Annotated in this window: 209 protein-coding genes (2 of these 209 only partly in view); 93 read left to right on the plus strand and 116 right to left on the minus strand. The window is 35.8% G+C overall.

What is annotated here, in order from left to right:
• Positions 1 to 951: the 5' end (the start) of a tetratricopeptide repeat protein gene (locus AC1RNE_RS08345; protein ID WP_492800556.1), read on the minus strand. 1,497 nt of this gene lie to the left of the window's left edge; 951 of the gene's 2,448 nt are visible here — the first part of the coding sequence; its start codon is at positions 949 to 951; its stop codon lies off the left edge, out of view.
• Positions 952 to 1,498: 547 nt separating this feature from the next.
• Here AC1RNE_RS08345 and atpD point away from each other — a divergent pair.
• The 4 genes from atpD (at position 1,499) to mnmC2 (ending at position 5,649) form a co-directional block, all read left to right on the plus strand.
• Positions 1,499 to 3,016, plus strand: coding sequence for a F0F1 ATP synthase subunit beta (gene atpD, locus AC1RNE_RS08350; protein WP_492800557.1), 1,518 nt, complete (start codon positions 1,499 to 1,501; stop codon positions 3,014 to 3,016).
• Between the two features lie 102 nt (positions 3,017 to 3,118).
• Entirely contained in the window at positions 3,119 to 3,349 is a 231-nt protein-coding gene (gene atpC / locus AC1RNE_RS08355) for an ATP synthase F1 subunit epsilon (protein WP_492800558.1), read from the plus strand.
• A 357-nt stretch (positions 3,350 to 3,706) separates the two neighbouring features.
• Positions 3,707 to 4,804, plus strand: a complete 1,098-nt coding sequence (gene carA / locus AC1RNE_RS08360; protein ID WP_492800559.1) for a glutamine-hydrolyzing carbamoyl-phosphate synthase small subunit — start codon at positions 3,707 to 3,709, stop codon at positions 4,802 to 4,804.
• A 191-nt stretch (positions 4,805 to 4,995) separates the two neighbouring features.
• Positions 4,996 to 5,649 (plus strand): tRNA (5-methylaminomethyl-2-thiouridine)(34)-methyltransferase MnmC2, encoded by a 654-nt coding sequence (gene mnmC2 / locus AC1RNE_RS08365; RefSeq protein ID WP_492800560.1) that lies wholly within the window; start codon positions 4,996 to 4,998, stop codon positions 5,647 to 5,649.
• A gap of 104 nt (positions 5,650 to 5,753) precedes the next feature.
• On the opposite strand, the gene AC1RNE_RS08370 is transcribed toward mnmC2, so the two are convergent.
• The 3 genes from AC1RNE_RS08370 to AC1RNE_RS08380 all read right to left on the minus strand — a co-directional run bounded on the left by AC1RNE_RS08370 (position 5,754) and on the right by AC1RNE_RS08380 (position 8,588).
• Positions 5,754 to 7,178: a TonB-dependent receptor gene (locus tag AC1RNE_RS08370; protein WP_492800561.1), complete on the minus strand. Its 1,425-nt coding sequence runs from the start codon at positions 7,176 to 7,178 to the stop codon at positions 5,754 to 5,756.
• Between the two features lie 249 nt (positions 7,179 to 7,427).
• Positions 7,428 to 8,282: an N-acetylglucosamine kinase gene (locus tag AC1RNE_RS08375; protein WP_492800562.1), complete on the minus strand. Its 855-nt coding sequence runs from the start codon at positions 8,280 to 8,282 to the stop codon at positions 7,428 to 7,430.
• Between the two features lie 75 nt (positions 8,283 to 8,357).
• On the minus strand, positions 8,358 to 8,588 hold the full coding sequence (locus tag AC1RNE_RS08380; protein WP_492800563.1) for a cytochrome b5 domain-containing protein: 231 nt from the start codon (positions 8,586 to 8,588) through the stop codon (positions 8,358 to 8,360).
• Positions 8,589 to 8,676: 88 nt separating this feature from the next.
• On the opposite strand from AC1RNE_RS08380, the gene AC1RNE_RS08385 reads away from it, so the two are divergent.
• Together AC1RNE_RS08385 and thiL are read left to right on the plus strand one after the other, a co-directional pair.
• A complete protein-coding gene (locus tag AC1RNE_RS08385; RefSeq protein WP_492800564.1) occupies positions 8,677 to 9,150 on the plus strand; it encodes a hypothetical protein in 474 nt (157 codons plus the stop codon).
• Positions 9,151 to 9,264: 114 nt separating this feature from the next.
• Positions 9,265 to 10,293, plus strand: a complete 1,029-nt coding sequence (gene thiL / locus AC1RNE_RS08390) for a thiamine-phosphate kinase (protein ID WP_492800565.1) — start codon at positions 9,265 to 9,267, stop codon at positions 10,291 to 10,293.
• Between the two features lie 85 nt (positions 10,294 to 10,378).
• Here thiL and AC1RNE_RS08395 read toward each other — a convergent pair whose 3' ends face one another.
• Positions 10,379 to 11,269, minus strand: coding sequence for a geranylgeranylglycerol-phosphate geranylgeranyltransferase (locus tag AC1RNE_RS08395; RefSeq protein ID WP_492800566.1), 891 nt, complete (start codon positions 11,267 to 11,269; stop codon positions 10,379 to 10,381).
• A gap of 218 nt (positions 11,270 to 11,487) precedes the next feature.
• On the opposite strand from AC1RNE_RS08395, the gene bshA reads away from it, so the two are divergent.
• From bshA to AC1RNE_RS08420, 5 genes are all read left to right on the plus strand, one after another.
• Positions 11,488 to 12,657: an N-acetyl-alpha-D-glucosaminyl L-malate synthase BshA gene (gene bshA / locus AC1RNE_RS08400; protein WP_492800567.1), complete on the plus strand. Its 1,170-nt coding sequence runs from the start codon at positions 11,488 to 11,490 to the stop codon at positions 12,655 to 12,657.
• Between the two features lie 7 nt (positions 12,658 to 12,664).
• Positions 12,665 to 13,957 carry an NAD(P)/FAD-dependent oxidoreductase gene (locus AC1RNE_RS08405; RefSeq protein WP_492800568.1) on the plus strand — a complete coding sequence of 431 codons (1,293 nt, stop codon included), beginning with the start codon at positions 12,665 to 12,667 and terminating at the stop codon, positions 13,955 to 13,957.
• Positions 13,958 to 14,138: 181 nt separating this feature from the next.
• Entirely contained in the window at positions 14,139 to 14,789 is a 651-nt protein-coding gene (locus AC1RNE_RS08410; protein ID WP_492800569.1) for a sterol desaturase family protein, read from the plus strand.
• Positions 14,790 to 14,880: 91 nt separating this feature from the next.
• Positions 14,881 to 15,567 carry a response regulator transcription factor gene (locus AC1RNE_RS08415; protein ID WP_492800570.1) on the plus strand — a complete coding sequence of 229 codons (687 nt, stop codon included), beginning with the start codon at positions 14,881 to 14,883 and terminating at the stop codon, positions 15,565 to 15,567.
• A gap of 22 nt (positions 15,568 to 15,589) precedes the next feature.
• Positions 15,590 to 16,963, plus strand: coding sequence for a HAMP domain-containing sensor histidine kinase (locus tag AC1RNE_RS08420; RefSeq protein WP_492800571.1), 1,374 nt, complete (start codon positions 15,590 to 15,592; stop codon positions 16,961 to 16,963).
• Here AC1RNE_RS08420 and folK read toward each other — a convergent pair.
• The gene (gene folK, locus AC1RNE_RS08425) at positions 16,954 to 17,451 is read right to left on the minus strand and encodes a 2-amino-4-hydroxy-6-hydroxymethyldihydropteridine diphosphokinase (RefSeq protein ID WP_492800572.1); all 498 of its coding nucleotides are present in this window, start codon (positions 17,449 to 17,451) and stop codon (positions 16,954 to 16,956) included. The two genes, AC1RNE_RS08420 and folK, sit on opposite strands and share 10 nt — an antisense overlap.
• 130 nt (positions 17,452 to 17,581) lie before the next feature.
• Here folK and AC1RNE_RS08430 point away from each other — a divergent pair, with 130 nt between their 5' ends.
• The 3 genes from AC1RNE_RS08430 (at position 17,582) to AC1RNE_RS08440 (ending at position 20,142) form a co-directional block, all read left to right on the plus strand.
• Positions 17,582 to 18,136: a YqgE/AlgH family protein gene (locus AC1RNE_RS08430; RefSeq protein ID WP_309913475.1), complete on the plus strand. Its 555-nt coding sequence runs from the start codon at positions 17,582 to 17,584 to the stop codon at positions 18,134 to 18,136.
• Position 18,137: 1 nt separating this feature from the next.
• Positions 18,138 to 18,599 carry a hypothetical protein gene (locus AC1RNE_RS08435; protein WP_492800573.1) on the plus strand — a complete coding sequence of 154 codons (462 nt, stop codon included), beginning with the start codon at positions 18,138 to 18,140 and terminating at the stop codon, positions 18,597 to 18,599.
• A gap of 307 nt (positions 18,600 to 18,906) precedes the next feature.
• Positions 18,907 to 20,142 (plus strand): 3-phosphoshikimate 1-carboxyvinyltransferase, encoded by a 1,236-nt coding sequence (locus tag AC1RNE_RS08440; protein WP_492800574.1) that lies wholly within the window; start codon positions 18,907 to 18,909, stop codon positions 20,140 to 20,142.
• 359 nt (positions 20,143 to 20,501) lie between these two features.
• Here AC1RNE_RS08440 and AC1RNE_RS08445 read toward each other — a convergent pair whose 3' ends face one another.
• Positions 20,502 to 21,068: a DUF6580 family putative transport protein gene (locus AC1RNE_RS08445; protein WP_492800575.1), complete on the minus strand. Its 567-nt coding sequence runs from the start codon at positions 21,066 to 21,068 to the stop codon at positions 20,502 to 20,504.
• A gap of 181 nt (positions 21,069 to 21,249) precedes the next feature.
• Here AC1RNE_RS08445 and AC1RNE_RS08450 point away from each other — a divergent pair, with 181 nt between their 5' ends.
• The 6 genes from AC1RNE_RS08450 to AC1RNE_RS08475 all read left to right on the plus strand — a co-directional run bounded on the left by AC1RNE_RS08450 (position 21,250) and on the right by AC1RNE_RS08475 (position 28,103).
• Positions 21,250 to 22,383 (plus strand): 5-(carboxyamino)imidazole ribonucleotide synthase, encoded by a 1,134-nt coding sequence (locus AC1RNE_RS08450; protein WP_492800576.1) that lies wholly within the window; start codon positions 21,250 to 21,252, stop codon positions 22,381 to 22,383.
• Between the two features lie 399 nt (positions 22,384 to 22,782).
• On the plus strand, positions 22,783 to 25,125 hold the full coding sequence (locus tag AC1RNE_RS08455; RefSeq protein ID WP_492800577.1) for a PAS domain-containing sensor histidine kinase: 2,343 nt from the start codon (positions 22,783 to 22,785) through the stop codon (positions 25,123 to 25,125).
• A 2-nt stretch (positions 25,126 to 25,127) separates the two neighbouring features.
• Positions 25,128 to 25,583, plus strand: a complete 456-nt coding sequence (locus AC1RNE_RS08460) for a response regulator (RefSeq protein WP_492800578.1) — start codon at positions 25,128 to 25,130, stop codon at positions 25,581 to 25,583.
• A 163-nt stretch (positions 25,584 to 25,746) separates the two neighbouring features.
• Positions 25,747 to 26,736, plus strand: a complete 990-nt coding sequence (locus AC1RNE_RS08465; RefSeq protein ID WP_492800579.1) for a DUF2167 domain-containing protein — start codon at positions 25,747 to 25,749, stop codon at positions 26,734 to 26,736.
• 115 nt (positions 26,737 to 26,851) lie between these two features.
• Positions 26,852 to 27,337, plus strand: a complete 486-nt coding sequence (gene purE, locus AC1RNE_RS08470; protein WP_492800580.1) for a 5-(carboxyamino)imidazole ribonucleotide mutase — start codon at positions 26,852 to 26,854, stop codon at positions 27,335 to 27,337.
• A gap of 79 nt (positions 27,338 to 27,416) precedes the next feature.
• A complete protein-coding gene (locus AC1RNE_RS08475) occupies positions 27,417 to 28,103 on the plus strand; it encodes a LysM peptidoglycan-binding domain-containing protein (RefSeq protein WP_492800581.1) in 687 nt (228 codons plus the stop codon).
• A 58-nt stretch (positions 28,104 to 28,161) separates the two neighbouring features.
• Here AC1RNE_RS08475 and gpmI read toward each other — a convergent pair whose 3' ends face one another.
• The 7 genes from gpmI to eno all read right to left on the minus strand — a co-directional run bounded on the left by gpmI (position 28,162) and on the right by eno (position 33,533).
• Entirely contained in the window at positions 28,162 to 29,682 is a 1,521-nt protein-coding gene (gene gpmI, locus AC1RNE_RS08480) for a 2,3-bisphosphoglycerate-independent phosphoglycerate mutase (protein WP_492800582.1), read from the minus strand.
• A gap of 179 nt (positions 29,683 to 29,861) precedes the next feature.
• A complete protein-coding gene (locus AC1RNE_RS08485) occupies positions 29,862 to 30,461 on the minus strand; it encodes a DUF1684 domain-containing protein (protein WP_492800583.1) in 600 nt (199 codons plus the stop codon).
• Positions 30,462 to 30,965, minus strand: coding sequence for a low molecular weight protein-tyrosine-phosphatase (locus tag AC1RNE_RS08490; protein ID WP_492800584.1), 504 nt, complete (start codon positions 30,963 to 30,965; stop codon positions 30,462 to 30,464).
• A gap of 131 nt (positions 30,966 to 31,096) precedes the next feature.
• Positions 31,097 to 31,405 carry an FtsB family cell division protein gene (locus AC1RNE_RS08495; RefSeq protein WP_309913427.1) on the minus strand — a complete coding sequence of 103 codons (309 nt, stop codon included), beginning with the start codon at positions 31,403 to 31,405 and terminating at the stop codon, positions 31,097 to 31,099.
• A 112-nt stretch (positions 31,406 to 31,517) separates the two neighbouring features.
• Positions 31,518 to 31,922, minus strand: a complete 405-nt coding sequence (locus tag AC1RNE_RS08500; RefSeq protein ID WP_492800585.1) for a PIN domain-containing protein — start codon at positions 31,920 to 31,922, stop codon at positions 31,518 to 31,520.
• Positions 31,912 to 32,142, minus strand: coding sequence for a hypothetical protein (locus AC1RNE_RS08505; protein WP_309913421.1), 231 nt, complete (start codon positions 32,140 to 32,142; stop codon positions 31,912 to 31,914). The genes AC1RNE_RS08500 and AC1RNE_RS08505 overlap by 11 nt, the downstream gene beginning before the upstream one ends.
• Before the next feature lie 113 nt (positions 32,143 to 32,255).
• A complete protein-coding gene (gene eno / locus AC1RNE_RS08510; protein WP_309913418.1) occupies positions 32,256 to 33,533 on the minus strand; it encodes a phosphopyruvate hydratase in 1,278 nt (425 codons plus the stop codon).
• A 225-nt stretch (positions 33,534 to 33,758) separates the two neighbouring features.
• Here eno and trxA point away from each other — a divergent pair, with 225 nt between their 5' ends.
• Entirely contained in the window at positions 33,759 to 34,472 is a 714-nt protein-coding gene (gene trxA / locus AC1RNE_RS08515) for a thioredoxin (protein WP_492800586.1), read from the plus strand.
• Between the two features lie 63 nt (positions 34,473 to 34,535).
• On the opposite strand, the gene AC1RNE_RS08520 is transcribed toward trxA, so the two are convergent.
• The 3 genes from AC1RNE_RS08520 to AC1RNE_RS08530 form a co-directional block, all read right to left on the minus strand.
• Positions 34,536 to 34,979, minus strand: a complete 444-nt coding sequence (locus AC1RNE_RS08520) for a hypothetical protein (protein ID WP_492800587.1) — start codon at positions 34,977 to 34,979, stop codon at positions 34,536 to 34,538.
• An 85-nt stretch (positions 34,980 to 35,064) separates the two neighbouring features.
• Positions 35,065 to 36,411, minus strand: a complete 1,347-nt coding sequence (locus AC1RNE_RS08525) for a hypothetical protein (RefSeq protein ID WP_492800588.1) — start codon at positions 36,409 to 36,411, stop codon at positions 35,065 to 35,067.
• A 165-nt stretch (positions 36,412 to 36,576) separates the two neighbouring features.
• The gene (locus AC1RNE_RS08530; RefSeq protein WP_492800589.1) at positions 36,577 to 37,113 is read right to left on the minus strand and encodes an META domain-containing protein; all 537 of its coding nucleotides are present in this window, start codon (positions 37,111 to 37,113) and stop codon (positions 36,577 to 36,579) included.
• Positions 37,114 to 37,210: 97 nt separating this feature from the next.
• Between AC1RNE_RS08530 and purN the strand changes: the two genes are divergently transcribed.
• A complete protein-coding gene (gene purN / locus AC1RNE_RS08535; protein ID WP_492800590.1) occupies positions 37,211 to 37,780 on the plus strand; it encodes a phosphoribosylglycinamide formyltransferase in 570 nt (189 codons plus the stop codon).
• Here the strand turns inward: purN and AC1RNE_RS08540 are convergent, their stop codons facing one another.
• The 10 genes from AC1RNE_RS08540 to AC1RNE_RS08585 all read right to left on the minus strand — a co-directional run bounded on the left by AC1RNE_RS08540 (position 37,781) and on the right by AC1RNE_RS08585 (position 52,957).
• Positions 37,781 to 38,806 carry a M28 family peptidase gene (locus AC1RNE_RS08540; RefSeq protein WP_492800591.1) on the minus strand — a complete coding sequence of 342 codons (1,026 nt, stop codon included), beginning with the start codon at positions 38,804 to 38,806 and terminating at the stop codon, positions 37,781 to 37,783.
• Positions 38,807 to 38,902: 96 nt separating this feature from the next.
• A complete protein-coding gene (locus AC1RNE_RS08545; protein ID WP_492800592.1) occupies positions 38,903 to 40,495 on the minus strand; it encodes a M28 family peptidase in 1,593 nt (530 codons plus the stop codon).
• A 169-nt stretch (positions 40,496 to 40,664) separates the two neighbouring features.
• A complete protein-coding gene (locus AC1RNE_RS08550) occupies positions 40,665 to 42,065 on the minus strand; it encodes a TolC family protein (RefSeq protein WP_492800593.1) in 1,401 nt (466 codons plus the stop codon).
• A gap of 48 nt (positions 42,066 to 42,113) precedes the next feature.
• Entirely contained in the window at positions 42,114 to 45,260 is a 3,147-nt protein-coding gene (locus tag AC1RNE_RS08555; RefSeq protein WP_492800594.1) for an efflux RND transporter permease subunit, read from the minus strand.
• Positions 45,261 to 45,300: 40 nt separating this feature from the next.
• Positions 45,301 to 46,422, minus strand: a complete 1,122-nt coding sequence (locus AC1RNE_RS08560) for an efflux RND transporter periplasmic adaptor subunit (RefSeq protein WP_492800595.1) — start codon at positions 46,420 to 46,422, stop codon at positions 45,301 to 45,303.
• A 300-nt stretch (positions 46,423 to 46,722) separates the two neighbouring features.
• Positions 46,723 to 47,064 (minus strand): hypothetical protein, encoded by a 342-nt coding sequence (locus AC1RNE_RS08565; RefSeq protein WP_492800596.1) that lies wholly within the window; start codon positions 47,062 to 47,064, stop codon positions 46,723 to 46,725.
• Positions 47,065 to 47,402: 338 nt separating this feature from the next.
• Complete coding sequence (locus tag AC1RNE_RS08570; protein WP_323246265.1) at positions 47,403 to 47,660, minus strand: DUF4834 family protein; 258 nt, start codon at positions 47,658 to 47,660, stop codon at positions 47,403 to 47,405.
• Between the two features lie 322 nt (positions 47,661 to 47,982).
• The gene (mraY, locus tag AC1RNE_RS08575) at positions 47,983 to 49,197 is read right to left on the minus strand and encodes a phospho-N-acetylmuramoyl-pentapeptide-transferase (protein WP_492800597.1); all 1,215 of its coding nucleotides are present in this window, start codon (positions 49,195 to 49,197) and stop codon (positions 47,983 to 47,985) included.
• Positions 49,198 to 49,346: 149 nt separating this feature from the next.
• The gene (locus tag AC1RNE_RS08580; RefSeq protein ID WP_492800598.1) at positions 49,347 to 50,807 is read right to left on the minus strand and encodes a UDP-N-acetylmuramoyl-L-alanyl-D-glutamate--2,6-diaminopimelate ligase; all 1,461 of its coding nucleotides are present in this window, start codon (positions 50,805 to 50,807) and stop codon (positions 49,347 to 49,349) included.
• 44 nt (positions 50,808 to 50,851) lie between these two features.
• Positions 50,852 to 52,957, minus strand: coding sequence for a penicillin-binding protein (locus AC1RNE_RS08585; RefSeq protein WP_492800599.1), 2,106 nt, complete (start codon positions 52,955 to 52,957; stop codon positions 50,852 to 50,854).
• Between the two features lie 435 nt (positions 52,958 to 53,392).
• On the opposite strand from AC1RNE_RS08585, the gene AC1RNE_RS08590 reads away from it, so the two are divergent.
• A complete protein-coding gene (locus tag AC1RNE_RS08590) occupies positions 53,393 to 54,634 on the plus strand; it encodes a glycoside hydrolase family 26 protein (protein WP_492800600.1) in 1,242 nt (413 codons plus the stop codon).
• Positions 54,635 to 54,838: 204 nt separating this feature from the next.
• On the opposite strand, the gene AC1RNE_RS08595 is transcribed toward AC1RNE_RS08590, so the two are convergent.
• The 3 genes from AC1RNE_RS08595 to AC1RNE_RS08605 form a co-directional block, all read right to left on the minus strand.
• On the minus strand, positions 54,839 to 55,819 hold the full coding sequence (locus tag AC1RNE_RS08595; protein ID WP_492800601.1) for a Kelch repeat-containing protein: 981 nt from the start codon (positions 55,817 to 55,819) through the stop codon (positions 54,839 to 54,841).
• Positions 55,820 to 55,917: 98 nt separating this feature from the next.
• Positions 55,918 to 56,118, minus strand: a complete 201-nt coding sequence (locus tag AC1RNE_RS08600; RefSeq protein WP_492800602.1) for a helix-turn-helix transcriptional regulator — start codon at positions 56,116 to 56,118, stop codon at positions 55,918 to 55,920.
• Between the two features lie 11 nt (positions 56,119 to 56,129).
• Positions 56,130 to 56,594, minus strand: a complete 465-nt coding sequence (locus AC1RNE_RS08605; RefSeq protein WP_492800603.1) for a hypothetical protein — start codon at positions 56,592 to 56,594, stop codon at positions 56,130 to 56,132.
• A gap of 291 nt (positions 56,595 to 56,885) precedes the next feature.
• On the opposite strand from AC1RNE_RS08605, the gene AC1RNE_RS08610 reads away from it, so the two are divergent.
• Positions 56,886 to 57,470 carry a Crp/Fnr family transcriptional regulator gene (locus tag AC1RNE_RS08610; RefSeq protein ID WP_492800604.1) on the plus strand — a complete coding sequence of 195 codons (585 nt, stop codon included), beginning with the start codon at positions 56,886 to 56,888 and terminating at the stop codon, positions 57,468 to 57,470.
• 13 nt (positions 57,471 to 57,483) lie between these two features.
• Here AC1RNE_RS08610 and AC1RNE_RS08615 read toward each other — a convergent pair whose 3' ends face one another.
• The 33 genes from AC1RNE_RS08615 to rplC all read right to left on the minus strand — a co-directional run bounded on the left by AC1RNE_RS08615 (position 57,484) and on the right by rplC (position 77,307).
• Complete coding sequence (locus tag AC1RNE_RS08615; RefSeq protein WP_323246272.1) at positions 57,484 to 57,861, minus strand: FtsL-like putative cell division protein; 378 nt, start codon at positions 57,859 to 57,861, stop codon at positions 57,484 to 57,486.
• 11 nt (positions 57,862 to 57,872) lie between these two features.
• Positions 57,873 to 58,802: a 16S rRNA (cytosine(1402)-N(4))-methyltransferase RsmH gene (rsmH, locus tag AC1RNE_RS08620; RefSeq protein ID WP_492800605.1), complete on the minus strand. Its 930-nt coding sequence runs from the start codon at positions 58,800 to 58,802 to the stop codon at positions 57,873 to 57,875.
• 63 nt (positions 58,803 to 58,865) lie between these two features.
• The gene (locus tag AC1RNE_RS08625; protein ID WP_492800606.1) at positions 58,866 to 59,825 is read right to left on the minus strand and encodes a hypothetical protein; all 960 of its coding nucleotides are present in this window, start codon (positions 59,823 to 59,825) and stop codon (positions 58,866 to 58,868) included.
• Positions 59,822 to 60,361, minus strand: coding sequence for a hypothetical protein (locus tag AC1RNE_RS08630; protein WP_492800607.1), 540 nt, complete (start codon positions 60,359 to 60,361; stop codon positions 59,822 to 59,824). Before AC1RNE_RS08630 ends, AC1RNE_RS08625 begins: the two co-directional genes overlap by 4 nt.
• 119 nt (positions 60,362 to 60,480) lie before the next feature.
• Complete coding sequence (gene rplQ, locus AC1RNE_RS08635) at positions 60,481 to 61,017, minus strand: 50S ribosomal protein L17 (RefSeq protein ID WP_309913356.1); 537 nt, start codon at positions 61,015 to 61,017, stop codon at positions 60,481 to 60,483.
• A gap of 178 nt (positions 61,018 to 61,195) precedes the next feature.
• Positions 61,196 to 62,185, minus strand: a complete 990-nt coding sequence (locus AC1RNE_RS08640; RefSeq protein ID WP_309913354.1) for a DNA-directed RNA polymerase subunit alpha — start codon at positions 62,183 to 62,185, stop codon at positions 61,196 to 61,198.
• 322 nt (positions 62,186 to 62,507) lie between these two features.
• Positions 62,508 to 63,113 (minus strand): 30S ribosomal protein S4, encoded by a 606-nt coding sequence (rpsD, locus tag AC1RNE_RS08645; protein ID WP_492803619.1) that lies wholly within the window; start codon positions 63,111 to 63,113, stop codon positions 62,508 to 62,510.
• Between the two features lie 113 nt (positions 63,114 to 63,226).
• Complete coding sequence (rpsK, locus tag AC1RNE_RS08650; protein WP_184128614.1) at positions 63,227 to 63,622, minus strand: 30S ribosomal protein S11; 396 nt, start codon at positions 63,620 to 63,622, stop codon at positions 63,227 to 63,229.
• 116 nt (positions 63,623 to 63,738) lie between these two features.
• The gene (gene rpsM / locus AC1RNE_RS08655) at positions 63,739 to 64,116 is read right to left on the minus strand and encodes a 30S ribosomal protein S13 (RefSeq protein WP_492800608.1); all 378 of its coding nucleotides are present in this window, start codon (positions 64,114 to 64,116) and stop codon (positions 63,739 to 63,741) included.
• Between the two features lie 60 nt (positions 64,117 to 64,176).
• Complete coding sequence (gene rpmJ / locus AC1RNE_RS08660) at positions 64,177 to 64,293, minus strand: 50S ribosomal protein L36 (RefSeq protein ID WP_109324399.1); 117 nt, start codon at positions 64,291 to 64,293, stop codon at positions 64,177 to 64,179.
• Positions 64,294 to 64,381: 88 nt separating this feature from the next.
• Positions 64,382 to 64,600, minus strand: a complete 219-nt coding sequence (gene infA, locus AC1RNE_RS08665) for a translation initiation factor IF-1 (RefSeq protein ID WP_095160735.1) — start codon at positions 64,598 to 64,600, stop codon at positions 64,382 to 64,384.
• Positions 64,601 to 64,618: 18 nt separating this feature from the next.
• A complete protein-coding gene (gene map, locus AC1RNE_RS08670; protein WP_492800609.1) occupies positions 64,619 to 65,413 on the minus strand; it encodes a type I methionyl aminopeptidase in 795 nt (264 codons plus the stop codon).
• A 36-nt stretch (positions 65,414 to 65,449) separates the two neighbouring features.
• Positions 65,450 to 66,772, minus strand: a complete 1,323-nt coding sequence (gene secY / locus AC1RNE_RS08675) for a preprotein translocase subunit SecY (protein WP_309913348.1) — start codon at positions 66,770 to 66,772, stop codon at positions 65,450 to 65,452.
• Positions 66,773 to 66,981: 209 nt separating this feature from the next.
• Positions 66,982 to 67,428, minus strand: a complete 447-nt coding sequence (rplO, locus tag AC1RNE_RS08680) for a 50S ribosomal protein L15 (protein ID WP_492800610.1) — start codon at positions 67,426 to 67,428, stop codon at positions 66,982 to 66,984.
• Between the two features lie 80 nt (positions 67,429 to 67,508).
• On the minus strand, positions 67,509 to 67,688 hold the full coding sequence (rpmD, locus tag AC1RNE_RS08685) for a 50S ribosomal protein L30 (RefSeq protein WP_309913340.1): 180 nt from the start codon (positions 67,686 to 67,688) through the stop codon (positions 67,509 to 67,511).
• Between the two features lie 77 nt (positions 67,689 to 67,765).
• Positions 67,766 to 68,284, minus strand: coding sequence for a 30S ribosomal protein S5 (gene rpsE / locus AC1RNE_RS08690; protein ID WP_309913337.1), 519 nt, complete (start codon positions 68,282 to 68,284; stop codon positions 67,766 to 67,768).
• A 55-nt stretch (positions 68,285 to 68,339) separates the two neighbouring features.
• A complete protein-coding gene (rplR, locus tag AC1RNE_RS08695) occupies positions 68,340 to 68,687 on the minus strand; it encodes a 50S ribosomal protein L18 (protein WP_492800611.1) in 348 nt (115 codons plus the stop codon).
• Positions 68,688 to 68,819: 132 nt separating this feature from the next.
• Positions 68,820 to 69,374: a 50S ribosomal protein L6 gene (gene rplF / locus AC1RNE_RS08700; RefSeq protein WP_492800612.1), complete on the minus strand. Its 555-nt coding sequence runs from the start codon at positions 69,372 to 69,374 to the stop codon at positions 68,820 to 68,822.
• A gap of 89 nt (positions 69,375 to 69,463) precedes the next feature.
• Positions 69,464 to 69,859, minus strand: coding sequence for a 30S ribosomal protein S8 (rpsH, locus tag AC1RNE_RS08705; RefSeq protein ID WP_184128579.1), 396 nt, complete (start codon positions 69,857 to 69,859; stop codon positions 69,464 to 69,466).
• 133 nt (positions 69,860 to 69,992) lie between these two features.
• Positions 69,993 to 70,262 carry a 30S ribosomal protein S14 gene (gene rpsN, locus AC1RNE_RS08710; RefSeq protein ID WP_109741979.1) on the minus strand — a complete coding sequence of 90 codons (270 nt, stop codon included), beginning with the start codon at positions 70,260 to 70,262 and terminating at the stop codon, positions 69,993 to 69,995.
• A 105-nt stretch (positions 70,263 to 70,367) separates the two neighbouring features.
• Positions 70,368 to 70,922 (minus strand): 50S ribosomal protein L5, encoded by a 555-nt coding sequence (gene rplE, locus AC1RNE_RS08715; protein WP_184128576.1) that lies wholly within the window; start codon positions 70,920 to 70,922, stop codon positions 70,368 to 70,370.
• 85 nt (positions 70,923 to 71,007) lie between these two features.
• The gene (gene rplX, locus AC1RNE_RS08720; RefSeq protein ID WP_309913327.1) at positions 71,008 to 71,340 is read right to left on the minus strand and encodes a 50S ribosomal protein L24; all 333 of its coding nucleotides are present in this window, start codon (positions 71,338 to 71,340) and stop codon (positions 71,008 to 71,010) included.
• Positions 71,341 to 71,354: 14 nt separating this feature from the next.
• Positions 71,355 to 71,723: a 50S ribosomal protein L14 gene (gene rplN / locus AC1RNE_RS08725; protein WP_184128569.1), complete on the minus strand. Its 369-nt coding sequence runs from the start codon at positions 71,721 to 71,723 to the stop codon at positions 71,355 to 71,357.
• Positions 71,724 to 71,792: 69 nt separating this feature from the next.
• Positions 71,793 to 72,056 (minus strand): 30S ribosomal protein S17, encoded by a 264-nt coding sequence (rpsQ, locus tag AC1RNE_RS08730; RefSeq protein ID WP_184128565.1) that lies wholly within the window; start codon positions 72,054 to 72,056, stop codon positions 71,793 to 71,795.
• Between the two features lie 86 nt (positions 72,057 to 72,142).
• Positions 72,143 to 72,328, minus strand: coding sequence for a 50S ribosomal protein L29 (gene rpmC / locus AC1RNE_RS08735; protein WP_323257062.1), 186 nt, complete (start codon positions 72,326 to 72,328; stop codon positions 72,143 to 72,145).
• A 93-nt stretch (positions 72,329 to 72,421) separates the two neighbouring features.
• A complete protein-coding gene (gene rplP / locus AC1RNE_RS08740; RefSeq protein ID WP_184128559.1) occupies positions 72,422 to 72,847 on the minus strand; it encodes a 50S ribosomal protein L16 in 426 nt (141 codons plus the stop codon).
• 106 nt (positions 72,848 to 72,953) lie between these two features.
• Entirely contained in the window at positions 72,954 to 73,841 is an 888-nt protein-coding gene (gene rpsC, locus AC1RNE_RS08745; protein WP_309913318.1) for a 30S ribosomal protein S3, read from the minus strand.
• A gap of 27 nt (positions 73,842 to 73,868) precedes the next feature.
• Complete coding sequence (rplV, locus tag AC1RNE_RS08750) at positions 73,869 to 74,234, minus strand: 50S ribosomal protein L22 (protein ID WP_184128552.1); 366 nt, start codon at positions 74,232 to 74,234, stop codon at positions 73,869 to 73,871.
• Between the two features lie 96 nt (positions 74,235 to 74,330).
• On the minus strand, positions 74,331 to 74,609 hold the full coding sequence (gene rpsS, locus AC1RNE_RS08755; protein WP_184128536.1) for a 30S ribosomal protein S19: 279 nt from the start codon (positions 74,607 to 74,609) through the stop codon (positions 74,331 to 74,333).
• 4 nt (positions 74,610 to 74,613) lie between these two features.
• Complete coding sequence (gene rplB / locus AC1RNE_RS08760; protein ID WP_492800613.1) at positions 74,614 to 75,441, minus strand: 50S ribosomal protein L2; 828 nt, start codon at positions 75,439 to 75,441, stop codon at positions 74,614 to 74,616.
• A 119-nt stretch (positions 75,442 to 75,560) separates the two neighbouring features.
• Positions 75,561 to 75,848, minus strand: coding sequence for a 50S ribosomal protein L23 (rplW, locus tag AC1RNE_RS08765; RefSeq protein ID WP_492800614.1), 288 nt, complete (start codon positions 75,846 to 75,848; stop codon positions 75,561 to 75,563).
• Positions 75,849 to 75,933: 85 nt separating this feature from the next.
• A complete protein-coding gene (rplD, locus tag AC1RNE_RS08770) occupies positions 75,934 to 76,563 on the minus strand; it encodes a 50S ribosomal protein L4 (RefSeq protein WP_323246287.1) in 630 nt (209 codons plus the stop codon).
• A 126-nt stretch (positions 76,564 to 76,689) separates the two neighbouring features.
• On the minus strand, positions 76,690 to 77,307 hold the full coding sequence (rplC, locus tag AC1RNE_RS08775) for a 50S ribosomal protein L3 (protein WP_492800615.1): 618 nt from the start codon (positions 77,305 to 77,307) through the stop codon (positions 76,690 to 76,692).
• A gap of 669 nt (positions 77,308 to 77,976) precedes the next feature.
• Between rplC and AC1RNE_RS08780 the strand changes: the two genes are divergently transcribed.
• Positions 77,977 to 78,729, plus strand: a complete 753-nt coding sequence (locus tag AC1RNE_RS08780; protein WP_492800616.1) for a glycosyltransferase family 2 protein — start codon at positions 77,977 to 77,979, stop codon at positions 78,727 to 78,729.
• A 9-nt stretch (positions 78,730 to 78,738) separates the two neighbouring features.
• On the opposite strand, the gene AC1RNE_RS08785 is transcribed toward AC1RNE_RS08780, so the two are convergent.
• Complete coding sequence (locus tag AC1RNE_RS08785) at positions 78,739 to 79,029, minus strand: YciI family protein (RefSeq protein WP_309913301.1); 291 nt, start codon at positions 79,027 to 79,029, stop codon at positions 78,739 to 78,741.
• A 207-nt stretch (positions 79,030 to 79,236) separates the two neighbouring features.
• Between AC1RNE_RS08785 and AC1RNE_RS08790 the strand changes: the two genes are divergently transcribed.
• On the plus strand, positions 79,237 to 79,809 hold the full coding sequence (locus AC1RNE_RS08790) for a Crp/Fnr family transcriptional regulator (RefSeq protein ID WP_492800617.1): 573 nt from the start codon (positions 79,237 to 79,239) through the stop codon (positions 79,807 to 79,809).
• A 40-nt stretch (positions 79,810 to 79,849) separates the two neighbouring features.
• On the opposite strand, the gene rocD is transcribed toward AC1RNE_RS08790, so the two are convergent.
• Entirely contained in the window at positions 79,850 to 81,100 is a 1,251-nt protein-coding gene (rocD, locus tag AC1RNE_RS08795; RefSeq protein ID WP_492800618.1) for an ornithine--oxo-acid transaminase, read from the minus strand.
• A gap of 363 nt (positions 81,101 to 81,463) precedes the next feature.
• On the opposite strand from rocD, the gene AC1RNE_RS08800 reads away from it, so the two are divergent.
• Together AC1RNE_RS08800 and AC1RNE_RS08805 are read left to right on the plus strand one after the other, a co-directional pair.
• On the plus strand, positions 81,464 to 81,634 hold the full coding sequence (locus tag AC1RNE_RS08800; protein ID WP_492800619.1) for a C1orf53 family protein: 171 nt from the start codon (positions 81,464 to 81,466) through the stop codon (positions 81,632 to 81,634).
• Between the two features lie 168 nt (positions 81,635 to 81,802).
• Positions 81,803 to 82,192, plus strand: a complete 390-nt coding sequence (locus AC1RNE_RS08805; protein WP_492800620.1) for a hypothetical protein — start codon at positions 81,803 to 81,805, stop codon at positions 82,190 to 82,192.
• A 77-nt stretch (positions 82,193 to 82,269) separates the two neighbouring features.
• Here the strand turns inward: AC1RNE_RS08805 and AC1RNE_RS08810 are convergent, their stop codons facing one another.
• Entirely contained in the window at positions 82,270 to 83,337 is a 1,068-nt protein-coding gene (locus tag AC1RNE_RS08810) for a hypothetical protein (RefSeq protein ID WP_492800621.1), read from the minus strand.
• Positions 83,338 to 83,422: 85 nt separating this feature from the next.
• A complete protein-coding gene (locus AC1RNE_RS08815) occupies positions 83,423 to 84,562 on the minus strand; it encodes a helix-turn-helix domain-containing protein (RefSeq protein ID WP_492800622.1) in 1,140 nt (379 codons plus the stop codon).
• A gap of 121 nt (positions 84,563 to 84,683) precedes the next feature.
• Between AC1RNE_RS08815 and AC1RNE_RS08820 the strand changes: the two genes are divergently transcribed.
• Together AC1RNE_RS08820 and AC1RNE_RS08825 are read left to right on the plus strand one after the other, a co-directional pair.
• Positions 84,684 to 85,202, plus strand: a complete 519-nt coding sequence (locus AC1RNE_RS08820) for a GNAT family N-acetyltransferase (protein WP_492800623.1) — start codon at positions 84,684 to 84,686, stop codon at positions 85,200 to 85,202.
• Between the two features lie 12 nt (positions 85,203 to 85,214).
• The gene (locus tag AC1RNE_RS08825; RefSeq protein ID WP_492800624.1) at positions 85,215 to 85,754 is read left to right on the plus strand and encodes a P-loop NTPase family protein; all 540 of its coding nucleotides are present in this window, start codon (positions 85,215 to 85,217) and stop codon (positions 85,752 to 85,754) included.
• Positions 85,755 to 85,788: 34 nt separating this feature from the next.
• On the opposite strand, the gene AC1RNE_RS08830 is transcribed toward AC1RNE_RS08825, so the two are convergent.
• Positions 85,789 to 87,270, minus strand: a complete 1,482-nt coding sequence (locus tag AC1RNE_RS08830) for a DUF7133 domain-containing protein (RefSeq protein WP_492800625.1) — start codon at positions 87,268 to 87,270, stop codon at positions 85,789 to 85,791.
• Positions 87,271 to 87,314: 44 nt separating this feature from the next.
• Entirely contained in the window at positions 87,315 to 88,409 is a 1,095-nt protein-coding gene (locus tag AC1RNE_RS08835) for a plastocyanin/azurin family copper-binding protein (protein WP_492800626.1), read from the minus strand.
• Between the two features lie 257 nt (positions 88,410 to 88,666).
• On the opposite strand from AC1RNE_RS08835, the gene AC1RNE_RS08840 reads away from it, so the two are divergent.
• From AC1RNE_RS08840 to AC1RNE_RS08850, 3 genes are all read left to right on the plus strand, one after another.
• Positions 88,667 to 89,437, plus strand: coding sequence for a helix-turn-helix domain-containing protein (locus AC1RNE_RS08840; RefSeq protein ID WP_492800627.1), 771 nt, complete (start codon positions 88,667 to 88,669; stop codon positions 89,435 to 89,437).
• A 67-nt stretch (positions 89,438 to 89,504) separates the two neighbouring features.
• Positions 89,505 to 89,897, plus strand: a complete 393-nt coding sequence (locus AC1RNE_RS08845) for a DUF1398 domain-containing protein (protein ID WP_492800628.1) — start codon at positions 89,505 to 89,507, stop codon at positions 89,895 to 89,897.
• Positions 89,898 to 90,052: 155 nt separating this feature from the next.
• Positions 90,053 to 90,505, plus strand: coding sequence for a DUF1569 domain-containing protein (locus AC1RNE_RS08850; RefSeq protein WP_492800629.1), 453 nt, complete (start codon positions 90,053 to 90,055; stop codon positions 90,503 to 90,505).
• A gap of 210 nt (positions 90,506 to 90,715) precedes the next feature.
• On the opposite strand, the gene AC1RNE_RS08855 is transcribed toward AC1RNE_RS08850, so the two are convergent.
• On the minus strand, positions 90,716 to 92,656 hold the full coding sequence (locus AC1RNE_RS08855; RefSeq protein ID WP_492800630.1) for a DsbA family protein: 1,941 nt from the start codon (positions 92,654 to 92,656) through the stop codon (positions 90,716 to 90,718).
• Entirely contained in the window at positions 92,653 to 93,822 is a 1,170-nt protein-coding gene (locus tag AC1RNE_RS08860) for a pyridoxal phosphate-dependent aminotransferase (RefSeq protein WP_492800631.1), read from the minus strand. Before AC1RNE_RS08860 ends, AC1RNE_RS08855 begins: the two co-directional genes overlap by 4 nt.
• 449 nt (positions 93,823 to 94,271) lie before the next feature.
• Between AC1RNE_RS08860 and AC1RNE_RS08865 the strand changes: the two genes are divergently transcribed.
• The 11 genes from AC1RNE_RS08865 to AC1RNE_RS08915 all read left to right on the plus strand — a co-directional run bounded on the left by AC1RNE_RS08865 (position 94,272) and on the right by AC1RNE_RS08915 (position 115,648).
• Positions 94,272 to 94,859, plus strand: a complete 588-nt coding sequence (locus AC1RNE_RS08865) for an RNA polymerase sigma-70 factor (RefSeq protein ID WP_492800632.1) — start codon at positions 94,272 to 94,274, stop codon at positions 94,857 to 94,859.
• A 106-nt stretch (positions 94,860 to 94,965) separates the two neighbouring features.
• Entirely contained in the window at positions 94,966 to 96,003 is a 1,038-nt protein-coding gene (locus AC1RNE_RS08870) for a FecR family protein (RefSeq protein WP_492800633.1), read from the plus strand.
• 180 nt (positions 96,004 to 96,183) lie between these two features.
• Positions 96,184 to 99,801, plus strand: a complete 3,618-nt coding sequence (locus AC1RNE_RS08875) for a SusC/RagA family TonB-linked outer membrane protein (RefSeq protein ID WP_492800634.1) — start codon at positions 96,184 to 96,186, stop codon at positions 99,799 to 99,801.
• A gap of 79 nt (positions 99,802 to 99,880) precedes the next feature.
• Positions 99,881 to 101,695, plus strand: a complete 1,815-nt coding sequence (locus tag AC1RNE_RS08880) for a RagB/SusD family nutrient uptake outer membrane protein (RefSeq protein ID WP_492800635.1) — start codon at positions 99,881 to 99,883, stop codon at positions 101,693 to 101,695.
• A 112-nt stretch (positions 101,696 to 101,807) separates the two neighbouring features.
• The gene (locus AC1RNE_RS08885) at positions 101,808 to 103,469 is read left to right on the plus strand and encodes a DUF4957 domain-containing protein (protein ID WP_492800636.1); all 1,662 of its coding nucleotides are present in this window, start codon (positions 101,808 to 101,810) and stop codon (positions 103,467 to 103,469) included.
• A 75-nt stretch (positions 103,470 to 103,544) separates the two neighbouring features.
• Positions 103,545 to 104,612, plus strand: a complete 1,068-nt coding sequence (pelA, locus tag AC1RNE_RS08890) for a pectate lyase (protein ID WP_492800637.1) — start codon at positions 103,545 to 103,547, stop codon at positions 104,610 to 104,612.
• A gap of 254 nt (positions 104,613 to 104,866) precedes the next feature.
• On the plus strand, positions 104,867 to 105,877 hold the full coding sequence (locus tag AC1RNE_RS08895; RefSeq protein ID WP_492800638.1) for a family 43 glycosylhydrolase: 1,011 nt from the start codon (positions 104,867 to 104,869) through the stop codon (positions 105,875 to 105,877).
• Between the two features lie 275 nt (positions 105,878 to 106,152).
• Entirely contained in the window at positions 106,153 to 110,868 is a 4,716-nt protein-coding gene (locus AC1RNE_RS08900) for a pectinesterase family protein (protein ID WP_492800639.1), read from the plus strand.
• A gap of 29 nt (positions 110,869 to 110,897) precedes the next feature.
• Positions 110,898 to 111,848: a pectinesterase family protein gene (locus AC1RNE_RS08905; protein WP_492800640.1), complete on the plus strand. Its 951-nt coding sequence runs from the start codon at positions 110,898 to 110,900 to the stop codon at positions 111,846 to 111,848.
• 520 nt (positions 111,849 to 112,368) lie between these two features.
• Complete coding sequence (locus tag AC1RNE_RS08910; RefSeq protein ID WP_492800641.1) at positions 112,369 to 113,367, plus strand: DUF4382 domain-containing protein; 999 nt, start codon at positions 112,369 to 112,371, stop codon at positions 113,365 to 113,367.
• Between the two features lie 244 nt (positions 113,368 to 113,611).
• Complete coding sequence (locus AC1RNE_RS08915; protein WP_492800642.1) at positions 113,612 to 115,648, plus strand: serine hydrolase; 2,037 nt, start codon at positions 113,612 to 113,614, stop codon at positions 115,646 to 115,648.
• A gap of 195 nt (positions 115,649 to 115,843) precedes the next feature.
• On the opposite strand, the gene AC1RNE_RS08920 is transcribed toward AC1RNE_RS08915, so the two are convergent.
• The 3 genes from AC1RNE_RS08920 to AC1RNE_RS08930 all read right to left on the minus strand — a co-directional run bounded on the left by AC1RNE_RS08920 (position 115,844) and on the right by AC1RNE_RS08930 (position 120,277).
• Positions 115,844 to 117,019, minus strand: a complete 1,176-nt coding sequence (locus tag AC1RNE_RS08920) for an acetyl-CoA C-acyltransferase (RefSeq protein WP_492800643.1) — start codon at positions 117,017 to 117,019, stop codon at positions 115,844 to 115,846.
• 128 nt (positions 117,020 to 117,147) lie between these two features.
• Complete coding sequence (locus AC1RNE_RS08925) at positions 117,148 to 119,547, minus strand: 3-hydroxyacyl-CoA dehydrogenase/enoyl-CoA hydratase family protein (protein WP_492800644.1); 2,400 nt, start codon at positions 119,545 to 119,547, stop codon at positions 117,148 to 117,150.
• A gap of 199 nt (positions 119,548 to 119,746) precedes the next feature.
• Positions 119,747 to 120,277, minus strand: a complete 531-nt coding sequence (locus AC1RNE_RS08930) for a GNAT family N-acetyltransferase (RefSeq protein WP_492800645.1) — start codon at positions 120,275 to 120,277, stop codon at positions 119,747 to 119,749.
• Between the two features lie 164 nt (positions 120,278 to 120,441).
• Between AC1RNE_RS08930 and AC1RNE_RS08935 the strand changes: the two genes are divergently transcribed.
• Together AC1RNE_RS08935 and AC1RNE_RS08940 are read left to right on the plus strand one after the other, a co-directional pair.
• On the plus strand, positions 120,442 to 121,344 hold the full coding sequence (locus AC1RNE_RS08935) for a LysR family transcriptional regulator (RefSeq protein WP_492800646.1): 903 nt from the start codon (positions 120,442 to 120,444) through the stop codon (positions 121,342 to 121,344).
• A 19-nt stretch (positions 121,345 to 121,363) separates the two neighbouring features.
• Positions 121,364 to 121,834: an Lrp/AsnC family transcriptional regulator gene (locus AC1RNE_RS08940; protein WP_309913206.1), complete on the plus strand. Its 471-nt coding sequence runs from the start codon at positions 121,364 to 121,366 to the stop codon at positions 121,832 to 121,834.
• A 71-nt stretch (positions 121,835 to 121,905) separates the two neighbouring features.
• Here the strand turns inward: AC1RNE_RS08940 and AC1RNE_RS08945 are convergent, their stop codons facing one another.
• Positions 121,906 to 122,865 carry an MlaD family protein gene (locus AC1RNE_RS08945; protein WP_492800647.1) on the minus strand — a complete coding sequence of 320 codons (960 nt, stop codon included), beginning with the start codon at positions 122,863 to 122,865 and terminating at the stop codon, positions 121,906 to 121,908.
• Between the two features lie 71 nt (positions 122,866 to 122,936).
• Positions 122,937 to 123,749, minus strand: a complete 813-nt coding sequence (locus tag AC1RNE_RS08950) for an N-acetylmuramoyl-L-alanine amidase family protein (RefSeq protein WP_492800648.1) — start codon at positions 123,747 to 123,749, stop codon at positions 122,937 to 122,939.
• A 133-nt stretch (positions 123,750 to 123,882) separates the two neighbouring features.
• On the opposite strand from AC1RNE_RS08950, the gene AC1RNE_RS08955 reads away from it, so the two are divergent.
• On the plus strand, positions 123,883 to 126,729 hold the full coding sequence (locus AC1RNE_RS08955) for a putative LPS assembly protein LptD (RefSeq protein WP_492800649.1): 2,847 nt from the start codon (positions 123,883 to 123,885) through the stop codon (positions 126,727 to 126,729).
• A gap of 375 nt (positions 126,730 to 127,104) precedes the next feature.
• Here AC1RNE_RS08955 and AC1RNE_RS08960 read toward each other — a convergent pair whose 3' ends face one another.
• The 4 genes from AC1RNE_RS08960 to AC1RNE_RS08975 form a co-directional block, all read right to left on the minus strand.
• The gene (locus AC1RNE_RS08960; RefSeq protein ID WP_492800650.1) at positions 127,105 to 129,153 is read right to left on the minus strand and encodes an LruC domain-containing protein; all 2,049 of its coding nucleotides are present in this window, start codon (positions 129,151 to 129,153) and stop codon (positions 127,105 to 127,107) included.
• A gap of 781 nt (positions 129,154 to 129,934) precedes the next feature.
• Positions 129,935 to 131,968, minus strand: a complete 2,034-nt coding sequence (locus tag AC1RNE_RS08965; RefSeq protein WP_492800651.1) for an LruC domain-containing protein — start codon at positions 131,966 to 131,968, stop codon at positions 129,935 to 129,937.
• Positions 131,969 to 132,303: 335 nt separating this feature from the next.
• Positions 132,304 to 132,843: a DUF2911 domain-containing protein gene (locus AC1RNE_RS08970; protein ID WP_492800652.1), complete on the minus strand. Its 540-nt coding sequence runs from the start codon at positions 132,841 to 132,843 to the stop codon at positions 132,304 to 132,306.
• A 117-nt stretch (positions 132,844 to 132,960) separates the two neighbouring features.
• Positions 132,961 to 133,536, minus strand: coding sequence for an acyl-CoA thioesterase (locus AC1RNE_RS08975; RefSeq protein ID WP_492803620.1), 576 nt, complete (start codon positions 133,534 to 133,536; stop codon positions 132,961 to 132,963).
• 221 nt (positions 133,537 to 133,757) lie between these two features.
• Here AC1RNE_RS08975 and nuoL point away from each other — a divergent pair, with 221 nt between their 5' ends.
• Together nuoL and AC1RNE_RS08985 are read left to right on the plus strand one after the other, a co-directional pair.
• Entirely contained in the window at positions 133,758 to 135,671 is a 1,914-nt protein-coding gene (nuoL, locus tag AC1RNE_RS08980; RefSeq protein WP_492800653.1) for an NADH-quinone oxidoreductase subunit L, read from the plus strand.
• A 55-nt stretch (positions 135,672 to 135,726) separates the two neighbouring features.
• Positions 135,727 to 137,382 (plus strand): complex I subunit 4 family protein, encoded by a 1,656-nt coding sequence (locus AC1RNE_RS08985; protein ID WP_492800654.1) that lies wholly within the window; start codon positions 135,727 to 135,729, stop codon positions 137,380 to 137,382.
• Positions 137,383 to 137,385: 3 nt separating this feature from the next.
• On the opposite strand, the gene AC1RNE_RS08990 is transcribed toward AC1RNE_RS08985, so the two are convergent.
• Positions 137,386 to 138,396 (minus strand): sensor histidine kinase, encoded by a 1,011-nt coding sequence (locus AC1RNE_RS08990; RefSeq protein WP_492800655.1) that lies wholly within the window; start codon positions 138,394 to 138,396, stop codon positions 137,386 to 137,388.
• 74 nt (positions 138,397 to 138,470) lie between these two features.
• Between AC1RNE_RS08990 and AC1RNE_RS08995 the strand changes: the two genes are divergently transcribed.
• A complete protein-coding gene (locus AC1RNE_RS08995) occupies positions 138,471 to 139,997 on the plus strand; it encodes an NADH-quinone oxidoreductase subunit N (protein ID WP_492800656.1) in 1,527 nt (508 codons plus the stop codon).
• Between the two features lie 2 nt (positions 139,998 to 139,999).
• Here AC1RNE_RS08995 and AC1RNE_RS09000 read toward each other — a convergent pair whose 3' ends face one another.
• Positions 140,000 to 140,509, minus strand: a complete 510-nt coding sequence (locus AC1RNE_RS09000; RefSeq protein WP_492800657.1) for a phosphoribosyltransferase family protein — start codon at positions 140,507 to 140,509, stop codon at positions 140,000 to 140,002.
• 242 nt (positions 140,510 to 140,751) lie between these two features.
• Between AC1RNE_RS09000 and AC1RNE_RS09005 the strand changes: the two genes are divergently transcribed.
• The 3 genes from AC1RNE_RS09005 to AC1RNE_RS09015 all read left to right on the plus strand — a co-directional run bounded on the left by AC1RNE_RS09005 (position 140,752) and on the right by AC1RNE_RS09015 (position 142,915).
• Complete coding sequence (locus tag AC1RNE_RS09005; protein ID WP_309913143.1) at positions 140,752 to 141,309, plus strand: YcxB family protein; 558 nt, start codon at positions 140,752 to 140,754, stop codon at positions 141,307 to 141,309.
• A 362-nt stretch (positions 141,310 to 141,671) separates the two neighbouring features.
• Positions 141,672 to 142,199 (plus strand): RNA polymerase sigma factor, encoded by a 528-nt coding sequence (locus tag AC1RNE_RS09010; protein WP_492800658.1) that lies wholly within the window; start codon positions 141,672 to 141,674, stop codon positions 142,197 to 142,199.
• Between the two features lie 182 nt (positions 142,200 to 142,381).
• The gene (locus tag AC1RNE_RS09015) at positions 142,382 to 142,915 is read left to right on the plus strand and encodes a redoxin domain-containing protein (protein ID WP_492800659.1); all 534 of its coding nucleotides are present in this window, start codon (positions 142,382 to 142,384) and stop codon (positions 142,913 to 142,915) included.
• An 86-nt stretch (positions 142,916 to 143,001) separates the two neighbouring features.
• On the opposite strand, the gene AC1RNE_RS09020 is transcribed toward AC1RNE_RS09015, so the two are convergent.
• Positions 143,002 to 144,696: a S41 family peptidase gene (locus AC1RNE_RS09020; protein ID WP_492800660.1), complete on the minus strand. Its 1,695-nt coding sequence runs from the start codon at positions 144,694 to 144,696 to the stop codon at positions 143,002 to 143,004.
• A gap of 238 nt (positions 144,697 to 144,934) precedes the next feature.
• On the opposite strand from AC1RNE_RS09020, the gene ruvX reads away from it, so the two are divergent.
• From ruvX to AC1RNE_RS09075, 11 genes are all read left to right on the plus strand, one after another.
• Complete coding sequence (gene ruvX / locus AC1RNE_RS09025; RefSeq protein WP_309915932.1) at positions 144,935 to 145,351, plus strand: Holliday junction resolvase RuvX; 417 nt, start codon at positions 144,935 to 144,937, stop codon at positions 145,349 to 145,351.
• Between the two features lie 160 nt (positions 145,352 to 145,511).
• Positions 145,512 to 146,264: a shikimate dehydrogenase family protein gene (locus AC1RNE_RS09030; protein WP_492800661.1), complete on the plus strand. Its 753-nt coding sequence runs from the start codon at positions 145,512 to 145,514 to the stop codon at positions 146,262 to 146,264.
• Positions 146,265 to 146,627: 363 nt separating this feature from the next.
• A complete protein-coding gene (locus AC1RNE_RS09035) occupies positions 146,628 to 147,557 on the plus strand; it encodes a DNA adenine methylase (protein ID WP_492800663.1) in 930 nt (309 codons plus the stop codon).
• Positions 147,532 to 148,431 (plus strand): type II restriction endonuclease, encoded by a 900-nt coding sequence (locus AC1RNE_RS09040; protein ID WP_492800664.1) that lies wholly within the window; start codon positions 147,532 to 147,534, stop codon positions 148,429 to 148,431. The genes AC1RNE_RS09035 and AC1RNE_RS09040 overlap by 26 nt, the downstream gene beginning before the upstream one ends.
• A gap of 4 nt (positions 148,432 to 148,435) precedes the next feature.
• Positions 148,436 to 148,990 carry a hypothetical protein gene (locus AC1RNE_RS09045; RefSeq protein WP_492800666.1) on the plus strand — a complete coding sequence of 185 codons (555 nt, stop codon included), beginning with the start codon at positions 148,436 to 148,438 and terminating at the stop codon, positions 148,988 to 148,990.
• Positions 148,990 to 150,288, plus strand: coding sequence for a DNA-methyltransferase (locus AC1RNE_RS09050; protein ID WP_492800667.1), 1,299 nt, complete (start codon positions 148,990 to 148,992; stop codon positions 150,286 to 150,288). The genes AC1RNE_RS09045 and AC1RNE_RS09050 overlap by 1 nt, the downstream gene beginning before the upstream one ends.
• A gap of 109 nt (positions 150,289 to 150,397) precedes the next feature.
• Positions 150,398 to 151,972 (plus strand): hypothetical protein, encoded by a 1,575-nt coding sequence (locus AC1RNE_RS09055; RefSeq protein ID WP_492800669.1) that lies wholly within the window; start codon positions 150,398 to 150,400, stop codon positions 151,970 to 151,972.
• Positions 151,973 to 152,017: 45 nt separating this feature from the next.
• Entirely contained in the window at positions 152,018 to 152,557 is a 540-nt protein-coding gene (locus AC1RNE_RS09060; protein ID WP_492800670.1) for an NADPH-dependent FMN reductase, read from the plus strand.
• Between the two features lie 55 nt (positions 152,558 to 152,612).
• The gene (locus tag AC1RNE_RS09065) at positions 152,613 to 152,990 is read left to right on the plus strand and encodes a nuclear transport factor 2 family protein (protein WP_492800671.1); all 378 of its coding nucleotides are present in this window, start codon (positions 152,613 to 152,615) and stop codon (positions 152,988 to 152,990) included.
• A 173-nt stretch (positions 152,991 to 153,163) separates the two neighbouring features.
• Positions 153,164 to 154,063 (plus strand): helix-turn-helix domain-containing protein, encoded by a 900-nt coding sequence (locus AC1RNE_RS09070; RefSeq protein ID WP_492800672.1) that lies wholly within the window; start codon positions 153,164 to 153,166, stop codon positions 154,061 to 154,063.
• Between the two features lie 128 nt (positions 154,064 to 154,191).
• A complete protein-coding gene (locus AC1RNE_RS09075; RefSeq protein WP_492800673.1) occupies positions 154,192 to 155,211 on the plus strand; it encodes an aldo/keto reductase in 1,020 nt (339 codons plus the stop codon).
• A gap of 275 nt (positions 155,212 to 155,486) precedes the next feature.
• Here AC1RNE_RS09075 and AC1RNE_RS09080 read toward each other — a convergent pair whose 3' ends face one another.
• The 10 genes from AC1RNE_RS09080 to AC1RNE_RS09125 all read right to left on the minus strand — a co-directional run bounded on the left by AC1RNE_RS09080 (position 155,487) and on the right by AC1RNE_RS09125 (position 175,400).
• Positions 155,487 to 157,877 carry a glycoside hydrolase family 31 protein gene (locus AC1RNE_RS09080; protein WP_492800674.1) on the minus strand — a complete coding sequence of 797 codons (2,391 nt, stop codon included), beginning with the start codon at positions 157,875 to 157,877 and terminating at the stop codon, positions 155,487 to 155,489.
• Between the two features lie 40 nt (positions 157,878 to 157,917).
• Positions 157,918 to 159,309 (minus strand): glycoside hydrolase family 5 protein, encoded by a 1,392-nt coding sequence (locus AC1RNE_RS09085; protein WP_492800675.1) that lies wholly within the window; start codon positions 159,307 to 159,309, stop codon positions 157,918 to 157,920.
• 7 nt (positions 159,310 to 159,316) lie between these two features.
• Entirely contained in the window at positions 159,317 to 161,080 is a 1,764-nt protein-coding gene (locus AC1RNE_RS09090) for a glycoside hydrolase family 9 protein (protein WP_492800676.1), read from the minus strand.
• 89 nt (positions 161,081 to 161,169) lie between these two features.
• Positions 161,170 to 162,369 carry a PQQ-dependent sugar dehydrogenase gene (locus AC1RNE_RS09095; RefSeq protein WP_492800677.1) on the minus strand — a complete coding sequence of 400 codons (1,200 nt, stop codon included), beginning with the start codon at positions 162,367 to 162,369 and terminating at the stop codon, positions 161,170 to 161,172.
• 84 nt (positions 162,370 to 162,453) lie between these two features.
• Entirely contained in the window at positions 162,454 to 165,255 is a 2,802-nt protein-coding gene (locus AC1RNE_RS09100; protein ID WP_492800678.1) for a glycoside hydrolase family 2 protein, read from the minus strand.
• 106 nt (positions 165,256 to 165,361) lie between these two features.
• Positions 165,362 to 167,230, minus strand: a complete 1,869-nt coding sequence (locus AC1RNE_RS09105; protein ID WP_492800679.1) for a glycoside hydrolase family 44 protein — start codon at positions 167,228 to 167,230, stop codon at positions 165,362 to 165,364.
• 122 nt (positions 167,231 to 167,352) lie between these two features.
• Positions 167,353 to 169,101 carry a hypothetical protein gene (locus AC1RNE_RS09110; RefSeq protein ID WP_492800680.1) on the minus strand — a complete coding sequence of 583 codons (1,749 nt, stop codon included), beginning with the start codon at positions 169,099 to 169,101 and terminating at the stop codon, positions 167,353 to 167,355.
• A 208-nt stretch (positions 169,102 to 169,309) separates the two neighbouring features.
• Positions 169,310 to 170,476 carry a hypothetical protein gene (locus AC1RNE_RS09115; protein WP_492800681.1) on the minus strand — a complete coding sequence of 389 codons (1,167 nt, stop codon included), beginning with the start codon at positions 170,474 to 170,476 and terminating at the stop codon, positions 169,310 to 169,312.
• A 67-nt stretch (positions 170,477 to 170,543) separates the two neighbouring features.
• Positions 170,544 to 172,178, minus strand: coding sequence for a RagB/SusD family nutrient uptake outer membrane protein (locus AC1RNE_RS09120; protein ID WP_492800682.1), 1,635 nt, complete (start codon positions 172,176 to 172,178; stop codon positions 170,544 to 170,546).
• Positions 172,179 to 172,214: 36 nt separating this feature from the next.
• Positions 172,215 to 175,400, minus strand: coding sequence for a SusC/RagA family TonB-linked outer membrane protein (locus tag AC1RNE_RS09125; protein WP_492800683.1), 3,186 nt, complete (start codon positions 175,398 to 175,400; stop codon positions 172,215 to 172,217).
• A gap of 690 nt (positions 175,401 to 176,090) precedes the next feature.
• On the opposite strand from AC1RNE_RS09125, the gene AC1RNE_RS09130 reads away from it, so the two are divergent.
• A complete protein-coding gene (locus tag AC1RNE_RS09130; protein ID WP_492800684.1) occupies positions 176,091 to 176,489 on the plus strand; it encodes a T9SS type A sorting domain-containing protein in 399 nt (132 codons plus the stop codon).
• A gap of 84 nt (positions 176,490 to 176,573) precedes the next feature.
• On the opposite strand, the gene AC1RNE_RS09135 is transcribed toward AC1RNE_RS09130, so the two are convergent.
• Both AC1RNE_RS09135 and AC1RNE_RS09140 read right to left on the minus strand, forming a co-directional pair.
• Positions 176,574 to 177,050, minus strand: coding sequence for a DUF2059 domain-containing protein (locus tag AC1RNE_RS09135; protein ID WP_492800685.1), 477 nt, complete (start codon positions 177,048 to 177,050; stop codon positions 176,574 to 176,576).
• A gap of 50 nt (positions 177,051 to 177,100) precedes the next feature.
• Positions 177,101 to 178,840, minus strand: a complete 1,740-nt coding sequence (locus tag AC1RNE_RS09140) for a sensor histidine kinase (RefSeq protein WP_492800686.1) — start codon at positions 178,838 to 178,840, stop codon at positions 177,101 to 177,103.
• Between the two features lie 38 nt (positions 178,841 to 178,878).
• Here AC1RNE_RS09140 and AC1RNE_RS09145 point away from each other — a divergent pair, with 38 nt between their 5' ends.
• A complete protein-coding gene (locus AC1RNE_RS09145; RefSeq protein ID WP_492800687.1) occupies positions 178,879 to 179,520 on the plus strand; it encodes a response regulator transcription factor in 642 nt (213 codons plus the stop codon).
• Between the two features lie 185 nt (positions 179,521 to 179,705).
• Here AC1RNE_RS09145 and AC1RNE_RS09150 read toward each other — a convergent pair whose 3' ends face one another.
• Both AC1RNE_RS09150 and AC1RNE_RS09155 read right to left on the minus strand, forming a co-directional pair.
• Positions 179,706 to 180,641 (minus strand): metallophosphoesterase family protein, encoded by a 936-nt coding sequence (locus tag AC1RNE_RS09150; protein WP_492800688.1) that lies wholly within the window; start codon positions 180,639 to 180,641, stop codon positions 179,706 to 179,708.
• 107 nt (positions 180,642 to 180,748) lie between these two features.
• Positions 180,749 to 181,684 (minus strand): ATP-grasp domain-containing protein, encoded by a 936-nt coding sequence (locus tag AC1RNE_RS09155; protein WP_492800689.1) that lies wholly within the window; start codon positions 181,682 to 181,684, stop codon positions 180,749 to 180,751.
• A gap of 361 nt (positions 181,685 to 182,045) precedes the next feature.
• On the opposite strand from AC1RNE_RS09155, the gene AC1RNE_RS09160 reads away from it, so the two are divergent.
• From AC1RNE_RS09160 to AC1RNE_RS09170, 3 genes are all read left to right on the plus strand, one after another.
• Positions 182,046 to 182,732 carry a response regulator transcription factor gene (locus tag AC1RNE_RS09160; RefSeq protein ID WP_309915847.1) on the plus strand — a complete coding sequence of 229 codons (687 nt, stop codon included), beginning with the start codon at positions 182,046 to 182,048 and terminating at the stop codon, positions 182,730 to 182,732.
• A 64-nt stretch (positions 182,733 to 182,796) separates the two neighbouring features.
• Positions 182,797 to 183,630: a UDP-2,3-diacylglucosamine diphosphatase gene (locus tag AC1RNE_RS09165; RefSeq protein ID WP_492800690.1), complete on the plus strand. Its 834-nt coding sequence runs from the start codon at positions 182,797 to 182,799 to the stop codon at positions 183,628 to 183,630.
• A gap of 12 nt (positions 183,631 to 183,642) precedes the next feature.
• Complete coding sequence (locus AC1RNE_RS09170; RefSeq protein ID WP_492800691.1) at positions 183,643 to 184,806, plus strand: glycosyltransferase family protein; 1,164 nt, start codon at positions 183,643 to 183,645, stop codon at positions 184,804 to 184,806.
• Positions 184,807 to 184,942: 136 nt separating this feature from the next.
• On the opposite strand, the gene AC1RNE_RS09175 is transcribed toward AC1RNE_RS09170, so the two are convergent.
• From AC1RNE_RS09175 to AC1RNE_RS09195, 5 genes are all read right to left on the minus strand, one after another.
• A complete protein-coding gene (locus AC1RNE_RS09175; protein ID WP_492800692.1) occupies positions 184,943 to 185,932 on the minus strand; it encodes an alpha/beta hydrolase in 990 nt (329 codons plus the stop codon).
• 80 nt (positions 185,933 to 186,012) lie between these two features.
• Positions 186,013 to 186,810 (minus strand): alpha/beta hydrolase, encoded by a 798-nt coding sequence (locus AC1RNE_RS09180; RefSeq protein ID WP_492800693.1) that lies wholly within the window; start codon positions 186,808 to 186,810, stop codon positions 186,013 to 186,015.
• Between the two features lie 29 nt (positions 186,811 to 186,839).
• The gene (locus AC1RNE_RS09185; RefSeq protein WP_492800694.1) at positions 186,840 to 187,334 is read right to left on the minus strand and encodes a DinB family protein; all 495 of its coding nucleotides are present in this window, start codon (positions 187,332 to 187,334) and stop codon (positions 186,840 to 186,842) included.
• A 141-nt stretch (positions 187,335 to 187,475) separates the two neighbouring features.
• Positions 187,476 to 188,060, minus strand: coding sequence for a Crp/Fnr family transcriptional regulator (locus tag AC1RNE_RS09190; protein ID WP_492800695.1), 585 nt, complete (start codon positions 188,058 to 188,060; stop codon positions 187,476 to 187,478).
• 175 nt (positions 188,061 to 188,235) lie between these two features.
• On the minus strand, positions 188,236 to 189,510 hold the full coding sequence (locus tag AC1RNE_RS09195; protein WP_492800696.1) for a ComEC/Rec2 family competence protein: 1,275 nt from the start codon (positions 189,508 to 189,510) through the stop codon (positions 188,236 to 188,238).
• 280 nt (positions 189,511 to 189,790) lie between these two features.
• Between AC1RNE_RS09195 and AC1RNE_RS09200 the strand changes: the two genes are divergently transcribed.
• Both AC1RNE_RS09200 and AC1RNE_RS09205 read left to right on the plus strand, forming a co-directional pair.
• On the plus strand, positions 189,791 to 190,666 hold the full coding sequence (locus AC1RNE_RS09200) for a pirin family protein (RefSeq protein ID WP_492800697.1): 876 nt from the start codon (positions 189,791 to 189,793) through the stop codon (positions 190,664 to 190,666).
• Positions 190,663 to 190,968, plus strand: a complete 306-nt coding sequence (locus AC1RNE_RS09205) for a response regulator receiver protein (RefSeq protein ID WP_492800698.1) — start codon at positions 190,663 to 190,665, stop codon at positions 190,966 to 190,968. The genes AC1RNE_RS09200 and AC1RNE_RS09205 overlap by 4 nt, the downstream gene beginning before the upstream one ends.
• Positions 190,969 to 191,019: 51 nt before the next feature.
• Here the strand turns inward: AC1RNE_RS09205 and AC1RNE_RS09210 are convergent, their stop codons facing one another.
• Positions 191,020 to 191,547, minus strand: coding sequence for a C40 family peptidase (locus AC1RNE_RS09210; protein ID WP_492800699.1), 528 nt, complete (start codon positions 191,545 to 191,547; stop codon positions 191,020 to 191,022).
• A 359-nt stretch (positions 191,548 to 191,906) separates the two neighbouring features.
• Here AC1RNE_RS09210 and AC1RNE_RS09215 point away from each other — a divergent pair, with 359 nt between their 5' ends.
• Both AC1RNE_RS09215 and AC1RNE_RS09220 read left to right on the plus strand, forming a co-directional pair.
• Positions 191,907 to 192,269: a DUF4180 domain-containing protein gene (locus AC1RNE_RS09215; protein ID WP_492800700.1), complete on the plus strand. Its 363-nt coding sequence runs from the start codon at positions 191,907 to 191,909 to the stop codon at positions 192,267 to 192,269.
• Positions 192,270 to 192,335: 66 nt separating this feature from the next.
• Complete coding sequence (locus AC1RNE_RS09220) at positions 192,336 to 192,704, plus strand: hypothetical protein (RefSeq protein WP_492800701.1); 369 nt, start codon at positions 192,336 to 192,338, stop codon at positions 192,702 to 192,704.
• A 276-nt stretch (positions 192,705 to 192,980) separates the two neighbouring features.
• On the opposite strand, the gene AC1RNE_RS09225 is transcribed toward AC1RNE_RS09220, so the two are convergent.
• Complete coding sequence (locus AC1RNE_RS09225) at positions 192,981 to 193,910, minus strand: sugar phosphate isomerase/epimerase family protein (RefSeq protein ID WP_492800702.1); 930 nt, start codon at positions 193,908 to 193,910, stop codon at positions 192,981 to 192,983.
• 139 nt (positions 193,911 to 194,049) lie between these two features.
• On the minus strand, positions 194,050 to 194,844 hold the full coding sequence (locus AC1RNE_RS09230) for a carboxylesterase family protein (RefSeq protein WP_492800703.1): 795 nt from the start codon (positions 194,842 to 194,844) through the stop codon (positions 194,050 to 194,052).
• 134 nt (positions 194,845 to 194,978) lie between these two features.
• Between AC1RNE_RS09230 and AC1RNE_RS09235 the strand changes: the two genes are divergently transcribed.
• Positions 194,979 to 195,701 (plus strand): NUDIX hydrolase, encoded by a 723-nt coding sequence (locus AC1RNE_RS09235; RefSeq protein WP_309915566.1) that lies wholly within the window; start codon positions 194,979 to 194,981, stop codon positions 195,699 to 195,701.
• Between the two features lie 139 nt (positions 195,702 to 195,840).
• Here the strand turns inward: AC1RNE_RS09235 and AC1RNE_RS09240 are convergent, their stop codons facing one another.
• Positions 195,841 to 196,410 carry a YceI family protein gene (locus AC1RNE_RS09240; protein WP_492800704.1) on the minus strand — a complete coding sequence of 190 codons (570 nt, stop codon included), beginning with the start codon at positions 196,408 to 196,410 and terminating at the stop codon, positions 195,841 to 195,843.
• A gap of 52 nt (positions 196,411 to 196,462) precedes the next feature.
• Complete coding sequence (locus tag AC1RNE_RS09245) at positions 196,463 to 198,994, minus strand: TonB-dependent receptor (protein WP_492800705.1); 2,532 nt, start codon at positions 198,992 to 198,994, stop codon at positions 196,463 to 196,465.
• Between the two features lie 309 nt (positions 198,995 to 199,303).
• Between AC1RNE_RS09245 and AC1RNE_RS09250 the strand changes: the two genes are divergently transcribed.
• Both AC1RNE_RS09250 and AC1RNE_RS09255 read left to right on the plus strand, forming a co-directional pair.
• Positions 199,304 to 200,335: a sensor histidine kinase gene (locus AC1RNE_RS09250; protein ID WP_492800706.1), complete on the plus strand. Its 1,032-nt coding sequence runs from the start codon at positions 199,304 to 199,306 to the stop codon at positions 200,333 to 200,335.
• A 102-nt stretch (positions 200,336 to 200,437) separates the two neighbouring features.
• Positions 200,438 to 201,175, plus strand: a complete 738-nt coding sequence (locus tag AC1RNE_RS09255; RefSeq protein WP_492800707.1) for a LytR/AlgR family response regulator transcription factor — start codon at positions 200,438 to 200,440, stop codon at positions 201,173 to 201,175.
• A 152-nt stretch (positions 201,176 to 201,327) separates the two neighbouring features.
• Here AC1RNE_RS09255 and AC1RNE_RS09260 read toward each other — a convergent pair whose 3' ends face one another.
• On the minus strand, positions 201,328 to 202,719 hold the full coding sequence (locus tag AC1RNE_RS09260; protein ID WP_492800708.1) for a GH1 family beta-glucosidase: 1,392 nt from the start codon (positions 202,717 to 202,719) through the stop codon (positions 201,328 to 201,330).
• A gap of 363 nt (positions 202,720 to 203,082) precedes the next feature.
• Here AC1RNE_RS09260 and AC1RNE_RS09265 point away from each other — a divergent pair, with 363 nt between their 5' ends.
• Positions 203,083 to 203,481, plus strand: coding sequence for a T9SS type A sorting domain-containing protein (locus AC1RNE_RS09265; RefSeq protein ID WP_492800710.1), 399 nt, complete (start codon positions 203,083 to 203,085; stop codon positions 203,479 to 203,481).
• Between the two features lie 69 nt (positions 203,482 to 203,550).
• Here the strand turns inward: AC1RNE_RS09265 and AC1RNE_RS09270 are convergent, their stop codons facing one another.
• The 5 genes from AC1RNE_RS09270 to AC1RNE_RS09290 all read right to left on the minus strand — a co-directional run bounded on the left by AC1RNE_RS09270 (position 203,551) and on the right by AC1RNE_RS09290 (position 210,409).
• On the minus strand, positions 203,551 to 204,126 hold the full coding sequence (locus tag AC1RNE_RS09270; RefSeq protein WP_492800711.1) for an HD domain-containing protein: 576 nt from the start codon (positions 204,124 to 204,126) through the stop codon (positions 203,551 to 203,553).
• Between the two features lie 15 nt (positions 204,127 to 204,141).
• Complete coding sequence (locus AC1RNE_RS09275) at positions 204,142 to 205,611, minus strand: SusD/RagB family nutrient-binding outer membrane lipoprotein (RefSeq protein ID WP_492800712.1); 1,470 nt, start codon at positions 205,609 to 205,611, stop codon at positions 204,142 to 204,144.
• 74 nt (positions 205,612 to 205,685) lie between these two features.
• On the minus strand, positions 205,686 to 208,979 hold the full coding sequence (locus AC1RNE_RS09280) for a SusC/RagA family TonB-linked outer membrane protein (RefSeq protein WP_492800713.1): 3,294 nt from the start codon (positions 208,977 to 208,979) through the stop codon (positions 205,686 to 205,688).
• 287 nt (positions 208,980 to 209,266) lie between these two features.
• Positions 209,267 to 209,809 (minus strand): carboxymuconolactone decarboxylase family protein, encoded by a 543-nt coding sequence (locus tag AC1RNE_RS09285; protein WP_309915534.1) that lies wholly within the window; start codon positions 209,807 to 209,809, stop codon positions 209,267 to 209,269.
• Between the two features lie 102 nt (positions 209,810 to 209,911).
• Positions 209,912 to 210,409, minus strand: a complete 498-nt coding sequence (locus AC1RNE_RS09290) for a hypothetical protein (protein ID WP_492800714.1) — start codon at positions 210,407 to 210,409, stop codon at positions 209,912 to 209,914.
• 230 nt (positions 210,410 to 210,639) lie between these two features.
• Between AC1RNE_RS09290 and AC1RNE_RS09295 the strand changes: the two genes are divergently transcribed.
• A complete protein-coding gene (locus AC1RNE_RS09295) occupies positions 210,640 to 211,137 on the plus strand; it encodes a DUF6934 family protein (protein WP_492800715.1) in 498 nt (165 codons plus the stop codon).
• A 4-nt stretch (positions 211,138 to 211,141) separates the two neighbouring features.
• On the plus strand, positions 211,142 to 211,324 hold the full coding sequence (locus tag AC1RNE_RS09300; protein WP_492800716.1) for a hypothetical protein: 183 nt from the start codon (positions 211,142 to 211,144) through the stop codon (positions 211,322 to 211,324).
• 40 nt (positions 211,325 to 211,364) lie between these two features.
• Here AC1RNE_RS09300 and AC1RNE_RS09305 read toward each other — a convergent pair whose 3' ends face one another.
• Positions 211,365 to 212,651, minus strand: a complete 1,287-nt coding sequence (locus tag AC1RNE_RS09305; RefSeq protein ID WP_492800717.1) for a DUF5690 family protein — start codon at positions 212,649 to 212,651, stop codon at positions 211,365 to 211,367.
• Between the two features lie 228 nt (positions 212,652 to 212,879).
• On the opposite strand from AC1RNE_RS09305, the gene AC1RNE_RS09310 reads away from it, so the two are divergent.
• From AC1RNE_RS09310 to AC1RNE_RS09320, 3 genes are all read left to right on the plus strand, one after another.
• Positions 212,880 to 213,662 (plus strand): HAD hydrolase-like protein, encoded by a 783-nt coding sequence (locus AC1RNE_RS09310; RefSeq protein ID WP_492800718.1) that lies wholly within the window; start codon positions 212,880 to 212,882, stop codon positions 213,660 to 213,662.
• Positions 213,663 to 213,747: 85 nt separating this feature from the next.
• Positions 213,748 to 214,899 carry a TIGR03364 family FAD-dependent oxidoreductase gene (locus AC1RNE_RS09315; RefSeq protein ID WP_492800719.1) on the plus strand — a complete coding sequence of 384 codons (1,152 nt, stop codon included), beginning with the start codon at positions 213,748 to 213,750 and terminating at the stop codon, positions 214,897 to 214,899.
• 201 nt (positions 214,900 to 215,100) lie between these two features.
• Positions 215,101 to 215,553: a hypothetical protein gene (locus AC1RNE_RS09320; protein WP_492800720.1), complete on the plus strand. Its 453-nt coding sequence runs from the start codon at positions 215,101 to 215,103 to the stop codon at positions 215,551 to 215,553.
• A gap of 118 nt (positions 215,554 to 215,671) precedes the next feature.
• On the opposite strand, the gene AC1RNE_RS09325 is transcribed toward AC1RNE_RS09320, so the two are convergent.
• Positions 215,672 to 216,850, minus strand: a complete 1,179-nt coding sequence (locus AC1RNE_RS09325) for an alkaline phosphatase family protein (protein ID WP_492800721.1) — start codon at positions 216,848 to 216,850, stop codon at positions 215,672 to 215,674.
• A 667-nt stretch (positions 216,851 to 217,517) separates the two neighbouring features.
• Here AC1RNE_RS09325 and AC1RNE_RS09330 point away from each other — a divergent pair.
• From AC1RNE_RS09330 to AC1RNE_RS09380, 11 genes are all read left to right on the plus strand, one after another.
• The gene (locus AC1RNE_RS09330; RefSeq protein ID WP_492800722.1) at positions 217,518 to 220,079 is read left to right on the plus strand and encodes a DUF5686 and carboxypeptidase-like regulatory domain-containing protein; all 2,562 of its coding nucleotides are present in this window, start codon (positions 217,518 to 217,520) and stop codon (positions 220,077 to 220,079) included.
• A gap of 183 nt (positions 220,080 to 220,262) precedes the next feature.
• Entirely contained in the window at positions 220,263 to 221,297 is a 1,035-nt protein-coding gene (locus AC1RNE_RS09335) for a CDP-glycerol glycerophosphotransferase family protein (RefSeq protein ID WP_492800723.1), read from the plus strand.
• Between the two features lie 198 nt (positions 221,298 to 221,495).
• Complete coding sequence (locus tag AC1RNE_RS09340) at positions 221,496 to 222,299, plus strand: cytidylyltransferase domain-containing protein (protein ID WP_492800724.1); 804 nt, start codon at positions 221,496 to 221,498, stop codon at positions 222,297 to 222,299.
• 21 nt (positions 222,300 to 222,320) lie between these two features.
• Complete coding sequence (locus tag AC1RNE_RS09345; protein WP_492800725.1) at positions 222,321 to 223,178, plus strand: transketolase; 858 nt, start codon at positions 222,321 to 222,323, stop codon at positions 223,176 to 223,178.
• A 113-nt stretch (positions 223,179 to 223,291) separates the two neighbouring features.
• The gene (locus tag AC1RNE_RS09350) at positions 223,292 to 224,200 is read left to right on the plus strand and encodes a transketolase family protein (protein ID WP_492800726.1); all 909 of its coding nucleotides are present in this window, start codon (positions 223,292 to 223,294) and stop codon (positions 224,198 to 224,200) included.
• A gap of 165 nt (positions 224,201 to 224,365) precedes the next feature.
• On the plus strand, positions 224,366 to 225,709 hold the full coding sequence (locus AC1RNE_RS09355; protein WP_492800727.1) for an aminotransferase class III-fold pyridoxal phosphate-dependent enzyme: 1,344 nt from the start codon (positions 224,366 to 224,368) through the stop codon (positions 225,707 to 225,709).
• Between the two features lie 109 nt (positions 225,710 to 225,818).
• Positions 225,819 to 226,658, plus strand: coding sequence for an SDR family oxidoreductase (locus AC1RNE_RS09360; RefSeq protein WP_492800728.1), 840 nt, complete (start codon positions 225,819 to 225,821; stop codon positions 226,656 to 226,658).
• A gap of 134 nt (positions 226,659 to 226,792) precedes the next feature.
• Positions 226,793 to 227,284, plus strand: coding sequence for a KdsC family phosphatase (locus AC1RNE_RS09365; protein WP_492800729.1), 492 nt, complete (start codon positions 226,793 to 226,795; stop codon positions 227,282 to 227,284).
• Between the two features lie 141 nt (positions 227,285 to 227,425).
• Positions 227,426 to 228,331 carry an N-acetylneuraminate synthase family protein gene (locus tag AC1RNE_RS09370; RefSeq protein ID WP_492800730.1) on the plus strand — a complete coding sequence of 302 codons (906 nt, stop codon included), beginning with the start codon at positions 227,426 to 227,428 and terminating at the stop codon, positions 228,329 to 228,331.
• Between the two features lie 253 nt (positions 228,332 to 228,584).
• On the plus strand, positions 228,585 to 229,496 hold the full coding sequence (locus AC1RNE_RS09375) for a sterol desaturase family protein (protein WP_492800731.1): 912 nt from the start codon (positions 228,585 to 228,587) through the stop codon (positions 229,494 to 229,496).
• The gene (locus AC1RNE_RS09380) at positions 229,497 to 229,871 is read left to right on the plus strand and encodes a DMT family transporter (RefSeq protein ID WP_492800732.1); all 375 of its coding nucleotides are present in this window, start codon (positions 229,497 to 229,499) and stop codon (positions 229,869 to 229,871) included.
• Here the strand turns inward: AC1RNE_RS09380 and ribD are convergent.
• Positions 229,852 to 230,686, minus strand: partial view of a bifunctional diaminohydroxyphosphoribosylaminopyrimidine deaminase/5-amino-6-(5-phosphoribosylamino)uracil reductase RibD gene (gene ribD, locus AC1RNE_RS09385; RefSeq protein ID WP_492800733.1) — the 3' portion only. 218 nt of this gene lie beyond the right edge of the window; only the last 835 of its 1,053 coding nucleotides appear in the window; its start codon lies beyond the right edge, outside the window; its stop codon occupies positions 229,852 to 229,854. The genes AC1RNE_RS09380 and ribD overlap by 20 nt on opposite strands.

Consider the following 230,686-nt stretch of genomic DNA (forward strand, 5'->3'; position numbering starts at 1 on the left):
GATGGCTAAACCAAGGTAAATAAATGCTCCTGACGATTCAAAATCGATGATTTCTTTATTGCCAGCTAATCTTTTTTTGAAACCCCAAATACTCAATGTTGTGGATACAACAAGCAAAACAAAGGGACTGATGTAAATCATTTCCCAATCAATGGTTTTATTGTTATGCAAAAAAACTAACAACACATTAATAAGATAAATGGCGGAAATCAAGATAAAGTTCTTTAAAGCCTGTGGGCTTTTCGCAGAAGTTGTAAGCACTAAGAACCCTTGGATGATTTCGTAAGCAATCATGAAAATAAAAGCAACACACAATATCATCGCCCCTGCTGTGCGGTAACTGGCTAATAATAAAAAAGGGCTATTTACCTTAGCAGTATAAGCAATGAATAATATGACTAATACAGTAATGAAAAAGAAGCTTATAAACCTTGTAAAAATATTGATAGTTGGGCGAAAAGCATGAAAGTAATAACTAAGCCCTGCATAGAGTATAATCAAACTTATCGTAAAATATCGGTTAGTTACATTATACAATAATTCAAAATTGAAGGTAACCAACAACAAAATAACAAGCCCCATCGCCATTAAATACCAGAACCGTGCAAGCGCTGAAAGTGCCGACAGTATTAGGATAACACCCAAGGCAAAAAGTCCTATAAAAATATAATTGCCCAAAAGATTAATCTCCATTGTCGATGCCAAAAACTGCTCAGTAACAATAAAGGTTTTGGTAGGAAACGAAAGCGTTTCCTTGCCTATATTAAATTGGTCTAGAATAAAAGGCACTTCTCCTAGTTCACTAAGTATGTTCCAATGGATGACATTTTCTAAACCTTTAAAATAAAAGAAAATAAAGGTAATTAGGCTGAACGACAAAATACTTAATGAAAAAAAATAAAGTATGCGAGAAGGTTTCTGCCAGTTTCTCCAGAATTGTATTGAATGCATATTGATATGATAATTAAAGCTTTGTTAAGGCAAGGCGATTAAGCTGTTTTAAAAAATATCATGTCATTCATTCTCTAGCGAGGGACTTAAGTCCCTCGCTAGAGAATGAATGAACTTAGCAGTAATGTTTTTGCTAATACTACTAATGCACAAAATTGGTAATTATTATGCTTTGTTGAAAGTCTGACAAATTATTTACGGTTTAAAGTATTTTTTTATCCAAACTTCCTTAAGTCTATAAAGAAATAACATTGTAGTAAACTGACAAAATTGCTGAATTTGCAAAAAGAGTTGAAATGGATACTTTTAAGAAGATATTGATCAAAAAGTGATTCTGTCCTAAAAACCATGAAAAAATCATAATTTTTGAGGCCCACTCTTAAACCAATCCAACAAAACGATACTTTTTAAGCAAAAAATATGGTAAAAATCCAAAAACAGAATTGTTAATCTGAATTTTACCAAGTAGTTTTGCAGTCTGAAATACTACGTTAAGTACATAAAAAACGTAATCACTTGACAATCAGATAACAAAATCACAATACAAATGGCAAATGCAGTCAATACAGGGAAAGTTACGCAAGTAATCGGACCAGTTGTGGACGTGAGCTTCGAGGGTGCTAACTCTCATCTCCCCACAATTTTGAATGCCTTGGAGGTTACAAAAGCCAACGGCACCAAAGTTATTCTCGAAGTACAACAACATTTAGGTGAAGACCGAGTTCGTACCATTGCAATGGAAGGAACAGAAGGACTTCAAAGAGGTCAAGACGTTTATGACTTAGGTCAACCAATGTCTATGCCAACTGGTGAAAGCATCAAAGGACGTCTTTTCAATGTAGTTGGAGAGGCAATTGACGGTATTCCTCAGCCTAAATCTAACAAATCAATGCCAATCCACCGTCTTGCCCCAAAGTATGATGAATTGGCAACTTCAACTGAGGTGCTTTTCACAGGTATCAAAGTAATCGACTTGCTTGCTCCTTATGTAAAAGGTGGTAAAATTGGTTTATTTGGTGGTGCTGGTGTGGGTAAGACTGTATTAATTATGGAACTTATCAACAACATCGCTAAAGCATACGAAGGTCTTTCGGTATTTGCTGGTGTTGGTGAGCGTACTCGTGAGGGTAACGACTTATTGCGTGAAATGATTGAATCAAACGTAATTCGTTACGGTGAAGATTTCAAACACGCGATGGAAAAAGGAGAATGGGATTTATCTAAAGTAGACGAAGAGGCTCTTTTAGGTTCTCAAGCTACTTTGGTATTCGGTCAAATGAACGAACCTCCTGGAGCTCGTGCTAGAGTTGCTCTTTCAGGTTTGACAGTTGCTGAATATTTCCGTGATGCTGAAGGTGAAGACCAAGGACGTGATATCCTTTTCTTTATCGATAACATCTTCCGTTTTACACAAGCAGGTTCAGAGGTATCGGCTCTTTTAGGTCGTATGCCTTCGGCGGTAGGTTACCAACCAACGCTTGCTACTGAAATGGGTGCGATGCAAGAACGTATTACTTCAACAAAAAGAGGTTCAATTACTTCAGTACAGGCCGTTTATGTACCTGCCGATGACTTAACTGACCCTGCTCCTGCTACTACGTTTACTCACTTAGATGCTACTACAGTATTATCTCGTAAGATTGCTGAATTAGGTATCTATCCAGCTGTGGATCCATTAGATTCTTCATCACGTATTTTATCTCCAAGTATTTTAGGTGATGTTCACTATAACACTGCTCAACGTGTTAAAGAGATTCTTCAACGTTATAAAGAATTACAAGATATTATCGCCATCCTTGGTTTGGACGAATTATCTGAAGATGATAAATTAGTAGTATCTCGTGCTAGACGTGTACAACGTTTCTTGTCACAACCATTCTTTGTGGCTGAACAATTTACAGGTTTAAAAGGAGTATTGGTTGATATTAACGACACTATCAAAGGATTCAACGCAATCATTGATGGAGAGTATGACCACCTTCCTGAAGCTGCTTTCAACTTAGTAGGTAGTATCGAAGATGCTATTGCTAAAGGAGAAAGATTAGTAGCTGAAGCATCGAAATAATTTGAAAATTTGAAAGTGTGTTAATCTGAAAACGATTGGCACACTTTTGATTTGAATTCTTTTCAAACTTTCAGATTTTCAAATTTTCAAATTCTTATAGAAATGAATTTACAAATTATTACTCCCGACAAGAAAGTGTTCTCTGGTGAAGTAGACATCGTTACGCTACCAGGTACAGATGGTTCTTTTCAAATTTTGAAAGACCACGCTCCTATCGTTTCGACGTTAGGAAAAGGAACATTAGCGGCTGACAAACAAGAGTTCATCATTGATGGTGGTGTTGTTGAAGTATTGAACAACAATATCTTAGTTTTGGCTGAAGCTGTATTGTAATAAAATATCGTTATTGAAAACCTGTTTTCAATAAACAAGCTATTAAAAGCACAGACTCTTTGGGGTTTGTGCTTTTTTATTATGAATGATGATGAATGTTTTTCGATAAATTTATGTTCTATTTCAAAATTAAGAATATTGGATTTGTCCAAAAATCTTTTATTCCCTATCTTTGTACCAGAAATGAAAAAAATGATGATACAAGCAGTTTTTACAAGTAACTTTTGGGAGATGTCCAAAGATTTACCTTCAAAAAAAGGCGGTTTTATCGTTTCTAAAAATATTTTTATTAGGAGGTCAAATTAATTGACCTCCTTTTTTATAGTACAACCTTTACAGTAACCAAGAAACAATCAAATGAAAGTAACACAAAGCCAAGCAGCTATTTTGTTGTTGGAAGACGGTACAGTTTTTAGAGGGAACGCCCTTGGGAAAATCGGGACGAGTGGCGGAGAAATTTGCTTCAATACAGGTATGACTGGCTATCAGGAAATTTATACTGACCCTTCATATTTCGGACAAGTAATTGTAAATACGACTTCTCATATCGGTAATTATGGAGTTGTTAACGATTTAGAAGAAGAGTCAGGCTCGATAAAAATTTCAGGAATGGTTTGTAATGAATTTTCACCGATTCATTCACGTAAAACATCTGATGGCTCTTTGCAAAATTACTTTGAAAAGGCAGGAATCGTAGGAATCTCAGGAGTTGATACGCGTCAAATTGTACGTCACATTCGTGAAGTAGGTGTGATGAACTGTATTATTTCTTCTGAAATCTTAGATGTGGAAGAATTAAAAAAGGAGTTGGCTAAAGTGCCTCAAATGGAAGGACTTGAACTTTCATCACAAGTTTGTACACAAGAATCTTATTTCTTAGGCAACCCTGATGCTGAACATAAAGTGGCTGTATTAGACTTAGGCGTGAAGAAAAGTATTTTAAGTAACCTTACTGATAGAGATTGTTATTTGAAAGTATTCCCTGCTAAAACGCCATATTCAGAGATGCAAGCGTGGAATCCTGATGGATATTTTATCTCGAATGGCCCTGGCGACCCTGCGGTAATGCCTTACGCTATTGAAACAGTAAAAGAAATTGTTGATAACGATAGCCCGACTTTTGGTATCTGTTTAGGACACCAAATTTTGGCACAAGCGTCTGGTCTTTCAACATATAAAATGAAAAACGGACACCGTGGTTTAAATCACCCTGTGAAAAACTTGGTAACTGGTCTATCAGAAATTACTTCACAAAACCATGGTTTTGCCGTAAAAATGGGAGAATTGGAAGCAAACGAAAATGTAGAACTTACTCATATTAACCTAAACGACAAAACGGTGGAAGGTTTAAGAAGAGTAGACAAACCTGCTTTCTCAGTTCAGCATCACCCTGAAGCATCACCAGGCCCACACGATTCTCGTTATTTGTTTGATAATTTTGTGGAAATGTTGTAGGTGAGATAATAGACACTAGATTCTAGACATTAGACTAAAGTTATTGAAATAGGACTTGATGATGAAAGATATTAAGCTTTTATTGTCAAGTCTTTATTATTAAAATGTGTTTATCCATCTGATGACTAATCTCTTGTTTTTAAAAATCTTTTGTCTAATGTCTTATATCTAAAATCTTTTGTCTAAAAAAAATGCAAAGAGTAAGAATTACTGACGACGGTTTTACTACTTTATTCAGCACAGCGTTTAACCAATATTATCATTCTGTTCGGGGTGCTTTAGACGAAACCCAAAGGGTGTATATTGAATTGGGATTGTTGGCTAAAATGCAGGAAACAAAGGAGATTAGCGTGTTAGAAATAGGTTTTGGCACTGGCTTGAATGCCTTGGTAACGGCCTTAGAAGCACAAAAGAACAACCTCAACGTACATTATACTACCCTTGAGCCTTTTCCTATTTCAGAAGAAGATGTATCATCATTGAATTATCAGACTGGTACAGAAACAGATTTACTTCAAAAACTCCATCGTGTAAATTGGAACGAAAATATTGAACTATCACCTAATTTTTCATTTCGAAAAGTAAACTGTACACTTCAAGATTTTAAGACGGCTCAACTATTCGATGTAGTTTATTATGATGCCTTCGCTCCTTCTTCACAACCAGAACTCTGGACGGCAGAAACATTTACGCATGTAGCATCTTTCTTAAAAAGAGGGGGATTCCTAACTACTTATTGCTCAAAAACTGTTGTAAGAAGAGCAATGGAACAAGCAGGATTTAAAGTAGAAAAACATGTAGGTATATGGGGGAAAAGAGAAGTAGTGAGAGCCATTAAGCTATAAAAAGTTCAAATCCTTCGTCTTCCTATTAGGCGGTGACTTAAGTCACCGCCTAATAGGAAGACGAAGGATTGAGAATTATATTACTAAAAAGCTATTTTGGTATTTTATGCGGGTGTTACCTCGCATGGATAACCAAATAAACAATTTCCTTTTACCAATTTAGATACTACTGGCGGCACTAATTCTTCCCATCCCGGTTCGCCAGACTGTATCAATCTCAATACTGCATCGGTATTAATTTTCAGCAAGTCTTTATCGTATTTTTTAATATCCGCAAACTTATCATTGTCTTGCAAATATTGGAACAATCCTTTAAGGTGTGAAGGAGGAGTAAATTCTTTAGTAGTTACAATTTCTCCGTCAGCATTCAACATAGGGTGCAAATACAATTTAATCTTAGGAGCAAACAATGTTGAGAATGCTGCAAGAATTCCTCCTGTAATATTAGTATAGTGCTTTTCTTCAAAGATATAATCAAGGTTAGGCATCCCCAGAATCAAGCCCATTCTAAGTTTGGTAAAACCACCTAGGTATTGCACTAAACGATAATATTCATGGAAGTTTGAAATTAATACGGTATGACCAAGTGAACATAATATATCTACACGGTCTAAGAAATCCCTTTCATTGATTTGCTCTCCTCCAGCTTGTAAATTCTTTAAAGTAAGCTCGGCTAATAAAACCACTTTATCATCATCCACATCAGGCTCAGCTTCAAACTGCTTTAAGCCCGTTTTGATCATATCTAACGAAACATTCGTCACTGGTCTGAAACGACCACGTACTGCTACAATATGTTTTTTATAGAACGCCTCAGAAGGTTGCATCACATTGCCATCTGGACCAAAAAGTGCTGCATTGGTAAATCCATTTTTTACAAGGTGAAGCGACATTAAGCGGTCGTCTACCTCTTTAAAATCTGGCCCACGGAAACGAATCATATCAATCTCAATTCTGTCGGATGATAAATCATCCATCAAAGATTGAAGTAAAATTTCGGGTTGAGCATTATAATAAAAACAACCGTACATCAGGTTTACACCGATAACCCCCAAAGCTTGTTGCTGAAGTACGTTATCATTGTCTTTCATTCTTACGTGAATAACAACATCGTTGGGTGCTCCATTGGGTTCAAGTTGGAAACGTAGTCCAATCCAACCATGAGGATCATTAGTTTTTTGATAGTTTAACGCAGCTACAGTATCAGCAAAAGCAAAGAATGTACGTTCTGAAGCCATTTCCGTCAAGCGTACATTCAATAACTTATACTCACGCGTAAGCATTTTCATTAAGCGGGCTTCTACTACATATCGCCCTGACTCTTCTTCTCCATAAATCGCATCCGAGAAAGCCATGTCGTATGCTGAGATGGTTTTTGCAATTGTACCTGATGCTCCTCCAGACTTAAAAAAATTAGCCGCAACATCTTGCCCCGCCCCGATTTCAGCAAAAGAGCCATAAATCCTGCGGTCGAGATTGATGCGAAGAGCCTTCTGTTTTGTGCCTAAATTTCTATCGTAATTTACCATGAAATTATTCTCCTTTTTTAATTGTACATTATCACTAAAACCATTTCCTAATTTACAATTCTAAGGTCAAAGCTTGACAAAAATCTACCAAAAATATAACTCTTTACTAAAAAAGTAATACAAAAATATAATTAGCCATAAATATGTATCCTTTTTAAAACGTTGAGCGTCATCTTCTGATATAGCTAAGAGCTGTCTCTTTATTTTAAACATCTAATAGCTTAGTAGAATTCATTTTTCAGTGAGGTTTTACAACTTTGATGGCTTATGATATAAGGTTAATCCTGCAATGGGACTTTCCATAATTATTCCTACGCTAAAGCCTTTTTCGATAGCCACTCTTCTAAGAATATCTGAATAATAAAAAGCGACAGAACCCGTAAAATGAACTTTGTGTTGCTGATAGTCAGGATACTTTAATAAGTATTTTTCAAAAAATAGGCTAAAGGCATCTGTTACTAATTTAAACGTAAATTGATTATTCCTATTATCAAAAATAAATTTGGAAAATGAAGCAAAGTATCTGTTCGGAAAAGGTTTCTGATAAGCATTTTCTAACACCTCCAGACGGTCTTTGGCACCGAAACGTTTTTCAAATTTTTCACGGATGTCTTGTGGCATTTCTTTGTGTAAATAACTTAATACTAATTGTTTGCCAAGATAGCCTCCACTCCCTTCATCACCTAACCAAAAACCTAAGGGCGGTACCTGAAAAGTAATATCGCTTCCATCATAAAAACAAGAATTGGAACCCGTTCCTAAAATACAGGCAATACCAGCAGTGTGTCCACACAAAGCACGTGCTGCCGCCAACATATCACTATGAACCTCAATAGATGTTACCTCAGTGAAAATTGCTTTAAAAGCCAAACGAATAATGTCTGCTTTTTCATCGTTGGTCACGCCTGTACCATAATAAAAAACCTCAGAAACTACTTGATTGTTAAGAGAAGGCAATAAATTTTTCTGTAATTCTTCAATAATAGCATCTGTCGTTTGATAATATGGATTCAGCCCAATCGTTTTGACTTGCGATACGCTTCCATTAGGAGCAATCATTCGCCAGTCTGTTTTGCTTGAGCCACTTTCTGCAATTAAAATCATTATTTCTATTTAAAATGTATTATTATAAAAATGAAATGCAACCTTTTTTTAAGTGTAGTAGTCATATAAAAGTAGCTAAATCAATTCACCCACAACAATAAATTTCTCAAAAACTTTATCAGTATGTGGTGCGTCTTTTAGTTCATCTGTTAAGTCTTGGCCAGCCCAATGTTCGTAATGTTTACCATTACGCCAAAGTCTTGAATGAGTAACATCATAAATATGACCTTTGTAGGCTACCCAGATTTCATCACGGTCTTGACCATTTCTTAACGATAGTTGAGATTTGGAGTATTTTTTTAGCATAATTATTTTTTATATATTGTATCAAATTTGCTGAAATCAATTTATTTTATCATTTTTATCTCTCAAAAATTAAAAATCTAACATGATAATGAAAAAATTAATTCTATCCCTTCCTATTCTATTTGCCTTTATCTTAGTATTAAGTAGCTGTGGTGGTAAAAATGCAGTTGAGCCTTCTGTGAAAGAAAAGCTAACAAAAACATTCACAGTAAGTATTGCTAAAGAAGCAGGTGTCGAAGTTTATAACAAAACAAAAGCAACAAACATCGAGGCTGGATATAGTTATTATAAATTAAGCTTGACTTCATCAGGTGCGGCTACATTAACTGCTAAAGATAACTCTACTTTCACAGGAAGCTGGACTTTAACGAATACAGATAAAACGTTAAGTCTTACAGGCTTGAAAAACGCAGCAGGAAGTAACCCTACAGGCACAACTGGTACGATAGAATTTACTATTGTTAGTATTGATGGTACTGGTGCTGCTGTTACGTTGGAATCTTTACAGGCTGATATAAAAGCTGGTAATAAAATTGTTAATTTACAATTAGTAAATCCTTAAACCAAACATAAATTATTGCACCGAAGCCATCCGTAACTGGGTGGCTTTTTTCTTTTCCCTAAAATATCAATCCTTCGGTTGTCTCAATCACAAAATCCAACGTAACTTTGTAGGATGGAAACAAGAACAGAATTAAGTACAATCGGAGAATTTGGCTTGATAAAGTTAATCGATTCAAAATTTCAAAACATCAATCCCGAAACCATCAAAGGCATTGGTGATGATGCTGCTATTATTGATACCGCTGGGAAAGAATTAGTAGTTTCTACTGATCTTTTGATGGAAGGCGTACATTTCGATTTAGCTTATACTCCCCTTAAACATTTAGGCTATAAGGCCGTTGCAGTGAACGTTTCTGACATTGCAGCAATGAATGCTATTCCAAAACAAATTACCGTTAGTCTAGGGTTGAGCAATCGTTTTTCAGTAGAAGCCATTGAAGAATTGTATGAAGGAATCAAGATAGCTTGTGATGAATATAAAGTAGATTTAGTAGGGGGTGATACTTCGGCGTCGCGTGCTGGTTTAGTGATTTCGATTACGGCTTTAGGGACTGCTGAAAAGAAGAACATCGTTTTAAGAAATACTGCCAAGACAAATGATATCATCTGCGTTTCGGGTGATTTAGGTGCTGCGTTGATTGGTTTACAAGCCCTTGAAAGAGAAAAACAGGTATTCTTGGCGAATCCTGATATGCAACCTCAGTTAGATAAAGACAAAGATTATGTAATAGAGCGTCAATTAAAACCGAATGCCCGAATGGATGTAATTTATGAATTGCGTGATTTAGGCGTTGTTCCAACATCAATGATTGATGTTTCAGACGGATTGGCTTCTGAGTTATTACATCTTTGTAAAAACTCGGGCACGGGTGCGGTGATTTTTGAAGATAAAATTCCAATCGACGACCAAACATATTTGGTGGCTACTGAATTGAATTTTAGTCCGATGACGGCCGCCTTGAATGGTGGCGAAGATTATGAATTGTTATTTACGGTAAAACAAGAAGACTTTGAAACCATCAAAAACATGTCTGATATTAGCTTTTTAGGCTATATGACAAACGATGTGGATGGCGTAAAACTAATGATGAAATCTGGTACATTGATTAATGTTACGTCCCCAGGTTTTGAACATTTTTAATCAACTTTAATGATGATTATTCAGAGGCTTCGTTTTAGCGAAGCCTCTTTTTATTTTATCTGGCTTAGTTATTTATAATAAAGCCCTACGCAAATATCATCGTTAGCACACCTATCAACATAATCATTTTACAGGCATTACTCAAAAAAGCAAAGTCGTCTGGTTTATCAGCATACACTAATTTATAGGTCAAAAAACCTACTGGGAACATCAGTACTAGGAAAATATAAGCTACCCGCTGATTAGGCAACTGTGCGGCTAATACAAACAAGATTGAGATAAATATTGCTATAAATCCAAAAACTAGTCTTTTTGTACGAGCAATTCCCCAAATAATGGGGAGAGTTTTGCACCCATGCAGTTCGTCACCTTTTACATCTTCCATGTCTTTAATTATTTCTCTGATTAAAGTAATAAAAAACGAAAAGGTGGCATATACCCACACTTGACGCTGATGTCCGGGATAATAAACAGCCAATACTAATAAAGAAAAACCCGTGAGGATGGCTACCATTAAATTTCCCCAAAAGGGTAATCTTTTTAATTGATTAGAATAGAGCCACAAACAAAAAACGGCAAATAAGTTTACCAAAGCTATTTTTTTATCAACCAACAAGCCCAACGCTATACCAGCACCATTAAAAAATTGGTGTATCAATAATGCCCATCTTCTTTTGATATATCGCCCAATCACCACCCTATCTGGTTTATTAACAAGGTCTATCTTAATATCGTAATAATCATTAATAATATAACCTGAGGCCGCAATTAGCACTGTAGCTAGCGATATGAGGAATAAGTTTTTTTCAACTAGAATTTCAACTAAGTGACCTAAAGAAAGAGGTTTATCACGAATTAGAAAATACCTTGTAAAGTATTGGGTAAATACGATAATTGCTAAATTCTGCCAACGGATTAGTCGACTAAAGCCCATAATTACTTGTAGATATGTTATTTTACGAGGGGTTCTCAACATTTTGTTAAAGGCTAACTTTCATGAATTAAACAGCAACAGTGGGATAAACGATTTACTCTAACAACCAAATTTATTCCATTTTCGTCCCTTAAAAAACTTTTTAGTGACTTAAAGAGATTTTTTTTTGTTTTTGTGTGTTAGTCTTTTGATAAGTCTATTCGCTAAGACTTAACTTTACATATCCACAACGTGCGGCGAACCGCTTCAATATTAGATTAATGAAAATCGGAATTGTTTGTTATCCTACTTACGGAGGTAGTGGTGTAGTAGCCACAGAATTAGGTAAGGCACTTGCTAAGGCAGGTCATGAAGTACATTTTATCACCTATTCACAACCTTCAAGGTTAGACTTTTTTAACGAAAATATCTACTATCACGAAGTGAGTGTATCAAGCTATCCACTTTTCCAATACCTTCCTTACGAATCGGCATTGGCAAGTAAGATTGTTGATGTTGTTATCAACGAAAGGCTCGATTTATTACACGTTCATTATGCGATTCCGCATGCTTCGGCAGCTTATTTGGCTAAACAAATTCTAAAATCAAAGGGTATTCATATTCCTTTTATCACCACTTTGCATGGAACAGACATTACTTTAGTAGGCAAAGACCCTTCTTTTGAGCCTGTCGTTACTTTTTCTATCAACGAGTCTGACGGCGTTACGGCAGTTTCTGAAAGTTTGAAAAACGATACTTATGACGAATTTGAAATTGTCAGCAAAATAGAGGTAATTCCTAATTTTATCGATTTAGAACGTTTTAAAAAGCTTCGTAAAGATCACTTCAAAATAGCGATTTGTCCGAATGGGGAAAAACTCTTGATGCATACCTCAAATTTTAGGAAAGTAAAGAGAATTGAGGACGTGGTACATGTTTTTCATAAAGTAAATCAGAAGATTCCCTCTAAATTACTCTTAGTTGGCGATGGTCCAGAACGTACTTCTATTGAAATGCTTTGCAGAGAATTGGGCGTACAACAAGACGTAAGGTTTTTAGGGAAATTAGATGTAATAGAGGAGGTACTTTCATTGGCAGATTTATTCTTACTGACTTCTGAAAAAGAAAGTTTTGGTTTGGCAGCCCTAGAAGCAATGGCCTGTGAGGTTCCAATCATTTCATCAGATGCTGGTGGATTGCCAGAAGTAAACATCAATGGGGTAACAGGTTATGTTTCCAAAATTGGAGATACTGACGATATGGCAAAAAATGCCATTTCAATTCTTGAAGATGACGCAGTATTAGCCAGATTCAAACATAATGCCCATGAAAGAGCTAAAGAATTTGATATTGCCAATATTTTACCCCTATATGAACGTTACTATGAAGAAGTAACAGCTAAAAGTTGGAAATTTCCACCCCAACCCTGTGCTGTGGATACCTTAAATTAACAACAGTATGCCCCTGAACATTCAAGAAAGTAATCGTAAAAGAGTAGTAATTATTGGAGCAGGTTTTGGAGGACTAAAACTAGCCCAGGAGTTAGCAGGTAGTGATGATTTTGAAGTAGTTCTGATTGACAAAAACAATTATCATCAATTTCAACCGCTGTTTTATCAAGTAGCGACTGCTGGGCTTGAACCATCAGCCATTTCATTTCCGCTTCGGTTAGCTTTTCATCATTATAACAATGTATTTGTTAGGGTAGCTACTGTAACAAAGATTATTCCTGAGCAAAATATTATTGAAACTAATATTGGAGAGCTTACTTTCGATTATTTAGTATTGGCTATTGGAGCTGACACCAATTTTTTTGGCAATAAAAATATTGAAGATAATGCTTTGCCCATGAAATCGGTAGGAGAAGCACTCGGGCTTAGGAATAGACTATTAGAAAACTTTGAAAAAGCCTTATTAGCCGACCAAGAAGAAGATAAAATCGGCTTGATGAATGTAGTAGTAGTGGGTGGCGGGCCTACTGGTGTGGAAGTATCAGGAACGCTGGCTGAAATGAAAAAAATGGTTTTGCCAAACGACTATCCAGAGTTAGATTTTGATTTGATGCAAGTGCATATTATAGAGTCGGGCACTGAATTACTAGGGCCTATGTCGGTGAATGCACAAATTAAATCAAAAGATTATCTGGAACAATTAGGCGTGATTGTTCACCTCAATACCCGAGTGACTGATTTTGATGGTAAGCACGTTTATTTTAACAATGGTACCACGATCCGAACCAACAATTTAGTATGGGCAGCGGGGGTAAAAGCGAATGTGATACAGGGTATCAAGCCAGAAGTGATGGTTCGTGGTGGAAGGTTGAAAGTGAATAGACAAAATCTGGTAGATGGCTATGAAAACATTTTTGCGATTGGTGATGTAGCCTATATGACTGAGGATAAATTTCCGAATGGTCACCCACAAGTAGCTCAACCAGCGATACAGCAAGGTGACCTATTGGCTACCAATCTAAAGAATATGCTAAAAGGAAATGCCCTAGAAGATTTTAAATACAAAGATTTAGGGTCAATGGCTACTATCGGTAGAAACAAGGCCGTCGTAGATTTACCATTTTGGCGTTTTCAAGGTTTTTTTGCTTGGCTTACATGGATGTTTGTGCACTTAATTGCTATAGTAGGCGTAAAAAACAAGGTACTGATATTTATTAACTGGTTATGGAATTATGTTACATACGACCAGTCGTTAAGATTAATTATTAAAGCTAAATCTCCTAAAAACAATCAAACATAGCGTATTGACTATTAATCATATAGGTAGATTATCATCATATTACATGACAAACGGTATTTTATTGTAAATAAAAGTTCAGTATCTTTGTCGTTATAATTCAACAAAATGATAGGTATTAAGCTCTTTATATTAAATTAATACAATTTATACGCTAACTCTCCTACTTATCGAAAATAGTATCATGGAAGCGAAAAACACAAAAATAAGACCTAAAAATAGTGGATCGAAGCAATTATTTGAGAATCCAATCTTAGAGAAATTATCCCACACGCATATTGCCATTCCTGTATCGTTATTTTTTGTTGCAGGTTTTGTATTGGGGTATTATGCCTTTACACATACAGCTTTAGAAAATTGGCTTATTGGTACTTTATTCATAGCTGGTGCTATCACATTTACATTTATTGAATATTGGGTTCATAGAAGTGTATACCACATTGAGCCTACCACTGAAGCAAGAGCTAAATTTCAATACATTGCTCATGGGGTACACCATGAATACCCAAAAGATAAAACACGTTTGGCAATGCCTCCTATCGTAGCGGTGATTGTAGCGGTGTCATTATTTTCTTTCTTTTTCGTTTTTATGGGCGAAGCAGCCTATGCTTTTTTCCCAGGGTTTATTTGGGGATATGCAGCGTACTTGTTAGTACATTATTCTGTTCATGCGTATGCGCCACCTAAAAACTTTATGAAGCAATTATGGATTAACCATGCTGTACATCACTATAAAGACGGCAATGCTGTTTTTGGTGTTTCTTCTCCGCTTTGGGATTATGTTTTTGGAACGATGGCAACGATGGATAAATCAAAAGTCTCTGAAAATCTATAAAAATATTTAATTAGTGATGGCTCCGCAAGAATTTAAGTGTCTTGCGGAGTTTTTTATTTTATCTTTGATAAAGTATTTACCTACAATATCCATGAAAATATTATTAATAGAAGATGAACCCAAAACACTCCAATCGCTTCGACAGGGATTAGAGGAAAATGGTTTTGAAGTAGATATAGCTTACGACGGACTCATCGGCAAACACCTTGCACGCAAAAATCAATATCAAATCATCGTTACTGACATCATTATGCCAGGCATTAACGGCCTTGAATTGTGCAAACAACTTCGTGAAGAAGGAGTAGTCACTCCTATTCTAATGCTTACGGCAATGGGTAGTATTCAAGAAAAATTGATGGGTTTTGATGCTGGTGCTGACGATTATTTAGTAAAGCCCTTTGATTTTCTGGAACTCATGGCACGTATCAAGGTATTAAGCAAACGTACACATGTTGCGCCATTACTTAGCAATACCAATATTTTGAGCTATAATAATTTAGAAATGAATCTGGATGCCCATTTAGTGACTAGGGCTGGTAATAAAATTGATTTAACCGCTCGTGAGTTTGCTTTGTTAGAATATCTTTTAAGAAATCAGGGGAAGGTAATTTCAAAAGCAGATATTGCCGAAAAAGTATGGGATAGTCGTTTTGAAATGGGCACAAACGTTATCGAAGTGTTTATGACGATGCTTCGCAAGAAAATTGATAAAAACTATGATACCAAACTTATCCATACCCAATATGGAGTTGGTTATGTATTAAAAGTTGAAGAGTAATTTTAAAACGTTATCATAAATTATGCAAATTAGAGCAAAGCTTACCCTACAATTTACACTTTTGGTGTCTGTAATTGTTTTGGTGATTTTTATTGTGATTTATGGTTTACGTCATAATTACGTAAAGGAAGAATTTTATAATCGTCTTACCCAAAAAGCTTCTACCTCTGCTAAATTATTAGTGACATTCAATGAAGTAAATTCTAAGTTGCTCAAGAAAATCAATCAGAATAACAGAGATGTGCTGTATCGTGAAAACCTCATTATTTACGATTATGAAAACCTAAAAGTATATTCTACCAATGATACCAGTGGGTTCAAGATTTCTTCTGAAATGCTTAATCAGGTAAGAAAAGAACGCATTTCGAGGTTTACCCAAGGAGATTTTAAGATTGTAGGTATTCTTTACAGAGACCGCTTCAATAGGGTCGTTACCATTGCAGGTGCCGTAGATTCATCAGGAGAGCGTGATTTAAAGAACTTACAAAACACCATGTTTGGCTTGTTTTTTATTGTAATTGCCGTAGTGGCTGTAACGGGTTGGTATTTTTCTGTTCGTGCCTTATCGCCTATTTCTGAGGTAATTAAACAAGTAAAGACCATTTATCCTCAAAACGTCAATCAACGCCTGACGATTCAAAACCCCAAAGATGAAATTGGGCAGTTAACTGCTACCTTTAATGAGCTACTAGAAAGAATTGGAGAGGTATTTCGTTTACAAAACTTATTTGTTTCGAATGTATCTCATGAAATGAAAAATCCTTTGATGAAAATAGGGTCTCAAATAGATGTTACGTTACTGAAAAGCAGAAGTGAAGAGCAATATTTAACAACGCTACTGTCTGTCAGACAAGATATTCGGGAGTTGGGACAATTATCAAATACTTTATTAGAGCTAGCCAAAGTAAGTGATTTGAACCACAGTCTGATGTATGATGAAGTACGTCTCGACGAAATCATCTGGGAAGCAGGGGATTTACTATTACAAGCTGAAAAAGACTATCAAGTACAGGTAAACTTCACCAGTGAGTTAGAAGAAGATACGCAACTCGTTATCCAAGGAAATGCACAATTACTCAAAACAGCTTTTGTAAATTTATTAGAAAATGGCTGTAAGTTCTCTGACAACCATTCCGTAAAAGTATGTATTCGTTTTCTGGAAAACCAAATTGAAGTACAGTTTGAAAACACAGGTGCTATGCCTCAGAAAGAAATAGCCTTAGTTTTCGAACCTTTTTATAGAAGCCAGAATACGGCCAATATCAAAGGTTATGGCGTTGGGCTGTCGTTGGTCAATCGGATTGTAAAACTTCACGGCGGTAGCATCAATGCTCATACTAACGGGAATACTACTTTTTTTACCCTCCTCCTCCCCTATTCTGTGGGTCATAAATAAGGTTTTACTTCTCCTATGTCGGCACAGAGATTGCATAATGCTGTAATACTTTTATGAAAAATTGGGTGCATAAAATCGGGGGCAATTTCTTCGAGCGGTACTAACACAAAATTTCTATCGTGCATTAACGGATGAGGAATTATAAGGGTTGGCTCATTAACAATTTGTTCTCCGTAAAAAATAATATCAATGTCAATTAACCTTGCGCCCCATTTTTCTAGTCGTACTCTTCCTAACGTTTCTTCAATCTGTTGTGTTTGTATCAACAATTCATTAGGATTCAGACTTGTAGTTACCGCAATGGCAATATTCAAATAATTAGGCTGATTATCTACTCCCCACGGTGCGGTTTCATAAAACGTTGAACGTTTGAGCACATGCCCTACCCTATTTCCAATTAATTCAATAGCATTTTCAAGAATTTCTTCTCTGTTTCCCAAATTTGAGCCTAAAAGTAGGTAAGTAGTTTGGAGATTCAGGTTTTGCATTGTATTTTTAGTTAAACTTCTTAATTAAGCTCCATAGCACTTAATCTATATCATTACAATCCTTTCAGGATATTCCTGCAAAGATTTATAAATAATCCTTAATTCACCAATAATCCTTTAAATACCTACAATGAAGAACGTCACAAAAGGCTCCATACTTATCTCAGAACCCTTTCTCAAGGATCCTAACTTCAATCGAAGTGTTGTACTTATTTGTGAACACGAAACTAACCAAGGTTCTTTTGGATTGATTCTGAATCAAGCTTCTAACCTTAATCTTGATGATGTATTAGAAGAAAATATTTATCCAGACATACCTCTTTATGTAGGGGGACCAGTTCAGCATAATACTTTGCATTATGTACACCGCCGTCCTGATATCATCGAAGGTGGCATTACTTTGATGGATGGTGTTACATGGGGGGGAAATTTCCAACAAGTAAAGAGTTTGCTTAATAATGGTGTTTTATCTCCTAGCGACATCCGCTGTTTTATTGGCTATTCGGGTTGGGAAGAAGATCAACTAGATAATGAACTCAAGAAAGACTCATGGATTGTATCAACCACTACCGCAGAAGTAATTTTTGATACGCCAATAGAAAATTTTTGGAGAACCATTCTCAAAGAGATGGGAGGTTCTTTTAAAGTATTAGCTAATTATCCTAGCGACCCTAGTTTGAACTGATATGTCTGAAAACATAAATATTCCTCAGGTTACCATTATTAATACGCGTCCCTCTGACCAACTTTTATTGCTATTAGGCAGTTTAGGAACTTTCCTCTATGTGATTTTTTTCTTGATTAGAACGGAATATCTTTCAAGCTTTCTGTGTTTATTTACTAGCATCTTTTTGATTTATAAGTACTTAGAAAACATTAAATCAAAGGCGAAAATTATTATTAGTCAAGATGGCATTCAATTAGTTGGTCAACCTTTTGTTTCTTGGGCATTTGTGCATGGTTTACAGATTCGTCCAGAAGTAAAAGATAATAATTATTCAGAAACGTTGGTTTTTACTAATAATGGACGGATTCAGGAGATTCCCATCAATACATTAGCCATTACTGCTTGGCAATTAGAAGAATTATTTAATACCTATCAAGAACGTTTTAGAGAGAGTATTGTAGAGGATGAAGAGTTAAATTAGAATTGTGAGTGATGAGTTGTGAGTGGTCTGCCGATGCGATTTATAATATTTATATACAATCCTTTAATTCACATAATATCATCGTTTATCTTACGTAGTGACAGCTACAATATTAACGCCAGCAAGTTTCGAAAAACTATTTTAATTTTATTCTTATTTCCTAGCTCTTACTTTGTACGCTGTAAAGCGTTTCTACAGAGCCTATTTTCAAGCTTTTCTTGTATCTTTGTATTCTTTAAATCCCAAAAACGAATCAGAGAAGTATATCGGGAATGATATTTTCCGAAAATAAATCAGAAATCATACATTGAAAAAGCTATTACTTCCTAAAGTACAGAAATCTTTCCAAACGGAAATACCCTTACCTTCTTCAAAATCAGAATCTAATCGTGCCTTGATTATCAATGCCTTGGCACAAGGAAAAGACAATTTATCAAATCTTGCAGAAGCCCGCGACACTCAAACGATGATGCGTTTGTTGGCTTCTGACGATGCTATTGCAGATGTGATTGATGCTGGTACTACCATGCGTTTTTTAACGGCATATTTCGCAGTAACAGGTCAACACAAAACGATGACAGGTACGCCAAGAATGTGCGAACGCCCGATTGGTATTTTGGTAGATGCCCTTCGTTCTTTGGGTGCTGATATTGAATATTTAAACAAAGAAGGTTATCCTCCTTTACAATTAAATGGATTTAGTTTCTCTGGAAACAATCATTTATCTATCAGAGGGGATGTTTCTTCACAATATATTTCTGCTATTTTAATGATTGCCCCATTGTTGCCAGAAGGATTGATTCTGACGATTACGGGAGAGTTAGGGTCTAAACCTTATATCGAAATGACAATTCAACAAATGAAAAGTTTCGGGATTACGGTAAGTCCAGATTGGGAAAATTTGACGATTACAGTACCTGCTCAAAAATATGAAGTAATTCCTTATGCCATCGAATCTGACTGGTCGGGGGCAAGCTATTGGTTTTCAATCGTTGCACTTTCTGAATTTGAAGATGCTGAATTAGAGTTATTAGGATTAAAAGAAAATTCATTACAAGGCGATTCGGTCATTACAGCTATTATGAGTCACCTAGGTGTGAAGTCTGAATATACAGGCCGTGGTTTTAAATTAACTAAAATTCCTGCTGAAAGTGCTTTAGCTTGGGACTTTACCAATTGTCCAGACCTTGCTCAAACGGTTTGTGTAGTAGCAGCAGCCAAAAATATTCCGCTTACTTTAACAGGCGTAGAATCGCTAAAAGTAAAAGAAACTGATAGAATTTATGCCTTACAAACAGAATTGGCTAAAATTGGAGCAAGTTTAGTGGAAACTGAAAAAAATCATAAATACTTATTGACTTCGAGTAATCAAAGCATTCCAGCGGGCGTATCATTCCACACTTATGATGACCACCGTATGGCAATGGCTTTTGCTCCTTTAGCTTTAATTGCAGAGGTAGAGATTGAAGAACCAGACGTAGTAGTAAAATCATACCCTTCGTTCTGGAAACACTTAGCAGCTATTGTTGACATTGAGGCGTGAAGTAGAGAGATATTATTACAAGAAAAAGTGCGGAGGAATCTGCACTTTTTCTTATTTTATGTAGTGTATATGAACCTAGATAATAAAAGCATCTTTAAACTTTCTCTACCTTTTTAATCAAAAATTAAACTAGCGTAAGCATTTTATGAAATTCCGCTGTTTGAGCGAAGCGAGTTTCGGAATTTCTTGACTTTCTTTTGTTACTTTTCTTGCGTCAAGGCAAGAAAAGTAAGGCGTAGCGAAAGGAAAGTTCTCTTTTTCGATGAAGACCAAAGAAAATTTTCAAACATTTTCTGAGCACAAAAAAATAGTGTAAAGCCAGCCTTACACTATTTTCAAAATAAGCATTATAAAATCCCTTATTGCAACTGCAACGATTTACTAGTCGATTGTGCATATTCAAAAGCACCAAACATAATGGCAGAAAAGATTAGGTTACTCATCAATGTATTTTTCAAAAATGGTAAAGCCATTGTATAGCATGATACCAATCCATCGAAAGTTTGAGGATATATTTTTCCTTCTGTCCAAACAAAGAAGTTTGATACAATAAAAAACACTAGCGTGCCCAATAAGTTAGCACCAAGTAAGTTTGTTACATTTACTTTTTTCAAAGTAACAATTCCAACTAATACCACTAAAGCAAAACTGATAAATACCGAGGCATCGAACCCAAATGAAAAAGTAGGGTACCATTGTTTGTAAAAAACGTTATTCAACACCAAGTTTGATAACCACAAAGCAAGAATAGGTACTACAAAAGCCCAATATTTTTTAGTAAAATATGCGCCACCAAATAGTGCAATAGTGCCTACTGGTGAAAAGTTTGATAAAGATGGTACGCTAACCGCTAAAAAACGAAAAGCAGTAGCTACTAAAATAATAGCAACCAAAATACCAAAACGAAGATTTATTGAATTTTTCATAAATTTTTCTCCAAAATTTCCCCTCTAATTTATTTAGAGTACACAAATTTACTAAGGTTTACAGATTTCAACGTAATTTTGTGAAAAATTAAAAAAAGGTAAGGATACTACGACAAAATAAACAAGCTTTTTTTTCAAGTTTTGCGACTAATTGTTGGTATCTTTTCCCTACAGCCATCCAATGTTTTCTAAAAATTTCAAATTAGGTTTATTAGGAGGCGGTCAGTTAGGACGAATGTTACTTCAGGCCGCTATCGATTTAGATATTCATGTAAAAGCACTTGACCCTGACCCTGATGCTCCTTGTGCTAAAATTGCACCAGAGTTTGTTGTGGGGTCGTTTCTTGATTATGACACTGTTTACAAGTTTGGACAAGACTGTGAAGTAATTACGATTGAAATCGAGAATGTTAATCTAGAGGCTTTAAAAAAACTTCGTTCAGAGGGTAAAAAAGTATTCCCTCAACCTGAAGTATTAGAAATCATTCAGGATAAACGCATTCAGAAACAATTTTATTTAGATAATAATCTGCCTACTTCTGATTTTATTCTGACAGATTCAGTAGAAGAAATAAGCAAAAATCTTGATTTCTTACCTGCTTTCAATAAATTAGGCAAAGGGGGATATGACGGAAGAGGCGTACAAAAACTAAGTTCTGAGATTGATTTACCTTTGGCCTTTACAGAACCAAGTTTACTAGAAAAAGCCATCGACTTTGATAAAGAGATAGCCGTAATCGTAGCAAGAAATGAACATGGCGAAATCAAGACTTTCCCAACAGTAGAATGTGTGTTTCATCCTGTGCATAATCTGGTTGAATACCTTTTCGCCCCTGCGGCTGTGAATGAAAGTATTCATGAGGAAGCAAAACAAATTGCGATAGAAACTGCCGAAAAATTAGGGATTGTTGGCTTATTGGCAGTTGAAATGTTTTTGACGAAAGATGGTAAGATTCTTATTAACGAAGTAGCGCCACGTACACATAATAGCGGACATCATACTATTAGGGCAAATCATACTTCTCAGTTTGAGCAACATCTTAGGGCTGTTTTAGGCCTGCCATTAGGCGATACTACTGCGCATTCAAAAGCAGCGATGGTGAACTTATTGGGTGAAGATAATTACACTGGCGAAGCAAAATATGTTGGCATGGATGAGGCTTTAGCAATAGCAGGCGTCTATCCATTTTTGTATGGTAAAAAAATCACAAAGCCATTCCGTAAAATGGGACATGTAACGGTAGTAGACGAAGACTTGACTTCTTTAAAAGAAAAAGTGAAAGCTGTAAAAGAAACACTTAAAGTGATTGCTTAATATTTGCAATAGTAGAGCAACATGATAGGTAGTATTTGTACAAGACGAATATATTTGTTGGAATACTTCACCTCTTGTATCGTCTAATCATGATTCGAAGGAAAATTCCTTCGAATTTTTTGTTTTTGTAATATTTAAACTTCTAAAATTTTCTGCTAATTTGCTGTAAAGTTGTGTATTGAATTGTTTGTGTGAGAGCTATAATTGAGTGCTCTTTAGAATATTGCACACTTTTTCTTATTACTTATCCAAATACCCTGCTAATTAATATCTTAAAACTTTATCTGAAAAAATCTGGTTTATTCGGCAGAGTTGATTTGCAATGAATATACAAACCGCTTATTATCTATAGTTAACTCATCATAGTGATAATACTTTCCAAAGACATATTTTATAACAATGGAATTAACTGACAACAAAGACCTTTTCCAAACTATTTTTGATTCTGCTCCCAATGGGATTGCCCTGATGCAATGTATGTATAATGAAAAAGGTAGGGTTGAAGATTTTACAATATTACTTTTTAATGCATATACGCTTAACTGGATTGGCGATATTGATTATAAAGATAAGCGGTTTGGCGATGTTTTCCCTATGGTAAAACAAACCGACATTCTTGAAAAGTTTATTGAGGTTGCAGAAACGGGTATTACTGCTAGGTTTGAACGTTATTATACAGGAGAAGGGATGAAGCACTGGTTTCATTTTACAGCCGTAAAACAGAGAGAACTACTAGTAGTAACAACAGAAGATATTACAGAGCGGAAACATTCAGAGATAACCCTCAACAATGCTTTAGAGATTACCGAAAAGCAAAAACGACTGTACGACTCCATTACGGATAACACACCCGACCTAGTGTATGTTTTTGACCTTGATTACAGATTTAGTTATGCTAATAAGGCACTTCTTACGATGTGGGGTAAAAGTGCAGAAGATGCCATAGGTCGTGGACTTCGCGAAAATGGCTACGAAGAATGGCATGCACAGATGCATGAGCGAGAAATTGACGAGATAATTTCCACAAAAAAATCAATCCGTGGAACTGTTTCCTTTCCGCATGCTGAACTTGGAAGTCGAATTTATGACTATATTCTCGTGCCAGTCTTAAATCAAGATGGTCAGGTAGAAGCTATTGCAGGTACGACCCGTGACATCACTGAGATAAAGCGTATTGAGGAAAGACTTCAGCAAAGTGAAAATCGTATCCGTAGCATGATTGATCAGACACCTGCTCCCACATTAGTGCTTATGGGTGATGATTTGGTTATTGAGCAAATCAATAAATCTATGCTTGAAATGATTGGTTTTGGAGAAGAAGTGATTGGCACTCCCTTACTTTCCAATATGCCTGAACTAGCCAATCAATATATTTGGAAACAGGTTATAAAGGTTTATAGGGAAGGTACGCCTTTTGACCAATTCGAAGTACTGGTGCCTCATAAACGCACTGGAGTATTAAAAGATTATTATTATAATATTGCCTATCGCCCACTAAAGGAAGAAGACAAGATTATTGGGATGATTCAGGTAGCTATAGACGTAACTGAACAGGTAACAGCGCGAAAAAAACTGGAAGAAAGTGAAGAAGACCTTCGTAATATGGTCTTAAATTCTCCTGTCGGGATTTGCTTGATGGATGCCAATACCTTGGTCAGTGAGATTGTGAATGATAAATTTGTCGAAATAGCTGGTAAACCATACGAATCTATTTTTAATAAAAAATATTGGGATACTTTCGCTGAAGTGGCTTCCACTTACGAAGCTCCTCTACAGGAAGTCGTTGATACTGGAAAACCTTTCTATGCAAATGAAGCCGAACTCATGCTTATAAGACATGGAAAAGAGGAGATAATTTATGTTACATTTATTTATGAGGCGATGAAAGATTCGACTGGTGCGGTAAAGAAAATTGTGGTATGGGTATTAGACAATACGCTACAGGTACAAGCCAGACGAAAAGTAGAGGAAAGTGAAATTCGTTATAAAATATTGTCTGGAACATTAGAACAGCAAGTTACCAAACGTACTCTGGAATTACAGCGCTCTAACGAAGATCTCCAACAGTTTGCCCATGTTGCTTCACACGACCTTAAAGAACCGATAAGAAAAATAAAGACCTTCACAGGCAGGTTGGAAGACCACCTCCGCCAAAAGTTAGATGATACAGGAATGCGATTTATGCAAAGAATCCATGTTGCTACTGATCGTATGTTCGCAATGATTGATGGCGTATTAGCCTACTCAACTATCAATGCGATAGAACAAAAGGCGGAATCCGTTAATCTGAATGAAGTGATTCGAAATATTGAGACCGATTTGGAAGTTGCCTTACAAAAGACAAGTGGAACAATTGAGTATCAAAACCTTCCTACAGTAGAAGGTGCTATGGTACTGCTTTACCAACTTTTTTATAACCTCATCAACAACTCAATCAAGTTTGCGAAAACTGGTATACCTCCACATATATCAATATCTTCAGCAATGGATAATCAAGACTTTTGTCGTATTACGGTGACAGATAATGGCATTGGTTTTAAACCTGAGTACGCAGTGCAAATATTTGAAACGTTTACCCGCCTAAATTCAAAAGATGATTATGAAGGTACAGGTTTAGGATTATCGCTTTGTAAGAAAATTGTAGAGCGTCATGGTGGCGATATTATTGCAATTGGCAGTTTAGACAAAGGAGCTACATTTGTTATAACACTTCCATTAAAACAAAAAGAAATAGGTATTTAGACATGGAACAAAAGATAATTTTTTTAGCTGATGATGATAGGGATGATACGGAAATGTTTTGCGAGGCACTGGAAGACATAGACGATAATATTATATGTCATTGTGCAATTAATGGTGAAGAGTTTTTCAGGAAATTAGGAATGCTTAGTGAGAAACCTCAACTTATATTTTTGGATTTAAACATGCCAATTATGGATGGTTGGGAATGTCTTAAAAAATTGAAACACGACAAGAACTATAAAAATATACCAGTGATTATTATCTCTACATCATCGCATAAAGAAGACATGGTCAACGCCGTTAAACTCGGAGCAATATGTTATTTTGTAAAACCCAATAGTTATAACGAATTAATAGAGGTTTTACAGGCTATCACAAAAAATGTTGGTGAAGGTTTGATAGATGTAGTTAAAAATTTACAATACGGTGGCTCTACATATATCTATTCTGTAATATAGATAGTTCATAATAATGGCTAAATACAATTAAGCTATTCTATCTGTAAATTATGAAAGTTGTGATAGTATGCTACACAGCCCTAAACTTACCATTTAATAAATTATTTTCCTTTTTTCATTTATTAATGATATTTTTAAGGCTCACATCTTAAATTTTATACACATGAAAAAAACGTTAGGTCTACTACTGTTATGTATCTCTTTTTTTTATTCAGTATCTGCACAGAAAGACAAAAAAACCAGTGATGAGGAATCAAAAGCCTTGGCAGTGCAAGAAGCCTACATTGATTCCGTTGAGCATGCCATGAATTATCAACATGGTACAATCTTGCTAAAAAATGGTATTGCAAAAATTACCATTCCTGCTGGCTTTAAATTCCTAAATGCCGAACAAGCTAATTTTGTTGTAACTGACCTCTGGGGGAATCCTCCACAAGAATTATTGGGCATGATTTTGCCAGAAGGTGGAAAAGTGACTGATGGGTCAAGTTATTCTTTTATTATCCAGTGGGACGAAATGGGTTTTGTAAAAGATGATGACGCAGACGACATAAACTATGACGACCTGCTAGCTGACATGCAAGAAGATATAACTGCTGGCAATGAAGAACGAGTAAAAGAGGGTTATGGAAGTGTTAAGCTTGTCGGTTGGGCCGCAAAACCATTTTATGACAAAGAGCATAAGGTATTGCATTGGGCCAAAGAAATTAAATTTGATGATAGCGCCGAAAATACACTTAATTACAACATTAGGATTTTGGGTAGAAAAGGCGTGTTGATATTAAATGCTGTAGGTGGAATGTCTCAATTAGCCATGGTAAATAATGACATCAGCAAGGTTTTGAACATTGTAGAATTTACAGATGGCAATAAATACAAAGATTTCGACCCAGGTTTAGACGTTGTGGCAGCTGTAGGTATTGGAGGTTTAGTAGCAGGGAAAGTATTGGCTAAATTAGGGTTCTTAGGACTATTAGGTAAGTTTTTCCTTCCATTACTCAAGTTAGGTAAACTGGGTATTGTGGCAATTGGTGCAGGTTTAACAGCCGTCTGGCGTTTTATAACAGGTAAACGAAAAGAAGATGAGCCTGTAGCTAGTATTGACGAAGAATCGACAGAAAATACCTCTACTGAATCTTCTGAAAATGCTTAATCTTTAAGTCTTTATATTATTTTAAAAGCCTCTGCGTTATAGGAAGTAGAGGCTTTTTCGATTTTTCGACCTAAATTTGTATTCTTTATAACGCAATTTAATTTGTTATTGTACAATGGTAGGAATCATCATGGGTAGTATTTCAGACATTAAAGTAATGCAAGAAGCTGCCGACGTTTGTAAACAATTTGGAGTAGAGTATGAAATAGACATCGTTTCGGCTCATAGAACACCTTTAAAAATGGTTGAGTATGCACAGACTGCTCGTGAAAGAGGCGTTAAAGTAATCATTGCTGGAGCAGGCGGTGCGGCACACTTACCGGGCATGGTAGCTTCTGTAACAACGCTTCCTGTCATTGGTGTACCTGTAAAATCTTCCAATTCAATCGACGGTTGGGATTCTGTACTCTCTATTTTACAAATGCCCTCAGGTGTTCCTGTGGCTACTGTTGCTTTGAATGGTGCTAAAAATGCAGGAATTCTTGCTATACAAATGTTGGGTATTGAAAATCAGGAAATAGCTACTAAATTGCAAAATTATAAAAGCGAACTAAGCGAAAAAGTTGCAGAAATGGTTAATGAATTGAAGGGAAATAACTAGTTGTTTTAAATTAATTGATTATTTTAACAGTCGAAAACTCTTTAATTTTTTAAATAAACCTCACCAATCCTTACGAAATATGGAAGATTATCGTAATCCTCGCCCAGTTGAAGAAAACTCAAACATTCCAATGATAACCCTTTTGGTTTTAGTGGCATTGGTAATTGCTTTGTTGTATGTTGGTTGGCAGTCGATGAGTGATGAAACTACAAAAACTGAAGTTGTTTTAAGTACTGCTCCACAGTCGGATGCGATGAAAGGTCAAGACGATGCTGATCTTGTAACCGCTCCGTCAGAAATGCCTGAGGAGGATGTCGAAAATGAAGGCAAAAAGTCTTCAGAAAAAGCTGAAATAAAGAAGAAAGAAAAAGAAGATAAGAAAGTAGCTGAGAAGGAAAAAGAAGAGCCTAAAAAGAAAGAGGAAACAGCTAAACCCGAAAAGAAGACAACTGAAGTTGCCGTAAAAGGAACATCGTTTACCCATACAGTACAATCAGGCGAAACTTTTTATGGCATTGCCAATCGTTATCATCTTAGCAAGTCTGCTTTGCAAACGCTTAATCCTGATATTTCACCTGAGGGTATTAAAGTGGGAATTACTAAGCTGAATGTAAAAGTAAAAGCAATTCATACAGTAGGCCCCGGAGACATTCTGAGGGTAGTAGCCGAAAAATATGGCGTTAGCAAACAATTGATTATGACTGCTAACAAAAAAACAAAAGATATTACGGAACGAGGAGAGAAGTTAATTATCCCATTACCATAGAAAAAGGTCAGGTTTTTGAAACCTGACCTTTTTTATTATCTGATTGGTATCTCTAAAACTATACTAAGCTTAGACCAGTCATGATTGCTGGTTTTTCGACACCCATTAAATCTAAAATAGTTGGAGCAATATCCCCTAATTTACCGTTTTTGATTGCTTTTTTATCTTTGTCAATCAAAATACAAGGCACAAGGTTTAAGCTATGCTGTGTGTTTGGCGAACCGTCATCATTAATCATGTAATCAGCATTTCCGTGGTCAGCTAACACAATGACAGAATAACCGTGTTCAACACCTGCTGTTACTACGGCTTCTAACGATTGGTCTACTGCTTCGCAAGCATCAACTACTGCTTGGAAATCACCCGTATGCCCCACCATATCAGGGTTAGCAAAGTTCAAACATACAAAATCAGCTTTTTCTGCTGTCAAAGCAGGAACTAAACTATCACGTACTTCATATACAGACATTTCTGGCTGTAAATCGTAAGTAGCCACTTTCGGAGAATTACACAAAATACGGCTTTCACCTTCAAACTCTTCATTACGTCCACCCGAGAAGAAGAAAGTAACGTGTGGGTATTTTTCAGTTTCAGCAATTCTGATTTGCTTTTTACCAGCTTCTGATAGTATTTCACCCAATGTAGCAGGTAAGTTACTATCATCAAAAATAACGTTGATACCCGTGAAAGACTTATTATAATTGGTTAAAGTATAATACTGAATATCCAATTTTTTCATGCCATTCTCAGGAAAATCTTGTTGCGTCAAAGCTTTTGTAATTTCCTGTGGGCGGTCTGTACGGTAGTTAAAACACAATACAACATCACCTTCTTGAATAGTAGCAACAGGCACTCCGTTTTCAGTCACTAAAAGTGGGTCGATAAACTCATCTGTTACGCCAGCTTCATAAGACGCTGCAATTGACGCTAACACATCTTCTGTTGCTGTTCCAATCCCTTTTACCATCACGTCGTAAGCTTTCTGAATACGCTCCCAACGATTATCTCTGTCCATCGCATAATAACGACCCGTTACACTGGCAATTTTACCTACTGAGGTTGCTAGGAATGATGATAAATCTGCGATATATCCTTTACCAGATTTTGGGTCTGTATCACGTCCATCTGTAAAAGCATGGATATATACTTTTTCTAAACCATTATCTTTTAAAACATTGCACAATGCTTTTACATGATTGATATGTGCGTGTACGCCACCATCAGACACTAAGCCCATCAAATGAAAAGGTTTGTTATTATCTTTTGCATATTTGATAGCCTTTACCAAAACTGGCTCATGGCGAAGAGTATCTTGTTCAATCGCATCATTCAAACGTACCAAACTTTGTTTTACAGTACGACCAGCACCTAAGTTCATATGGCCAACCTCAGAGTTACCAAATTGTCCTTCCGGTAAACCAACTTCAGGACCGAAGGTAACTAAAGTACTATTTGGATTATTCGCCAAAATAGAATCATAAAATGGCGTTTTTGCTGCAATGATTGCCGAACGGTCTTCATAACCCTTCTGAGCTATTCCCCAACCGTCAAGGATGATTAAAATTACTTTTTTGTCCACGTATGTATTGCTTGATTTGTTTTATTAACGTTAGAAATTAGCTGTAAGTTTTGAGCAATGAGCTTTGAGCTTTGAGCTTTTATTTTTTGTAACTTCTGTAAGTAAGAGATTTCTGAGCATTAACATATTTATTAATATTTTTTATTCACAACTCATCACTCACAATTCATAACTCTTCCCTAATGTACTTTACCGAAAGTCTTCTCTCCTGCTTCAATTCCTACTGTTAAATGGTTTTCTTTAGGTGGAATTGGACAAGAATATCCATCACTAAAAGCACAATAAGGGTTATATGCTTTATTAAAGTCTAAAATTACGCTATCATTTTGAATATCGGTAGTTTCAAGGGCTAAATAACGCCCACCTCCATAAGTATCTTTTCCGTTAGTAGCATCTTTAAAGGGAATAAATAGGTAATTTTTATACTGAGGTACTCGCATTAGGCTTAGGCTTCTATATACGTTTAGCTCCATATTTTTGCCTTTTAATTGAAAGATTAACACTCCATATTTGAAATATTCTTGCTTCTGACCAGAGGATGTTGACATATTAAAAGGCTTAACATCTTCTGATTTTTTAAAGGTGCAATTCACACGATAGTTTACATCTGGTTCATAAAACCTTAGATAAGATAAATCTGTTTCTTTCAAAGGGCTACTCTTACTATCTAAAAACTCCTTCTTATAGTTTTCTCGATGATTAGCAATGCTATCTTGGTACGATTGAGCCAAGAGTTGGTTCGAAATAAACAATAGGCATATTAATAAGAACCTCTCCATTTACAAATCATGTTTAATAATTAAGAAATCTAAAAATGTTTCAGCACAACGATTGACAATCTGATAGACTTCCTCAAAATTAGTTGAATTTCCATAGTATGGGTCTGGCACTTCCAATACTTTGTCTGTTGTCGTATTCGTATTATCGAACTTTCTATACAAAAAACAATTTTCAGCTGGCTGTTTTATACCGACAGACCTAGCACTAATTGTCTGGATATTTTCCATATTATAGTTGTCCATCGCTACAATATAATCAAACACCGAAAAATCTTCGCCCGATAGTTTCCTGCAATGGTGCGTAAGCTTTAGGTCATGCGACTCTGCATTTTTCCGTGTTCTAGGGTCAGGCAAGTCACCAATATGATAGGCATGCGTTGCCGCAGAGTCACACAGAATGACACGCTGTAAACCACGAGCCTTTACGGCTCTTCTAAAAGTTTCCTCCGCTATTGGCGAACGGCAGATATTACCAGTACAAACAAATAAAATTTTTAACATCATTTTTTAACGCTAACAATTCTGGGCTACATTCAAGCTAAGAATTGTGTAAAATAAAGCTGGAATGCAAATTTCACAAAAAAACCTGTAAAACAGGAGGGTTATTACAGGCTCAATTCATTTTTAATTATTTTTTATTTTTCAATCGGCTGATTATCTTCGTCAACTATTACAAAAATCTCTTCGTTGGGCTTTTTCATCAGGTACTTCTCGCGCGCAAATTTTTCTATCAAGCTCGAATTGCCCATTACTTCTATTTTTTCTTTTTCTACCTCCTTCAATTTTTGAGCATAATAAGCAGTTTCGTCTTCTAATCGCCCTAACTCTCGGTACATTTTAAACTGACTAAAAACATTATTATCATCAAAAAAAATCATCCACACCACCAATACTGATAGCGTAAGGGTATAAAATCGATATTTTACTAAGAGTAATCTTCTCATGGTAAATCAAGAATAATTTAATTTTCAAAAAAAGTTTACCATATTTCTTATCTTGACGAACAATGGCAAAACCTAAAATTATTAATTTAAATATAGATTACTATTTAATATATTAAGGCTGATGTTTAATTAATCTCAAGCCAAAATTAATTAAATGATCGAAATCATTATCAGTTGTATGTAATTCTAAATCAAAATAAGTAGCCATTGTTGCAATCCATAAATCATTTTTTCCCATATTTCGAGAAGAGACTCCAAGAGGTAATGGATATCCTTTTAATTTACCCTGACTATAAGCATCTACTTGAGCATATATTTCTGTCAGCTCTTCAGTTATTTCAACTAATGGAAACAAGCTAAAAAGACTATTCATAAATAATACTTTCTGTATTCCCCAGTCTGATTTAATTGCAAAAGATTTTAATTCTCCAACAACTGGAATAGGGATAATTAACTTTGGAGGAAGGTTTTCAGCTTTACGAATATGTTTAATGAGCAAATTTGTGTCAAAAATCATGTTCTTTATTTTCGTCTTTCAGTATAGAATCCATTCTATTATTTTCTTCGTCATTGAAACCAAGATTTGGCACTTCAATTTCTTTACTTGCACAAACAGTTTCTAAAAAACGTTCAATCCCCCATCGCTTAATATCTTCTGGACGATAGCTATTATATTCACCCTTTTTCAAAAGGGGAATTATATTATTCGTTTTTTTATGTGATAACCTTTGTGTCATATTCAAAGCTTTTTACAAATATACTGATTTTGATAGTTTGTTTCTAACTGACATGCATAAAAAAGAGCCTTGCAAAAAATACTGCAAGGCTCTTTTAAATCTGTTATTTCCAATTAGAAATTCAATCCTGGGAAGTAAGCGTTTGCGCCTAATTCTTCTTCGATACGAAGTAATTGGTTGTATTTTGCCATACGGTCTGAACGAGAAGCCGAACCAGTTTTGATTTGACCTGTGTTCAATGCTACTGCTAAGTCAGCAATTGTAGCATCTTCCGTTTCACCTGAACGGTGAGACATGATGTTTTTGTATGAATTACGTTTCGCTAAGTTAATAGTATCAATCGTTTCAGTTAAAGAACCAATTTGGTTTACTTTTACTAATACAGCGTTAGCAACACCTTGTTCGATACCCATTTGTAAACGTTTTACGTTTGTTACAAATAAATCGTCTCCTACTAATTGAACTTTGCTACCAATCAATTTAGTTTGCTCTTTCCAACCAGCCCAGTCATCTTCAGCCATACCATCTTCGATAGAGATGATTGGATATTTATCAGCCCAAGTTTTCCAGTAAGCAGCCATTTCCATGTTGTTCAATTGCTTGCCATCAGATTTCTTGAATGTATAAAGACCAGTTTCTTCGTTATAGAATTCAGAAGCAGCAGCATCCATTGCGATGAAAATTTCTTCACCTGGTTTGTAACCTGCTTTTTCGATTGATTGTAAAACGATTTCGATTGCCTCTTCGTTAGATTTGATGTTTGGTGCAAAACCACCTTCATCACCTACGTTTGTTGAATATCCTTTAGATTTCAATACTCCTTTCAAAGCATGGAAAACTTCAGTACCCATACGCAAAGCGTGTGAGAATGACTCAGCTTTAGCTGGCATTACCATGAACTCTTGGAAATCGATTGAGTTATCAGCATGAGAACCACCATTCAAGATGTTCATCATTGGTACTGGCAAAGTGTTAGCATTAACACCACCAATATAACGGTATAAAGACAAACCAGACTCTTGAGCTGCCGCTTTAGCTACTGCCAAAGAAACACCCAAAATAGCGTTTGCTCCTAAATTACCTTTGTTAGATGTTCCGTCTAACTCAATCATCAAACGGTCAATCATATTTTGCTCAGAAACTTCTAAGCCCCACAATTCTTGAGCGATTTTAGTATTTACGTTTTCTACGGCTTTTAAAACACCTTTACCCACGTAAACGCTTTTATCCTCATCACGTAATTCAACGGCCTCGTGAATACCTGTTGAAGCTCCAGAAGGCACAGCGGCACGTCCAAAAGCACCATCTTCGGTACGGATATCTACTTCGATTGTTGGATTTCCACGAGAATCCAAAATTTGTCTTGCGTGTACATGTTGAATTGCACTCATTTTGCGTAAATTTTGTTTTTGGTTATAAACGGAGGGAATTTTTGTAAATTAGATAATACTCTCTCTTGTTCAAATAAAATATTTCTTCAATCGTTGAAAATTAAATCTATTTTCGCATGATTTGAATACTTTAATTAAATATTGAGAACAAATTTAAGCCTTTTTTCAAGATTGCTTGTACTTTTCTAATACTTTCACTGTTAGTTAATTTTAATACTAAAAATAATGAAAAATATTATTCGCACATTTATATTTTTAACCATACTTTCTATTGCAAATATAAGCATAAGCCTCTCACAAGTTTTGTCTACAGCAGAATTTCAGAAAAAATATTCTGAAAACACTAATGCCCAACTTATAGATGTTCGTACAAATGGTGAATATGGCGGTGGACATTTGGCAAAAGCCCAAAATATCAATTATAGAAGCCCAGATTTCATACAAAAAATAAATGCGTTAGATAAATCTAAACCAGTATTTGTGTATTGCTTATCTGGTGGAAGAAGTAAAGCGGCTGCGGAAGTATTAAAGCAAAATGGATTTACTACGGTTTATGACCTTCAAGGTGGTTATTTGAAATGGACTGCTAGTAATTTACCCGTAGAAGATTCAAAGGAAAATACCAGTGCAAAGGGCTATAGCAAAACAGAGATTGATGCTATTTTGAAAGAAAATGAAGTAGTAGTGTTAGACTTTTTTGCTTCGTGGTGTGGACCATGTATCAAAATGATGCCTAGCGTAGATAAGCTCTCACAGGAATTATCAGGAAAAGTGAAATTTGTAAAAGTAGATGCCGATGCCAGCAAAGCTGTGGTAGAAAACTATAAAGTAGATGAAATCCCGACTTTTATTGTTTTCAAAAATGGCAAACAAGTAAAACGTTCTACTGGATATTTGGAAGAAAAGGCTTTACAGAAAATGATTGTGAATCAGCTTTAAATAAAAAGCCTTCTTAAAAGGCAAATTTTAAGAAGGTGACTATCTATAAATAAAATCAGATTTCTAAAAAGTAGTTAAATCTCCATAGAATTTTTCCTTTTTCAACAATTCTCCATTGCTAAAAGTTAGCTTCCATTCCTGAGGGTCATAATTAGGACATCGCTTTAATGCAATTTCTTGTCCTGTAAGATTTGGTGATGGGGTATTAGTATTATCACATAAATCAGCTTTAACTAACTCATTCAACTTTTTATGCAAAACCGAATCAGCTCTGAATAAATGCTGAGTTCCATCATAAATTAAAGTTAACCGATTGGATATAAAAGTATATCTACTAGGTGGGAATTTAGCGATTTCAGACATTGAACCAAACATCGTTACTACCACTTCACATTTATTAAATGTCTGATTTTTTACTAATATTACAGGAATTCCTCTTTTAGTTTTTTCAAGCTGATTTACTTTTACATAGTCATTAAAAAAAGTAATAAAAGTTGAATCTTTCATGAGAGATAGACTTAAGTTTTGTCCAACACTAAGACAGCTTCCATTAAGCAATAAAATAATGAATAAAGAGACCTTATTTTTCATATCAAAATAAAAAAGAATTACACCCCATTAATTGAGAAAATGAAAACTTGATTCCTAGAGAACCTTGATTATTATATTCAATTATACCTTCTGCTCCTAAAATATAAGCATGAATACCATATAATGATATATAATTGTCATTTTTGTCACCTGTACTAGGTAATTGAGGATTACCATATGAGGTTGCGGGGTGCGTATGGATATATCCTAAAACTAAATATACTGTTCCATCATAAGTTTTATAACTTAGTTTATTATTTGAGTTTAAATAAAAGCCCCCTAATAAATCAAGATGTGAGCTTTGTTCGGTATTTTCTACTTCGTCACCATCTGGAGTGAAACTAACTACACCATTATTATTGTGTGATATAGCCCTTTTACCACTTGTAGGCATAACTAATAAGCCTTTGTCTGTTAACAAAGCTGCTTGCTCTATTAAGGGATACTGGCTTCCATCAGGATTTGTAGCCAAGCTACTGTTCCACATTTTTTTAAAAGTTGTACATTCTTTTTGTTTGGAATATAAGCCTGGTGTTAGGATAGTATCTATTGGTATAGGAGGTGGAGGCTCAGAATTACCTCCTCCTCCTGTATTACCTGGATCTGTATCTTCTGTACTGTCACAAAGTGTATATAAATACTCCCAAGTTTTAGATCCATCTTCATATGTAGTGACCTCATAATAAGCATTACATGTAATTGCTTCTATTCTTGTAGCACTTGTATTTTCTTTAAAATCGGAGCCCTTCTTTATTAATACCTTTTTAGTGCTTATTGAACCATAATCAAATCTATATGAGCCTTGCTCTGTTTTATCAAGACTCATAATATTTATAAATCCTGAAAAATCGCTTATAAATTTATCATCTACAAATCCAAGTACGATTTTTTCAATTGAAAGCTTATTAATCGTAGATACAGCAAAAATTATTTTACCATCTATTATTTGATTTTTTTTATCAAAAAAAATCGCTAACCTATACCAAAAATGATAATGCCCAATCTCAGATATTGATGTATTTTTCAAATAAACTGGTATTAATAAAACTTTTCCATTTTTGCTTTGTATGACACTAGCTTTATTATTCCAGATAGGAGCAAAGGCAGTTTTTTTTCCTTTCCTTTCTATATTTTCAATCTCCTTAGTATACCAATGCTGAACTAGTAATATATCATTTGATTCAGGTATTAATGTAAGTTGCTTATAATCATCACTTACTTCATTACTTTTTATACCAGAAATAGATACAGGCTTTATGTCCTCATCAGATGCAATAGTAGTACAAGATTCTAATCCAAATAGAATAATTAAGGTGAATACAATTAATTTAAATAATAGGTTTTTCATGTAAGACAATTAAAATTTATAACAATATATTTCGTTGAAAAGAACTATATTAATAATATTATATATAACAATAATAGTGCTTTTTAAGGTAAAATATTTTCAAATATAGTAAAATACATTACGTTAATTATACATGATTGAAGAATTTTTCTTCATTTTTAGATTTTATCTCTTTCTAACAAAAAGCATTTCATCATTTGGAATTTTAACTCTTAGTAAGATATTCATGCCATCTTCTATCTTAACTTTTTCACCTACAGAAAGACCATTTAAGTATTTTATTTCAAAAGCCATTGCTTCATTGCTACCTGCCATTTTTGTTTGTGCTATGGCACCACTAGTTATCGGTGTCCATGCTCTCCACGAAGAATCAGTAGTACCTAAAGTAATTTCTCCGTTATAAGTATTTACAGACGAACTACCTGCAATATCCAGCTTTTTTCTATTTGCAGCAGTCGTATTATATAATACCTCTAAATTAGCAGGGAAATCTGGCGTACTTGCTTTTAATTTTTCTTTTTCAATGTCTAAACTATCTTCCTTGACATACCCCACAAACTCCCATTTACCAACCAGAATATCTGTCAGAGTAGGCACTGGCGAGCATCCACATAATGGTGTTGGGTCAAGTGTAATACCGCATGCCCAAACAAATGTGGTTAATAATGCAACCACTAAAGTACGATAAAGATTCTTTTTCATGATTTAGATATTTAGTTTTAACAAAGACGCAGAAAAGTTAAGTTTGGTTGTAAATCTATGCTTAAATTTGTTTGAAATTTGTTAAATCCAATCTATTTTGTCTAAAAATATTGCCATTTTCGCTTCTGGTTCGGGCTCAAATGCCGAACGTATCGTTGAATATTTCTCAAATTCAACGGAAATCAACGTGAAATTATTTCTTTGTAACAACCCCCAAGCGGGCGTAATTCAAAGAGCCGAACGCCTGAATATTCCTTTGGTGATGTTCAATCGCCAACAATTCAAGTCGGGCGAAGTAGTTGATATTCTCAAAGAAAATGAAATCGACTGGGTAATTTTGGCTGGTTTTTTATGGCTGGTTCCTCAAAATGTGGTAGAAGCTTTTTCCAATAAAATTATCAATATTCATCCAGCTCTTCTACCAAAATTTGGTGGCAAAGGAATGTACGGACATTTTGTTCATGAGGCCGTTGTTGAAAATAAAGAAACAGAATCAGGCATCACGATTCATTTGGTAAACGAACATTACGACGAAGGCGCTATTATTTTCCAAGCATCTTATCCAGTATTACCTACGGATTCACCAGAGGATGTAGCTAAAAAAGGACAAGTATTGGAACACAAACATTTTCCAGCAGTAATTGAAAAAGTCATTCTTGGTGAATGATTACTTCAATGTTCCTTCACGATTGGCAATATCCCAAGCGGTGTAAAATATCAATTGGGTTCTTTTTTTAAGGAGCCCAAAATCTATTTTATCAACATCATCCGTAGGTTGATGATAGTCTGGGTGTTCGCCATCGAAGTAAAAAATAATGGGAATATGATTTTTGGCAAAATTATAATGGTCTGAGCGATAGTACAATTGTTGCGGATGCGATTCTGAATTATAGCTATAATCTAAAGCCAGTTTAGTGTAAAGTTCATTATTGTGTTCGCTCAGGGCATGAAGTTCTTTCGAAATTTTATCCGAGCCTATCAAGAATACATAATCTTTCTTATCCAAATAGGTATTATCTATTCGTCCAATCATATCGATATTTAAATCACAAACTGTATTTTTAAGCGGAATTACTGGCTTTGCCACATAATATTCCGACCCTAGCAAACCAAATTCCTCTCCTGCAAAAGCAATAAACAGAATACTTCTGCGTGGACCTCTACCTTGTTTTTTTGCTTCAGAAAATACCCTTGCCATTTCCATCATTGCTACAGTACCTGACCCATCATCGTCTGCGCCATTGAATACTGTTCCATTTTTTGTACCGATGTGGTCGTAATGGGCAGAGATAACCAATACTTCCTCTTTTTTATCTGTTCCTTCCAAAAAGCCCATCACATTTTCGGTGGCTATTACACTTTTGGCACGGCGCATTCTATCACTCGGATTTAGCATCACACTATGCTGTTTGCCAAAATATTGCTTGATGTAAAATGGCTGAAAGTAGGAGCCTACGGTATCTCCCGAAACAATCGCTTCTAGTCCATGTTCTTGAAAATGATTCGCAATGAAAACTGCCGCTATTTTTTGTTCTTTCGAGCCTGTCAAACGTCCTCGTAAGCTATCGCTTGCTAAAAAAGTCAAATTGCTTTGCAGGTTTGCTATCGAAATAGTATCAGCAAAATAAGTAACCGTAAGTTCGTCAGAAACAGCACTGACTAATATAAATAGACAAAAGAAGTACTTTTTCATAAATAGATTAACAAATTTAGGCTCCAATCTGGAATAATTATTCACAAATTGAAGCCTAGATTTATCAGATTAACGTAAAATGATTGAAAGAGAAACCTATTTTTTATCTGAATCTACAACGAGTCTCTTATCACGATTAGCAACATCCCAAGTTAAATAGAAAATCAATTTGGCTCTTTTTTCCATTTGCTCGAATTCTATTTTCTCAACATCATCTGTCGGTTGATGATAGTCATCATGAACTCCATTGAAGAAAAATGCTACTGGAATCTTATTTTTAGCAAAATTATAATGGTCTGAACGATAATAAAAACGGTTTGGATCATTCGGGTCGTTATAACGAAAATCTAAATTGATAGGGTTATGTTTATCATTTTGTTCAATCAAAGAAGCATGTAACTCGGAAGAAAGTTTATCCGAACCAATCACATAAATATAGTCTCCTTTGCCTTCATGTTCCTTATCAGACCTACCAACCATATCAATATGAATATCGCTCACTGTACTTGCTAATGGAAAAACTGGATGAGTTACATAAAATTCAGAGCCTAACAAGCCTTTTTCTTCGCCAGTTACTGTTAAAAAAAGCATACTTCTGCGAGGCTTATTTCCCGCTTTTGCAGCTTCACCAAATGCCTGAGCTACTTCTAGTACAGAAACAGTTCCAGAACCATCATCATCAGCACCATTATAGATTTTCCCATCGGTTACTCCTACGTGGTCATAATGTGCAGAAACAATCACTAATTCGTCTTTTTTATCCGTTCCTTCTAAATACCCTAATACATTGTAAGTCTCAACAGGTTGAGCAGTTCTTTCAATTTTTATCCCTACAGATTGCTTTTCTAATTGATTTGCAACACTTTTAGTAATGGCTTTTTCTTTCAGAATATCTAATTGAGCAACCGTTGTATTAAACAAATCAGCAGCCATTGTTGGCCCAACTGTTAAAACAGCAAAGTCAGAACCTTGAGGGTCTTTTTGGTCAGCAAAGCTAAGTCTTGCATTACCAAACCGTTTTAGCATCGTTTGACGTTGTTTGATTACTTTCTCAAACTCTTCAACACTTTGTTTTGAAATCAGTAATAAAGCCTTTGCTCCTTTACTTTTAGCAGTAGCCATTTTCTCTTTCCAAGCCTCACCTTTACTCCATTTAGACATTTCTGTATTGCCTGAAATCAAGTAGCTGCCATCTGCTAAACGTGGCTCACCTTCAAAAGCGACAACAATTTTACCGTTTACTTTTGTACTTTCGTAATCGTTCAAGGCTTTATCCTCAATACCGTACCCTACAAAAACCGTTTCAAAGGTTTCTTCTTGTGGCATTGGTGAAATAGTATTGGCAATAAAATCAAACAAGTATTTGAATTCTTTCGACTTAGTTTTCAAGTAAAAATCTCCCCAACCACGTTTTATTAAATCTACTGGTTGAAGATAAGAATTCCCATTAACGGGACCTTTTAAACCATAACTATCAAATTGTTTGGCGATGTATTGTGCGGCTACTTTCTGTTCTGGCGAACCCGTATCCCGCCCTTTTAAACTATCTGAAGCGATAAAGGTGAGGTGTTTTTTTAAGTCTTTTACCGTGATGGTCTTAGCATATTTATCTGCAATCTTTTGGGCATTTGTTTGATAAACAGTAGCCGAAAGAAGCAAGACGCTAATCAGGAATGAATATTTTTTCATGAAAGGGTATTTTAATTTATTGATGATGCGAATTTAAGGAAATTATTTGAAAACATTTTCTTAACAATTTGCTCATACTAAACTCCCTTCCCGACAATTCAATTAATTTATTAGAGGTTTTCTTATTTCTTGAAAAAATATCTTCAAGAAATAAGAAAACCAAAAGGTATTATCTCCAACCTCCGCCTAGTGCTTTATAAATATTCACTACGGCATCGTATTGGCGTTTTTTCACGTTGATTAATTCTATCCTAGCCTGTAAAGCATTGGCTTGGGTTAATAAAACCTCCAAATAGGTCGCTCTACCAGTTTTGAATAAGTCTGTAGATGTTACGATAGACTCTGTCAATACATTTACTTCTTTACTTTTCAAGTCTTGAATCAAGCTAAGGTTTTTGATATTAGACATTTCATTGTATACTTCTGTATAAGCACCGATGATGCTCTTTTGGTAATTGTACAAAGCTTCTACCTGAACAGCACTTGTTATTCCGAAATCAGCCATCAGCCCTTTTCTATTGATAATAGGTGCCGATAATCCACCTAAGACATTATAGGCTAATGACTGCGGAGCAATTACATAGGCAGGATTAAAAGTCTGAAATCCTAAAGTAGCATTGATATTCAGTGATGGATAAAATGCCAACCGAGCGGCTTCTACGTCAGCTTTGGCTGCTAGTAGTTCGTATTCAGCTTTTTTAACATCAGGGCGATTTCTCAATAATTGTGCAGGTACACCCATTCTGATTTGCGTTGGCAAAGGCTTCGTAAACTGTAACTTATCTCGATAAATCGGTTGTGGATACCTGCCTAACAAAAAGTTAATTTTGTTCTCAATCTCAATAATTGATTGCAAAATCTCAACTTCTAAACTTCTAGTATTTAGGATTCTCGATTCAAATTGTTTTACCGCCAATTCGTTGGCATAACCAGCTTCTTTCTGAGCTTGAATAATTTGTAATTCATTCAATTGCAGATTTCTGGTTTCTTTAATAATGTCTAATTCATTATCCAACGCAATCAGGCTATAATAGCCAGCCGAAATTTCTGAAATCAAATTGGTGATTATCCAGTTTTTTCCTTCTACACTTGCTAAGTATCGAGCAATGGCGGCTTTCTTTTTATTACGCAATTTACCCCAAATATCTACTTCCCATGAACTCTGCAAACCAATATTGAAGTCTGGAAGATGTTCGGGAATTTTTTGGTCGTTAGAAATATTATTTGAAAAATTGGTATCATAATTACCAACGCCATCCATAGTATATTTTCCAAATCTTTTTTGTCCAGCAGATATGCCTGCCCCTACAAAAGGTTTCCCTAGTACTTTCGCAAAATTGAGCTGATTTTGAGCCATCTCTATTCTTTGCAATGTCATTAACAAATCAATATTGTTATTGAGGGAAGTATCTATCAAAGCAATCAGCGTGGCATCTGTAAAGTAGCTTTTCCAATTGATGGCTGCATCATTGGTCGAATCCTTTTTATTATTATAGGATTCGGGCATGGGTTTTAAAGACGGCTGTTTGTAGGTTTTCAGCGGTTGACAATTGGTAAATACCATTGCCATGAAAAGCCCACTTATAAGTATATAATATTTTAGTTTAATCATCATTTTCTAATTAAGAATTAGTTCTTCTTTCTTGTTTTTCTTAGCTTTTCCTTGTGCCAGTGTAGCAAAAATCACGTATAACCCTGGGATGATTATTACCCCAAACACCGTCCCGAAGAGCATCCCTCCTGCTGCTGCCGAACCGATGGTTTTATTACCGATAGCACCTGCTCCAGAGGCCGTCATTAACGGAATTAGCCCTGCGATAAAGGCAAAGGAAGTCATCAAGATTGGTCTTAACCTTGATACCGCACCTTCAATAGCGGCTTCTAATGGAGTACGTCCTTCTTTTTGTTTTAAAATGGCAAATTCTACAATCAAAATGGCATTTTTACCCAATAGACCAATCAGCATTACGAGGGCTACTTGTGCATAAATGTTGTTTTGTAAGCCCAATATCAACAATAAGAAGAAGGCTCCGAATATCCCCGTCGGCAACGATAGGATTACAGGAATGGGTAACAAGAAACTCTCGTACTGAGCAGCTAATAAAAGATAAACGAAGACTAAACAAATGATAAAGATATAAATGGCTTGGTCTCCTGATAAGATTTCATCTCTTGTCATACCAGACCAATCATAAGTATATCCTTTAGGAAGTTTTTCTGCTGCTACTTCCTTGATGGCTTCAATGGCTTTACCACTGCTGAAACCAGGAGCAGGCTCACCATTAATCATGGCAGAAGTATACATGTTATAACGCGTAAGTTGTTCTGGTCCATAAACTCTTTCTATTCTGATAAAAGCAGAATAAGGTACCATTTCCCCTTGGTCATTTTTCACATACATTCTTAGTATATCATCTGGCTGAGCACGGTATTTAGGCAATGCCTGAATCATTACTTTATACATTTGTCCGAAACGAATAAAGTTTGTGGCATAAAAACTACCGATTAACGATTGTAAGTTATCCATCGCATTATTCACAGAAACGCCTTTTTGTGCTGCTTTGTCGTTGTCCACATTAATGAGGTACTGTGGGAAACTAGCATCAAAACTGGTAAAGGCATTTTGAACTTCTGGACGTTTATTCAATTCTTCAATAAAGCTTTCTGTAACTTTTTGAAGCTTTTGTAAATCACCACTACCCGTTCTGTCTTGTACCCTTAATTCAAACCCACTGGCATTACCATAACCTGGCACGGCTGGCGGAGGGAAAAACTGAATACTGGCATCCTTGATATTTTTTGTTTTCTCCGTTAAGATTTCAACGACATCATCAACCGATTCTTTGCGTTCTTCCCAAGACTTTAGGTTAATCATACCCATACCAAATGACGCTCCCGAACCATCTGTCAACAAACTAAAGCCTGATAAGGTAGAGATTGATTCAACGGCATCTATTTGGGTAGTAGCTCGCTGGATTTCATCCATTACGGCTTCTGTTCTTTCAACTGTTGAACCTGACGGAGTCGTTACGTTGGCATAAACAGTACCTTGGTCTTCAGTAGGAATAAACCCAGAAGGAAGAAAGATATTAGTACCCCAAGTAGCGCCAATAAAGAATAACAGCATTAACAATGTTACGACTCTTCGGTTGGCAATCGAACCTAATAGCGACTTATAACCGTCTGATAAACCATCATATTTCTCGTTAAACTTCACAAAGAATTTGCTTAGCAAATTGGTCTTTTTAGGTTGTCCATGATTATTTTTCAACATAATGGCACAAAGTGCTGGTGTAAGCGTCAGGGCATTTACTCCAGAAATCACAATGGCAATGGCCATGGTAATAGAGAACTGCCGATAGAAAACCCCTACTGGCCCCGATAAAAAGGCTACAGGAATAAACACGGCTGTCATCACCAAAGTAATCGCTACGATGGCTCCACTAATTTCGTTCATGGATGAAATTGTTGCTTCTCGTGCATCCAAATGTTCCAATTCCATTTTAGCATGGACAGCCTCCACTACTACAATGGCATTATCCACCACAATACCGATGGCTAGTACTAATGCAAAAAGGGTTAGTAGGTTAATCGAAAACCCGAAAATCTGCATAAAGAAGAAAGTACCAATCAATGAAACAGGTACAGCCAACGCAGGAATCAACGTAGAGCGAAAATCTTGTAAGAAAATAAACACCACCAATGCCACCAAAATAAAAGCTTCGATAAGGGTTTTGATTACTTCGTGAATAGAAGCATCTAAGAAACGAGAAACGTCATAACTGATGTTGTAGTCCATCCCAGGTGGGAAAGTCGCTACTTTCAGTTCTGCCATTCTTTTCTTTACATTGCTAATTACCTGACTAGCATTTGAGCCTGGTCTTTGCTTTAAGATAATAGCGGCAGATGGCTTTCCATTTTCTTTTGAAAGTACATCGTAATCGAGTGAACCAAATTCAATATCTGCAATATCCTTTAACCTAAGCATCTCGCCATTGGCATTGGCTTTAATCACTACGTTTTCGTATTGCTCTATTTTGGTATATTTTCCCGTGTAACGCAATACGTATTGTAATGACTGAGCTTTTCTACCAGAACTTTCCCCTATTTTACCCGGAGCAGCCTCAACATTTTGGCTTTTGAGCGCATTCATGACATCTTCTGCTGAAACGTTGTATGATGTCATTCTATCAGGTTTCAACCATACACGCATGGAATATTCTCGCTGACCCATGATATCGGCAAAACCAACTCCGTCAATTCTCTTTAATTCTGCTAAGATGTTAATATCTGTAAAATTGTATAAGAATTTCTCATCAGCAGTAGTATCATTCGTCATGATGTTTAAGTACATCAACATACTATTTACTTCTTTTTCGGTAGAAACCCCCGCCTTGATTACCTCCTCAGGTAATTCATCTAGTACAGTCGAAACCCTATTCTGTACGTTTACAGCAGCTAAATCTGGGTCTGTTCCTACTTGAAAATACACTTGAACAATACTTGAGCCATCATTCCCTGATACTGAGGTCATGTAGGTCATTCCGGGTACACCATTGATGGCACGCTCAAGGGGAGTTACTACTGCTTTGGCACATACCTCCGCATTGGCACCAGTATATTTTGTGGTTACTGTTACTGCTGGAGGTGCAATATCTGGAAATTGGGTAACGGGCAGTTGAGTCATTGCTAACACCCCTAATAAAAGTATTATTAAGGATATTACAATTGACAATACTGGCCTATTTATGAATGTTGTAAACATATTTTTTCGTCTTTGGATGGAAGAATGGAATTGAATGAGATTATTTACTTCTTAAATCAGCAATAATTTTTGTCATTGAAATCATCTCTGGAATAATCTTCATTCCGTCTTTCACATTCTGGATACCCTCATAAATAATTCTATCACTAGTAGTAAGTCCTGTTTCTATTACATACAAGTGTGGAATCCTTAGTCTAGGCACAATACTTCTGGTTTGTACTTTATTGTCTTTATCTAATACATATACAAAAATCTTATCTTGAATTTCAAAAGTTGATTTTTGAGGAATTACTAAAGCACTTCTTACATTATTATTGATTCTTACTTTTCCACTCGACCCATGTCTTAATATTCTCTCTGGATTAGCAAAGCGTGCCCTAAAAGCAATACTCCCTGTATTTTTATCAAATTCTCCTTCAATGGTTTCTATGTTTCCTTTGTAGCTATGAGGCTCATTATTGGCCAAAATCAATGACACCTCACTCTTGGCAGATTCTTTGATTGTTTTGGCAAAGTCTAAATATTCTTTTTCAGATACATTGAAATAAGCGAAAACCTCTTTGTTATCTGAAATAGTGGTTAACAAAGTACCTTCATCAATTAAACTCCCTACTTTATTCGGTATTCTATCTACTACTCCATCAAAAGGAGCTTTTATTTCGGTTAATGACAACTTCAATTTGGCACTGGTTTCGTGCGACTGTGCTTCTTCTATTCTGGCATTCAACGCATCTAGTTTTGCTTTGGCCATTTCAAACTCAGTTTTCGACACTACGTTTTTATCAACCAGTTGCTTAACATTTTGCAAGTTCAACTCGGCTGCTTTGGCTTCGGCAATAGCACTTTTCAACATTGCTTTAGCTTTTAGTATTTCCTCTTTATATTCCTGATTACTGATGCAAAATAGTATTTGTCCTTGTTTGACAGACTTACCTTCATCTACCAATATTTTATCAATATACCCTTTTACACGAGCACGTATTTCTACATTTTTGATGGCATGAATATCTGATACATAATCATTATTATAATCCGTATCAATTATGATGGGATTAGTGGTTGGAAACGCCTCTTGCTTCTCTTTACTGTCTTTGTTGGTTGAACATGCTGTCATAAACAAAACAGTAGCACTGAAACATAAAAGCATGAATACTTTTTTCATTACATTAATAAATTAAGTGAATAAATACTTTGGGCTGATTATTAGCGACATCAAATACCCAGTAAAATTTTACTAATTATTTTTAAGGAATGTGGTTATTGAAAACTAATCAATATAGTATCAGGAAACGCCAATTCGGGATTTCATTGATACTGACTTAATCATCAGTTTTTTGCTATACAATAAGATTTTACGATTCAAAATCTTTCTAAAAAGTATAGCCATAGCAAATGTTACCTCGCCAAAACGAAGACATTATTCACCCTCAAGCAATTAATTTTAAGAAAGTTTTTGGAATTGTTAAGCCACATAAAGCGGGCTCTCGGGAGGGGGAGAATGGAATAAAATAATTACGTCAAGATAATGGGCATCTTTATAGATAAAATTGCCCTTAGTTTTAAGAGGTGTCCCTAAATCAAATAAAAATGAATCTCCTTCGGAACAAACTCTTGTAATATAAGCAGAGCGATTACGCTTAGTACTTTTTGTCTTTTTTTGTACATGCTCTTCTTCTACATCTGAATCATCAAACCCAAGTATTAGGTTCTCAAGAGAGAAAAAATAAGCATGATTTTTTAAATCTTTAAGCGTTTTATAACGCTTTGATGAATTGTTGATGTTTTGGCATGAAAAGCCAATCATTTTTTCGAAATCCTTGGAAGATAGCAGGGAATTATTAATTAAACAAGCACTATGTTGATTGACAAAAAAACTTTGATTAGTACAATTTACATTTGCAGATACTGGAGTGATTTTGATGAGGAATAATATCAAAAATGTGCATTTAATGCAAAAAAGAATATGTTTTGGGGTTAATTCCACAAAATTTACAAATTCACGTTTAACAAAAATACAATTTTTATCCTAAAATCAAAATATTTAAAATTGATTTTTAGACGAAGCAAACGATTAGTGATACTAAATCACGGATTTAATAGGGTAAATTTTTCAGAAGGCTATAAATCGTAAAAAAGAGGTCTTTATTTGACCTCCTCATAATCTACGTATTCGCCACCGTCAAAATTTTCTGTACTTTTCCCTTTTTTGGGTGGAACAAAATCCACATCAATCTGGCCTTCACGCTTATTAGATGAAGAATGATACGATTGCTGTTTTTGGTTAAAGTCCTGCTGGGCTTTATTAATCTGAGAAACCACAAATCCTCTTAAAGCCCATTTTAATAAACGAGGAAAGATAAATAAGATAAGACAAATTATAAGGAATATCTTGAACAACATGATTGTTATGATTTACGGAACTACTGAAAGTAAAAAGTATTTCAATTGATGATTGCCAAATACATTATTACGCTACAAAAATACTACATTTTAATGAGTAGCCTGTACTGTTTTGGCAAGCTCCAGTGAATTGATTTCATAAATTAATAACGCCAAATTTACAAATTAGTTTTTTCAGTCATTACAAAAATCAAAAAGTTTTTATAAATGGTTGTATTTTCATTTGAATAAGATTTTAAGCTTTTGGATAGTTTAAAAACAAAAGCACTTTCAGAAATTCCGAAAGTGCTTTTATCCTATAATATAGTTTGATGCCGAAAATCTATCTCAATTTTAAAGTAACTACCGAAACAACCACCAAAAGAATACAGATAATCCAGAAACGGGTTACAATTTTAGCTTCGTGGTAACCTTTTTTCTGAAAGTGATGGTGCAGAGGCGACATTAAGAAAATACGTCGCCCTTCACCAAATTTCTTTTTGGTATATTTAAAATAACTTACCTGCATAATGACAGAAAGCAATTCTATTAAGAATATTCCACACAATACTGGTATCAACAATTCTTTTCTGATTACAATAGCGAGTGTCGCGATGATTCCACCTAGCATTAAGCTACCTGTATCACCCATAAATACTTGTGCTGGGAAAGAATTGTACCATAAAAAACCTACGCACGCTCCTACAAAGGCCGCACAAAAAACGGCCAGTTCACCAGAATTAGGAATAAACATTACGTTCAAATATTGAGAGAACACTTTATTACCCGATACATACGCTAATACTGCCAAACCAATACCTATAATTACAGATGTTCCAGCCGCCAAACCATCAATCCCATCCGTAATATTTGCTCCGTTAGAAACTGCCGTAATAATAAAAATAACAGCAATTACATATATTACCCACGTATATTGGTCAAGCCCCAAGAAATCGGGGATTAAATAGCTATAATCGAACTGGTTGTTTTTTAGGAAAGGTACTGTTGAAATCAACGCTTTTGAATCCGTAAATTTTTGTACTTGACCTATGTTGGTAGCAATCTTTGCTTTCTCGTAAAACCTTACTTTAATGTCATCATTAAACCACATCGTAAGACCCACGATTAAGCCCAAGCCAATCTGACCAACGATTTTGAATTTACCTGAAAGACCTTCTTTATTCTTTTTGAATACTTTGATATAATCATCAATAAAACCAACACCCCCCAACCAAACGGCACTTACTAACAACAAAATGATGTAAATATTATTAAGTTTAGCGAACAACAAGGTTGGTACTAGTAAAGACAATAAAATAATAAAGCCACCCATCGTAGGCGTACCTTTCTTTTGCATTTGTCCTTCTAATCCTAAATCTCTGATGGCTTCGCCAATTTGTAATTTACTCAATAGATTAATCACGGCTTTTCCCCAAATGGCTGCAATCCCTAAAGAGGTAACTACTGCCCCAAAAGCACGAAAGGTAATGTATTGAAACAAACCTGCTCCTGGAAAATTGAAGTGTTTATCTAAATACTCAAATAGATAATAAAGCATAATAATTTGGTTAGTATGATGGCGAAATTATGAAGACAGATTAAAATAGCTTTTGTTTGTATAAACTGAAGTGCAAATTTAGTAATGTTATTTAGTTTTAAAGCAATATTCTATACCTAATCGTGCATCTCTTTTGTTGATAAGTCTTTCTAATTTCCGAAAGCTTCTTTCAAAATCAACCTGTCATCAAAATCGTATTTTACTCCTTGAATATCCTGATAGGTCTCGTGCCCTTTGCCCGCTACCAATATAATATCTCCTGCTTCGGCCAAGGTATTGACAGCATAATCAATAGCTTCTTTTCTGTCTACAATGGTTTTTGTTTTTTTGAAATCTAGCGGAGGAACGCCTTTTTGCATCTGAGTCAGAATCTCTAATGGGTCTTCTTTGCGTGGATTATCAGACGTCAAAATTACTTTGTTCGATAAACTACAAGCTATTTTTGCCATAATCGGGCGTTTGGTAGCATCTCTGTTTCCGCCACAGCCCACTACCGTGATTACCTGTTGGTTATCTCCTTTTATCTGCTTGATGGTTTTCAACACATTCTCTAAAGCATCTGGCGTATGCGCATAATCTACAATACCTACCTTTTTGTCTTTGATTGAAACAATCTGTTCAAAACGCCCTGGAGCTGTTTTCAAACCTGACATCTGTACAAGTACTTCGTCGGGGTCTTCGCCCAATAAAGTTGCAGCGCCATAAATAGCCATTAAATTATATGCATTAAAAGTACCTATCAGTTGAAAATGTATCTCACGTCCATCTATTTCCATTTGCAAACCATAAATACTATCGGAAACAATTCTGCCTTTTACCGTAGCAAGGGTTTCTAGGGAGTAGGTTTTTATACTGGCTTTGGTATTCTGAACCATCACTGCACCACGGCGGTCATCAATATTTACTAAAGCAAAAGCCGTCTTGGGTAAAGCATCAAAAAATCCTTTTTTGGCTTTGATATAGTTATCGAACGTACCGTGAAAATCAAGGTGGTCATGAGTGATATTGGAGAAAATAGCCCCTGCAAAAGTTACTCCCGTAATACGATGTTGCACGACCGAGTGAGAGCTTACTTCCATAAAGGCATTCGTACAGCCAGCCTCAACCATTTCTGCCAATAGTTTATTCAAACTCACTGCATCTGGAGTAGTATGAGTGGAAGGAATAATTTCTTCGTCAATCTGATTTTGCACGGTAGAAATCAATCCACAACGATAACCTAGTTGACGAAACAAACGAAATAACAACATCACAGTTGTAGTCTTTCCATTAGTCCCCGTGATGCCTACTAATTTTAATTTCTGAGATGGATTGCCATAAAAAGCAGAAGCAATATATCCCAAGGCTTCGGAAGTATCTTTTACTTGAATATAAGTAACTGATGATAACGGATTTTCAGGGAAATCTTCACAAAGAATAGTACTTGCCCCTAATTCAATGGCTTTATCAATAAATGTATGACCATCAACCTGTGTGCCTTTTAAAGCCACAAACATCGAGCCTTCAGTAACGCCACGAGAGTCAATGATGATAGATGAAACTGCTATTTCAGTATTACCTAGTATAGTAATTGTTTTAATATTTTTAAGAAGACTCGTCAGGATTTGCATAATGATACTTGAAAAATTCAAACTAAAAAACCACTAATTCTCCATTAGTTTAGTACTAACCCAATTGTTCTATTTTTAGTAGCGAAAGAACCGGGTGGAATAGATTGGCTACTTACGCGACCAATACCTTTATAACTTACTTTATAACCTTTGTTTTCTAATACATAAATAGCATCCCTTAACGACATTCCCCTCATATCAGGCACTTTATTTTTAGGATTTCGGTGTTCCTCAAAATGCATCTTGCCATTTTCAGCTTGCATCGTTGCCCATCCTTCATTAGCAGGCATTTTTTCGATACCAAACTCTTCGTTGATAGCTTTGATGTCTGAAGTATGCGCAATTTGTTTTTGGCTTGTAAGCTTGGCACCCCCTTTTGCTAATAACTTATGCATTTGAATATCACAAGCATAAATTTTGTCTGCAATTTCTTTAAAAACAGGTGCTGAAGCATCACTAGCAAAAAGTGCTTCTCTTTTTACACCTCTTGGATTATCAATCGCCACTACACAACTATACTTAGGAGCATCGGCAGGGAAATAGCCAATAAAAGAGGTATAATACATTCCTTTTCTGTATTTACCATTAATTAGTTTCTGCGAAGTTCCTGTTTTACCTGCTATTTTATATAAATCATTTTTGATATTAGAGGCTGTTCCTCTTTCCACAACGCCTTCCAACATCTTTCTTACCTTTACTAAAGTTTCTTCAGAACAAATAGGGTTTTCGTCAACTTCTTGTTTGATTTTGAAGTCATCTTCTACTTTATCTGCTACTCTGGTTTCTTTTACGATAATGGGCTGAATCCATTTTCCATTGTTGGCAATAGCGTTATAGAACGTCAGCATTTGAAGGGGTGTCAAAGCCATCCCGTATCCAATAGAATTCCACGGCAAACCTGTGATATCTCCCTTTTTAGGAGGACTGATTTTAGGAATCGCATCTGGACGCAATTGAAAATTCAACCGTTGGTCTAAATGAAAATCATGGAGTTTTTTGTAATACTTCATTTCATTTCCTTTGCCAAAATACTTTAACATTAACTTCGCAGTACCAACGTTTGACGAATGTTCGAAAACCGATTGTGCTGTTATGGTTCCATAACCGACAGTTTTAGAATCCTCTAAGATTTTATCTCCGATTTTCATTTTACCATCGCCTGTCTCTACCAACTCATTATTCGATAAATTCCATTCTTCCATTAATGCCACCATGGATGCTAATTTAAACACAGAACCTGGGTCGGTTAAACCCAACACAGCATGATTATAAGTTTCTGCATAATTAGACGTATCACGCATTCTTGTAAGGTTGGTCATCGCTTTGATTTCACCCGTAGCTACTTCCATTACTACTACACAGCCTTTATCTGCCCCTGATCTTTTTAAGGCTCTTAATAAAGAGCTTTCGGCAACGTCTTGAATATTAACATTGATGGTTGTGTGAATATCCAAACCCGGAATTGGAATAGATTCTTCTCCTCCATCTATTGGGCGAAAACTTCCTTGACCTATTTTCTCAAAAATACCTTTTCCCGGTACTCCTGCCAATTGACTATCAAAACTGTTTTCAATCCCTACTTTTTCTTTATCTTTTTTATACCCTATTGTACGAAACCCCATTTTACCAAAAGGATTATAACGCACATTTACTTTTTCAAAAACTACTCCGCCTTTATATTTTCCTTCTTTGAAAATAGGCCAAGTCTTCATCATTTTTACATCTTGAAAATCAATCAAAGAATTATTCAGAAGAATGTAGCGGTCTTTTTCATGGCGAGCTAAATTAATCATCGAGAAATAATCTTTCCAATCTTTATCTCCATAAAAGTTTGATAATTTCTTACACAAATCTTCAATGCCCTCCTCAAAAATCTTTTTGTTTTTATCAGACAAAGAAACTAGTGGGTCAAAGCCTAAACGATATTTGGGCAAAGAGGTAGCCAGCAAACTACCGTCGTCTGCATAAATATTCCCGCGAACCGCCTCTATCGTTCTTTCACTCACATACCTGCGACTCGATTCTTTTCGCCATTTTTCACCTTCAATATTTTGTAATTGAACAATTCGCCATACTATTCCTATGGCAAAAAATAGAATTAGCAAAAACACAAAGCGTAACCTTAAAACAATGTCTTTTTTGATGTTCATTGATATATAAATCTGACAGAAAAATGCTTATAAATGCTTTTCCAAGCTACAATATCCACAAATATACTAAAAATCGGAAATGCGAATTGAAGAAAGCATCAAGATGATGAAGAAAGGGAAAATAAATACAAGACGAAGCCCTAATAAACTGAGCCTGCTATTTACATCTCCCTAAACAAATTTTACGATAGGATAATAAACTTTTTGGAGACGCAAGTTCTCTAAAAATAATATTTTTAAATCCTTTATTAATACAATTTTTTCATTTAGCTATAGTCTTTATTCGATTAAAAGAAATAATTGTAATTTAATCTCGGTTCCTAACCTAACATGATAATTATTTACATTCAGGGCATTTTTCGACACCAATAATATATAGTAATTCTCCAAAAAATATAGTTTATAAAAAATAACTCTCATAATTAAATTAAAAACATGAAGAAAAAATTAAGTCTTGCTATTGTTGCTTCAATGGCACTACTGGGCTCTTGTGCTAAAAGTATCGACCCAGTTGTTACTCCTCCCGTGGTGCCCCCAAAAGTAGATACTACCAGTGCATCAGATAAACTTACTAAACAGAATGTCAGCCAATACATGGTCGATAAAAATGCAACGCCACAAACGATTGCCTTATTTTATAATTTAAAAATACTATCGAAAACAAAATTCGCAGTTGGTCAACAAGCTGCCTTTGATGGTTTTTATAAGAACGTAGGTGGAATGTCTGACATCAAGAAATCCACAGGAAGCGACCCTGCTGTGTTGGGTTCAGACTTTCTCTTTATTACTGATAAAGCCAATGATGGGACTAGTGGTAATTGGTTTTATCAACAAGAGGTTGCTACTATTAACAATGTGATAAAGGCATACAATGATGGTATCATCAATATTTTTTGTTGGCATCTCAGAGAGCCCTATAATGAAAAATCATTTTATGCAAGTGATATGACTGCACTTGAAAAAACGAAAGCTTTCAAAAGTATCTTGCCAGGGGGTGACAACCATGAGTGGTATAAAGCCAAATTAGATAAGATTGCTTCTGTATTCAATAAGCTAAAAGGTAAAAATGGAGAATTGATTCCTGTTATTTTCAGACCTTTTCATGAATATGATGGCAGTTGGTTTTGGTGGGGAGCAGATTTTTGTACAGCAGAGGAATACAAAACGGCTTTCAAATTTACTGTTGACTATCTTAAAAATACCAAAGGAGTACATAATGTATTGTATTCGCTTGGCCCCGATAATAGCTATGATACTAAAGAGAAGTACCTAATAAGATATCCAGGTGACGATTATGTCGATATTCTGGGAATGGATAATTATGGGGATTTAAGGAGTGGTGCTGGCATAACGGGCTCTAACTTAGCTAATAAAAAACTGAAAGTTATTTCTGATTTAGCCAAAGAAAAAGTGAAAATAGCAGCCTTTACTGAAACAGGTTTTCAAGTAACACCTACTGTTCCTCCTGTGACGGGCTGGTTCTCTAATTTTCTTTTAAATACCATTACTGCCAATAACCTTGAAATAGCGTTTGTGATGCTTTGGGGGAATAGTGGTGATAGTTATTATGTACCCACGCCAGCGGCATCAAATGTTACCGACTTTGTTGATTTCACGAAAAGTCCTAAGGCCGTTTTACAAAATAAATTGCCTAATATGTACACGATAAGTAATTGAGTGATTTAGTGAATGTGTGATTTAGTGATTACAAAATCAACAAATTACTCTTTTAGATTATGTTGTTTAATTTTGAATCCTTGCTTAGCAATAGGGAATATTCTTATCATAAAACAAGCTCTGAAATTGTGAATTTAGACAATTTCAGAGCTTGTTTATTTATGAATTATATAGATTTTGAAAAAACTGAAAAGATAAACACCATTATTTCAACACTTCTATCACATCAAGGTCTGGGCCACCACCACGATTTCCTGACCCTGCTATCGTATACACTTTCCCTTTTACTATTACTGCACCTGTGCCATGTCGCCCTTGATTAAGGCTTGGAAATTTTACCCATGCTTGTTTATCTACATCAAATGCTTCAACATCACTGTGGGCGGGTACTTGTGCTGGGCTTTCTCCACCTATAATCAATAGTTTATTGCCCAATGCTACAGCAGAATTTCCCGCTCTTTGGGTTGGCAGGTTTAAGTTTTCTGGCAATGTTTTCCAACTATTCTGTTTGAAATCATATACATCTACCGCAGGTTCTGTCAATTCCAATACTTTGTTGATTTTAGCAGTCGACCGTCTGCCTCCTGCTAAATACAATTTATCTTTTATCACCGCCACACTTACATGGTCGCGAACATGGGGAGCATCAGCCAATTTACGCCAAGTATTAGTCTGTGGGTCATATTCATCTAGCCATGCTACGTGTCCATCCCAATGCCCATCTTGAATCCCGCAGACCAAGTAAATCTTATTTTTGTACACAACACAGCCCGCAGAACCTCTTAATCTATCAGTGGGTATTTCTGGTCCTTTTCGCCATTCGCCTTTTTCAATGTTAAAAATATAAATATTAGGAATAGGCGTTTCATGAGGATATTGCCCCGTCAAAGCACCTATCACATATACTTCATTATGATAAGTAACTGCTTGTAAATGGTGAATCTCTAAAGGCACATCTCCCACCCTCGTCCATGTTTTAGTATTGATGTCATATACTTCGGTAGCTTTTACATTTCTTCCACCAAACAATACTAATTTATCCCCAACCGCTGCTAGCGTGTTTTCTGACCGCTTGGTAGAAGTATTCACAGGCTGTATAATCTCCCAAGTTTGTGAATATATATTTACATTGACAAAGCAGGTTAATGCACAAAAGAATGACAAGAAACGAAGCTTAATTTTCATAGTATTTAAATTGTTTATAAGTTTTAATGCTTCAATTTAATTACTAAATCTTAAAAATCAAGCCTTAGCTATGGCTATCGTATCCTGTAAACTTCTTACTAATCATTGTCTTCTAATTCAAAAATCTCCTCTATCTTTTTAGTAAATTCACGGGCAATTTTCAAAGCTAATACTGTTGAAGGGACATATTTGTTGCTTTCTATGGCATTGATTGTTTGCCGGGAGACTTTAACTCTTTCTGCTAGTTCTCCTTGGGTAATGTTTAGTATCGCCCTTTCTATTCTGATTGTATTTTTCATAAGCAATACGGTTAATTTTCCATTTTTGATTTTAAGTATAAAACATAGTAAAACCTGCCAATGAAAAACAGCAAAGGTGTAAACATATTATATATCATTACATTAAAATAATAAGTGCCATATACAAAAATGGTGGCTACTATTAAAAGTCCAAAATTAATATAAATAGCCCATTGAAGGGTTTCTAGCCTTACTTGTGATACATATTCATCTTCTACTTTTTCTTTTGAAAAAGCAATCAAAATCATTCCAACGATAAGTCCTATTACCATAAACTCGTCGCCGAGATTAAGCGTAGTTTGATTGCTGGATGCATCGAAACTATCTTGTAATGCATATTTAAAAGGTAAAGTAATGGTAAAAAAATCAAGCTCTGCTTTTGTAATGGCTCCAACAATCCAAATTAATAAGAAAAGGATTGTTAATGTCCAGCCAACAAATTTGTACTGATACGGAAATAAGAATTTTGCTTTCATCGGAATATATGTTAAGAGTTTTAGACAAGTTTAACGAACTAAAAGTAAAGTATATTTTACATTTTGACAAATATTTTATACATTTTTTTAGTTATGAGTCTTGAGTTTTGAATCGTGAGTGATGAGTTGTGAGTTGTTAAAAGGTTGTTACCATTAAATGACAACCTATTTTAGGCAAGGACAAAGCACAACTTACAACTCAAGACTCACAACTCATCACTGAAAAGAAATATAGCAATACACCTTATCAATTTTTTGCTCTTGATTGTATCTTTGAAAAAACTTTCTTGCATGACTTCCCCAAAGCTTTTACTTCAACAAACCGTCAATCATATTCATCCTTTATCTGAGGACGACTTTGAGTCTTTTTATGCGTTGTTTAAGCCTTTTTCTGCCAAACGAAAGGAACTACTTACTGAAGCTGGTAGTGTTGAAAAGTATTTGTATTTTGTAGTAGATGGATTACAAAGATTGTATTATCTGGATGAACACAACCGAGAAGCGACTTTGGTTTTTTCTTATCAATCAAATTTTGGCGGTATCCTCGATTCGATGATGAATCAAACCCCGTCTAAATATTATTATGAGACCTTAAGTCCTTCTGTTTTTTTAAGGGCTTCATATACTCACATAGATGAACTTCTAGCTACTCATCCTGCTATTGAAGTATTATTAAGGAAAGGATTAACAGGTGCTTTTTCAGGAATATTGGAGAGGTTAGTAGAATTACAATGTTTTTCTTCCGAAGAAAAATTTCAACAATTATTACGGAGAAGTCCACATATTTTACAAATTGTACCGCATAAATATTTAGCTAATTATATCGGTATCGACCCTAGCAATTTTAGTAAGCTAATCAATAGTATTAAGATTTAGATTTTAAAATCACCTAATCTTCAACCACAATTTTGGTTGGAGGCACTTTGTTTTCTTCCAGTCCCATTGGCGCTACTTTCTTAATAATTTCAGATTGCTTTCCTGCTTTCATAAAATCAGCCTTCTGGGTGGTATAATCAGCCCTTTTTTCTTCCAACACAAATTTTGCTTTATCTATTTTATGAATCAGACTTTCAGCATTCAACGACGATACGATATAGATAACAATGAGTCCCGATACCCATAATACATAGCGAAGTTGGCTGGCTGGAAATTCGCCACCCAACAGTCTATCCATGTTGAATATTTTATCAAAAAAAGCAAAGATACCCTTACTAGGTTTATTACTCGACTGACTAACCTTTGGGGCACGGGATACATTTTTTGCCATAATGCTTGTTTTTACTTTTCAGACAACGCTGCAATTCTTAGTTTAGCACTTCTACTTCTACCATTGATTGATAATTCCTCTGGCGATGCCTCAATAGGTTTTTTATTGATAGCCATCAAAGGTTTGGTTACCGTACCGTAAATAATATCTTTATCAGGCTCTCCTTTGAAGTTTCCTGCCTTGATATAGTTCTTAACGAGTCTATCTTCCAAAGAATGGAAAGTCATGATACATAGCCTACTTTCTTCATCTTTCAACAAATCTGGCACTTGTTCCAAAAACTCTTCTATTACTTCCAATTCCTGATTAACTTCAATCCTGATGGCTTGAAATACCTGTGCAAAATACTTGAACTCTTTGAATTTAGGAGCATATTTTTCTAAAATAGCTTTCAATTCGCCTGTAGTCTTAATAGGTGTATTCAGCCTTGCACTATGAATAGCATTGGCCAAAGTACGAGCGTTTTTGATTTCACCATACATCCCTAAAATTTTATGCAATTGTGCCTCAGAATATTCATTGACTATAGTATAGGCTGACACCTCTGCCTTTTGATTCATCCTCATATCTAAATCCCCTTCAAAGCGTGTCGAAAATCCACGTGTTGGTTCATCTATCTGATGTGATGAAATACCAAAATCGGCTAAAATACCATCTACTTTTTTGACTCCGTACAATCGTAGGTATTTTTTAATGTTCCTAAAATTGGTTTCGATGAATGTAAAGCGAGGGTCTTGAAAACCCTGAGCATTTACTTTAGCGTCTGGGTCTTGGTCAAAAGCATATAGCTTTCCCTTTTCCCCCAATTGTGCCAATATAGCTCTTGAATGACCACCGCCCCCAAAAGTTACATCAACATAAACGCCATCAGGACGTATATTTAGTCCGTCAAGGCATTCTTGAAGCATTATTGGGCGATGGTACTCGGTATTGATTGTCATTATTTTTAATCTTTAAATACAAATTTATGGATAATCTTGCAGGAATTTAATCAAGCGTTTCAATTAAATATGAAGCAGTTTCCTGATATCCAACGCTAATTTTTGAGAGAAAATCTCCGCTCCATATTTATTCAAATGTTGAGAATTATAAAAATACTTCTGTTGATAACAGAGTGAATCCTTTGAATAATCTAAAAAATAACAGTGATATCGTTCAGATACATTTTTACACATATTAATCATGATATACTTATTTTTATACAAAGGCTGTACTTCGTAATACTCAGGAGCATACAATAACACCACTTTTATGTGTTGTTTCTCGCAAAAAGCTAAATAGTCTTCAAACTGTTTTGTGATAGTCTTATCGAACGTATACCTCACTCCTTTCGGATACCGCTTTTTAAACCTTTCAAAATCCTGATTCCATTCATAAGCATTGCCTCTGTAACCCTTATATTTAGTAGTAGTATCGTATAGTGAAGTAAAATTCACAAAATTACAAATGCCTTCCCAAGCCAAAGCCTGTTGATTTTTATACTTTAGTAGGGGTATGTTTTGTTGATATTCATCAAACTCACCTTTATGTCCACGTGTAGTTTCCGTTATGATTGGCTCGTTGATAAAAGGTAGAAACTGTTCTGGATTTACTACATCAGCACGTTTGGAAAAACCATATGCATCTACATTATGAATAATATATTTAGGCTTTTTATTATGAGCCAAATACAATTTAAATCGTGCAAATTGCATATCGAAATGCCAAGCCGACATGCCTAGATTATAAGAATTAAGCTTTAGTGTACTGTCAATAATTTTAGGAGAAATATGAAACTCGGCCCTAGATGACCCCAAAATCAATAAATCTGCATTGATTTTTCCATCGAATAAATCATTCCAGGTGGCATAATATTCATTCCTAGATTTTCTTAGACCGCTATCTACAACAAATGCCAAGGCATATAAACTAATGATAATTAGAAAGGACAATAAAGCTATTTTCTTTAAAAACCTTTGTATCATTTTTGTGCTTTTGCTTCTATCTTAAATGCCTTTTTATCTCCAAACACTAGTTTCTGTGTACCTTCTATTAAATAATAGTCGACTACGCCATTCGCCAAAGTCATTTTAATATGCTTATCGGTTTCATAAAGGTAGTTTTCGTTGGTAATAGTGGCTTCTAATGCCGTAAATGCTCCCTTTTGAAGATAGATTTTTACAATTTTTACTGGAAGATTCTCCTTCGCTTTTAGGGTATAAACGATGGTAGAATCAGATTGATTGATGTCATAACTATTTAAATAAGCAGGTTTATTCAAATCAGTTTGTACGAATAGCTCTAATTCTTTTGACCAGTCTTCTATCTTGATAAGCTTGGTTTCTGGTATATTATTGCTCCAGACAGTTTTATTAAAAGATGGTTTCTTTGTATTCAGAATATTGATTTGATTGCTTATAGTAGTTTTTAAATCAAAATATTTATTGATAAAAGAGGTCTTTTCTTCCTTACAAGCGATAAGCAAAGTAAGCGTTACAAGTATTATGATGGATGATTTCATATTACAAAATTACGGATGTATATTGATATTAATAACGTAAAAGTTATAATCGACCAAAATAACAAAAGGACTTCGACCAAAGTCAAAGTCCTTTTTGAAATAGAAAAATCTACGTTAGATTATTCTTCAGTTTTTTCTTCCGAAGTTTCAGCAGCAGGAGTTTCATCTTCTACTACTTCAGCCGAAGGAACCTCAGCTACTGGTGCAGCTTCGATAGTATCTTCAGTTTTCTTAGCTCCAGAACGACGACCACGACGAGTTTTCACTGCTTTCTCAGCTGTAGCTGCTAATAAAGTTTCGTTGAAGTCAACTAATTCCATTAAGCACATTTCAGCATTATCACCAAGACGATTCGCCAATTTGATAATTCTAGTGTAACCACCTGGACGGCTAGCAACTTTCTCAGAAACAATACCAAAAAGTTCTTTAACAGACTCTTTGTTTTGTAAGTAAGAGAATACAATACGACGATTGTGAGTATTGTCGTCTTTTGATTTAGTAATCAAAGGCTCAACATACTTTCTTAATTCTTTAGCTTTAGCAGCTGTAGTTTCGATTCTTTTGTGAAGAATCAAAGAAGATGCCATGTTGGATAACATAGCGGCTCTGTGAGGAGCAGTTCTACCTAAATGGTTGAATTTTTTACCGTGTCTCATTATATTGTTTCGTAAGTTTGAAATGACACACTTAGTTCCCAGCGGAAAAAAGCCATCATTGCGGTTAAGTTAATTCGCATCAACTCACCTATTACTACTATTAAAAATTAAAAAATTAGTGTTTACTAAAGTTAGCAAACACTAATTTTCCTTGATTGCTAAACAAGCTGAATGCCTCTTAGTCTTCGTCTAAACGATAACGAGCAACATCCATACCGAAGTGAAGTCCTTTTTCTTCGATTAGTTGTTCTAATTCAGTCAATGATTTCTTACCGAAGTTACGGAATTTCATCATGTCAGAAATTTCTAATCTAGCCAAGTCTCCTAAAGTTCTAACATCTGCTGATTTAAGACAGTTGTAAGCACGAACTGACAAGTCTAAATCTGCTAGAGCAGTCTTCAATAATTTTCTCATGTGTAGCATTTCTTCATCTACCACGTTGTCTTCTTCTGCCTTCATAGACTCGAAAGTCATTGTTTGGTCAGAGAATAACATAAAGTGTTGAATCAAGATATATGCTGCACCTTTTAATGCGTCTTCAGGGTGAATTGATCCGTCAGTTTCAATATCCAAAACCAATTTCTCATAATCTGTTTTCTGTTCAACACGAGTATTTTCGATGCTGAATTTCACATTTTTGATTGGTGTAAAGATTGCATCAATCGGGATGTGACCAAAAGGAGGTTCTGAGTTTCTAGTTTCGTCTGAAGGAACATATCCACGACCTTTTTCAACGATAATCTCCATCTCAAATTCTTTTGATTCATCTAAATTACAGATAACTAAATCTGGATTTAAGATGTCAAAATAATTTGTAAATTTAGCAATATCGCCTGCTTTAAGAGTGCTTTGACCTTTCACTCTTACATTGATTTTATTCTCAAGGATTTCCTGACTTTTTTTGAATCGAACTTTCTTCAAATTCAAAATAATTTCAGTCATATCCTCAATTACTCCTTCAATGGCTGAAAATTCGTGCAAAACTCCGCCAACCTTAACGCTTGTAATAGCGTAGCCTTCTAATGAAGACAACAAGATTCTACGAAGTGCATTACCGATTGTAACGCCATAGCCTTTTTCGAGTGGCTTAAACTCAAATAACCCGTGAAAGTCGTCAGCTTTTTCCATGACAACTTTATCGGGCATTTGGAATGCTAATATTGACATATTTCGTAGCGTAATTTACCTTGGAATGTGTAAGAATAGAGTAATCAATTCGCAATTTACGAATTAACTCTGTAATTTTAGCATTTAGGGTTACTATTTTTTCGATAAAACCTTGACATTTCAGAAGAATTCATCTATATTACAAGTTTACAGAAAATCGAGACCCTTAGAATAAACAATATTAATTATTGTACATCTAATATTGAATAAACACAAAATCAAACAAACTTAGATTTTACACATTAATGTAAAATCTAAGTCACAAAGTTTTCAATTAAATTGTCAGAATATTTTTGACCATTTACTCTGTCAAAATATATGATTACTTAGAATAAAGTTCAACGATTGCTTGCTCATTGAAGTTCTCTGGAATATCAGTACGTTCTGGATAAGAAACGAATTTACCAGTCATTGTAGGAGTATCCCATTCTAACCAGTTGAAACGTTTTCCAGCTTTTCCAGCAAGTGAGTTAGAAACTACCTCTAAAGATTTAGATTTCTCACGTACACTTACTAATTGTCCTGGCTTAAGAGAATACGATGGAATGTTTACAATTTCACCGTCAATAAGAATATGCTTATGAATAACCAACTGACGAGCTGCACGACGAGTAGGAGCAATTCCTAAACGATAAACAGTGTTATCAAGACGAGCTTCACAAAGTTTCAAAAGGTTTTCACCTTTGATACCTTCTCTTACAGCCGCTTTGTGGTATAAGTTTTCAAATTGCTTTTCAAGGATACCGTAAGTATATTTCACTTTTTGCTTTTCTTTTAATTGCAAAGCATATTCTGAAACTTTACCACGTTTACCTTTACCGTGCTGACCTGGACCATAGTTTTTGCGCGCTAACGCTTTACTTGGACCTAAGATTGGCTCACCAAAACGACGAGCAATTTTTGATTTTGGACCTGTATATCTTGCCATTTCTAAAATTAATAAAGTCATCAAACCTCTTTTGTTCGATGAAGTAATTAAGATAAATAAAAGAAAACGTTAATAATTACTAATTAACGTTTCCAGTAAATTTTTAATGAAGATTAAACTCTACGACGTTTTGGAGGACGACATCCGTTGTGAGGAAGTGGAGTAATATCTTTGATAGAGATTACTTCGATACCAGCATTAGAAATAGTTCTAATGGCTGATTCACGACCTGAACCTGGTCCTTTTACAAAAACATCAGCTTTTTTCATTCCAGCTTCTACAGCTACGGCAGCGCAGTTTGTTGCGGCTGTTTGTGCAGCATAAGGAGTGTTTTTCTTAGAACCTTTGAAGCCCATTTTACCAGCAGAAGCCCAAGAGATTACTTGTCCTTGACTGTTAGTAATAGAAATAATGATGTTATTGAAAGAAGCTTTGATGTGTACTTGACCATGCTGCTCAACTACTACAACTCTCTTCTTTGCTTTGTCTTTTCTTTTAGCCTGTGCCATTGTTAGTTTTGTTTGTTCAATTCCAGTTTTGAGTTCGTACATTCTCCAAAGAGCAACCTTCTCATCTTAGAACTCGACGAATTAAGAATATTATATCCTTAAACTCAGCCTAATTTTTACTTAGTAGCTTTTTTCTTGTTCGCAATAGTCTTACGCTTACCTTTACGAGTACGAGAGTTGTTCTTAGTTCTCTGACCACGTAATGGAAGACCTTTACGGTGACGAAGACCACGGTAACAACCGATGTCCATCAAACGTTTGATATTCAACTGGATTTCAGAACGAAGTTGACCTTCAGTCTTGAATTCTCCAGCGATAATCCCACGAATTGCACTTGCCTCTTCATCGTTCCATTCGCCAGCTTTTTTGTCGAAAGAAATATTAGCTTGTGTTAAAATTTTCTGAGCAGTGCTACGACCTATTCCGAAGATGTAAGTCAGAGCAATTTCGCCTCTTTTTTTGTCGGGAATATCAACCCCTGCAATACGAGCCATACTTTTTTAGCTTTTTAGATTTTAAATGAAGGAAGTTTCTCAACTACCCCATGTTAATAATCATCCTTGTCTTTGTTTGAACTTTGGATTTTTTTTGTTAATAACATAAAGTTTTCCGTGACGACGGATTACTTTACATTCAGCACTACGCTTCTTGATAGACGCTTTAACTTTCATTGTAGTATTTATTAATGTTTCTATTAATTACAGTTTTGCAAAAGCATCCGTAAAGTTTACTAAAACTATCAATTGCCAACTGCCTATTTTACTTGTAACGATACACAATTCTTGCTTTACTTAAGTCATAAGGAGACATTTCTAACTTCACCTTATCACCAGGTAAGATTTTAATGTAATTCATTCGCATCTTACCAGAAATATGGGCAATCACTTGATGGGTATTTTCTAACTCTACTCTAAACATAGCATTTGAAAGAGCCTCAATGATAATTCCATCTACTTCTATTGATGATTGTTTTGCCATAAATTCAATTTGAAAATTTCAAATATTAACGATGTACTCTGATTTAGCAATAACTTCCTCAATAAATTTAAAGGTAGTTAGTATATCTGCTTTATCCTTTTTAATTGCTATTGTGTGTTCAAAATGGGCAGATGGCTTTCTATCTTGGGTTCTGATAGTCCAACCATCATTTTCCTGATGAATGGCTTTCTTTCCTTGATTTACCATCGGTTCTATGGCAATTACCATATTCTCCTTTAGCTTTGCTCCATCTCCTCTTCTACCATAATTGGCTACCTCTGGTTTTTCATGAAGAGATTTTCCTACTCCATGCCCTACTAGTTCCCTCACAATGGTAAAACCTAATTTCTCACTGAAAGTTTGGATAGCAAAGCCAATATCACCAATTCTTTTACCTACTACTGCTTGTTCAATTCCTTGGTAAAGTGATTCTTTGGTGGTTTTCAATAAAAGAAGAGTCTCTTCATTTACATTACCGATTGCATAAGTATAAGCACTGTCGGCATGAAAACCATTTTTAAATACACCACCATCAATTGTTACAATGTCTCCGTCTCTTAATTGATAATTGTTAGGTATTCCATGAACCACTACATCATTTACTGAAATGCATAAAGATGCAGGGAACTTGTTATAATTAAGAAACGAAGGTGTACTATTATTATCTTTAATAAACTCGTAAGCTACTTTATCTAATTCTTTAGTCGTTACGCCTGGTTTTATCATTTTGGCTACCTCTGCATGAGTTTGGCCAAGTATAATACCATTTGCTCTGATGATTTCTAAATCGCTATTTGTTTTTAAATAAATCATTCTTATTAATGCTTAGGAAATAACATCCTAAAATTGTTATTGAGCAACCGCCTCTGTTCTACCTTTAATTCTACCTGATTGCATCAATCCTTCATACTTACGCATCAATAAATAACTTTCTATTTGCTGTAGGGTATCTAATACCACACCTACTAAAATTAGCAATGAAGTTCCTCCGAAGAAAGATGCAAAACCACGAGTGATTCCGAATAAACTTGCTAAAGCAGGAAGGATAGCAATAATGGCTAACATAAATGCTCCTGGCAAAGTAATTCTATCTAAAATATCAGCGATAAAAGTTGAAGTAGCTTCCCCTGGCTTAACACCTGGTACAAAACCACCACCTCTTTTCATATCATCAGAAATTTGTGTTGGGTTAATTGAAATAGCCGTATAAAAGAATGTAAATACGATAATCAAGAACGCAAATAACAAATTGTATTCTAATGAAGTGAAATCACTGAATTTCTGAGCTACCGATTGTGCGAATTCACTTTTTTCAGCTAAAGAACCTGCTACCAATCCTGGAACAAACATTAAAGCTTGTGCAAAAATGATAGGCATTACACCTGCTGAGTTAAGCTTCAACGGAATATACTGGCGTTCGCCACCTACAGATGAAGTTCTGTTACCTACTACTTGTTTCGCATATTGTACTGGGATTCTTCTAACCGCTTGAGTAACCATTACGGCACCCATTACTACGAAGAAAAGCGCTACAATTTCTATTACAAATAATAAAGCTCCTGACATTCCACGAGATTGAGCTTCACCGATGATTGATCCCGGGAAACGAGACACAATACCAATCATAATTAGCATTGAAATACCGTTACCAACTCCTTTATCAGTAATTTTTTCTCCTAACCACATACAAAACATTGTACCAGCAATCAAGATAATTACTGCAAACAAGCGGAACGACCATGCACTAACAATGATTGCTTCTGCAGGAATAGTTGTTTGTAGGTATGCTGTTGCTTGAGCGGCAGTAACAAAGATTGTTAAAACTCTTGTAATTTGGTTTAACTTCTTTCTTCCCGACTCTCCATCCTTTTGCATCTTCTGAAAATATGGCAATGCAATTGTTAACAATTGAATAGCGATAGAGGCAGAGATGTAAGGCATAATACCTAAAGCAAATATAGAAGCATTATTGAATGCTCCACCCGAAAACATATTCAACAAACCTAATAAACCGCCTTCTCCTTTTTGTTCTAATTTTGCAGCATCAATACCTGGTAAAACGATATAAGAACCTAAGCGAAAAAAGGTGATAAACAACAGAGTGTTAAGGATTCTACCTCTTAGTTCCTCTATTGAGAAAATGTTTTTGATAGTGTTAATAAACTTGTTCATGCTATCTGTTTAAATAATCGTCAAATAATGAATGAAAACTGAAATTGTTCAACTTTTTCTTTAATCACAAATCTGTTGCCAGTTTTTACACGATTACTCAAATATTTCTGTTGTCTATCTAATTAATTTGAAAATCGGGATTTTGAAAATTTGAAAACTAACAAATCTATTAAACAAAACTTGAAGCTCCAAATTTTCATAATTTCAAACTACCCCACAATTGCTTTTCCACCTGCTGCTTCGATAGCAGTTTTGGCAGATTCAGAAAAACCTTTAACTGTTACTTCTAATGCTGATGTTACAGCACCACGTGACAAGATTTTCACTAAATCATTTTTAGAAACTAATCCATTGTTATAAAGTACATCATGGTTGATTACTGTTGAACCAATTGAATCAGCTAAAGCTTGTAGCGTATCAAGGTTAATAGCCTTGTATTCTACACGATTAATATTTTTAAATCCGAACTTAGGAACTCTACGTTGTAAAGGCATTTGACCACCTTCAAAACCAGCTTTACGAGAATAACCTGAACGAGACTTTGCACCTTTGTGACCACGAGCAGAAGTACCACCTAAACCAGAACCAGCACCACGACCAACTCTTTTTCTAACTTTTGTTGAGCCTTGAGCAGGCTTTAATGAAGAAAGATTCATTGTATTATTTTTTTAATGTTTGCTAAACGCTACTCCCCTGTGGAGTAACTCGCTATACTAATGAGGAGACCTCAATAATATTAGATATTCTCAACTACAATCATGTGTTGAACCGCACGAATCATCCCTTCAATAGCAGGATTCAACTCTTTTTCAACGCTTTTGTTAATTTTGCCTAAGCCTAAAGCTTGCATAGTACGTTTTTGAACGTCTGGGCGTTTGATTGTACTTTTTACTTGTGTAATTTTTACCTTTGACATGGTCTTATAGTTACGAGTTTGGGTTAAAAGTTATTACAATGTAGTACACCTTAATAACTCATAACCTTAAACTGCTCTTATCCGTTGAAAACTTTTGCTAAAGAAACGCTTCTTTGGAAAGCAACTGTATGTGGATTTCTCATTTTCACAAGAGCATCAACTGTTGCTTTAACCACGTTGTGTGGGTTTGAAGAACCTTTAGATTTTGCTAATACGTCATGTACACCAGCAGATTCTAATACAGCACGCATCGCACCACCCGCAATTACTCCAGTACCCGGAGCAGCAGGCTTCAACAATACGAAACCACCAGAGAATTTACCAATTTGTTCGTGCGGAACAGAGTTTTTCAATAAAGCTACTTGGAATACATTTTTCTTTGCATCCTCAATACCTTTAGCGATAGCATCAGTTACTTCATTAGCTTTTCCTAATCCGAAACCTACGATACCTTTTCCGTCACCAACTACAACGATTGCAGAGAAGCTGAAACGACGTCCACCTTTTACTACTTTCGCTACACGATTGATAGCAACAACTTTTTCTTTTAATTCGCCTTCGTTAACCTTTATTGGCTTTGATATTAATTGCGACATTTTTTCTGAATTTGAAAATTTGTGAATTTGATTAATAAATAATCAAATTGACTAATTAGAATTTAAGACCACCTTCTCTTGCACCATCGGCAATTGCTTTTACACGACCATGATACAAGTATCCGTTACGATCGAAAACAACCGCTAATATACCAGCCGCTAATGCCTTCTCTGCGATTTTTACTCCTACTTGTTTAGCATTATCTACATTGCCATTAGCCAAGCCAAGTTCTTTTGTAGAAACTGCTGCTAATGTATGTCCTTGAACATCATCAATAATTTGAGCGTAAACACCAGTATTTGAACGAAACACTGATAATCTTGGTTTGCTAGCTGTACCAGAAACCTTTGCTCTAATTGATCGTTTGATGCGTAATCTTCTTGAATCTTTTTGCGTAGCCATTGTAATATTTATATGTTTTGTGGATTGCCGACCCACGATTGGAATTTGAATTTTGTCAATTTGAAAATTCAAAATACTTCGTATAAATACGGGTATTTCAAATTTTCAAATCATATCAATTACAAATTACGATTATTTTTTACCACCAGTTTTACCAGCTTTTCTACGAATTTGCTCACCCACAAAACGAATACCTTTACCTTTGTAAGGTTCGATTTTACGCAATGAACGAATTTTCGCTGAAACTTGGCCTACTAATTCTTTATCAATTCCTTCTAAAGTTACTTTAGGGTTTTGACCTTTCTCCATTGCAGTAGTCACTTTCAATTCACCAGGAATCTGAACAAATACAGCGTGAGAATATCCTAAACTTAACTCAAGAATGTTTCCTTGATTTGATGCTTTATAACCAACCCCAACAATTTCCATCTGAGATTTGTATCCTTCGCTTACACCAATAACCATGTTATTGATTAAAGAACGATATAAACCATGAAGGGCTTTGTGACGTTTCTGTTCAGTAGGGCGTTTTACTGCTAATTCAGCACCTTCAATCTCAACAGTGATGTCTGGATCGATAGTACGTTCTAAAGCACCTTTAGGTCCTTTTACTGATACATGATTTTTATCAACCGTTACTGTTACACCAGCAGGTAACGTGATAATCTTATTGCCAATTCTTGACATGATTGTAATTTGTTTTGCTTAAATGGAAGTCCAAAAACCATAACCAGTGGTTATCAATTAATGGAAACTTCTTTCAGCGTTAAGAAATATTAATAAACGTGGCAAAGTACTTCACCACCTACGTTTAACACACGAGCTTCTTTGTCGGTGATAACCCCTTTTGATGTCGAAAGAATTGCAATACCTAAACCATTCAATACACGTGGCAACTCAGTTGCACCTTTGTATTTACGTAAACCTGGCTTAGAAATTCTTTCTAATTTAACGATTGCCGACTGCTTAGTAACTGGGTTATACTTCAAAGCAACTTTGATGGTACCCTGAACAGTTGTATCGTCAAATTTATAGTTTTGAATATATCCTTTATCAAAAAGCACCTTAGTGATTTCCTTTTTGATGTTAGAAGCAGGGATTTCAACGATTCTATGGCGTGCCTTGATGGCATTTCTCAATCGTGTTAAGTAATCTGCTATTGGATCTGTCATTGTTTTCGATATTTGAAACGAAACCTTTTCTGAAAAGGCTCGCAAAATTACGGAATTAAAATTAAGAAGACAAGTAATTGATAATTAAAATAATTCTAATTACTTAATTATCAATTATCTGAAGCGGTAATTATTACCAGCTTGATTTAGTTACCCCTGGAATTAACCCATCAGAGGCCATTTGGCGGAAAGTAACACGGTTGATACCGAACTTACGCATATAACCTCTTGGGCGTCCTGTAAGTTTACAACGGTTATGTAAACGTACTGGTGAAGCATTTTTAGGTAACTTATCAAGTCCTAAATAATCACCAGCTGCTTTCAAGGCTGCGCGTTTTGCGGCATACTTAGCAACTGTTGCTTCTTTCTTTCTTTCTCTTGCTTTTACTGATTCTTTTGCCATTGTGTTGAGAATCTTTATTTGTTATCGGTTATCTGTATCCGTTATCGGTAAATGTTATTTAGAAAATAATATCAATAATAACAGTTCACAGATAACTTAAATCAATTACTTCTTCTGATTTGAGAAAGGCATTCCCATTGCTGTTAACAATGCATTAGCCTCTTCGTCAGTTTTTGCGGTAGTTACAAAAGTGATATCCATACCAGAAATTTTACTTACTTTATCAATAGAAATTTCAGGGAAGATAATTTGTTCTTTAACACCTAATGTATAATTACCACGACCATCGAAACCTTTGTCTGATACACCTTTGAAGTCACGTACACGAGGTAACGAAACAGTCATCAAACGATCAAGGAATTCGTACATTTTTTGTCCTCTCAACGTTACTTTAACACCAATTGGCATATTTTCACGTAATTTGAAGTTTGAAATAGCTTTCTTAGAAATTGTTGCAACAGCTTTCTGTCCAGCGATAAGAGTAATTTCTTCAACACCCGTATCAATCAATTTCTTGTCAGCCACAGCAGCACCAATACCTTTGTTGATTACAACTTTAGTAACTTTTGGAACTTGCATTACTGATTTGTATTGAAATTTTTCCTTTAAAGCAGGAACGATTTCATTTACATATTTATCTTTCAGTCTTGTAGTTGTCATTGTATGAAAATTTATGTGGATTTCCGACCCACTTTTTCAATTGATAGTTTTGATTATGCATCAAAACTATTTACTTGAGATTTAATTAAATGAATTTTCCTGTTGCTTTCGAGAATCTTTGCAACTTTCCTTCTTCGTTCAATTTACGACCTGTACGTACTGGCTTGCCGTTTTCAGCAACTGCCAAGTTTGAGATGTGAATAGAACCTTCACGTTTCTCAATACCACCTTGCGGAGTATTTGCATTAGGCTTAACGTGTTTAGTTTGAAGATTTACTCCTTCAACGATAGCACGTTGCTTATCAACTAATACTTTTTTGATTACGCCTGTCTTACCTTTTGAGTTTCCAGCGATAACGATAACTGTATCACCAGATTTGATGTGCAGTTTTGGCTGCTTATTAAACTTTCTTTCCATGATACGAATTATGATTAAAGCACCTCTGGGGCTAATGAAACGATTTTCATGAAACCTGCATCACGTAGTTCACGTGCAACTGGCCCGAAAATACGAGTACCACGTGGCTCGTCGTTGGCATTCAACAATACGGCTGCGTTATCCTCGAAACGAATATATGAACCGTCTTTACGACGAATCTCTTTTTTAGTTCTTACTACTACGGCTTTAGAAACCGTACCTTTCTTCATGCTTGATGATGAAAGTGCTGATTTAACAGTCACTACAATTTTATCACCAATTGAAGCGTATCTTTTTCCTGTACCGCCCAACACACGGATAACTAGAACTTCTTTAGCTCCTGAGTTATCTGCTACGCCGAGTCTTGATTCTTGCTGTACCATTTTATGATTGGAATACTGATTTTAACGAAAAATTTAACTTCTTAATAATATTGATTGTTGGGAAGGAAATTATTTCGCTTTCTCGATAACTTCAACTAATCTCCAACGTTTATTTTTTGAAAGTGGACGAGTTTCCATTACTTTCACTGTATCACCAATACCACATTCATTGTTCTCATCGTGAGCCATCAACTTTGAAGTTTTTTTCATAAACTTACCATAAAGTGGATGCTTTACTTTTCTTTCTACGGCTACAGTGATTGATTTGTCCATCTTGTCGCTCACTACGCGCCCTACTCTGATTTTTCTCAGATTTCTTTTTAATTCTTCCATCGTTGGATTCTATTAATTGTTGTTACAAGATTGACCTCAAGCGTTATATTGATGAGGTCTGTTATAATTACTTCTCAGTAATTGATTTATTTCGCTGCCGAGATAGCAGTTTCCAATCGAGCAATAACTTTACGAGCCTCACGGATACGTAATGGATTTTCAATTGGAGAAATAGCGTGAGCAAACTTTAGGCGAGCTAAAGCCTCTTTTTCAGAGGCTAAAGTACTTACTAGTTCTTCCGCACTTAATTTTTTGATTTCTGCGTTTTTCATGACTTTGATTATGAATATTATAATCTGAATATGTATTAATAGATTCGATAAACTTTGGAAAGCCATCAAATCAGAACTAACCAAATTTTCAAATTATTGTGCTTCTTGATAATCTCTACGCACTACGAATGAAGTACGAAGTGGCAATTTCTGAGCTGCTAAACGAAGCGCCTCTTGTGCCAATTCTAAAGGTACACCAGCCGATTCAAACAAGATAGTTCCTGGCTTGATACGTGCTACCCAGTATTCTGGAGCACCCTTACCTTTACCCATACGTACCTCTGCTGGTTTCTTCGTAATAGGTTTGTCAGGGAATACACGAATCCAAACTTGACCTTCACGTTTCATGGCACGAGTTACTGAAATACGAGCCGCTTCAATCTGACGAGCAGTGATGCGTCCTGGTTCCAAAGCTTTGATAGCGAACGTACCGAAATCAAGTTCATGACCACGAGTAGCGTTTCCTTTAATCCTACCTTTCTGTTGCTTACGGAACTTGGTTCTTTTTGGTTGTAACATTGTCTTATTAAGTCTATGGGTCGGTGGCTTCAAGAATTAAGAAATGAGTTGTTAAGAACACCCTTATCTTACATTTCACTACTGACCACTGACAAGAATTTACGAATTATCTCTTTCCACCCGCTGGTTTGTTGCCACCGCCAGGACGATTTCCGCCAGGTTTGTTAGCTCCGCCACCACGGTTGTTATTGTTGTTATTACGACGTTGCGCATCGTCACGACCACCAGCACCGCCACGGTTGTCACGACCTCCACGACCTTTACGATCGCCTTCTTCGCCACGTCCACCACGGTTGTTACCTCCACGAGCATCCGCTCCACTAGCAGCTTGTTGTGCAGCCATACCAGCATTCGGAGAAAGATCACGCTTACCATAAACTTCACCACGGAAAATCCATACTTTGATACCGATTTTTCCGTAAACAGTTAATGCTTCAGAAATAGCATAATCGATATCAGCACGAAGTGTGTGCAAAGGAATACGACCTTCTTTGTATCCTTCAGAACGAGCCATTTCAGCACCTCCTAAACGACCTGAAAGTTTCAATTTGATACCTTGAGCACCTACACGCATTGCTGATGCAATAGCTTGCTTCATAGCACGACGGAATGAAATACGAGCTTCTAATTGTTGTGCGATAGCCTCACCAATTAATTTAGCATCAATCTCAGGACGTTTGATTTCAAAAATGTTGATTTGAACATCTTTTCCTGTGATTTTCTTTAATTCTTCCTTGATTTTATCAACTTCTTGACCACCTTTACCAATTACAACGCCAGGGCGTGCAGTATTGATAGTCAATGTTATGCGCTTTAAAGTACGCTCAATGATTACCTTAGAGATAGCACCCTTTGGAATACGTGCGGCAACATATTTACGAATTTTATCGTCTTCAACTAATTTATCGGCAAAACTCTTACCACCATACCAGTTAGAATCCCAACCTCTGACGATACCAAGTCTAAAACCAACGGGGTTTATTTTCTGTCCCATTTTTTGATATTTAGATTATTTCTCTAATTATTCTGTGATTATTGTTGGTGCGGTTGCTGAAGCAACTACAAGGGTAATGTGGTTAGAACGTTTCAAGATTCTATGACCACGTCCTTGTGGAGCTGGACGCAAACGCTTTAATGAGCTACCGCCATCAACTGTAACGGTTTTAACATATAAGTCAGCATCTTCTAACTTTACATCCTCATTTTTATTTTGCCAGTTAGCAATGGCTGAGAGTAACAATTTCTCAACGTGTCTTGCACCAACCTTAGGCTCGTATTTTAAAATACCGAGAGCCTTATTTACTTTCTGACCTCTAATCATGTCTACCACGATTCTCATTTTCTGAGGTGAAGTCGGAACATTATTTAACTTAGCTACTGCTTCCATTTTATGATTTCGGATTTCGGATTTCGGAGTCTGGAATTTCAATTATGATGATAATAATATCTTAATAATTCAAATCCCATTGTCCAGCATTCCAAATTATCTTTTGCCTTTATCTTTTTTTGCCGTGTGACCTCGGAAGTTGCGTGTTGGAGCAAATTCACCCAATTTATGACCTACCATGTTCTCTGTCACAAATACTGGAATAAATTTATTACCATTGTGCACTGCGAAGGTGTGTCCAACGAAATCAGGTGAAATCATCGAACGACGTGACCAAGTCTTAATAACTGACTTTTTTCCTGATTCGGTCATGACTTGCACCTTGTTGTCAAGGCGGTAGTCAATATAAGGTCCTTTTTTTAATGAACGTGCCATCTACCTATTTTTTCTTTCTACTGATGATTAGACGATTTGATTGTTTCTTCGGCGTACGAGTTTTCTTACCTTTCGCTAATAAACCTTTACGTGAACGAGGGTGACCTCCTGATGAGCGACCCTCACCACCACCCATTGGGTGATCGACTGGGTTCATAACTACACCACGAACTCTTGGACGGCGACCTAACCAACGATGACGACCTGCTTTACCCATTACGGTATTCATGTGATCACTGTTAGATACCGAACCTACTGTTGCTAAACATCTTGACAATACCATACGCATTTCACCTGAAGGCAATTTCAACGTAGCATATTTGCTATCACGAGCTAACAATTGTGCATAAGTACCAGCAGAACGAGCCATTTCAGCACCACCACCCGGACGAAGCTCGATTGCGTGAACAATAGTACCTGTTGGAATGTTTGATAATGGAATAGTGTTACCTACTTCTGGTGCTGCTGTAGCACTTGAGATTACTTTTTGTCCAACAACAATTCCTGCTGGAGCAATGATGTATGCTTTTTCGCCATCTGCATATTCGATAAGAGCGATACGAGCTGTACGGTTTGGATCGTATTCAACTGTTAAAACTGTTGCTTCAACATCGAATTTATTACGGAAGAAATCAACTAAACGATAACGACGTTTGTGACCTCCACCGATATAACGCATGGCACGGTGTCCATCTGCATTACGACCACCTGTTCTTTTTACTGGGGCTAACAAAGGCTTGTACGGCTTTGAGGCTGTTATTTCCTCGAAGGTCGCAGCAATCCTGTGGCGTGAACCCGGGCTTGTTGGTTTTAATTTTCTAGTAGCTGCCATTTCTGTGCTTTGTTCAATTTATCGGGATGAACTCCCATAGTTAAGTAATTTGAAGATTTGATAACTTGAAGATGAAATCGAATTCCAAATTTTCAAATTAGCTTAATTCAAATTATAATTTAAATTCCATCATAGAAATCGATAACTTCACCTTTAGCGATAGTTACGATTGCCTTTTTGAATGTTGAAGTAACACCAGAAGTAACTTTAGTTCTAGTACTTCTTGATTTCTTCTTACCAAATTGGCGAAGTGTGTTTACAGCCGTAACTTCAACACCGTACATTTTCTTAATTTCTTTAGCAATCTCGATTTTGTTTGTCTTGCTTGCTACTTCGAAAACGTACTGACCGCCTTTCTGTAAGCCCTGAGATTTCTCAGTAAGAATTGGTCTTTTGATAATGCTCATTTTCTTATTTTCGTTATTTATTATCCGCTATTGCTATCTGTTAAACGCTTATTCATACGGATAACGAATAACAATTAACCAATAACTAATTACTAAAAGATGATTCGATTTTTGAAATTGCTCCTTCTACGATAAGCAATTTTGTTGCGTTAACTAAATCATAAGTGTTAACTTGTCCTGTTGAAGCAATTTTCGTTTTCGGAAGATTACGACCTGACAAATACACATTTTGATCTTCTTCTGGCAAGATTAACAATGTCTTCGTATCATTTAAAGACAAGGCGCTTAATAATGCGATGTAAGATTTAGTTTTTGGAGCATCAAAAGAAAATCCTTCTAATACTGTTACTGAACCTGACTGTACTTTAGCAGCATAAGCTGATTGGCGAGCCAATGATTTCACTTTCTTGTTTACCTTGAAAGAGTAATCTCTTGGAACTGGACCAAAAATACGTCCACCACCTTTCATCAATGGAGATTTTGCTGAACCAGCACGAGCACCACCTGTACCTTTTTGTTTTTTAATCTTGCGAGTTGAGCGAGAAACTTCTGCTCTTGGTTTCGCTCTGTGAGTTCCTTGACGTTGGTTTGCCAAGAACTGCTTCACGTCTAACCAAACTACGTGTTCGTTTGGTTCGATGCCAAAGATTTCGTCAGAAAGAGTTACCTTTTTGCCTGTTTCTTTGCCTTGTATGTTTAAAACTGATAATTCCATTTGTCTAATTTGAAAATTTTAATCGGGCGACGAACCGCCGGGCGGCGAACCGCTTGAAAACCTGAAAATTTAATAATGTAATGTCAACGCTACAAAGAGCTAATTGATACCTTCAAATTTTCAAATCTATTTTTCAAGAATAACGTAAGAGTTTTTCGCTCCTGGGATTGAACCCGATACCACGATTAGGTTTTTCTCTGAATAAACTTTCAATACTTGTAAGTTTTGAACTTTTACACGATTACCACCTGTACGACCTGCCATGCGAATACCTTTGAATACACGAGATGGGAATGAACAAGCACCGATTGAACCTGGGTGACGACCTCTGTTGTGCTGACCGTGAGTTTGACCTCCAACCCCTGCAAAACCGTGGCGTTTAACAACACCTTGGAAACCTTTACCTTTTGATGTTCCGATAGCATCGATAAAATCGCCTTCTACGAACAATTCTGCGGTAATAACTTCTCCAAGTGAAAGTTCATTTTCGAATGATTTAAACTCTACGAGTTTTTTCTTTGGAGTAGTTCCCGCTTTTTTGAAGTGACCTAAAAGAGGTTGCGTTGTGTGCTTCTCTTTTTTCTCGCCATAACCCAATTGAATGGCGCTATAACCTTCTTTTTCTACTGTTTTTACTTGTGTTACTACACAAGGACCGGCTTCGATCAGCGTACAAGCGACAGCAGTACCGTCAGCGTTGTAGAGGCTGGTCATACCGACTTTCTTTCCGATAATTCCAGACATTTTATTAGAATAAAACGTTAATAATTGATTGTGAATGAACGAGTTACGACAAAACCCCAACTGGGAGCGTAAAACGGACTGCAAAGGTCGGAATTTAATTTGGCATAAACAAAATCTATACTAAATTAATTCACGAATAAATTCTGAGACAGAAATGAGTAAAGCTACAAGATGTGCACGTATGCAGACGAAGAGACGGAAAAACCGTATTGCGTTAGAAAAACGAAACGTTTCTTGTGTAGCTTAATATTAACATTACAGACTGGGCATTCAGTGTTATAATATAATATCAGTTCTGACACGCTTGCAGGTAAGCCTGCGGTAATTTCAAATTAGAAGATTTACGTTTTGCCTATTTCCGTATTTTTTATCGAGTTCTGCCAACCCATATAAAAACAAAGAAAACGTTCTCTCTTAATTGGACTGCAAAATTAGAGGATTCTTTTTGAAATACAATGAGTTAAGCAAAAAATATTTTAATTATTTTACTTTTTTTTAACAATCAATCTGACTCCTTATTTTATTGCGAAATACTCACTGATAAAAAAAATACTGATGGCATGACTTGAAGTCATGCCATCAGCGATATCCGAATGTCTGATAGCTGAAGTTCTATCCCTCTTTACAATAAATATTACTATCTTTGTACTCTTAGCAAAATAGCTCTTTATGAAAATTTCTATCATTACTGTTTCCTTTAATAGTGCAACTACGATTCGTCAAACCATTGAAAGTGTTTTAGCGCAGGATTATCCCGAATTAGAATATATCGTTGTAGATGGCGCCTCTAAAGATGGAACGGTGGAAATTTTGAAGGAATTTGCTGATAGAATAAAGTTTATATCTGAACCCGACAAAGGTATTTATGATGCCATGAACAAGGGTTTGAAGATGGCCACTGGCGATGCTATTGGTACCATTGGTGGGGATGACTTCTACCCAAACAATCAAGTAATTAGTCAAGTAGCCAAAGCATTTGTTCAATACCACACTGATGCAGTATATGGAGATATACAATTTATCAATCCAGACGATATTCATACGATTGTGCGCTATTGGAAAGCTGGTGAGTACTCACGTAAAAATTGGTTGCAGGGATGGATGCCTCCGCATCTTTCGTTTTATCTGAAAAAAGCTGCTTTTGAAAAGTATGGTGAATACCTAACAGATTTCACTTGTTCTGGCGACTATGAGTTAATGCTAAGAATGCTTTATAAAAATCATCTTTCTGCCCACTATTTACCCCTAACGCTTACTACCATGCGCAACGGTGGCACTAGTACTGCCTCGCTGAAGCATCGTTACAGGGCTAATATGGAAGATAGAAGAGCATGGAAAATAAATAACCTAAAGCCTAATTGGTATACTTTGTGGATGAAACCGCTATCAAAAATTACCCAGTTATTTAAAAAGGGAGAATAACGTCTATTGTTACACATTGGCTACTCTGAAAGGATGTATTGCTGTTTTGTGCCACACTCCCATCGTATTATAAGGATCATTATTAAACCAATCTTGAAAAGCTGTTTCAGTTTCAAACTGGACAATCATTGTTGAGCCAATCATTTGTTGTGACTCATCCAACATTGCACCTCCCATCAAGAAATTTCCGTTTTCTTTTAGCTTTTTTACACACTCTAAATGATAAGGACGAGCCACTAGTCTACGATTAAGTGCCTCACTGTCTGTTCCATCAAAAGCATAAATTACGTACTGTAACATTTTATTTATCATTTATAATGTGACTTTATTAAAATATTGATGTCCAAAATAAATATTAATGCAACTCCACATACCATTGTGATTCCTATCAATAACATAGTATTGCTCTAGAAATTAGCAGTGTTGCTCTAAAAAATTGTTTGAACATTCAATTTATTGCGAAGTTGCATCATTTAACGCAAATCATCAACCTTATAAGCCCAGCACATGAGAGATAATTTAATAGCATTTGTGCGCAAGTACGTTAATTTTTCTGATGAAGATATTGAATTTGCTCAACCTTATTTCACTGATGTTATTTTAAAAAAAGGTGGTTTTTGGGTAAAAAAAGGTGAATACAATGCCGATGTTGCTTTTATTAATAAAGGCATGTTACGGTCTTATTTCATTAAAGATAATGTAGATATCACTTACGATTTAAGCTTTGAAGATCAAATCATAACCAGTACGGCATCTTATTCCCAAGGCTTGCCTAGCATAGACTATATTCAAGCCATAGAGGATTGTGATTTATGTGCGATAACAAAAATCAATCTTGACTTTTTATATTCACATTCGCCCAAATGGGAGCGTCTGGGAAGGGTTTTGTATCAGAACTATACTGTTCAGCAAGAAATAAGGCTACGTTCTTTTATTTCGGAAACAGCACGAGAACGCTATGAAGCATTATCGAAACATAAACCAGAGCTATTGAGGCGGACGCCTCAGATATACTTGGCTAATTATTTAGGCATTACGCCACAGTCGCTTAGTAGATTGAGAAGAGAAATCACGAAATAATAACAGAGGCTCATGCATCAAGCAATGAGCCTCTGTTATGTTATTCCCAATTCAATATTACTTTTTCTATAATATCACAGGCTTCGTTCATTTGTGCTTCGGTAATGACCAAAGGCGGGGCAAATCGAATTTTGTTTCCGTGAGTTGGTTTGGCAAGTAAACCGTTATTTTTAAATGCTACACACAACTCCCAAGCCGTTTCGCTTTCTTCATCAGTGTTGATTTCAATGGCATTTAATAAGCCTTTCCCTCTGACTAACCTTACTAAATCAGGACGCTGAGCTATTAGCTTTGTCATTCTCCCTCTGAAGACCTCTCCCATTTTCATGGCATTGTCTGCTAAATTCTCCTCTTTAACTACCGTCAAAGCAGCAATGGCCACCGCACAAGCCAAGGGATTTCCTCCATAAGTAGAGCCGTGTTCCCCAGGTTTGATTGTCAGCATGATTTCATCTCTGCAAAAAACAGCCGACACTGGATAAGTACCTCCAGAAAGGGCTTTGCCCAAAATTAGGATATCGGGCTGAAAATCTTCGTAGTCGCAAGCTAACCGTTTTCCTGTGCGGGCAATACCCGTCTGTACTTCATCAGCAATGAATAATACATTTTTTTCACGACACATTTCATAGGCTTTTTTCAAATAGCCTTCGTCTGGTACGACAACCCCAGCTTCGCCTTGGATGGGTTCAACCATAAAACCTGCGACATTAGGGTCTTTCAAAACCTCTGCCAATGCCTCTAAGTTGTTATAAGGAATGATTTCGTACCCTGGTAGAAGCGGACCATAATCAGCATAACTAGAAGGGTCGGTTGATGAGGAGATAGCTGCTAATGTCCGTCCCCAAAAATTACCTGCTGCATACACAGTCTTAGCCTGATTCTGCGGAATACCTTTTACCTTATAAGCCCATTTACGAGTAAGTTTCAAGGCTGTCTCCCCTCCTTCTGCCCCAGAGTTCATCATCAATACTTTATCGTAACCGAAATATTCGCACAGAAATTTTTCACAAATCCCTAATTGGTCGCTATAAAAAGCCCGAGAAGTAAGCGTAAGTTTTTGTGCTTGTTCAATCAGAGCTTGAACAATTTTTGGATGACAATGCCCTTGGTTTACGGCACTATAAGCAGAAAGGAAATCGAAATATCGTTTATCATCTACATCCCATACAAATACGCCTTCGCCTCTTTGAAGGACAACTGGCATAGGGTGATAATTGTGTGCGCCGAAACGGTCTTCTAACTGCATCGCTTTCTCTGAAGCCGATGGAGTACTTAGTGATTGTACTGTCATTGGGATTAATTGGTGATTGAGTGAGTTGTGAATGAGTAATTTTAAAATCTACCATTCAGCATCATTGAAAATAAATACTAAAGACGATGAGTAATTAGCAATCATTCAATCCGGATAAACCAATGATGTACAAAATAAGTACGAATACAGAAAGAATACGGTGAATTTTACAGAAGTGACCATACAATGAGCTTGTCGTAAACACACGATTAGTGATACGTTTGTTGGAACGTATTACAAAATGTTGGTATTTAGGATAAAAATCATTCATGGTTAAAAGATTCTCTATTTATTTTTAAATGAGAATAGCCCAAATCTACAAAATATTGAACATTTTACAAAATTAGCTGTTGATTAAATACCATGAAGAAAACCAGCGCACAAAACGATAATAATCCAACTGAATTAACAACCGATGACTTTTATATTAATGAAAATGGCTTCATGGTTTTTACTGAGGCTTATCATTTAAAAAGAGGTTATTGTTGTAAAAATGGTTGCAAACATTGCCCTTATGGGTTTAAAAAAGAATAAGATTATTCAAATGTTTATTCAAAGAAAAAATTGACAAAATCTCTATTTACAACTACTAGGTTATTTAATAAAGAATGAATATTTTTATGCAAGTATTAAAGTGACAGTTGAGTTTTTGATAAAATTTTGACAGATTTTGAAATATCGATAAACCAATCAAAATATGCTATGAAAACGAAATCTACTTTGCTATTAGCGGCAAGCTTATTATTCTCTGTATTATTATCCTGCAAAAACGATACTAATACACCACTCGACAATGACCCCAACGCAGTGATAGTTTGTGGCACAAAAGACCCTGTAAATGATTTGAAGTGGTTATCTGATAAAATGAAAGTTTTAGAGGGTGGCTCTACCTTAAATGGAGTTGTGCTTTTTGAATATAATAACAACAAAGTAATTGAGATTCAGTGTTCAGTGTGTTCTTCCACAAATATTCATCAGTATAATTGCGATGGGACGAAGTTTGATTTTACGAATGCTAATAATTTTAATGATTATTTGAAAAATAGGACGAAAATCAAAATTCTATATGGTACTGAAATATGGAAAATGTAAAATCATTCATTGAGTCAGTCCATTTTCAACGTTAACCCTCTTTGGGAGCGTTAAGGTTGAAAATGGATTGGATACCATTAGTTTATTCTTTGCATTATTACTCGAAGAGAGTCTTTTCCCATTTTACCTGATATCAACGTTTGTTGAGTACCTTCTAATTGACTTAGTGTTGCACTAAGTACTGCTACATTTTCAGGGCTTTGTTCAAATACGACGTTGATTTTCTTTTGTGTACTATCAAAATCATAATGTCCAATTTTGCGATGATTAGTACTATTAAACTCAAAAACGCATAAATCGTTAATATCAAAATATATTTTGGTAAGCCTAGCAGCTTGATAAGAAGAATCTGTAGGGAAAAATTCACTTTTACCTTTGAAGGATTTCACCTCATAAGTACCTCTTATTATTTCATTTTGCGTGGGTTCGTTTTCAAGACGATATACAAATAGAAAAGCCAAAACTATGGCTGAAAATTTGATTAGTATTTTGGTAAGCTTAGTTTTCTGTTCTTTCTTCTCCTGAAAAAAGAAGAGCATAATTTTATCAATATCTAATAACAAGCAGTACGACAAAGCAATCACTATTATCACAGATTGCATCAAAGCACCTGCATTCATTCCATAAAATAGATTAATCAATAAAATATTGAGCATCACTGGAAACAACACAAACATTCCAAGCAACTGAGTTTTACGAAAAAGTAGCAAAAGAGAGCCTCCTATCTGCATCAGGGCTACGATACAGCCAAATGAATATGAGTAGCCAAAATAATACCAAGTAAGCCATTCGCCTGAGAGCTGACTCATGGGAATATCGGCAATGTGTTGTGGTACTACGAACTGTTGTCCAAAGATTTTTTTCCACCCAAAACTCGCTATGTTAAACGCTAATGCATAGCGGATAAAGGCAAGAACAAATGTTGATTGTTGTGTTAAAGCCTCCATTTTATCCTTGGTTTTAAAATGCCAGACAAAGGCATAAGTGATTGAGGCTATTAAACAAAATCCTGCTAGACCAAAGACCATTGGTGGACTAATCCAAATAGGACGTTTGTCTCTGCCCACAAGCAAAATGTCTGCACACAAGATGATGCCCAATATAAAACAGGCAGAAAATTGCTGAAAGAATGATTTGAACTGCATAAGTGAAATGAGTATTAAAAATTAGAATTTAGGCCAAAACACAGGGTTTTGAACTAGAGATTCTACTCAAATCACGATTTGATGACTACTCTTGAGATTTTTTTTGAAACATAGTAGGCGTCATGCCAGTAACCTGTTTGAATGAACGCTGAAAAGTGGGCAATGAATTAAACCCAACATCATAAGCAATGCTAAGAATGGTTAAATGGTTATTTTGAGGATTTAATAACCGTTGCTTGGCTTCTTCTATCCTGTATTCATTGATATACTCACCAAAGCCTTTGTTGAGTACCTGATTACAAATTGCCGAAATAACTTTTGGCGTTAAGCCCGTAAGTTCTGAAACTTTAGTAAGGTTTAAGGCTGGATTCAAATAACACTTTTCTTGCTCCATTACCCTTCTGAGTTGCTCTAGCGCTTCGCCTACCTGCTTGTCATCCAACACATCAAGGATAGATTGATTTGTTTTTTGTTTGTCTATTCTGATGACGCTGATGTTATGAAAACCCATAAAAGCTATCCAGTACATTACAAAAGATAACCAACATTCGAGGGGCAAATAAAATTGCGTGTTATTTTCTTGATGCAATAAAACACTTCCATAGATGGTAAAAGACCAGATAATGAGTGTCCCTAAAAAAACGTGGAGCAATAAGGTTAACCATCGATGAATAATCGCATTTTCTTCTTTGATATCTTCCCCCAAAATGGTATCCGATTGCCATTGCCGTAGTATTTGATAAGATTTAAACAGAAACCATCCGAAAACGATAATCATTAAATTACGTTCTATGTTAATGGTATTTCTGTAAATCATAAAGAACTGCGGACGGTGTATCTCATCAATAATATTGAAAGTAATTAATAAGAAGAACACCAAATTGACAGCTAAACAAATAAGGGCAGGTATAAAATACACCCATTTAGGCTGACTTATGGCATCAGTACCAATGGTATTGCTAACTACATACAAAAATAAAAGTGGACCAATACAGTAAATATGAATCAAGGGAATGTAATTATCAATAAAGAAAAAGTTATTGGCCTTACCAAGGGTAAACATTAAAATCTCGAAGCTATTGTAGGCAAAAATAAGGATAAGCCAAGCTAAAAAATATTGCTTGATAGGGCTATTCCGCTTTGAAAAAAACAAAATACTACTCAATATTAAGGCTTGTAACAACCCTAAAAATATGATAAAACTAATGATAGGAATATTGAGCATACATTATAACTAAGCTTTTTGGTAAATATAATGAGAATCATCCTCAATCAATTATTCATTTAAATAATGTATTAATTTTGTCAGTAGAACAATCAACGAAAATATCTCTTCTTCTATCAACATGAACAAAATTCTATCAACTGAAAGGCTCATTTTAAGAGAATACACCCTTGACGATACCCAATTTGTTATTCAATTATTAAATACTGAAGGCTGGTTAGCCTTTATTGGTGACAAAAATGTTCGTACTGAGGAGGAAGCCAAAACATATTTATTGAATGGACCAATCAAAAGCTATACTGAAAATGGTTATGGATTGAGCTTAGTAGCCACCAAAGACGACTTAACACCCATTGGAATGTGTGGATTAATTAAAAGAGATAATCTTGATTGTCCAGATATAGGTTTTGCCTTCTTACCTGAATTCATGGGCAAAGGTTATGCGTTTGAAATAGCGGATGCTATCATTACTTATGCCAAAGATACCTTGAAATTACCACGCGTTTATGGCATAACGATGCCCGAAAACGAGCATTCTAAAAGGCTTTTACAGAAAATCGGGCTGAGTTATCAGAAAATGTATTTTTTCCCGAATCAGGAAGAGAAATTGATGCTATTATGCAACGAGTTTAGTCAATAATCTCTCATTGAAATGAAAATCCACATTTTTGGGGCGTCGTCTAGTGGGGTAACTACGTTAGGAAGTGCGCTATCTCAACAACTGAATATTCCTTATTTTGATAGTGATGAATGTTATTGGGAAAAGTCTGACCCTCCGTTTACCGTCAGGAGAAATCCATCCGACAGGACTTTGATGATAAAAGAAGATATTGAACAGGCCAATGATTGGATTTTGGGTGGTTCGATAATCAGTTGGGGAGATATTTTTCCAAGCTTTGATTTAATCGTTTTCTTATGGATACCTCCGCATATCAGGATGGAAAGGCTTAAAGAAAGAGAGTTTAGTCGCTACGGAAATATTATTTATACCGACCCTAGTAGAATAAAACAATACAAAGATTTTATGGCTTGGGCAGCCGACTACGACAATCATACAGGCATTGCTACCCGAACATTAAATGCACATGAAAATTGGCTACAGCACATTACTAGTCCAACTTTAGCAATACGAGGCGATTTTACTACCGAACAAAGAATTGACCTGATATTAAACAAGCTATCTGAATTGTAAGCTTACAATTCAGATAGCTTGTTTAATTACTTTTCTACTTCAATTGATTTAAAGTATAGCAAATTATATTATTGAATAGATACTTGCCATCACTGGTTTGTAAATCTCCTGTTTTTAGTTCATAAACATAGCCAGCTTTTAATTCTGCTAATTCTAACGATACCTTTTTGCCATCTGTCGAAATTTTGATTGATTTCACAGGTACGTCTTGTACATCAAACTGTTTTGAACCATAAGCCTGATGGTATTCGTAATAAAAACGTCGGAATTTATAATTGAGTAACTCTTGTGCTTTGGCTGGGTCAAGTGGTAACGAGAAAGTTAAATCAAAACCTGTTTTAGTCAGATTCATCGCCATAATATCCAAATGATTTTTTCCTTTCCACGTAATGCGTTGAATACCCCTTGCTCCTACCCAACCGTGGTCGTTCTGTCCTACCCACAGGCTTCCATCTGGCGCAAAAGCCAGCCGATTATTACCAATTCTCATTTTTGAACTAAAATTCAATGGAATACAAGCTCCCTGCATGGCACCGCCGACTTCTTCCATCAATAGGCGAATCACATATTTATGGTCCATGTCGCCAATCAACATTTGTCCGCCAAACATCCCGAACTTTCCTCCTGTATTTTCTAGTATTGGTTGTGTAGGCGAATTAGCAAAATAGCCATGTGGAAACTGAATAGATTCTTTTACCCGCATGCTGTCTAGTCTGGCTACAGGTAAATTAATCGGTACTACTCGTGGAAAATCTTCTTTCCAGATTAAGCCAGCAGGGTGTCCATAAAATTTACCTTCTTCTACATGGAATAACTTACTAGTTCCTAACCAGTCACCTTGGTTATCAGATACCAATAATCTTCCTTGAGCATCAAAGCCCAACCCATTAGGCGAGCGGAAACCTACTGCATAAGGTTTTAGAACGCCATCTTTCCCTAATTTCATAATCCAGCCACGGTATGGCACACAAGAATACATACGCCCTGGACGAGAAAGTGAATCGTATGTCCCACGAATTTCATTTCTAATCCCTGCTCCGTTTGATGCCAAATTTAGGGCAATAAATAAATTTCCTTGTTTATCGGCGATAGGTCCAAAAGCAAATTCATGATAATTGCCCGACATCCCAAAATCATCCGTTACTGTTTGGTATTCATCGGCAACGCCATCACCATCGGTATCTTTTACCCTAGTAAGTTCTGGACGTTGCATGATTAAAATTTCATGATTATTAATCACCATCATTCCCAATGGTTCGTGTAAGCCTTCGGCAAACATCTTCCATTGCTTAGTCTTCTGGTTATACATCATTACTTCACCACGGTGAAAACAGGCTACAAAACGCCCATCGGGCATAAAACCTATCGCACCCGTTTCGGCTACTAAGCCATCAGGCAAGGTAATATTTTCTACTTCATAATAATTAGCCGCCGAATCTTTGGGCACAGAAACTTGTGCTGAAAGGCTTGTAGTAAAAAGTAGTAAACAAAAAATCCAGCTGAAATGGGTTTTCACCCGACTACAGTATTGCGTTGTGTTGTGAAGACGATTGATATTTTTCATTTTTTCATGGAAATACTAAGACGTTGTACATTGGCAGGAATCCTGAGTGTGCCTTTATTGAATTTACCTTGCTTACTTTGGTAAACGATGCCATCATCAGTATTTACTAAAAAGTAAAGTGTTTGTTTATTTTTCTTAAACGTAAAATCTCTTATCAGGCTTTTGCCATCACTGCTCAATCGGATGGTTTCGGTTACTGCTACTTTATCTAAAGTATATTTAAAAGTGGGGAGTCTTTTAGTAAGTTTATACCCTTTAAAATCAACCTGCGGAATAGTCTTAACATTGCCCATTCTGAAAGGGAAATTGGTATTATCTCGCCAATATATTTCACCAACTACTTTGGTTAATTTACTCCCATTCCCTTTCCATTGCTCCGAGTTATCCACAAACCCACCCGACCAAGCATATCTGAGATAACACTTTCCTGCATCAAAACAATAGGATTCTGTCGCTGTCAAGCCTACTGCAATAGCCGCTGGGCCACAATCTGGCATAAACGTTCTGTACAGCAACGGATATTTTAAAGCAAATGGATGTGGTGAGGACATTTCCATGTGGTGCCCTTCGTGACTAACTACTGTGGCCGTTTTTTGTCGCTGGGCATCGGGCACATTTAGGTCTTTTTCTAAAGGAGGTAATGCTTTAGTGGTGGCATAAATAGCTCCATACATCACATAACCATGCCCAGGATAAGTACACACATAAGGGTAAATACCTTCTTTTTCCAATAGAAAGATAATGGTATCCATTCTCCCAGGTTCTAGGATTTTGGTATTGGCAATGATTAATGATGAGTTGGGCACATAATCCATACTCGCACCTTTATCCCCTAGTTTTAAGGCCTCCTCTACTACTTTCAATCTGGCATTTGGTTTGGTTACCACCATGTTGTGTGCCATATCATCATGATTATCCAGTATTATCGTCAATCGGGTATTAGGTTGTACAGCAAATCGAGGCAAATCGAATTGTAGTCCCCCTAAAACTTTAACAGTTATCGTGGTATCTTTTTGAGAAAAGCCATGTAAGCTTGTCACTAATAAGCTACACAACAAACCTAAACGAATCATTTTTATATTTTTTAGCATTTCTGAAGCAAAGGAAAATATATTCAATAAATTTCAAGACGTAAATTAAGCATGATAGTGTAATTTCTCTTCATGCATTGTAGGCTTTAATCATAGTTTATAATAATGAAATGTTAAGATTTCCCTTTTAAATGACTGTGTATTAACGTTCCAACATTTATTTTATATATAAAGATAGGTACATGGAAAATCTAATGATTTGAAAAAAGATAAACAATAACATTGTATTTATTTCACTTCTTACGCTATTTTGAAAGATGAAATTTGAAAAGGTATTTCCCTCTCCTTTACTGAAACCATATATCAAACATTTGGTCATTTCAGAAGCCTCAGAAGAGCAAACCTACAAGGTTTTCCCTTCTACTGGGCTAGTGATGGGTTTTCAATACCGAGGACGTCTAGCTTATCTGACCAAAGACGGAGAAAATCCATTAGCTAACACTGGTATTACGGGTTTGCAAGATGGTTTCAGGGTTTTCAAAAGTAATCCAAACATTGGGTCTGTACTAGTTTTTTTTAATGAAATTGGTGCCTCTTATTTCTTAAAAACGCCCATCAACGAATTGTACACTGAAAGTGTTTCGCTCGAACATTTTATCAATCGATATGATTTAGAAAAAGTTGAAGAAGCTTTGAGTACAGCCGAAAGCGATGAATACAGAATCTATATCATTGAGCAATTCTTATTGGCTAGAATTATCGAAAAAAAAGATGACAAACTAGTGATAAAAGCCATCCAGTATATCTACCATTCAAAAGGTAACATTAAAATAAAAGCATTGTCTGAACTACTTTGTATCAGCCAAAGTCCCTTTGAAAAACGTTTCCGACAGTTGGTTGGTACATCTCCCAAGAAATTTGCTTCTATTGTCAGGTTTCATGCCGTATTAGACAGCCTAAATCAGGTAAAATCTCTGACCGAAATCTGTTTTGAAAACAACTATTTCGACCAAGCACATTTTATCAAAGACTTTAAACATTTTACGGGTGAAACGCCCGAAAAATTCATCAAAAAGAATGATAAGTAAACGATTTTTTACAATTTCAAGCCAAGGAAAACTGCCAAATTTGCATCACATTTAAACGCAAAAAGACATGTTTACAATCAATCAAATTAAAGAGACTCACTCAAAAGTAAAAAGTGGAGCAGATTTTCCACAGTATATTCAAAACCTTATTGACTTAGGATTAATTGGTTACGACCATTACGTTTGTGATGGTCACTCAAAATACTATGGAAAAGATAACTTTCAAATTCAATCTGAAGCCAAATATGCCCTCTTGGAAATAGCTCCAACAGGTAATATTGAAGCGTTAAAAGATGCTTTAAAAATTCACCAAGCTGGCGGAACTGATTACTTGACATTCTGTAGTCAATCAGCGGAAGCAGGTGTTGAAAAATGGACACTTGATATGAAAAAAATGACTTGCGTATATTATGATAAAAATGGCATTGAAATGTTAACAGAGGTAGTACCTACTGTGTAGGATTATTTTATACTTGACTGATTTTTAGAAGGAGTTTGAATTAATTACATAGGTTTTAAAACAAAATCTTAATTTTAAAATAACCTGTCAATTTGGCTATTTTTCATATCTTTATAAAAACGAAAAGTAAACCATCCTAAATTAATTGACAGATAATGAAAAGTGTATTTAACCAAACCGAAACCGCCGAGCTTCTAGCACGCATCGACAAATTAAGTCCCGATTCCGTTGCTCTTTGGGGTAAAATGAATGTTGGGCAAATGTTGGCTCATTGCAATGTTACTTACGAACTTGTATATGAAGACAAATACCCAAAGCCTAATTTTTTCATGAAGACTATTTTGAAGCTGATGGTTAAAAACACTGTTGTTAGCGAAAAACCATACAAGAAAAACAGTCCTACTGCACCAATGTTTATCATCAAAGAATCAAAAGATTTTGAAACAGAAAAAACTCGTTTGAAAGACCATATCAATAAAACATTGAGTCTAGGCGAAAACTATTTCAATGGCAAAGAGTCACACTCATTCGGAGTATTAACCATACAAGAATGGAATAATATGTTTTATAAACACCTCGACCATCACCTTAGTCAGTTTGGAGTATGATTTGGAGTTGTGAATTGTAAATTTTGAGTTGTCAGTTATCGGTCGTCGGCTGTCAGCTTATGCCCTTAGCTGTCAGCGTTAGTTTAAAGCTTTGATTTTCAACTTACGCTTAAGACTAATTTTAGTATCAAAAAAGCGGTCAAAAAATCAATTTTGACCGCTTTTTTGATACTAAAATTACTTAAAATTCCTATTTTTAAGATATTATCACTAATAATTTGCCAATTTACTTTTCCAAATTATTCCGTTTTTGCTTTCATATTTATCAATAAATCCTTTTTCAAACAAATCCGCTAACGTTCCATTAGTCTCTTCCATAGAAGTACTACTTAAAAACGAAAACTCTTTGCTAGTCATCGTCGAGAAATTGGTAAACAAGAATATTGGGTCGGTATCAAACGTTCTTTTCTGTGCATGAGGCACCAATTGATGGATAATGCCTTCTAAATATTCATATTCTTGATAATCTTTACTGATGATTTGTTCATTTTCAAGATTTCTAAAGATAAGCGTTGGCAATACACCCACCTGCATATTCTGGGCTAAAATCAAATCTTCTTTAAATGCTTCTTGTGCTTTATTTTCATAATCATACACAAAACGTGCAGAATCTAATCCTACGTCAAAGGCCGCCTTTTCCAGATAAGCCATATCAACAATGTTTTTCTTTTCAAGGAACAACATTTCTTTGATACGCCTTAAAAATAGTAAAGCTAAGTCTGCATCTTGCATCTGAGCGGCTTTGAAAGCAATAGAAGGCGGATAAGAAGATGGCAGTGGGTCTTCAATCCAAATATCACCATCAAGTGGGATACCATGAATCATACATACTTCTTCCCAATGTGGCGCCACATCCGACGGTTTGGTAATAGGCCCACGTTCGTATTCATCCCATGATGGCAGTAAACCTCCCATGCGGTAGTCAATCTGAATATAGGCTCCGTACTCTAACTTCAACTTTCTGAGTAATGGTTGCACTACCCAACAAGTAGAACAAATAGGGTCGGTGAAATATTGAATATCAATTAGTTTTTCAGTATGGGCGTCTCTGTCTTCCTTTTTGGTAATCAAAGGCACTACCATTTTATCACCATCTACATCAAGTGGATTCAAAAATAGCTCTTTTAGCTCTCTACCCAGATAAATATGTTTCTTGATATCATCCTTACGCTCGTCATAATATGCCTGAAAAGCTTCTTCAACATTATTCAAATTCAATGACAACAGCTTTTCAGTCAGCTTTTTAGCATCTAAGATAGCATTGGTCGTTCCTGCACTCGTAAAAGGCAAAGCCAAATGAGCGGCATCCCCAATCAATACGACATTATCCGCATGGAATTTAGGAAGCAAGCCAAAATCACGAGTATTCCAGATATAACTAGTGCTGAAATCGTTCGTAGATAATAATTCTGTCACTACTGGCGGAAAATCTGCCAATTGATAATTACAAAATGCTTTGAGTTCATCGGGGGTACAGCCTTGGTCACAATCTGCTTCAGCCACGCTATATTGCATAAACCATACAAAGTCTTTTTCAGAGACAGGAATCATCCCAAAGCTTAATCCACGGTTGCAACTTTGGTATTTCGTAAATATATTTTGATGAGAAGTCCCCAGTTTTTCATTTGTACAAATCCCTACTACTTCTTTTACTTCAACGGGTGTATAATTGACAGCCCCTAACGTTGCTTCCCGTACTTCCGAGTTTCCGCCATCTGCTCCTACAAAAACATCGCCATATTCTATTTCACCATTGGTGAAATAAGCAGCCACTGCTTTGCCGTTTTCATAAATAAAATGAGAAAATGTTCTTCCTGTTTTTAGTTGTTCTTTCGGAAACAGATCATACAAAAACTGTATCAAGTCTTTGCGTTTGATACAACGCCAAAGATTCAGTTTTTGCTTTTTTACTTGTCTTCCATCTTGTTTATTTAAACTAAAGGCACCGATTTCTTCTCCAGGGAGATTGATTTCAGTGTTGGCATTTAATTCATTTAAAATCGACCATCCATCTATGTGCATTAAAAATGCATGTCCACGGGTAGTCATTTGCTTAAACTTCTCGTTTACAACAACATCTATATTATTTTTCCTGAGTAAGAGTCCCAGTGTTAGGCCTGCAACTCCTCCGCCAATAATTACTACTTTCATAATGCGTTTAATACTATTTTAGTTTGTGAGAGTGCTTGAGTAAGGATTTCATTTGATGTAGCAAAGCTCAAACGAATGTATCCATCTGCACCTGCACCGAACCATTCTTTTAGGCCAGGAACAACGGCTACTTTGGCTTCATTCAAGAGTAGTTCATGAATTTCCTTACTTGTTTTGCCTGTTCCTGTAATATTAGCAAAAGCGACATAACACCCTTCTGGGGCAATACAGCTTACACCTTTCATACTGTTGAGTTCTGTTACACAAAGTTGTTTCATTTGATGTAGATGTTCAACAAAGGCTTTTAACCAATAGTCGCATTCATTCAAGGCGGTAGTAGCTGCTATTTGACCAATTACATTGGCTCCGTGTACGGTAGATTGGTGTAACGACACTTTGATAAGCTTATCAAAATGTGCTTGATTGGAGGCCATCACCGAGCCTATCCGTAGGCCAGCTAAACCGTATGATTTACTATAACCAGTAACGGTCACAGTTCGTTCCCGAATAGCTTCATCAAGTGATGCTATACTTGTGTAGGTATGTGGATTGTAAATAATATCACTCCAAATTTCATCTGACAAAATCGTCAAGTTGTGTTTGCAAGCAATTTTACCTAGTTGGAGTAGCTCTTCTCTGGTAAACACTTTCCCCGTTGGGTTAAGCGGATTACACAAACAAATTAAGCGTGTTTTGGGCGTAATTAATTTCTCAAGCTCTTCAAAATCAACTTTTTCTGTACCCGCAGGAATGGCAAAAGAAACTGCCTTTCCTCCTACTGTTTCGACAGAATATCTGAAAAGAAAATCGACAGGGTCAAATATAATGGCTTCATTGTTGGGCGACAAAAAGGCTTGGCACACTACGTAAATACCGAAAGCAGCACTATCTACAGGGAAAATATAGGCTGGCTTAGCAGGTATATTTCTTTTATCCTGAAAAAAAGTAGCCACACTTTCTTTAAAATCTGGCAACCCATCGGGCGGGCCATAGCATAAATAGCGGTCTTTTACAAAACGTGTAATGGCCTCAGCAATTTCTGGAGCACTCGGGAAGTCTGGGTCAGCAGCTGTAAGGGGGATAACGCCTTGTGGCACAGTTGCCCATCTTAAATTGTATGCACGTTGTTTTAAAATCTCTAAATTGACAGAGGTACTATCAAACATTGAATATTGGGTTGGCGGTTTATTCTAGTTTTGCTGAATGATATCTAAGAACCAGCAAATAACGTTTGGCAGCTCTTTGATATTGTCTGGATGCTAAATATGTTGAATAAATGTAGAATTTACAATTTTATGCTCACTTTTCTTTCAATAATTACCATTTGTTCATACGCTGTAATTTTTATCAGTATTCATTTTGTATTTGGCTTAACATTTTTTTAAAAATTTATTAATAATGCACATTCCATTGTTTCAATGCCATTAATAAGAAATGGTTTGTCTCTTTTAGGACGATTTTATGAATAAATATAAATGAAGAATTGGTCGAAATTATGATATGGAAACGTTGTCGGGAACGATTGCGTAAAAATTTAAGCTAAAACATTGGATATTGTAATTGCTTAATCATACTTTTGAAAATAATTTTTTTAATAATAATTATTACTTTTCTTATGTACAGACCCCTCAAAGCTTCAAGTGATACAGAATTACTCGGTCTTTTGCTGGAAGACAACGAAGCTGCTTTTGAGGAAATTTATAGAAGATACTTCCAAAAGCTCCATGCGTTAGCTAAACGTAGGCTGTACGACAGCCAACAAACCGAGGATATTATCCATGATTTGTTTTTGAACCTTTGGCTTAATCGTCAGAAAATTCAGATTGACTCCCTTCCCAACTACCTCATGCGTAGTGTAAAGTACAGGATTTTAGATGCCCTTGATCACCATACCGTCAAACAAAATTTTCTGGATTATCAATTACACATCGACCAGAGTTCTAACATCACCGAAGAGAATATTCTTTATGCAGATGCCATGCGTTTGTATCAAGAAAACCTTGTGGTATTACCTGAAAGATGCCGTGAGGTATTCTTATTGAGCAGAGCTGGTGTATCTCAGAAAGAAATTGCTATTCAATTGGGTATTTCAGAAAATACCGTAGAAAACCATATTGCCAAAGCTTTACGCTTATTGAAGTCTCGTATGGCTGAATTTATCAGCCCAAATATGCTGTTTCCTTTCCTTTTCTTCTTTTTTTAAAATTATTTTAAAAAAAAATCATATTCAAGTAGTGGAACTATTTCTCTTGACCGACATCTAGGTTAAGGAGTAAATAGTATTTTATTAATAAAAAATAAAAATAAACATGAACCAAGGTGAATTCAAGGATGATGATGAAATCATCAATTCGCTCCGACAAAAATATACTCCTGATGAAATCAAAAAACTGCTGGATTGGTACAATGCCTTCGATGATAAGCAAGACATCGTAAAAGAAACTGAATTGGAAGATAGTATTTGGGATACATTACAAAAAGAGATAGACGAATCTCAAGCAGTAATAGAACCGCCCGTTCCTTTATTCAAACGCAAAGCTTTTGTTTGGTCTGTTGTGGCTATTGCAGCGAGCTTGTTAATGGTATGGGGATGGTTTTGGTTACCTCAAGAAGAATCTGATATGCAGGCAATGGTTGGATTTAAAGATGTTCCACAACAAGAGCTTGTACTTTGGCAATCTTTTACCAATACCACTAAAGCCATTCATGAATTACCACTTCCAGATGGCAGTAAGGTATGGTTGAATCCAGCGACGACAATTCTGTATAAGATTGTAAAAAATGCAGCAACCAGAGAAGTTTATTTAGAAGGCGAGGCTTTTTTCGATGTAAAACCTAATAAAGAACAACCTTTCTATGTAAAAAACAAAGGGCTGAACGTGGTAGTACTAGGAACAAGTTTTAATGTGGTGGCCTCCTCTAAAGATGCAAAATATGAGGTTTCGGTGGTGACGGGCAAAGTAAAAGTAAAATATCAAGACCCCGAGAATAGCGAGCGTTTCAACCAAGTAATCATTACGCCACAACAACAGGTAGTGATTCAGAAAGAAGAAAACACGTTAGAGACCCACGATTTGACACTCGAAAAAAGTAAACATCGACAACTCTGGGAACCTGTCAGTATCAGTTTTGATGAAGTAATATTAGATAAGGTTTTAGAAAAATTAGAACAAGAATATGGCATGACCATCCGTACACCAAACATGGACATTCGGAAATGTGAACTGTTTGCTAATTTCAACAACCAACGTTTGCCCGTTATCATGGATATTATCTGTAGCTCTATTAATGCTACTTATCAGATAGAAGGCAATGAAATTACGATTATCGGTGAAGGCTGTTTGTAATCCTAAACAAACGTTTTCGTCAAATAGTGTACTCAGAAAAGTAAAAACAATCAATACAAATTAGTAAAAAAAAGGGCTTGAAGTGTTACTAGCACCCAAGCCCGAGAATTACCCCAATCATTTCCTAGGTGATTAAAGAGTAACGTAGATTTCAAACACAAAATCGTACAAAGCAAATTTATGGAAAAACATTTTATTAAGACAACATTTTTCAAAATCATGAGGATGACTGTCATTCAGTTGGCCATTGCTATAGCTTTCATGGTGGCATCTTATGCCAAAGAAGCCAAAGCGCAGGAAGTTTTAGCCAAAACCGTGACTGTTTCTATAAAAAACAGCACAATAAAAGGTGTTCTCAAGGAACTTGAGAAAGAATCTGGCGTGTCTTTTGTTTTTAGTTCTAAAAACAGCATCGCACAAGCCACTAATCTTACTTTGACGGCTAATAACGAAAGCCTAAAAAACATATTGAGCCGTTTTTTACCACCCCTCAATATTGGTTATAAAGTTGTTCATAACGCCATTATATTAACGCCTATGACTGAGGAGAAGGTAGTGCTACCCTCCACAGTCGAGCTGCCCATGCCCACGGCGACTATATCCGCCGACGCTACTGTTAAAGGTAAAGTGGTGGATTCAGAGACAGGCGAAACACTTCCTGGCGTAACAGTAAAAGTAAAAGGTACTACTGCGGGTACAACCACGGATGGTACAGGTAAATACAGTATTTCAGTAGCCAAAGGTGCAGTCTTGGTGTTTTCATTCATTGGGATGAAAACGCAGGAAGTAAGTGTAGATGGTCGCTCAGAAGTAAATGTTTCGCTTGCTCCAGACAACAGTATGTTGGCCGAAGTAGCCGTCGTAAGTGATGGTTATGGTTTGGTAAAGAAAACAGACAATACGGGTTCAGTAGCGAGTATGTCAGCAAGAGATTTAAAGAATATCCCAATCACTAGTGCTGCACAAGCCATGACTGGCCGTATGGCTGGGGTAAGTGTAGTTACTACTGATGGTTCACCCGATGCTGATGTTGTTATTCGTGTGCGTGGAGGTGGGTCTATCACACAAGATAATTCGCCTTTGTATGTGGTGGATGGTTTTATTGTGAATAGTATCAAAGATGTGCCACCGTCTGATATCGAAAGTATCAACGTACTAAAAGATGCTGCCGCCACAGCTATTTATGGTGCTCAGGCTTCAAATGGTGTAGTGGTTATTACTACTAAAAAGCCTCGTCCAGGTCGTACTACGGTATCATACAATGGTTTTATGCAGTTTAAAACGTTGCCATCTGATAGAGCCTACAAAGTGCTTTCGCCGTATGAATACGTGTTGGTAAACTATGAAAGAGCTAAGCTAAAAACCTCTACTGATGTTGCCAATATGGAGAAGTTTTTCGGAAAGTATGGTGACTATGATTTGTATCAAAATCAAAAAGGCACAAACTGGCAAGACGAACTTTTTGGTGCGCCACGTACTACACAGTCGCATAACTTAAGCATCAGTGGTGGTAACGAAAATACTACGATGAGCTTGAGTATCACGAATAACACTGACCAAGGTCTTTTGACGGGTTCGGGTTATACTCGTAACGTTATCAACTTTAAAATCAACCAAACGATTTCTAAGAAATTAAAATTTGATGCTTCTACACGTGTTACAAATACTGTTATCGATGGTGCGGGTACTTCTGGTTCGGCTCAGTTAAATATCAAAGATGCCGTTCAGACAAGACCAACAAACGGTATTGCTGACCAATTGGATATTGATTTAAGTACAGCAGGAACTGACGACGACTTTGCCTCTTTCTTGTTGGCGCTTGTTAATCCTAAAAAATTAGTATCACAAGATTGGCGTAAAAAAACTACGCAAGACTATGTTTTTAACGCAGGATTAAGCTGGGCAATTATCAAAGACCTTACTTTGAAATCAACTATTACGGGCTCAAAACAATTTGACAAATCTTTACGTTATTATGGCCCATTAACAGGCGAGTCTTTCAATAATGGTAGTAGCTTACCTATCGGAGAAAAAACAGTGAATGAAAACGATTCTTTCCGTTGGTTGAATACTTTAAGCTACCAAATGCCAAGTTTGGGTGCACATAAACTTGACTTTTTATTAGGACACGAGGTTTACGCAATAGGTGGCAATCAAAGCTTTATTCGTACAGAAGACTTTAGAGCATCTATTACACCAGAAGAGCTTTTCGCGAATATGTCTTTCGGTCGTACAGACCGTCAGTATACTACTGAAAACACTGATATCAATCGTGTTTCTGGGTTTGGTCGTATCAACTACCAATTCAAAGACCGTTATTTGGCAGCTATTACTTTTAGAGCAGATGCTTCAAGTAAATTCAGTGCTGAAAATCGTGTAGGTTTATTCCCTGCGTTGGCATTAGGCTGGAAGTTGTCGGAAACGAAGCTTTTCAAACAAATAAAAGGATTAGACGAGTTGAAAATCCGTGCAAGTTATGGTGCAACAGGTAACGACCGTATCGATGCTACTGCTACAAAATTATTGTTTGAGGCTACTACACTCCGTGGACCTGGTTTTGGTAATGTTGATAACGTTTATTATACTCCTACTGGAACTACGTTGTACAACCCTAATTTGGTTTGGGAAACTACTATCAACAAGAACTTAGGACTTGACTTCGCTTTCTTCAAACAACGCATTGTAGGTAGCTTGGATTTATACCAAAACACTACGAAAGATTTATTACTTCAATCAGCGATTCCGTCAAGTTCTGGCTTTACCAAACAATGGAACAATGTGGGTAGTACATCAAACAAAGGTATCGAGCTATCACTTACTGGATATATCATCGACAAAGCGGATGTTTCTTTCTCTGCCAATTTCAACTTTGGTATCAACAGAGCAAAGGTGGAAGCATTGGATGGTACTACTGAACGTTTCTTCCAATCAAACTGGGCAAGTACTGACTTAAGAGAACAAGATGACTTTTATGTAAAAGTAGGTGGAACATTAGGTGATATTTATGGATATGTGTCTGATGGTTTCTATACAACCAATGACTTTTCGGGATATGATGCAGCAACAAAAAGATATACCCTAAAAGAAGGCGTTACCAATTCTACATCAACTACTGGTAATACCGCTATCAGACCGGGTTTTATGAAACTGAAAGACCTTAACGGTGATGGAGTCATTAATAGCTTAGACCGCAGAGTTATCGGTAATACACTTCCAAAAGCTCAGGGTGGTTTTGGTTTCAATGGTCGCTACAAAGGTCTTGATGCTTCTATATTCTTCAACTGGTCGTATGGAAATAGTGTTTACAATACTGGAAAAATTCAGTATAACCAATTCCGTCGTGTTACTTATGGTAACTTAACGAACGACATGAGCATTGATAATCGCTTTACTTACCTAGACGTTGACGGAAAATATACGGGAACTCCTGGTGAAATCGTAACTGACTTAAACCAATTAGCAGAACTAAATGCTAACAAAACGATATGGTCTCCTTTAGGTTTTGGAGATGCACAAGCTGTAATGAGCGACTGGGCTGTAGAAGATGGTTCTTTCATCCGTTTGAACAACTTGAACATTGGGTATTCTTTACCTAAAAAATGGATTGCAAAACTTGGTATGTCGCAATTAAGAGTTTATGCAACGGGTAACAACCTTTATCTATGGACGAAATACTCTGGCTATGACCCTGAGGTAAGTACAACAAGAAGTACCTATTCGGGCTTAACACCGGGCGTAGATTATTCATCTTTCCCTAGAAGCCGTTCTTATACTTTCGGAGTAAATATTACTTTTTAATTAATTGTAACACTTATTCGAATAGAGGTAATCAACATCAATCACTGAACGTTTTTACGAACAGTTAATGTCAATAATTATGAAAAAGAAATTAGTAATTCTCGCGGTATTGTCAATGTTTATGACATCCTGCAAAGACTTTTTAGAACCAGATTCTCTATCAACTTTCGATACAAACTATATTTATTCAAACGTAGATGATGCCCGCAAGGGAGTAAATGCCATCTATGAGTCTTTTGGACAAGATGCTTTTCGTTCAAGACTTTCGAATAATATGGCGGGTAATACCGACATCGAACACCAAAGTGGTTGGTCGAGCACGGCAGACCGTTACCAAATTTGGGATTTAACTGCTGTTGCCACCAATGCTGACTTGCGTATTGTATGGAATGCGGCCTATACCGCTATCAGAAACTGTAATGTTGCTATCGAAGGCATCGAAGCTAGTTCGGCATTAAATTCTACTGATGTTGCTACTTCTAAAAAAATGTATAACATGCTTGGCGAAGCTTATACTATCCGTGCTTACTGGTATAGTATGTTAACATTTTATTTTGGCGATGTGCCAAACGTTCGTGTGGCACCTAAAGCTGGTAATGACTTCTTTTTACCGAAAGAAGACCGCAACGTAATTTTAGGACAGGTTATTAAAGATTTGATTGATATTGAAGGAAAAATGTCTTGGGCTGACCAAACTAGCTACGGAATCGAGCAAATTAACCGTGAATATACCTTAGGGATGATTGCTCGTTTAGCCTTACAAAGAGGAGGTTATTACCTTACTCCTGCCTTGGCAATGGAACGTAAACCTGATTATTTAGACTATTACAAAATTGCAAAAGAGTATTCTGAAAAATTAATCACGCTGAAAGACCGTCCTTTACCTACTGATTTCAGACAGGTATTTTTGAATGAATCGAAATTTGTAACTCCAACCAACAGCGATATTTTATTTGAAGTACCCTTCGCCAATGGCAATGGCGATGTGGGCTGGAACATCGGTATCACAGTAGATGGTGGAACAACAGCGGCTCACAGTTATGGTTCAGGAAGTAATTATATGGCTATTCCTCCTAATTATTATTTCTCATTTGATACCCTTGATATTCGTCGCGATGTAACTTGTGCTTTATACAAAATCAATACAAGTGGGCAAGCTATTTTTGTAAACAGTTCGATGAACATTGCTCAAGGTAAATGGAGTCGTTGGTTTTTAGATAAAGCTCCTGGTGCTTCTACTGCTAAAGGTACGGGTATCAACTGGCCAATGTTGCGTTATTCAGATGTATTGTTGATGTTGGCTGAGGCTGAAAATGAAATTAATGGACCGACTTCTGTTGCACAAGAAGCGTTAAAAAGAGTACGCCAAAGAGCTTTTGATTCGAAATATTGGCCAGAAAAAGTTACTAGCTATGTAGCGAACATTTCGGGAAGTAAACAAGCATTCTTCGATGCGATTGTGAATGAAAGAGCTTGGGAATTTGGTGGTGAAATGATTCGTAAATATGAATTGATCCGTTGGAATTTGTATGCTAAAAAGGCACAAGAAACCGTTACGGCGATTAAAGAAATGGGCGACGCCGCATTGACTGGTACAGGAAAATACTCAGAATTGCCAGATTATATGTACTGGAAAAGAGATGCAAGTGGCAATTTCAAAGTATTGAACCCAAGCCGTAGATATGTGGGTGTTCCAGATGCTACTTGGACGAGGGTTTCGTTCTTAGCGAGTTTAAAACCAACAGCTACTACTTATCAAGACTGGATTACGAAAGACTGGGATAAGTATTATAATGGGCCAGTACCAGGCGTATCACGATACATTTTCCCTATTCCAGCAGAAGCTATTACAAACAGCCAAGGGAAATTACTGAACGACGGATACCAGTTCTAGGTAAATTGCGAGTGAGTGAATTGTGAGTGAGTGAATCATCCATTGAAATTTCACTCACTCACAATTCACTCACTCGCAATTCACTAATTCATAATTAAACAAAGAAATACTCATGAATAAAACACATATAAAACAAAGTTTAGCAGTAGTATTAGTGAGCTTAGGAGCTTTCTTTGCTTGCAAAACTGAAGATGAAATTACCGCCGAAACTCGTCTTTTCAGACCTGTTTTGAACAAAGAGCTTTCTGCTAAAAATAATACCATCATTGTAAACATGGGTAATATCAAGGCAGCAACAGGCTATACCGTAGAAATCAGTAGAGATACTTTTAAAACGACTGATTACACTTTTAAAGTTGATACTAACTATGTGGTAGTTGACGAAACGTTATTAAAAGGCGAATCACTTTATTGGAATACTACCTATCAGGTTCGTGCCAAAGCCCATGCCCTTAAAACCGAATTTGATAGTAAAGTTTCGGATTTAGGAGGTGTAAGAACAGAAAAATTCCCAAGTATTATGGTAACACCTACCTCTGCTGATGTGCTTGATGTGGCAGCCAGAGTAAGATGGGCAACAGGCGGAGTGGTCATTACCAAAGTAAAGGTTTTTGCTAAAACAGATTTGAAGTTAGCCACACCATTGGCGCAATATGATGTATCAGCAGCTGACCAAAAGGCTGGAAGTACGATTATTAAAAAATTGAATCCGCTTACTACTTATCAATTGGCCATCTATGGTGCTGATGGAACGGTGAAAGGATGGGACAACTACACAACTATCAGTCGTGCGGTAGATACTACTAGCCCTAACGTAATAGACTTATCAGAAAGCGATGACCCTAATGCATTGAATGCAGCTTTATTAACTGTCGTAGAAAAGGGCATTATTGTGTTGAAAAAAGGTGCTACTTATGTAATGCCTACTAACAATTTCGATAAATCAGTTACCATTACAAGTGCTTATGGTTTTGGCGAGCAAAAAACAATCATCACGACTTCGGGTGGTGGTAATATCGGAACTGGTGTAACATTAGACTATGTTCGTTTTAATAATATTGAGTTTATTGGTGCTGATATTGGTGGTAGTTATATTTTCAACCCTAACATCGCTACGTTGACTACCGTAAAAGAGCTTTCGTTTGATAATTGTATTATCTCTAATATGCGTGGGGTATTGCGTATCAGAGCAAAAGCTTTCATCACTAATTTCATCATCAAAAACTCTATCGTTCACCAGATTGGTACGTATGGGGTATTGACAACTGATACAGATGGAGCTGGAAATGCGGCGGTTGATAACATTATTTTCCAAAGCAGTACGTTTAGCAAAATCAACATTTTCTTGACATCTCGTCAAAATTCAAATTCTGTTGTTATTGAAGACTGTACCTTGAGCGAAATTGCGACAAACGGCGGTTCATTATTCAACTGGCGTGGTACTGCTGTTGGTCTACGTAATGTGACGAATGGCATTAAAATAGCCAACTGTATTTGGGGACACGCGTGGGATCAATCAGGTACTTCGGTCTTGACTGTCCGTGGAAAATCTGCTGGTTTAGATGTTACCAACTTCACGGTGTTAAATACTTATACTACTGGTGACTTTGGTTATGTAGCAGGTACTGAAATTTCAGGTTTACCATCGTTTACTTATACTAAAAAGGCTTCAGAACTTTGGGTTAGTCCTTATTCTGGTTTAAATTTCAACTTCAAAGATGCTACTTTCGCTGGTCGTAAAGATACTGGTGACCCTCGTTGGAGAGTAAAATAACCTGATTGATTAGTAGTTTCTAAAAGAAATCTCTTTTAGAGACTACTAATCAATTTATATTATATCCCTAAAATTATGTATTATAAAATCCTACTTTGTGTTGCTTGTTTAGTAAGCTTTGAGATGATTGCTTGCAAAAGTGTACAACCCATTCAAACAACTCAAACAACTGCTTACCCTCAAGATTCTGTCGCAGAAAGAATGCTTTTGTACCAAAGAGATAACGGAGGCTGGCCACAGCCTGGTGGTGATGCTATCAATTATAACTTAACGGTTTCGAGTACTCTGAAAGCAAAATTATTATCAGAGAAAAAAGTATATGATACGACAATTGACGACAAAGCTACTACCAATGAAATCACTACTTTAGTGGGTGCTTATAAGAAAACTCAAAATCCAGCTTATATCCAAGCGGCAGAAAGAGGTATCAAGTATCTATTGGAGGCACAAAACAAAGCAGGTGGTTGGGGACAATTCTTTCCTGATACTTCTGGTTACCACAAGCACATCACTTACAACGATAATGCGATGATTGATGTGATGAATGTATTGAGAAATACTGCGGAGGCTAAGAATAATTTTGAGGTAGTAGATGCATCCTTAAAAGCACCTGCTCAAGCAGCGGTACAAAAAGGTATTGCATGTATCTTGAATACGCAATACAAACAAAATGGCAAGCTTACGGTATGGTGTGCACAACACGACAGAGAGACTTTGCTTCCTGCGAAAGCCCGAAAGTTCGAATTAGCTTCATTGAGTGGTAATGAAACAGTAGGAATCATTCACTTTTTAATGGGCATTGATAATCCCTCTCCCGAAGTAAAACGAGCGATTAATGCAGCAGTAAGCTGGCTAGATGCTGTAAAAATAGTAGGTATCAAAATAGAAGAAATAAAAGATCCTTCGCTTCCTAAAGGGAAAGATCGCCTTGTTAAAGCAGACCCTAATTCTACGCTCTGGGCAAGGTTTTATAATTATGAAACGAATGTTCCTTTCTTTACTGGACGAGACAGCGTACCGAGAGCAGCGTTAGCAGATATTGAAAATGAAAGAAGGGTTGGCTATGCTTATTACGGCATTTGGCCTGCCAAACTTTTAGCGGTTGATTACCCTAATTGGGTTAAAAAATGGGATAAAAAATAGATTATCGCTGATTACAAAGCCTAAAATAAGCGTTAGCTTACCGATTAAATAACAAAAGCCCATTATTGGGCTTTTGTTTACCTCAAATTTCCAAAGCAATGGCAATATCCATTGAACTTTGATTGACATATCCATTTCGTTTTATTAATCATGCCAACTATCAAATTGAAAATGATAGACGACCCTTTTATGGCTTAGTCGAAGCATTTCTTTATGATTATTCTTTGTCTATTTTACAATAAAACTAACGCTGAATGAAAAAGATTTCGGTAATGATATTATTAAGTTTGGTGGTTTTGAACGGCATTGCCCAAACACCAACTACGCCAACTCCTATTAAGAAAACGGTGAAGGATTTTCCTCATACGGGTGAACCAGCAATGCCCGTTGTCAAACCTATCCTTGATGTTCCATTGAGGGATGCAAGTATATGTGTGGGCGGTGATAAATATTATTATTTAACAGGAACAATTGGTCCAGACTTCATGATTGCGAACGAGGGCATTAAGCTATGGCGTTCAAAAGATTTGAAAGAATGGGAAGCACTTGGCTTAGTGTGGAGTATCGAAAAAGATGGTACTTGGCAAAAACAATGGACAGAAAAAAACGGACAAAAAAGGCGAGCACTTTGGGCACCAGAAATTCATTTCTTAAAAGGTAATTATTATATCGCTTATTGTGTCACAGGTTTAGGGACAGGTCTTTTAAAAAGCTCATCTGGCAAACCAGAAGGCCCTTATATCAGTGTAAACGTGCCTGATGCACCACTTACTTCTGGCATTGATGCTTCCTTATTCCAAGATGACGACGGACAGGTTTATTTTCTGTATGGAAGTGGATTTATCGCAAAAATGAAAGATGACCTGAGTGGCTTATTAACAAAACCAGTAGCCTTAAAATGTGCCATTCCTGACCTAGACGTTGAGCATCACCACCCTAACAGACCTTGCAAAGACTTTGACCATGTAGGTTTTGAAGGAGTGTATATGCTAAAGAAAAATGGCAAATATTATCTTTCATGCGCCGAAAGATATTATGAACGCTACCATTGTATGACGGCAGAGGCTGATAATATCATGGGACCATATGCTGCTCGTTATGTGTCTGTTCCTTATGCTGGACACAATACATTTTTTGAAGACTCGAAAGGACAATTATGGAGTACAATGTTTGGGAATGATGCCGATGCTCCAGTGAGTAAATTACCTGCTATCGTACCCGTAGTGTTTAATAAAGAAGGTCATATCAAACCAAAAGTAAACTAAATGTTATTTATTTCAGCATAGACAATACCTCATTCATACATTATGAAGCTGTTTAAACTTTCAGTTTCCGAGGTGAAAGTATTGTATTTTTGAATTGATTTTTTCAAAATTTGTGAAGCATAGCATCGCTACGTTGAGTAAATTTTGGAACAAGCTATTCTAAAAGACTTAGTTTAACCCGAAACGGAAAGTTTAAACAGCTTCAATATAAAAACTCTCAAATCATTAAATATTTAAGCCTTATAACGGAAAGAATTTTCCAGATTTTATCCTCTATGAAAAGCTATTTTAACTCTTCACTAAGTCAAAAATATATTCTTTGGCTTATACTCTCTTTTTGCTTTTTTTCTTCAACAATCCAAGCGCAACAGTTGGCTTTTCCAACTGCCGAAGGTGGCGGTCGTTTTGCTAAAGGTGGTCGCGGTGGTACTGTCTATGAAGTAACCAATCTTAACGATGCTGGTACTGGAAGTTTAAGAGACGCTATCAGTCAGCCCAACAGAACGATTGTATTCAAAGTTTCGGGTGAAATAAAACTGAAAAGCCGTTTACAAATCAAGCAAAGTAATATTACCATTGCTGGACAAACCGCTCCCGGTCAGGGTATTTGTATTACGGGCTATACTGTAAATATTTCTGCTTCGGATGTCATCATACGCTATATCCGTTGCCGTTTTGGTGACGATAATGCTGTCGATGATGATGCTATGAACAGTTGGAATCATCTTTTTGAAAACATCATTGTTGACCATTGTTCTATGAGCTGGTCGATTGACGAAACAGGCTCTTTTTATGGCATTCGCAATTTTACTTTACAATGGTGTATCCTCAGCGAAAGCTTATTTAATTCAAAACATGATAAAGGAAAACATGGGTACGGGGGAATTTGGGGAGGTGCTAACGCTACTTTTCACCATAATTTAATTGCACACCATACTTCCAGAAATCCACGCTTTGGGGGTACTCGTCCGGGGTATATTCCATATCCAGCTTCGGAAGAATTAGTTGACTATCGAAACAACGTATTATACAATTGGGGAAACATTAATTCTTCTTACGGGGGCGAAGGTAGTAGAATCAACATGGTCAATAATTACTATAAACCAGGCCCAGCCACTCCGGGAAGCCTTACTGTTAGTTCAGCATCCAATAAAAGAAACCGCCTCCTTTATTATTCAAGTTATGTAGTAGATAATGCAACAGATACTACTTGGGGTGGTAAATTTTATATTAATGGGAATGTAGTAGCGGGTTATCCAGATGTCTCGGCAGATAACTGGGCAAAAGGTGTGCAAAAAGATGGTTATGCCAAAGCAGATGCCTTACTAGCAGTAGCCCGACAAAGTCAGCCCTTTGCCACCGCACCAGTACGTACACAAACGGCGGAGGCAGCCTATTTAACCGTATTAGATAGTGCAGGAGCGATACTTCCTAGACGAGATAATATTGATGCTCGAATTGTAAGAGAAACAACTTATGGTACAGCTACTTATGAAGGTGCTGCCTATTCTACTATCAAAGATACGGGAGTAAGTCATCCTTCTGGCATTATTGATAGTCCTGCGGATGTGGGAGGCGTGCCTAAATATGGTTCAAATACTCCGTATAAAGACGTTGACAAAGATGGAATGGACGACCTTTGGGAAATAGCCAATGGACTAAATCCCAACAATGCTAGTGATGGAAACTCAGTAAGCACAAATGGTTATACCAATTTAGAGAATTTCTTGAACGGTATTAATAAAGATACAGGTACAGGTGAGATTGCTGGAGGTTCAGTCATCATTGATTTAATGGGTTATGATGCTGTAGTTGCCCAAGATGGTACTGGTTCATATAAAACAATTCAGGCTGCTATTGATGCTGCCCCTGTCAATAGCACAAAACCTTATAGAATCTTTATCAAAAATGGGAAGTATCTTGAAAAGGTATCTATCGTTGCTAACAAAACTTTTATCCATCTCATTGGCGAAAGTGCCGCTAAAACTATTATTTCTTGGAATGACTATTCTGGAAAAGTAAATCCCGCAGGTGGAACTTTCGGCACAAGTACCTCGGCTACCTTAACCATTAAAGCAGGTGACTGTTATTTACAAAACTTAACCGTAGAAAACACAACAGGCGATGCGCCACAGGCTTTGGCCATTTCTATGGAAGGTGATAGAAATGTGGCTAAAAGCTGTATTTTTCTAGGCGGACAAGATACAGTATTAAGCAATGGAGATGGAAAAAGACAATATTTTAAAAATTGTTATATCGACGGTGTCGTTGATTTTATCTTCGGAAGTGCCATTACTGTTTTTGATTCGTGTATCGTATATGCCAAAGACCGTGCGGATAAACTGTCAGGTAGCTATATCACTGCTGCTAACACGCCTAATACTCAAAATTATGGCTATGTTTTCAGGAATTGTATTTTGCCTGCTAACATAGGCGTAACTGCTTATGTATTGGGTAGACCTTGGCAAAACGATGCTTCTACCGCTGATGCAGCGAAAAAATACAATAAAGTGGTTTTCTTGAATAGTATTTACGGAAACAAAATCGTAAAACCAGAAGGGTGGTCAACTTGGGATAGTGGAACAAATACTGCTTTGATTACCTATGCGGAATATAAAAGCAAGCGGTATGATGGTGCATTGGCAGATATTAGTAAAAGATTATCATGGTCGAAGCAATTGACAGATGCCGAAGCATTGCCCTATTACGACAACACCAAAATATTTGGCGATTGGAATCCATGTACTACCACCACAGATTTTTGTACAACTCCTAAAGCTGAAATCGTAGCTGTCAATATCAAAACGGTAAAAGGAGCTAACCTCTCTACTCCTACTACTTTTTCATGGAACATTGCTTGGGCGATGAAAGACCTCCGCTATGAATTATACAGAAGTACCGACAACAAGGTTAGCTTTTCCAAAATCAGTGAAACAGTGGCTACTACCGATACCCTGATAAACTTTAGCATGACTGACGCCGCTCCTGTGGCAGGGAAAACCTATTATTATTTATTAAAAATAAGCAAAACAGGTTTGAAAGATTTTGTTTCTGATACCCTAACGATTTCAAGTGTTCCAACCATCACAATAGCAGGAACACCTAAAGATTTTATCCAAGGTTTAGGGAAAGCCTCCTCAGCACAAGTATATACGTTGTCTGCCGAAAATTTAGCTGATAAGCTTAACATCAGCATTCCAACTAATTTTGAGGTTTCAATTGATGCAGGGAAAACATGGGTTGATGCTAAAAATAGCGTAAGTATTGCTCCAACCAACGGAAGTATTGCTACTACTAATATACAAGTACGCTTGAACAGCATTCTGGCAGGAACTTTCAGTGGAAATATCATACATACCAGTACTGGAGCAACCAGTAAATCAATCACAATAAACGGCACTACTCAAACAGATGCCTTGCCTGTGTCTCAACGCTTGGCATATTGGTCAATGGTTGTTTCAGACACTGATAGCTCGGCACTAAGAGGTAAAGGTGTAATTATTAGCAAGCCTGTTTTGAAAAAACTTAGTTTATCGAATGGGTCTGTAATTCCTGCTTATTCAACACTACATGGACAAGCTTTTGCTCCTTCGGCAGATGGGGGTGGGCTTTGGACTACTGCTGGTGGAGGCTTTGGTAATAATTTGAGTCGCTCATCTTATGAACAATTTACGATTAAAGCCTCTGGTGGCTATGCTGTAAAGGTAGATTCTATCAGTTTAAAAATGGCTTTGTATGCCGCTGCCACTGGTAAATTTGCAGTAGTTTATTCAAAAACAGGTTTTAAATCAGACTCTGCCGACGTTTCTGGGGGATTAATAGCTGGTGTACCTATGCTTAGTTCGGCTAATGCTTCCTTTGCGAATCCTGCTATTCCAGTATCAGAACCAAGTGCAACCGTTACTTTATATCAAATAGCCCTAAATGGTGCCAATGGCATTAACTTAGCTGCTGGCGATTCTTTAACTATCCGTATGTATTTTAGTACTGGCAGTTCAAGTGCTGGTCGTTATGCCAAAATCAAAGATTTAAGTTTATTAGGCTCAACCAAGGAAACACAGCCTGCTACGCTCAATATTATTCAGTCTCTGACCGATTTCACTTATATGGTTGGCAGTAATTCGCCCGTTCAAACCTATTCGGTTGCAGGCGAGAACCTCAGCGATGATATTAGTCTTACGGCACCGAGCAACTTTGAAATTTCAAAAGATGGTACTACTTGGGTTAGTTCAACGGGGGTTTTAAAATTAACCCAGTCTGCTGGAAAAGTAGCTAAAACGACTATAAATGTAAGAGTAAGCGCTAATACTGCTGGTACATATAACGGCAATATTATTCATGCTACGACAGGAATTAATTCAATTACTTTGCCAATAAAAGCCATTTTAACGGCCTCTGCTCCTACACTAACGATTCCACAAAATTTACAAGACTTTACTTATCTGATAGGTTCGTCAGTAGCTACGCAAAGCTATAGCGTAACGGGTGAAAATCTACTCGGTGATGTAGTGTTAGTACCTCCTCCTCATTTCGAGATTTCGATTGATAATGCTACATGGGTAAATGCGGCTTCGACCTTAAAACTTACTCCGTCCGCAGGAAAATTATCGCAAACGACTATCTATGTAAGATTAACGGCTAAACTTATCGGTACTTTTACAGGAGATATTAGTCATGCTTCATCTGGGATGAGTACTAAAATGCTATCGTTGAAAGGGATAGTAAGTAGCCCCCTTGGTGTAGAAGAAGAACCTGTTAGGAAAATATTGATTGGTCCTAATCCTTCACAAAATGAATTGAAGGTTTTTCATCCATTAGCCAAAGCAACTTTAAGCATCTTAGGGACTTCAGGACAAAAAATTCAGAGCATAAATACACAATCTAATAGTACTTTAACTATTTTAGAGCTTAATCATCTATCTTCAGGAACATACTTCCTTGAATACCTGAATGGTGATTATCGAGAAGTATTGAAGTTTATTAAAAATTAACAATCAAGCATTTTCAAAAGGATCTATTTATGAATAGCAAAAGTATTTTTCTCTTTTTCTTTTTAATAACAGGCAATTTATCACTGGCTCAGCAATATGATTTTGTAGTTGCTCAAGATGGTAGTGGACAATTCAAAACCGTTCAAGAAGCTATCAATGCCGTACCCGATTTTCGTAAAAAGCCTACAACAATCTTTATCAAGAAAGGTACTTATAAAGAAAAATTAGTACTGGCTGAATCAAAAGCCATGGTGCAATTCATTGGCGAAAGCCTCATTGAAACCATTCTTAGCTATGATGATTATGCACAGAAAAAGAATATTTTTGGAGAAGAAAAAGGCACAACAGGTTCGGCAAGTTTTTATGTGTTTGGCAATGAGTTTTCAGCTAAAAATATCACTTTCCAAAACTCGGCTGGTCCAGTGGGTCAAGCAGTAGCCATTTGGGTAAAAGGTGATAAAGCCAAATTTGAACATTGTAGGTTCTTAGGTTTTCAAGATACCCTTTATACGTATGGGCATGAAAGCAGACAATATTATTACGACTGCTATATAGAAGGAACGGTCGATTTTATCTTTGGCTCATCTACCGTACTCTTTGAAAAATGCACGTTGTTTGCTAAAAAAAATGGTTATTTAACAGCAGCTTCGACACCAGAAAATAAAGCATTCGGCTATGTTTTTAAAAATTGTACCATCACAGGAGATGCCGAAGCCAACACTTTTTATTTAGGACGACCTTGGAGACCTTTTGCCAAAGTAGTATTCATACAATGTAAACTTGGCAAACAAATAAGACCCGAAGGATGGCACAATTGGGATAAAGCAAGCAATGAACAAACAAGCTATTTTGCGGAGTACAAAAACACAGGTGAAGGTGCAAACACAGGCAAAAGAACACCGTGGGCACATCAGTTAAGTGATGAAGAAGCGAAGGGCTATACTAAAGAAGCTATTTTTGGTGATTGGAAGGTAGAGTAACCTACCAAATTTTATATTAAAAAAATCAATTTGTTTCACACTCATTATTCTTCCATGCTAAAGTTCATTTAAGCAATTTTCATCTATTGTTTAAATGAACTTTTATATTTTTATCACATTCTTCTCTGTATATTCCTCAGGTGTGTCCCAAAAATTACCCACTTTTTACTCACTTCTCCTCAATTTATCATTTATTCTCATATTTATTAATTTTCCTTTCAAAAACGATTGGTTCCCTAAAACTTCATTTTTTCATCACACAATGATGTGAAGCACAATGTTAGTTTTTTTTTATAAATGCCTAATAATCAAATATTTATAAAAAATACACCTCTTTTTTATGCCATCACATCAATAGGTAGTTCCTACATTCATGTACATTTCTTTTACGTTGATTATACAAACAGGCAAATTAGACACTGCGAAAGAGCAGCAATCAGAAAAACCTTTGACTAAAAACCCTAAAAATTTAACTGAAAACCCTGAAAATCAAACGTCCAAATTTAAACTTTAATGTCTTATGAAAACTAGAAAAATCCTTATGTATGCTTTATTGGCTTTGGGAATTATTACATTACAATGGTCATGCAGTAAAGATGACGATAACGTAACGCCCGCAGCTACTGAACAAGACCCTAATGCGCCAAAAGGACAAGTAAAAGTAGGTATTACTGATGCTCCGATTGACAATGCCGAAATTAACGGTGCTTTTGTAACAATTACAGAAGTAAGATTAGATGGAAAAAGATATGATGGATTTCAAGGACCAAAAACAGTAAATATTGCTGAACTTAACAATGGTACTTTCTTGACATTGGTTGATGGTAAATTCCAAACGGGTACGTATAGTAAACTAACGTTCGTATTTGACTATGAAAAAGACCAAGCTGGTAATGCCCCAGGTACTTATATCTCAAAAGTAGACGGGACTAAAAGCAAATTAGCCATTTCTGGAAATGCTAGAAACTCGCTTGATGTAAACAGTAAGCCTTTTACAGTTAGTGAAACGGGTACTACTGATTTAATGGTTGATTTCGATTTACGAAAAGCCATTAAAACCTATGAAGAAAATGCTAAGAAAAACTATTCATTTGTTACTTATGGCGAATTGCAGTCGTCAGTAAGAGTAGTAAACAAAAGTGCTACAGGTACTATCACAGGTCATGCAAACGGATATAATTCTACGATGATGGGGAAAGTGGTAGCCTATGTGTACAAAAAAGGAGAATTTAATCCAAGCACTGAAGCGAAAGGACAAGGCGATAGTTCAATAGAATTTAAAAATGCTGTTTCAAGCTCAATAGTTGATGGAAACGGTAATTTTAAAGTATCGTTCTTGGAACAAGGTAATTATGAAATACACTTTGCTTCTTATAAGCCTTCAGGCGATGCTAATTCTTCATTGACATTAAATGCGTTATTGAATATATCGAGTGCATTAGATTTAAATACCATTGCAGTACAATCTAATAGCAATGTATCGGTATCATTATCAATAACAGGGGTAATAGGTTTATAATATTGAGAGTTGTGAGTGATGAGCTTAAACTAAAGTATTTACAAGCACTTTAATTCACTTATCAATATCGTTTTTAAGACTATTTAACACTCCTTATTTAATAAGTAAAAGCTTCAATGAATGTCAATTAGGCATTTTTTGAAGCTTTTATTTTATAACATGAATCTCCTTCTCTAAAATATCGTGTTCAATATGAAAGACTTAAAAGCTTTTTTCGTTTTTTTACAGGCTAACACGATATAATATGTCTAACAGATATTTTCTTTCTTTTATCTTTTTATTATTGCTATCCAAACTGAGTTTTGGACAAAAAATTATCAAGGGTAAAACGTTGCATAAAAACTCTAAAGAAGCTATTCCTTACGTTAATATCGGGGTTGAAAAATCAAAGATCGGTACTATTTCTAATGCTGATGGAAGCTTTTTAATCATTATTCCTCAAAAATTGAGCTCAGATACCTTAACTTTTTCAGCCCTTGGCTTTGGAAAAAGAAGGATTCCGATAACATTGTTAGTACATGAAAAAGATATTAATATTCTTTTGAATGAAAAATCTACATTGCTGAATTCCGTTACTGTCAATGCTACTAAACAGAAAAATAAAACGTTTGAACTAGGCAATAAGACCTTTAATGGTGGTACCTATGAACCAGACACCACTTATGCTGGGCATTGTATTGCATTACTCATCGAAAACAAAGAGGAGTATATTCAAAAGGGGCTTGATTTTCCTGCTTATTTAGAAAAAGTGAGCCTCAGAATATTTAGAAACAACCTCAAGTCATTTAAGTTCAGGATTCGATTAAATGCTGTTGATAGTTTGACTGGTCAACCTAGCGAAGACCTACTCCAACAAAGTATTATCGTAGAATCTTCTATGAAAAATGGATGGCTAACTTTTGACCTTTCTCATTTGAACTACTTAATCACAAAACCATTTTTTGTAAGTTTTGAACAAATACTTGATTTACACGACAGAACAGCTATTGCTGATGGTTATAGAGATTTTATGCAAAAGTACCCTGAAAGACTAAAGACCGATACCGTAGAGTTTGAAGGCAAGAAGGTGGTTAATCAAAAAATTATGAGAGGAGGAATAGATTTACCGGGTACATTCATTGGCATATCTACCTCCAATAACAATCGTTATACTTGTTTTGCCAGAGAAACAAGTTTAGGAGAATGGAAAAAAGTAAGGGGTATTGTTACAGCCTACCTTACTATGAGTAATCAGGCAAACTTGAGCGGAGAAGTAAAAGCAAGTCCAGCAATACCTTGTAAGGATGCGATTGAGTGCCTTATAGAAAAAAGCTGCAAGGATTTTATCGATGAAAGCGGTATGAACGGACTACAGCTTTGCATTAGCAAAGGCAATAAAATCAGGTATTCCATTAATTTGGGTTATGCAGATGTTGCTAACAATATTCCTGTTACGGATTCTACCCGTTTTCGGATAAATAGTATCTCAAAAGCGATCACTTCGCTTGCATTAATCAAGCTTATGTCAGACAAGAAACTTGATTTAGATGCTCCTATCCAACAATATCTTCCCGATTTTCCGCCAAAAAAATATACGGTTACTACCCGACAATTGGCTGGTCATTTAGCTGGTTTTCGTGATTATAAAGAGGATGATTTGAACGATTATATCCGCACCGAACATTTTGATAATGCCATTCAAGCCCTAAAAGTATTTAAAGATGATACCCTGCTTTTTAAACCGAATACGCAATTTCATTATTCTAGTTTTGGCTGGAATTTAATTGGAGCGGTGATTGAAGGTGCGAGCGGTCAAAGTTATTTACAGTATATGGCTAAAAATATCTGGCAACCTTTAAAACTATCCTCTACTTGTGGAGACGATATAAAAAGTACTATCAACAATAGAAGTAAATTTTATGATGCAACGGGACAAGAAAATGATTTGGGAGATTTAAGTTATAAATATTCGGGCGGTGGGCTTTTATCAACGGCTAAAGACTTAGTAACATTAGGGAATGAAATATTGCATGGTAATTATTTCGACGCTAACCTCAAAAAGACACTTTTTGAAAGCCAATATACTACTGACAAACAAGCAACGGGCTATGGTATTGGTTGGTATACAGGTAAAGACAAAAATGGACATCGCATCTGGTATCACGCGGGCGATTCCTTTAGCAGTAGTTCGTATTTAATTATTTATCCAGACGATGATATAGTAATTTCCTTTCTTGGAAATTCACAAGAGGGTGTGATGTTTAATGTGCAGAATATTGGAGAGTTGGTTTATGGGAAGTAGTGTTGAGTTTAGATTATAACAGAATCAAGTCAAATTTTTATTTATTCCTAGCGAGGGACTTAAGTCCCTCACTAGGAATAAACACCTTGATTATCAGCTATTTATATACTTTCGGATAATCGATACTCGCTAGTGATAAATAAATAAAGGGCAAGTAAACCCTGCCCTTTCTTTTCAAATTAGTAAATCTAACAACTACAATAACTCATAAATACCAGCTACGCCTTGTCCACCACCAACGCAAGCTGAAACCATTCCGTATTTTTGATTTCTTCGACGCATTTCGTTAAATAATTGTATAGAAAGCTTAGCCCCTGAACAGCCTAGCGGATGTCCTAAAGCAATAGCCCCTCCGTTTACATTTATCTTCGAACGGTCTAAATCTAATTCCTTGATTACCGCTAACGACTGTGCTGCAAAGGCTTCATTTAACTCTATTTGATCAATATCATTGATATTCAATCCTGCTTTTTTCAACGCTAATGGGATAGCTGCTACAGGACCTATGCCCATAATGCGTGGCTCTACGCCAGCAGTAGCATAAGTGACCATGCGAGCGATAGGTTCAAGATTAAGTTCTTTAACCATTGCTTCCGACATTACCATGACGAAAGCCGCCCCATCAGATGTTTGTGACGAGTTACCAGCCGTTACTGTTCCGCCCGCTGCGAAAACAGGCTTTAGGTTTGTTAAAGCTTGCATTGTTGTCCCTGCACGTGGACCTTCGTCAGTATCTACTACATATTCACGGGTTTTCTTTTTGCCTGAATTAGCATCAAAAAATGTTTCTTTTACCGTAATTGGCACGATTTCATCTTTGAACAATCCATTCGCTTGGGCTGCTAATGCCTTGGTATGTGATGCTACTGAAAATTCGTCTTGTTCTTCACGCGAAATATTAAATTGCTCACGTACCTGTTCGGCTGTTAGTCCCATACCGATATAGTAATCAGGATGCTTCTGTGCAATTTCAAAATTCAAGGCCATTTTATACCCCGTAGTAGGCACTAACGACATTGATTCTGCTCCGCCTGCAATAATACAGTCTGCAAGACCAGCATGAATTTTAGCCGAAGCCAAAGCGATTGCCTCGATACCTGAACCGCAATAACGATTGATGGTAAAGCCCGGAACATTTTTAGGCAATGATAGTAAAGCAATATATCGAGCAATTTGCATGCCTTGCTCTGCCTCTGGAACGGCATTGCCTACAATCAAATCATCTACACGCGTAGGGTCGAGGGCAGGCACTTGTGCCACCAAATGTTTGATTACTTCAGCTGCCAAATCATCAGGTCTTGTAAAACGGAAAACACCTCTTGGGGCTTTTCCAACAGCGGTACGATAGCCCGCTACTATATATGCGTTCATTTTTTTAGCTTTTGTATAGCTTTGAGCCTTGAGCTATGAGCTATGGGCTATTAAGCTACCGTGATTTTGAATAACAATAATTAGCAAAAAAAGCTCATGGCTTAATGCTCATGGCTCAAATCTCTCTCCTAATTCCTCAACGGTTTCCCTCCATTTAACAAACTCTGGATACGCTCTAATGTCTTTTTCTCTGCTGAAAGCGACAAGAAAGCTTCACGCTCTAGGTCTAATAAATATTGTTCTGATACCAACTGTGGATAACTCAAATCTCCTCCAGAAATCACATAAGCTAGTTTTTCTGCAATTTTAGCATCATGGTCTGAAATATATCTACCCATTTTCATCCCTTGTACACCCGCTTTGAATAGCGCAATCCCAGCTTTACCTTGTACTCTGATGTCATTGCGTTTTTTAGGTTGAGTATATCCTGCTTCCGCTAATTCAATCGCTGCTTGTTTGGCATCTGCAATGAGGCGAGAACGATTCAAAACAATCTCATCTCCACGACGCAAATAGTTCATCTCATACGCTTCTTGTGCCGAAGTACTTACTTTTGCCATGGCTATATTCATGAAAGCATTTTGCAACGTATTTAGTTCAGGGTCACCATTTTTGTATAAATCTGAACAACGCAGTGCCATTTCTTTCGTACCACCACCCGCAGGAATCAAGCCTACGCCTACTTCAACCAAGCCCATATAAGTTTCTGCGGAGGCTACTACCCTATCAGCATGGAGATTGATTTCGCAACCACCACCTAAAGCTAATGAATGTGGCGCAACAACAACAGGAATTGATGAATAGCGTACTCTCATCATGGTTTGTTGGAACTGAGCAATCATCATATTGATTTCGTCGTATTCTTGTTCAATAGCAAACATAAACAACATCGCTAAATTGGCTCCTGCTGAAAATGCTTCTGTACTATCGTTTCCGATGACTAAACCACGAAAGTCTTTTTCTGCTAAACTGATTCCTTTCTGAATGCCTTCTATTACGCCAGCACCAAAGGTGTTCATTTTTGAACGGAATTCTAAAGCCAGAATACCGTCGCCCAAATCATACACATTGCTTTCAGCATTTTTCCAGACAATGTTATTAGACAAGTTTTCTAGAATAATAAATGATTCCGTGCCTGGAATTACCTTGTATGATTTCGTTGGAATATCATAATACAAACGCTTGCCACCTTCTCTTTTATAGAAAGTCTTTGCGCCAGAAGCCAACATTTCGTGTACCCAGTCTGCTGATTTCATGCCTTCGGCTTCCATCAGGGCAAGTCCTTTTTCTACGCCAATAGCATCCCACGTTTCAAACAAGCCTATTTCCCAACCAAAACCTGCACAGATAGCGGCATCAATGCGATATAATTCGTCCGAAATCTCAGGGATTCTGTTGGTAACGTATCTAAAACCATCCAAGATAGTCTTTCTATAAAATTCCCCTGCTTTGCTTTTGTCTGCTAGTAAAACAGCAAAACGGTCTTTCAAAGGCAAGCTTTTTGTTTGTTCAAAAACAGCAAATTTTACTTTTTGAGAAGGCTCATATTCAAAGGTTTTTAGGTTCAAGGCTAAAATCTCTGATTTGCCACTCGCTCCTTTTATTTTCTTATAAAATCCTTGACCAGTTTTATCGCCTAACCATTTCTTTTCTTGCAGTTTTTTCACCATTTCTGGCAAGATAAAAGTATCTTTTGCGTCGTCGTCGGTTAGTCCTGCATACAAATTATTGGAAACATTGATGGTAGTATCTAACCCTACAACATCCGATAAACGGAAAGTGCCAGACTTAGGGCGACCCACCACTACGGATGTCAATTTATCTACTTCCTCTACAGTCAATCCAAGTTCTTCTACTACTTGCATCGTTTTCATCATCGAATACACGCCCACACGGTTAGCAATAAAAGCAGGAGTATCTTTACATAAAACGGTAGTTTTGCCAAGATAACGGTCGCCATAGTGCATCAAGAAATCTATGACAGCAGTATCTGTACTTGGCGTTGGAATAATCTCCAATAGTTTTAGATAACGAGGAGGATTGAAAAAGTGCGTACCACAGAAATGTTTTTTAAAATCTTCCGAACGTTCTTCTGCCATAAGGTGAATAGGAATCCCAGAAGTATTGGAAGTAACCAAAGTACCTACTTTACGTAAAGCATCTACTTTTTCGTATAATGATTTTTTAATAGCTAAATTTTCAACAATTACTTCAATTACCCAGTCGTATTGACTGATTTCGGCTAAATTATCATCAAAATTGCCTAGTTTTATTCTATTGGCAAAAGATGCAGAATACAATGCCGCTGGATTAGCTTTTAAAGTTTGTTGAAAGGCGTCGTTTACAATACGATTGCGCACCGCAGGATGGTCAGTGCTAAGCCCTTTGGCTTTTTCAGCATCGTTGGGTTCTTTCGGAACAATATCCAAAAGCATGACCTCAACGCCTATATTAGCAAAATGGCAAGCAATACGGCTTCCCATAATCCCAGAGCCCAAAACGGCTACTTTTCTAATTGAACGGTTCATGTTGTTTGTTTTATAAAAAATATAGGTAAAGTTAAATAAAAATAAATTTGTTATGCAAGCATACTATTTAATTATTTCTATCTTTCACAAAAAAACAAAAATCCCCACCAATGGTAGGGATTTTGTGTATTAACCTTTTCTAAAAATTCACACGAATAGTGTAAATATTGTTTGTACACACCTCTTTTTGTGTGAGTATTTATACTTTAAGTATATTCAATTCTTTTGTCATTAAATAATCGGTCTGCTCATCACTTCCTAACATAAAAACATGGGCTCCATTTATTTCAAACCCTTTACTTTTATAAAAGTTCAGTGCTTTCAAATTATACTCCCATACACCCAACCAGAGCAGGTCACAGCCTACAGACTTTGTCTTTTCACAGCATTGTTCTAATAACAATCCTCCCAACTTTTGCCCGTGAAATTCCTTTTTAACGTATATACGCTCTAATTCTAAGGCATTTCTATCAGCAAATTCGCTTTTGTTTACCCTAAGTTTAGCATATCCAACCGCTTCGTTATCAACTTCTACTATTAAAAAAACCGTTCCATCTGTCTGAATTTCAGTTAATATCTGTGTTTGGTTGAAATGCTTAGTTAAATAAGCTTCAAGATTCTCAGGAGTATTTTGCGCGCCATAAGTATCGATAAAAGTTTCTTCACTAATGTTACAAATCACAGACATATCTAGGTAATTTGCTTCACGAATTTGGATATTTTTACTCATAAGAACAAGCCCTTTTTAACGTATAATAGAATATTTACAAATAAACCATTTTCTATTTATAATAAAAAATGCTTAATTTATATCGACTTATGCTTTTTAGGCATAAGTCAAAACTTCTGCACTCATCTATTTTTTTACTTCCTGACTCTTTAAAATTAAAAACAATGGATTTTAGACAGCTATCTTATTTTTTAGGAGTTGCCTCCGAGCTTCATTTTTCTAAAGCCTCCGAAAAACTTTTTATTGCCCAGCCAGCTTTAAGCAGGCAGGTTCAACAACTGGAAAATGAATTAGGGGTATTGCTATTTGAACGAGACAAACGCAATGTAAAGCTTACGCCAGCAGGGGAATACCTCAATAATGAAGCACAAAAAATACTGTCTCAATTAGATAATATCAAACACAGAACTCAACTGATTCATAAGGGTGAAGAAGGCGAAATTAGGATTGGGCATCCCGGTTCTGCTATTTATTCGGTTATTCCTCCGCTTTTATCTGAGTTAAGGCTCCTCTTTCCTGCTATCAAAGCAAACTTGTCTGAGATGTTAGATAGCTCTGTGATTGAAGCACTAAAGAAACATGAAATTGATGTAGCCTTTATCCGAGAACTTCATCCTGATAAAGACCTTACATCTAAAATTATTTTTAAAGAACCTTTTGCGTTAATTTTGCCAGCGTGTCATCCAATTAATGAGGATAATTTTAAGAGTCTGGCTCAGATAAAAAATGATAATTTTATTTTACCACCTCGCAATTCAAGTTCTGTTTATCATGATTTATTATTGCGTCTTTGTGAACGAGAAGGCTTTCTTCCCAATGTAGTCCATGAATCAAACTATGGAGCTACTATTTTAAAATTGGTAGAGCACAATCTGGGTATTTCATTGATGCCTATTTCCTATAAGCATAGCTCGGCCATGAAAGTAAAGTTTATTGAGCTTAAAAATATTCCAGAGCGAACCAATCTCTCTATTATTTGGCGAAAAGATGATACCAATCCTGTTTTACAGAATTTCTTAAAGATATCCGATTCCTTAAATTTTAGTGATTCACTTCCCATTAAATAATCCTTTAATTACCCATAAAATGGCAGCATTAGATAACATAGATTTAAAAATCTTACAGTTTCTGCAAGCAAATGCGTTGATGACCAATAAGGAAATTGCTGCAAGGCTTAATTTAACAACAACGCCTATTCACGAAAGGATAAAACGCCTCGAAAGCGAAGGGGTAATAGAAAAATATACAGCTATTCTGAATAAATCTAAGCTCGGAAAAAGTTTGGTGGTGTTGGTAGATGTAACCTTGAAAGAACACGCAGCTAGTTTTCTGGAGCAATTTGAAAAGGATGTTTTACTCTTACCAGAAGTAGTAGAATGTTATTGTATTTCTGGGGGTTCAGATTTCTTATTAAAGGTGTTGGTAAGGGATATGGATGAATATCGTCATTTTATTTTACATAAATTAGCGACGCTCTCGAATATCGGAAATGCACAAAGCAGATTTGTAGTCAACGAAATAAAAAGCCAAACGCCTGTGCCGATTGAAGTGATTTAGTGATTGGAAAGCCCATTTACATTGAACGAGTTCCCTAAAAATCACTAAATCACTCATTCGCTCAATCACAATTACTTAACCACAGGAGGTGTACTTTTATTCCCACCAAATACTGAGATGTTTACATAGCGTTTTGGAGCCAATCTGAAATCAATTAGAAGCTTATCTAAATCAGCTACCGAACGGTTAAGGTTGGTATAAAGTGAATCATCTTTCAATAATTTACCCATTGAACCTTGTCCTGCTTCGATACCCTGCATAATTTTTTGCAAACCATCCAACGACTTCTGCGTTGTTGCCACTGCCTGACTTATCTTTAAAGCATTCAAAGAATCGGCCATGGTATTAAATTTACCAATCAAAGGTTTCAAGCTTTTCTCTGTTTCTATTAAGTTATTAGAAAGGGTTCTCATATTAGCAGAGATACCAGCCAAATTACTTCTGTTTTCACTGATTGTACTGTTCAATGAAGCCGTTAAAGAACTTACCGAACGGTCAGAGTTTTTAACAAATCCATTCACAACCATCCCTGTACTTTCAAAACTTCTGGCAACTACACGAAGCGATTTTGTTAAAGAATCTAGGTTTTGAATTAATGGAAGAGCTTTTTCTTTGAGTAGGTCTGTTACACCCGTTTCTGAAGTAGCTATTAATGTTCCTCCTTCTTCAATAAATTTTCCAGAAGATTTACCCATCTCAATTCTGATTAACTTACCTCCTAACAGACCATCGGAAGCTAAAATCGCTTGTGTACCTTCGGGCAATTGTAAATCTTTCCTGATACTGATTACTACTTTTACTTTATTTGCATCACCTTTTAGTAATTCTATTTCTTTTACTTGCCCAATTTTCATTCCACTTAGTGAAACTTGGTTGGCTGCTGTTAAACCTTGTACATCTTTGTATATAATGACATATTTATTTTCCTGTGTAAAAAAATCTTTACCTTTTAAAAAATTAAATCCTAGATATAAAATTACGAAGGATGTAAGGGCAAGTATGCCTATTTTGGTTTCTTTAGAGATATTCATAAATGACTGTTGAAGTTTTTCAATTGATTATTAATAGGTTTATTGATTAAAAAAACATTATCAATCCAAACTTAATCCTCAATTTCTTCTTTATACGATTTAAATGCTTTAAAAATAGCCTCAGCTACTTCATCTTGTCCCGAGCTTTTGGCTAAATATTGCTCTTCATTTTTATTAGTCAAAAAACCTGCTTCTACCAAAACACTTGGCATCGCTGTTTCCCAAAGTACTAAAAAACCTGCTTGCTTTACGCCGTAACTATGCCTGTCAGATTTTTGTTTGAATTGTTTTTCAATTTTTTGTGCTAACTTAATGCTATTCATCATAAAGGCGCTTTGATAATTTGCCATCATAATGTGTCCAAGGGGTGAATTAGGATTAAAACCATTATAGTTTTTTTCATAATTAGCCTCTTGCAAAATTACTGAGTTTTCTCGCTTTGCTACATCAAGATTACTACTTGTTTTATGTAACCCCATTGTGTAGGTCTCAGTTCCAGCCAATTTAGCAGAGCGATGTGCATTACAGTGTACTGAAATAAACAAATCTGCTTTATTACGGTTGGCAATGGCAGAGCGTTCGTGCAAATCTACAAATACATCTTTTGTTCTGGTATAAATTACCCTAACCTCTGGATATTGTTCTTTTATTTTTTCCCCGAGTTCTAAGACAATTTTAAGGGCAATTTTAGACTCGTTATTATTTGCTCCGTGGCATCCTGGGTCTTTACCCCCATGTCCAGCATCCAACACTACTGTTCTTACTCTAGTCTGTAATAAAACAGGTTGATATGTCGAGCTTTCAATGAGTGAATATTGAAAAGTAAAACCACTAAGCGAGCAAATACAAGTGATTATTAAAAAACCTTTAACAAAGTTTAACATTATTTTCGGGTTGGTTCGCTATGTTCAAAAAGTAATAAAGTATTTTTGTGCGTTATTAATAAAAGACAAATATAAATTTTAAAGACTTCTGAAAAAAGCAATCCACATATTCAGTATATTAATTAGCTTACTTTTGGGGCTTTTAACCATAAATCAGTCTTCTGCTCAGCGATTATTGGGCGGAAAACCTTTTAAACCTAAAGCCAGCAAAGCTAATACAGTAATCCCTAAAGATACTGCTAGTTTAGATTCTACCAAGCTTAGTATTACAAAAAGCGTACCCGACTCACTTAAAAAAGAAAGTGACCTCACTACTACCGTTGTTTACTCTGCCAAAGACTCTACAGTGATGGATACCGAAAACCAAATTGTATATCTTTATGGCGACGGTAAAGTTACTTATGGTGATATTTCCCTAGAAGCCAACTATATTCAGCTCAATTGGGCAAAGAATGAAGTGTCGGCACATGGTACGAAAGATTCCACAACCAATAAGACTATAGGGAAACCCATCTTTAAGCAAGGTGGTGAACCTTATGATGCCGAGGAAATCAGGTATAACTTCAAAAGTAGGAAGGCCTTTATCAAAGGACTTATTACGACCCAAGGCGATGGTTTGATACAAGGTGAGAAAGTAAAAAAGGATAATGAAGACAACCTTTATATCCGAAATGCTATTTATACTACCTGTAATCTTGAACATCCGCACTTTAATATTAGGGCAACCAAGATTAAAGTAGTCGGTAAAAGAGAAATTGTAGCTGGGCCATTCCATTTTGAATTAAATGAAATTCCTTTGCCTATCGGCTTGCCTTTTGGTTTCTTCCCTTATAAACCTCCGCAAGAATCGGGTACTTCGGGTATTATCATGCCTACTTATGGTGAAGAACCGCAAGGCAGGGGTTTCTTCTTGCGTGATGGTGGCTACTATTTTGCATTGAGTCCTAATATTGGTTTACGCCTTACTGGAGAGATTTATTCAAAAGGTAGTTTCGGGGTTGCTGCCAATTCTCAATACATCAAGCGTTATCGCTATTCGGGTACTTTCAACGTGAATTTCAGACAAAGTAACAACGGTAGTGAATTTGACAGACAAAAAAGAAATGACTATGGTATTCAATGGTCTCATTCGCCACAAAGTCGTGGAAATTCTAGCTTTTCGGCCTCTGTAAACTTACAAAGTAATTCAAATAGCCAATACAATAGCTTAAACACGAGTAGCTATATTTCTACTGCCTTGAATTCGTCCATACAATATTCACGAAATTTTGGGCAAACTATTCGTACTAGTTTAAGCTTACAAGCCGACCAAAATACAGTAACTAAGGCGGTAAATGTAAATACCAATTATACATTTGGGTTAAACCAGTTCCAGCCTTTTAAAAAGAAAAATGCTGTTACAGACCGCTTTATTGACCAGTTTAGGGTAGGCTTAGACCTTTCGGGTACTTATGGGATTACTAACCAAGTAGCTTTAACCAACCGTTCGTACAATAACTTTGGTTATACTGTTTACAGAACGATTGATACACTAGACCTTGACCCAACAAAGCCCGTAATTATAGACCCAAGAACTGCGGCAAACGCTAGTACTAACTTGGCACGAGATGGTGTAATTCCATTTAATTTATCAACCTTACCTGAATTATTAAAAAATGCTCAGTTCAAGGCTCAATACAGCATTCCGATTTCATTGCCTAATATTAAAATTGGTAAGTATATTAACTTAACGCCTGGCTTTAACTTTTCTGGGAATATTTATCAACAGAAATATAAGTACAACTTCAAGGCCTTTAATGATAAGGCTGCTATTTATAGTAAAGATACTACTGCTGGCAAAGGGGCTGTCGAGATTGATACGCTTCGGGGTGGAGCTTTTTATGCAGACTATACTTATGCTTTTTCAATGAGTATGAATACCCGTTTATATGGTACGATTAACTTCAAAAAAGGTAGGTTACAAGGCATACGTCATACGCTATCGCCTTCATTAAGTATAAATTATACGCCCGATTTTACAGACCCTAAATATGGTTTTTACCAAACGGTTCAAATCAATAACAGGGTTCATAAATACCAAAAAGGAGAAACTATCCCAAGTGCTTTGGCTGGACAAGAAACCCTTCCTGGTGATTTCTTGAACATTTCAAGTTTCAATCCTACCCAAACCAACCGTGGTAGCCAGTCGGGTGGTATTAGCTTCGGGATTCAGAATACGTTAGAAGCCAAGTTAAGAGCAAAGTCGGATACGGCTCAAAAAGAATCTGAGAAGATAATGTTGCTTGATAATTTCTCGTTTACAGGAAATTACAACTTCTTTGCTACGCAGTTTAAACTTTCTAATTTGAACTTTTCGGCAAACTCTAGGGTAAAAAAGTTTGACATCAATTTTGGGGGTTCTTTAGACCCATACAAGTATGTAAACGATGGTTACTCTATCTCAGGACGTAGAATAGACACTTTGTTAATTGACTTGGGCGAAGGTTTTGCAAAGTTGGCCAGCTTAAACCTTTCGATAAGCAAAAGCTTCAAGCCTGCTAGTGCTGATAAAAAGAAACAGAACACGAATGGTACTGAAGGGCAAATGAGCCAAATCAACAGAAATATCAACGACTATGTAGATTGGTCTGTGCCTTGGAGTTTCCAGTTTGGTTTCAACTATAATATGAACAAAACGGGTTATGCTCCTGCTACTATCGTAAGTGCTTTGACCTTTAAAGGGGATGTAAAATTGACTGAGAAATGGAATTTTACCCTAAGTTCTGGTTATGATTTTGTCAATAAAGGTATTTCATTAACCAATATCAGTATACATAGAGACTTACACTGTTGGGAAGCTAATTTCGACTGGACTCCTATTGCCAGTCCGTATTATGGTCGTTCTAGTACCTACAACTTTACCATCAGGGTAAAATCAGCATTATTACAAGAATTAAAGCTTTCGCGTAGAAATACTTTCTATGATAGAGGAGGGTTCTAAAAAAAATCCTTCTTCCATACCTAGGACTTAAGTCCGTAGCTAGGTATGGAAGAAGGAAAAACATGAGTTATCCCAATTTTTCTTAAAATAGGGAAATCTCTGCGTACTAAAAATAAACCTCATAGAGGCAAAATATAGGCAGCCGCTTTGCGATAAAGATGCGAACCCTATTCCCCCCACAGCCTTATCAGAGCGAAACATATTGCTCCGATGAGGCTGTGATGAGTTTACAGGAACTTCTACCGCAATGGCGGCCACCAATATTATGCTCCTAACGAGACTATAATTAGTCTCTAAACGATAGGACTTCCGTATCCCTCACTCAAAAAAAGTGGGATTACTCATGTTTACAATAACTTTTTTGTTTTGTTATAATTAATATACTTTTGCTGGATCGTAATACCCTTTACTAGGTACATACCAATCGGGATACAGCAATCCTCCACTTTGTGCCCAAGTACCAAACTCATCGTAGGCATCAATGATAGGTATTGTTTCTGAAGGATACTTAAAGTCACTATACAAATCTATAGCCCAAGGTAATAGCTGAGCATTCTTGTAATACACTCCTAAAAGAGGCGCTGAACGGTCTTGACCAGTTCCAAACAATGCCGTATTCGCTTTAGAAGTAGGTACATAGTTAGGTAAATGGACTTCTTTCCCTCTATCACCTGATGAGAATAAGTAAGGATTATATGGTGCTAAACCTAAAAGAGTTTTTAGAATAGGGGTTGTAAAATTAATAGTCATCCTTAAAGTATCATTTGGTGCAATTACCGCAGAGCCTTTAGTAGTATTAATAAAACCTCCTGATGATTTCATTTGCCGGAATGCATTATCAAACGCTATAATATTTGCATACGTTTGCCCTGCTTCTGTACCATTGCTTGAATTGGTAATGACACCTTGAGTAAGTGAAGCGCCGGAGACTGACCTGACAAGTGACGGGGTTATTGGTAATTGGAAGCCCCAACCATTCGTGAAACTTGCGCCAATTGCTTTAATATAAAACTTACCTTTCAAATCAACTACTTGATTGAGCGAATTTAATACTTCTTGAAATTGGTAGTTTATTACTAAGTCGTTCATATCATAATCACCTTGTAATGGCCATAAGTCTTCATAAGCCAATGTGCTATAACTGTTGCGTCCAGGAATATAATTGTTGATTGCTCTTGTAGGGTCTGTTGGATATTCATCACGACTATCCCCTACACCATCGCCATCGGTATCTTTTGCACTATCAACAATCGGTATATTACCCGTATCAATAGCTCTGACTGGATTACAAGTCGCAAAGAAAATGGCATCATTAAAGTCATTATCACAAGCAGGACTTTCTCTTTGAGTATCTTCAAAACCAAGTATAACTCTTTTAGAAACTGGTTCGTTCAGCATAATTAAATGACGACGAAGATTGGCATTCACTTCTACATTCAGTGCATCGTGTGTGAAGTGAGCATAATTACCTGTTCCTACTTTAGCAGATGCAAAAGCGTCTGCTATCAGCACAAACCCAATCCCTGTACCTGCTGGGAACTGACCAATCTTAACTTTATCTCCTGATGATAATACTTGAGTTCCGAGTAATGGCGGAAGTAAACCACTTGAATAAGAGACGTTAGGAAAAACAATGGTCATTTTAGAAATATCAGCAGTAGTTTTCGGAGGATTCAAAGGATTGAATGTATAAAATGCCAATGTATTTTTCCAGTCAGCACCCTCGTGTACAAATGTTATCCACACATCCGCAGTTTCAGTGATGTACAAGTAATTGCGATTATTACTATTCAAATAGTCTGGATGTGCTGTTGGAACAGGCTTAGCTTCTGGTAAACTAGCATTAACGTATGCTAAAAACGAACTTGAGATGACATCCCTAGTTCCTTCCAAATAGTTAGGCATACCATCATTGGTCCACGTACCTAAGGTAGTAATAAGAGGGTATGTCTGAGCTTTAGTAGCCTCCATTCGTGCTGCTTTCAGTGGCTGTTCAATGCTTTCGGAAGAAGTAGGATTATTTCCACCGAAGTTTATTTCTGCCGTAGTACCACTAAGCGTTATGATGGTTTCTGCACGCAAACCGACGTAATCAGGCCTAACTGATATCTTAGTAACATAAGAGGGCACTTTCTGATTAAGGCTGAATGTACCATTACTTGCGGTAATTCCTTTAAACAAAAGCGCATTTTCAGGATAGCTATAAACAGACATAACTACCCCTCCAATAGGATTATTCGCATTATCATAGGCACCCACTTTAAAGGTGACCTGCTTGGAGGTAGTAAAGTTAAAATCCGTGGGAATCTTTAGTTTATCCATGCTTGAAGTAGCAGGATCAACTGTACCATTGTCATCAGGAAAACAACCGCTAAGCAAAGTAGAAGCTCCTAGTAAGATTAGAAAATAAAAGCAATGTTTCATGGTTTTAAAATTTAAGATGGAGGAAAAAAATATTAATGCACTTAGCAATAAAAAAATTACTAGATAATTACACTGAATATTATTTAATACAGGGGCATAGATTTATCATTTTCAAAAAATTGCTTTTATGAAATAAGCAACTCAATTGAAGTAATAAATACTTGTTTAATACCAAGAAGGTTTTTTGGAGAGTGTTAGCGGGGGATTTGAATACTTTAATAAATTAAAACTAATAGCTTTTTTTTAAAAAACCAAGCATAATCCTAAAAATTATTTAAAAAACCACAATAAAATATAGTATATAGTACCTATACATCATTTTTAAGGGGTTTTTACTCCATTTCATGGATAAATTTATGTTAATTCAATCATCAAATTAACCGATTTTTAACACTTTTTCAGTATTTATGGAGTATTTTAAAGAATATATGGAGTCTGTTTTTCATATTTATCACACTAATAACAGGGTATTATCTTGTGTTAATAAACATGACGTTATAATGCAAATGGAGGAGGATTTATTAATGATACATCGCATTCCTTAGCGCGAAGAAGAATATTGATATGTTTTGTGTAGACAAATTTTATGATTATTATCCCAATTCGATAAAGATGAATTTATCAACAATTGATTTTATTTGATAGCTGTATGTCAAACAAAAAAGAGACCTCCTTAGATAATTTGAGATTTGGTTATTCTCTAAATTACTAAGGAGGTCTCTTGTATTAATATTCCCGAAAATTTGGGGTGACTAATATGTTAATTTCCTATTGGGTAATACTAAAATACTTTTGTTGGATCGTAGTATGCTTTACTAATCACATACCAATCTGGGTAAAGCGTTCCTCCACTCTCAGCCCAAATACCGAACTCGTTATAAGCATCAATAATAGGTACTGTTTCCAAAGGATATTTAAAGTCGCTAGGTAAATCAATAGCCCAAGGCAACAATTTAGAATTCTTATAGTAGATACCAGAAGAAGGTACTGAACGGTCTTGACCAGTTCCAAACAATGCCATATTAGCTTTTGAAGTTGGAGCCATATTAGGTAAGTGTACCTCTTTCCCTCTATCACTCGCTGAGAATAAGAATGGATTGTATGGTGCCACTCCTAACGCTGTCTTGCTAATTGGGCTCGTGAAGTTAATTGTTAATCTTAATGTATCATTTGGTGCAATTACTGTAGCCCCTTTTGATGTATTAATAAATCCTCCCGACGATTTCATTTGCTTGAATGCATTATCAAAAGCAATAATAGTAGCATATTTTTGTCCAGCTTCTGTACCATTGCTTGAATTAGTAATCATACCTTGTGTAAGTGACTGACCTGATACTGATTTAACAAGTGATGGATCAATTGGTAATTGAAAGCCCCAACCATTGATATAACTTGCACCAATTGCTTTGATATAAAACTTAGCTTTCAAATCAACTACTTGGTTCTGCGCATTTAAAACTTCTTGGAATTGATAGTTAATTACTAAGTCGTTCATATCATAGTCACCTTGTAATGGCCATAAATCTTCATACGCCAATGTACTATAAGTGTTGCTTCCTGGAATATAGTTGTTGATTGCTCTTGTAGGGTCTGTTGGGTACTCATCACGGCTATCACCTACACCATCGCCATCAGTATCTTTTGGACTATCTACGATTGGTACATTGTTAGTATCAATTGCTTTGATTGGGTTAGAAGTCGCAAAGAAAATAGCATCATTGAAATCTTGGTCACAAGAAGAACTTTCTCTTTGAATATCTTCAAAAGCAAGAACCATTCTTTTAGTAGTTGGCTCGTTCAATACAATTAAGTGACGACGAAGACTTTCTTTCGTTTCTACATTAAGAACATCATGCGAGAAGTGAGCATAATTACCCGTTCCTACTTTACTATTTGATGTATAAGCATCCGCTAAAAGAACAAAACCAATACCTGTACCTGCTGGGAACTGACCAATTTTAACTTTATCACCTGATGTTAATGCTCCACCAGATCCTTTGTAAGAAACGTTAGGGAAAACAACTGTCATTTTTGAAATGTCAGCAGTAGTTTTTGGAGGGTTAAGCGGATTGAATGTATAATATCCTAATGTATTTTTCCAACCAGCACCTTCGTGTACAAATGTTACCCAAACATCAGCAGCTTCAGTAATGTATAAGAAGTTACGGTTGTTATTATTCAAAAAGTCAGGGTGAGCTGTCGGTACTGATTTAGCTTCTGGTAAACTAGCATTCACATATTCTAAAAATTGGCTAGTGATTGGGTCTCTGTCTTTTTCAAGGTAAGCAGGCAAACCATCATTGTTCCAAGAACCTAAGTAAGTAATAAGAGGGTATGTTTGTGCGGTAGTACCTTCTACTCTTGCTGATTTTAGTGGTTGTTCAACGCTTTCAGAAACAGTAGGATTATTTCCTCCAAAATTCACTTCTGAGGTAGTTCCACTCAATGTAACAATTGTTTCAGAAGGTAAACCGATATAATCTGGTTTTACCGATATTTTAGTAACATAAGTAGGTACTTTTTGATTTAAGCTGAATACCCCATTTTTCAATGTAATACCTTTGAATAAAAGCACATTTTCAGGATAACTATAAACAGACATAATTACGCCCGAAATTGGGTTGTTCGTATTATCGTACGCACCTATTTTAAAAGTAACTTCTTTTGAGGTAGTAAAATTAAAGCCTGATGGAACATTTAGTTTATCCATGGCTGCTGCAGCAGGATCAATTGTTGAACCGCTATCATTAGGTAAGCAACCACTAAGCAAAGTAGACGTTACAACTAAAAGTATGAGGTAATAATAAGATTTCATGATGTAATATTTTAAAAATGGAGGAAAAAGTTTTATAAATCTATTTAGCGATAAATGTTTTTGTTGCTTGATTTTTTTAAAAAAGATTCGAATCAATTGAATCAAGACACTTATTAAATAAATAACCTTGATTAATGACTATACAGACAAATAGCGTACCAAAAATTAATCACAGCTTGTTTATATTTATTAATATCTTATTTTTTTTTGAAAAAAAAGCGCCAATCAGCAAAAAACTTCCTTTAATTATAGTCTTTCTAAAAAAAAGAAAATAAAAAAAGCAGAACAACTTTCAGGGAGATTCTGCTTTTTTTATTTCTATAAATATATAAATATTATTTTATTGGAATTGTTACCACGGTAGTATCCCAATGTAAAAGCATATCTACTCCTGTTTCTTTTTCATTGAAATCTATCGTAAATGTTTCAACAGAATCTGGTTGTTGTAGAGACGTAGCGGGTACTCTTAAAACATCTTTACTGTCATCATAAGATAAACCCCATTGTCCCACTTCTGCATTGATAATAATTGTCCAGTCTCCTTTCTCAGGAATTGTGAAGAGGGTATATTTCCCAGCTTTGAGTACTTTGCCTCCAATGGTTACATCTCTTGAGAATTTTATAACAGTTGCTTCATTAGCCCCAGTTCTCCACCATTTTCCGTAAGGGACAAGTGCTTTTTCTTGAGTTGTTCCAAAAATAAGTCTACCTTTTTTAGAAGGTTGGCAATAATCTACGGTAATACTTAAACCATTCTTCTCGTATTCAGCGGTAGCTGACGGACTAAAAGGTTTGTTGTAGTAGAATCGAATAAAAACGGTAACAGATGCTAAGACTGCTAAAACAATCAGTATAACTTTTAAAACCTTCATCATTAATTGTTCAATTAGGGAGATTGGAATAATTATATTAGGATAAATTTGAAATCAATTCTGTAAAAATACTCCATTTTATCTTGACGTCAAAATGAATCCAAACACTATATAATTAAATTATACCCACTCGCTCTGCATGTCTTTTTCACGTTTTATAATACAACGCTCAGCATCTAATAAATGTAAGTTTTCGTCTATCTCCATACAAGTTTTAGCATCGTGTAATAGTTCTTTATAAGAGCTTTTGATTTCTTTGCGTTTCAATGCTTCTAAAAACCTGCGAATATCTTCATCACTTTCCAAAATCAATGGAGGAACAGCAGTAAGTTTTCCGTTATCATCTTTGGCAACCATTGTAAAATACGAGGTATTGGTATGTTTTACACTAGCCGTTTTGATATTTTCGGCAACCACTTTGATACCCACAATCAGAGAACTATTTCCAACATAGTTGACAGAGGCATGAAGCGAAACCAACTCACCTACTTCCACAGGCTGTTTAAATTCTACATTATCTACTGATACAGTCACGACATAAGTTCCTGAATGTTTGGCGGCACATACATAAGCAACCTTATCCATCAATGATAATAAAATTCCCCCGTGAATTTTGCCTCCAAAATTAGCATAAGATGGAATCATCAATTCTGTGATGGTAGTTCTTGAATAGTTTACTGTTTTAGCGTTGTCCATCATAATAAGTATTTGGTTAGTAAATAATATTAAAATAAAGCAAGGAAATGCTTTTAATAGCAAAGAAACATCAAATATTATTATATTACCCCACAAACTTAGTGGGTTTTATGCAAATTCAATTAGGACTAAATCCAATTTGAGCCGTATATTTGCACAAAAATTGAAATTTTCCAAGAAAACCTCTACGTATAGGCTTAAAACCTTCGTAATTAATATTTATGAATCCTTCCACTTTGATTTGGCTCATTTTATTAACCCCACTTGCAGGGTTTATTATGCCAATTCTGTTGGGTAGAAAAAACAACACCTTAGCAGCTTGGCTAACAATTGGTTTTACAGGCTTGAATCTTCTCTTTTCAATCCTATTGCTTCGTCAAAACCTTCATGTTGCTAATCCACATTATCTGTTCAACTGGTTTTTGCTCGGAAAAGAAACATATTCTTTTGGCTTTCTGACAGACTCGCTAACACTAATGATGTTGGTTTTAGTGAATTTCATAGCCTTATTAGTACAAATCTTCTCGCTGGAATATATGCACGAAGAACCCGACCAATATAGGTATGTCGGTTTTTTAAGCCTGTTTGTATTTTCTATGCTTGGCATCGTATTGACCGATAATTTACTAATAATGTATGCCTTCTGGGAATTAGTAGGGTTAAGTTCGTACCTATTAATAGGCTTTTGGTATCAAAAACCCGAAGCTGTACAAGCCTCTAAAAAAGCATTTTTAGTAAACCGTGTGGGCGACGTAGGCTTTTTGTTAGGTATTTTTCTGATTTATTATTTATTTGGCAGTAGCAATTTTCAAGATTTTCCCAATATTATTGCCAATGCTTCAGAACCCAGTTTAGTACCCGTTGCAGGCTTATTACTTTTCTGTGGTTGTATCGGTAAATCGGCACAATTCCCCTTACACACATGGCTTCCCGATGCGATGGAAGGGCCAACGCCCGTTTCGGCACTTATCCATGCTGCAACGATGGTAGTAGCAGGAGTTTACTTATTAGCGAGAATACATCCATTATTTGGTTTTGAAGAAACCATTATCGTATCATCTATTGGATGTTTTACCATGCTTTTGGGTTCTGTGTATGCTATTTTTCAAACTGATATCAAAAAAACATTGGCTTACTCTACTATCTCGCAAGTAGGTTTAATGGTGGTTGGCTTAGGCTCTGATGCTTCCGTATTTCATTTATTAACACACGCTTTCTTTAAAGCTGGGCTATTCCTTAGTGCAGGGTCTATTATTCATGCGGTCCATCATGCTGGTCATGATTTCGATGCTCAGGATATGCGATTAATGGGTGGCTTGCGTAAGAGAATGCCTTTTACCTTTGTATGCTATCTCGTTTGTTCATTAGCATTGGCGGGCATTCCTTTCTTCTCTGGTTTTTTATCTAAAGATGCTATCCTTGCACAGGTAGTGGCTAATGCCAATCAGCACCAAAACTTGGCTTTATATATTATTAGCTTTGTTTTTTTTATTGGAATTTTGCTATCTGCTTTTTATATGACTCGCCAAGTATGGCTTATCTTTTTCGGTGAGTTCAGGAATGAAAAGGCAGACCTTTACGCTATTTATGAGGGCTCGTGGAAAATCACTTTTCCAATTGGACTATTGGCTATTTTATCTATCGGCTTCATTTTCACTTTCAATCCATTGAATGCTGAAAGTGCTTGGTTTTGGGAATTTATGAAACCTGAGATGATAGAAAAATCAACCGAAAATCATTGGGTTGCCTATTTATCCACAGCACTCGCTTTTGCAGGAATAGGCTTGGGATATTTATCTAGAAATAAAGCATTAGCTTATACCATACCTACGCTTGATAGCATTTATCAAAAAATATTTGTTGCCCCAGTATTAAAATCAGCCGAATTATTACAATGGTTTGACTTGCATATTATAGATACTATAGTGAATGCTGTAGCCAAACTACAAATTATCATTGCCAGCATCGTAGCTTGGTGGGATGCTAAAATTATAGATGGCATTCCCAACTCGACAGCTTATTCAGCAGGAGTAATCGGGAAAATTACTCGTTCAGTACAAGCTGGTAAAGTACAACTATACGTTGCCATATCCTTTTTAGGATTAATCGCTTTGATTACTTTTATCGTTTTTTGATCTTGATAGTGCCTGTGTTTGTTTTCAAAACAAATACAATTATTCTTATATAATTATGCCCATTTTATCAGTACTTATATTTTTACCATTGGTAGCGTCGTTGGTAGTGGCTTTTTCGCCAGACCAATACAAAGCCTATTTCAAATGGTTTACGCTAGGCATTACTGCCGTAGAACTAGCAATTTGTATTTACTTATATCAAAACTTTAATCATGATATTGCAGACTACCAATTCCTAGAACAATTAGATTGGATAACACTTCCACTAGGCACCTTGGGAGTTGGCTCTATCGATTATCTTTTGGGTGTAGATGGTATCAGTATGCCAATGGTTTTATTGACAGGCATCGTGATGTTTGTAGGGGCTATTTCATCTTTTGAAATTAAACAGAAAGAAAAAGGATATTTTTCGCTTTTCTTGTTGCTAACAGGTTCAGTCATTGGCTGTTTTGTAGCATTAGATATGTTTCTTTTTTACCTCTTTTTTGAGTTTATGCTTTTGCCTATGTATTTTTTAATAGGTATTTGGGGTGGTCCACGCAAAGAATATGCTTCTATCAAATTTTTCTTATATACACTATTCGGCTCTATTTTTATCTTAATTGTCATGATTGCGCTCTATCTATCAGTGGTTGACCCTGTAGAAACAGCCGTGAGAATTGGACTAATCAGCAATGTATCGGATATTACGCCACAGATTATTACAGAAGTACAAACCTTGCTAAAAGATTTAAAAATCCCTTCTGAGCAAATTGTACATACTTTCGATTTACGTTTTATGCCCGATGCTGGCAACTTCCTTCCAAATTCGTGGTTAAATATTTTTTCTGGTATCGAGATTTTTAGTGTTTCGGCTCGTGCCTTAGCTTTTATTTTATTGATGATAGGTTTTGGTATTAAATTGCCAGCCGTACCTGTTCATACTTGGTTGCCAGATGCCCACGTAGAAGCCCCAACACCTGTATCCGTGATATTGGCAGGAGTCCTCTTAAAGATTGGGGGATATGGTTTTCTCAGAATAGCCTATCCTATTTTTCCTGATGCTGCCCATGATTATGCCTTTGTCATTGTTGCCTTTGGCGTTTTATCAATCATTTACGGAGCTTTCAATGCTTTGGCAATGAATGATTTGAAGAAGATGATTGCTTATTCGTCAGTTTCACACATGGGTTTTGTGCTACTAGGCGTAGGCTCATTGACAAGCGAAGGTATTAACGGAGCGATTTACCAAATGTTTTCGCATGGTGTACTTTCGGCGATGTTATTCTTATTAGTGGGCGTTTTATATAATCGCACACACGACCGCCGTATTGATAGCTATCAAGGGCTGGCTGGCAAAATGCCTTTATACACTGCTATGACCGCCATAGCCTTTTTTGCCTCATTAGGTTTACCAGCTTTTTCAGGCTTTATTGGCGAAGTGTTTACCCTGATGGGTGGCTTTAACAGTCCGCTTATTCCACGATGGCTAACTGCTTTGGCTGCCTTTGGGTTGGTACTGGGTGCGGGCTATTTCCTTTGGACTTTACAACGAATATTTTTTGGAAAATACTGGGTCAGACAATTTGAAGGAGCATTAGAAGATTTAAATTTTAGAGAAAAAATGATGCTTTATCCTTTAGCGATATTAGCATTGGTATTTGGTATTTTCCCTCATTTAATCTTTAACTTAACCAATGTAACTGTTGCCGAGCTGTTGAAACTATTTTAACGTTCAATAAGGCATTCTAATAGTGGCGAATACTTTTCCTTGGGTATTATCAATTTTTAGGTAAGCATTCTCGCCATATTGTAATTCTAAGCGTTTTTTGAGGTTTTCAAGCCCTATTCCACCTTCATTGTTTTTAGGTTTAGGTACAAATACCCCCGAATTTTCAACACATAAAATGATAAAACCTTTTTCTGTTCTGGCTGTAATGGTAATATATCCACCAAATTTCAACTGACCAATGCCATGTTTAACGGCATTCTCTAACAAAGTATTCAAGGTCATTGGCATAATTAAGATATTACCTATATCTTCCTGAATTTGAAAATTGTACTTTAAGCGGGTATCGAAACGAAGTTTTTCAAGAGAAAGATAATTCTCAGCTAAACGAAGTTCTTCACTAAGCGTTGCTTTTTGTTGTTCGCCAAGGTTTAAAGATAGTCTTAATAAATCTGACAATTGAATGATTGATTCTCGGGCCTGAATACTATCAATCAACGTTAGTGCCTTTATACTATTGAGGGCATTGAATAAAAAATGAGGATTCAACTGTTTTTTTAAACTTTCTAGTTGAGAAATTTTAAGTAGGTTTTCAGTATGTGCTTCTCGTTGCCTTCTATCTTGATAAATACTCAAGAAACGGTGCAAATGAAAAAACATAAACCAAGGAAATACCTTCCATACATTTTCAACAAAAATGGTAGCAAAATTAAAGAAAGAAGTATCTGAATAATGATATAATTGATAGTCTATAATAGTATAAATAGAGCCTATTGAAAGACCCCCAACTATTGGGAAAAGGGCATATTGAAGATGGGTAATATCATCAGGGCTGAAACGACTAATGATGGTTTTATAAATATGACATGAAACGAAGCCTGAAAAAAAATAAAGTAGTAAATAAATAGTTTTAGTGGATTGACTGAAATCATTAAATTCAATATGTTGAATAGAAAGAAGCGTAATAATCGACCAACATAGAATTTGAATCAACCAGTAAAATTTGGTTTTATTCATAAATTTTACCTAATTATAGTTAAACTCAAAAATAGCAACAAAAGTAGAATAAAACACGTTTGTGAAGAAAAATAATGACCAAAAAAATAATCTTATCCGATTTACTAGCTCACATTCTTGAAAGCCTGAGCGTCATTTCTCCGGAAGTGTTCTTGGGGGCAGTATTTTTACTCCTTATCATCGTTGAATTAATTCTTTATAAATACATCTTCCAACAATCTGATTCCTTAGAAAACTCAATTGCCCAAAGTTATCAAAATACGCTATGGGGTATTTCCTTGATTTCTGTTTTAATCGCTTTGAATCAAATCATTTCGCAGTTTTCAACTACCAACGATACTTTTCTGTTTGGTGAAATGCTTATTTTAGATAGCAAAGCCATTTTCTTTAAAATAATTACAACGTTTTCAGTAATCATTTTATTGGCACACATCTATGTTTCAAAAAGAAAATATGATGGCGAATTTTATCCTTTGGTGATTAGTATTCTGGTAGGATTAAATTTAATGGCAATGTCAGTCAATCTATTAATGATTTACCTTTCTATCGAAATCGTTTCTATCTCATCTTATGTGCTGACTACTTTTAATAAGACAAAAAAGGCATCTGAAGGTGGTTTAAAATACATCATTTTTGGGGCAGCTTCTTCCGCAATTATGCTGTATGGAATGTCATTATTATATGGCATGACAGGCACGCTTAGTATTGCTTCACCTGATTTTTCAAGAGGCATTGCCCAAACAGATAATGTAGCTTCAACGATTGCTATAGTACTGACACTCTCTGGATTTTTATTTAAAATATCCGCAACGCCTTTTCATATCTGGACGCCTGATGTGTACCAATCTGCCCCAACACCTATCGTGGCTTTTTTTGCTGTAGCGCCCAAGATAGCCTCATTTTTAGTAATTATTCGCTTTTATTCTATCATACCTACCGACCTAACAATCATCACTGCTATCGTAGCCTTGGCTAGTATTACTTTTGGCAATTTCTCGGCTTTATGGCAAAAAGATGCCAAAAGGTTATTGGCTTATTCAACAATAGCTCATACAGGTTTTATGCTGATTGGTCTGGTGATGATTTCTGAATTAGGCATAAAAAGCATCGTATTTTATTTGATAGTTAGCTTATTTACTAATTTCTCCGCTTTTCTATTAATTGACTACGCTGCAAATAACACCCAAGGACAAAAGCTAGACAATGCTTCTAAATTTATGGTAGAAAACTTTAAAGGCTTGGGTAGATTAAATCCTTTGTTTGGAATATTAATATTAATCGTAATGATTTCCTTGGCGGGCTTACCTCCTACTGGCGGATTTATTGCAAAACTGAATATCTTTTCTGCTCTTTGGGAAGCCTACCAAGCTTCTGGTAAGCAATTATTATTACTCCTTTTTATATTTGGCTTATTGAATACGGTTATTTCTTTATCTTTCTATTTGAAAATACCATTCCTGATGTTTTTTAAAGAAAGCGAAGAAGGAGTAACATTCAAACTTAGCCTAGAACAAGCCGTATTTGCAATATTGTTGGTATTCCCAATTCTAGCATTATTTTTCAATGCAGATTGGCTTATGAATATTATCAATAGTTTATAAGGCTATTTTAGGTACACTCCCATTCGAGCTTCGTCGTCTAATACTACCGAAACATATTCGCTGAGGGTAGTTGAAAGCTCGTATCCTACGTAGTCTGCCAAAATTGGGAAACGACGATAGTTTCTGTCTACCATTACAGCTACTTGGATGCGTTTTACAGGGATACTTAAAAACGGAGATAATGAATAAGCAAGTGTTCTTCCGCTATTCAGCACGTCGTCTACCACGACAATGGTTTTGTGTTCTAAAAATCTTTCGTCACAATCAAACTCTACTGGACTTTCGTAAGTAACATCTTTATCTACGTCTATTAATACGGCACTGGCTTGAATAGGTGAAATTTCTTGAAGTGTATTGGCTAATAACTTGGCTAAGGCATGCCCCTGCCCTCTGATACCAGCAATAACAATATCCGACTCTTCAAAATTATTTTCATAAATTTCAAAAGCAATTCTTCTAATTTTCTGAAGCACTTGGGTCTGACTCAGTATTTGGCTCTCAATAAGTTCCATATTTAATAATTCTAGAAAATTCTTGGATATATTTTCGTTAAGGCATTAAAATTAACATTCAAAAACCCCTAAAACAAATCATTAAAGGTAATTTACCCGTAATTTCATCTTAGCATTTAGGCAATCAGACCGATATACTTTCTTTATTAAATCATTAATTTGTTGCTGTTAATGCTCATTTCAACAAAACTTCCTTATTTTTTGTACCTTTGTCGTCTGAATCACCAAATTTTATTATAGACATGGCAAAAGGATACGCTCAGTCGCAACAAAGACGAGTACAACAACCAATTCAATCAAATCCATTAGCAATCAAAACAAAAAAGTTTGCCCTTGAAAAAAATAAATTCATCGGAATAAACATGATGCAACTTATTAAAAATCAATGGTATTGGGGATTTGTGCCTTTAGCATTAATTTTTATCAATGTTATTTTGAACCTTACAGGCGTTTATCATAACTACTGGATTTACGTGTTGACACTAATCGGAGCAATTGCATATTTAATATTTTGGGCAATTCAGTTTACTGGTGTTACCCAATTAGAACAATACAAACAGCTTTTTAGTAAATATCGTTATGAAATCGACAGTCGCCAGATTTTAATGAAATTGAGCGATACCGAGGGAGGTGTCATTAAATGGGACATGATTAAAGGTGCTAGAAAAGCTAAGGATGCCTACATTTTAGACATGGGGCAGTATCAGTTTATTTATTTACCATTTACGGTATTTAATACTGATAGCGATAAGAAGCTGTTGGATAGAATCTTGAAAGACAAAGGATATTCAATTGATTAATACGAATAATATCCAACTAAAAAGTCCCTGTAAATGATATTTACAGGGACTTTTTAGTTTAGAATATATTTAAAAATCATATTTTGCTTATACCAAAAATAATACTTCCCTTCACTAGTCCTTACTTTTCTTGTCTTGAAACAAGAAAAGTAACAAAAGAAATTCCAAACTCGCTTCGCTCAAACAGTGGAATTTCACTAAATGCTAACGCCAGAATAATAAAAAACTTTCAATAATAAGTCTTATCGAAATATAAAACTTGCTCTTATTTCAATAAATTATCAATTAAACAGGTGATATTTTATATGTTTTGGAATAAATAAACAAACGCTATTGTTGATAACTTAAATACCGTTTCCGAAGTGCAAGAGCAAGACATACTTTCAAGAATTAGAAAAGAAGAAAATGCAGCTTTCCAGTTGCTATATAAATTCTATTTCCCAACGATTCAAAAATACATTCTCCAAAATTCAGGTACGATAGCTGATGCTGAAGATATTTTTCAGGAATCGTTAATCACGTTGATTCATAAATCACGTGACCCAGCTTTTGTGCTATCTGCTTCGTTAAAAACTTATCTGTTTGCTATTTCTAAAAATCTTTGGTTGAAAAAACTACGAGATAAAAAAGAGGCTTCTCATGAAAATATGGAAGAATTCGACGCTATGGATGAATCATTTGCTGATAATGAAGAACCTTCACTAGTAGAGAAAATTACGGAACTTATGCACGTGCTTTCTGCAGGGTGTGTAAAGGTGCTACATCAATTTTACTGGTTGAATCAACCTATCGAGGCTATCATGATGATGTCAGGATATAAAAATAAACATAGCGTAAGTACACTAAAAAATAAATGTTTGACTACTATCCGAAAATTGGCTAATAAATAATTATAAAAAAAATGTTCTTGCCTTGGTGATATTTGGTAGTGCATGGGAATAAAGTATTGTAACATCAAACAATAATAAATTCAACCATGAATATTCTTGCTAAAAAATGGGTGCTGACAATAGTTAGTTGCTCAGTATTAATTAGTACTTATTTTATTATAGCAACAAATATCAACAAGCCCATGAAATTACAAACAAATCAAATCGCTCCCAGTTTTTCAACTATTGATATTAAAGGCAATGAAGTAAGTTCAGCTACTTTGAAAGGTAAAAAAGTAGCCTTAATTTTTGAACGCTTTGTTGGCTGTCCAATCTGTAACTTACACGTTCATCAACTGATGAAGGTGCATGAACAACTCCAAAAGAAAGGAATTATTTTGGTAGTAGTTTACGAATCATCTAAAGAAAATCTGCTTCAATTTGCAACTGTTGACGAAATACCATTCGTTTTATTACCAGACCCTGATGGAATTCTTTACGATACTTTCGGACTACAAACTTCTTTAGGAAAAGTAATGAATGGCATCTTGTTTAAAGGTGCCTTTGCAAAAGTAAAAGCAGGGGAAAAACTGTATAAAGGCAAATACAAAAATGATGGAAAGATGAGTCGTTTGGAAGCTGATTTTTTAATCGACGAAAAAGGAATTATTAATAATGCTCACTATGCTAAGTTTGTGGGTGACCATTTACCTATTGAAGAGGTGATTGGGTTTTAAATACAATCATAAACGGTGATCGCTCTAGCTTTTTCTCTATGAGAAGAAAGCTAGAGCGATCACCGTTTATAAATAAGTCATTTTGTTTATTGTTTACCCGAATGTGTCAACGTTTCAACTATTTCACCATGTGCCAATTTATCGGCTTTGTCAAAATTCTGTAGGGCCTTCTGAATGGTTTCATCAAAAGATGTCATCACTTGATAATATTCATTATTCAAGTTTTTACCAGCTTTTCTTTGCCAAACGCTTCTAGCGACCAAAGCCTTTATTTGTCCTTTGATATAATTGTTCGAACGGTCATAATCTTTAGCTGATTGTTTAACTTTTGCTTGGGTTGCCAATCTTTGTAAATCAGCCATCATGGCATCTGTTACAACAAACTGCTTGTTAAACTCTTTGAAGTTTAGCTTTTCCAGTGTTTTTAAATTCTTGTTTGCATAATTCAACGCATATTCTCGGATGATATTCTTACTGAACAATTCCGTTAAGTATTTAGAATAATAACTAGTATCTCGAGCCACAAACACATCAGGCGTAATACCTCCACCGCCATACACCGTGCGACCAGCAACAGTTTTATACTTCAATTTTTCATTGAATTTAATACTATCTGAACTAAAGAATTCTCCGCTTTTCATGCGTGTTTCATAGTCCTTTTCATAGTCTTCTTCCTTCCCTAACGAATATGGTTTCTGGATACTTCTACCACTTGGTGTATAATATCGCGAGATAGTCAATCGTAATTCAGAACCATCGTGCAGGGTAATTGGCATTTGTACTAATCCTTTTCCAAACGAGCGTCTGCCTACAATCAAGGCACGGTCGTTATCTTGTAATGCACCTGCTACAATTTCAGCCGCAGAAGCACTGTTTTCATCAACCAATACAATTACGGCACCTTTTTCAAAAATACCTTCTTGACGAGTGAATGTCTGTGAATCAAACTTAGAGCCTTTGCCTTTGGTATATACAATCAGGCGTTCGTCTGATAAAAGTTCATCAACCATTTTCTCTGCACGGTCTTTATATCCTCCAGGATTTCCACGTAAATCAAGCACCAAACGTTTTAAACCTTGTGATTTCAAAGAAGATAATACTTGATGGAATTCATCATACGTTGATTCTGAGAAACGATCTACTTTAATATATCCAGTCTGGTTATCCATCATAAAACCAGCATTGATAGAATACGAAGGAATCCTATCGCGTGTAACGGTAAATTGTCTGATTTTACTTTCTCCGCTTCTAACGATTTCAAGTTCAACCTCACTCCCACGTGGGCCTCTTAGCTTACTGAATATTAGGCTTGAATTTACTTTCTGTCCGATTAATGAAACGCCATCTGCTTTAATCAAGCGGTCACCACTTTTTATACCCACAGCATCCGATGGGCCACCAACCATGGCATTCACTACATAAACCGTATCATTAAAAACATTGAATTCTATACCGATACCATCAAAGCCAGATTCTAACTGAGAACGAGCAGCGGCTACATCTTCCGTAGAAAAATAAGAGGTATGCGGATCTAGTTTCTCTAACATTTTTTTGATAGAGAACTCCACCAAAGAGTCTGTACTGACAGAATCTACATAATTATTTTCAACTAACGAAAGCACCTCACGATATTTCGCTACTCCCTTAGCGACATTATTCATGCGTGACTGACCACTAAAAAAGTTGGCACCAATAAGCATTCCTGCTACCAAAGTAAAAGCAATTATGATGGGCAATCTGATAATCATCGGCTGATTATTCACGGGCTTATTTTCCTTCATCTTCAAACTGAATATTATTTTAACAACAAAATACCAATAAATTTCCAAAAAGTATATAATGTCTTATATTTTTCGAATAGGATTAGGAGTTTTAATAACGTAGAATTCGTCAAGAAAATATTTGCCCAATAAAATGATGTAACTTTGTGAGATTATAAAACAATGAAACCTCACCCCCAACCCCTCTCTGAATAGAGCGGGACGCGTAGTCGGGTTGGGGGTGAGGTTAAGCAACACCATGGGAAGAATATTAGCCATAGATTATGGTACTAAAAGAGTAGGTTTGGCTGTAACAGACCCTTTAAAAATTATTGCCTCTGCTTTAGATACTGTCCATAGCAAAGATGTTTTGAACTTCCTAAAAGTATATATGGAAAAAGAAAGCGTAGAAGCTTTTGTAGTAGGGATGCCTGTGAATCTTGACGGACAAGCCACTAATAATACCTCACAAGTAAAAGGTTTTATTACTACGTTGAAAAAAGCATTCCCCGAAATGCCCATTCATTTGCACGACGAGCGTTTTACGTCGTCAATGGCCATGAGTGCCATGATTGCAAGTGGCTATTCAAAAAAAGACCGTCGCGAAAAAGGGAACATTGATAAAATTTCTGCTACCATTATTTTACAGTCTTATATGGAGAGTAAGGGGATGTGAGTCATTGAGTGATTGAATGAATGAGTGATTTAGTGATTGTAATACATTCAAAATTAACATTTTTCACTTCGCCATTTAATTTTGACGTATTACTTTAAAACAACAATTTTTAACAAAGCTTATAGCCTACGGCTTATTGCTTAAAGCCAAAACAATCAACATGAATCTTTACGGACTTATAGGTTATCCACTGGGACACTCTTTTTCTAAAGGATACTTTACTGAAAAATTCCAACAATTAGGGATTTCCGAAACCCATACTTACGAGAAATTTGAATTAGAAAATATTCAAGATTTGCCTGCTTTGTTACAAAGTCATCGTCCAGCATTAAAAGGCTTGAACGTAACGATTCCGCATAAACAAAACGTAATACCTTTTTTGGATGCTATTGACGAAGCTGCCTTGAAAATTGGGGCAGTAAATACCATCAAAATTTTACCCGACGGCACAACTAAGGGGTATAATACAGATTATTGGGGTTTCCGTTGGACGCTAGAAAAATGGGAAGATTTTCAAGCCATCAAACCACAAAAAGCATTGGTACTGGGCAAAGGTGGTGCAGCCAAAGCCATTATCCAAGCCTTGGAAGATTTAGGCTTAACCACCCAATATGTATCAAGAACGAAGGAAGAAGATACTATTACGTATGAGGAATTGACAGAAGAAGTAATGAACGAGCATCTTTTTATCGTCAATACTACACCTTTGGGTATGTTTCCAAAAGTAGAAAATTTTCCAGCTATCCCTTATGAGTTATTAACTGACAAACATTTGTTATACGATATTGTCTATAATCCATTAGAAACTACTTTCTTAAAAAAAGGATTAGCGCATGGCGCCAAAGGCGTGCATTTTGGTTTAGAAATGCTTCATGGACAAGCGGAAAAAGCTTGGGAGATTTGGGGGGAATAGTGCTATTTATTAATATTTTGTTACTCTTAGCCATCTATTTTTAGATGGTTTTTTATTGATATATGACCGTATGATAAAATATGGAAAAGATATTTACTATATTAAAAAACTCAACTATTCTAACTTAGCAATCTCTAATAACATGGTATAACACATTATATACCCAGATGAAACATTAATTAGTGAAACTTTCCAAAACCAATATTTTACTGACTGAGATAATAATAATACTCTTATTTACTAGTTATCTACATTTTTGCAAGCAGATAAAATTCTCCATTTAATAAAAAATGAATAATGCGGTGGGTATGGTGAGAATGTTTTTTTACTTTTGATAAAAAGTGACATTAGAAACAAAGCTTAATGGATATTAAAAAAGATATAATTGCAAAACCATTTTTAAAATGGGCTGGTGGTAAGACTCAATTAATTAGTGAGATTCAGAAATCACTTCCAGTAGAAGTCAACAAGTCAAAATTCACATATATTGAACCGTTTGTAGGAAGTGGTGCCGTTTTATTTTGGATGCTTAACAACTATCCCAATCTAAAACATGCAGTAATTAACGACATTAATGAAGATTTAATAAATACATACAAAACCATTGCTTCAAAACCTTATGAACTTATTTCAATATTAGAAATTCTTCAAAATGAATTTCATGAATTAGAAAGTAAGCTCGAAGAAAAAAAGTTCTATTATTATCAAAAAAGAGAAATGTATAATACTAGAAAAGAAAACAAAAGTGTTCAAGCCGCTTTATTTATCTTTTTGAATAGAACTTGTTTCAATGGCTTATACAGAGTAAATAAAAACAATGGATATAATGTACCGATGGGTAGCTACAATAAACCTACTATATGTGATAATAAGAATATTTTAGCTATTAGTAATGCGTTACAAAGAGTGGAAATTTTATCAGGAGATTATGAATTAACTTTAGAAAAAGCAAATCCCAAATCTTTTTTTTACTTTGATCCACCCTACAAACCTCTTAATGAAACCTCAAGTTTTAATTCTTATTCTAAAGATGTATTTAATGATGAGGAACAAATTAGATTAAGGGATTTTTGTGCTAAATTAAGTTGTTTAGGACATAATTGGATACTTAGCAACTCAGATGTAAAAGGGAAAGATATTAATGACAATTTCTTTGATGATATTTATGCTGATTTCTTTATTACTAGAGTAAAGGCAAGAAGAATTATCAATGCTAACCCTGAAAAAAGAGGGCAGTTAAACGAACTATTAATTACAAATTATAAATATGAACAAGCTTTGCAACCTACTTAATCTTAAAAATGAAGATGAGCTTTTTGATAAAATAAAACACTCGTTCAAAGAAAAAATTACAAAATGGGATTATTTCGTTAATTGGTCTAAGGTATTTAGTAATATTAAACCTATTGAAAAAGAACTAAATTTATTAAACTTTCTTATTGGAAAAGAAGATATCCAAAAAGAAGCATTTGATTTAATAAAACAATATCCAGAAGTAGTAAAAGCATTCCCAACTCTTATTGCTGTTCGAGAAAAATCTGTAGATATTCTTACTGATTCCAAGAAGTTTTTATACGTAAACTATTCTTTTACCCGAAAGAAGCTCACCGATGAAGAATGTGAAGAATTAGCTTATTTTGTCGTTAATTCTGGTATTGGGGAAATACTAAAAGATAAAAAAGTGAAAAATTTAGTTGATTATGCTACAGGTGTAGAGGTTGGATTAGACAGTAACGGCAGAAAAAATCGAGGCGGTACATTAATGGAAACCTTAGTTGAAGAATTTGTTGCTGACAGTTGTCAAAATCTTGGTTTACAATATTTAGCACAAGCGACTTCAAAAAAAATAAAACTACATTGGGGATTAGATGTAATAGTTGATAAGTCTTCTCGACAATTAGATTTTGCTATTAATAAAAACGGAAAACTATTTTTTATTGAATGTAACTTTTATGGCGGTGGTGGTTCAAAGCTAAAGTCAACTGCCACAGAATATATTGAAATGAATCGTTACTGGAATAAACAGGGAATTGAGTTTATTTGGATAACTGATGGTGCTGGATGGAAATCTACATTAAAACCTTTAAGGGAATATTTTGATAAAGCTGATTATTTATTGAATTTGGAAATGTTAAAAGATGATATTCTAACTGAAATTTTAAAATAAATCTATGCCCGTATTACCACATATGAAACAAAAAGGGAAGGAACCTTTATCTGTTATTCAAGTTAACGACTCATACATACTTGGTATTTATCAAGGCTCACTATCTAATTTTGATTTGTTATTACGATACAGACAAAAAGATAATAAAAGCAAATCTGGTTGGTCAAGAATAAGAACCCCGAAACATATTCATTGGGCAGTAGATGCAATTATAAAAATGCATCATAATGATGAAGAGACAAGAAAATTTCTATCATTTTTAATCGACTTATGGGATAATCAAATAAAACCATTAACAAGTGATAAGGATAGAAGTATTCTTTTAAATGTTGAAGCTCTGAAGAGTGAAGCAAATAGTGAAGCTTCTAAATATCCTCAGCTAGCAAATAAAGGAGAATACAGTATTAAATTTTTGTATCTGATTGCTAAATTATTAATGATACAAGAAAAGACTAATTTATCAACTGCTTTTATGTTTAGACGTCTTCTCAAAGCACTTGAAGAACATAAAGATATTTACAAAATTGTTTCCATTGCGACACATAATAGAAGGATCTAATGCTTAACTCTTATTTCAAATCCTCAGACAAAAACTTCTATCTTCTTCATGGTGATAGTATGAAGCTTTTACCTGAATTTGACCATAAGTTTGATATGGTTTTCGCTGACCCTCCTTATTTTCTTTCTAATGATGGACTATCTATTCAAAGTGGAAAAATTGTAAGTGTCAATAAAGGAAGATGGGATAAATCAGAAGGTTTTGATTATGTAAATGACTTTAATCGTAAATGGTTATCATTGGTTCGAGATAAAATGAAAGAAGATGCTACAATATGGATTAGTGGCACAATGCATAATATATTTTCAGTTGGTCAAATACTTACAGAACTTGGTTTTAAAATTCTAAATGTGATTACATGGGAGAAAACTAATCCTCCTCCTAATTTTTCATGTCGCTACTTTACCTATTCAACTGAACAAATCATTTGGGCAAGGAAAAATGAAAAAGTCCCTCATTACTTCAATTATGAATTAATGAAGCAATTGAATAATGATAAACAGATGAAAGATGTTTGGAAACTTCCAGCTATTGCACCTTGGGAAAAATCTTGTGGAAAACATCCAACACAAAAACCTCTCTCAGTACTAACTCGATTAATTCTAGCTTCAACAAAACCAAATGCTTGGATACTTGATCCTTTTACAGGAAGTAGTACAACAGGAATTGCCGCCAATTTAGCCAATAGACGATTTTTAGGAATAGACCAAGAACAACAATTCTTAAGTATTAGTGAAAGACGAAAACTTGAGATTGAAAACCAATCAACTGCTGAATTTTATAAAAAGAAAATCGCTGGCTTTATTGATAACAGACAGTTAGTTAATTTTCTAGAAAATGAAAAAACAAATAAGGAGATTAAAGTAGTACTTGGTTTTTATCGTGCAAAAGAAATAGATTCACTAAAAATGAATAATACATTTTACTTTCATGCAATTGAAAATAATAATGTTGTTAAAGATTTTCCTATAGGAATACTTGATGCAAAGATTTTAATGATTTATTCAGGAGGACGAAGTAATCCAATTACTCTTACTGGATTTTATGGAGAGATAAAATCTATTACACTCAAACACAAATCTGATATTGAAAGCAAAGCTAACTCAAAAACAGAATTTTACTATGAGGTAATTTTAGAGGATGGTTTTAAAGAATCTGAGAATTTAAAGTTTCCTTTAAATATAAAACAGCTGTTTGATAAGGTAGATGATAAAAACCGTAAGCTTTTTGAACAATATTTACCTGCTTTTACAACTTGGGAAAAGCTAATAAAATCAAATGATGAATCTCTACGTTAACTCAGAATAGTAAATTTACTTAATACTATACCCTAAGATTTCTATATTTCATCCTTCAAAGTCTTCAACCAATCAAATTCCTATATTTTAATCTTAATAATAAATCACTATGAACAAAAAATTACTACTCTTATTTTTCACCATCGCATTATTTTTCAATCTTCGCTCTACCATTTTTGCACAAGTATTTGAAGAATATACAGTTGATGCTCTTTCCCAAACAGCCCCTTTAAAACCCAAATTAAAAGATTTTAAGACTTTTGATGTAAGGCTCATTAAATACACTGCCTTAAATGCTCCGATAGAAATAAAAAATTTCCCCGACAGTGACTTCTCAACGCTTTTGTCGTCTGTCTCATTCAATCCATTAAAACAAGTAACTGATGGGGGTGATTTACACGTGGTCGTATTACTACAAGCGTATAGTGATATGAAACTTGGTGCATATACTGGATTCTATATTACCCTCTACGACAAGTTTATGAACGTACAGGGAACATTTCAAAAGAATTGGAGTTATCTAGAACCCAAAGCTTCCAAAAAACTAACGGATGATTCTGCTTATAAAGTAAAATTTAAAGCAAACCTTGAAAGTGCGCTCGAAGACTTTTTAGCGACAATGTACAAAGCAGGCGTAGAAGGTCATGAAAAATATGTTCGTGTTACATTGGCTCAGTTTAGCAAAGCTAAAAATTGGCCAGATTTAAAAGACTTCAACGTAATTATCGAAGAAACTAACAAAACGCTTAGAAAACAAGGAACTAATGCTTGGTTAAAGGAAATCACTAAAGATGACATTAAATATTGGGGGGACTTTGTCAATGAAAAAGATGATACAGACCAAAATGATATAAAAAGAGCTGCTTTGCACAATTTGTGTGTTTACTATACGCTAAACCATGATGAAAAAATGGCAAGAGATTATTTAGAAAAATATAAAAAAGTAGATGTTGAGTTAAAATTTAATGGCGTAAAATTTAGGTATTCAGATAGAATAGAGGAAGTACTTATTAATGAAATATTCCCTAAAAAAGAAACAGAGCCTTTACTAACTCAAGAGATACCACTTGACGCAATCTTGGAAAAACACCAATTTATTACTGTTGAAGGCAATGCCATTCCTTATGAAGGTGATAAGTTTTTTAAAGAACCTTTTAAAGGAACCATCAAAATTGTAAAGCCAGAACCTTATTTCAATATAACCAACAGCGGAGCAGTCTCTACGCTAGGTGGAAAAGATGTAGGAGTTCCTATCAAGCTTTTTAATGGTAAAGAATTGGTTAAACAACTTTATGCCTCTAATATTCAGAAGATAACGAGCAATGATGATTCCAAAGAATTCGTTGTTCGTAAATTTAGACTACTGACGTTTACCTACTTTACTCTTTTAGAGCGTACCTATAAAGGCCCTAAAGTTGCATTATACGAACAATTATTTGTTGAAGATTCGCCTGTTTCACAGAAAAGCTCTAACCCAGAACGTCAAAATGTAGCCCCAGAAGTTTATTTTTGGTTGGCTAAAACAGGCGATACAGAAGGAGTACAAACAACTTTTATTAACGTAAAAAAGAGACTTTTTGAATATTTTAGCGATTGTCCATCAATCAAGGAAAAGTACAGCGAAGTCTATTTTAATAATTTGAATATGAAAAATATCGTAGCAGATTATGATAAATGTAAATAATATTCGCTAACTGATTTTACCATTGTAAAGAACAAATTATCTAACATGAAAATAATTGCATTTGCAGGAAGTAATAGCTCTACTTCTATCAATAAAAAACTAGTAACCCACGTTGCGTCCTATTTTAAAGGACATATCATTGAGATTCTAGACCTCAATGATTATAAAATGCCTTTGTTTAGTGTGGATAGGTTAGCAAAAGATGGGATTCCTCAATTGACATTAGATTTCGCTCAAAAAATAGACTCAAGTGATTTTTTACTGATTTCATTGGCAGAAAATAATGGTGCATATACTACCGCTTTCAAGAATGTATTCGATTGGCTTTCTATGATTCCTGAGCGTCCTGTGTTTGGGAATAAACCTATGTTTTTATTATCAACTTCTCCAGGAGCAAGAGGGGGAGCAAGCGTAATGGAAATAGCCAAAAATAGAATGCCTCATAGTGGTGGTAAAGTGATTGAGACGTTTTCTTTACCAAGTTTCTATAAGAGCTTTGTGGAAGGTAAAGGAATTACAAACATTGATTACGCTACGGAATTAGTTACTAAAATTGAAAAAATAAAGGAAGTATTGGCTATCTAAAATAGCATAAATTCCTTATCTGTCGAATCCAATCAATTCATCAATAGATAATCGTATGAGTAACAAAGAAAACATAATTAATAACTACATAGAAGGATACAATCAGTTTGATATTGATAAAATGGTGCTAGACTTTGACGATAATATTGTGTTTGAGAATATTTCTAATGGAGAAGTCAACTTGACTTTGTCAGGAATTAATGCATTTAAAGAACAAGCTGAACAGGCAAAAGCTTACTTCTCTGCAAGAACTCAAACTATAGCATCATTTGAGGACAAAGATGATGAAGTAGAAGTCCAGATAGGTTATTATGCCATATTAGGAATGGATTTCCCTAATGGATTAAAGAAAGGCGACGAATTGAAATTAAAAGGAAAGTCTATTTTCAAGTTTTTGGATGATAAAATTATTAAGCTTAGTGATATTAGTTAATGTAGATAAATTTATTAATCAAAAGAGGTCTTAGCATTCATTTGCTACGACCTCTTTTGATTATTTTATAAAGCTTGGGTACAAGCTTTCTTCTTTTTTGAGAATTAAAAATATATTTTGTCTATCAAAACTAAATCATAATTTAGTATGTTTGATTTTTATAATTATGCAAGATGGAACAAATTCATACTTTAGAAGATTTATATAAAAATCGTTTAAACTTTGTACCCGAAAACCTTAAAAATGACATCGGACATTTTAATGTTTTTCGGGTTGAAGATTTTATCGGAAATTCACAAAAACCGATTCCGTATAGTCGAAAAGATTATTATAAAATTTCACTGGTGATTGGCAAAAACCATTATCATTATGCGGATAAAATCGTGGAAGTACAAGAAGCAGGCGTTTCTTTTGCCAACCCGATGATTCCCTACAAATTAGAAAGAATCGGCGAAAAGCAGTCGGGATACTTTTGTGTATTTACTGAATCTTTTCTTCAACAAATTCCCAATATCAAAGAATATCCCATTTTTAAAGTTGGCTCTTTCCCTATTTATGAATTAGAAACTGAAAATATCGCTGCATTCAGCCATATTTTCGAGCAAATGCTTACTGAAATCAACCTTGAGTACATCTATAAGTACGATTTACTCCGTACTTTGGTACAGCAACTCATTCACAAAGCCATGCGTTTGAAACCCACCGAAACAGTGATTTCATCGCAAAATCATTCAGCAAACAATCGTATCACCTCTCTTTTTATTGAATTATTGGAACGCCAATTCCCCATTGAATCGCCATTTCAAACGATGAAATTGCGAAACCCCATAGATTTTGCTACGCATCTTTCTGTACATATCAACCACTTAAACAGAGCTTTAAAAATTGTTACAGGCAAAACTACTTCTCAATTAATTGCTGAACGGATTTTGCAAGAATCAAAAACTTTATTGAAACATACCGATTGGAACATTGCTGAAATCGGTTTTTGCTTGGGTTTTGAAGACCCTTCGCATTTTACTTCATTTTTTCGGCGTGCTTCACAAATCACGCCCAAATTGTTTCGTAACTGACAGGCAGACATACAATTGTTTGATTTTTTATATTTCCTGTTTCTTATGGGCTATTTATAGACGAGTTTTTGTAAGGAATTTTGCAACAGATAAATATATTAATTAACATTCAAAAATAATCAACGACTATGAAGTATAATTATGTAGGCGAAACGGGTTTATTAGTCTCGGAGCTATGTTTGGGAACAATGACTTTCGGCGGACAAAATGCTGGAATGTGGGAAAATATTGGCAAACTACAACAGCAAGAAGTAAATGAATTGATTAAAGTAGCGGTAGAGGCAGGCATCAATTTTATTGATACCGCCAATATTTATTCTTTTGGACAATCGGAACAATTATTGGGGCAAGCTTTAAAAGATTTGAATATTCAGCGTGACCGAGTGGTGATTGCCACAAAAGTATTAGCCAAAATGGACGAATATCCTAACAGCACTGGACTATCAAGATACCACATTTTCAATTCAGTTGAAGCAAGTTTGAAGCGTTTGCAAATGGATTATGTTGATATTTTATATGTGCATGGCGTTGACCCCAAAACTTCTATCGAGCAAATTGTGCGTACCCTCAACGACATTGTAAACACAGGAAAAGTACGTTATATTGCCATTTGTAACTGGCCAGCTTGGATGGTCGCTGAGGCTCAAACCTTTGCTAAATATAATGGTTTTCATCAATTCATTGGCTTGCAATATTATTATTCTGCTGTAAGCCGTGATATTGAGCATGAACTTGTACCTATGGCGACTCATCACAAATTAGCAATATTTCCGTGGAGTCCATTAGCAGGTGGATTTTTGAGTGGTAAATATACTAGGGAACAAGCAGAAGCAGGTTCGAGAAGAGTAAATTTTGATTTCCCTCCTATCGACAAAGAAAAAGGTTATGATTTAGTAGAAGTGCTAAGTAGCATAGCCAACGCCCATCAAGCTACGGTAGCACAAGTAGCTTTGGCGTGGGTCAGACAGCAAAGTGGCGTAACAAGTACCATTATCGGAGCAAAAACTGTTGCTCAGTTGAATGATAATCTTCGCTCCGTCGAGATTCAATTAACGCCTGAAGACTTAGCCAAAATTAATGAAGTAAGTCCATTACCCTTACAATATCCAGGGTGGATGGTGAATAGACAAAGTACTTATAGAAGTTAAGAATAAGCTTCTTAGAAAGTCGAATCACCTAGTAAGCAACGGCTAGTGGTATATGAGGACTCAACTTGGAAAAAATTATAAAATGCGTTATATTTTTGCAATGTAACATTGCAGTACACACTGGCATAGTGTAGTAGCATTACGCCAAGCAAGTGGGGAAGTCTATTTTCAAGTTTTTAGGCAATAAAATAATTCGACTTACTGATATTAGTTAATGTATATAAATTCATTAACCAAAAGAGGTCGTAGCAAATGAATGCTACGACCTCTTTTGATTATTTTATAAACTTTACTTTTCCTGCAAAAGGGTCTGTATCCAATGCAAATGCTTTCCCTTTTTTACTCATTGAAATATCATGTAAAACATTATCAGATGGTAAACATATTTTACCTTTTACCTTATTAGCACTTACTGAGAAAGGTACTAGTTCCAACTGCGACCAGTCTAAATCATTGGTTGATTGTGCCAATTTGATATGTGGCAATATTGCACCGTCACGTACCAACATTACTACCGACAATTCTCCACCGTCAATCTTATGCCACCCACCAGCATAAACTTTCTTGGTTTGATAATCTATCCAATTTCCTTTAGGTAAATATACTTCTCTGCTTCTGGCATCTTGTTCAAATAGTGGTGCTACCAAAATATCTGAGCCAAACATATATTCATTTTCAATTTGCCAAGAGCCTGCATCTTCTGGAAACTCTACAAACAAAGCACGCATCATTGGTAAACCGTTTTCAGAAGCGTGTTTAGACTGTGCATAAATATAGGGTAACAGTTTATATTTCATTTCGATTACCTTTCGGAAATCGTTCATAAAATCTACCCCATAATCCCACGGTTCTTTTGGTGGCTGTCCATGACAACGTGTATGCGATGACAAAGCTCCAAATGGTAACCAACGACGGTATAAATCTTGCTGAGTTCTTTGTGTAAACCCTCCAATATCATGACTCCAGAATGAAAATCCAGAAACGCCTAGCGATAAACCTCCGCGTAATTCAGCTTCCATACCCATATTGGTAGATTCAGCATCGCCACCCCAATGTAAAGGATAACGTTGCGAGCCTGCCCATGTGCTTCTAGCCCAAATGATATTTTCTCCGTTGATTTCCTTGGTTAGTTCAGACACAATTTTGTTATAACGTAAGGGATACAAATTATGCTCATAAAAGCCTGTACGGCCATTGGCATAAATGCCTTTATATGGTGCAGCCTCGCCAAAATCTACCTTGATGGCAGCTACACCCATTTTCAATAAATTACCAATTTTTTCACGATACCATTGGATGGTATTGACATTGGTAAAGTCCAATACTGCATCTTCGTAGGGAATATTACCTTTGTCATTTTTTATGAATAATCCTTTATCCACAATTTCTTGAAAAAGGTCATTTTTAGGAACGAAATAAGGCAATTGCCACAAACAAGTACGAAAACCTTGCTCCTTTAAATCCGAAATCATTTTGACAGGGTCTTTAAAACGATTCTTGGAGAATTGATAATCACAACGCCAATCGGTTTCAAACCATCCTGTATCAAAATGGAGTACATCTGTAGGAATTTTGTTAGCTCTTAGCTTAATCGCCACATTGCGTCCGTCTTCTTCTGAAAAATACGTGATACGGCTCATCCACAACCCAAAAGACCAAAGCGGAGGCATAGAAGCTTTGCCCGTTACATTCGTGTATTCATCCAGAATTTCTTTGGGTTCACCCAAGAAAACGAATAAATCTAACGATTCATCCCCAATCATTAATGCATTAGCAGCACCGTAGGTAGCACCAAAATCGCAAGTAATGGGCGTAGAAGTATGCATAAACATTCCATAACCTCTTGAACTCATAAAAAACGGAATAGGCTTATACATTCCAGCCGTTTCGATACCATTAGGGTCTGAGGTATACAAATTTACTTTTTGACCATACTTGTTCAATTTGGTAAATGATTCGCCACAACCAAAGATTTTTTCATCGGGCGATAGCGTAAATACTGGCGCAATACTCCGTGAATAGTCTGCCGCACGACGTACAAAACAGAATGGCATCGAGGCTGTATAGGAAGTTTTATTATCTGCAAAACCACGTGTTTTGGTTAATAATTTACCCGCCTTATCTCTGAATTCTATTCCCCAAGGACTTTCGGTAATCGTCACTGTTCCGAAGGCACTTTTGTATTGATGTCCTTTTGCAATTTTGGTGTATTGCCAAGAATTATCGCGAGTAGGTTCTTTTACTAACATCAACGATGGTTCGTCTGCCCTTGTAATCGTACCAGTATTCGCACGGATTCTTACCGATTTTGGCGAAATAAATTCTATTGAAAAAGGTAGAACAGGATTTTCTGCATACTCTGGTCCAGGGAATTCATTCCCCGGCACTTTATGCAAAGCCGACTGTGTATAATTAAACGCATGAGCAGGAAAATACTGATTTCTTTTCCATTTGATACTGCCCGAGCCTGTAGTAGGATTAAAACTTGCTAAACTATCTGCTACAAAATAAGTATTGGTAAAATCTTTAAAATCTTTGCTAAGGTCAACAGGCTCGTTGAGCATTGTTTGAGTATTTTGAGCAAATGTGTATTGACCTAGGAAAAGTCCCAAACACAATGCAAACAAAACACCTCTTTTGGCATGCGAATAAATATTTATTTTCATATAGAATAAAATGATTAATGGTTAACAATGCATCAACTTGCTACGGCTTTTCTACTTTTTTATACCCTACGATTCTATTTTTAACATCAAAAAACTTTAAAATATAAGTACCCGATTGCTGTTTATTTACAATCAGTTTTTTCTTACTTAATTTTTTCTTTGCAATAGATTTTCCTTGAAGATTTATTAATTGAGCGGAATAAACTGTATTACCTATACTTTTTATCGTAAAAACATCTTGACGAGCATTGGAAAGAATAGCTACATCTGTTAATTCGGGGGTTTTACTTAACCCTAACGTTTTTAGTACATAATTTCCAATATCACTTTTTATACAAGGTGATAGTGCTGTAGTTCCTTTTTGAAACATATTGAATCCTCCATTCCATTCCCACCAAGCAGATGGAATATCTAAGGCAGTCAATGCATCGTAAACAGCATTGGCATGTCGGCAACGACTATCGGCATCTGCAAAATTGCTATAAGAGCCAAACTCTCCTAAGAAGATAGGTACATTTTTCTGAACAGACCATTCTTTTGCCTTGGCAAGTGCATTGTAAATTGCTTCAGGGGTTCCATATCTTGCATAGTGGGTAACGTTGTATTCCACCCAAGTTCCTTTTGCCGAAGGGGGTACTACCAAATTTGCATTATCTGTACTCGGAAAAGGAATATTTCTTAAGTCTCTTACTTCTGGGCTTGTCCATGTAGCCCCTTGATGGGTAAAAATAAAAGGGTCGTAATAATGAAAACTATAAATAATATTAGGGTCTGAAAAAGGCTCGGATTTTAATAAACCTTCTCTACTATTCCAGTCATGAAAACCCACCACAAGTGTATGACGAGGAGCAATGGCTCTGACTGCACTGATTAATTGATTGGCCTCTGCTCTCCATTCGTCTGCGGTGATGTCATGAGGTTCATTTTGTAGTTCAAAAAATACTTTTTCAGGGTCTGTATTTTTGTACCTTTCTGCTACGCTTTTCCACAAAAATAATTTTCTATCGATGGTATTTGCTTCTGGTATCGAGCCGTTGTACTCAGGATGATGCAAATCAATCACTACTTTTAATCCATTGTTTATACACCATTTAATGAGAGAATCTGTAGCAGTTAATCCAATTGGATAATCCCATTGATAAGGTGCTTGTATAGAAGCAAAGGCACTAAAACAAACGGGCATTCTGATAGTTTTAAAGCCTTCTTTAGCAATATCCGCAATCATGCTTTTGCGTTTCATTACTTCTGACATCTTTATAAAATCACCATAATGGTTTGCCTTTGTCCCTAACCAATAGTTTTCTAAATAAGAAAGATTCATTCCTATGCCCAGTGTGGCGGCTCTTTTCGAAGCAATTGTTTGCGAGAAAAGGGTATTATTCAATATTAAGCTTATACTGAATAATACAAAATATACAATGCTTTTTTTCATGTTAATATCATTTTATAGACATGGTCATTTTTGATTGTAGAGCTTCAATGGCAGCAGATAAATAGGCCATCGGAGCATTCCAATTAATCGCAATTTCGTTAGTCGAATATGAACAATCTGCATCTAAATAAGATTCATCAGCTACTTTAGTGGTATATCCTACACATTTATCCTGTTGTCCAGGATTTGTCCCTCCTGACAAAAAACCGGGCAAAGGTTCAACGATGCCATCAGCCATCGCCAAACGGTGATGCGGATGCATAGGCGTTTTTGAGCCAAAGGCTGTCATAAACGAATAACCCGTTGCATTTCTACCAAGCAGGTAATCCAAATTGCTTAAAGCTAAAGCTAAGTATTTTGTATTTTTTGTCAATTTAAATGCTTGAATCATGGCTATTCCTTGATTGGCCGCTCCACCAGAGCTTCCCCACATAAAATCTCTAGCGGTTCTTCCCATTACTGTTTGGAAAGAACGCTTCTCAACACCATTTGCCAACGTATCTATAAAGGCGATGAGTCTGTTTTTCAAAGCAGGGAAATCCTCTTTTCCTTTTCCCGTTAATTGATGCTGAAATCTTGCTAAGGTATAATATCCTAACAAACGTACTTGATTCCAAGCAGGTATATTCATTTTTGCGTTAAGCCCATTTTCAATAGTTTTGTAATAGCTATCATTTTGGGTAGTGATATATAATTCAGTGGCTGCCCAGAAAAATTCATCCGAAAAATCATTATCGCCATAAGCACCCGTCGTTATTTTGGGCAAAAACTGCTCATTTAATTTATTTTGGTCATATTTCACCGATGGATTCTTGATTGCCCAATTCCAAGCACGATTTGAAGCTAACAAACAAGAATCAGCCAAAGCGGGAAACTGTTTTGGAAATTGTTTGAAAACCCTAGCGGCTTGTGCCATCACTGCTGCAAAATCAAGGGTGGCAGCAGTACTTTTTTGCACTACATATCTCGTTTGGGTTGCCTCAATAGGCATAATAATTGAGTCAAAAACGGCATTGGTTAGTTTATGATAAACACCACCATCGGTATCTTGCATACTTAACATCCAACGTAAATTCCACAGTGCTTCGTCTAATATATCAGGAACATCATTATTACTTTCTGGAATATTCAGGTTTTGTTGTTGAAAATACGCAGGGAAATCTTCGTATAAAGAAAAGAGTGTTCCCATCGTAATGCCTGAATTAACAATATACTTATTATAATCTCCTGCATCGTACCACCCTTTAGGTGATGAAATAACCGTGCCTGCTGGTCTTTCAGGACTAACAGCCGAGGCATGAATTAATATTTTGGTATCTGGATGTGCAAATGGTCTTGCCCATTTTTCAGCATATTTGGAAGGAAGTTCGGTAGAGGCTCTTTGATAATAAAAGGCTTTTAAGGATGCCTTAGCCATATTTTGATGAACATTAACACGCACTTCAAATGGATAAGAAATCCCTAATGAGGGTACTTCTATTACATATTTACCTACGTTTTCTACGCTTGAAAAGTCTGCTATTTGAGTGGTTTTGTCAGAAAATTCAGATTGACGAGAGGCACTTAATTTACCTACCAACACCGTTTTGGTTAAATCGGTTGTTTTAACTAAAAAAGTAGCTACTTTAGCATTAACAATAACGGCTATTTTAGGCGCATTTGGATAAAAACCAATTTGATTAAGGCGAATATTTTCTGATACTTTTTGCCCAAAATTTGGATGAAAAATAAAAGAAAGCATACAGAACATTATATATTTAAGGATATTCATTGGATAATTTTTGTTTATAAATTTAAATTTTAAGGATAATCATTTTAGTTGTAAGTGGTGAGTACTCACCACTTACAACTATCAATTCATCATTTCTTAGTCACTAACTGATACAATGCACCTTTGTCGCTTCCTAAAAGTACCGTTAATAAATACACTTCCCCTGATTGGTCTTCGCCAAAGCTGTAAATATGCCAGTTGCCTGCCTCTTGCGAGATAGAAAGTTTTTCTCTGTTCCACTGCTCTTTTTTACTATCAGTCAACGCCCATACAGGACCAGTCCAATCTGCAAAAATATATTTCCCATAAAGTGCAGGAATTTGTTTGCCTCTATACACAAAGCCTCCTGTAATACTCAACCCGTCTGAGTGAGGGTATTCAGCAATAGGATTAATCCAGTTTTTAGGGTCTGGGTCGTTCGGGAATTTTTCGTGTAATCCCTCTCTAATTCTCCAGCCATAATTACCGCCTTTTGTTACAAGGTCTACTTCCTCATAATTGTCTTGACCAACGTCTCCTACAAATAAATCTCCAGTTTTTTTATCAAAACTTATACGCCAAGGATTTCTGAAACCATAAGCGAAAATCTCTGGACGTACCTCTGGTTTTCCAACAAACGGATTGTCATTAGGAATACTGTATGGCAATTGCTTTACATCAACCCTAAGGATTTTTCCTAAAAAGTTACTAAGGTTTTGGGCATTACCAAAATCGCCGTGTTTGTCATTTTGTCCACCTCCATCGCCTACTGCAATGTATAAGAATCCATCTGAGCCAAATTTTAAATCACCTCCATTATGGTTAGATTGTGGCTCATTAAATTCCAAGACTGTTTTAGCAGTACTTTCATCTACGGTATTCTTATTTTTGCTTGAAACGGTATATTCTCTGATTAAGCTTTTATGGTCAACGCCTTTCGTACCACTTGCTACAGGGATACTACAGTATACGTACAGCTTGCCATTTTTAGCAAAATCTGGATGAAAAGCTAAGCCTAACAATCCACGTTCTTCATAGCCTTTTTTCTTAACTACTTCGTCAGTAATATCTAAAAATAAGGTTGGTAATACTTTCCCTTTTTGGATTATTTTGATTTTTCCTTCTTGTTCACCTACAAATAATCTGCCTGATTTATCATTAGATTCAGCAAAAACCGTTGGGTGTGACAATTGGTCTGAAATCAGTTTTTTATCAACTTTAATAGCCGAAATCGTTTCCTGACTATAACTTGTACAGCTACATACCAAGCTGAAGAAAAATATATTGCTAAGTTTTTTTATCGTTGTCATGTTTTCTAATTGTGTTTGAGTGAATTGTGAATGAGTGAATTATATTTTTAAAAAAAACAAATTCGTTTATTTACAAGTCACTAACTAGTTTTCAATAGCTTTATTTTTAAAATCAAATAATATTTTGCCTTTAATAGGTGTATAATTCAGCATCATATTTTTCTGACTTTGAGGGCCATACAAATTAGCTGGATTAAATTTTGCCCCTATCGGACTAATACCATTCAAGAAACCAATATTTCCTTTGGGAAAAGGAGGACTAGTATTATCATTGGTCGCACCTTTAGGTTTTTGAGGTTGAAACATTTGTAAAAACATATTTTCGTCTTCCGCATATACCGTAAAAGCACTTTCCTTGGTTTCAATCACTACCCATTTCAAGTCTGAATGATAGCCTTTGAACTCAGGGTATTGAAAGTCCTCTCCTGTAATAGCATCGTTATAATCCTTATGCCATACCCCATATTTCAACCCTTTCATGCGGTTTTTCCACACTCTGAAAGGTCCACGTCCCAACCATTTCATGCCAGTAATGTTACTTTCTGGATAGTTGAAGGTAATTCCCATAAAGTCTGCATCACCTTTTTGTGAATATTGATATGAAAGTTCTACAGGGTTATTGCTCGAAAATTTCCACCATACATTGAAATATCCGCCATCACCACTATAATTAACCGCTACTTCATAGCCATTAGTCGTAGCATAATGTTTGAACGATTTTAGGGTAACATTTACTCCTGCTAAACTTGGACCATTTGATAATGAAATATCTGATTTTGAATTGTTTACTTTAGATAAATAACCTGTAGTCTTATCAAAAACATAGGTGGTATTATCAGCCTTAATCGTCAAGAAATTAGCATCTTCGCTTGCATCAATTTTTGAAACAGTGTTTTTTGAGGCAATTATCTTGGTAATGTCTTCTTGTTCTTCAGGAATTACCCACGACCATGTGAAAATCTCCTTACCATTCGGGTCGGTTGCTTTTAAATAAAGTGCTTCACTATCTGTCCAATTGCTAGGTAAATTCAATTTCAAATACCCTGTTTCTCCAGCAGGAATGGAAGTAAACGCAGGCTTTCCTGTTTGATTTACGATGGCTTCTAAAGACTTATCGCTTGGTTTTGGGAAAGAAACCAATTGCCATTCAAAAGTACATTGATTCAAATCGGTGAAGGAATAATGGTTTTCTACGGGCAACTTTCCATCAAAAGTGCGGGGCAAGTATTTTTTGGTAATTCTTACGGGCGACCATATTTCTTTGATAGCATAAAAGCTAGCTTCTTTTTCACGATGTGGTCCCAAGATTCCATCTGGTGCATTGTTTCCAAAGCCATCAAGAATGTCATTTTTATCTGTTCTTACGACGGCTTCATCTACAAATGACCATAGAAAACCTCCAGAGCAATGGGGGTGTTTGAGCATCAAATCCCAGAAATCTTCTAAGCCTGCACCATGTCCTCCATCATACAAACCGTGCATAAATTCGGTTGGCATCATGATGTCTTTATCATACAAAACGGCATTCGCTAAATAATTATAGGTAATATAATGTTTTGAATCGAAACCATTGAAACGCTCCCAAGGGTGAAACACTGGGCGTTTTTGTGGGTCGTACAGAGCAAAATCATTATCTAACCCTCTGTTCCAACCTCCCTCGTTACCATTATCCCAAAATAAAATAGATGGATGGTTTACATCACGAATCACTACTTCTTTCACCAGTTTTCTGCCGGGAATAGTGTCGTATTTGTTTTGCCAGCCCGTTAGCTCATCCATTACATACAGCCCTAGTGAATCACAAACGTCTAAGAAATGAATATCAGGAGGATAATGCGACATTCTAACAGCATTCATGTTCATTTCTTGCATCAACTTTACATCATTGATACTTACTGATTTGCTGGTAGTTCTGCCTGTTTCAGGATTAAAAGAGTGCCTATTAGACCCACGAAGCATTACCTTTACGCCATTCACATAAATACCATCTCGCTTTCTGACCTCGATGCTTCTGAAACCAAAACGTTGCGTGCGTGTATGAATCACACCTTTTTCATCTTTCAATGAAACCTTTGCCTGATACAAATTAGGATTTTCAGCATTCCATAATTTTACCTGTTGAAAAGCTTGTTTTAATACTGTTTTCTCGTCAGCAGGATTAATTTTAGCGTTAAACAACGCTCCTACGTTTTGCCCTGACAAAGTTTGTACTTGTACATCAACACTTTGATTAGCAGTAGTTTTGGAAGTAAAAACATCTACAGAAAAATTGCCATCTGCTTTTGCATCAATCGCCAAACGCTCAATAAAACTTTGCGGTACTACTTCCAAATAAACAGGACGATAGATTCCACCAAAAGCCCAAAAATCACCGTGACGTTCGGCAACATCAATCGACCTATTGGCTGATGCTTTGTTGACTTTTACTTCCAGTAAATTTTTACCTGTTTTTAATAAGCCCGTAATCTCGTACTGAAATTGATAAAAGCCTCCTTGATGCACATCACCTGCTAATTTTCCATTGATTTTCACTTCTGTGTCAGTCATTGAGCCTTCAAAAATGATGTAGACTCTCTGACTTTTCCACGCCTTTGGAACGTCAAAAGTGTGTTTGTAAAGCCCCTGCTCGTCTGCCTTCGTTTCCTCTTTCCTATTTTCAGTACCATAACTATACTTGCCAAAACCTTGTAATTCCCAATTAGAAGGCACGGCAATTTTAGTCCACTTCCCGCTATTCATTCCTTTGTTACAAAAGAAATCCCACTGTACGGTATGGTCTTTATCAGTTCCAGAAAGATATACTTTTTGGCTTTCTTGAGCGAATGCATTCAGTGATAGCAAAAAAATGCTTACCCAGAAGGCATAAAATAGTTTGTTTTTTTTCATACTAATTCATTGAAGGTTTAATTTTTCCATTCCAGTGAAATATTCAGTAAAATATTTCCGCATGAAATTCCGAAAAACAAAGCACTTCCCTGTATGTATTTACTTGTTAATAAGTTAAAATCTTCTTTACTACTACCGTTTTATCGTTTGATAATTTTAGCAGATAAGTCCCAGATTTTAATTTTTGATTCACTTTAATAATTGTATCGCCGTCAGTAATCACCTGCGTATGAATTTGTCTTCCTGCTTCGTCTATGAGTTCCAACTGCTTGAATTTTTCAGTACCAGCATCTACTGTAAATTCATTCGTGCATGGATTAGGGAAAACTTTAACAGTATTTTCAGGCTCTGTTAAAGTCCCTAAAACAGCGGAGTATTGTCCTAATTTGCCAACTAATTGTATCGAAGTAATTGACATAGCTGGGAGTGTAAGCGAAATAGCATTGTTGTTTATTGCCACGTCACTTTTATTTAAAGCATTCTGAGAGTGAGATACAAACGTTTCTGTAGTGGGTAATGATTTTAATGCAAGTGATGAGGCACTTTTGCCTGTTAAAACGAAGTTGTCAAAACTTAAAGAAGTAGTTTTGGCACTTGTCGAAGAGCGATTTATCAACACAACTGTCATCGAGTCTTGTGTAGCATTGATACTTGGATAAGCCGAGACAAGGGTTTCATCTGATGAGCTACTTTTGATTGAAAAGCTTTTATTATACCTGCTAAATAAATGCAGTGTTTCCCACATCCCCGTACTCCATGACCACGGCGTAAAAATCTCAACTTCATTTTTCATGAACTCGCCTAAAGTAGAGCCATACCAAACAGCCATCGCGCTAGGATCGGTGATATTTACACCAGATTCAGTCAAGCCCAATTTTACTCCATGATTTGTGCCTAGGTATTTATCTAACCAGTCGTTTACTCGTCCAAAAATATATTCTTTATTCAATGAATTATCATAACCTCCATTGACTGTTTTTACGCCATTTGCTTCTGGATATACATAGTTTTTATCAAAAAAGACACGATGATATTGTACTACTTCATCAATTTTATTACTACTTGGATAAAAATGTATGTCTAAAACATCTAGTAACTTAATGCCTGAACTTTTTTGTTCATCAGCCACTCTTTTAATGAAATATTCTAACCACGGATAGGTTTTACCATCCGCAGTAATGGCTTTTGGCCAATTATACCATTGCCATTCATTGGCTGTTACGGGCCCAACTAATTTAATATTAGGAAATTTGGCTCTGGCTTTTTTTGCCACCTCGAAATACTTCTGCATAAATTCCTCCGCTGAAATCTGAACAGGCATTACATCATCGTGTGTACCATTCCATATTTCTACTTCGTTATCCATGTTCCAATACATCAATTGGTTTTTATCCAAGGCTAAATCTTTAAACCAATGGTCAAGAATAGCAACAGTTGAATCTGCTGGCCAATTTTCAAGGTATTGGTTAATATCTCCTTCTATCTTAGCTTTAGACCCCGTAGGATTCGGAGTACCATTTCCAGCCAAATTTTGATTGATGCCTTCCCACCATTGAGAATTATTATAACTCCAATCTGCGAAATTAGCCTGATTGGTTTTGGCTACTTTACCCAATAATTGAAATGCCCACATTCCTTGGGCAGTAGGCATATTGCTTTTTAGTGACTTTGCTGCTACATCCCAATCGTTGGCATACACATTGTTATACCAGTCTGGATGAGAGGAAAGCTTTTTTCGCCAATTATATTTTGTGCAGTTATTTCCACCGCTTTCTCTAAAAAAAGTTACGCCTGCATCTTTCAGCATCGTCCAGTTAATATTTAATACTTTCCCCGGGTCTGTAGAAAGCGAATTGTTCCTTCCGTATAGGTATGGAGAGATGGCTTTTTTTTCAGCAGTAGCATCAATCTTAATTGATACTTGTGCTTGAGCAGACAAGCCTATGCAAATGAATATGGCTAAAATATATTTCATGATATTTTTAAATAATTGAGCGATTTAATGAATGAGTGATTAATAAATTACTCTTTTGCATTATGTCGCTTAATGTTGACTCATTACTTTAGCATGAGCAGTTATAATCCTTTATCAAAAAGTTACTTTTTATCAACGACCATACAAATAGAACCGAAAGCGGGGACGATAACTTTGATGCCACTGCCAACGAGTGCCGAACGAGCTTTCAAAGTGGTATATTCTGAAGGACCACCTGCCGCTCCTTTAGGGCCAGTGCCATTCACTAATACTTTTCTTGAAAATTCCCCGTTGTCATTACTGCCTTCTAAACTATACCAGTAATAGCGATTGCCGACTAGAAAATTTTTCGTTTTTACCTCCACTGTGAGTGGGACGCTGGTTGTATTGAGTAGCGTTACGTTTACTTGACCAGCACTATACGTAGAAGCATAAGCTTTGATGGATGTTGAGCCATTGCCAGTAACAGTCGATGAGACTAACCTGTCGCCAATAAGTTTTTGGAAGTAATACATATAATAAAATGAAGGACGAGGATTCCACCGTGGGTCATCGCTACTGCCACCATCACTAAAAAGCCCATGGTCGTTTCCATTTTCCCACCCATTTAATAAATCCCAACGAGCGGACAATCCATATTTATTTTTAATGGCTTCTCCTTGAACGATAATTGCAAAAAGTCCACTTACATTGGACACTTGTTGTTTCAAATCAGCAGCCCACATATTCCATTCTGTAAAAGCAATAGGTTTCATTTCTCCGCCATTACTCGTAATTTCATTGCTTACAAAACTCATCATCTTTGCAGGCACAGAAAGGGCTGAACTAAGCACGGTAGCAGCATTCGACTTTTGTTGATAAGGCGTAATGTAATTATGCACTACATAAAAATCAGCCTTATTATTGAGTTCAGGAATCAAGGTTGAATTCCAAGTTTTGGTGGTAGTATTCTGCCAAGATTCTGTGACAGACTCTTGCATTACTGCTCCAATCTTGATTTTTGAGCCTACCTCAGCCGCAGTTTTTCGCATAGAATCAGCATATACTTTAAAATGTTGGGCATATAGTTTTCCTGTCAAAAACTCGGGTTGACTATCTTTGTTTTTAGTAACGTCTATTCTATATCCAGCTTCCCAATCGGCATAGTTTTCATTTCCTATTTCCCAATATTGTGTTCTTCCTTTATCATACCGTACCCATTCAGCCGCTAGATGAGCGGCAGTAGCAACAGGGTTAGCACTTGTGCCATAACGAGCAAAGCCATAATTAATCGTAATAATGCCTTTATTATTACTTTGCTTCAACATATCGTAGTAGTTATTCAAAGATGCTCTCCAGTTATCGGTCGTTTGTCCATAGCCAAACCATGCATCCTCTGATACACCATCTTTGTTTATATATTTATCTGGAAGCCCCCATTCTTTCATGTATTGAGCAGAGGGTATTTGTCGGTTTTTGTTATTAGGGTCTTGTGTAGGACTGGCGTTCCAAAAATAGCCATCACTACCACTACCAGCAGGCCAACGAATGATGTTTGGTTTGAGGTTAGTAATATCAGTCATAAAACTAGGCTGATCAACAAAGGTTCCCATCCAAGTATTGGCATTATGACCGAATATCTGTTGGGGTATCTTGGCTATAATATCCGAAGCATCTACCGTAACTGTCGTTAAGGCTTCTGTGGGTGCTGTAAAATCTGTGTAAGCAGGAACTAGATAATTTTTAGGTTGCCAATCATCCAAGAAAAAACCAACGGTACTCGCAATTTTAGGTTCAACTGGCGGAGTAACTGTAATAGTAGTGGTATCTTTTGGTGTTGTAATGATATTTTCTTCACTTTTTGAGCAAGAAAAACCCAAAAAGAGTGACACTCCAAAACATAGTATTGGGTTGAAACATTTCATAATTATGAGTAGCAAAGATTTTAAATTGGATAGTATAAAGTAAGGATGTTTGAAAAAAAATCCTTCTAAATTTTCATAGAAGGATTTTTTAAATATGCCTTGTTATATTAACTGTTTAGCTTATAGAGCAGTCAAGCATTAAAAAAGGCAATTCTATATAGTGTGTGTTTAATGGTTACTTAACGAGCATAATATCATCAAAATAGAGCAAATCAGACTTATCTGGTCCTTTTGGTCTAAAGCCAATTCTAGGAATAGGCACTCCAGCATACATAAAGTCTAAATCTGCAATCGCTAGTCTATAGTAATTCCAAACACCAGCCCTTACATCAATTCTGTTTTTATCAGGAAACTCTGCAAACCCCGATTTAGCAACCTCAGAAGTAATCCAAAGAGACATGTCGTTAGCACCTCCTTTGATAGCAAAAGTAACGTACTTATATGCTGGGTCGTAATAAAACCTTGGCCACCAACTTGAAAAGCCAAACCATGACCATCCTCCTGCACTTAATGCGATTGAAAATGACTGCGTTCCAGCATAAGCTTGGTCTGAATTCACTTTAACCCCATTTCCCCACGAATCCCCACCCCAAGTACCTGAACCTTCAGAGTTTGTAAATGAACCAAAACCTTCTGTAAAAAACTGAATTGCAACATCTGCATTTACAAATTCATCTGCTAGTTTAGTCGTTCCGCTTGAGTTAGTAATATTAAACGTTATACGACTAAACGTTGTACTTGGTATTCTTACTACCAACCTATCAACAGTTTTTGAAACGACTGTACACACCACACTGTCTTTAATTGGATCAGTCGGCTTATCTCTTACAGCATAAGCCACTATGCGAGTAATGTCTGGGAAGTTTTTACCTTTGAACGTAATGTCTCCTCGCCCTGTACCAAAAGTTATCTTATCATATCCTGTAATATTAGGTTTTGCAATTACTTTAAAAGGAAATATTACCTCTCCATGCGATGTTACTAATCTGATTGTATTAGTAGCAGTACCATCTGTTGGTGCATCACCTGGAAGTCTAATAATTAAGTTGGTATTCGTATTATAGTTAGTATTGAATGATGTTTCATATTCATTGAAATATGCTTTAATCACTCCACCCAAATTTTCACCGTTAATTACTAGTAAAACATTTGGTTCAGCCCCTACTACTGTACTGTCTTTGTGTTTGGCAATGGTATCTAACAAATAAACTTTTTTGATGACTGGCTGACCTGTTGAGATAGGTTCGGCCAAATCAGACTCCTTACAAGAAGAAAATATAGCAAGTGCGACAATTATCAAAAGCCCCAGCTTACCAAATATATGATTGAGTGTTTTTTTCATTTTTTTGGAAAATTTATCAAAGGAGAAGTTTTCTCTCCTTCAAAATGTTACAACATAACTATTGAAACTAAAACTTATATGGTACAGGTGGCTTTTTCAAGTTTGGTGCCATTGCCATTTCAGTATCTGGATATGGCAAGAACATCGTAGCATCGTTTACCGTGTAAACAGCAGGTGTTAAAATCGTAGTCGTGAATTCACGAATTTTACCATATGCATAAGTCCCTGGTTTAATTTCAATCTTGTAATTACCCTTTTGTTGCGAGTTGATAATTGATTTTGCTTTCGCTGGATTATAATAATAAAGACGAATTATATCATACCAAGCATCTCCTTCTATAGCAAACTCATAACGTCTTTCATGTAAAATCTTATCAATATTGATTGATGTTAATGAAGGTAAACCCGCACGATTACGAACAGCATTGAAATACTTAAGTGCGTCAGGGTCTGTAGTAGTAGCATTATTACCTAAAATAGCTTCAGCATAAATAAGGTAAACATCTGCCAAACGTTGCATATAAGTATTATTACCAGTAGCTTGTAATTGTCCTCCTCCATTATCGTCAGGAGTACCAACTACGTATTTTTTGACGTGAGCAATGTTACTATAAGTAGTTGCAGTAGGGATTGGTTCTGCCCAGCCTCCACCTTTTTTATTTAGTTCAGGATAATAATCACCTGGGAACATATACGTTGCTTTTCTGCGGATAGAGTCTATCGGATCAAGATTTAAAACGTAATCTGCCGATGCTCCGTGACCACCGCCCCAACCATCAGTTCCACCAGTGATTGTACTATTTTCTGCAAATTGAGATTGAAAACCATTACCTACACCCCAAGGTTGACGCAAAGGCACCCACTGTAACCCAAATAGTTGTTCAGCATTGTTGTTACTTTTTGTAAAGAACAGATCCGGATAACTTTCCATCAACTTGTATGGACTATTCAAAATAACGTCTTTAGCATAGTATTTGGCACTATCTAAATACATCTGGCTGCGTTGTCCATTAGTTGAATTCAAACCTGAGCGAGTTAAATAGAATCTGGCTAACATACCTTTAGCAGAATATTTTGTCAAACGACCATTTGTAGTAGTGAGTGGAAGATGGGCAATAGCATATTGCATATCACGAATGGCAAATTCCCAAACAGTTTCCACAGTATTTCTTGACAATGTAGTATCTGCACCTTGTTTAAGGTTGTCAGTAATAATTGGCACTGGCCCCCAGTTTTGAACTAAAAAAGAATAAGCTAATCCACGCATATAACGAGCTTCACCCAATGCAGTACTCTTCGCAGTAACCGAAACTGCTGGTTTTGAATAATTATCAATATTATACATTAATACATTTGCCTGTGCAATAATGTTATAGAATGAAGACCAAGAATCTTTTAATGCTCCATTGGTATTCGATACTGCAAACGAAGAGAACTGAAGCCAGTCTGCTACATAAGGCGTAAAGAAGTTCCCTCCACGACCATCACCAAAAGCTACAAGCGACTGCCCGTTAGCTCCTGCCCATACTTGGTTGTATAAAGCACTTGATGAAGTAGACAATTCAGCATCAGTATTAAAAAAAGTACCTGCTGTAAGGTTACTTAATGGGGGTCTTTCTAAGAAGTCTTCTTTACAACTACTTGCCAGACCACAAATAGTTAAGAATAAGAATATGTATTTTAAAAAATTATATTTTTTCATTTTTTTGATGTTTAAACATGATAAAATGTACGATGATTACAAGTCTGCCGACAAACTAAAAGTGTACATTCTCGAAGAAGGATAGCGACCATTATCAAAACCCGGTACGTTTGATGAATTACCAACCTCTGGGTCATAACCACTATATTTAGTAATAGTAAACGCATTTTGAACCCCTGCTGAAAATCTCAATCCATTAATTGGTAAGTATTTTTTAAGGATTGCTTTTGGTAATGTATAACTCAACGTAATGTTCTTAGCACGTAAATACGAACCATCTTCAATAAACTTATCAGTTGCACGAGCATTATCGTTTGGAGTATTACCCACTCTTGGCACTTGTGTTCCTGGGTTTAACAATACAGCAGTTTCATCATAGCTACTTGGTCTCGCAAAATTGATTACTTCCTTATAAGCACCACGAATAAGGTTTGTAAAACCAGAATTGTTCAATTTCAACTGATTAAACACTTGGTTACCATAAGTACCCTGCATAAAGATAGACAAGTCAAAGTTTCTATATGAGAAACTGTTATTGATACCAAAAGTAAACTTAGGCCAAGGATTACCAATAAGTGTTCTATCATCACTGTTAATGACTTTGTCGCCATTTACATCTACAAATTTTACATCACCTACCCATACACCAGTTTGACTGATAGGAATAGCTGCAGGCACAGCACTATTAATTAGTTGTTGATAATTTTGGAAGATTCCATCATATTTATAAGCATAAAACTGCCAAAGTGGTTGCCCGATATTTGAACGAGAAATTACAGAAGTGAACCAAGGACTACGGATTGCAAATGCTCTTTCAGTATTTAGCTTAAGCAATTTATTTCTATCAAATGAGATATTGAAACCGCTTTTCCAAGTTAGTGAACCAGTTGATTTACCTTCAATAGGAACAGTGTTGATAGAAATACCAAGTCCACGGTTTTCAAGATCTCCTAAGTTAACAACTGGAGCAGCAATAGCACCTGTACCTGTTGTACCTGCATAAGCTGGTAAAGGAAGTTCTGTAATTAGGTTACTTGTTTTCCTTAAATAAGCATCAAAAACAACTTGGATTCTATTTTTAAGAGCATGTAAATCAAAACCGATGTTATAAGATTGTGTACTTTCCCATTTCAAATCTGGGTTAGCAAAATTGGCTGCTAAGAAACCTTGACCTGTTTGAGTTGGGATTGCGTTCAAAGCCGCATAAATTGGTTTGCCATAATATTGGTTACCAGTAGTTCCCATTTCTAATCTTAACTTCAAGTCATCAATAGAGCTTACATCTTTCATGAAATTCTCTTTCGAGATTCTCCAAGCTGCTGATACTGAAGGGAAGAAACCCCATCTATTATTAGGTCCGAAATTTGAAGAAGCATCAGCTCTATAAGTAGCTTGAACAATATACTTATCATCAAAAATATAACCTATACGAGTAAAGTAAGATTCTTGAGAACTTGCATCTCTATAACTCTCGCTGATAGAAGTACTTTTAGTACCTGCTGATAATTCTGGAATATTATTACTTGTATAGCCTGTTACACTTCCTGATAAGTTTTCATTAAAGCCATATTGAGATTCATGTCCTACAGTTATGTTGACATCATGCTTTTGGAATCTTTTTGTGTAGTTCAAACGTTGATTCGTACTCCAATAATAGCTATTACCTGCATATCTTCTTGAAGATGTTACTAAATTAGATGCTCCTTGAGTAATGTTATTCACTCCAAACTGATAAGATGGATTAAAAACCGCTCTCGTATCATTACCATAAGTACCGTTGAACTCTGCGTGAAAAACAAAATCTTTCAAGAAAGTTAAGTCTGCATATACAGCCCCGAATGTACTTATACGTTTGTACACATTACTATTTGTATATGCTAAAGCCACAGGGTTTGTTACAAAAACATACGATGGTGTTGACGGAGTAATATTTTGTGGACCACCCCAAGAGCCATCACCATTTTTAAGAGGCGTAGCAGGCGATTGCTGAATGGCTGTACTAATAATTTGGTCGTCTCCGATTGAAAGATTTTCATTTGTGCCTGAAAGCGACAAATTAGTACCAACCTTTAAATAGCTACGCAATTTGTTTTCAAGGTTTAATCTTAATGATTTTCTATCAAAACCTGAGTTAGGCGCTAGTCCATCTTGATTCAACAATTCGAAAGATAGATAATAAGTTGTTCTATCATTTCCACCACTTAAAGAAAGCTGTTGTTTCTTCATAGCAGCAGTCTTAAACAAAGCAGTTTGCCAGTTTGTACCTTCTCCTAAGATAGAAGGGTCTGAAAATTCAGCTTGACGACCATATCCAGAAACATCAGCCCATGCATTGCTATAGATTGCATATTCTTTCAGGTTCATTACAGGTAACTGGTTGGGTAATGTCTGGAAATTATACATACTTGTAAAATTAATCCTTGTATCTCCAGCCTTTCCTTTTTTAGTAGTTACTACAATTACCCCATTAGATGCTTTTGATCCATAGATAGATTGTGCCGAAGGTCCTGTAAGAACGTTCATCGACTCAATATCATCTGGGTTCAAACTTGCCAGAATGTTTGACTGTCCATCTGACTCTGTGCTACTTGGTGGCTGAATCTGTACCCCATCAATTACATACATTGGTTGCGTATTACCATTGATTGAAGAAACTCCGCGAATATATACTGATGAAGCTCCACCTGGTTTACCAGAGTTACTTGCCACATATACGTTGGCAGCACGTCCTTGAAGTGCTTGGTCAAGCGAAGTGTTTACGGTTCTCTTGATTTCAGATTCACCAATGTTGGTTTGCGAACCTGATAGATAACGTGTTTTTTGTGAACCATACCCTACTACAACTACTTCGTCTAAGGAAGAAATATTTTCTACTAAGGTGATATTTATTTTTAGTCTGCCATTTACTTTAATCTCTTGAGATGAATACCCGACAGAACTAACCACTAAAGTAGCAGTACTACCTGCTTCAATGGCGAACTCTCCTAGCGAATTTGCAGTACTGCCCGATGTTGTACCTTTTACTAATATACTTGCACCAGGTACGGGCTGGTTGTCTTGACTAGAAACAATTTTACCAGTAATTTTTTGTGTCGGACCAGTTGCTTTTTGTGCTGATACTTCACCAAGGTGAAATACGAACATCAAAACAATTAATGACAATTTTAGAAACAATTTTTTGTCCACTTTTGGAGGATCACTGCTTTGGAAAGTTGTTTTCATTGTAAATGAATTTTTTGGGTAAAATGTATTTAAAATATGAGAGGAAACTACATAATTAAAAAAGTTAAACTTTATACCAGTATAGTATAATAAATAATAGTACAAAATTGGGTTTAATTTGTACTATATAAATCAGGGCTTTCCCCTGATTTAAAAATCAAGGGTTTACCCTTGGTTTTTGGGCGAAATGATGGAATTTGACTAATAGAAGATGTATTTGAACTATATGAATATTATATCGGGGGAAGCATAATAGTATTATAGAATACTTCATTCCATCATACAAAGAAGAAGCTGTGATTTCTCAGGGGTAAATATTACTTTGAAGTAGGCAAAAATGATTGTTGGAGATAAATAATAAGGTAATGTCAACGAGTGGGTAGTGTAGTTATATTTTTTAGACTTTAAGATTTAAGACTTTAGACACAAGAACTGTCAACCTATGAATATTGTAGTTATATACTATCGCTAGTAATAAAATGGAAAATATAAATGCTTTTTTATAACCAGCCTACTAAAATCACCGTTTATCAATTCCGCTAACCGACCATTCCTTTTTGTGTTGAAACTATCACTCCATCTGCTAATTTTGAATCAACAATCTAACAACAAAACATCATAATCAATTAACAAACAGATGTTTAACCTCTAGATAATCATAATTTTAACCGTATCTAAACAAATCAGAAAATGAAAACTTTTGCACAAATTATCGCTATCGCCACTTTAACTACTTCTTCTATATTTGCTAATCCTATTGCAGGTGAAACAACTATAAATGCTAATAAAACTAACAACTTCGCTATCGGTATGTACCAAAGTGTGGGGACTTTAGATATGCACCTTACATTGGACAAAGTGGTGGGCAAAGCAGTTACTGTTACCATCAAAGACAAAGACGGTAAAGTAATACACAATGAAAGAATCGCAAAAAATGCTCGTTCATATCATGGTAAATTCGATTTACAAGCATTAAACGACGGTACTTATTCAGTAGAAATTACAGATGGTACTGAAAAAATTACTCGTACAATCAATATTAACTCTGCTAAACCACAAGAGATTACAAGAACAATCGTAGTTGAATAAGCTAACGATAAAATTAACCCCAATTAATTGTTAAGATTTTAACAGATGATTGGGGTTAATAATCACAAAATACAACTAAAATAATTAGTTTTCATCCTCCTCTTCAGCTTCATTTTGACCCTTAATTATTTTTTCTTCAAGCATTTTATTGTAAATTTTCATTCCTAATTTTTCTCCAAATTCCTTGCCTAATTTCATGGAATCTGCAAGAATATTAGGAAGACTTTGAACCATTTTTTTTCCTGTAGAACTTTCATAAAAGGTGATAATGTCTTTAATTTCATTGTGAGAATAATATTTATCATAAACAGGAATATATAATTCAACAAATTCCTCAACGTTTATTTCTGCTAGCATTCTCTCTAAAAAGCCTTCTGGCAAGCCCTTGTATTGAGGACTAGTCTTTATCATGGTCGAGTACTGACTAATCATTATTTTTACAGTTTGAACTGTACCAGTAAGAACAAGAAGCTTTTTGATGTCTTTTGATTTTGTGCTGTCAATTTGTGCAAAACTAGTTGTAGCGATCAATAATAATAAAAGACAGGTGATTGGTTTCATATTATGTGTTTTTTTAAATTTTGAAAGATTTCTAAAGTTTCATTTATTTTTTATACAAAAGGAATTGCAATAGTTACCGACGTGCCATCTGATGGTTCTGAATGAAGATTAATGATGCCATGTAAATAATTTACCCTTGAACGAATATTGTTCCAACCATTATTTTCGGGCTGAACATTGGCATCATCAAATCCTTTTCCATCATCTTCTACAGTAATAGTCAGCGTCCTTTCTTCCTGATATACAATCTGAATCAATATTTCTGTCGCCTCCGCATGTTTTAGCGCATTAGTCATCAATTCCTGAATAATCCTGAAAATCATTAAGCTACTTTCAGGGGAAATTTCAAATTCTTTGCCAAAATGTTGAAAGATAATATTAGGCGAAATACTATTTTGCTTCAATATCAAATCATCTATCGAACGAATTAAGCCAAATTTTGTAAGGGCATTGGGTTGTAAATTACTCGAAATTGTACGTACTTCATCACAGGCAACATCTACCATTTCTGCAATCTGCTCTTTAGAAGTAGCAATATTTTCCGTTTGAAATTTTATTCTGGAAAGCAAAGTTCCTAAACCGTCATGGAGTTCCTGTGATATTCTTACTCGTTCTATTTCTTGTCCGCTAATTAATGCCCTTAAGGTTTCTATCTGTATGTTTTTCTTTACCTTCTCGGCATCCAATCTATTAAAACGTTGACGACTAAGATAAGCATACGCCAATACCCCAATAAAAAATATAGCCAGAATAATTAACACGATGTACATTTGTTGCCTTATCAAGAGTTTATCCAATTCTATGTCTGCAAGTTTTTTTTCTAAGGCAATTTTAGCAACAACCATCCGCTGTTTTTCTAATAAATTATTTTCACTAAAATCCCGAACATCACTTTCCATTTTTGAAAAATATAACTCCTCCGTGGTCTGTCGAGCTTTATTCATAAATTCATAGGCTTTCAGATAGTTCTTTTTTTTCAAATAATAGTTTTGTATTTCATAGTAAATCTCCTTTTGTAGCTGTATCAAAATAGTATTGCTCTCCACAATTTTCTGACTCTCCAATAATGCGTCTAGTCTTTCTTCCTGTCTGCCTAGCGCATCCAAACATTTAGATTTCACATACAGTGAAAGTGCCTCCAGCCAGTCGATTTGTAGTTTTTTTCCTACTTCATAACTTATTTCAGCATGTTTTAGCGATTCGTCATATTTTTTAATACGGTAATAATAATCAGAGTAGGAAGAATGTAACCTTCCTTCGTATGCCTCATCTTTTACCTCTCTATTAAGCATTTCAACCCTATCGAGTATTGCTTTTACATTTTTAAAATTATTCCCATGAATATCAATATTGGCTAAATTAACTAAATGCCCGATTTCGCTATTGGGCTGTTTCTTTCTTCTGAAATAATCAACAGCACCTTTAATGTATTCCTTTGCATATTCTTTGATAAAAGGCCTATCCATAAAATAAGACCCCAATGCTCCTCTGATATTATAAAAACTAGCAGAATCTTTCATTATCAGAAAACACTCCATACTTTTACGGAGGTTCGTGAGTGGAGAATAATTGAGGCCATACTGTTTCTCCTCACTTTTGGCATAACTCCAATAAGTGTAAGCTAGCCCAAGTGTATCTTTCCTATTTTGATATTTCACTAGCATTTCATCTAGCTGTGCTTTCGTATAATTTTTACTTAAACTAGGGTACTCATCTTGGGCGATTGCTAAAGAAACCTTGAAAAGCAAAAAAAATATTGTTATTTTAGGGTATATAAAATATTTCTTCATATCAGTTAAATATACATTTGCTAAATATTAATCACGTAATGGTACGCATTTTATTAGTTGATGATCATAAAATTTTCACTGAAGGTGTTGCTTCACTGTTATCGACAGAGGCAGACTTTCAGGTGGTAGGAGAATGTAAAACAGCGAAACAAGTTAAGACTTTTTTACAATCAAATAGCATTGATGTGGTTTTGCTAGACATCAACCTTGGGGAAGATAGTGGGCTGGATGTTTGCAAATTTATTTCGGACAATCATCCGAAGGTAAAAGTATTGGCGATGTCGATGTATAACGATGAGAGTTTTATCACTAAAATGATTAAAAACGGTTCGTCGGGATATATTTTGAAAAATACTGGTGGTGAAGAGCTTCAAAAAGCTATCAGAACGGTGTATGAAGGCAATACCTATCAAAGTGAGGAGGTAATGAATATCATTATGAGGGGGTTAACTCGTCAGAAACAACAAGAGAAAAGTCTTTATCAAATTCGTTTTACCCGTAGAGAAAGAGAAATACTCGACCTTATCGGGAAAGGCTTAACAACAAAAGAGATTGCTACTACACTTTTTATCAGTGATAAAACTGTAGAGACTCACCGAAGTAATTTATTAGCAAAATTCGAGGTAAAAAATGTAGCGGGCTTGATTAAGCTCGCTATTGAATATGGGTATTTGAAGTAAGGAGTTGTGAGTTAGTGAATTGTGAGTTTATTATTTAGTGATTGAGTGAGTTGTGATTGAGTGATTATATTAGTTGTGAATTGTGAGTTAGTGAATTATGAATTTGTACTTAAATAAAATTAATAATAATCACTAAATCACAATTCACTCAATCGCTCAATAATATAATCACTCAATCACAACTATTAATAACTCACATACTGATTAGTAAAAGAGCCATCGTCGTATAAATCAATTACAGCATAGCCAGCTTCTGTATGCTGATACTTTCCAAACCACCAACGCCCTGATACAGCTCCATTACAACAGTAAGAAACACCATTATAATCAACACGGTCGCTTAAATGTATATGACCTGATACGGCGAGCTTTACATTTTTATGGTGATGAAAAAGTTCTGCAATTTGTTTAGAATCTGTGTGCATCCAACTCCCTGGCACTTCCCATCGTCCATCTTTTTCTTTCATGTTATTACCATCAAAAAAAACACAGGCTGCCAAAATCGGAATATGCGATATTACCATCGTTGGTTTATTCTCAGGTAAAGCTTTCAGGTCTTTTTTTAGCCAGTTGAATTGTTCTTCATCCAAATTAGCGGTATACCACGAGCCATCCTTCTTTTTCTGAACGCTATCTAGCATCACAAAATGCCAATCGTTATTGTCAAAGCTATAATAAGGCTTGGCTAGCCCCATTTCATCCATTGCCCATTTTTTTCCATCATCAAAACTGCTTAGGCTATCGCCCTCGCAACAAATATCATGGTTGCCTACACTATGGAAAACAGGTAAGGAGTTTTCAGCTTTTAGTACATCATTAAATAAATCCCACTGCTTTTTTACATTCCCTTTTCTGTGTTTATGGGCATCCATCACACAGTCGCCAGAATTGATAATCAAATCAGGTTTTACTTCATTTTGAATATGATGTAAACATCTTGCAAAACCTTTAGAAGAATTCACTAAAGGAATTGCTTCTTCGATATGTACATCAGTAATATGAGCCACCCTCAATACTCTTTTAGGAGCAGCTGGTTCGTCTTCTTGTGCTTTTACTAAATTTGGAATGGATAAACCGCCAGCAACAAGCCCCATCTGGCGAAGTAAATCACGTCTTTGCATCTAATTACAGTTTGGTTGCGCAAAGATGGGCTTTTAAGATAACCTCTTAGTTTTCTGACAATTAAGCCTTTGTAAACTTTATCTATTGTTTGTAAAGGAATTGTAAACTAAGCCATTTCTAATTCAATAGGTTGATTATAGGCTATTTGAGTCACTAATAATATTCTACGGAAGAGTTCCTTCAAGTCAATCCCTTCGTTTTGGGCAATACTTGGTAAGAAACTACGGGCATCCAAATTAGGCATTGTATTGATGTCTAACACATAAATCTCACCACTATGGATTCGGATATCTGTTCTAGACATTCCTCTTATTTTCATGGTTTTGTGCAACGTCAATACTTTATGCATGATTTCGCTTTTGATACTTTCTTCAATATCAGGATTCAGGATTTTTTCGGTTACTCCATACGATTGCCCTGCGATGTATACTTCACGGTCGTCATCAGGACGGATTTCTAAAGGCGTCAATGCCATATAGTCTGTCCCATTTTCATTGGGAATTACCCCTACCGTAAATTCACGACCAGTAATATAAGGCTGTATGATATAGTTTTCTTTTTCGAGTAATTCCTGATAGGGTATTTCAGAGGCATCGAATACTAGCATATTCAGGTGTAAACTTCCCATTCGGTGTTTTACGATATAACGTTCGTATTCTAAAGTAGCTACGTCGCTCAACTGGATGATAGGGGGCGTTTTTACATCGATTTCTTCACAGATTTGTGGAAGATTCATCTTATCCTTAGCAAGTATCTGTATATCATAAGTACTGGCTGTATGTTTGATGGCATGGCTATCTAACCAACGGGCAATATCTGCCTGACCAGCTTCTCGGAAACCATAGCATACATTAAAAACCATGTCGAATTGCTTTAGAAAATCTGCAAATTCTGTCGTAAAGCCCACAAAATGTGTTACATAGGGATAATAGTTTTCGGGCGTAGCTTTCAAGAAAGTAGCGATGGTGCTTCCGAAAATATTTTCTTTCCACGGAGTAAAGGTGGAGTCAGAATAAAGAAAAATGAGTTTTTGGGCTGACATGATTTCATGATTAATATTAGAAATCGAAAATAATACGCTCAGGAATATTCTATGATTATCAGATAATTATGGATATGTTAATTTTCCGTCATTCTTTAATCCTTTACGAAACCATAAAGTGCTGTTAATGATACGGTTACATTGAAAATGTATTTTTGCCTAGAACTTAAAACAAATCATCTCATGCAAAAAGCAAGACGTTATCTGACCGTTTTTCAACGCAATTTTACTTGGTTTATGACATCAATGTTTGTTTCATAATAAACATAAAGAAAGCATAATTCAACCTTAACACTGAGATAATCTTGGAACAGTAAGTTTGATTAAATTTTTGAATCAAACAGTTTTTAAGATTATAAATATGATTGACCTATCGCTGAAAATTTTGTTGGTTGACGACGACCCAGATATTCTAGAATTACTTGAATACAACCTACAGAAAGAAGGTTTTCAAACACGTACCGCCGAAAATGGTCTTCAAGGTATTCAAGTGGCACAAGAGTTTTTACCAGATATGATTTTGATGGACATTATGATGCCTATCATGGATGGCATAGAAGCTGGGCGTATTATTAAGCAATCTAAAGAATTGAAAAACTCTTACCTTATTTTCTTGACCGCCAGAACAGAAGAATATTCAGAAGTAGCGGCCTTTGATATTGGTGCCAATGATTATATCATCAAACCTGTCAAACCAAGGGCTTTGATTAGCAGGATAAAAGCTGTTTTCCAAAGAAATATTGCGGATACAGTAGATGAAGAAAAGGTGGTTTTAGAGGATTTGATAATCAATCGCCAGAATTATTCTATTGCCGTAAAAGAATCTTCATGGACTTTGCCTAAGAAGGAATTCGACTTGCTGATGTTCTTTGTCAGTAACCCTAATAAGGTATATACGCGCGACGAAATTCTTTCAAGTGTTTGGGGGAAAGGCATTCACGTAACTGAACGTACGGTAGACGTACATATACGTAAGATTAGAGAAAAGATTGGTGAAGATTATATCCGCACTATCAAAGGAGTTGGTTATTTGTTCTCAAGAAACTAAATCCTTAACAATCCTTTAATATTCTAGCAATCATAGGGTTAAAGTAAAATTACAATTTTGGTTTATGAAAACGCCAAAACAATATAAAACCGTCATCATATCTGATGTTCACCTAGGCTCAGAAGGTTCAAAAGCTAAAGAAGTAACTGCTTTCTTGAAGAGTATCTCGTGCGAAACCTTAATTATGAATGGCGATATTATTGATGGCTGGCAACTCAAAAAGGGTGGTTCATGGAAGAAGAAACACACTGCTTTTTTTAGGGCTGTGTTGAAAATGATTGAGAACCATAATACGAAAGTAATATACCTGAGAGGTAATCACGATGATTTTCTAGACCAGATTATCCCTTTTCAGTTAGGTAAATACTTTACTGTTCAGCGCGACTATATTCTACAGTCGGGCTCAAAGAGTTACCTTATTACACACGGTGATATTTTTGATTCTGTGACCTCTCAAATGAAATGGCTTGCCTATTTAGGAGACATTGGTTATACCTTTTTATTATCTATCAATAAGCTGTATAATCAATACCGTAAGTGGCGAGGGTTTGAATATTATTCTTTTTCACAGAGAATTAAGCAACGAGTGAAAGAGGCCGTGAATTATGTATCGGATTTTGAAGAGAAATTGACGGAGCTAGCCCGAGCAAACCATTGCGAAGGGATTATTTGTGGACATATTCATAAACCAGACATCCGCCTTATTCAGGAAATCACCTATATGAATTCGGGCGACTGGGTGGAATCGTTAACAGCCTTAGTAGAAGACTATCAAGGGAATTGGGACTTGCTCTATTTACTCCAAAATAGTCTGGATTTAGAAGAAGAATTATCAGATGAATTAATAGATTCTGAGGCCATGAAAACTGCCAAAGGAATTTTTATGAGTATCTCTTAAAATATACCCAATATGAGTAAGTATCTATTCGTCGTACAAGGAGAAGGTCGTGGACATTTAACACAGGCTATTTCCCTTTTTGAAATCTTAACGGCTGCTGGGCACGAGGTAGTTTCTGTAATGGTGGGTATGGAGGATAAACATCATATCCCTGCTTTTTTTAAAGAAAAAATTAATGCTCCCATCAATACTTTCCCTGCTCCTAGCTTAGTTTACGGACAAACCAAGGCTGTAAAAGTATGGGATACGATTAAAACGCATGTTTTAAGACTAAAAAAATATCGTAGAAGTGTTCAGTTTTTGGCAGAACAGGTTGAAGCATCTCGTCCTGATGTTATCGTGAATTTTTATGATATTATCTGTGGTTTGTATGCACAATTCCACCGCCCAAATATTCCTGTAGTTTGTGTGGGACATCAATATTTGTTGTTGCACAATCAGTTCGTCTCATTGCCCGATAAAAAGATAGACCGTTTTTTATTAAACCTCAATACCCGTCTTACCTCTCTTAATTCAACTAAAAAATTAGCTTTGTCTTTTGTAGAAATGCCCGAAGACAAAGCTAAGCATATTGTAGTAACGCCACCACTTTTACGAAAAGAAGTGAAGGCGTTAACGCCAACAGTAAAACCTTATTTCTTAGCCTATATTACTCACCATAAATTGGGTGAAGACATTATTAATTGGCATTCCGAACATAGAGACATCGAAATTCATTGTTTCTGGAATAATCCTGATTTTGGGAATGAATGGCATTGCCAAGAAAACCTTACTTTTCATCAAGTAAATGCAGAGAAGTTCTTAACCATGATGCAAAACTGTTCAGGTTTGGTTTGTACGGCTGGTTTTGAATCTGTTTGCGAAGCCATGTATTTAGGCAAACCTATCATGATGGTACCAGTGCCAAATCATATCGAACAGCAAATTAACGCCCTAGATGGCGAACGTGCAGGGGCAGGCATTGCAGATACTACCTTCAATTTCTCTCGTTTTATTGAATATGTGCCAATTCACCAAAGTATTAGCCACACCTTTCAGGCTTGGCAAGCACAAACTGCACAGGTATTCTTGAAAAACTTAGAAGAAGTATCGCAGAAAAAAGTAGAAATATATACTTTCAGAAGAACTACACAATTGGGACGACTGTTTCGTAGGTCTTTGGGTTCAACTTTATAGGACATAAAAAATCTCATTAATAACGGTTGATACCTCAACTATAGGTCTTGCTTTCTTACAGACAATAAATTTTTTATCCCTAGCGAGGTACTTAAGTACCTCGCTAGGGATAAAAAATTTCAACTTATCGGCTTTATTATTTCAAAGCATATTTAATTTCATTCGCTGCTTGGCGTAACGCTACTTGTACAGCAGGAACATCGCTTAAAGGATTTAATAAACCATAATCGTGAATCATTCCTTGCATCCTAATAAGGGTAACATCTACGCCTGCTTCATCCATTTTTCTGGCATAGTCTTCCCCTTCGTCACGCAACACATCGTTCTCTGCTGTTTGTACATAAGCAGGTGCTACGCCTTTTAAATCTCCTAAAGTTGCTTTTAGGGGTGAAGCATATATATTGTCTCTTTCTTCTGTAGAGATATAATTATCCCAAAACCATATCATCATGTTTTTTGTCAGGAATCTGTCTTCGCCATATTGATGATAAGATTCCGTTTCAAAATTGGCATCTGTCACTGGCCATAACAACACTTGTAGCTTTAACTCAAGTTCTTTTTTATTTTTTGCCATAAGTGCTACTACAGCAGCCAAGTTTCCTCCTGCACTATTCCCCACTACGGCTAGTTTTGAACCGTCAATATTAATTTCATCGCCATGTTCTGCTACCCATTTAGTGGCAGCATAAGCTTCATTAATCGCTACAGGAAATTTCACTTCTGGAGAACGACTGTATTCCACAAAAACTGCTACAACACCTGAATAAATAACTAAATCTCTTACAAACCGCTGATGCGTAGCAAAATCACCCAATACCCAGCCTCCGCCATGAAAGAACATAAAGGCAGGTAATGTTTCCTCTACGTCTGTTGGTCGAACAATATAAAGTTTTATCGAAAGTCCATCTTGTTCTATTGTTTTCTCTGATACATCAATACCTGATATGTCTACCTCTACTGATTTTTGTGCACCTTCTAATACCTTACGGGCTTCTTCAGGTGATAATTCTTCCATGGGTGTACCACCGCTACTATTCAAAGTGTTTAAAAAATCTTTCGTTTGAGATTGAATTGCTGGATCCTCTGCGGGGTCTATGCTATTATTAAGTGTTGCATTAGTTTTCATGATTTCAATGTTTATATGTGTTGAGAATGATCAAGAGCCCTAGATTGACTCATTGAACATTCCTCGTAAAAAAATTATACCTAGCTGTTTTTTTGCAACCAATCATAGATATACGTTGCATTTTCTTTCCAAGTAGGTAGCCCTACCACAAAGTGATTACGTCCTTCAAATTCTTTATAGTCGGTTACAGAGCCATTATCTTTTGCATATCTCTTATAATTACGCATATTGAGGTGGGCAGGAATAATATTATCCTTGCTTCCAGCTACAATCAATAGTGGTGGATGGGGTTTATCAAAGTCAACTTTGGCGGCACTCGTTAATCCTCCACGCGCCACTGTTTTTGACTCAGGGATGGTATTTTCATCATAGGCTTTTTGCTGTTCTTCCAAAGGCATATCGTTTACAAAAGCATACTGCCAATCTTTAAATGACATTAGATAGGTTTTCTTCAAAGAAGTAAATAATCCTAATGACTTCCAGCCAGCTTTCAAAAACGAGAATTCATAAGGGAAAACGCCTAGCGGAGGCACTGGATGAAGCACGGCTCCTGCAACAACTAAGTCACGGTTAACTAATATTTGTGTGATAAGCCCTCCTAGTGAATGTCCAATGGCTATTGGTTTTTCAGGAAGACTCTTAGCAATATTAGCGTAATGGTCTACTAATTCATCAAGTGTCAATGCTGCAAGGTCGGTATCATTAGGTTGTCTATCTCTCAATTCTTTTGCCGTACCATTTTTATAAGGCCAAGCTGGGGCAAGGGTGTTATAGCCTTTGCTTTCAAAATATTCTTGCCATTCTTTCCAGCCTAAATTGGTTACGAATGCACCAGTTACGAATAAAATTGTTTGGGGATTTGATGTTTGCGTTTTCATGGTTGTTTTGATTTAAAAATGAATGTTAGTTAGTTTTTCAAATAAATAAGTTGTCCTAAATGATAGCTTAAATGGTTGGTTCTGTTGATTAGAATATTGAGTTTGTTGCGTTGTGGTTCTTTATTAAAATCTTCGTCTGTCATTGCTAGGTGTCTGGTAAACCATTCATTCACGGGCATGTCCTTAAAATGTTGACTCAGCACTTCATTTACTTTTTGAAGATTCTCTTTCAATGTAGCGATAGATGGGAAAGTCAAACCAGCTTTATCGGCATTATCAATAAATATATGTTGGAGATGTGGATACAATTTATCCTGTAGTCCTAGCAATGGTAGAATGCCATCGCTCACTGCTATTAAATGACCAAGGATGTAGGTACCTGTATTTCTTCCCGAGGATGTTTCTGATAGAAGCTCTTCGTCAGAAAGTCCGTTCAAGAGCGTCACTAATCTTCTATTTTGTAAGTCCCAGTTGGCAATTACCATACTGACAAATAGTGTTTGTTGTGTTGAGTCATTTTCCATCTTTATTGCTTTAATCTTCTGTAACTGTGTCGTTTAATTACATTACAAAGTTGCAACATTTGATAAGGCAAAGCCAATGACATAAAATAAGAAATGGTCTTGACAAATGTCAAGACCATTGGGTGTAATTACGATAAATGTCTATTTAGAAAGGGCATTCTTACGGATTCTGCTAAGGGTTTCGGCAGAGATGCCCAGATACGATGCAATCATATTTTGGGGGAAACGTTGAAAAAAAACTGGATGAGTTTTTAATAAGTCGAGAAAACGTTCTTCAGCAGTATAGCTAATCACTGAATGAATCCTTTTCTGAGAAGCAATTTGCCCTCGTTTGTCTAGTTCTTGTGTCATTTTTTTATACATGGGCGACACCTCCATGAGGTATAAAAAATCTTCTCTTTTTATCTGTAATAGCTCTACCTCTTCAAAGGCCTCTATATTATATAGCGAGGGCGTTTCCATTTCAAAGCTTTCTCTATCCATCATCCACCAATTCTCGATTCCAAAGCGAATAATACGCTGGTTACCTTTATCATCTGTGGAATACTGACACATTGCTCCTTTAATAATAAAGGATAAATGTTTACATACGTCTCCTTCTTGCAGTAAGTATTGTTTCTTTCTGTATTTCCTTGGGGTGAAAACTGCTTTAATCATTGCATATTCATCATCAGAAAGGTCGGTAGCAATTAGTTTATTAATATATTGACGGAGTATATCGTACATGATGTGTTAAAAGTATAATGGCTTGTTGAGGTATAATAAAACGAGTAGTTAATTTACTCCTTTTTCTGTACACTTCAAACTTATGTTATATTTCTAAAAACAATATGTATGATATACTCAATTGACTCTGAGTATATTACAAAAAACCTTTACTTGTACCCATCTCTCACATACATTATTGGCATTGAAATGGACCGAAAGCTTTTTTGATGTTGAGTTTATTATCTATTGTTTCTGCAATTAAAACATAGAACGTTTCTCCTCCAGGCAAAACCCTTATAATGGTATGTCCAAACATACTTTTAAAACCATCGGTAAACCAAAAACCTATTGCTGCTTTTGTGGCTTCTTGGATATTAGTCGCAAAAAGATTCTTTTTTCCTTTATAAATATGGTCTGAGATAAGCCTATGGACAACTTCTTCTCCGGGGTGATTGCTACTCCAAGTTTGTTCTACGACTACTTGGGGTTGTAGATTTCTAAGAAAGTTTTCGTTGGTAGCATCTCTGCACCCATGATGATCCAACGTGGTTACTTCTACTTTACCAACAGCTTTTGAGATAGGCGTTTCTACATCAAACCATGTTGGTAAACCATATCCTTGCAAACCTGTATTATCTCCTCCCGTAAAATAATCAAACTTACCATAAGATAGCTTGATGGCAAGGCTTAAAGGGTTTTCGTTAAATCTTTTTTTGGCATCTAAAACACTATCTGCTGTAAAGAACTCAAAAGTTTCGTTCCCATTACCTGTCCAAATAGTGCCATTGGCTTTTACTCCCCGAACCTTAAAACTTGGATACTTTGATGGATTGTTTTTTAAAACTATTTGATCAATTGCTCCTACTTTCAATTGTTCGCCGACGAGTCCATTAGTTTGTTTTTGGTACTCAATGAATTTTTGTAGATTCAAGAAAATACTTGGTTCATTTTTGTAAGCTACTTTTAAATCTGTCGGGAAATTATTGTAGGGATAATTCCTATCAATCAACTTTTTGATAGGTACTAAATCACCCACTTCGGTAATACCCGATAGTTTATAAGCACCATTAGTAGCCGTTTTAGTGCCAGCGTTAATAATGCCCATGTGGTCGTCGTGATAATGAGTAATCAGCGCATAATCAATAACAGGTTTATTAGGCAATATTTGTTGAATATAATCTGCAATCCATTGTCCCGCAGTTTTAGTATTATTAGGATAAGGAAGTGTATACGTAAAGGGCCAACTATTTCTACGAAAAGCTACTTCGCCAATATCTCCAGCATCAACCATCATGGTGGTTCCGTCAGGCAAAACAAAGAATGTCGAAACACCACTTCCAGTAACAATATGATGAATATCTAAATAGCCTTGATGCCATTGAATATTGGTAGTATCTGGATTTATTTGTGCTTGAAGCGTAGTAACGGACGCACAAAATATCAAAAACAAGAATATGTAACTTTTCATCGATTTAGTATTAGGTTGTTTGAGTTGAATGGTTTGTATAAAGAAAGTAATCATTTATAAAGAAGAGAGTAGCTAATTTACTCTTCAATTTGAGAAAGACTTCAACATAAGAGTAAATTATATCTTTTTCTTTCATATCGCTAAATGATAAAATTATGATAGCGTTAATTTTGTAGGCACTTGTACATAAAAAAGCACAATCATTGAATATCTTGTCCTAGTTCAATGTTTCGGAAATATTGGCACAGTAATTTTGACTCAAGAAAAAACAAACACGACGATGGACAGAAAGACTTTCATACAAAAAGGGATTACAGGAACTGGTATTTTTGCGGCAACTGCGGCTTTGGGTAATGTAATCAAAAACGATATAGATGAATTACAAGAATTGGATATTATCGGTTTTAATCATATTCCTAATACTCCTTCAAAAATACTAGAAAACTCTGTTTTACATAAAGCTGATTCTCGTGGACATGCTAACCATGGCTGGTTAGATAGCAATCATACTTTTAGTTTTGCTAATTATTATAACCCAGAACGTATGCACTTTGGCGTGTTGAGGGTTTTGAACGACGACCGTGTGGATGCTGGTAAAGGCTTTGGCAGACATCCGCATGATAATATGGAAATTATCTCTATTCCGCTTGAAGGGAACTTGGAACATAAAGATAGCATGGGGAATGTGGCGGTAATTAAGCAAGGAGATATTCAAGTAATGAGTGCAGGAACAGGCATTTATCATTCTGAATACAATCAAAGTCAAGATAGTTTGGTAAAATTCTTGCAGATATGGGTTTTCCCTAATAAAAAGAACGTTACGCCACGTTATGACCAAATTACGTTAGATACCAAAGACAGGCATAATAATTTACAACAAATATTATCACCTAATCCAGAAGATGCAGGCGTTTGGATTCACCAAGATGCTTGGTTTCATTTAGGAACATTTGATAAAGATTTTGAAAAAACGTATCAAATCAAGAAAAAAGGAAACGGGGTATATGCGTTTGTATTGAAAGGAAGTTTTGATATTGAAGGGTTTGAGGTCGCAAACAGAGATGGCTTTGGTGTTTGGAATGTAGATAGTTTACAAATAAAAGCGATTAGTCAAGACGCAGAAATATTGTTAATGGAAGTACCGATGTCGATATGAAAAAATTTGAAATTTTAGTAATCGGAAGAAATGTTGAAATCCATGAAGTAGTACTGCGATTAATCAACAAAAATGAAGCATGGTTGGCTACAGGAGCATTAACTGATGAAGAAGTATTTGCAATATGCGAGGCAAAAAACTTTGATATGGTATTATTAGGAAGTGGAATAGAAGAAGAATCGGAAGAAAAACTAAGAGAATATTTCCTAAATATTAATCCACATCTACCCATTGTACAACATTACGGAGGTGGAAGCGGATTGTTATATTGCGAAATTCAGCAGGTTTTTGAAAAGATTTAGTTAAGAAATGAGCGCAGTATTAGAACAAAGTCTATTCACTATCGCCAATTACTAGTTCTTAACATTTTTAATTTCTGGAGTGTGCAAAACACGCTTGATGCCCATAAATCTTTTCTGATAATAAGCGGCATCTAAATAATCGTAGCGAACACCACCGTTCCAAGCTGAGTGAATAAACTTAATATATTTGTCGGTTACTTCGGTAACAATTCCGACGTGACCGACTCTTTTCCCCTTCGCATTATGTCCTTTGAAGAAAATCAAATCACTGGGTTGAGCATCCAATCTTGATACTGAATATCCCAATAGACTTTGAGCAGCGCTACCATGCGGTAAAATCATCCCAAAATTCTGGAAACAATAGCGGACAAATCCTGAGCAATCAAAACCTTTTTTAGAAGTTCCACCCGAGCGATATCTTAAATGAAGATGGTCGTTAGCGAAATCGAGGAGATTATTTACAGTACCTAGCGTGGTATGTGAAGCTTTATTTTGAGTGGAATCTTTTGGTAAAAATTGCCCAAAGATAGTATATTGTAACCCTATACAAAGTATCGTAAATAAGACTTTTTTCAGCATAATCGTGTGGTTATATCTTAAAATCGCGTGGTTATATTTAATAATACTGTAACTAAATTAACAATAAAATTTTAAAAACAAAAATTATCTTCTTTATTAAATCCTATTTCTATAACGTCATTAAGTGTTTTTACGTATAAATTTCTTTAAAATTTACTGTTTTCTTACTTCTAAAGAGCAATTATCAACATATTAATGATAACATTTACTAAAAACAGATAGCCTGTTTTTAGTAAACCATTTATGAATGTTTTATTGGAAAACTCTTCGTTATGGCTTAATTTTCGGTAATTTTTTTTGTTTTAAGCTTCCTACAAAAAACAAATGCAAAGCAATATTAAGCTATTTAAATAACAAAAATGGAAATAAAAACACATGAAGTAAATACCATCAAGATAGCGGAGGCAACGGCAGATTATATTTTTATTAATCATGCACAAGATGGATTAGACTTGTTAGGAAATCTATATTATCAAGGCTTTGACAACATCATCATTCATCAGAAAAACATCACTCCAGATTTTTTTGATTTAAAAACGGGCATTGCTGGTGAAATACTTCAAAAGTTTTCAACTTATCGTGTTTCTTTGGCTATCGTTGGAGATTTTAGCCACTACACTAGTAAAAGCATCAAAGACTTTATTTTTGAAAGTAATAAAACAGGACGTATTAACTTTGTTAATGATGTTGCTGAGGCTTTAAGTTGTCTTGGGAAGGGATGATATAGCAACAATTCTAAGAGAACATACTATCACCCAAGATTAGAAATTCCGACAAAATCATTAAATATGAAAAGTCCATTCATTATAAAATTATTCATAATTATAGGTCTAGTTTTTAGTAGTAATCAAATATTTTGCATTCAGCAAAATGAAAAGTCAGATAGGCAAAATTTAATAGGCTTCTGGTTTCAGCCTCATTCAGCCTTTTTAAATATTAAATTTTACCCAAATGGAAGATTTAAGTTTAATGATTATAATCTAAAATTAGATAAAGAGGAATTGTTAAAAGGGAAGTACTATTTAAAGGGACGTTCTCTTGTGTTGGTATATGACGATAGACCAAAGCAATCTTTTAATTTTATTAAAGGTATTGGAGCCGATAACAATTTCTATATAAAGAAAAAGGGGTATTATTTCGTAAAGCAAGTTTTGTGATGTAGACTGCCCTCACTTGAAGTGGCGTTTTTCACTATGTCAATGTGTCTGACATTCTTAGAACGCGACGCCTATTCCGCAATGGCTAGTGGTATATGAGTACACAACTTGGAAATAATTATAAAATGCGGTGCATTTTTGCAATGTAACATTGCTGTACACTCTGACGTAGTTAGCAACACTACGCCAAGAGAGCGTCTTTGAGGATTATCCCAAACATAAAAAAACCACGTCAGCTTATCCCGACGTGGTTTATAACTTCCCTGAAAATTTATACTAACTAATTATTTTCTTTAAATTACCAAAGCTTGTACCAAGGTTATTGATAGGTGATGGAGCACCGTCTTGTTCTACAAAAAGGTGTTTTACACCCGCTTTGTCTGCTGCGGCAAAAATGGCTTTGAAATCCACAATCCCTGTACCTACTTCAACAGGTAATAATGTTTCTTTGTTTAAATCTTTTACGTGAAATAATGGAAAACGTCCTGGGTGTTTAGCAAACAGTGATGGGATGTTTACCCCAGCTTTGGTTGCCCAAGCCAGATCCAATTCAAATTTCAATAAGTCTGCACTAATTTGCGACGTGAATATATCGAATGGTAATTGTCCATCTACTTTTTCAAATTCAGCAGTATGATTATGATATACAAAAGTCAATCCTGCTTTTTTACAAGCCTCTCCTGCCTTTTGAAGTATCTCTAACGACGATTTTATGTCTTCTGAAGTCTTCACAGGAATACTAGCACATACTAAATACTTTGCTCCGCCTTCTGCTACTTCATCTACTACCTGCTGTGTATCGTTCATCAACGATTTCATCGGAGGCATCTTATTTAGCATTTCAGCATTAGGATTTACAGCAGCTCCTGGCTTAGGTGCTGGCATTCTGAAAGGCGCACCCATAATATGGTGTGCTTGCCATGTCATTCCTAAATCGCTCACTACTTTCGCAAATTCTTTGGGTTTCATTCCATAATATCCACCCTTCATGCTAAAGGCTGATTCTATTTCTTTGTAGCCAATATCTGCAATCTGCTTTAATGTACCTGTTACATCCTTATCAATTATCGACATCGTGGTAAACAACTGCACACCAAAATTCTTAGGCGTAATTTTATGTCCGAACGCATCGGCCAAATTTGGCAAAAGCATTCCTCCAAGGGCTAAAGCTCCTGTATTTTTCAGAAAGTCTCTTCTATTTTGCATAGTCGTTGTTGTAGGTAATGTAACAGATTTTTAAATGCGTTTATTAATTTATTTATAAAAATGATATTGGATAATAAAGAGTATTTACAGAAGCAAAATTGACATCGCCTGCCATAATAAGGCAGGCCTTAGTCGGAGTTTATAGTTGTACTTTTTTTCTTTTATGAGCAAACAACCAATGTAATAAGTCGGGTTCTTGAAATACATTATCCCAACTATTATGCTTTACGTTTGGGTACTCAGTATATTTTACATCAACCTTAAGTTGTTTTAATTTTTCAACCATTTTACGAGAGTTATTCACATCTACTACTTGGTCAGCATCGCCATGAAAAACCCAGAAAGAAGTTCTTTTTACAGATTTGTCGTATTTTTCTACATCGCCTCCTCCGCATATTGGAATGGCTGCTGCAAAAACTTTTGGATAACGATATACTGTTTCAAAAGTCCCCATGCCACCCATCGAGAGACCAATAATGTATAACCGAGATTTATCCACACTTTCGTCTTGACAAACCTGTTTTACAATATCCATAAAGCAAAGCATTGGAGTAGTGGGCTGATTATGATAATCAAAGCCAAGCGTAATGGGCGAAGTACTTCTGTCTACTTTTACTGAAGCCCAATAACTATCAGTAGGACATTGAGGAGCAATGACAATACATGGAAATTTTTCCCTATTTTCATCTTTTAAAAACAATGTAGCTCCGTGTGTCAGTTGTTTTTCATTATCATTGCCACGCTCGCCAGCACCATGAAGAAAGAGTATCAATGGATACTTTTTACTTTTATCGTAGTCTTTAGGATATAATATGCGATAGGGCAATTTAAAGCCATCTGAACGGACATATTCTCTCTTCTCATACTTGTCGAGGTCCTGAGCAAAAACACCCGTATAACAAAGTAGTAGGAAAAAGCCTAAAAACTTTTTCATATTTATTTTTTAAGATTAAATAGTATTAAATTTATTGTATCATTGCGGTACAATAATACTTGAACCTTTTTATGTTACCAAATTTTTCTTTACATTTATCTAAAATTCGCTTAAACATCTCAAATATTTGAATTATGAGTACTAAAACTCGTGGATACGACTACCTTCCAGGCATTTCTATTGATTGTGTTATCTTCGGATTTCATGACAATCAATTAAAAATATTATTATTAAATTTCAAGAATACAGATTGGCTAGCAGTACCGGGTGGATTTATCAAAGAAAGCGAGAATTTAGAAGAAGCAGCGCAAAGAATTTTAGAAGAACGTACGGGCCTAACCAATATTTATCTGGAGCAATTTTATGTTTTTGGGGATAGAGATAGGCGTGATAATGAGATGTTAAAGTCTTTGATGAAAGCTGTTGATGGAGTAGAGCTTAGCCCAGACCATTATTTAATGACTCGCTTTTTATCAATAGGTTATTATGCTCTGATAGATTTCACAAAGGCAAACCCAACACCTGATTATACTTCTGATTCATGCCAATGGTATGACATAGATACGATTCCTACTTTGATTTACGACCATTCGGCGATGGTAAAAAAAGCATTAGAAACCCTTCGTTTCTTTTTAGATGAAAAACTAATTGGTTTTAATTTATTACCAGAAGTGTTTACAATGAACGACTTGCAAAATATGTACGAAACAATTTTAGATAAAAAACTACTTCGTACAAACTTCCAACGCAAAATGTTGAGTTTAGGAATTTTAGAGCGATTGGATAAAAAAATGACTGGTGCTGCCAACAAAGCCCCTTATTTGTATCGATTTGTAGGAAAAGAAAGTAATGTTTGATTCAAAAACCTTTATAAAGAGAACAGGCTTGCCGTAAAACAGCAAGCCTTTCTTTTTTTCAATCAAAAACACAATTTTACATGTGTTTCAAACTGATTATGTCGATGAAGAGATAATCATTGATTAAATCTTGATATTCTTATTCTTTACCGAATTCTCCTACGGCTCTGATTTCAATGTCTTCACTTACTACTGCCCCTGGCATTCCTCCCACACCAAAGTCAGTACGTTTGATAGTTCCTGTTAATTTAAACCCAGCAATTGGCTTTTGAGTTCTCATGTTTTTACCAACACCATTCAATGTTAAATCAAACGTTACTGGTTTTGTAACACCTTTCAAAGTAAGGTCGCCAACCAATTTATATTTTTTAGCATCTACTTTAGTGATAGAAGTACTTTTGAAGCTAATTTTTGGAAATTTCTCAGCATCAAACATATCTGCTTTCTTCAAATGCCCATCTCTCATTTCATTATCAGTATCAACGCTGCTTACATCTGCTGAAAATTCAAACACTGCATCTGTAAAATCTTCTTTTGATGAAGTGATGGTTGCATCAAAAGTTTTGAAGTTACCGTCAACTTCTGAAAGCATTAAGTGGGTAACAGTAAAGCCTACTTTAGAGTGAGCTTTGTCTACATTCCACTTTTGTGCAAATGATGATGATACTGAAACAACTAGTGTTGTAATTAAGATTGCGATTTTTTTCATTGTATTAGATTAATTAGATAAGATTAAATGTTTGATTTTACAAATTTCATACTTAATTATTAGATTCACCACCTTTTACATCATCATTTTTTACAGATTTTGATTTTTTCTGTTCAACGAATTTCATATTTCCAATCTTATAAGAGAATGTCAATTTTATGTTTTGGTTATAAATATTATTAACACTTTTCTGATTAAACTGAGCAGTATTCAAGGTTGAGGTCATCGTCATACCACCAAAGAAATTTTCTGCAGCTAACCCAATACTTCCTCTTTTATTATTAATGTCTTTTTTAACACCTAACGAATACATTCCCATTCCATTTTGTGAACCTTGTAATTGTACTTGGTTTCCACGGTAACCCCCAAATGCTTGAACGCCCCATCCATTATTTAATTGTAATTGCGATGTAATTCTTCCACCAATTGTTAAGCCTGTATTGCTAATGGTTGAAAAACCACCTGTTGCATTCGCTACCTGACCATCTAAATAATTGTAATAAATATCAATTCCTCCGTTCAATGACCATTTCGGTGTAATAAAGGTATTTCCGAAAAGGTTTGCTCCAAGCGTTTGTTGTCTACCGATGTTTTGAAACGTTGTCACGATTGCTCCTGCAAGGGTATCAGATGGTGCGCTGATTCTAACAATTGAATTATTTGTTTGACGACCAAATAACGATAGGTTCAAATACGTTCTGTTGATATTTTTACTCAAGCTCAATTCAACGTTGTTGGTAATTTCTGGTTTTAAGCTCGGATTACCAATCGTAATGTTCTGTGCATTAGAAGCATTGAAGTTAGGGTTCAACTGCTGTAAGCCTGGACGTTGGATACGATTGTTATACGCTAATTTCAAGGTTGCAGTTCCTAAACTCTTAGAGATATTGATACTTGGCACCAAATTTCCATAAGAAGGAATATTGATTGAGTTTACATTCGTTACTGCATCAATCGTTGTGTATTCATAACGTGTTCCTACTTTAAACGTGTACTTATTTTTAGTAGAATAAGTATATGAAACATATCCCGACGAAATAGTTTGTTTATAGTTTAACAAACCTGATGGGTTTCTAGCATCTGTACTGAAACCTCCTGTACTACCTGCATATAGATACTGATAGTCGCTATCAACTTGACGAGTAATGCTTTTTAGACCAACTTCAAACATCTGGTTTTGCTTGATTGGCGTTTGATAATCCGTCTGAACAGTAATCTCACGGTTAGTATTTCCGTTGATGTTTTTCTGGCGACTTAATAATTCACTTGCACCATTCAAGATGTTAGCGTCAAAATTATTCGTTAAATTATTCTGACTAAACTGAGTTGAAATAGACCATTCTTGTTGAGGTTTGAATGTTTTGATATAATCAACATTTACGTCAACTGAATTGGATAAGTCTTTACTATCCACATCTCTGTAAGAAGTAGAAGTCAAGTTGTTGTTTGAAAATAACTTTGTAACGTACTCTTGGTTACGATCTAAATTCCTAGTACCAAAAGCTATTGAAGAGCTTATTGATTGTGTTTTTGAAATCTCATAATCAAACCCTAAGTTATATCTTCCAAACAAGCCATTATCTTTCGCATCAGAACTTTGTTGTGTTAGTTGGGTTATACCATCTTTTACACTTGATTGCTCTAATGTGGTTCCTGCCTTATTGTAGAACAATCTACCAAAGCCTCCTAAAGTAATCCCTAATTTACCATGACGATAGCTACCGTTCAATCCTAAGTTAGAAGCACGAAGTCCTACACCTGAATCAAGATTAAGGGTCAATCCTTCAATAGATGATTTTTTTGTGATGATATTAATGATACCAGCAGAACCTTCAGCATCATATTTTGCAGATGGCGAAGTAATCACTTCTACTGTTTTGATTAAATCAGCAGGAATCATCTTCAAGGCATCAGCAATGCTACTTGCCACAATAGTTGACGGTTTGTTGTTTATCAATACTTTAATATTAGTCGTTCCTCTTAAAGAGACATTACCATCTAAATCTACCGAAAGCATCGGCACTTTTTTCAAAATATCTGACGCATCTCCTCCTTTAGCCAGCATATCTTTTTCAGCATTATATACTAGGCGGTCTACTTTTTCTTCAATCATAGCTTTTTCAGCTGTTACTGTTACGCCATCAAGCATTTGAGAAATAGGCGCCAATTTAAGAATGCCCAAATCAATGTCTTTACCTTTTTCAACTTTAATATCATTAATGGTTTTGCTTTCAAAACCGATAAACGAAATCTGCAATTTATAATCGCCCACGGCTACTTTAGTCAATGAAAACTTACCTTTATCATCGGCCATTGTTCCATCAACAGGTTTGTTGGTAGTTTTGCTGATTAAAGAGATATTGGCAAATTCTACTGCACTAGTCGCTGTCGAATCAATGATAAATCCTGAAATCTTTGAATTACCTTTTGGGGTATTTATTTCAAAGCTTGGTGTATTTTGCTGACTCGAACGGTTTCTGCCGTTGCCATCTCCTCCTCCTCCGTTTGGTGGTCCTCCAAATTGGGCTAATGCGATTCCACTCGTTGTGAAAATGATTAGGATAAGGCTTAATAATTTTTTCATTGCTGTAAAATATTTTGATTGTTATGAAAAAGCTTTCTTAGTTCTTTTAAAATTGATGCACAAAACAATAACAATAAAATGAGGTTGAAATCAGCAATAGACAATCAGGCTGAGAAAATCGACAATTGGGGCTGAGATACCATAACGAGGAATTGTCGGGATTTTAGGGCAAACTATCGGATAAAACAGCGTAGTTGTCCAATAGTTTGGTCAATTGAAGTACTTCTAAACAATGTAAAGTATTTATCTAAGTTTTTTTACAGAAATTTGATTTGTACTTTACCAAATTAGTTATTTTTCATTCAAAATATGCAAGCTTATATTCAACGAAACAGAATCTTACTCATTCATCTATCTTTCTGGTGGGTGTATTTTTCTTTTTTTTACTATCAGGTAAGCTTTGGAAAACCTGGGGAAGAAACAGACCTTACTGAGGCCTTAGTTACCACTATACTCCACATAGGTTTTATGGCTACTTTAGCTTATATTAACTACTTTATCTTTTTGCCACGCCTTATTCATAAAAAGAATCTTCTTGCCTACCTGCTAGAATTCCTTCCAGTGTTTGCCATTTTTATCACAATCTATGTATATATAAAAAGATTTCAAATGGCTAATAACGAGCATATTGGATATTTTTACAGTATTAAGTTTATCGTTCAACACTCTGTAGGAACAATATTCATTGTAATTTTTGTGGGAATGTTAAAGTTTGCTGAAGATTGGCTGGAACTGGAAGCAAAAAGGAAAGAAGTAGAAAACGAAAAACTGATGGCTGAGCTTACTTTTTTGAAAGCTCAAATCAATCCACACTTTTTGTTTAATACCCTGAATAATCTCTATTATTTGGCTTTTACCAATTCGCCCAATACTACGGAGGTAATCGCTAAGCTATCGCAAATGATGCGCTACATGATTTATGATTCAAATCATGCGAAGGTATTATTAAGCAAAGAAATAGAATATATAGAGAACTATATTAGTCTTGAGAAGCTACGTTTGAACAACCAAATTCCGATAACTTTTGAGATTGAAGGGAATATCAGTCAAACCCAGATTGTACCCTTGATTTTGATTACTTTCTTAGAGAATGCTTTCAAACATGGCGTGAGCAATAATTCTACGGATGCTTATATCATCGTAAAGTTATCCGTAACAAAGCAAGAATTGATTTATATCGTAGAAAACAGTAAATTAAAGTCTTCAAATCACGAAAAGTCTGGTATCGGGCTAAGAAATGTAAAGAGAAGACTAGATTTAAGCTACACCAACAAATATCAGTTGGTCGTAGAAGATACAGATAGTGATTATAAGGTAAATTTGACGCTACAAATTGATTGAGTGAGTTGTGATTGAGTGAATTAGTGATTATTAATACTTGCTTAATAATAGATTTTTATAATCACCAATCACTAAATTACTCAATCACTAAATAATAAAATCATGCCTCATACTTGTATAATTGTAGAAGATGAACCTTTGGCGCGTAGTTTAATGGAAACTTACGTGAGAAAGGTGCCTTATTTACAATTAGTTCAATCTTTTTCAGATCCATTAAAAGCATTGGATTTCCTCAGAGAGAATACCGTTGATATTTTGTTCTCGGATATTCAGATGCCTGAAATTACGGGGATTACACTATTGAAAATCTTACAGAAAAAGCCTTTGATTATTCTCACAACGGCTTATTCTGAATACGCTATTGAAGGCTATGAATTAGATGTATTAGATTACCTGCTTAAGCCTATCACTTTTGAGCGATTTCTAAAGTCGGTAGAGAAAGCTTCATTGCGGTTGAATACAGCCGTGCAAGCACCAGTAGTGAAAGAAAAAGTGGTGAAAGAAGTAATCATCAATCAGCAAGAAGCCACACAAGCATTTATTTTTGTGAAAGATGGTACAAAGCTCGTAAAAATTCGCTTAGCAGAAATTATGTATATAGAAGGTCTGAAAGACTACGTAACGATTTATACTACCCAACAAAAAGTAGTTGCCTTACAGACTTTAAAAGCGTTAGAAGCACAATTGCCCGAAACACAATTCGTCAGAATCCACAATTCTTATATCGTAGCACTAGAATGGATAGAATCTGTCCATCGAGAAAAAGTGCAAATCGGAAAAGTGTTTTTGCCAATTAGCGATACTTATAGGAAGTCGTTTAAGGAGTTTATTGAAAGGTAATTTAGCTGTGAGCTTTGAGCTATCAGCTGTGAGTTTTTTTGTTTGTTGACGTATAGTGATTCCTACAAATTAAGTTCACCCCCCATCCCTAGCGAGGGACTTAAGTCCCTCGCTAGGGATAATTCTCATTGCTCAAAGCTTACAGCTCATAGCTACCCTAAAAACTCCCTAAACCACTTCCCTGATTTCTTCACAGTTCTTTGTTGTGTTTTAAAATCTATGTGGACTAAACCAAATCTGGGTTTGTATCCTTCTGTCCATTCAAAATTATCGGTGAGTGTCCAAGCTAAATAACCATTTACCTTTACGCCATCTTGTTTAGCTTTCAGGATATGCTGTAAATAGCTTTGGTAGAATGTTACTCGTTCGTTATCATCAATATTTCCGTCGGATAATTCATCCTTAAATGCTGCTCCGTTTTCTGTCACAATTATTTGCTTAATATTTTTGTATTCAGCAAATTGCTTCAAAATATTATACATCCCGTCAGGCGAAATCTCCCACCCCATATCTGTTACGTTATCTATATTACGGGCTTTAGGTTTTACTTCAATTGCTTTTAAGTAAGGTATCCAAAAAGCACCTTTTACGACCAATTTAAAATAGTTTTGCACGCCAATGAAGTCGAAATCGAATTGTAATTTCTCCATATCGCCTGCATGAACATACTTTTTAACCATGTTTTGGAGAAAAGGTAGCTCATGTACAGGATAACCCAATCCCAAAGTTGGTTCTAGGAATAACCTATTCAACAAAGCATCTATACGTTTGGCAGCTTTTATATCGCTCTCAGCATTGGTATAAGGCTCAATGAATGAACATGAAAAGGTAGTGCCAATTACTGCATCAGGTACATTCCTGCGGATAATTCTTCCACCTTCAGCTTGACACATGGCTGCATGGTGTACTGCTGGCAAGAAGTTTCGCATACCCAATCGCCCCGGAGCATGGTAGCCCGTCATGTAACCCAAGCCCGTAAAACCTGCGGGTTCATTCAGTACCATCCAATATTTTACCTTTGATGCAAATTCGCGTGTGACTACCTCACAATAATCCGAAAACCAGTCGATAATATCCCTGTTTGTCCATCCTCCCTTGTCCTCTAAAGATTGTGGTAAATCCCAGTGATACAAAGTAACATAAGGCTCTAGTCCATTTTCAAGGCAACAGTCTATTACCTGATGATAGAACTCTAAACCAGCCTGATTCACTTTGCCAATACCATGAGGCAAAATGCGTGTCCAAGCCATTGAAAAACGGAATGTATTGAAATTGAGCGATTTTGCTAATAAAATATCTTCTTCAAAACGATGATAGAAATCGCAAGCGACTTTTGCGTTCTGATGGTCTTTGATTTTATTCTTTTTATGGGAAAACTTATCCCAGATAGATTCCCCCTTACCATCCTTGTCCCAAGCACCTTCGTTTTGAAAAGAAGCCATCGCTACGCCCCAAGCAAAATCTTTCCCAAAAGCATCTTTTGAAAAAACATTTTCCTGAGCTACCGCAATGGACGACGGACTAATATCTTGATTATCTTGCATTTACACTTAAAATTTTGGGATGCAAAAGTAAGTATAAAATTCGTTAAAGTTATGTTAAATTTTTAGGCTAAGGCTTCATCTAACATATTTTCTATTATTCTATCTCTTAAAATTGTTTTGGAACCTTTATTAACAAACGGAATAGTCAAAACCATTCTTTCTTTGTTTATATTTTATCCTCATCCTATCAAAATTACCGTTTATCAATTCCGCCAACCGACCATTCCTTTTTGTGTTGAAACTATCACACCATCTGCTAATTTTGATTCAATAATCTAACAAAATAACAGTATAATCAATTAATAAACAGGTGTTTAACCTCTATACAATCATAATTTTAACCGTATCTAAACAAATCAGAAAATGAAAACTTTTGCACAAATTATCGCTATCGCCACTTTAACTACTTCTTCTATATTTGCTAATCCTACTATTGGTGAAACAAATGTGAATGCGAACAAAACAACTAATTTCGCTATCGGCATGTACCAAAGCATAGGTACTTTAGATATGCACTTAACACTTGACAAAACAGTAGGCAAAGCCGTTACTGTAACCATTAAAGACAAGGATGGTAAAGTTGTTCACAATGAAAGAATATCCAAAAACGCTCGTACATATCATGGTAAATTCGACCTTCAAGCTTTAAACGACGGTACGTATTCAGTAGAAATTACAGATGGTACTGAAAAGATTACTCGTACTATCAATATTAACTCTGCTCAGCCACAAGAAGCAACACGTACTATTGTAGTTGAATAAGCAACAGAAAAAATGATACAAGAAAAGGCTGTCAGAAATCTGACAGCCTTTTCTTGTATTAATGGAAATCTAATTCAATCGATAACCAATATGTTTCCAAGCCATTTGCTTATATTTTTCTAACGATGGCTTTTCAAAATCTACTTCTTTAGCTTTATCATCCCAATCTCTCATTCTGATGTACAAATCAAAAAGAGGCATTCTTTCAAATATTATTGCTTCCTCTTCTGTCATTACACCTCCTTGATACTCCAATGTTTTCTTGCTGGCTTCTGATAATTTGCTGTAATAGTCAGGATATTTGAAGGTCAAATACCTTTTTGCTTCCACATGATTTCTCACAAGTAATGCTATTCTATTAGAAAAACCATTTTTGTAAAGAAAATTGGCACCCGCTATTTCATGCCTGATATTTCCTAAACCATTCATTTCATTTCTATTAGGTAGAAAATGCCCAATATCATGAAAGAAAGCCGCCAAGATTACTTCTTCGTCATAGCCTTCCTCTTCTGCTAACATGGCAGCTTGAAAGCTATGTTCAAGGATAGTCAATGGCTCGCCAACGTATTCGTCTGCTCCATTGATTTCATAAAGTCCAAAGATAGAATCAAGTCTTTGACGGAGGATAGATTCAGAGATTGTCATTTGCTAATCAGTATTTTATTTAATAATCCACATGGCGGCATTGATATTATCGCTTCCTGCATACTGGCGAGTAACAGCCTCATTTAAATTATCTGCATTTGTAGAACCTTCTGATTGTGGGTATCTGTAACGTAATGGAATTTTTGTACCATTACCAGTACCAACACCAATTAAGAAAGCTGGCACGCCAGTTCTACGCCAGTTGTAATAAGCTTCATAACCTGAATTTTGGAAGAAAGCTATATACTTCTGCGATAAGATTTGTGCTAAACCTGTAGCGTTGTTTCCTGCATATTTTACCGACGTTTGTGCTAAATAAGCTGTAGCATCTGAAATATTATAGAACGACATCGAAGCTTTTACGCCACGCTCGTACCAATCTTGTGCATTTCCGCTTACCCATCCTAAGTTAATTGCCTCAGCAATGTTAAAACACATTTCAGGATAGCTTATCAAGAAAGTGTTTTCGCCTGTATAAGAGCTATAATAACGCTTATGGCTTTGGAAAGAATATTCACCACGACCTGCTTTTGACGACATATCAGCCAAATCTTCACCTGAGCTTGCCCCTACGTATGCTTCAAAATCAGTTGCCTTTAAGCCTTTTGCTATTTGAGCATCAGCAGGTTCCGCTACCTCAAATAAACGTGGGTCATGATTGTTTTTTAATAAGTCGATATAAGTTTTAGCCATATTCTCACGCGTTGCATTATTCCCTAAGTTATCAGGGTTACGTGGATATTTGTTATTTACACCCCATACATATTGTAAAGATTCTGACAAATCAGTCATCAATGGGTACTTTGTAGGATTACCAATAACAGTAGCAAAATCTTGTTTTACTTTCAAATCAGCATCGTCAGCTTTTTTGCTTAGGTGAATCAATACTCTTAATCTAAAAGTATTAACAGCTTTTTGCCATTTTCTTAAGTCGCCAGCATAATAAATATCGCCATCTAAAGATTTATCACCTACCACTATCAAAGCTGCTAAGTCTGAATTAGACTCTTCCAACCATTTTAATACTTGAATAAATACATCTTTCTGAGTATCGTATTTTGGTTTATCTACTTCACTACCTTTCAAGGCATCTTTTACAGGTAAATCACCTACTCTTAACGTCATATTTACATAAGAGTACGCTCTTAAAAATTTACCTAAAGCCGAATATGGGTTTAATGCTTTTGCACCACTTTTAAGAGCTTCTTCTTCTAATTTAACTACGTTTTTCAAGGTAGTAAACTGCAAAGATGCATATTGCCAGTTATACTCGTTAGTATCGTAATAAGCGTAGTTTGAACAGTAAAATTGGTTATTACGCATCGTACCGTTCCAAGCACCTTCGTTCATTCCGTTCAATACACTTCTAAGAATAATAGAAGAAGGGACAGAGGTTGGTAAGTTGGGGTTTTTCTCCAACAATTGGTAATCACTACAGCTTGCTAAAAGCGTGATGATTAGAAATGAGAAAATATATTTTTTCATGAGAATTTTCGATTGTATTATTCTCTTGCTTTTTAGGATAAGTATCAAGCAAGAGAATTGTTCAAGAGGATTATTTAAAACACAATATTGATATTGATACCATAACGCTTCATCGTTGGTGTTTGTAAACCAGAGGTAGCATTCAATCCTGTGAATTGGTCCAAGTCAACACCATCATGCTTACTATCAATGAAGTAGAATAAATTACGACCTACCAACGATACTGATGCTTGTTTGAAGAATGTTTTCTTCAACATCGATTGTGGCAAAGAATATCCTAATGTTACTTCACGTAATTTTGAGAAAGTCTTGCTCATCAAGTTTCCTTCAGCTGTTCCGTTATATCTACTGATATAGTCTTGTGCATAAGTCTTGATCGTATTAGGAGCAAATTTTAACTGACTATAGTTTGTAATCAAACCTGTTTGTGCATCATACGTTGGTGTACCTTCTGTAATCATCACACCTTCACCGATGTAAGTTTTAATGCCTTGTGCATCAAAGTCGCGAGCGATACCATAAGCTCCTTCTGTAGTTTCGATATGACGACCACCACGGAATGTTTGCTTACGAATATAGTCTTCGATGATTCCACCTACACGCCCATCAAATTGGAAAGATAACGACCAGTTTTTGTAGTTCACTTTGTTGTTGATACCCCAAACGTAGTCTGGATTGGCATAACCTACTAAAGCAGCAGCATTATTAACAATAGGACGACCACCCGCATCATTGATAAGTTGTCCGTCAGCTGTTCTTTGGAAAGTCGCCACATATACTTTATCAATTCTATCACCAACATTGATAAATTGTGTCCCAGCATTTCCGCTAACAAAATAGTTAGAAGCTAGTTTATCAATTTTAATATTATTCTCGTTATATACACTTTGCAACGTTTCTTTGAAAGTTGACCAGTTCAACATCACATCCCATGAGAAATTATTTCTTCTCAAAGGCGTTCCTTTTAAAGTAACTTCCCACCCTGTTTTCTTAGTTAAGATACCATTTACGATAGCTGAAGTGTAACCTGTAGTTTGTGATAAATCACGGTTAAAGATTCTTGGACCATCGTTTGAAGTAAAGTAAGTAACATCAGCGGAGAAACGGTTTTTCAATAAGCTTACTTCAACCCCAGCTTCAATTTGCTCTGAAGTATTTGGCTTTAAAGATGGGTTGTTCAACTTATCTGAATAGGTTGCTCCTGGTAGGTTATTATATGCAGGAGAAATGCCATAACCAACTGAATTGGCATAGTTAGGTCCATCATAAGATGATTGATATTCAGTACCATATCCTATTGGATAACTAGCACTTGGGTTTGTACCAATCGTAGAGCGTGTTAAACCGTCTTTTACGTTAGCATAAGATACACGTGCCTTTACGAAAGAGATTACCTCTGGCAATTTTACATAATCAGAAACTACAGTACTTAAACCAAATGATGGATAGAAGAACGAATTATTCCCTTTTGGTAAAGTAGAGAGACGATCCAGACGACCTGTTGTTGATAAAGTTACTAAACCTTTATAAGAGAAGTCAGCAGAGTAATAAGCACTTTGCACTTCCATATCAGATAAATAACTGAATGCTTTTACAGGTCTCAAAGAGTTAGAGAACGTATAAACACCTGGTGTGTTCAAATAATCAGTAGTTACATAACTTGAATTATATTTAAAACTACGGATGTTACCACCAGCCCATACTTTTACATCAAAATCGTTAGCGATTTTTTGATCATATTTAATCAAGAGATCCGTATTGTTTTCAAACAAAGAACGTTTGTCTTCTCTGTAATCTCCTTTTGCTTCTTCACGACCATAAGACGTAGCTGAATATGGGAATTTTTCTGAACGGAAGATATCATACGTAGTGATAGAAGTACGTCCTGTGATACTTAAGTTATTATTGATTTTATAATCTAAAGAAGCATATCCGTAAACATCATTCTTGTAATGACTTCTCAACCATTCGTAAGCCACGAAGTAAGGGTTGTTATAACGCTGATATTCAGCATAGATTTGCTGGCTACCCTCTTTACCTGCTTGCCAGTAATTACGCATATCATCAACGCTCCAGTCTGCACCACCCCAAATAACCATGTTATAAATCAATGAGTTAGGTCCATAGTTTACATCTGGAATATTAGGCGTTGACTGACGGTTGTAATTAAGGTTAGCATCAAACGTTAATTTATCCGAGAATCTGTACTTCGTAGAAATATTGAAGTTAACAGTATTCAACTGTGTATTAGGCACAATACCTTTTTGATAATTATGTGATAATGAAAAACGAATATCCATTTTATCATTACTACTTCCTATCGAAATATTATTGTTAGTCAAAACGCCGTCACGTAAAAAACGTGTAAGGTTATTTGCTCCACGTGCTGTATAAGCAGTAGGAATACGTTTTCCTGTAGCTGGGTCGATAGGTGAATCGTACTGAGCGATTTTTTTCTGACCAGTTGGGTCAAATTTAGGTCCCCAAATATCATAGTCACCATCGTTTGATCCTCCCCCTCTACCATCTACAAATGAATATTGCCCGTGGTCACCGGCACCATATAGGTCTTGCACTCTTGGTATAGTATTGAAACCACTCTCTATCATGGTCGAAGAATTAAACTCGACCGAGAAACCACGTTTATCTTTAGTACCTTTTTTGGTTGTAATCAAAATAGCACCATTTTTTCCTCTGAATCCGTAAAGAGCCGCAGCGTTGGCTCCTTTTAATACTGAATACGTTTCGATATCATCTGCCGAGATATTCCAAGTATCTGAATTGATAGGTACACCATCTACTACATATAAAATATCGGTGTTACCTCTTAACACTAGATTCGGGCGACCTAATAATTCAGCCGATGGGCCAACTGTCAGACCAGCTACTTTTCCTGTTAATGAGTTAATAGAGTTCGGTTCGCGCGCTTTAATTAAGTCTGAACCTTTTACAGTTTGAATAGCATTGGTTAAACTTCTTTTTTCTTTAGAAATCCCTAGTGCCGTTACTACTACCTCTTCAATTTGTTTAGTATCTGCTAAAAGGTTTACATTGATTACCGATTTTGCACCAACTGCTACTTCTTGGTTTGAATAACCAACAAATGTAAATTGCAAAGTAGCTGAAGTAGCCGCAGAAATTTTATAAGTACCATCAGCGTTAGTTGTTGTTCCTTTTCCAGAACCTTTAATTCTTATCGATACTCCTGCAATAGGAGTGCTGTCTGTGGCGTCAGTTACTTTACCCGTAACGATGCGTTCTTGGGCATTGGTAACGAACGACAAGAAAAGAAACATTACCGCTAAGAACATCATGTTCTTCGACAATGCAATATTTCTTTTAAATCCAATTCGTAAAGTGTTTTTCATGTGGATGTGAGTAAGGTTTTTAATTCCTCGCAAAAGTAAAACCTTGCTTTAACCACAACTTTAGGGTAGCATTATCAATCCATGAAGAATAGAGAGCAATCAACACTCATTATCGTGAGTATTGTTAGGAGAATATTAGGGAAAGGTAAAAAACGGTCAAATTGCCTCGTAGAGCATCTTTTCGTGTCTTATGGAATCGAAGAGTTTGTTGAAATGAAGGATAAAATTTTCGCCTTTTAATGGTAAAACCCATGAAAATCGAAAACTTTATCCTTTTATAAGATAGACTAATGCTGACGTTCGTAACCCATTAAAGCTACTTCTTGCCCCATTTCAAGATATTCTTCTTTTTGTTGCGGAGCCCACGTGCCTAAGCCATCTACGTAACGATTATACATACAAAATGCTGCTGCTATTAATACAGTATCATGGATTTCACGGTCTGTTGCGTTATGTTCGCGTGCCTTAGCGATGTCCTCGGGCAATACGTTCTTCCCTCCTATCTGTACTTTAGTAGCGATATCTAACAAGGCTCTGAGTTTCGGAGAGATGGGCGTTGAGGCAAAGTTATCTTTGATGTCATCTATCAAGCTAGCATCACAGCCTAAATGAGCGACGGCTGTTGCAGCGTGTGAGGAATGACAAAAATGACAATCGTTTAAATACGAAACATGGGCTGCGATCAATTCACATTCTACGCTACTCAAACTTGAGTCGCTACGTAATAATGCTTCTGCCAAATTTAATAAAGGTACTGCGGTAACTTTGCTGTAATCTAATAATCCTGTCATGCCAGGCAGATTAGGATTGGTAAGTGTTATATGTGCCATTAGTTGATTTTCTTTGATTGATGGAAAGTAAGAATCAGCTGCTGTATGCACAGCAACTATTACCAAGGTATCAATAGACACCATGGTAAAAATCATTGAACACTAAGACAATTCGGGAGGGGTAAAAAAGGACTGACTATAATCCGTAGGAAGATGAACTTCGTAAGAAAAAGAGTTGATTGTACCTGCATCCAATGTATATTGGTAATGAGCAAGGTTCATTCCATTATTCTGAATATAAGTAACCGATAATGATTTACATAGCTCCAAAGCTTTTTTAAGCGGTGATTGTTTGTCAGAATGATTACGAGCCAACACTGTATTGATTTCATCTGCTAAGGATGCAAATCGTTCTCTGGCAGATTGATTGGTTTTGATTTTTGTAATCAACGTATCATTTTCATAACGCTGTTCAATAACATTATAAAATTCACCTTTGTATTGAATTAAAGCTTCGGTGGGTGATGTATTATGAAAGTCGGAGGTATAAGGTAGAGAAATCGGAACTTTTAATTCTAAAAATTCATCATTTGCCTCATACGGCGTTGCAGTAGCATATTCTTTATCAAAACACAGCAATATAATGCCTGTGCTGAACATATTGTACAGCAAAAGACAAAGAAAAGATATGCTTATGATTTTTCTCACAACTTAAATACATTACTTGAGCAATCAAATTTATATAAAAATCTTAATATTTGTTAGCATTTTTTGGTTTACTTTCTCTTATAAACATTATTATAGAACAAAAATCAGAAAGACTCCTATTTTCATGTAAAAAATTAGTCTATAATTAATATTTTATTAATTTAGGATATTATTCTTCTTCAATGAATATCCTAACTAAAATGAAAATTGAAAAGTACCCTACACAAAGCAACGCAAATAAATCTATATTTAGTTTTACAAGTATCGGACGTAATGTAATCGAAAAACGAGTTCAATTTACTCAAATTAATGATATTGAAAATTATGGATTACCTAAACATATAACACTTTATAATTTAGCTTTCGGTGATTGGAATGAAGAATCTGGAGATATAGATGATTTTGCTAGAAGTAATAATGGAGATACTGAAACAGTATTAGCAACAATTGCTAATACTATCCGAGAGTTTTGGGATTATCATCCAGACTCACTCTTATTCATAACAGGCAGTACTTCAGAAAGAAATAGGCTTTATCAAATTGCTATTTCAAAAAATCTTAATGAAATATTGAAAGAAGTAACTATCTATGGATTGACAAATTACTCTTGGGAAGAATATTCAATTGGCAATAATTATGATGCTTTTTTGATTATCAATAAAAGAAACTTATTATATTAGTATTATGAAAACGACAAAGACAAACATAGAGCATGCTAGCACAAATAGTCGGTATAACCCCAAATTAGATTATTTGGATGGAGAAGATATGTCATCAAAAAAATTAATTAAAGCTAAAGAACTACTTTCAAAAGCAGGTTTGCCGAAACAAGTTCTTGAACAATTCAACAAAGCAAAAAGTCTATAGTTTATATTTTCTAATATTCCAGAGAAGAATAAATCATTTTTTATATACTAAGCACTGTAGAAGAAGTATTGGTATTTAACTTTCGATTAAAGTAAAAGAAGGAAATAATAATTAATACCATTGAAATCAACGGTAAAAACAAGGACAAGTCAGTCAGCAGGTTCAACCATGACGTATTTTTAGTGCCAAAGTTTTGGTAAATCAAAATCACCACACTGCCTACATATCCACTAAAATCGGCTAAGTAAAACAAAAACCCTACATTAGCTTTTTCTTTCAATACTGCCAAGAGTCGGTCGAAAAGCATTCCATTAAAAGGTACATAAGCCATGTATAAGCCTATTCCTAAATAAACAGACCACCAAAAAGGAGAGATAGTATGATTTAAAAAAGATAAGGTAGCAATCAGCACCAAAATTACTCCTGCAAAAATCATCAAATGATTCAACCAAAAAGCTTGTTTATGATTCTTTACAAAATACATAAAGGCCGTAAAAGCACAAATTACTAAGCCTATCAAAGATTCTGTTTTGGCAAAGATAGAAGCATTAGTTACACCAATTTCTCGCCAGATTTCTACCCCAAAATTATCCCTGATGTCTCTTAGGATAGTCATTAACACATATATCGTAATCAAGGCTATCAGTCCAAAACCATGTTTTTTGAGGAAATTCTTTCGGTCTTGGGTATTCATGGGTAAGCGTTCCGACCGTTCGTTTTCATCTACTTTACTTGGTTTGGGAGCAATAGACATGGCATAAACCGATATCAGTAATAGTGGGAAAAATGTTAATCCCGTCAAGAAAGGCATCCAATATTCATTCACACCCATATTAATAAAATACTTCCCGATAGATTTTACCATGCCAGACGCTACAATAAAACTCACTGCCAATCCAGCGCCTAAAATCTCTGTGATTTGTCGACCTTCTAAAAAACTAAACACTAAGCCATATACCATCCCTAAGCCCAAGCCATTGAAATACAAGAACGCCCAATTGTAGGGAGGAGGCACTAATCCAAACAATAACAAGTTGAGTTCCGCAAATAAAATCATTCCTACAATGTATTTGGCTCTTTGATGGGGCTTTACTTCTGATACTATTTTGATACCCAAGCCTTTGGCCGTAGCATATCCCAACACTTGCGAGATTACTAAAACAATTTTATAGTCTATTCCTAATAAATTAACGTCATGAAAATCACCAGCAGTAAAGGGCTTTCTGAAAGCATACATACAGAAATAAGTACTGAAAGCGGCTATGCCTAAATAGATAGCAAGAAATATTTGAGATTGGCGCTGAAGAAAATTTTCTAGTTTGTTCATGGATGAAAAACATCTCTTTCAGTATATACTTTATGCTGAAAGATGACTTTTTTAATCACAACATTACAAACAAAAACACCTAAAAATCAGCATTTTACAAAGCCTTAATCAAGATTTAACGTATGATTAAAATGAGACTACTTATCTTTGATTTCATTAAAAATGACACTCAGATTGTATAGTAATTTTCATAATTAAAGCTTTGGTTGTCACTAAATCCAACATTAAATGTCACTCATTGAATTAGTCACTTTTGATATGGCGGGAACAACCGTTCAAGATCGCCATGAGGTAGAAATGTGCTTTATTGAAGCCGCTACTCAAACTGGTTTAACCGTATCGCCCGAACGTGTTCTGGCACTACAGGGGTATTCTAAAAAATATGTTTTTGAATTATTATGGTCGGAAATGATTGGCGATAATCATCCTGATTTGCGTGAATTTGTGAATAATTCATACCATACTTTTTGCGAAATTTTAGAGAATCATTACATCAACCATGACATTTATCCCACCGAGGGATGCTTAGAAATATTTGATTATCTGAAAAGCAAAAAAATAAAAATTGCGCTTACTACTGGATTCTATAGAAAAGTAACCAACATTATCTTACAAAAGTTAGGCTGGCTCGATGGCTTGAACAACAATTATGTTGGCAACGAAAATACATTGATACAGCTTTCTATTGCTTCAGATGAGGTACAGAAAGGTCGCCCAGAACCTTTTATGATTCAGAAAGCGATTCAGATGCTAAATGTGTCGAATGCAAACAAAGTAATCAACATTGGCGATACACCTTCTGATTTAAAATCAGGTGTACGTGCTGGATGCAGAATGTCGTTGGGTGTAACCAATGGTACCCATACGCGTCAACAATTGAGCATCCATAGAAATGATGGTCTGTTGAACAAAGTTTCAGACATTAAAGACATTATAGAGAACATTGAAAACGAACGTTTGGAGGAAGATACACCATTTCCATTCTTAAAAAAACTTAACTTTTTACTATAATACTCTATTCTCAACAAAACCACTATTCAATAGAACGTTATCTAAATGCACCTAGCTTTTAGATACGATTTTTAAAAACCATTCCATGAAAAAATATGATTTGATAGTCATTGGAGCAGGAAACGTAGGTACTTTTCATGCTTATCATGCTTTAGCACAAGGCAAATCTGTATTGATGATAGATAAAGATTCGGAACCCATAGAAGCTACAGTTAGAAATTTCGGACAGGTAGTGCCTTCTGGACAAGCGTTAGATACTTGGTTTGAATATGGTAGAGAGTCGCTAGGTATTTATAAGAAAATTCAGGCAAAATTTGATATTACAGCCCGTCAAAATGGTTCATACTATTTCGCTTCTGATGATGAGGAGATGTTGCTATTAGAGGAGGCAAGAGCATTGTTTAAAATCAGAGAATATCCTTCTACGCTACTTTCCAGAAAATCTTGTTATGAACGTTTTCCTAACCTGAATTCTGAATATTATAAAGGTGGTTTATTTTTTCCCGAAGAGGTATCTGTTGAGCCTAGAACGATGGTTCATCAAGTAAGGAAAATGCTTGTCCAAGATTTTGGGTTAGTATTTATGAACAATACGGCGGTTATCGGCTGTGAAATAAAGAATGGTATTTGTGAAATCAGCACTGCAACCAATCAAAAGTTATTCGCTGACAAAGTAGCTGTTTGTAATGGTCATGAATTCAAAATTTTATTCCCTGAGATATTTAACAACAGTGGCATGAAAATCTGCAAACTCAATATGATGCAGACCTACCCTTTACCTGAGTTAAAACTGAATGGGAATATTCTTTCGGGACTTTCTATTCGTCGTTATGATAGCTTTAAATCTTGCAATTCATATCCATATATTCAGACGCCCGAATGGCAAAAAGTTTATAAAGAGTGGGGTATTCATATTCTTTTCAAACAGGCATTAAATGGTTCTATCATCATTGGTGACTCGCACGAATATGCTGATGTACACGAGAATGCTAAATTGCCACTAGGCATTGATATGTCGATAAATGATTTGATTTTGAAGGAAGCTAAAAGAATTATGTCTTTGCCTAACTGGAAAATTCAAAATTATTGGGCTGGATATTACTCTCAAACGGCAGATGGTGGTTCGTATGAACACCAAATTGGAGATAAAATCTATATTTCAACAGGTATCGGTGGCAAAGGGATGACTACCGCCGCAGGCTATAGCCGTAAACGCATTGAGGATATTTTTAAGTAAGGGTATGCGTTATAATAAAACTGTTAGGGAATAGCTAGTTTAACCAATCTTACATTTATTTGTTTTTTTATTTATCTTTGACTGTCAGATAAATAGCAATATTTCTTGGCAATTTCCCTCGCTTAAGAGACGTTATATTGCTACGATTAAACAACATCTATATTGATTAAAACTAGCATTAAACCTTAAATTAACGATATCATGAAAAAAATATCTTTACTCTTCCTTCTATTTGTTATCACATTTTCGATTAGCTCGTGCGAGAGAGAGAAATGTGGATGTACTTATCCAGCCGAATTGAACTTTTTAAAGTCTTGGCGACTAATTTACACTGACGTTAATGGTAAACAAGTGCCTAGTGATAAGAAAGAGATTATTACTTTTGATGCTTTCAACAAGCCTAAAGCTGTTTATAAAAAAGAGGTTGATGATATAGTGGTGGAGCAAACAGTGGTTGATGCCATCAAAGAAACTAGTAATAGTGATAAAAATGAGGTGGTTGTAACAATGACTTTAGACAATATAGCTTATAAACAAAAACTTAAACTTGTATACGTTGCAGGTCAAACACAAACATTATTAGCTACTACCAAAGTAAAAGCTAGTGACAATTTCAGTGATTATATTTTACACTACGAATTGTATCAACCATAATTGATAACAATTATAGTTAGCCATATCTGTAGATTCCATTTTTTCCTTTGAAAAAACAATCCCCTGATAAACTACGTTTGTGACGTTCATCAGGGGATTTTCTATAAAAGAAAGAGTGTTATTTCATCGTTTGTTTAATCACCTCTCCTATTTCTTTGCCATTCTGAAAATCATATCCTAAGAATTTAGCTAATGTTTTTGCTAACTGATTTTGGAAAAACTGCCCTTCTGTTTTTATTTCCCCTAACGCCGGCGTATCTGGTCCAATTACGCCAAACCAAATTTCATAACAGTCTGGTACTTTTTGACCGTGGCTTGTCCATTGGCTTTTAACTTTATTTCCACGACCGTGGTCTGTTGTTAAAATAATCGTTGTTTTGTCCTTATACTTTGGGTTGCTTTGGCAATAATTCCATAAGTCACCCACGAACTTATCAACAGTATTGGCAGCAAAAAGATATTCATCATATTTAGCTTCATGCGCAAATTCGTCTGTTTCATCAAACGATAAGAAAAATACTTCTGGATTATTCTTTTTGATATATTCCTTCGCTAAATAATACGTAATAAAATCGTGGCGGTCACTAGCTAAACTTGGATAATTACTTTGAATTTCATTTAACATTTTTTCCTTTTCTGTTAAATTGCCTTCTACCAATTCTTTACCGCTATTTACAGGGATACCGCTTCTTTTTTCGTTGATAATATATGGAAATACATCCCAAGTAGAATATGCTGCAACTTTCCCTTTATATTTTGGTTGATTGTTCAAAAACTCTAACACCGTAATATTTTCGTTCAGAATTTTATCATTTGAATTTACTTTATCATCAGCATAACCCGTCAGAATTTCATTATAGCCTGGATATGAAAACCAATAAGGATTTTTTACATTTACTTTATTGCCTGCCCAACGATTACCGTACAATTGCCCTTGTTTAGCCATCGTATTCCATACAAACGGCATTATTTTCTTACGACTTACAGAGGCTGTATCAGACCAAAAGGTTTGTTTTACCCTGTCTTTATTTTTAGTATATTCTTTATTATTCAATAGTACAGAATCAACTCCACCAAATACTTCCTCCCAACGAAAGCCGTCTGTGGTAATCAAAAAAATATGTTCTGTTTTATGTTGTGAGAAACCCTCTTGCGAAAAAACTAACGTAGCAAATGCAGTTAATACAAAAGCGTTTTTCAATATTTGAGGAAAAAACATCAATACTTTCCTTATTTGAAAAATATAATCGCTCACCATTAGTTTAATCATGGTTGAAGCATTGGGCAGAATATTCATTGATTGATTTTTTAAATATTTTCTATTCGAATTGGAATGCCTTAAAAGGATTCAAAAGTAGCGATTTATAGGACTGAAAAAGTTATTGAAATGTTAACAATAAATTATAATTCATGCTTCAATATTAATAAAAATGTGTCTTTAATTATTTTTAAAATTCTTCCACAGAACTTTGCTATCAATAGTTGACAGTAATAGGCATTTCTCAAAAATATTACCGCTAAAATAATAATAGTAAACATACTTGACTTTTAGGCTATCCATACTTACTTTTACATAGTCAATTTAGTTTACCATTATTCATTGATAGCAGTATTACTGTTATTTATCCTAAAAAAACAGTTGTTCATCATTTATTTCGTTTGTTGAACTATATTGATTCTTAGTTTTGTTAGGATTAAAATACGTATTTTAAATCTATTTATCTAACAATTGAACCTTTTAGAAGTAGCCTTAGTTTTTGTGAATATAGTTTATTCATTTATTGGTTTTTCGGTTTTATAAGACCGTTTTTTTTTATTATTCCCAACCTACTTTCAGTTGGTTTATTAAAAATATTGATTTCGTATTTTCAAAAAAAATCTCAAGTTAATCCTTATTACATGTGGTTGTTTCTGATGGCCGTTCTTATATAATTCAACTGCTTTATTTAAATTAATTTTATAAAATGAGTGATTATTACAAAATACTCAAAACCTGCTTACTTCTACTATTTGTAGCTATTACACCAATTATTTATGCACAACAACTTACCCGTATTAAAGGAAAAGTAAGCGATGCTAAAACTGGAGAAACGTTGCCATTTGTAAATGTAAGTATTATGGGAACTAAACAGGGTACTCAGACAGATATGAATGGGAGTTTTTATCTAGAAACTCCTGTGCTAAAACCTACTCTCCGAGTAGCCTTCGTAGGTTATACCCCTGAGGTCAGAGAAATAGATGGTGGCAAAATAGTAACTGTAACCTTCAAACTTAAAACGCAGAATACAGACTTACAAGAAGTAACCGTAAAAGGCAAAAAAGATAGATACCGCAACAAAGACAATCCTGCTGTTGTATTGATTCGCAAGGTAATAGAACACAAAGACCAAAACAGGAAAGAGGCACTAGATTTTTATCAATATAATAAATACGAAAAATTAGAATTTGACCTTAGTAATATTTCTGAAAAATTCAGGAACAAACGCTCTTTGAGAAAATTTGACTTTGTATTTAATCACCTCGACACTTCACAAATCACTGGTAAAGTCAATTTACCAATGTACCTAAAAGAGACTATATCAGACGTTTACTACAAAAAATCACCAGAAAACAAAAAAGAAGTAATCAGCGGTGAGAAAATGACGGGCTTGGGGAATTATGTAGATAACAATGGTATAAAACTATATCTGGAGGCCTTGTATCAAGATGTAAATGTGTATGACAACAATATTCTACTATTAGCCACACAGTTTTTAGGACCAACGGCTCCTGTTGCTCCTCAATTTTATCGGTATGTAATTATTGATACCACCAACTTTAAAGGAACCAAGTGTGTCAATTTAGGTTTCTCTCCAAGAAATTCTAATGACCAACTTTTTCAAGGAACAATGCTGGTAGCACTGGACTCTAGTTATGCGATTAGGAAGGTACAAATGGGCTTTTCTAAAGACATTAACGTCAATTTTGTGACAGATTTAAGGGTGGCTCAAGAATACGATTTTGTTGAAAACGAAGGGCTGATGCTCACTAAAGATGACTTAGCAATTGAGTTCAACCTATTGAAAAAGGAAAATGGTATGGGGCTTTTTGGGCAAAGGAGTGTGTCGTATAATAGGTACGTTATCAACAAGCCCATCAGTGATGAAAAGTTTTCAGGACTAAAAACAGATATCTTAAAAGATGCCGCCAATAGAGATGATAGCTTTTGGCAACAAAACCGACATCAGGAACTATCATCAAAAGAGTTGGGTATTTACACGATGGTCGATAGTGTAAAAAAAGTACCTGCTTTTCAGCGTTTCATGAATACTGCCACTTTTTTACTGGAAGGTTATAAGCCCCTCGGAGGCTTTGAAATCGGGCCAGTCAATACGTTTTACAGTTTTAATACAATAGAGGGTTTTAGGCTACGAGTAGGCGGGCGAACAACGCCTACTTTTAGTGATAAAATGGCCTTGGAGGGCTATGCTGCTTATGGTTTCAGAGACGAACGCTATAAGTATTTTGCTTCTGCTACTTTCTCATTGACAGACCATAATACCTATACCTACCCTATCAAACATCTCAGGATTTCTTATCAAGATGAAATTAAAATCCCTGGTCAGGAATTACAGTTTGTTCAAGAAGATAATTTCTTGCTCTCTTTCAAAAGAGGTCAGAATAATAAAATGACCTATAATAAAGTAATCAATCTGGATTATTTAAATGAATCGAGGTCGGGATTAACAGTGAATGTCAATTTCAAGAATATCAGACAAACGCCTACTGGTGCGCTTACTTTTAATACCATCAAAGATGGCAATATTACGCCTACCCCCGAAGTGATTAGTAGTGAGTTGATGATTGGTCTAAAATATGCCCCTAATGAGCAATTTTATCAAGGCAAAAATTACCGTATCCCGATTATTAACAAATATCCTACCTTTCAAATACGATATACGTTAGGCATAAAAGGTTTGTTAAATGGACAATATAATTTCCATCGCCTAGTAGGTTATGTTCACAAAAGGATGTATTTGCCCCCTATCGGCTACACCGATTTTACGTTAGAAGGAGGCAAAACTTTCAATACATTGCCCTATCCATTATTAACGATTCATAGAGCCAACCAAAGCTATGCCTATCAGCCAGAAGCCTATAACCTGATGAATTTTTTAGAATTTGTCAGTGATGAATACGCCGCTCTTTTTGTTGACCACCATTTTAATGGATTTATTTTCAACAAATTACCCTTGATAAAAAAACTAAAGTTAAGAGAAGTTATTACCTTTAAAGGATTGATGGGAAGGCTAAGTGATAAAAATCTCCCAACAACACAGAACGGTTTAATGTTATTACCTGTAGACGAAAATGGAAAACCCACTACTTTTTCGCTCGAAAATAAACCTTATATGGAAATGAGTTTTGGTATTGAGAATATCTTTAAAGTACTTCGACTAGATTTTGTAAAGCGTTTAAGCTATTTAGAAAATCCAAATGTCAGTACGGGAACAGCAATTAGGTTTAGAATGAGGTTTGATTTTTAATCAAGTTTAAACCAAAATATCATACCTAAAAAACCTTAAAATTGACTTTAAACCACCTTTTTAAAATACGTTAATATCAATTTCATCCTGATATAGCTCAAACTCACAAACACTTAATTTCGAGATAATATTGAATTAATACTTGCTTGATAATTTTGCTTTAAATAAATCAAAAGATAGTCTATGAAAAAGAAGATTTTATTCATAACTGGTTCAATCAATCAAACTACTCAAATGCATCAGATTTCGGAGCAACTTCCTGAATTTGATTGTTGGTTTAGCCAAATTTTTGCAGATTCCCCCTTTATGCAATGGGTTATAGACAAAACAGAGTTTTTGGATAAAACTGTATTAGCGGGGCAGTTCAGAGAAAACTCTGAAAAATACTGTTATGAACATCATCTCAAATTGGATTATAAAGCTAGAAAAAATCAATATGATTTAGTGGTTTATTGCTCAGATATGGTTATTCCTGATAGAATGCTCCAAACTAGAACCTTGTGGGTGCAAGAAGGTATGATTGACGAGTACACTAATTTAAGTAGGCTTATAAAAACATTACATTTACCCCCTTATCTTGCTGTAGGGACATCATTAAATGGTTCTTCCAACATTTGTGATGTTTATTGTGCAGCTTCAGAAGGATATAAAGAACATTTCTCAAAAATTGGTACTAACAAAAGCAAAATTGTAGTAACGGGTATTCCAAACTTTGATAATTGTGAACAGTATCATACAAACGATTTTCCCTTACATAATTATGTCTTAGTAGCAACTTCTGATGGAAGAGAATGCTTTAGACCAGAAGACAGAGTCGGTTTTATCAAAGACTGTGTAGTAAAAGCAGCAGGAAGACAAATGATATTCAAGCTTCATCCTAATGAAATTGTTGAAAGAGCTACTAACGAAATCAAAGAGAATACGCCTGAAGGAACAATCATTTATACCTCTGGTAATATTAATCCAATGATTGCCAACTGTGATGAATTTATCACGCAATATTCATCGGCAGTATATGTGGGCATGGCGCTTGGTAAAAAAGTACATTCGTTCTTTGATAAAGAAGAACTTATCAGACAAATGCCTCTTCAAAACAAAGGTACTTCGGCTAAAAATATCGCTCAGGTTTGCAGAGACTTTTTAGGCTTTGAAGGAAAGAAAGAAGATTTCGTTAAATCTTACGACTACAAAGCTGTTAGCGAATTGGTATATGAATAACCTGTATGATAAGTAATCATGCAGCATTATATTAGGCTATAAGCCGTAGGCAATATGCAAAATGTTTATTTTTTCATGATAAAATCATATCTATTTTTTGCTTATTGCTTAAGGCCTATAGCTTACAGCGAGTAAAATTAAAGTTAATTTTGCCCACTTACTTACAGACATTTTGTTTCAAAATAATATATTAAAATAATGTCAGAAATTACAATTGTTGTTCAAGCGCGCATGTCTTCTAGTAGATTACCCAAAAAGGTATTATTACCCATTTTGGGCGAAAGTCTGCTGTACAGAATGATAGAGCGTTTACAACAAATTAAACATCAGGCTACTATTGTAATTGCTACCTCTGAAGATCAACAAGATGATGTGATTGAACAGTTTTGTCAAGAAAAAAACATCATCTGTTACCGTGGAAGCCTGAATAATTTATTAGACAGACATTATCAGGTTGGCGTATTGACTAATGCCAAAATTGTGCTGAAAATTCCTTCTGATTGTCCACTTATCGACCCAAGGATTGTGGACAAAGTATTAGATTTTTATTTCGACAATGAAGGAAAATATGATTTTGTAAGTAATCTTCACCCAGCTACTTATCCAGACGGCAATGATGTTGAAATTATGACTTTTGAAGCATTGAGCAAAGCTTGGAATGAAGCCAGTCGCCCGTTAGAATTAGAACATACTACTCCTTACTTTTGGGAAAATCCAGATAAATTTCGGTTAGCAAATGTTACTTGGGAAACAGGCTTAGACTATTCTATGTCTCATCGTTTTACCATAGATTACTACGAAGACTATCTATTCATCAAGCGTGTTTTTGAAGAATTATATCCACAAAATCCTGCATTTTCAATGGATGATATTCTTACATTGCTACAGAACAAACCTGAAATATATACTATCAACGAACGTTTTGCTGGCGTAAACTGGTACAGAAATCATTTAGATGAATTGAAAACCATCACGCCTGAGCAAACCAAAATTAGTATTTAGCATAAATTCCAAATAAATACAATGACCGAAGAAAAATTAGAAACATTAAAAAGTATCGCATTACGTGTCCGTGAGCATATCATCGGAATGTCAACGGATGGCGGTTGTTTTGTAGGAGCTTCCCTTTCGGCTACCGATTTGATGGTTTACCTCTACAACAATTTTTTAAATATTACCAAAGAAAACCTTGACGACCCTAATCGTGACTATCTGTTTCTTTCAAAAGGTCATGACGTACCTGCTTTGTACGGAACGTTAGTTGAAATGGGCATTTTAGAAGCCGAACGTCTTCAAAATCACCTTTCTACTTCTGATAATATTTACTGGCACCCTAACACTAAAATTCCGGGTATCGAATTTCACTCGGGTTCATTAGGACACCTGCCAGCGGTATCCCTTGGCGTTGCTTTAGATTGTAAGATAAGAGGTACAAACAACCGAATCATCTGTATTTTGGGTGATGGTGAATTAAACGAAGGATCATGTTGGGAAGCTGTTTTGGTAGCCAACGCTTACCAATTAGACAATCTCGTTTTTGTAGTAGACCGCAACCAGTTTCAAGCAAATATTGCTACAGAAGATTTGATTCCGTTGGAACCTCTGGCTGATAAATTCAAAGCTTTTGGTGCGGATGTGGTAAGAATAGACGGACATAATTTTCAGGATTTAGAAGAAGCTTTTACAAGTTTAGATGAACGCAAAGGCAAACTTCACGTAGTGATTGCTGATACTATCCGTGGGAAAGGCTTACCAAGTATAGAGGCTCGTGCTGATCGTTGGTTTTGTAATTTCTCAGCCAATGAGGTATCGCAACTGATGGAAGAATTACATGGTGTTCATTCAGCAACAATCGAATCTGAAGTATTAGTAGTTAGATAGCTTTCAGCTATCGGATGTCAGCTATCGGCTTTAAGCCTTTAGTTTATGGTATTAAAATCTTTAATCCGAAATCTGATAGCCGAAATCCGATGACTTAAAAAACATATAAAATTATGTACGAAGAATTATTAAAAAATACAGCCCTTAACGACGAACGTTTTGTAGTAATGACTGCCGAAAACCGTGCATTAGTCAGAAATCTACCAGCTGTTTTGGGTAAAAGATTTATAGATACGGGTATCACCGAACAAACGATGATTGGTGCTGCCGCTGGTTTGGCACTTCGCGGACGCATTCCTGTAGTCCATGCTTTGTCGGCTTTTTTGTCAATGCGTGCTTTTGAGTTTATCCGTACCGATGCAGGTATTGCTAATTTACCCGTGAAATTAAGCAGTTTTATCCCAGGCTTTTTATCAGATGGTAATGGCCCTACGCACCAAGCCATTGAAGATATTAATATCATGCGTGGTATTCCGAATATGCAGGTTTTTGCTCCTGCTGATGAAAATGATTTAGTAACGATGTTACCTCAAATCTGGAATACTCCAAATCCTTCTTATGTACGTATTTGTACACGACCTGCTCAGTATCAACACCAAACTAATTTTGAAATTGGGAAGGCTGAAATCATTGCAGAAGGAACAGATGTAACCATCTTAGTTTATGGTTTTATGTTTGAACAAGCCTTGATTACAGCAGAAATTTTACGTCAAGAAGGTAAATCAGTAGGGTTAGTAAACATGAGAAGCCTAAAACCTGTGGACGAACAAGCCATTGTAAAAGCTGCCCTTCAATCAGATTTAGTGGTAACTATCGAAGACCACTTCTTAACAGGCGGATTATACACCATTGTTGCCGAAACTTTATTGAAAAATAGAATTACGGCCGATGTGTTACCAATCGCTTTAGTAGAAAAATGGTTTAAGCCAGCTCGTCTGAATGAAGTATTAGCATACGAGGGATTCACGGGCAAACAAATGGCTGAAAAAATATTGACTTATGAAGCGATTAGCATTGAATGATAAGTGATGAGTTAGTTGTGAGACTGAGCTTTTGAGCAATAAGCCTTGAGAAATGAGATGTTAGTTTTAAGTTTTCACTTCTTGAGTCTTATGTCTTTCTTCTAAAGTCTTATCTCTTTGTATTCTCAAGTCCCTAAATCTTCAAAGTCCTAAATTCCAACAAAAATGCCAAATTCAATAAAATCTAACGATAATTATCCAACTATCACAGAGTCTGATAGTTTGTATAACAGAGCTTTAAAAGTACAAAAACCAATTACACAAACACTTGCCAAAGGACCGGGTCAGTTTACGAAGGGAGTAGCTCCTAAGTATTTGAAAAAAGGGAAAGGCTCGCACGTTTGGGATGTTGATGGCAACGAATACATCGATTTCAATGCAGCGATTGGCCCACTTTCTTTGGGTTATGCATATCCTGTAGTGGATGAAGCTATCAAGCAACAGTTAGAAGATGGAATCACATTTTCATTGATGCACCCTTTAGAGGTAGAACTTTCTGAATTGATTCAAGAAGTAATTCCTAATGCTGAAGCTGTAAAGATTTCAAAAACAGGTGCGGATGTTTGCTCGGCAGCTATTCGTGTTGCACGTGCTTTCACAGGTCGCGAAAAGATTTTCTGTTGTGGTTATCATGGTTGGCATGATTGGTATATCGGTATTACAAGCCGTAATGCGGGTGTTCCAGAGGCTATTCAAAACATGACTTATACGTTTGAATACAACAATATTCAAGCAATCCGTGAGGCGTTGGATGAAGACGTAGCTGCTATTATTCTTGAACCATTCATTTTTGAAGCACCACAAAATAACTTCTTACAGGAATTAGCAACTCTTTGTCGTGAAAATGGCACATTGCTCATTTTTGATGAAATGTGGACGGGCTTCCGTATCGCTGTGGGTGGTGCTCAGGAGTATTTCAATGTTGTGCCTGATTTAGCGGTGTATTCAAAAGCCTGTGCAAACGGTATGCCGATTGCATTATTGACGGGGCGTGCTGATGTAATGGAATTGTTCAACAGTGATGTATTTAGCTATACTACTTTTGGTGGTGAAGCCCTTTCTTTGGCAGCAAGCATTGCTACTATCAAAGAAATCAGGGATAAAAATGTACCTGCTTATTTAGATGCGAAGGGACAAATTATCAAAGATGGCTATAACGAAATCGCGAAAGAATTTGGGTTAGAAAACCTTACGAAATGTATCGGTTATAACTGCCGTTCGATGGTGACGTTTGCGCCCGAAGCTGGTAATGGCTTAGAAGTAAAAGCCTTAGTACAACAAGAAATGATTAAGCGTGGTGTTTTATGGGCTGGTTTTCATAATATGTGTTTTAGCCATTCAGACGAAGACATCAACTATACACTTTCGGCGTATCGTGAGATAATGCCAATTTTGAAAGAAGCTATCGAAAGTAATGATGTAAAATCGTACTTGAAAGGTGAAGTGTTAGAAGCAGTTTTCAGAAAAACAAGCAATTATAATATCAAGCCTGCTTTGGCTAAAGCGTAAAAGCTGTGAGTTGTGAGCGATGAGCTGAGAAGTTAACATATTGATAAACAACATATCAATATTGTTTATTTTACATAACCTGCTTGATTTTAGATACGTTAAATTATTTATGGAAAATACAATCACAAGTCCTGATTTGAACCTCCCTCAATTGTTTTCTTTAGAAGGAAAAACAGCTATCGTAACGGGTGGAACTGGACTTATCGGTAAAAAGCATTGCGAAGCGTTAATAGCTGCTGGATCCAATGTAGTAGTAGCAGACATTGCACAGGCAAACCCACAAAAATTTGCGGAAAGCTTAGGCGAAAAAGCGATAGGAATAAGCATAGATGTTACTGACGAAGCATCTTTGCAAAATGCTAAACAAGCAATCATCGCTCGTTTTGGTTCGATAGATGTTTTGGTAAACAATGCCGCTATCAATGATATGTTTGAAAACCCTGAGCTTGCAGCAGAACTTTCGGCTTTTGAAAAATATCCGATAGCATCTTTCCGCAAGTCGCTAGAAGTAAATGTTTTAGGGGTGTTTTTATGCTCACAAATATTTGGCTCTGTCATGGCTGAACAAGGGAGTGGAAGTATTATCAACATCGCTTCTACTTACGGAATCGTTGGGCCAGACCAAAGCATTTACCGCAACGAAGCAGGCGAGCAGTTATTTTTCAAATCGCCGTCGTATCCAACAACCAAAGGAGCCATTATCAATTTTACAAGATATTTAGCGGCTTATTGGGGCAACAAAGGCGTAAGAGTAAATACGCTTTCGCCTGGTGGCGTAGGCAATGCGCAAGATGAATATTTTGTAAAGAATTATTCGGCTAAAACTTTATTAGGAAGAATGGCTACTGCCAATGACTACCAAGGAGCCTTAATTTACCTAGCCTCAGATGCTTCTGCCTACATGACAGGCGCAAACTTGGTAGTAGATGGTGGTTGGACGGCTATATAATTTTGATTTAGTGAATGAGTGATTTAGTGATTTTTTTAGTTCTGAATAGTTTAATCAGTACATAGTTAATTTATAATTATTAAAAAAATCACTCATTCACTAAACCACTAAACCACTAAATCACTAAATAAAACATGGATATACACGAAAAAGCAAAGCATATAAAACTTCTGATTACTGATTGTGATGGTGTTCTGACAGATGCAGGCGTTTATTATGGTGAGAATGGTGAGGTATTAAAAAAATTCAATATCCGTGATGGAATGGGTGTAGAAAGACTTCGTAAGTCAGCCAATGTGGAAACTGCTATTATCACAGGTGAGGTTTCTCCTTCGGTGGTGAAAAGAGCTGAAAAGCTAAAAATCACAGAATTGCACCTAGGTATCAAAGACAAATTGGCTATTCTAACACAGATAATGGTTAGCCGTAATCTTACTAAAAACAACATTGCCTACATCGGCGATGATGTAAATGATATTGAAATTATGCAACATGTGGGGCTAACAGCTTGTCCTAATGATGCCATTAGTTTTACCAAAGAAGTAGCCGATTATATCTGCGAAAACAAAGGTGGCGAAGGCTGTTTCAGAGAGTTTGCAGAATTGATTATTGCGGCACAATCTTAATTGATTTTTAAAAATTTAACAATAATGTCTTCCAGAGATTGTATAAATCTGATCATTTATACAATCTCTTATCCCCAAAGACATCAATACTTTTCTAACAAACCTTCCTCGGGGGTCAGGGGGTTTTTACGTCCATTATCAATGAAAAACGTTATATTATCATCAGGAAAAGTTATCGGTAAAGGTGAGCCATGCTACATTATTGCCGAAATCGGAATCAATCACAACGGTTCTTTAGACGTTGCAAAACAATTGGTTGACGAAGGCGCAAATGCTAAAGCAGATGCTGTAAAATTTCAAAAAAGAACACCTGAATTATGTGTTCCGCTTGACCAATGGGAAATCCAACGTGATACTCCTTGGGGAAGAATGTCGTACATCGACTACAAACGTAAAACTGAATTTGGCAATTTAGAATATTCAGCCATCGACCAGCACGCTAAGCAAAGAGGTATCGACTGGTTTGCATCACCTTGGGATGTCGAGTCGGTTGATTTCTTAGAATACTTTAGCCCAGTATTATACAAATTAGCTTCGGCTTCTTTAACTGACTTAGAATTAATCGAAAAAATTCTTCATACTGGTCGCCCATTAATGATTTCAACGGGAATGTCAACCGTAAAAGAGATTATCGAGACAGTGGCTTTCATTCAAAACTTTGATGAAAACTATCCATTGATGATTGCTCATTCTACTTCAGCTTATCCATGCAAACCAGAAGAATTGAATTTAAGCATGATTAAAACGTTGGGTGAAATGTTCCCAGACACGCCAATTGGTTATTCTGGTCACGAAACAGGCTTGGCTACGACTGTAGCGGCTGTGGCTTTAGGAGCTACTTTTGTGGAGCGTCATTTCACACTAGACCGTGCTATGTGGGGTTCTGACCATGCTGCTTCAGTAGAGCCTCAAGGGTTATCTCGTTTGGTAAAAGACATCCGTGACGTAGAAATTGCAGTAGGTGATGGCGTTAAAAAAGTATATGAAGCTGAGATTTCTCAAATGAAAAAACTTAGAAAACATATTTCTGCTGAGTATTCTGCTTAATTTCAATGAAATTATCAGCGTTTTTCTGATGAGCGTCTATTTTATTAGCATAAATTGATTAAAAACAATACATTTTTCGTTAAGAGGTAGAGGCTTCCCAAAGTTTGCTACCTCTTAATTTCTACAAACTCATGATAAGTAAAAGTAATTAGTGGAAATTCTTTTTCCAGCACAACAACATTATACGACCAATATGAATCTCTTAACAATAACCACTTCAATATTAATATGTTGGATAATTTTTATTATTCTAATGGAAAGGTTATATCCATATCGTAAAGGGTTAAAGCTTTTCAGAGAAGGCTTTTGGGTGGATTTAGTTTGGTACACGATTATTCAGAGTTTTTTTCTTAAAATTCTTATTTTTGATTATATCATTCAGCCTATCAATACAAGTTTCGATTGGTCTGAATACCAATTTGTTAAGCATTGGTCAGTTCCAGTACAAGTTCTCTTTTTTCTGATTACACACGATTTTTATATTTATTGGTTTCATCGCTTTCAGCACTCCAATAAATTTTTCTGGAGAACACATGAAGCACACCATTCTGGAAAAGAAGTTGACTTTTTAGAAGGTTCACGTTCACACGTTGTAGAAATTATTATTAATCAAACCATTGAATTTCTACCCATCATTGTGTTAGGTGCTGACCCTGCTGTGCTACCGATTAAAGCCTTATTAGATGCTATTTTTGGCATGTTTATTCATGCGAATATTAATGTAAAATTGGGTAAATGGAAATATATTTTCAACTCTCCAGAGTTGCATTTATGGCATCATTCCAATTATCAAGAAGTGTTTCATGCTAATTTCTCAACAAAATTTGCCTTTTGGGACTATCTTTTTGGTACAGTGTATTTCCCAGGGCATAAGCCAGGCAATGAGCGAGAAAATTGGGGATTATATTATGACTATCCGAAAGACTATTTCTTACAGCATGCTTTTTCGGTTAAACGTTTCGACGAAAAGAAATTATTACGCTTTAAATGGTTCGCAAGGTATTATAACCTTCGCCCTACCATTTTGAAAAAAATCACTCATTGGATTGAAGATATTGAACATTATTTCCTCATTGAAAACTCGAGTATGAATTATCGTAGAATAGAGCAACACAAAATAGAGGAAAATAAAGATTCAACTAATCGACCCTCAGACCTTACATAAATGGCTTGGATATACCTTATTATTGCTGCTTTGTTTGAAGCAGCATGGACTTTCTCATTAAAGTTATTTAGTTTTAAAGATATTAAAGCACTTCCCTTAAACAAGTATTTTGCTACAGAAGGAATTGTAACGCTAATGCCATTCGTGGGTTATATTGTTTTTGGATTAGCCAACGTTTATTTTTTCTCAGTTGCACTCAAAACAGTTCCCACAGCTACGGCAATGGCCGTATGGACGGCAGCCACACTGATTTTTATTAAAATAGCCGAAATAGCTTTCTTTAATGAAAAATTAAACTGGTTTGAAGTCTTTTTTATCATGCTAATTACGGTAGGAATTATTGGTTTGAAAGTAGTTAGCGGTAAAGTCTCGTAAGAACATTATCGCTACCAAGGTTTTCTTTTACCATGGTAACACCCTTAATCCTTGGGGCAGTAATGCCCGTCTCCAAGGTTTTCTTGCTTTGTAATACAATTGCTTCGTCCCATAGATTGGCATCAATAAAACTTTGCAATAATTTACTACCTCCTTCAACAATCAACGATTGTACTTTCCGTTGCGCTAAATCTTGTATAATAGACTGTAAAAAGACTGTTTCAGCCGCTATTTTCACAAAAACAACATTGTTTTCTTCTTTATTTGCTAACAAATTATAGCAAATAGTAAGCTGTGAGCCATCAAAGATATGCAAGGATTTGTCTAAGGTGAGGTCTTTATCTATTATGATTCTTAAAGGACTTTTACCAGTCCAAAAGCGGGTATTTAGACTAGGGTTATCATAGCGAGCGGTATTAGTGCCGACCATAATAGCATCTTCTTCACTACGCATTTTATGGACAACCCTTCTGGAAAGTGCATTAGAGATTTGAACAGCTTCAAAATTCTCTTTAGCAATAAACCCATCAGCAGTTTCTGCCCATTTCAAGATAATATACGGTCGTTGCTTTTCCATCAAAGTGAAAAAACGTTTATTCAATGCTCGTCCTTCTTCTGCTAAAATTCCCGTCTCTACTGCTATTCCCGCAGCTTGTAGCTTGGCAATGCCCTTTCCTCCTACCAGTGGGTTTGAATCTACATTACAAATGATTACTCGTTTGACGGCATGCTTTACTAGTAAGTCGGCACAAGGAGGGGTTTTGCCAAAATGTGAACAAGGTTCAAGCGTAACATATACATCAGCTTCTGTCAAC

The sequence above is a fragment of the Arcicella sp. GW822-FHT02H01 genome, from assembly GCF_058802005.1.

Bases quoted from the DNA above. Each gene is read 5' to 3' on its own strand.
- rplP (WP_184128559.1), bottom strand. From the start codon at position 72,847: ATGTTACAACCAAAAAGAACCAAGTTCCGTAAGCAACAGAAAGGTAGG.
- AC1RNE_RS08585 (WP_492800599.1), bottom strand. From the start codon at position 52,957: ATGAACATCAAAAAAGACATTGTTTTAAGGTTACGCTTTGTGTTTTTG.
- AC1RNE_RS08565 (WP_492800596.1), bottom strand. From the start codon at position 47,064: ATGATTGGCTTTTCATGCCAAAACATCAACAATTCATCAAAGCGTTAT.
- AC1RNE_RS08940 (WP_309913206.1), top strand. From the start codon at position 121,364: ATGGCAGCATTAGATAACATAGATTTAAAAATCTTACAGTTTCTGCAA.
- AC1RNE_RS09020 (WP_492800660.1), bottom strand. From the start codon at position 144,696: ATGAAGGAAAATAAGCCCGTGAATAATCAGCCGATGATTATCAGATTG.
- AC1RNE_RS08490 (WP_492800584.1), bottom strand. From the start codon at position 30,965: ATGATGTTAAAAATTTTATTTGTTTGTACTGGTAATATCTGCCGTTCG.
- AC1RNE_RS09045 (WP_492800666.1), top strand. From the start codon at position 148,436: ATGCCCGTATTACCACATATGAAACAAAAAGGGAAGGAACCTTTATCT.
- rpsQ (WP_184128565.1), bottom strand. From the start codon at position 72,056: ATGGAAGAATTAAAAAGAAATCTGAGAAAAATCAGAGTAGGGCGCGTA.
- secY (WP_309913348.1), bottom strand. From the start codon at position 66,772: ATGAACAAGTTTATTAACACTATCAAAAACATTTTCTCAATAGAGGAA.
- AC1RNE_RS08950 (WP_492800648.1), bottom strand. From the start codon at position 123,749: ATGTTAAACTTTGTTAAAGGTTTTTTAATAATCACTTGTATTTGCTCG.
- AC1RNE_RS09220 (WP_492800701.1), top strand. From the start codon at position 192,336: ATGAAAAGTCCATTCATTATAAAATTATTCATAATTATAGGTCTAGTT.
- AC1RNE_RS09185 (WP_492800694.1), bottom strand. From the start codon at position 187,334: ATGGAAAATGACTCAACACAACAAACACTATTTGTCAGTATGGTAATT.
- AC1RNE_RS09040 (WP_492800664.1), top strand. From the start codon at position 147,532: ATGAACAAGCTTTGCAACCTACTTAATCTTAAAAATGAAGATGAGCTT.
- AC1RNE_RS09160 (WP_309915847.1), top strand. From the start codon at position 182,046: ATGATTGACCTATCGCTGAAAATTTTGTTGGTTGACGACGACCCAGAT.
- AC1RNE_RS08375 (WP_492800562.1), bottom strand. From the start codon at position 8,282: ATGATTTTAATTGCAGAAAGTGGCTCAAGCAAAACAGACTGGCGAATG.
- AC1RNE_RS09355 (WP_492800727.1), top strand. From the start codon at position 224,366: ATGCCAAATTCAATAAAATCTAACGATAATTATCCAACTATCACAGAG.
- AC1RNE_RS08810 (WP_492800621.1), bottom strand. From the start codon at position 83,337: ATGCAGTTCAAATCATTCTTTCAGCAATTTTCTGCCTGTTTTATATTG.
- thiL (WP_492800565.1), top strand. From the start codon at position 9,265: ATGGAAACAAGAACAGAATTAAGTACAATCGGAGAATTTGGCTTGATA.
- AC1RNE_RS09015 (WP_492800659.1), top strand. From the start codon at position 142,382: ATGAAATTACAAACAAATCAAATCGCTCCCAGTTTTTCAACTATTGAT.
- AC1RNE_RS08590 (WP_492800600.1), top strand. From the start codon at position 53,393: ATGAAGAAAAAATTAAGTCTTGCTATTGTTGCTTCAATGGCACTACTG.
- AC1RNE_RS09175 (WP_492800692.1), bottom strand. From the start codon at position 185,932: ATGAAAACTAATGCAACACTTAATAATAGCATAGACCCCGCAGAGGAT.
- AC1RNE_RS09055 (WP_492800669.1), top strand. From the start codon at position 150,398: ATGAACAAAAAATTACTACTCTTATTTTTCACCATCGCATTATTTTTC.
- AC1RNE_RS08905 (WP_492800640.1), top strand. From the start codon at position 110,898: ATGAATAGCAAAAGTATTTTTCTCTTTTTCTTTTTAATAACAGGCAAT.
- AC1RNE_RS09125 (WP_492800683.1), bottom strand. From the start codon at position 175,400: ATGAAAACAACTTTCCAAAGCAGTGATCCTCCAAAAGTGGACAAAAAA.
- AC1RNE_RS08455 (WP_492800577.1), top strand. From the start codon at position 22,783: ATGGAATTAACTGACAACAAAGACCTTTTCCAAACTATTTTTGATTCT.
- AC1RNE_RS09215 (WP_492800700.1), top strand. From the start codon at position 191,907: ATGGAAATAAAAACACATGAAGTAAATACCATCAAGATAGCGGAGGCA.
- AC1RNE_RS09265 (WP_492800710.1), top strand. From the start codon at position 203,083: ATGAAAACTTTTGCACAAATTATCGCTATCGCCACTTTAACTACTTCT.
- rpsM (WP_492800608.1), bottom strand. From the start codon at position 64,116: ATGGCTCGTATTGCAGGGGTTGATATTCCCGACAAAAAAAGAGGCGAA.
- trxA (WP_492800586.1), top strand. From the start codon at position 33,759: ATGAAAAATATTATTCGCACATTTATATTTTTAACCATACTTTCTATT.
- AC1RNE_RS08785 (WP_309913301.1), bottom strand. From the start codon at position 79,029: ATGTTACAGTACGTAATTTATGCTTTTGATGGAACAGACAGTGAGGCA.
- AC1RNE_RS08815 (WP_492800622.1), bottom strand. From the start codon at position 84,562: ATGCTCAATATTCCTATCATTAGTTTTATCATATTTTTAGGGTTGTTA.
- AC1RNE_RS09155 (WP_492800689.1), bottom strand. From the start codon at position 181,684: ATGTCAGCCCAAAAACTCATTTTTCTTTATTCTGACTCCACCTTTACT.
- AC1RNE_RS08970 (WP_492800652.1), bottom strand. From the start codon at position 132,843: ATGATGAAGGTTTTAAAAGTTATACTGATTGTTTTAGCAGTCTTAGCA.
- AC1RNE_RS09075 (WP_492800673.1), top strand. From the start codon at position 154,192: ATGAAGTATAATTATGTAGGCGAAACGGGTTTATTAGTCTCGGAGCTA.
- AC1RNE_RS09345 (WP_492800725.1), top strand. From the start codon at position 222,321: ATGACCGAAGAAAAATTAGAAACATTAAAAAGTATCGCATTACGTGTC.
- AC1RNE_RS09340 (WP_492800724.1), top strand. From the start codon at position 221,496: ATGTCAGAAATTACAATTGTTGTTCAAGCGCGCATGTCTTCTAGTAGA.
- AC1RNE_RS08910 (WP_492800641.1), top strand. From the start codon at position 112,369: ATGAAAACTAGAAAAATCCTTATGTATGCTTTATTGGCTTTGGGAATT.
- AC1RNE_RS08610 (WP_492800604.1), top strand. From the start codon at position 56,886: ATGACTTCCCCAAAGCTTTTACTTCAACAAACCGTCAATCATATTCAT.
- AC1RNE_RS09130 (WP_492800684.1), top strand. From the start codon at position 176,091: ATGAAAACTTTTGCACAAATTATCGCTATCGCCACTTTAACTACTTCT.
- AC1RNE_RS08915 (WP_492800642.1), top strand. From the start codon at position 113,612: ATGTCTAACAGATATTTTCTTTCTTTTATCTTTTTATTATTGCTATCC.
- AC1RNE_RS09180 (WP_492800693.1), bottom strand. From the start codon at position 186,810: ATGAAAACGCAAACATCAAATCCCCAAACAATTTTATTCGTAACTGGT.
- AC1RNE_RS09145 (WP_492800687.1), top strand. From the start codon at position 178,879: ATGGTACGCATTTTATTAGTTGATGATCATAAAATTTTCACTGAAGGT.
- AC1RNE_RS09270 (WP_492800711.1), bottom strand. From the start codon at position 204,126: ATGACAATCTCTGAATCTATCCTCCGTCAAAGACTTGATTCTATCTTT.
- rplV (WP_184128552.1), bottom strand. From the start codon at position 74,234: ATGGAAGCAGTAGCTAAGTTAAATAATGTTCCGACTTCACCTCAGAAA.
- AC1RNE_RS08435 (WP_492800573.1), top strand. From the start codon at position 18,138: ATGTCTGAAAACATAAATATTCCTCAGGTTACCATTATTAATACGCGT.
- AC1RNE_RS09100 (WP_492800678.1), bottom strand. From the start codon at position 165,255: ATGAAAAAAAACAAACTATTTTATGCCTTCTGGGTAAGCATTTTTTTG.
- AC1RNE_RS08545 (WP_492800592.1), bottom strand. From the start codon at position 40,495: ATGAAAAAATATTCATTCCTGATTAGCGTCTTGCTTCTTTCGGCTACT.
- AC1RNE_RS09330 (WP_492800722.1), top strand. From the start codon at position 217,518: ATGAGTGATTATTACAAAATACTCAAAACCTGCTTACTTCTACTATTT.
- bshA (WP_492800567.1), top strand. From the start codon at position 11,488: ATGAAAATCGGAATTGTTTGTTATCCTACTTACGGAGGTAGTGGTGTA.
- AC1RNE_RS09210 (WP_492800699.1), bottom strand. From the start codon at position 191,547: ATGCTGAAAAAAGTCTTATTTACGATACTTTGTATAGGGTTACAATAT.
- AC1RNE_RS09225 (WP_492800702.1), bottom strand. From the start codon at position 193,910: ATGCAAAATAGAAGAGACTTTCTGAAAAATACAGGAGCTTTAGCCCTT.
- atpD (WP_492800557.1), top strand. From the start codon at position 1,499: ATGGCAAATGCAGTCAATACAGGGAAAGTTACGCAAGTAATCGGACCA.
- AC1RNE_RS09095 (WP_492800677.1), bottom strand. From the start codon at position 162,369: ATGACAACGATAAAAAAACTTAGCAATATATTTTTCTTCAGCTTGGTA.
- AC1RNE_RS08580 (WP_492800598.1), bottom strand. From the start codon at position 50,807: ATGCAAATCCTGACGAGTCTTCTTAAAAATATTAAAACAATTACTATA.
- AC1RNE_RS08410 (WP_492800569.1), top strand. From the start codon at position 14,139: ATGGAAGCGAAAAACACAAAAATAAGACCTAAAAATAGTGGATCGAAG.
- AC1RNE_RS08540 (WP_492800591.1), bottom strand. From the start codon at position 38,806: ATGAAAAAGTACTTCTTTTGTCTATTTATATTAGTCAGTGCTGTTTCT.
- AC1RNE_RS09085 (WP_492800675.1), bottom strand. From the start codon at position 159,309: ATGAAAAAAAGCATTGTATATTTTGTATTATTCAGTATAAGCTTAATA.
- AC1RNE_RS08430 (WP_309913475.1), top strand. From the start codon at position 17,582: ATGAAGAACGTCACAAAAGGCTCCATACTTATCTCAGAACCCTTTCTC.
- rplC (WP_492800615.1), bottom strand. From the start codon at position 77,307: ATGTCTGGAATTATCGGAAAGAAAGTCGGTATGACCAGCCTCTACAAC.
- AC1RNE_RS08930 (WP_492800645.1), bottom strand. From the start codon at position 120,277: ATGAGTAAAAATATCCAAATTCGTGAAGCAAATTACCTAGATATGTCT.
- AC1RNE_RS08500 (WP_492800585.1), bottom strand. From the start codon at position 31,922: ATGATTTTTGACACAAATTTGCTCATTAAACATATTCGTAAAGCTGAA.
- AC1RNE_RS09305 (WP_492800717.1), bottom strand. From the start codon at position 212,651: ATGAACAAACTAGAAAATTTTCTTCAGCGCCAATCTCAAATATTTCTT.
- AC1RNE_RS09105 (WP_492800679.1), bottom strand. From the start codon at position 167,230: ATGAAATATATTTTAGCCATATTCATTTGCATAGGCTTGTCTGCTCAA.
- AC1RNE_RS08525 (WP_492800588.1), bottom strand. From the start codon at position 36,411: ATGAAAAACCTATTATTTAAATTAATTGTATTCACCTTAATTATTCTA.
- AC1RNE_RS08370 (WP_492800561.1), bottom strand. From the start codon at position 7,178: ATGGTAAATTACGATAGAAATTTAGGCACAAAACAGAAGGCTCTTCGC.
- AC1RNE_RS08465 (WP_492800579.1), top strand. From the start codon at position 25,747: ATGAAAAAAACGTTAGGTCTACTACTGTTATGTATCTCTTTTTTTTAT.
- AC1RNE_RS08595 (WP_492800601.1), bottom strand. From the start codon at position 55,819: ATGAAAATTAAGCTTCGTTTCTTGTCATTCTTTTGTGCATTAACCTGC.
- AC1RNE_RS09290 (WP_492800714.1), bottom strand. From the start codon at position 210,409: ATGTTCAGCACAGGCATTATATTGCTGTGTTTTGATAAAGAATATGCT.
- AC1RNE_RS09205 (WP_492800698.1), top strand. From the start codon at position 190,663: ATGAAAAAATTTGAAATTTTAGTAATCGGAAGAAATGTTGAAATCCAT.
- map (WP_492800609.1), bottom strand. From the start codon at position 65,413: ATGATTTATTTAAAAACAAATAGCGATTTAGAAATCATCAGAGCAAAT.
- AC1RNE_RS08475 (WP_492800581.1), top strand. From the start codon at position 27,417: ATGGAAGATTATCGTAATCCTCGCCCAGTTGAAGAAAACTCAAACATT.
- AC1RNE_RS08995 (WP_492800656.1), top strand. From the start codon at position 138,471: ATGACCAAAAAAATAATCTTATCCGATTTACTAGCTCACATTCTTGAA.
- AC1RNE_RS09300 (WP_492800716.1), top strand. From the start codon at position 211,142: ATGAAAACGACAAAGACAAACATAGAGCATGCTAGCACAAATAGTCGG.
- AC1RNE_RS09090 (WP_492800676.1), bottom strand. From the start codon at position 161,080: ATGAATATCCTTAAATATATAATGTTCTGTATGCTTTCTTTTATTTTT.
- AC1RNE_RS09375 (WP_492800731.1), top strand. From the start codon at position 228,585: ATGGAAAGGTTATATCCATATCGTAAAGGGTTAAAGCTTTTCAGAGAA.
- rplD (WP_323246287.1), bottom strand. From the start codon at position 76,563: ATGGAATTATCAGTTTTAAACATACAAGGCAAAGAAACAGGCAAAAAG.
- AC1RNE_RS09285 (WP_309915534.1), bottom strand. From the start codon at position 209,809: ATGGCACATATAACACTTACCAATCCTAATCTGCCTGGCATGACAGGA.
- rpsH (WP_184128579.1), bottom strand. From the start codon at position 69,859: ATGACAGATCCAATAGCAGATTACTTAACACGATTGAGAAATGCCATC.
- AC1RNE_RS08885 (WP_492800636.1), top strand. From the start codon at position 101,808: ATGAATAAAACACATATAAAACAAAGTTTAGCAGTAGTATTAGTGAGC.
- rocD (WP_492800618.1), bottom strand. From the start codon at position 81,100: ATGACAGTACAATCACTAAGTACTCCATCGGCTTCAGAGAAAGCGATG.
- rpsK (WP_184128614.1), bottom strand. From the start codon at position 63,622: ATGGCACAGGCTAAAAGAAAAGACAAAGCAAAGAAGAGAGTTGTAGTA.
- rplQ (WP_309913356.1), bottom strand. From the start codon at position 61,017: ATGAGACACGGTAAAAAATTCAACCATTTAGGTAGAACTGCTCCTCAC.
- AC1RNE_RS08505 (WP_309913421.1), bottom strand. From the start codon at position 32,142: ATGACACAAAGGTTATCACATAAAAAAACGAATAATATAATTCCCCTT.
- AC1RNE_RS09365 (WP_492800729.1), top strand. From the start codon at position 226,793: ATGGATATACACGAAAAAGCAAAGCATATAAAACTTCTGATTACTGAT.
- eno (WP_309913418.1), bottom strand. From the start codon at position 33,533: ATGAGTGCAATTCAACATGTACACGCAAGACAAATTTTGGATTCTCGT.
- AC1RNE_RS08800 (WP_492800619.1), top strand. From the start codon at position 81,464: ATGAAGAAAACCAGCGCACAAAACGATAATAATCCAACTGAATTAACA.
- AC1RNE_RS08495 (WP_309913427.1), bottom strand. From the start codon at position 31,405: ATGAGAAGATTACTCTTAGTAAAATATCGATTTTATACCCTTACGCTA.
- rplO (WP_492800610.1), bottom strand. From the start codon at position 67,428: ATGAATCTTTCTTCATTAAAGCCTGCTCAAGGCTCAACAAAAGTTAGA.
- rplE (WP_184128576.1), bottom strand. From the start codon at position 70,922: ATGACAACTACAAGACTGAAAGATAAATATGTAAATGAAATCGTTCCT.
- AC1RNE_RS08460 (WP_492800578.1), top strand. From the start codon at position 25,128: ATGGAACAAAAGATAATTTTTTTAGCTGATGATGATAGGGATGATACG.
- nuoL (WP_492800653.1), top strand. From the start codon at position 133,758: ATGAATCCTTCCACTTTGATTTGGCTCATTTTATTAACCCCACTTGCA.
- rpsS (WP_184128536.1), bottom strand. From the start codon at position 74,609: ATGGCACGTTCATTAAAAAAAGGACCTTATATTGACTACCGCCTTGAC.
- rplB (WP_492800613.1), bottom strand. From the start codon at position 75,441: ATGGCAGCTACTAGAAAATTAAAACCAACAAGCCCGGGTTCACGCCAC.
- infA (WP_095160735.1), bottom strand. From the start codon at position 64,600: ATGGCAAAACAATCATCAATAGAAGTAGATGGAATTATCATTGAGGCT.
- AC1RNE_RS08850 (WP_492800629.1), top strand. From the start codon at position 90,053: ATGAAAAGTGTATTTAACCAAACCGAAACCGCCGAGCTTCTAGCACGC.
- AC1RNE_RS09170 (WP_492800691.1), top strand. From the start codon at position 183,643: ATGAGTAAGTATCTATTCGTCGTACAAGGAGAAGGTCGTGGACATTTA.
- AC1RNE_RS09295 (WP_492800715.1), top strand. From the start codon at position 210,640: ATGAATATCCTAACTAAAATGAAAATTGAAAAGTACCCTACACAAAGC.
- rpsE (WP_309913337.1), bottom strand. From the start codon at position 68,284: ATGTCGCAATTAATATCAAAGCCAATAAAGGTTAACGAAGGCGAATTA.
- AC1RNE_RS08445 (WP_492800575.1), bottom strand. From the start codon at position 21,068: ATGAAAAATTCAATAAATCTTCGTTTTGGTATTTTGGTTGCTATTATT.
- AC1RNE_RS08840 (WP_492800627.1), top strand. From the start codon at position 88,667: ATGAAATTTGAAAAGGTATTTCCCTCTCCTTTACTGAAACCATATATC.
- AC1RNE_RS08860 (WP_492800631.1), bottom strand. From the start codon at position 93,822: ATGTTTGATAGTACCTCTGTCAATTTAGAGATTTTAAAACAACGTGCA.
- AC1RNE_RS09115 (WP_492800681.1), bottom strand. From the start codon at position 170,476: ATGAAAAAAACACTCAATCATATATTTGGTAAGCTGGGGCTTTTGATA.
- rpmD (WP_309913340.1), bottom strand. From the start codon at position 67,688: ATGTCAAAGGTAAAAATTACACAAGTAAAAAGTACAATCAAACGCCCA.
- AC1RNE_RS09275 (WP_492800712.1), bottom strand. From the start codon at position 205,611: ATGAAAAAATATATTTTCTCATTTCTAATCATCACGCTTTTAGCAAGC.
- AC1RNE_RS08965 (WP_492800651.1), bottom strand. From the start codon at position 131,968: ATGAAATCTTATTATTACCTCATACTTTTAGTTGTAACGTCTACTTTG.
- mraY (WP_492800597.1), bottom strand. From the start codon at position 49,197: ATGCTTTATTATCTATTTGAGTATTTAGATAAACACTTCAATTTTCCA.
- AC1RNE_RS09065 (WP_492800671.1), top strand. From the start codon at position 152,613: ATGAGTAACAAAGAAAACATAATTAATAACTACATAGAAGGATACAAT.
- AC1RNE_RS09260 (WP_492800708.1), bottom strand. From the start codon at position 202,719: ATGCAAGATAATCAAGATATTAGTCCGTCGTCCATTGCGGTAGCTCAG.
- mnmC2 (WP_492800560.1), top strand. From the start codon at position 4,996: ATGCAAAGAGTAAGAATTACTGACGACGGTTTTACTACTTTATTCAGC.
- rpsN (WP_109741979.1), bottom strand. From the start codon at position 70,262: ATGGCAAAAGAATCAGTAAAAGCAAGAGAAAGAAAGAAAGAAGCAACA.
- AC1RNE_RS08790 (WP_492800617.1), top strand. From the start codon at position 79,237: ATGAGAGATAATTTAATAGCATTTGTGCGCAAGTACGTTAATTTTTCT.
- AC1RNE_RS08935 (WP_492800646.1), top strand. From the start codon at position 120,442: ATGGATTTTAGACAGCTATCTTATTTTTTAGGAGTTGCCTCCGAGCTT.
- AC1RNE_RS09235 (WP_309915566.1), top strand. From the start codon at position 194,979: ATGAGTACTAAAACTCGTGGATACGACTACCTTCCAGGCATTTCTATT.
- AC1RNE_RS08865 (WP_492800632.1), top strand. From the start codon at position 94,272: ATGTACAGACCCCTCAAAGCTTCAAGTGATACAGAATTACTCGGTCTT.
- AC1RNE_RS09245 (WP_492800705.1), bottom strand. From the start codon at position 198,994: ATGAAAAAATTATTAAGCCTTATCCTAATCATTTTCACAACGAGTGGA.
- AC1RNE_RS08985 (WP_492800654.1), top strand. From the start codon at position 135,727: ATGCCCATTTTATCAGTACTTATATTTTTACCATTGGTAGCGTCGTTG.
- AC1RNE_RS09370 (WP_492800730.1), top strand. From the start codon at position 227,426: ATGAAAAACGTTATATTATCATCAGGAAAAGTTATCGGTAAAGGTGAG.
- AC1RNE_RS09320 (WP_492800720.1), top strand. From the start codon at position 215,101: ATGAAAAAAATATCTTTACTCTTCCTTCTATTTGTTATCACATTTTCG.
- ruvX (WP_309915932.1), top strand. From the start codon at position 144,935: ATGGGAAGAATATTAGCCATAGATTATGGTACTAAAAGAGTAGGTTTG.
- AC1RNE_RS09135 (WP_492800685.1), bottom strand. From the start codon at position 177,050: ATGAAACCAATCACCTGTCTTTTATTATTATTGATCGCTACAACTAGT.
- AC1RNE_RS08600 (WP_492800602.1), bottom strand. From the start codon at position 56,118: ATGAAAAATACAATCAGAATAGAAAGGGCGATACTAAACATTACCCAA.
- AC1RNE_RS09060 (WP_492800670.1), top strand. From the start codon at position 152,018: ATGAAAATAATTGCATTTGCAGGAAGTAATAGCTCTACTTCTATCAAT.
- purE (WP_492800580.1), top strand. From the start codon at position 26,852: ATGGTAGGAATCATCATGGGTAGTATTTCAGACATTAAAGTAATGCAA.
- AC1RNE_RS09120 (WP_492800682.1), bottom strand. From the start codon at position 172,178: ATGAAAAAATATAATTTTTTAAAATACATATTCTTATTCTTAACTATT.
- AC1RNE_RS09240 (WP_492800704.1), bottom strand. From the start codon at position 196,410: ATGAAAAAAATCGCAATCTTAATTACAACACTAGTTGTTTCAGTATCA.
- AC1RNE_RS09360 (WP_492800728.1), top strand. From the start codon at position 225,819: ATGGAAAATACAATCACAAGTCCTGATTTGAACCTCCCTCAATTGTTT.
- AC1RNE_RS08405 (WP_492800568.1), top strand. From the start codon at position 12,665: ATGCCCCTGAACATTCAAGAAAGTAATCGTAAAAGAGTAGTAATTATT.
- AC1RNE_RS08395 (WP_492800566.1), bottom strand. From the start codon at position 11,269: ATGTTGAGAACCCCTCGTAAAATAACATATCTACAAGTAATTATGGGC.
- AC1RNE_RS08925 (WP_492800644.1), bottom strand. From the start codon at position 119,547: ATGAACCGTTCAATTAGAAAAGTAGCCGTTTTGGGCTCTGGGATTATG.
- rsmH (WP_492800605.1), bottom strand. From the start codon at position 58,802: ATGACAATCAATACCGAGTACCATCGCCCAATAATGCTTCAAGAATGC.
- AC1RNE_RS08530 (WP_492800589.1), bottom strand. From the start codon at position 37,113: ATGAAAAAGAATCTTTATCGTACTTTAGTGGTTGCATTATTAACCACA.
- AC1RNE_RS09350 (WP_492800726.1), top strand. From the start codon at position 223,292: ATGTACGAAGAATTATTAAAAAATACAGCCCTTAACGACGAACGTTTT.
- rpsD (WP_492803619.1), bottom strand. From the start codon at position 63,113: ATGGCAAGATATACAGGTCCAAAATCAAAAATTGCTCGTCGTTTTGGT.
- AC1RNE_RS09195 (WP_492800696.1), bottom strand. From the start codon at position 189,510: ATGAAAAGTTACATATTCTTGTTTTTGATATTTTGTGCGTCCGTTACT.
- AC1RNE_RS09000 (WP_492800657.1), bottom strand. From the start codon at position 140,509: ATGGAACTTATTGAGAGCCAAATACTGAGTCAGACCCAAGTGCTTCAG.
- AC1RNE_RS08420 (WP_492800571.1), top strand. From the start codon at position 15,590: ATGCAAATTAGAGCAAAGCTTACCCTACAATTTACACTTTTGGTGTCT.
- rpmJ (WP_109324399.1), bottom strand. From the start codon at position 64,293: ATGAAAGTTAAAGCGTCTATCAAGAAGCGTAGTGCTGAATGTAAAGTA.
- AC1RNE_RS08385 (WP_492800564.1), top strand. From the start codon at position 8,677: ATGAAAAAATTAATTCTATCCCTTCCTATTCTATTTGCCTTTATCTTA.
- AC1RNE_RS08855 (WP_492800630.1), bottom strand. From the start codon at position 92,656: ATGAAAGTAGTAATTATTGGCGGAGGAGTTGCAGGCCTAACACTGGGA.
- AC1RNE_RS09310 (WP_492800718.1), top strand. From the start codon at position 212,880: ATGTCACTCATTGAATTAGTCACTTTTGATATGGCGGGAACAACCGTT.
- rpsC (WP_309913318.1), bottom strand. From the start codon at position 73,841: ATGGGACAGAAAATAAACCCCGTTGGTTTTAGACTTGGTATCGTCAGA.
- AC1RNE_RS08945 (WP_492800647.1), bottom strand. From the start codon at position 122,865: ATGAATATCTCTAAAGAAACCAAAATAGGCATACTTGCCCTTACATCC.
- AC1RNE_RS09280 (WP_492800713.1), bottom strand. From the start codon at position 208,979: ATGAAAAACACTTTACGAATTGGATTTAAAAGAAATATTGCATTGTCG.
- AC1RNE_RS08880 (WP_492800635.1), top strand. From the start codon at position 99,881: ATGAAAAAGAAATTAGTAATTCTCGCGGTATTGTCAATGTTTATGACA.
- AC1RNE_RS08520 (WP_492800587.1), bottom strand. From the start codon at position 34,979: ATGAAAGATTCAACTTTTATTACTTTTTTTAATGACTATGTAAAAGTA.
- AC1RNE_RS08640 (WP_309913354.1), bottom strand. From the start codon at position 62,185: ATGTCAATATTAGCATTCCAAATGCCCGATAAAGTTGTCATGGAAAAA.
- AC1RNE_RS08415 (WP_492800570.1), top strand. From the start codon at position 14,881: ATGAAAATATTATTAATAGAAGATGAACCCAAAACACTCCAATCGCTT.
- AC1RNE_RS08960 (WP_492800650.1), bottom strand. From the start codon at position 129,153: ATGAAACATTGCTTTTATTTTCTAATCTTACTAGGAGCTTCTACTTTG.
- AC1RNE_RS08555 (WP_492800594.1), bottom strand. From the start codon at position 45,260: ATGTTTACAACATTCATAAATAGGCCAGTATTGTCAATTGTAATATCC.
- AC1RNE_RS08845 (WP_492800628.1), top strand. From the start codon at position 89,505: ATGTTTACAATCAATCAAATTAAAGAGACTCACTCAAAAGTAAAAAGT.
- AC1RNE_RS09050 (WP_492800667.1), top strand. From the start codon at position 148,990: ATGCTTAACTCTTATTTCAAATCCTCAGACAAAAACTTCTATCTTCTT.
- rplF (WP_492800612.1), bottom strand. From the start codon at position 69,374: ATGTCAAGAATTGGCAATAAGATTATCACGTTACCTGCTGGTGTAACA.
- AC1RNE_RS08895 (WP_492800638.1), top strand. From the start codon at position 104,867: ATGAAAAAGATTTCGGTAATGATATTATTAAGTTTGGTGGTTTTGAAC.
- AC1RNE_RS09005 (WP_309913143.1), top strand. From the start codon at position 140,752: ATGGCAAAAGGATACGCTCAGTCGCAACAAAGACGAGTACAACAACCA.
- AC1RNE_RS09070 (WP_492800672.1), top strand. From the start codon at position 153,164: ATGGAACAAATTCATACTTTAGAAGATTTATATAAAAATCGTTTAAAC.
- AC1RNE_RS09190 (WP_492800695.1), bottom strand. From the start codon at position 188,060: ATGTACGATATACTCCGTCAATATATTAATAAACTAATTGCTACCGAC.
- AC1RNE_RS08975 (WP_492803620.1), bottom strand. From the start codon at position 133,536: ATGGACAACGCTAAAACAGTAAACTATTCAAGAACTACCATCACAGAA.
- AC1RNE_RS08550 (WP_492800593.1), bottom strand. From the start codon at position 42,065: ATGGCAATGGTATTTACCAATTGTCAACCGCTGAAAACCTACAAACAG.
- AC1RNE_RS08615 (WP_323246272.1), bottom strand. From the start codon at position 57,861: ATGGCAAAAAATGTATCCCGTGCCCCAAAGGTTAGTCAGTCGAGTAAT.
- AC1RNE_RS08990 (WP_492800655.1), bottom strand. From the start codon at position 138,396: ATGAATAAAACCAAATTTTACTGGTTGATTCAAATTCTATGTTGGTCG.
- AC1RNE_RS09335 (WP_492800723.1), top strand. From the start codon at position 220,263: ATGAAAAAGAAGATTTTATTCATAACTGGTTCAATCAATCAAACTACT.
- rplX (WP_309913327.1), bottom strand. From the start codon at position 71,340: ATGGAAAGAAAGTTTAATAAGCAGCCAAAACTGCACATCAAATCTGGT.
- AC1RNE_RS09080 (WP_492800674.1), bottom strand. From the start codon at position 157,877: ATGAAAATAAATATTTATTCGCATGCCAAAAGAGGTGTTTTGTTTGCA.
- rpmC (WP_323257062.1), bottom strand. From the start codon at position 72,328: ATGAAAAACGCAGAAATCAAAAAATTAAGTGCGGAAGAACTAGTAAGT.
- AC1RNE_RS09325 (WP_492800721.1), bottom strand. From the start codon at position 216,850: ATGAATATTCTGCCCAATGCTTCAACCATGATTAAACTAATGGTGAGC.
- AC1RNE_RS09315 (WP_492800719.1), top strand. From the start codon at position 213,748: ATGAAAAAATATGATTTGATAGTCATTGGAGCAGGAAACGTAGGTACT.
- carA (WP_492800559.1), top strand. From the start codon at position 3,707: ATGAAAGTAACACAAAGCCAAGCAGCTATTTTGTTGTTGGAAGACGGT.
- AC1RNE_RS09250 (WP_492800706.1), top strand. From the start codon at position 199,304: ATGCAAGCTTATATTCAACGAAACAGAATCTTACTCATTCATCTATCT.
- AC1RNE_RS08780 (WP_492800616.1), top strand. From the start codon at position 77,977: ATGAAAATTTCTATCATTACTGTTTCCTTTAATAGTGCAACTACGATT.
- AC1RNE_RS09165 (WP_492800690.1), top strand. From the start codon at position 182,797: ATGAAAACGCCAAAACAATATAAAACCGTCATCATATCTGATGTTCAC.
- AC1RNE_RS08625 (WP_492800606.1), bottom strand. From the start codon at position 59,825: ATGATACAAAGGTTTTTAAAGAAAATAGCTTTATTGTCCTTTCTAATT.
- AC1RNE_RS08820 (WP_492800623.1), top strand. From the start codon at position 84,684: ATGAACAAAATTCTATCAACTGAAAGGCTCATTTTAAGAGAATACACC.
- AC1RNE_RS09230 (WP_492800703.1), bottom strand. From the start codon at position 194,844: ATGAAAAAGTTTTTAGGCTTTTTCCTACTACTTTGTTATACGGGTGTT.
- pelA (WP_492800637.1), top strand. From the start codon at position 103,545: ATGTATTATAAAATCCTACTTTGTGTTGCTTGTTTAGTAAGCTTTGAG.
- AC1RNE_RS09030 (WP_492800661.1), top strand. From the start codon at position 145,512: ATGAATCTTTACGGACTTATAGGTTATCCACTGGGACACTCTTTTTCT.
- AC1RNE_RS09380 (WP_492800732.1), top strand. From the start codon at position 229,497: ATGGCTTGGATATACCTTATTATTGCTGCTTTGTTTGAAGCAGCATGG.
- AC1RNE_RS08450 (WP_492800576.1), top strand. From the start codon at position 21,250: ATGTTTTCTAAAAATTTCAAATTAGGTTTATTAGGAGGCGGTCAGTTA.
- rplR (WP_492800611.1), bottom strand. From the start codon at position 68,687: ATGGCTACGCAAAAAGATTCAAGAAGATTACGCATCAAACGATCAATT.
- AC1RNE_RS08560 (WP_492800595.1), bottom strand. From the start codon at position 46,422: ATGAAAAAAGTATTCATGCTTTTATGTTTCAGTGCTACTGTTTTGTTT.
- AC1RNE_RS09200 (WP_492800697.1), top strand. From the start codon at position 189,791: ATGGACAGAAAGACTTTCATACAAAAAGGGATTACAGGAACTGGTATT.
- AC1RNE_RS09150 (WP_492800688.1), bottom strand. From the start codon at position 180,641: ATGCAAAGACGTGATTTACTTCGCCAGATGGGGCTTGTTGCTGGCGGT.
- AC1RNE_RS08570 (WP_323246265.1), bottom strand. From the start codon at position 47,660: ATGTTGTTCAAGATATTCCTTATAATTTGTCTTATCTTATTTATCTTT.
- AC1RNE_RS09035 (WP_492800663.1), top strand. From the start codon at position 146,628: ATGGATATTAAAAAAGATATAATTGCAAAACCATTTTTAAAATGGGCT.
- AC1RNE_RS08630 (WP_492800607.1), bottom strand. From the start codon at position 60,361: ATGAAATCATCCATCATAATACTTGTAACGCTTACTTTGCTTATCGCT.
- AC1RNE_RS08835 (WP_492800626.1), bottom strand. From the start codon at position 88,409: ATGCTAAAAAATATAAAAATGATTCGTTTAGGTTTGTTGTGTAGCTTA.
- atpC (WP_492800558.1), top strand. From the start codon at position 3,119: ATGAATTTACAAATTATTACTCCCGACAAGAAAGTGTTCTCTGGTGAA.
- AC1RNE_RS08380 (WP_492800563.1), bottom strand. From the start codon at position 8,588: ATGCTAAAAAAATACTCCAAATCTCAACTATCGTTAAGAAATGGTCAA.
- AC1RNE_RS09255 (WP_492800707.1), top strand. From the start codon at position 200,438: ATGCCTCATACTTGTATAATTGTAGAAGATGAACCTTTGGCGCGTAGT.
- rplN (WP_184128569.1), bottom strand. From the start codon at position 71,723: ATGGTACAGCAAGAATCAAGACTCGGCGTAGCAGATAACTCAGGAGCT.
- AC1RNE_RS08875 (WP_492800634.1), top strand. From the start codon at position 96,184: ATGGAAAAACATTTTATTAAGACAACATTTTTCAAAATCATGAGGATG.
- AC1RNE_RS09140 (WP_492800686.1), bottom strand. From the start codon at position 178,840: ATGAAGAAATATTTTATATACCCTAAAATAACAATATTTTTTTTGCTT.
- rplW (WP_492800614.1), bottom strand. From the start codon at position 75,848: ATGAGCATTATCAAAAGACCAATTCTTACTGAGAAATCTCAGGGCTTA.
- AC1RNE_RS08485 (WP_492800583.1), bottom strand. From the start codon at position 30,461: ATGGAGAGGTTCTTATTAATATGCCTATTGTTTATTTCGAACCAACTC.
- AC1RNE_RS08870 (WP_492800633.1), top strand. From the start codon at position 94,966: ATGAACCAAGGTGAATTCAAGGATGATGATGAAATCATCAATTCGCTC.
- AC1RNE_RS08900 (WP_492800639.1), top strand. From the start codon at position 106,153: ATGAAAAGCTATTTTAACTCTTCACTAAGTCAAAAATATATTCTTTGG.
- AC1RNE_RS08605 (WP_492800603.1), bottom strand. From the start codon at position 56,594: ATGAAAGCAAAATTCTTATTTCCGTATCAGTACAAATTTGTTGGCTGG.
- AC1RNE_RS08920 (WP_492800643.1), bottom strand. From the start codon at position 117,019: ATGAACGCATATATAGTAGCGGGCTATCGTACCGCTGTTGGAAAAGCC.
- folK (WP_492800572.1), bottom strand. From the start codon at position 17,451: ATGCAAAACCTGAATCTCCAAACTACTTACCTACTTTTAGGCTCAAAT.
- AC1RNE_RS08825 (WP_492800624.1), top strand. From the start codon at position 85,215: ATGAAAATCCACATTTTTGGGGCGTCGTCTAGTGGGGTAACTACGTTA.
- AC1RNE_RS08805 (WP_492800620.1), top strand. From the start codon at position 81,803: ATGAAAACGAAATCTACTTTGCTATTAGCGGCAAGCTTATTATTCTCT.